At 65.6% G+C, this 224618-nt stretch carries 214 protein-coding genes and 1 tRNA gene (1 of these 215 running past the window's edge); 123 read left to right on the plus strand and 92 right to left on the minus strand.

Annotation, left to right across the window (positions count from 1 at the left end; all coding sequences use genetic code 11):
- The first annotated feature begins 406 nt into the window (after positions 1 to 406).
- The 4 genes from GTZ99_RS07585 to GTZ99_RS07600 are packed head-to-tail and all read left to right on the plus strand — an operon-like array spanning position 407 to position 3013.
- Positions 407 to 916: a GlcG/HbpS family heme-binding protein gene (locus GTZ99_RS07585; RefSeq protein ID WP_161717718.1), complete on the plus strand. Its 510-nt coding sequence runs from the start codon at positions 407 to 409 to the stop codon at positions 914 to 916.
- Positions 913 to 1296: a DoxX family protein gene (locus GTZ99_RS07590; protein WP_161717719.1), complete on the plus strand. Its 384-nt coding sequence runs from the start codon at positions 913 to 915 to the stop codon at positions 1294 to 1296. Before GTZ99_RS07585 ends, GTZ99_RS07590 begins: the two co-directional genes overlap by 4 nt.
- 28 nt (positions 1297 to 1324) lie before the next feature.
- Positions 1325 to 2188, plus strand: coding sequence for a nuclear transport factor 2 family protein (locus GTZ99_RS07595; protein WP_161717720.1), 864 nt, complete (start codon positions 1325 to 1327; stop codon positions 2186 to 2188).
- 54 nt (positions 2189 to 2242) lie between these two features.
- Positions 2243 to 3013 (plus strand): TIM barrel protein, encoded by a 771-nt coding sequence (locus GTZ99_RS07600; RefSeq protein WP_161717721.1) that lies wholly within the window; start codon positions 2243 to 2245, stop codon positions 3011 to 3013.
- Between the two features lie 76 nt (positions 3014 to 3089).
- Here GTZ99_RS07600 and GTZ99_RS07605 read toward each other — a convergent pair whose 3' ends face one another.
- Entirely contained in the window at positions 3090 to 4043 is a 954-nt protein-coding gene (locus tag GTZ99_RS07605; protein WP_161717722.1) for a ThuA domain-containing protein, read from the minus strand.
- Positions 4044 to 4566: 523 nt separating this feature from the next.
- On the opposite strand from GTZ99_RS07605, the gene GTZ99_RS07610 reads away from it, so the two are divergent.
- The 4 genes from GTZ99_RS07610 (at position 4567) to GTZ99_RS07625 (ending at position 10792) form a co-directional block, all read left to right on the plus strand.
- Positions 4567 to 6855, plus strand: coding sequence for a TonB-dependent receptor (locus GTZ99_RS07610; RefSeq protein WP_161717723.1), 2289 nt, complete (start codon positions 4567 to 4569; stop codon positions 6853 to 6855).
- Between the two features lie 165 nt (positions 6856 to 7020).
- Entirely contained in the window at positions 7021 to 7647 is a 627-nt protein-coding gene (locus GTZ99_RS07615) for a gluconate 2-dehydrogenase subunit 3 family protein (protein ID WP_161717724.1), read from the plus strand.
- 33 nt (positions 7648 to 7680) lie between these two features.
- Positions 7681 to 9366 carry a GMC oxidoreductase gene (locus tag GTZ99_RS07620; protein WP_161717725.1) on the plus strand — a complete coding sequence of 562 codons (1686 nt, stop codon included), beginning with the start codon at positions 7681 to 7683 and terminating at the stop codon, positions 9364 to 9366.
- Between the two features lies 1 nt (position 9367).
- Positions 9368 to 10792: an MFS transporter gene (locus tag GTZ99_RS07625; protein WP_320076651.1), complete on the plus strand. Its 1425-nt coding sequence runs from the start codon at positions 9368 to 9370 to the stop codon at positions 10790 to 10792.
- Here GTZ99_RS07625 and GTZ99_RS07630 read toward each other — a convergent pair.
- The 5 genes from GTZ99_RS07630 to GTZ99_RS07650 are packed head-to-tail and all read right to left on the minus strand — an operon-like array spanning position 10789 to position 14744.
- Positions 10789 to 11691: a copper resistance protein B gene (locus GTZ99_RS07630; protein WP_161717727.1), complete on the minus strand. Its 903-nt coding sequence runs from the start codon at positions 11689 to 11691 to the stop codon at positions 10789 to 10791. The two genes, GTZ99_RS07625 and GTZ99_RS07630, sit on opposite strands and share 4 nt — an antisense overlap.
- Entirely contained in the window at positions 11688 to 13376 is a 1689-nt protein-coding gene (locus GTZ99_RS07635) for a multicopper oxidase domain-containing protein (protein ID WP_161717728.1), read from the minus strand. Before GTZ99_RS07635 ends, GTZ99_RS07630 begins: the two co-directional genes overlap by 4 nt.
- Before the next feature lie 52 nt (positions 13377 to 13428).
- A complete protein-coding gene (locus GTZ99_RS07640) occupies positions 13429 to 13989 on the minus strand; it encodes an RNA polymerase sigma factor (RefSeq protein ID WP_161717729.1) in 561 nt (186 codons plus the stop codon).
- Between the two features lie 24 nt (positions 13990 to 14013).
- Positions 14014 to 14472 (minus strand): Spy/CpxP family protein refolding chaperone, encoded by a 459-nt coding sequence (locus GTZ99_RS07645; RefSeq protein ID WP_161717730.1) that lies wholly within the window; start codon positions 14470 to 14472, stop codon positions 14014 to 14016.
- Positions 14469 to 14744, minus strand: coding sequence for a hypothetical protein (locus tag GTZ99_RS07650; protein ID WP_161717731.1), 276 nt, complete (start codon positions 14742 to 14744; stop codon positions 14469 to 14471). Before GTZ99_RS07650 ends, GTZ99_RS07645 begins: the two co-directional genes overlap by 4 nt.
- A 200-nt stretch (positions 14745 to 14944) precedes the next feature.
- Here GTZ99_RS07650 and GTZ99_RS07655 point away from each other — a divergent pair, with 200 nt between their 5' ends.
- From GTZ99_RS07655 to GTZ99_RS07725, 15 genes are all read left to right on the plus strand, one after another.
- Positions 14945 to 15358, plus strand: a complete 414-nt coding sequence (locus tag GTZ99_RS07655) for a copper resistance protein CopC (protein ID WP_161717732.1) — start codon at positions 14945 to 14947, stop codon at positions 15356 to 15358.
- A 245-nt stretch (positions 15359 to 15603) separates the two neighbouring features.
- Positions 15604 to 16362 (plus strand): DUF4198 domain-containing protein, encoded by a 759-nt coding sequence (locus GTZ99_RS07660; RefSeq protein WP_227711183.1) that lies wholly within the window; start codon positions 15604 to 15606, stop codon positions 16360 to 16362.
- 66 nt (positions 16363 to 16428) lie between these two features.
- Positions 16429 to 17634 carry a DUF1624 domain-containing protein gene (locus GTZ99_RS07665; protein ID WP_161717733.1) on the plus strand — a complete coding sequence of 402 codons (1206 nt, stop codon included), beginning with the start codon at positions 16429 to 16431 and terminating at the stop codon, positions 17632 to 17634.
- Positions 17635 to 17939: 305 nt separating this feature from the next.
- Positions 17940 to 20066 (plus strand): TonB-dependent siderophore receptor, encoded by a 2127-nt coding sequence (locus GTZ99_RS07670; RefSeq protein WP_227711184.1) that lies wholly within the window; start codon positions 17940 to 17942, stop codon positions 20064 to 20066.
- Positions 20067 to 20229: 163 nt separating this feature from the next.
- Complete coding sequence (locus GTZ99_RS07675) at positions 20230 to 21279, plus strand: PepSY-associated TM helix domain-containing protein (RefSeq protein ID WP_161717735.1); 1050 nt, start codon at positions 20230 to 20232, stop codon at positions 21277 to 21279.
- 3 nt (positions 21280 to 21282) lie between these two features.
- Entirely contained in the window at positions 21283 to 22212 is a 930-nt protein-coding gene (locus tag GTZ99_RS07680) for a 2-hydroxyacid dehydrogenase (protein WP_161717736.1), read from the plus strand.
- A 168-nt stretch (positions 22213 to 22380) separates the two neighbouring features.
- Positions 22381 to 23052, plus strand: a complete 672-nt coding sequence (locus GTZ99_RS07685; protein ID WP_161717737.1) for a haloacid dehalogenase type II — start codon at positions 22381 to 22383, stop codon at positions 23050 to 23052.
- 5 nt (positions 23053 to 23057) lie between these two features.
- Entirely contained in the window at positions 23058 to 24341 is a 1284-nt protein-coding gene (locus GTZ99_RS07690) for an NAD(P)/FAD-dependent oxidoreductase (protein ID WP_161717738.1), read from the plus strand.
- Positions 24338 to 25861, plus strand: coding sequence for an ABC transporter substrate-binding protein (locus GTZ99_RS07695; protein WP_201742433.1), 1524 nt, complete (start codon positions 24338 to 24340; stop codon positions 25859 to 25861). Before GTZ99_RS07690 ends, GTZ99_RS07695 begins: the two co-directional genes overlap by 4 nt.
- Entirely contained in the window at positions 25858 to 26844 is a 987-nt protein-coding gene (locus GTZ99_RS07700) for an ABC transporter permease (RefSeq protein WP_161717739.1), read from the plus strand. Before GTZ99_RS07695 ends, GTZ99_RS07700 begins: the two co-directional genes overlap by 4 nt.
- The gene (locus GTZ99_RS07705; RefSeq protein WP_161717740.1) at positions 26841 to 27674 is read left to right on the plus strand and encodes an ABC transporter permease; all 834 of its coding nucleotides are present in this window, start codon (positions 26841 to 26843) and stop codon (positions 27672 to 27674) included. Before GTZ99_RS07700 ends, GTZ99_RS07705 begins: the two co-directional genes overlap by 4 nt.
- Positions 27671 to 29470, plus strand: a complete 1800-nt coding sequence (locus GTZ99_RS07710; protein WP_227711185.1) for an ABC transporter ATP-binding protein — start codon at positions 27671 to 27673, stop codon at positions 29468 to 29470. The genes GTZ99_RS07705 and GTZ99_RS07710 overlap by 4 nt, the downstream gene beginning before the upstream one ends.
- Entirely contained in the window at positions 29467 to 29802 is a 336-nt protein-coding gene (locus GTZ99_RS07715; protein ID WP_161717741.1) for a (2Fe-2S)-binding protein, read from the plus strand. The genes GTZ99_RS07710 and GTZ99_RS07715 overlap by 4 nt, the downstream gene beginning before the upstream one ends.
- Entirely contained in the window at positions 29799 to 31169 is a 1371-nt protein-coding gene (locus GTZ99_RS07720) for an FAD/NAD(P)-dependent oxidoreductase (protein WP_161717742.1), read from the plus strand. The genes GTZ99_RS07715 and GTZ99_RS07720 overlap by 4 nt, the downstream gene beginning before the upstream one ends.
- On the plus strand, positions 31166 to 32305 hold the full coding sequence (locus GTZ99_RS07725) for an NAD(P)/FAD-dependent oxidoreductase (RefSeq protein ID WP_161717743.1): 1140 nt from the start codon (positions 31166 to 31168) through the stop codon (positions 32303 to 32305). Before GTZ99_RS07720 ends, GTZ99_RS07725 begins: the two co-directional genes overlap by 4 nt.
- 36 nt (positions 32306 to 32341) lie before the next feature.
- Here the strand turns inward: GTZ99_RS07725 and GTZ99_RS07730 are convergent, their stop codons facing one another.
- Entirely contained in the window at positions 32342 to 33817 is a 1476-nt protein-coding gene (locus GTZ99_RS07730; RefSeq protein ID WP_161717744.1) for an aldehyde dehydrogenase family protein, read from the minus strand.
- A gap of 173 nt (positions 33818 to 33990) precedes the next feature.
- Between GTZ99_RS07730 and GTZ99_RS07735 the strand changes: the two genes are divergently transcribed.
- The 7 genes from GTZ99_RS07735 to GTZ99_RS07765 all read left to right on the plus strand — a co-directional run bounded on the left by GTZ99_RS07735 (position 33991) and on the right by GTZ99_RS07765 (position 41308).
- Positions 33991 to 34845, plus strand: a complete 855-nt coding sequence (locus GTZ99_RS07735; protein WP_161717745.1) for a GNAT family N-acetyltransferase — start codon at positions 33991 to 33993, stop codon at positions 34843 to 34845.
- A gap of 4 nt (positions 34846 to 34849) precedes the next feature.
- Complete coding sequence (locus tag GTZ99_RS07740) at positions 34850 to 36310, plus strand: NAD-dependent succinate-semialdehyde dehydrogenase (protein ID WP_161717746.1); 1461 nt, start codon at positions 34850 to 34852, stop codon at positions 36308 to 36310.
- Complete coding sequence (locus GTZ99_RS07745) at positions 36311 to 37384, plus strand: tartrate dehydrogenase (RefSeq protein WP_161717747.1); 1074 nt, start codon at positions 36311 to 36313, stop codon at positions 37382 to 37384.
- Between the two features lie 120 nt (positions 37385 to 37504).
- The gene (locus GTZ99_RS07750; RefSeq protein ID WP_161717748.1) at positions 37505 to 38893 is read left to right on the plus strand and encodes an aminotransferase class III-fold pyridoxal phosphate-dependent enzyme; all 1389 of its coding nucleotides are present in this window, start codon (positions 37505 to 37507) and stop codon (positions 38891 to 38893) included.
- A gap of 18 nt (positions 38894 to 38911) precedes the next feature.
- Positions 38912 to 39406, plus strand: a complete 495-nt coding sequence (locus tag GTZ99_RS07755) for an Lrp/AsnC family transcriptional regulator (protein WP_161717749.1) — start codon at positions 38912 to 38914, stop codon at positions 39404 to 39406.
- A gap of 16 nt (positions 39407 to 39422) precedes the next feature.
- On the plus strand, positions 39423 to 40592 hold the full coding sequence (locus GTZ99_RS07760) for a M20 aminoacylase family protein (RefSeq protein ID WP_161717750.1): 1170 nt from the start codon (positions 39423 to 39425) through the stop codon (positions 40590 to 40592).
- A gap of 8 nt (positions 40593 to 40600) precedes the next feature.
- The gene (locus tag GTZ99_RS07765) at positions 40601 to 41308 is read left to right on the plus strand and encodes a cupin domain-containing protein (RefSeq protein WP_161717751.1); all 708 of its coding nucleotides are present in this window, start codon (positions 40601 to 40603) and stop codon (positions 41306 to 41308) included.
- A 57-nt stretch (positions 41309 to 41365) separates the two neighbouring features.
- Here GTZ99_RS07765 and GTZ99_RS07770 read toward each other — a convergent pair whose 3' ends face one another.
- The 4 genes from GTZ99_RS07770 to GTZ99_RS07785 form a co-directional block, all read right to left on the minus strand.
- Positions 41366 to 42619 carry a D-amino acid dehydrogenase gene (locus GTZ99_RS07770; protein WP_161717752.1) on the minus strand — a complete coding sequence of 418 codons (1254 nt, stop codon included), beginning with the start codon at positions 42617 to 42619 and terminating at the stop codon, positions 41366 to 41368.
- Positions 42616 to 43743: an alanine racemase gene (gene alr, locus GTZ99_RS07775; RefSeq protein ID WP_201742434.1), complete on the minus strand. Its 1128-nt coding sequence runs from the start codon at positions 43741 to 43743 to the stop codon at positions 42616 to 42618. The genes GTZ99_RS07770 and alr overlap by 4 nt, the downstream gene beginning before the upstream one ends.
- Positions 43744 to 43893: 150 nt before the next feature.
- A complete protein-coding gene (locus tag GTZ99_RS07780) occupies positions 43894 to 45282 on the minus strand; it encodes a UdgX family uracil-DNA binding protein (protein ID WP_320076652.1) in 1389 nt (462 codons plus the stop codon).
- On the minus strand, positions 45279 to 46553 hold the full coding sequence (locus tag GTZ99_RS07785; RefSeq protein WP_227711186.1) for a putative DNA modification/repair radical SAM protein: 1275 nt from the start codon (positions 46551 to 46553) through the stop codon (positions 45279 to 45281). Before GTZ99_RS07785 ends, GTZ99_RS07780 begins: the two co-directional genes overlap by 4 nt.
- A 242-nt stretch (positions 46554 to 46795) precedes the next feature.
- Here GTZ99_RS07785 and GTZ99_RS07790 point away from each other — a divergent pair, with 242 nt between their 5' ends.
- The 3 genes from GTZ99_RS07790 (at position 46796) to GTZ99_RS07800 (ending at position 50471) form a co-directional block, all read left to right on the plus strand.
- A complete protein-coding gene (locus tag GTZ99_RS07790) occupies positions 46796 to 47716 on the plus strand; it encodes a GAF domain-containing protein (RefSeq protein WP_227711187.1) in 921 nt (306 codons plus the stop codon).
- 231 nt (positions 47717 to 47947) lie between these two features.
- The gene (gene adh, locus GTZ99_RS07795) at positions 47948 to 49444 is read left to right on the plus strand and encodes an aldehyde dehydrogenase (RefSeq protein ID WP_406818584.1); all 1497 of its coding nucleotides are present in this window, start codon (positions 47948 to 47950) and stop codon (positions 49442 to 49444) included.
- Positions 49445 to 49763: 319 nt separating this feature from the next.
- The gene (locus GTZ99_RS07800; RefSeq protein WP_161717756.1) at positions 49764 to 50471 is read left to right on the plus strand and encodes a TorF family putative porin; all 708 of its coding nucleotides are present in this window, start codon (positions 49764 to 49766) and stop codon (positions 50469 to 50471) included.
- Positions 50472 to 50557: 86 nt separating this feature from the next.
- On the opposite strand, the gene GTZ99_RS07805 is transcribed toward GTZ99_RS07800, so the two are convergent.
- Positions 50558 to 51109 carry a TlpA family protein disulfide reductase gene (locus GTZ99_RS07805; RefSeq protein WP_161717757.1) on the minus strand — a complete coding sequence of 184 codons (552 nt, stop codon included), beginning with the start codon at positions 51107 to 51109 and terminating at the stop codon, positions 50558 to 50560.
- Positions 51110 to 51182: 73 nt separating this feature from the next.
- Here GTZ99_RS07805 and argH point away from each other — a divergent pair, with 73 nt between their 5' ends.
- The 4 genes from argH to GTZ99_RS07825 are packed head-to-tail and all read left to right on the plus strand — an operon-like array spanning position 51183 to position 54911.
- A complete protein-coding gene (gene argH, locus GTZ99_RS07810) occupies positions 51183 to 52556 on the plus strand; it encodes an argininosuccinate lyase (protein ID WP_161718422.1) in 1374 nt (457 codons plus the stop codon).
- Positions 52557 to 52564: 8 nt separating this feature from the next.
- Complete coding sequence (locus tag GTZ99_RS07815) at positions 52565 to 52828, plus strand: hypothetical protein (protein WP_161717758.1); 264 nt, start codon at positions 52565 to 52567, stop codon at positions 52826 to 52828.
- 27 nt (positions 52829 to 52855) lie between these two features.
- Positions 52856 to 54115 carry a diaminopimelate decarboxylase gene (gene lysA / locus GTZ99_RS07820; protein WP_161717759.1) on the plus strand — a complete coding sequence of 420 codons (1260 nt, stop codon included), beginning with the start codon at positions 52856 to 52858 and terminating at the stop codon, positions 54113 to 54115.
- A gap of 7 nt (positions 54116 to 54122) precedes the next feature.
- Positions 54123 to 54911, plus strand: coding sequence for a precorrin-2 dehydrogenase/sirohydrochlorin ferrochelatase family protein (locus GTZ99_RS07825; RefSeq protein WP_161717760.1), 789 nt, complete (start codon positions 54123 to 54125; stop codon positions 54909 to 54911).
- Here the strand turns inward: GTZ99_RS07825 and GTZ99_RS07830 are convergent.
- The 9 genes from GTZ99_RS07830 to pyrE are packed head-to-tail and all read right to left on the minus strand — an operon-like array spanning position 54901 to position 60647.
- On the minus strand, positions 54901 to 55062 hold the full coding sequence (locus GTZ99_RS07830) for a hypothetical protein (RefSeq protein ID WP_161717761.1): 162 nt from the start codon (positions 55060 to 55062) through the stop codon (positions 54901 to 54903). The two genes, GTZ99_RS07825 and GTZ99_RS07830, sit on opposite strands and share 11 nt — an antisense overlap.
- 1 nt (position 55063) lies before the next feature.
- Positions 55064 to 55210, minus strand: coding sequence for a hypothetical protein (locus GTZ99_RS07835; RefSeq protein WP_161717762.1), 147 nt, complete (start codon positions 55208 to 55210; stop codon positions 55064 to 55066).
- Between the two features lie 3 nt (positions 55211 to 55213).
- The gene (ruvX, locus tag GTZ99_RS07840) at positions 55214 to 55696 is read right to left on the minus strand and encodes a Holliday junction resolvase RuvX (protein ID WP_201742435.1); all 483 of its coding nucleotides are present in this window, start codon (positions 55694 to 55696) and stop codon (positions 55214 to 55216) included.
- A complete protein-coding gene (locus GTZ99_RS07845) occupies positions 55687 to 56919 on the minus strand; it encodes a DUF3089 domain-containing protein (protein WP_161717764.1) in 1233 nt (410 codons plus the stop codon). The genes ruvX and GTZ99_RS07845 overlap by 10 nt, the downstream gene beginning before the upstream one ends.
- A complete protein-coding gene (locus GTZ99_RS07850; RefSeq protein WP_161717765.1) occupies positions 56894 to 58000 on the minus strand; it encodes an AI-2E family transporter in 1107 nt (368 codons plus the stop codon). The genes GTZ99_RS07845 and GTZ99_RS07850 overlap by 26 nt, the downstream gene beginning before the upstream one ends.
- Positions 57997 to 58920 (minus strand): signal peptidase I, encoded by a 924-nt coding sequence (gene lepB, locus GTZ99_RS07855; protein ID WP_161717766.1) that lies wholly within the window; start codon positions 58918 to 58920, stop codon positions 57997 to 57999. Before lepB ends, GTZ99_RS07850 begins: the two co-directional genes overlap by 4 nt.
- Entirely contained in the window at positions 58917 to 59315 is a 399-nt protein-coding gene (gene acpS / locus GTZ99_RS07860) for a holo-ACP synthase (RefSeq protein ID WP_161717767.1), read from the minus strand. Before acpS ends, lepB begins: the two co-directional genes overlap by 4 nt.
- 4 nt (positions 59316 to 59319) lie before the next feature.
- On the minus strand, positions 59320 to 60069 hold the full coding sequence (locus GTZ99_RS07865; RefSeq protein ID WP_161717768.1) for a pyridoxine 5'-phosphate synthase: 750 nt from the start codon (positions 60067 to 60069) through the stop codon (positions 59320 to 59322).
- Positions 60066 to 60647: an orotate phosphoribosyltransferase gene (gene pyrE, locus GTZ99_RS07870; protein WP_161717769.1), complete on the minus strand. Its 582-nt coding sequence runs from the start codon at positions 60645 to 60647 to the stop codon at positions 60066 to 60068. The genes GTZ99_RS07865 and pyrE overlap by 4 nt, the downstream gene beginning before the upstream one ends.
- 261 nt (positions 60648 to 60908) lie before the next feature.
- On the opposite strand from pyrE, the gene coxB reads away from it, so the two are divergent.
- The 15 genes from coxB to GTZ99_RS07945 all read left to right on the plus strand — a co-directional run bounded on the left by coxB (position 60909) and on the right by GTZ99_RS07945 (position 72286).
- Positions 60909 to 61868, plus strand: a complete 960-nt coding sequence (gene coxB / locus GTZ99_RS07875; protein ID WP_227711188.1) for a cytochrome c oxidase subunit II — start codon at positions 60909 to 60911, stop codon at positions 61866 to 61868.
- A gap of 30 nt (positions 61869 to 61898) precedes the next feature.
- Positions 61899 to 63593, plus strand: coding sequence for a cytochrome c oxidase subunit I (gene ctaD, locus GTZ99_RS07880; RefSeq protein ID WP_161717771.1), 1695 nt, complete (start codon positions 61899 to 61901; stop codon positions 63591 to 63593).
- A gap of 136 nt (positions 63594 to 63729) precedes the next feature.
- Positions 63730 to 64662: a heme o synthase gene (locus GTZ99_RS07885; protein WP_227711189.1), complete on the plus strand. Its 933-nt coding sequence runs from the start codon at positions 63730 to 63732 to the stop codon at positions 64660 to 64662.
- A gap of 6 nt (positions 64663 to 64668) precedes the next feature.
- A complete protein-coding gene (locus GTZ99_RS07890) occupies positions 64669 to 64887 on the plus strand; it encodes a hypothetical protein (protein WP_161717772.1) in 219 nt (72 codons plus the stop codon).
- On the plus strand, positions 64887 to 65438 hold the full coding sequence (locus GTZ99_RS07895) for a cytochrome c oxidase assembly protein (RefSeq protein WP_161717773.1): 552 nt from the start codon (positions 64887 to 64889) through the stop codon (positions 65436 to 65438). The genes GTZ99_RS07890 and GTZ99_RS07895 overlap by 1 nt, the downstream gene beginning before the upstream one ends.
- Before the next feature lie 170 nt (positions 65439 to 65608).
- A complete protein-coding gene (locus GTZ99_RS07900) occupies positions 65609 to 66430 on the plus strand; it encodes a cytochrome c oxidase subunit 3 (protein ID WP_161717774.1) in 822 nt (273 codons plus the stop codon).
- Positions 66423 to 66809, plus strand: coding sequence for a DUF983 domain-containing protein (locus tag GTZ99_RS07905; RefSeq protein ID WP_227711190.1), 387 nt, complete (start codon positions 66423 to 66425; stop codon positions 66807 to 66809). Before GTZ99_RS07900 ends, GTZ99_RS07905 begins: the two co-directional genes overlap by 8 nt.
- On the plus strand, positions 66806 to 67438 hold the full coding sequence (locus tag GTZ99_RS07910; protein WP_161717776.1) for an SURF1 family cytochrome oxidase biogenesis protein: 633 nt from the start codon (positions 66806 to 66808) through the stop codon (positions 67436 to 67438). Before GTZ99_RS07905 ends, GTZ99_RS07910 begins: the two co-directional genes overlap by 4 nt.
- Positions 67439 to 67527: 89 nt before the next feature.
- Positions 67528 to 68943, plus strand: a complete 1416-nt coding sequence (gene thrC / locus GTZ99_RS07915; RefSeq protein WP_161717777.1) for a threonine synthase — start codon at positions 67528 to 67530, stop codon at positions 68941 to 68943.
- Between the two features lie 6 nt (positions 68944 to 68949).
- On the plus strand, positions 68950 to 69846 hold the full coding sequence (locus tag GTZ99_RS07920; RefSeq protein WP_161717778.1) for a class I SAM-dependent methyltransferase: 897 nt from the start codon (positions 68950 to 68952) through the stop codon (positions 69844 to 69846).
- Positions 69847 to 69871: 25 nt separating this feature from the next.
- A complete protein-coding gene (locus GTZ99_RS07925; RefSeq protein WP_161717779.1) occupies positions 69872 to 70246 on the plus strand; it encodes a dihydroneopterin aldolase in 375 nt (124 codons plus the stop codon).
- Entirely contained in the window at positions 70243 to 70578 is a 336-nt protein-coding gene (locus GTZ99_RS07930) for a Rossmann fold domain-containing protein (RefSeq protein ID WP_161717780.1), read from the plus strand. The genes GTZ99_RS07925 and GTZ99_RS07930 overlap by 4 nt, the downstream gene beginning before the upstream one ends.
- A 4-nt stretch (positions 70579 to 70582) precedes the next feature.
- Positions 70583 to 71602: a GTP 3',8-cyclase MoaA gene (moaA, locus tag GTZ99_RS07935; protein ID WP_161717781.1), complete on the plus strand. Its 1020-nt coding sequence runs from the start codon at positions 70583 to 70585 to the stop codon at positions 71600 to 71602.
- A complete protein-coding gene (locus tag GTZ99_RS07940) occupies positions 71602 to 71838 on the plus strand; it encodes a MoaD/ThiS family protein (RefSeq protein WP_161717782.1) in 237 nt (78 codons plus the stop codon). The genes moaA and GTZ99_RS07940 overlap by 1 nt, the downstream gene beginning before the upstream one ends.
- A gap of 4 nt (positions 71839 to 71842) precedes the next feature.
- Positions 71843 to 72286 carry a molybdenum cofactor biosynthesis protein MoaE gene (locus GTZ99_RS07945; protein WP_161717783.1) on the plus strand — a complete coding sequence of 148 codons (444 nt, stop codon included), beginning with the start codon at positions 71843 to 71845 and terminating at the stop codon, positions 72284 to 72286.
- A gap of 4 nt (positions 72287 to 72290) precedes the next feature.
- On the opposite strand, the gene GTZ99_RS07950 is transcribed toward GTZ99_RS07945, so the two are convergent.
- Positions 72291 to 72899 (minus strand): hypothetical protein, encoded by a 609-nt coding sequence (locus GTZ99_RS07950; protein WP_161717784.1) that lies wholly within the window; start codon positions 72897 to 72899, stop codon positions 72291 to 72293.
- A 344-nt stretch (positions 72900 to 73243) separates the two neighbouring features.
- Here GTZ99_RS07950 and rplU point away from each other — a divergent pair, with 344 nt between their 5' ends.
- The 3 genes from rplU to GTZ99_RS07965 all read left to right on the plus strand — a co-directional run bounded on the left by rplU (position 73244) and on the right by GTZ99_RS07965 (position 74717).
- Entirely contained in the window at positions 73244 to 73546 is a 303-nt protein-coding gene (rplU, locus tag GTZ99_RS07955) for a 50S ribosomal protein L21 (protein ID WP_161717785.1), read from the plus strand.
- Positions 73547 to 73563: 17 nt separating this feature from the next.
- The gene (rpmA, locus tag GTZ99_RS07960) at positions 73564 to 73833 is read left to right on the plus strand and encodes a 50S ribosomal protein L27 (RefSeq protein ID WP_161717786.1); all 270 of its coding nucleotides are present in this window, start codon (positions 73564 to 73566) and stop codon (positions 73831 to 73833) included.
- A gap of 314 nt (positions 73834 to 74147) precedes the next feature.
- The gene (locus GTZ99_RS07965; protein WP_161717787.1) at positions 74148 to 74717 is read left to right on the plus strand and encodes a GNAT family N-acetyltransferase; all 570 of its coding nucleotides are present in this window, start codon (positions 74148 to 74150) and stop codon (positions 74715 to 74717) included.
- A 16-nt stretch (positions 74718 to 74733) separates the two neighbouring features.
- Here the strand turns inward: GTZ99_RS07965 and GTZ99_RS07970 are convergent, their stop codons facing one another.
- Entirely contained in the window at positions 74734 to 75498 is a 765-nt protein-coding gene (locus tag GTZ99_RS07970; protein ID WP_227711191.1) for a metal-dependent hydrolase, read from the minus strand.
- Positions 75499 to 75648: 150 nt separating this feature from the next.
- On the opposite strand from GTZ99_RS07970, the gene GTZ99_RS07975 reads away from it, so the two are divergent.
- On the plus strand, positions 75649 to 76350 hold the full coding sequence (locus GTZ99_RS07975; RefSeq protein ID WP_161717789.1) for a TetR/AcrR family transcriptional regulator: 702 nt from the start codon (positions 75649 to 75651) through the stop codon (positions 76348 to 76350).
- Here the strand turns inward: GTZ99_RS07975 and ygfZ are convergent.
- On the minus strand, positions 76269 to 77000 hold the full coding sequence (ygfZ, locus tag GTZ99_RS07980; RefSeq protein ID WP_161717790.1) for a CAF17-like 4Fe-4S cluster assembly/insertion protein YgfZ: 732 nt from the start codon (positions 76998 to 77000) through the stop codon (positions 76269 to 76271). The genes GTZ99_RS07975 and ygfZ overlap by 82 nt on opposite strands.
- Before the next feature lie 63 nt (positions 77001 to 77063).
- Here ygfZ and GTZ99_RS07985 point away from each other — a divergent pair, with 63 nt between their 5' ends.
- Positions 77064 to 78386 carry a dihydroorotase gene (locus GTZ99_RS07985; RefSeq protein ID WP_161717791.1) on the plus strand — a complete coding sequence of 441 codons (1323 nt, stop codon included), beginning with the start codon at positions 77064 to 77066 and terminating at the stop codon, positions 78384 to 78386.
- 19 nt (positions 78387 to 78405) lie between these two features.
- Here GTZ99_RS07985 and GTZ99_RS07990 read toward each other — a convergent pair whose 3' ends face one another.
- Positions 78406 to 79410, minus strand: a complete 1005-nt coding sequence (locus GTZ99_RS07990; RefSeq protein WP_161717792.1) for a cation diffusion facilitator family transporter — start codon at positions 79408 to 79410, stop codon at positions 78406 to 78408.
- Between the two features lie 365 nt (positions 79411 to 79775).
- Here GTZ99_RS07990 and GTZ99_RS07995 point away from each other — a divergent pair, with 365 nt between their 5' ends.
- Positions 79776 to 82349, plus strand: coding sequence for a TonB-dependent receptor (locus tag GTZ99_RS07995; RefSeq protein WP_161717793.1), 2574 nt, complete (start codon positions 79776 to 79778; stop codon positions 82347 to 82349).
- Positions 82350 to 82429: 80 nt separating this feature from the next.
- Here the strand turns inward: GTZ99_RS07995 and mtgA are convergent, their stop codons facing one another.
- From mtgA to GTZ99_RS08020, 5 genes are all read right to left on the minus strand, one after another.
- Positions 82430 to 83155 (minus strand): monofunctional biosynthetic peptidoglycan transglycosylase, encoded by a 726-nt coding sequence (mtgA, locus tag GTZ99_RS08000; protein WP_161717794.1) that lies wholly within the window; start codon positions 83153 to 83155, stop codon positions 82430 to 82432.
- A gap of 37 nt (positions 83156 to 83192) precedes the next feature.
- Positions 83193 to 83981: a DeoR/GlpR family DNA-binding transcription regulator gene (locus GTZ99_RS08005; protein ID WP_161717795.1), complete on the minus strand. Its 789-nt coding sequence runs from the start codon at positions 83979 to 83981 to the stop codon at positions 83193 to 83195.
- A gap of 131 nt (positions 83982 to 84112) precedes the next feature.
- Complete coding sequence (rhaT, locus tag GTZ99_RS08010; protein ID WP_161717796.1) at positions 84113 to 85183, minus strand: L-rhamnose/proton symporter RhaT; 1071 nt, start codon at positions 85181 to 85183, stop codon at positions 84113 to 84115.
- 24 nt (positions 85184 to 85207) lie between these two features.
- Positions 85208 to 86350, minus strand: a complete 1143-nt coding sequence (gene lldD, locus GTZ99_RS08015; RefSeq protein WP_161717797.1) for an FMN-dependent L-lactate dehydrogenase LldD — start codon at positions 86348 to 86350, stop codon at positions 85208 to 85210.
- On the minus strand, positions 86350 to 87867 hold the full coding sequence (locus tag GTZ99_RS08020; protein WP_227711192.1) for an FGGY-family carbohydrate kinase: 1518 nt from the start codon (positions 87865 to 87867) through the stop codon (positions 86350 to 86352). The genes lldD and GTZ99_RS08020 overlap by 1 nt, the downstream gene beginning before the upstream one ends.
- Before the next feature lie 68 nt (positions 87868 to 87935).
- On the opposite strand from GTZ99_RS08020, the gene GTZ99_RS08025 reads away from it, so the two are divergent.
- From GTZ99_RS08025 to GTZ99_RS08045, 5 genes are all read left to right on the plus strand, one after another.
- Positions 87936 to 90041, plus strand: a complete 2106-nt coding sequence (locus tag GTZ99_RS08025; protein ID WP_320076653.1) for a bifunctional rhamnulose-1-phosphate aldolase/short-chain dehydrogenase — start codon at positions 87936 to 87938, stop codon at positions 90039 to 90041.
- An 18-nt stretch (positions 90042 to 90059) separates the two neighbouring features.
- On the plus strand, positions 90060 to 91352 hold the full coding sequence (gene rhaI, locus GTZ99_RS08030) for an L-rhamnose catabolism isomerase (protein ID WP_161717799.1): 1293 nt from the start codon (positions 90060 to 90062) through the stop codon (positions 91350 to 91352).
- A gap of 68 nt (positions 91353 to 91420) precedes the next feature.
- Positions 91421 to 94879 (plus strand): glycosyl hydrolase, encoded by a 3459-nt coding sequence (locus GTZ99_RS08035; RefSeq protein WP_161717800.1) that lies wholly within the window; start codon positions 91421 to 91423, stop codon positions 94877 to 94879.
- A gap of 248 nt (positions 94880 to 95127) precedes the next feature.
- On the plus strand, positions 95128 to 96486 hold the full coding sequence (locus GTZ99_RS08040) for a family 1 glycosylhydrolase (RefSeq protein ID WP_161717801.1): 1359 nt from the start codon (positions 95128 to 95130) through the stop codon (positions 96484 to 96486).
- 76 nt (positions 96487 to 96562) lie between these two features.
- Positions 96563 to 97465, plus strand: coding sequence for an alpha/beta hydrolase (locus GTZ99_RS08045; RefSeq protein ID WP_320076654.1), 903 nt, complete (start codon positions 96563 to 96565; stop codon positions 97463 to 97465).
- A gap of 54 nt (positions 97466 to 97519) precedes the next feature.
- Here the strand turns inward: GTZ99_RS08045 and GTZ99_RS08050 are convergent, their stop codons facing one another.
- The 3 genes from GTZ99_RS08050 to GTZ99_RS08060 are packed head-to-tail and all read right to left on the minus strand — an operon-like array spanning position 97520 to position 100653.
- Positions 97520 to 98980 carry a UbiA family prenyltransferase gene (locus GTZ99_RS08050; protein ID WP_161717802.1) on the minus strand — a complete coding sequence of 487 codons (1461 nt, stop codon included), beginning with the start codon at positions 98978 to 98980 and terminating at the stop codon, positions 97520 to 97522.
- Positions 98970 to 100280 (minus strand): hypothetical protein, encoded by a 1311-nt coding sequence (locus GTZ99_RS08055; RefSeq protein WP_161717803.1) that lies wholly within the window; start codon positions 100278 to 100280, stop codon positions 98970 to 98972. The genes GTZ99_RS08050 and GTZ99_RS08055 overlap by 11 nt, the downstream gene beginning before the upstream one ends.
- Before the next feature lies 1 nt (position 100281).
- The gene (locus tag GTZ99_RS08060) at positions 100282 to 100653 is read right to left on the minus strand and encodes an SMR family transporter (protein WP_161717804.1); all 372 of its coding nucleotides are present in this window, start codon (positions 100651 to 100653) and stop codon (positions 100282 to 100284) included.
- A gap of 366 nt (positions 100654 to 101019) precedes the next feature.
- Here GTZ99_RS08060 and GTZ99_RS08065 point away from each other — a divergent pair, with 366 nt between their 5' ends.
- The 7 genes from GTZ99_RS08065 to GTZ99_RS08095 all read left to right on the plus strand — a co-directional run bounded on the left by GTZ99_RS08065 (position 101020) and on the right by GTZ99_RS08095 (position 109314).
- On the plus strand, positions 101020 to 101433 hold the full coding sequence (locus tag GTZ99_RS08065) for a protocatechuate 4,5-dioxygenase subunit alpha (protein ID WP_161717805.1): 414 nt from the start codon (positions 101020 to 101022) through the stop codon (positions 101431 to 101433).
- Complete coding sequence (locus GTZ99_RS08070; protein WP_161717806.1) at positions 101426 to 102268, plus strand: class III extradiol dioxygenase family protein; 843 nt, start codon at positions 101426 to 101428, stop codon at positions 102266 to 102268. The genes GTZ99_RS08065 and GTZ99_RS08070 overlap by 8 nt, the downstream gene beginning before the upstream one ends.
- A gap of 287 nt (positions 102269 to 102555) precedes the next feature.
- Positions 102556 to 104709: a PQQ-dependent dehydrogenase, methanol/ethanol family gene (locus tag GTZ99_RS08075; protein WP_161717807.1), complete on the plus strand. Its 2154-nt coding sequence runs from the start codon at positions 102556 to 102558 to the stop codon at positions 104707 to 104709.
- Between the two features lie 147 nt (positions 104710 to 104856).
- The gene (locus GTZ99_RS08080) at positions 104857 to 105729 is read left to right on the plus strand and encodes an amidohydrolase family protein (protein ID WP_320076655.1); all 873 of its coding nucleotides are present in this window, start codon (positions 104857 to 104859) and stop codon (positions 105727 to 105729) included.
- Positions 105730 to 105769: 40 nt separating this feature from the next.
- On the plus strand, positions 105770 to 106552 hold the full coding sequence (locus GTZ99_RS08085; RefSeq protein ID WP_227711193.1) for a glutathione S-transferase family protein: 783 nt from the start codon (positions 105770 to 105772) through the stop codon (positions 106550 to 106552).
- Positions 106553 to 106856: 304 nt separating this feature from the next.
- Complete coding sequence (gene ligM / locus GTZ99_RS08090) at positions 106857 to 108269, plus strand: vanillate/3-O-methylgallate O-demethylase (protein ID WP_161717808.1); 1413 nt, start codon at positions 106857 to 106859, stop codon at positions 108267 to 108269.
- 376 nt (positions 108270 to 108645) lie between these two features.
- Complete coding sequence (locus GTZ99_RS08095; protein ID WP_161717809.1) at positions 108646 to 109314, plus strand: alpha/beta fold hydrolase; 669 nt, start codon at positions 108646 to 108648, stop codon at positions 109312 to 109314.
- Positions 109315 to 109332: 18 nt separating this feature from the next.
- Here GTZ99_RS08095 and GTZ99_RS08100 read toward each other — a convergent pair whose 3' ends face one another.
- The 3 genes from GTZ99_RS08100 to GTZ99_RS08110 form a co-directional block, all read right to left on the minus strand.
- On the minus strand, positions 109333 to 109668 hold the full coding sequence (locus GTZ99_RS08100) for a hypothetical protein (protein ID WP_161717810.1): 336 nt from the start codon (positions 109666 to 109668) through the stop codon (positions 109333 to 109335).
- Between the two features lie 214 nt (positions 109669 to 109882).
- Complete coding sequence (locus GTZ99_RS08105) at positions 109883 to 110281, minus strand: VOC family protein (protein WP_161717811.1); 399 nt, start codon at positions 110279 to 110281, stop codon at positions 109883 to 109885.
- A gap of 29 nt (positions 110282 to 110310) precedes the next feature.
- Positions 110311 to 111213 carry an SDR family NAD(P)-dependent oxidoreductase gene (locus GTZ99_RS08110; protein WP_161717812.1) on the minus strand — a complete coding sequence of 301 codons (903 nt, stop codon included), beginning with the start codon at positions 111211 to 111213 and terminating at the stop codon, positions 110311 to 110313.
- Positions 111214 to 111401: 188 nt separating this feature from the next.
- Here GTZ99_RS08110 and GTZ99_RS08115 point away from each other — a divergent pair, with 188 nt between their 5' ends.
- The 5 genes from GTZ99_RS08115 to GTZ99_RS08135 all read left to right on the plus strand — a co-directional run bounded on the left by GTZ99_RS08115 (position 111402) and on the right by GTZ99_RS08135 (position 116977).
- The gene (locus GTZ99_RS08115) at positions 111402 to 112805 is read left to right on the plus strand and encodes an MFS transporter (RefSeq protein WP_161717813.1); all 1404 of its coding nucleotides are present in this window, start codon (positions 111402 to 111404) and stop codon (positions 112803 to 112805) included.
- A gap of 37 nt (positions 112806 to 112842) precedes the next feature.
- Positions 112843 to 114273: an NAD-dependent succinate-semialdehyde dehydrogenase gene (locus tag GTZ99_RS08120; RefSeq protein ID WP_201742438.1), complete on the plus strand. Its 1431-nt coding sequence runs from the start codon at positions 112843 to 112845 to the stop codon at positions 114271 to 114273.
- Entirely contained in the window at positions 114263 to 115474 is a 1212-nt protein-coding gene (locus GTZ99_RS08125) for an amidohydrolase family protein (RefSeq protein ID WP_227711194.1), read from the plus strand. The genes GTZ99_RS08120 and GTZ99_RS08125 overlap by 11 nt, the downstream gene beginning before the upstream one ends.
- An 8-nt stretch (positions 115475 to 115482) precedes the next feature.
- Positions 115483 to 116337 (plus strand): NAD(P)H-binding protein, encoded by an 855-nt coding sequence (locus GTZ99_RS08130; RefSeq protein WP_161717815.1) that lies wholly within the window; start codon positions 115483 to 115485, stop codon positions 116335 to 116337.
- Between the two features lie 166 nt (positions 116338 to 116503).
- Positions 116504 to 116977, plus strand: a complete 474-nt coding sequence (locus GTZ99_RS08135; RefSeq protein WP_161717816.1) for a MarR family winged helix-turn-helix transcriptional regulator — start codon at positions 116504 to 116506, stop codon at positions 116975 to 116977.
- A 39-nt stretch (positions 116978 to 117016) separates the two neighbouring features.
- Here GTZ99_RS08135 and GTZ99_RS08140 read toward each other — a convergent pair whose 3' ends face one another.
- Entirely contained in the window at positions 117017 to 118765 is a 1749-nt protein-coding gene (locus GTZ99_RS08140; RefSeq protein WP_161717817.1) for an acyl-CoA dehydrogenase family protein, read from the minus strand.
- 214 nt (positions 118766 to 118979) lie between these two features.
- On the opposite strand from GTZ99_RS08140, the gene GTZ99_RS08145 reads away from it, so the two are divergent.
- Complete coding sequence (locus GTZ99_RS08145) at positions 118980 to 119417, plus strand: MarR family winged helix-turn-helix transcriptional regulator (RefSeq protein ID WP_161717818.1); 438 nt, start codon at positions 118980 to 118982, stop codon at positions 119415 to 119417.
- Positions 119418 to 119421: 4 nt separating this feature from the next.
- On the opposite strand, the gene GTZ99_RS08150 is transcribed toward GTZ99_RS08145, so the two are convergent.
- The gene (locus tag GTZ99_RS08150) at positions 119422 to 120558 is read right to left on the minus strand and encodes a M14 family metallopeptidase (protein ID WP_161717819.1); all 1137 of its coding nucleotides are present in this window, start codon (positions 120556 to 120558) and stop codon (positions 119422 to 119424) included.
- Between the two features lie 21 nt (positions 120559 to 120579).
- A complete protein-coding gene (locus GTZ99_RS08155) occupies positions 120580 to 121248 on the minus strand; it encodes a DUF4136 domain-containing protein (protein WP_161717820.1) in 669 nt (222 codons plus the stop codon).
- A gap of 125 nt (positions 121249 to 121373) precedes the next feature.
- Between GTZ99_RS08155 and galE the strand changes: the two genes are divergently transcribed.
- From galE to GTZ99_RS08175, 4 genes are all read left to right on the plus strand, one after another.
- Complete coding sequence (gene galE, locus GTZ99_RS08160) at positions 121374 to 122378, plus strand: UDP-glucose 4-epimerase GalE (RefSeq protein ID WP_161717821.1); 1005 nt, start codon at positions 121374 to 121376, stop codon at positions 122376 to 122378.
- A 121-nt stretch (positions 122379 to 122499) separates the two neighbouring features.
- Entirely contained in the window at positions 122500 to 122625 is a 126-nt protein-coding gene (gene ykgO, locus GTZ99_RS08165) for a type B 50S ribosomal protein L36 (RefSeq protein ID WP_054122357.1), read from the plus strand.
- A 147-nt stretch (positions 122626 to 122772) separates the two neighbouring features.
- The gene (locus GTZ99_RS08170) at positions 122773 to 123408 is read left to right on the plus strand and encodes an HAD family hydrolase (protein ID WP_227711195.1); all 636 of its coding nucleotides are present in this window, start codon (positions 122773 to 122775) and stop codon (positions 123406 to 123408) included.
- Between the two features lie 44 nt (positions 123409 to 123452).
- The gene (locus GTZ99_RS08175; RefSeq protein WP_320076656.1) at positions 123453 to 124163 is read left to right on the plus strand and encodes a peptidylprolyl isomerase; all 711 of its coding nucleotides are present in this window, start codon (positions 123453 to 123455) and stop codon (positions 124161 to 124163) included.
- 32 nt (positions 124164 to 124195) lie between these two features.
- Here the strand turns inward: GTZ99_RS08175 and GTZ99_RS08180 are convergent, their stop codons facing one another.
- Together GTZ99_RS08180 and GTZ99_RS08185 are read right to left on the minus strand one after the other, a co-directional pair.
- Positions 124196 to 124408: a hypothetical protein gene (locus GTZ99_RS08180; protein WP_161717822.1), complete on the minus strand. Its 213-nt coding sequence runs from the start codon at positions 124406 to 124408 to the stop codon at positions 124196 to 124198.
- 161 nt (positions 124409 to 124569) lie between these two features.
- Positions 124570 to 126087: a YifB family Mg chelatase-like AAA ATPase gene (locus GTZ99_RS08185; protein ID WP_161718440.1), complete on the minus strand. Its 1518-nt coding sequence runs from the start codon at positions 126085 to 126087 to the stop codon at positions 124570 to 124572.
- A gap of 264 nt (positions 126088 to 126351) precedes the next feature.
- Here GTZ99_RS08185 and rpmH point away from each other — a divergent pair, with 264 nt between their 5' ends.
- The 6 genes from rpmH (at position 126352) to GTZ99_RS08215 (ending at position 130729) form a co-directional block, all read left to right on the plus strand.
- On the plus strand, positions 126352 to 126486 hold the full coding sequence (rpmH, locus tag GTZ99_RS08190) for a 50S ribosomal protein L34 (RefSeq protein ID WP_018075531.1): 135 nt from the start codon (positions 126352 to 126354) through the stop codon (positions 126484 to 126486).
- A gap of 98 nt (positions 126487 to 126584) precedes the next feature.
- Positions 126585 to 126983, plus strand: a complete 399-nt coding sequence (gene rnpA, locus GTZ99_RS08195; protein WP_406818585.1) for a ribonuclease P protein component — start codon at positions 126585 to 126587, stop codon at positions 126981 to 126983.
- Positions 126980 to 127189, plus strand: a complete 210-nt coding sequence (yidD, locus tag GTZ99_RS08200; protein WP_161717824.1) for a membrane protein insertion efficiency factor YidD — start codon at positions 126980 to 126982, stop codon at positions 127187 to 127189. The genes rnpA and yidD overlap by 4 nt, the downstream gene beginning before the upstream one ends.
- Positions 127190 to 127272: 83 nt before the next feature.
- Positions 127273 to 129030, plus strand: coding sequence for a membrane protein insertase YidC (gene yidC, locus GTZ99_RS08205; RefSeq protein ID WP_161717825.1), 1758 nt, complete (start codon positions 127273 to 127275; stop codon positions 129028 to 129030).
- Between the two features lie 41 nt (positions 129031 to 129071).
- Entirely contained in the window at positions 129072 to 129728 is a 657-nt protein-coding gene (yihA, locus tag GTZ99_RS08210) for a ribosome biogenesis GTP-binding protein YihA/YsxC (protein ID WP_320076667.1), read from the plus strand.
- A gap of 113 nt (positions 129729 to 129841) precedes the next feature.
- Complete coding sequence (locus GTZ99_RS08215) at positions 129842 to 130729, plus strand: S1/P1 nuclease (RefSeq protein ID WP_161717826.1); 888 nt, start codon at positions 129842 to 129844, stop codon at positions 130727 to 130729.
- Between the two features lie 16 nt (positions 130730 to 130745).
- Here the strand turns inward: GTZ99_RS08215 and GTZ99_RS08220 are convergent, their stop codons facing one another.
- Positions 130746 to 131372, minus strand: a complete 627-nt coding sequence (locus GTZ99_RS08220; RefSeq protein WP_320076657.1) for a LysE family translocator — start codon at positions 131370 to 131372, stop codon at positions 130746 to 130748.
- A 181-nt stretch (positions 131373 to 131553) separates the two neighbouring features.
- Between GTZ99_RS08220 and dapE the strand changes: the two genes are divergently transcribed.
- Entirely contained in the window at positions 131554 to 132714 is a 1161-nt protein-coding gene (gene dapE, locus GTZ99_RS08225) for a succinyl-diaminopimelate desuccinylase (RefSeq protein ID WP_161717827.1), read from the plus strand.
- 91 nt (positions 132715 to 132805) lie between these two features.
- Positions 132806 to 134116: a dicarboxylate/amino acid:cation symporter gene (locus GTZ99_RS08230; protein WP_161717828.1), complete on the plus strand. Its 1311-nt coding sequence runs from the start codon at positions 132806 to 132808 to the stop codon at positions 134114 to 134116.
- 7 nt (positions 134117 to 134123) lie between these two features.
- Here GTZ99_RS08230 and nth read toward each other — a convergent pair whose 3' ends face one another.
- Both nth and dapB read right to left on the minus strand, forming a co-directional pair.
- Entirely contained in the window at positions 134124 to 134765 is a 642-nt protein-coding gene (gene nth, locus GTZ99_RS08235) for an endonuclease III (protein ID WP_161717829.1), read from the minus strand.
- Between the two features lie 20 nt (positions 134766 to 134785).
- A complete protein-coding gene (dapB, locus tag GTZ99_RS08240; RefSeq protein WP_161717830.1) occupies positions 134786 to 135514 on the minus strand; it encodes a 4-hydroxy-tetrahydrodipicolinate reductase in 729 nt (242 codons plus the stop codon).
- A 35-nt stretch (positions 135515 to 135549) separates the two neighbouring features.
- Between dapB and GTZ99_RS08245 the strand changes: the two genes are divergently transcribed.
- Positions 135550 to 136272, plus strand: coding sequence for an NAD-dependent deacylase (locus GTZ99_RS08245; RefSeq protein ID WP_161717831.1), 723 nt, complete (start codon positions 135550 to 135552; stop codon positions 136270 to 136272).
- Here the strand turns inward: GTZ99_RS08245 and GTZ99_RS08250 are convergent.
- Genes GTZ99_RS08250 through GTZ99_RS08280 form a run of 7 tightly spaced genes read right to left on the minus strand, consistent with a single transcriptional unit; the run spans position 136263 to position 143490 of the window.
- A complete protein-coding gene (locus GTZ99_RS08250) occupies positions 136263 to 137453 on the minus strand; it encodes an MFS transporter (protein WP_161717832.1) in 1191 nt (396 codons plus the stop codon). The two genes, GTZ99_RS08245 and GTZ99_RS08250, sit on opposite strands and share 10 nt — an antisense overlap.
- Complete coding sequence (locus GTZ99_RS08255) at positions 137450 to 138232, minus strand: HesA/MoeB/ThiF family protein (RefSeq protein ID WP_201742439.1); 783 nt, start codon at positions 138230 to 138232, stop codon at positions 137450 to 137452. Before GTZ99_RS08255 ends, GTZ99_RS08250 begins: the two co-directional genes overlap by 4 nt.
- Positions 138232 to 138702 (minus strand): dUTP diphosphatase, encoded by a 471-nt coding sequence (dut, locus tag GTZ99_RS08260; protein ID WP_320076658.1) that lies wholly within the window; start codon positions 138700 to 138702, stop codon positions 138232 to 138234. The genes GTZ99_RS08255 and dut overlap by 1 nt, the downstream gene beginning before the upstream one ends.
- The gene (gene coaBC, locus GTZ99_RS08265) at positions 138689 to 139909 is read right to left on the minus strand and encodes a bifunctional phosphopantothenoylcysteine decarboxylase/phosphopantothenate--cysteine ligase CoaBC (RefSeq protein ID WP_161717834.1); all 1221 of its coding nucleotides are present in this window, start codon (positions 139907 to 139909) and stop codon (positions 138689 to 138691) included. Before coaBC ends, dut begins: the two co-directional genes overlap by 14 nt.
- A gap of 10 nt (positions 139910 to 139919) precedes the next feature.
- Entirely contained in the window at positions 139920 to 141212 is a 1293-nt protein-coding gene (locus tag GTZ99_RS08270) for a hypothetical protein (protein ID WP_227711196.1), read from the minus strand.
- Entirely contained in the window at positions 141164 to 142735 is a 1572-nt protein-coding gene (ubiB, locus tag GTZ99_RS08275) for a 2-polyprenylphenol 6-hydroxylase (RefSeq protein WP_161717835.1), read from the minus strand. The genes GTZ99_RS08270 and ubiB overlap by 49 nt, the downstream gene beginning before the upstream one ends.
- 2 nt (positions 142736 to 142737) lie before the next feature.
- Entirely contained in the window at positions 142738 to 143490 is a 753-nt protein-coding gene (locus tag GTZ99_RS08280; protein ID WP_161717836.1) for a class I SAM-dependent methyltransferase, read from the minus strand.
- A gap of 55 nt (positions 143491 to 143545) precedes the next feature.
- Between GTZ99_RS08280 and mutM the strand changes: the two genes are divergently transcribed.
- From mutM to GTZ99_RS08310, 6 genes are all read left to right on the plus strand, one after another.
- Complete coding sequence (mutM, locus tag GTZ99_RS08285; RefSeq protein ID WP_161717837.1) at positions 143546 to 144361, plus strand: bifunctional DNA-formamidopyrimidine glycosylase/DNA-(apurinic or apyrimidinic site) lyase; 816 nt, start codon at positions 143546 to 143548, stop codon at positions 144359 to 144361.
- Positions 144362 to 144395: 34 nt separating this feature from the next.
- On the plus strand, positions 144396 to 144842 hold the full coding sequence (locus GTZ99_RS08290) for a hypothetical protein (protein WP_161717838.1): 447 nt from the start codon (positions 144396 to 144398) through the stop codon (positions 144840 to 144842).
- A 166-nt stretch (positions 144843 to 145008) separates the two neighbouring features.
- Complete coding sequence (rpsT, locus tag GTZ99_RS08295; RefSeq protein ID WP_161717839.1) at positions 145009 to 145269, plus strand: 30S ribosomal protein S20; 261 nt, start codon at positions 145009 to 145011, stop codon at positions 145267 to 145269.
- A gap of 566 nt (positions 145270 to 145835) precedes the next feature.
- On the plus strand, positions 145836 to 147299 hold the full coding sequence (gene dnaA / locus GTZ99_RS08300; protein ID WP_161718449.1) for a chromosomal replication initiator protein DnaA: 1464 nt from the start codon (positions 145836 to 145838) through the stop codon (positions 147297 to 147299).
- A 272-nt stretch (positions 147300 to 147571) separates the two neighbouring features.
- Positions 147572 to 148552 carry an NAD(P)H-dependent flavin oxidoreductase gene (locus GTZ99_RS08305; RefSeq protein WP_161718451.1) on the plus strand — a complete coding sequence of 327 codons (981 nt, stop codon included), beginning with the start codon at positions 147572 to 147574 and terminating at the stop codon, positions 148550 to 148552.
- Positions 148552 to 148893, plus strand: a complete 342-nt coding sequence (locus GTZ99_RS08310; RefSeq protein ID WP_161717840.1) for a hypothetical protein — start codon at positions 148552 to 148554, stop codon at positions 148891 to 148893. The genes GTZ99_RS08305 and GTZ99_RS08310 overlap by 1 nt, the downstream gene beginning before the upstream one ends.
- 1 nt (position 148894) lies before the next feature.
- Here the strand turns inward: GTZ99_RS08310 and GTZ99_RS08315 are convergent, their stop codons facing one another.
- The 6 genes from GTZ99_RS08315 to GTZ99_RS08340 form a co-directional block, all read right to left on the minus strand.
- Complete coding sequence (locus GTZ99_RS08315; protein WP_161717841.1) at positions 148895 to 149689, minus strand: glutathione S-transferase family protein; 795 nt, start codon at positions 149687 to 149689, stop codon at positions 148895 to 148897.
- On the minus strand, positions 149686 to 150525 hold the full coding sequence (locus tag GTZ99_RS08320) for a glutathione S-transferase family protein (RefSeq protein ID WP_161717842.1): 840 nt from the start codon (positions 150523 to 150525) through the stop codon (positions 149686 to 149688). The genes GTZ99_RS08315 and GTZ99_RS08320 overlap by 4 nt, the downstream gene beginning before the upstream one ends.
- A gap of 168 nt (positions 150526 to 150693) precedes the next feature.
- Positions 150694 to 151104: a twin-arginine translocation signal domain-containing protein gene (locus GTZ99_RS08325; protein ID WP_161717843.1), complete on the minus strand. Its 411-nt coding sequence runs from the start codon at positions 151102 to 151104 to the stop codon at positions 150694 to 150696.
- The gene (locus GTZ99_RS08330) at positions 151104 to 151553 is read right to left on the minus strand and encodes a c-type cytochrome (protein ID WP_161717844.1); all 450 of its coding nucleotides are present in this window, start codon (positions 151551 to 151553) and stop codon (positions 151104 to 151106) included. The genes GTZ99_RS08325 and GTZ99_RS08330 overlap by 1 nt, the downstream gene beginning before the upstream one ends.
- Positions 151550 to 153127, minus strand: coding sequence for an FAD-binding oxidoreductase (locus tag GTZ99_RS08335; RefSeq protein ID WP_161717845.1), 1578 nt, complete (start codon positions 153125 to 153127; stop codon positions 151550 to 151552). The genes GTZ99_RS08330 and GTZ99_RS08335 overlap by 4 nt, the downstream gene beginning before the upstream one ends.
- 223 nt (positions 153128 to 153350) lie before the next feature.
- Entirely contained in the window at positions 153351 to 155717 is a 2367-nt protein-coding gene (locus GTZ99_RS08340; RefSeq protein WP_201742440.1) for a TonB-dependent receptor, read from the minus strand.
- Between the two features lie 199 nt (positions 155718 to 155916).
- Here GTZ99_RS08340 and GTZ99_RS08345 point away from each other — a divergent pair, with 199 nt between their 5' ends.
- The gene (locus GTZ99_RS08345) at positions 155917 to 156450 is read left to right on the plus strand and encodes a MarR family winged helix-turn-helix transcriptional regulator (RefSeq protein WP_161717846.1); all 534 of its coding nucleotides are present in this window, start codon (positions 155917 to 155919) and stop codon (positions 156448 to 156450) included.
- Between the two features lie 22 nt (positions 156451 to 156472).
- Here the strand turns inward: GTZ99_RS08345 and GTZ99_RS08350 are convergent, their stop codons facing one another.
- Positions 156473 to 156622, minus strand: a complete 150-nt coding sequence (locus GTZ99_RS08350) for a hypothetical protein (protein WP_161717847.1) — start codon at positions 156620 to 156622, stop codon at positions 156473 to 156475.
- A gap of 165 nt (positions 156623 to 156787) precedes the next feature.
- The gene (locus GTZ99_RS08355) at positions 156788 to 157483 is read right to left on the minus strand and encodes a nuclear transport factor 2 family protein (protein WP_161717848.1); all 696 of its coding nucleotides are present in this window, start codon (positions 157481 to 157483) and stop codon (positions 156788 to 156790) included.
- A 95-nt stretch (positions 157484 to 157578) separates the two neighbouring features.
- Here GTZ99_RS08355 and GTZ99_RS08360 point away from each other — a divergent pair, with 95 nt between their 5' ends.
- The gene (locus GTZ99_RS08360; protein WP_161717849.1) at positions 157579 to 158520 is read left to right on the plus strand and encodes an SDR family oxidoreductase; all 942 of its coding nucleotides are present in this window, start codon (positions 157579 to 157581) and stop codon (positions 158518 to 158520) included.
- A 248-nt stretch (positions 158521 to 158768) separates the two neighbouring features.
- Here GTZ99_RS08360 and GTZ99_RS08365 read toward each other — a convergent pair whose 3' ends face one another.
- The 4 genes from GTZ99_RS08365 to GTZ99_RS08380 form a co-directional block, all read right to left on the minus strand.
- Positions 158769 to 159581 carry a CmcJ/NvfI family oxidoreductase gene (locus tag GTZ99_RS08365; RefSeq protein WP_161717850.1) on the minus strand — a complete coding sequence of 271 codons (813 nt, stop codon included), beginning with the start codon at positions 159579 to 159581 and terminating at the stop codon, positions 158769 to 158771.
- Between the two features lie 61 nt (positions 159582 to 159642).
- Positions 159643 to 160158: a DUF3237 domain-containing protein gene (locus GTZ99_RS08370; RefSeq protein ID WP_320076659.1), complete on the minus strand. Its 516-nt coding sequence runs from the start codon at positions 160156 to 160158 to the stop codon at positions 159643 to 159645.
- A 20-nt stretch (positions 160159 to 160178) separates the two neighbouring features.
- Positions 160179 to 162413 (minus strand): PQQ-dependent dehydrogenase, methanol/ethanol family, encoded by a 2235-nt coding sequence (locus tag GTZ99_RS08375; RefSeq protein ID WP_227711197.1) that lies wholly within the window; start codon positions 162411 to 162413, stop codon positions 160179 to 160181.
- Positions 162414 to 162430: 17 nt separating this feature from the next.
- The gene (locus GTZ99_RS08380; protein ID WP_161717851.1) at positions 162431 to 163288 is read right to left on the minus strand and encodes a hypothetical protein; all 858 of its coding nucleotides are present in this window, start codon (positions 163286 to 163288) and stop codon (positions 162431 to 162433) included.
- Between the two features lie 192 nt (positions 163289 to 163480).
- Here GTZ99_RS08380 and GTZ99_RS08385 point away from each other — a divergent pair, with 192 nt between their 5' ends.
- The 3 genes from GTZ99_RS08385 to GTZ99_RS08395 are packed head-to-tail and all read left to right on the plus strand — an operon-like array spanning position 163481 to position 165140.
- On the plus strand, positions 163481 to 163870 hold the full coding sequence (locus GTZ99_RS08385) for a nuclear transport factor 2 family protein (RefSeq protein WP_161717852.1): 390 nt from the start codon (positions 163481 to 163483) through the stop codon (positions 163868 to 163870).
- Positions 163871 to 163890: 20 nt separating this feature from the next.
- The gene (locus GTZ99_RS08390) at positions 163891 to 164367 is read left to right on the plus strand and encodes a nuclear transport factor 2 family protein (protein ID WP_161717853.1); all 477 of its coding nucleotides are present in this window, start codon (positions 163891 to 163893) and stop codon (positions 164365 to 164367) included.
- Between the two features lie 17 nt (positions 164368 to 164384).
- On the plus strand, positions 164385 to 165140 hold the full coding sequence (locus tag GTZ99_RS08395; RefSeq protein ID WP_161717854.1) for an SDR family oxidoreductase: 756 nt from the start codon (positions 164385 to 164387) through the stop codon (positions 165138 to 165140).
- A 39-nt stretch (positions 165141 to 165179) separates the two neighbouring features.
- Here GTZ99_RS08395 and GTZ99_RS08400 read toward each other — a convergent pair whose 3' ends face one another.
- The 6 genes from GTZ99_RS08400 to GTZ99_RS08425 all read right to left on the minus strand — a co-directional run bounded on the left by GTZ99_RS08400 (position 165180) and on the right by GTZ99_RS08425 (position 171926).
- Positions 165180 to 166280: an alpha/beta hydrolase gene (locus tag GTZ99_RS08400; protein ID WP_161717855.1), complete on the minus strand. Its 1101-nt coding sequence runs from the start codon at positions 166278 to 166280 to the stop codon at positions 165180 to 165182.
- Positions 166281 to 166353: 73 nt separating this feature from the next.
- Positions 166354 to 167199: an SDR family oxidoreductase gene (locus GTZ99_RS08405; protein WP_161717856.1), complete on the minus strand. Its 846-nt coding sequence runs from the start codon at positions 167197 to 167199 to the stop codon at positions 166354 to 166356.
- Positions 167200 to 167217: 18 nt separating this feature from the next.
- Complete coding sequence (locus GTZ99_RS08410) at positions 167218 to 168702, minus strand: aldehyde dehydrogenase (protein WP_161717857.1); 1485 nt, start codon at positions 168700 to 168702, stop codon at positions 167218 to 167220.
- Between the two features lie 45 nt (positions 168703 to 168747).
- Positions 168748 to 169356: a nuclear transport factor 2 family protein gene (locus tag GTZ99_RS08415; RefSeq protein WP_161717858.1), complete on the minus strand. Its 609-nt coding sequence runs from the start codon at positions 169354 to 169356 to the stop codon at positions 168748 to 168750.
- Positions 169353 to 170288, minus strand: coding sequence for an SDR family oxidoreductase (locus tag GTZ99_RS08420; protein WP_161717859.1), 936 nt, complete (start codon positions 170286 to 170288; stop codon positions 169353 to 169355). The genes GTZ99_RS08415 and GTZ99_RS08420 overlap by 4 nt, the downstream gene beginning before the upstream one ends.
- A 150-nt stretch (positions 170289 to 170438) precedes the next feature.
- Positions 170439 to 171926 (minus strand): carotenoid oxygenase family protein, encoded by a 1488-nt coding sequence (locus GTZ99_RS08425; RefSeq protein WP_161717860.1) that lies wholly within the window; start codon positions 171924 to 171926, stop codon positions 170439 to 170441.
- Positions 171927 to 172164: 238 nt separating this feature from the next.
- Here GTZ99_RS08425 and GTZ99_RS08430 point away from each other — a divergent pair, with 238 nt between their 5' ends.
- The 3 genes from GTZ99_RS08430 (at position 172165) to GTZ99_RS08440 (ending at position 174520) form a co-directional block, all read left to right on the plus strand.
- Positions 172165 to 173037 (plus strand): dienelactone hydrolase family protein, encoded by an 873-nt coding sequence (locus GTZ99_RS08430; protein ID WP_161717861.1) that lies wholly within the window; start codon positions 172165 to 172167, stop codon positions 173035 to 173037.
- Between the two features lie 71 nt (positions 173038 to 173108).
- Positions 173109 to 174077 carry an SPFH domain-containing protein gene (locus tag GTZ99_RS08435; RefSeq protein WP_161717862.1) on the plus strand — a complete coding sequence of 323 codons (969 nt, stop codon included), beginning with the start codon at positions 173109 to 173111 and terminating at the stop codon, positions 174075 to 174077.
- Positions 174077 to 174520, plus strand: a complete 444-nt coding sequence (locus tag GTZ99_RS08440) for an NfeD family protein (protein WP_161717863.1) — start codon at positions 174077 to 174079, stop codon at positions 174518 to 174520. The genes GTZ99_RS08435 and GTZ99_RS08440 overlap by 1 nt, the downstream gene beginning before the upstream one ends.
- A 154-nt stretch (positions 174521 to 174674) precedes the next feature.
- Here the strand turns inward: GTZ99_RS08440 and GTZ99_RS08445 are convergent, their stop codons facing one another.
- Positions 174675 to 177203, minus strand: coding sequence for a TonB-dependent receptor (locus GTZ99_RS08445; RefSeq protein ID WP_161717864.1), 2529 nt, complete (start codon positions 177201 to 177203; stop codon positions 174675 to 174677).
- Between the two features lie 253 nt (positions 177204 to 177456).
- On the opposite strand from GTZ99_RS08445, the gene msrB reads away from it, so the two are divergent.
- Both msrB and GTZ99_RS08455 read left to right on the plus strand, forming a co-directional pair.
- On the plus strand, positions 177457 to 177843 hold the full coding sequence (gene msrB, locus GTZ99_RS08450) for a peptide-methionine (R)-S-oxide reductase MsrB (protein ID WP_227711198.1): 387 nt from the start codon (positions 177457 to 177459) through the stop codon (positions 177841 to 177843).
- Positions 177844 to 178067: 224 nt separating this feature from the next.
- Positions 178068 to 180143 carry a transglycosylase domain-containing protein gene (locus GTZ99_RS08455; protein ID WP_161718459.1) on the plus strand — a complete coding sequence of 692 codons (2076 nt, stop codon included), beginning with the start codon at positions 178068 to 178070 and terminating at the stop codon, positions 180141 to 180143.
- Between the two features lie 162 nt (positions 180144 to 180305).
- Here GTZ99_RS08455 and GTZ99_RS08460 read toward each other — a convergent pair whose 3' ends face one another.
- The 3 genes from GTZ99_RS08460 to GTZ99_RS08470 all read right to left on the minus strand — a co-directional run bounded on the left by GTZ99_RS08460 (position 180306) and on the right by GTZ99_RS08470 (position 184318).
- Positions 180306 to 181940, minus strand: a complete 1635-nt coding sequence (locus GTZ99_RS08460; RefSeq protein ID WP_161717866.1) for a Do family serine endopeptidase — start codon at positions 181938 to 181940, stop codon at positions 180306 to 180308.
- A 279-nt stretch (positions 181941 to 182219) separates the two neighbouring features.
- Positions 182220 to 183101: a protease modulator HflC gene (gene hflC / locus GTZ99_RS08465; protein ID WP_161717867.1), complete on the minus strand. Its 882-nt coding sequence runs from the start codon at positions 183099 to 183101 to the stop codon at positions 182220 to 182222.
- The gene (locus GTZ99_RS08470) at positions 183098 to 184318 is read right to left on the minus strand and encodes a protease modulator HflK (RefSeq protein ID WP_161717868.1); all 1221 of its coding nucleotides are present in this window, start codon (positions 184316 to 184318) and stop codon (positions 183098 to 183100) included. The genes hflC and GTZ99_RS08470 overlap by 4 nt, the downstream gene beginning before the upstream one ends.
- 126 nt (positions 184319 to 184444) lie before the next feature.
- Between GTZ99_RS08470 and GTZ99_RS08475 the strand changes: the two genes are divergently transcribed.
- Genes GTZ99_RS08475 through hemH form a run of 3 tightly spaced genes read left to right on the plus strand, consistent with a single transcriptional unit; the run spans position 184445 to position 188778 of the window.
- The gene (locus GTZ99_RS08475) at positions 184445 to 185476 is read left to right on the plus strand and encodes an Mrp/NBP35 family ATP-binding protein (protein ID WP_161717869.1); all 1032 of its coding nucleotides are present in this window, start codon (positions 184445 to 184447) and stop codon (positions 185474 to 185476) included.
- A gap of 4 nt (positions 185477 to 185480) precedes the next feature.
- Positions 185481 to 187763, plus strand: a complete 2283-nt coding sequence (locus GTZ99_RS08480) for a molybdopterin cofactor-binding domain-containing protein (RefSeq protein WP_161717870.1) — start codon at positions 185481 to 185483, stop codon at positions 187761 to 187763.
- 1 nt (position 187764) lies between these two features.
- Complete coding sequence (hemH, locus tag GTZ99_RS08485) at positions 187765 to 188778, plus strand: ferrochelatase (RefSeq protein ID WP_161717871.1); 1014 nt, start codon at positions 187765 to 187767, stop codon at positions 188776 to 188778.
- Between the two features lie 10 nt (positions 188779 to 188788).
- Here hemH and GTZ99_RS08490 read toward each other — a convergent pair whose 3' ends face one another.
- The 3 genes from GTZ99_RS08490 to GTZ99_RS08500 all read right to left on the minus strand — a co-directional run bounded on the left by GTZ99_RS08490 (position 188789) and on the right by GTZ99_RS08500 (position 190257).
- A complete protein-coding gene (locus GTZ99_RS08490; RefSeq protein WP_161717872.1) occupies positions 188789 to 189322 on the minus strand; it encodes a hypothetical protein in 534 nt (177 codons plus the stop codon).
- 102 nt (positions 189323 to 189424) lie between these two features.
- Positions 189425 to 189967, minus strand: a complete 543-nt coding sequence (locus GTZ99_RS08495) for a hypothetical protein (RefSeq protein WP_227711199.1) — start codon at positions 189965 to 189967, stop codon at positions 189425 to 189427.
- A 107-nt stretch (positions 189968 to 190074) separates the two neighbouring features.
- On the minus strand, positions 190075 to 190257 hold the full coding sequence (locus tag GTZ99_RS08500; protein ID WP_161717874.1) for a DUF1674 domain-containing protein: 183 nt from the start codon (positions 190255 to 190257) through the stop codon (positions 190075 to 190077).
- An 80-nt stretch (positions 190258 to 190337) separates the two neighbouring features.
- Here GTZ99_RS08500 and GTZ99_RS08505 point away from each other — a divergent pair, with 80 nt between their 5' ends.
- Positions 190338 to 191639 carry an RsmB/NOP family class I SAM-dependent RNA methyltransferase gene (locus tag GTZ99_RS08505; RefSeq protein ID WP_161717875.1) on the plus strand — a complete coding sequence of 434 codons (1302 nt, stop codon included), beginning with the start codon at positions 190338 to 190340 and terminating at the stop codon, positions 191637 to 191639.
- A 28-nt stretch (positions 191640 to 191667) separates the two neighbouring features.
- Here the strand turns inward: GTZ99_RS08505 and GTZ99_RS08510 are convergent, their stop codons facing one another.
- Positions 191668 to 192333, minus strand: coding sequence for a DUF4136 domain-containing protein (locus tag GTZ99_RS08510; RefSeq protein WP_161717876.1), 666 nt, complete (start codon positions 192331 to 192333; stop codon positions 191668 to 191670).
- A gap of 141 nt (positions 192334 to 192474) precedes the next feature.
- Positions 192475 to 193494, minus strand: coding sequence for a tryptophan--tRNA ligase (gene trpS / locus GTZ99_RS08515; RefSeq protein WP_161717877.1), 1020 nt, complete (start codon positions 193492 to 193494; stop codon positions 192475 to 192477).
- A 176-nt stretch (positions 193495 to 193670) separates the two neighbouring features.
- On the opposite strand from trpS, the gene GTZ99_RS08520 reads away from it, so the two are divergent.
- Positions 193671 to 194480, plus strand: coding sequence for a transporter (locus GTZ99_RS08520; protein WP_227711200.1), 810 nt, complete (start codon positions 193671 to 193673; stop codon positions 194478 to 194480).
- Here the strand turns inward: GTZ99_RS08520 and murJ are convergent.
- Together murJ and secB are read right to left on the minus strand one after the other, a co-directional pair.
- Positions 194477 to 196045, minus strand: coding sequence for a murein biosynthesis integral membrane protein MurJ (gene murJ, locus GTZ99_RS08525; RefSeq protein WP_161717879.1), 1569 nt, complete (start codon positions 196043 to 196045; stop codon positions 194477 to 194479). The two genes, GTZ99_RS08520 and murJ, sit on opposite strands and share 4 nt — an antisense overlap.
- Positions 196046 to 196108: 63 nt before the next feature.
- Positions 196109 to 196627 (minus strand): protein-export chaperone SecB, encoded by a 519-nt coding sequence (gene secB / locus GTZ99_RS08530; RefSeq protein WP_161717880.1) that lies wholly within the window; start codon positions 196625 to 196627, stop codon positions 196109 to 196111.
- Positions 196628 to 197024: 397 nt separating this feature from the next.
- On the opposite strand from secB, the gene GTZ99_RS16800 reads away from it, so the two are divergent.
- The 3 genes from GTZ99_RS16800 to GTZ99_RS08545 all read left to right on the plus strand — a co-directional run bounded on the left by GTZ99_RS16800 (position 197025) and on the right by GTZ99_RS08545 (position 199835).
- Positions 197025 to 197690, plus strand: a complete 666-nt coding sequence (locus GTZ99_RS16800) for a Tim44/TimA family putative adaptor protein (protein ID WP_161717881.1) — start codon at positions 197025 to 197027, stop codon at positions 197688 to 197690.
- A gap of 321 nt (positions 197691 to 198011) precedes the next feature.
- Entirely contained in the window at positions 198012 to 199229 is a 1218-nt protein-coding gene (gene mltA / locus GTZ99_RS08540; protein WP_406818590.1) for a murein transglycosylase A, read from the plus strand.
- Between the two features lie 3 nt (positions 199230 to 199232).
- Positions 199233 to 199835 (plus strand): Smr/MutS family protein, encoded by a 603-nt coding sequence (locus GTZ99_RS08545; protein ID WP_161717882.1) that lies wholly within the window; start codon positions 199233 to 199235, stop codon positions 199833 to 199835.
- Between the two features lie 7 nt (positions 199836 to 199842).
- On the opposite strand, the gene GTZ99_RS08550 is transcribed toward GTZ99_RS08545, so the two are convergent.
- The 4 genes from GTZ99_RS08550 to aroC all read right to left on the minus strand — a co-directional run bounded on the left by GTZ99_RS08550 (position 199843) and on the right by aroC (position 204034).
- Positions 199843 to 200178: a hypothetical protein gene (locus GTZ99_RS08550; protein WP_201742441.1), complete on the minus strand. Its 336-nt coding sequence runs from the start codon at positions 200176 to 200178 to the stop codon at positions 199843 to 199845.
- 186 nt (positions 200179 to 200364) lie between these two features.
- Positions 200365 to 201921: an alkyl hydroperoxide reductase subunit F gene (gene ahpF / locus GTZ99_RS08555; RefSeq protein ID WP_161717884.1), complete on the minus strand. Its 1557-nt coding sequence runs from the start codon at positions 201919 to 201921 to the stop codon at positions 200365 to 200367.
- A 239-nt stretch (positions 201922 to 202160) separates the two neighbouring features.
- On the minus strand, positions 202161 to 202724 hold the full coding sequence (gene ahpC, locus GTZ99_RS08560; RefSeq protein ID WP_161717885.1) for an alkyl hydroperoxide reductase subunit C: 564 nt from the start codon (positions 202722 to 202724) through the stop codon (positions 202161 to 202163).
- 242 nt (positions 202725 to 202966) lie between these two features.
- A complete protein-coding gene (gene aroC, locus GTZ99_RS08565; RefSeq protein ID WP_161717886.1) occupies positions 202967 to 204034 on the minus strand; it encodes a chorismate synthase in 1068 nt (355 codons plus the stop codon).
- A 159-nt stretch (positions 204035 to 204193) separates the two neighbouring features.
- Between aroC and GTZ99_RS08570 the strand changes: the two genes are divergently transcribed.
- A complete protein-coding gene (locus GTZ99_RS08570) occupies positions 204194 to 204541 on the plus strand; it encodes an arsenate reductase (protein ID WP_161717887.1) in 348 nt (115 codons plus the stop codon).
- A gap of 22 nt (positions 204542 to 204563) precedes the next feature.
- Here the strand turns inward: GTZ99_RS08570 and GTZ99_RS08575 are convergent, their stop codons facing one another.
- Both GTZ99_RS08575 and ubiG read right to left on the minus strand, forming a co-directional pair.
- A complete protein-coding gene (locus GTZ99_RS08575; protein WP_161717888.1) occupies positions 204564 to 205145 on the minus strand; it encodes a hypothetical protein in 582 nt (193 codons plus the stop codon).
- Positions 205146 to 205174: 29 nt separating this feature from the next.
- Positions 205175 to 205945 carry a bifunctional 2-polyprenyl-6-hydroxyphenol methylase/3-demethylubiquinol 3-O-methyltransferase UbiG gene (gene ubiG, locus GTZ99_RS08580; RefSeq protein WP_161717889.1) on the minus strand — a complete coding sequence of 257 codons (771 nt, stop codon included), beginning with the start codon at positions 205943 to 205945 and terminating at the stop codon, positions 205175 to 205177.
- 80 nt (positions 205946 to 206025) lie between these two features.
- Here ubiG and GTZ99_RS08585 point away from each other — a divergent pair, with 80 nt between their 5' ends.
- A complete protein-coding gene (locus GTZ99_RS08585) occupies positions 206026 to 207279 on the plus strand; it encodes an aspartate kinase (RefSeq protein WP_161717890.1) in 1254 nt (417 codons plus the stop codon).
- A gap of 69 nt (positions 207280 to 207348) precedes the next feature.
- On the opposite strand, the gene msrA is transcribed toward GTZ99_RS08585, so the two are convergent.
- Positions 207349 to 207876 carry a peptide-methionine (S)-S-oxide reductase MsrA gene (msrA, locus tag GTZ99_RS08590; protein WP_161717891.1) on the minus strand — a complete coding sequence of 176 codons (528 nt, stop codon included), beginning with the start codon at positions 207874 to 207876 and terminating at the stop codon, positions 207349 to 207351.
- A gap of 140 nt (positions 207877 to 208016) precedes the next feature.
- Between msrA and GTZ99_RS08595 the strand changes: the two genes are divergently transcribed.
- The 4 genes from GTZ99_RS08595 (at position 208017) to GTZ99_RS08610 (ending at position 210432) form a co-directional block, all read left to right on the plus strand.
- Positions 208017 to 208901: a class I SAM-dependent methyltransferase gene (locus tag GTZ99_RS08595; RefSeq protein ID WP_227711201.1), complete on the plus strand. Its 885-nt coding sequence runs from the start codon at positions 208017 to 208019 to the stop codon at positions 208899 to 208901.
- Between the two features lie 12 nt (positions 208902 to 208913).
- Positions 208914 to 209783, plus strand: coding sequence for an N-carbamoylputrescine amidase (gene aguB, locus GTZ99_RS08600; protein ID WP_161717892.1), 870 nt, complete (start codon positions 208914 to 208916; stop codon positions 209781 to 209783).
- Complete coding sequence (folK, locus tag GTZ99_RS08605) at positions 209776 to 210339, plus strand: 2-amino-4-hydroxy-6-hydroxymethyldihydropteridine diphosphokinase (RefSeq protein ID WP_161717893.1); 564 nt, start codon at positions 209776 to 209778, stop codon at positions 210337 to 210339. Before aguB ends, folK begins: the two co-directional genes overlap by 8 nt.
- A gap of 17 nt (positions 210340 to 210356) precedes the next feature.
- Positions 210357 to 210432: transfer RNA gene (locus tag GTZ99_RS08610), tRNA-Lys, on the plus strand.
- Positions 210433 to 210463: 31 nt separating this feature from the next.
- Here GTZ99_RS08610 and GTZ99_RS08615 read toward each other — a convergent pair.
- Both GTZ99_RS08615 and GTZ99_RS08620 read right to left on the minus strand, forming a co-directional pair.
- Positions 210464 to 210730 carry a hypothetical protein gene (locus GTZ99_RS08615; protein ID WP_161717894.1) on the minus strand — a complete coding sequence of 89 codons (267 nt, stop codon included), beginning with the start codon at positions 210728 to 210730 and terminating at the stop codon, positions 210464 to 210466.
- Positions 210727 to 211341 (minus strand): TetR/AcrR family transcriptional regulator, encoded by a 615-nt coding sequence (locus tag GTZ99_RS08620; RefSeq protein WP_161717895.1) that lies wholly within the window; start codon positions 211339 to 211341, stop codon positions 210727 to 210729. The genes GTZ99_RS08615 and GTZ99_RS08620 overlap by 4 nt, the downstream gene beginning before the upstream one ends.
- A 218-nt stretch (positions 211342 to 211559) precedes the next feature.
- Here GTZ99_RS08620 and GTZ99_RS08625 point away from each other — a divergent pair, with 218 nt between their 5' ends.
- Positions 211560 to 214994, plus strand: a complete 3435-nt coding sequence (locus GTZ99_RS08625) for an acyl-[ACP]--phospholipid O-acyltransferase (RefSeq protein ID WP_227711202.1) — start codon at positions 211560 to 211562, stop codon at positions 214992 to 214994.
- Here GTZ99_RS08625 and ubiM read toward each other — a convergent pair.
- The 3 genes from ubiM to trhO form a co-directional block, all read right to left on the minus strand.
- Entirely contained in the window at positions 214991 to 216163 is a 1173-nt protein-coding gene (gene ubiM / locus GTZ99_RS08630; protein ID WP_161717896.1) for a 5-demethoxyubiquinol-8 5-hydroxylase UbiM, read from the minus strand. The two genes, GTZ99_RS08625 and ubiM, sit on opposite strands and share 4 nt — an antisense overlap.
- 105 nt (positions 216164 to 216268) lie before the next feature.
- Positions 216269 to 217912: a family 43 glycosylhydrolase gene (locus tag GTZ99_RS08635; RefSeq protein ID WP_201742442.1), complete on the minus strand. Its 1644-nt coding sequence runs from the start codon at positions 217910 to 217912 to the stop codon at positions 216269 to 216271.
- A 130-nt stretch (positions 217913 to 218042) separates the two neighbouring features.
- Positions 218043 to 219038, minus strand: coding sequence for an oxygen-dependent tRNA uridine(34) hydroxylase TrhO (gene trhO, locus GTZ99_RS08640; protein WP_161717897.1), 996 nt, complete (start codon positions 219036 to 219038; stop codon positions 218043 to 218045).
- 103 nt (positions 219039 to 219141) lie between these two features.
- Between trhO and GTZ99_RS08645 the strand changes: the two genes are divergently transcribed.
- From GTZ99_RS08645 to GTZ99_RS08655, 3 genes are all read left to right on the plus strand, one after another.
- Positions 219142 to 221034, plus strand: a complete 1893-nt coding sequence (locus GTZ99_RS08645) for an ABC-F family ATP-binding cassette domain-containing protein (protein WP_161717898.1) — start codon at positions 219142 to 219144, stop codon at positions 221032 to 221034.
- 132 nt (positions 221035 to 221166) lie between these two features.
- A complete protein-coding gene (locus GTZ99_RS08650) occupies positions 221167 to 222873 on the plus strand; it encodes an Hsp70 family protein (protein WP_161717899.1) in 1707 nt (568 codons plus the stop codon).
- A protein-coding gene (locus tag GTZ99_RS08655) for a hypothetical protein (RefSeq protein WP_161717900.1) crosses the window boundary here: on the plus strand, positions 222870 to 224618 show its 5' portion. It continues 39 nt past the right edge of the window; only the first 1749 of its 1788 coding nucleotides appear in the window; the start codon lies at positions 222870 to 222872; the stop codon falls past the right edge of the window. Before GTZ99_RS08650 ends, GTZ99_RS08655 begins: the two co-directional genes overlap by 4 nt.

Genomic DNA, 224618 nt, shown 5'->3' on the forward strand with positions numbered 1-224618 from the left:
CGAACAGGGCGCCGCAGAAGGCGCCCCCTTCATCGCCCGCCACATCATCCAGACCACCACCCACGCCTTCGACGACTTCGCCCAAGGCGGCGCTGATCGCGAACTCAACAAGAAGATCATGGGGATCGCCTGAACGAAAAAAGGGCGAACGGCACACCACCGTTCGCCCTTTTTTGCGTGAGTGCAGGTGTTTACGCGGCCATTGCCAATGCCTTGGTCGCGCGCATGCGCCCGGCTTGGCCTGACGAACGTGGCGTGGCACGACTCTCCCTTGGGCCTGTGTTACCGGACAGGCGTCAATTGGAATTGAAAATCGCATAACTATTCTTCCACGCCAAGGGGCATCCGCCGCTTGACCGTGTTTAAAATTGTAATCATACTTCTTATCATGCGAAGGGATCGAGCGATGCAAATGAAACGGCCTTGCGCCATGCTGGGCGCCGCGCTGCTGGCGTTGCTGGGTGGGCTGACCACGGCCGGCGCGCAGGTGATTGATCAGCCGGTATTGTCGCAGCAATTGCGGCTGGACATCGCCATCGCCGCGCAAAAGGCGTGCGCCGCCAATGGGTTCAACGTCGCGGTGATGGTGGTGGATGCCAATGCCACGCCGCGCCTGTTGCTGGGCGGGGACGGCTTGGCCCCGATCGAGATCGAATCGGCCACGCGCAAGGCGCGCACGGCGGCCGGTATGGGCATGCCGACATCGGCGCTCCCGCCGATCATCCGTCAGGCGCCGGAATTTCTGGAGTTCCTGAAAGCCACGCAGCCGCAACTGATCCTGTTTGGCGGCGGCGTGCCGATCCGCATCCGGGGACAGTTGGTTGGCGCGATTGGCGTGGGCGGGGCGCCCCGCCCCGAAGCGGACGAGGCCTGCATCACCACCGCGCTGACCCAATTGGCGCCGCGCCTGAAATGAGCGCGCGGACGGTCCTGACATGGCTGCTTGCGCTGCTACTGGCGGCGTTCTTTGCCTTTGTCGGCTGGAACAAGGCCTTCGCGCTGCTGGCTGATCTGGCGCGTTACCATGCCTGGACCGTCTTTGTGTCCGAACCCTTGGGACGGGCGGTGGGCTGGTCGGAAATCGCCTGCGCCACCGGGTTGCTGATGCTGGGCTGGCGGCCGGGCTGGGCGCGGGCGGCCGCGGTGGTGCTGATCGTCAATCAGGCGGTCGCGGCATGGGTTCACCTGATCCATGCGCAAACCGCCGCGCTGCCGCAAAACGCTGTGCTGATCGCGCTGTTGGCGCTGTTGGCCGCGCTGATGCCCCGGCTCGCCGCTGTGCCGTGCCGCCCATAATCCATAAAACCCAAGGAGGAGAGGACACATGATCACCCATACCCGCCTGCGCTGGCTGAGCGCTCCGTTGCTGGCGCTGGCCGCCAATGCCGCGCTGGCCGCGCCCGCAGCAGCGCCCGCGCCCGCGCCCGACACCAGCGCGGCGCAGATCGCCGCCCTGCAGGCAGAGGTCGGCCAGTTGCGCCAGATGGCCGCCAACAGCCAGGACCGCGCTGCGGTTGAGAACCTGTTCTCGCGCTATATGTATCTGCACAACGCGTTTCAGGACACGCAGATCATCCCGCTGTGGGCCAAGAAGGGCACCCCCGGCGTGCGCTCGCAATACAGCAATCTGGGCGTGTACACCGATTGGGACAAGATCATCTCCTACCATCAGGGCCGCCCGACCCCGGTGGGCAAGCTGGTGTTCCATTATGTCACCACGCCCCTGATCGAGATTGCCGGGGATGGGCAGACGGCCAAGGGGCTGTGGATCGTCAACGGGCTGGAATCGGGTCTGATGGCGCCCGAAATCGCCGCCAAACTGCCCGCGTGGATGTTCGAAAAGACGATGGTCAACGGCAAGAAGGTGTGGATGCACAACGTCTACATCAAATATGGCATCGACTTTATCAAACAGGATGGCGAATGGAAAATCTGGCATTTCCATTGCTTTGAGGTTGCCCGCGCGCCCTATGGCATGGGCTGGATCCCCTTTGCCGCCGCAGCCCAGGATGACGCCTTCAACGTCGATCTGATGTATATCGGCGAAGACGGCAAGCCGGTGATGATGCCCAAGACCGATGGCCCCGCCACGGTGCTGTCGGGCACCTATCGCACCGATGCGCCCCAGCGGCTGGACGCGCGCCCGCCAGTGCCGTTCCGCACGTTCAGCGAGACGTTTGAATATTGATGTCCCGCGCCCGGTTCCGCGCGGGCCGGGCGCCCTTCTGTTTGGAGATTGTGCATGTCCTTCGAATTGTCCGTCAACCTTGAATATATGTTCCACGAGGCGGGCGAGCGTCTGGAAGACCGCATGGCGGCCGCTGCCGCTGCCGGGTTCACCAAGGTCGAGATTTTCACCACCGGCAACCGCGATGTGCCCTCGCTCAAGGCGGCGCTGGGCGCGAGCGGGTGTCAGCTGATCTCGGTCGTGACCGATCCGCGCCACCGTTTGATCGAGCGCGACACGCATGAGGCCTTCCGCGAGATGTTCCGCATTGCCGCGCAGGAGGCGGTGGAGCTGGGCTGCCGCAATCTGGTGGTGCCCTCGGGCCCGGCGGTGCCCTATATGCGCCGCCCGATGCAGTTGGAGATCGTCGCCGAGGCCATGGCCAGCCTGTTGCCCATCGCCGAGGAACTGGACGTCACCATCCTGCTGGAGCCGGTCAACACCCGCCACGACCACCCCGGCGTGCTGTTCAGCATGACCGAAGACGCGGTGAAGGTGGCCGAGATGGTCAATTCGCCGCGCGTGCGTTTGCTGTATGACATGTACCATTCGATCACCGAGGGCGAGGACCCCACCGTGATCCTGCCCGCCGTGGCGCAATGGCTGGGCCATGTGCAGATCGCCGACGCGCCGGGCCGGGGGGAGCCGGGCAGCGCCAAGGTCGATTGGCCCGCGATGCTGCGCCTGATCGCCAGCGTGGGCTATACCGGCCCCATCGGTATCGAATGCAGCCCGACCCGCCCCACGGCCGAAGCGTTGGCCTATATCCAGCAGCTTTGCGCCTGAACGCGCTATCGGCGCAAAAGAATGGGGGCGGTGCCGCTGTGGCGCCGCCCCCTTTTTGTTGGCCCGGTGGCGCGGCTTAGCGCTTGCCGTCGTCGCGCGCCTCGTCCGGGATGGGCAGCGTTACCTTGCCGGTGGCGGCCCATTCGGTGCCGCGCATGATCAGCGATTGCAGGCCGGGGAAGTGCAGCGATACCTCGTCATGGCCCACCGTGATGGCAAAGACGCGGCCCTTGCCATAATCGGCGGTCCACAATTGCGGGTGGTCAGCATCGATGCCCTTCATCGCCTTCAGCTTGTCCGGGGCATAGGCGGCCGGATCATACTTGTTGCTCATCAGCTTGGGCGCGTAATCGGCCGAGGCATCGCGCGCCGTCGCCAGCACATGGATATGCGCATCGGGATCCATGCGCATGTTGGTGTACATGTCATCGTTGTAAGTCCAGATCACCTCGCGCAGGCCAGCGGTGATCGGATGGGTGCGGTCCACCAGACGGATCGGGAAAGACCCCGGCGGCGCGCGGCGGCTTTCGCCCGGAATCATCACCGCGCCCACCAGTTTGCGATATTCGGGAATGTCGCGGCCCCAGGTGAACGACGAGTGATAGGCCACCAGCCCGCCGCCTTCGCGCACATATTGGTACAGCGCCTGAAACGCGGCGTCTGACCAGACGTGCTGTGTCGGGTCGGCATAGTTCCACCGGCTGGAATAGTTCAACAACACCACGTCATAGCTTTTGAGCGTCGCCAGATCACCGTGGTCGAAATCCTCGGTGACGCGCACGTCAAAGCGGCCGGTGTCCTGCATCATGGTGCGCAGCATGTTGTTCACGCCGGTCCAGTCATGCTCATAGCTGTTCTGGCCCGAGATGATCAGCACCCGCACCCGCTTTTCCGCCGGGTTCACCGGGATGCCCACGCGCTGCACCGTTTCGGGCGGGCGATAGTTGATGGTGACGATGGGCTGGGCGATCACCGCGGTGGCTACCGCCGCCGTGCCTATGGCCAAAGCGGCCTTGATCCATGTTGTCATGTCGTCCTCTCCTCTTTGTGGGTTCTGTGTGGCCCGCGCAGGTGGTGCGTGGCGGTCAAGCGTGGGGGCGGGGCCGGCCGGGCGCGATTCCCGTGACATTCTTGTCACGCAGGCATGGTGGCCAGGGCCGGGGATGGCTGGTGCCCGCGCGCGCCACCTGATCGAAGGGCGTGAATATTTTGGCTATAAAACAATGGCCTGACCGCATCGCTCTCTCCGTTCCCGCGCCCCGATTGCTGTTTTCGTCGGAAGGGGCTTGTCATTATTGGAACGCGAATTATCGTTACAGAACGTTCGGCGGCTTGGCAACAGGCTTGGCGAACAAAGTGTCTGGAGGGGCGCCGTCCACGAGGGGCGGTCGGGCAGGGCGATGCACAGCGGCCACAGCGGCGCGAATTGTCCTGCTCTGTCATCGTAATCAGAATGATGGTTCTTGACAGGCGCTGGCGCCTATCTAGAGTTAGCAATCTAATTTCAGATTCCGGCCCGCAAGCGGCCGAAGTGAAATCAGGGAGAGTTGTCAGTGAAGAAATCCAGCTACATCAGTGCCTTGTTCGTTAGCGCTTGCTGCGTTGCGGCGACGGCGCCGGCCTTTGCGCAGGCCGCGCCCGATTCCGAGATCAAGGAGATCATCGTCACCGCGCAGAACCGCAAGGAAAACGTCCAGAACGTGCCGATCGCCATCTCGGTGGTCTCGGGCGAGGCGCTCAAGTCGCGCGGCGTGACCGATTTTACCTCGGTGCAAAAGGTGTCGCCCGCGCTGCAGATCACCAGTGACACCAACAACACCCGCGTCACCGTGCGCGGCATCGGCTCGCTGACCAACAACGAGGCGCAGGATCAGTCGATCGCGGTCAATATTGACGGCGAATATCTGAATCGCCCGACCATCCTGAACGCCGCCATCTTTGACCTTGACCGGGTCGAGGTGCTGCGTGGCCCGCAAGGCACGCTGTATGGCCGCAACTCGACCGGCGGCGCGGTGAATTTCATCACGCGCAAGCCGGGTGAGCGCAACGCGTTCAACGGCTCGGTGTCCTATGGCAATTTCAATGCCCTGCATCTGGAGGCCGGGGCGGATCTGGTGCTGGGCGAAGCTGGCGCGATCCGCGTTGCGGGCTTCTTTCGTCAGCATGATGGCTATAGCTATCACGCCAACACGCCCTTCAGCCCTTCGGCCGCCTTTGTGCCCAGCACCAGCAACCGTTCGGACGATGATCACACCGGCGGCGTGCGCATCAGCATGCGCCTCAAGCCCGTCGCTGGCCTGACGATCGACGGTTCGGTCGAACATGTCGAGCAGGACGTGATCCCCGCGGCCCAGATGTGGACCGACATGACGGGCGCGGCCTATAACCCCGGCACCAGCACCACCACCTGCGGCAATGGCTGGACCGTGGCGGGCACCACCGTGGGCGGCGTGCAGTGCGTGCCTTCGAATATCAACGTCCAGGCCGGGCGCGACCGTTCGACCTTCAACTCGCCGCTGATCGGCGTGGGCAGCCTGCACCAGATCTCGACCGCGCTGCGCGCGCGCGTCGCCTATGATCTGGGCTTTGCCACGCTGACCTATACCGGCGGCTATCGCTCGACCAAGAACACCGGGGGCAACGCGCTCTCGCCCGCGTTCTTCTTCACCAACTATGGCGGCCGGGTAAAGACGCAGAGCCACGAATTGCGCCTGAACGGCACGATGGGCGGGGTGCAGTGGCAGACCGGCGTGTTCTATTTCTATGAAAAGCAGAACACCAATGGCGGCCTCTATTCGCCCTTCATCGGTGCGAATGGTTCCTATGTGAACTATTTCCGCCACCCCACCAACAGCAAGAGCCTGTCGGGCTTTGGCCAGGTCGAAGTGCCGCTGACCGACAAGCTGACCGCCGTTGTGGGTGCGCGCTACACGCAGGATGACCGCGATGCGGCCTTTACCAACTACGCGTTCGCCTTTGGCAGCGGCCCGATTGAACTGACCACGCAGCCCTCGACCACGACGCAGCTGGGTTATTCGGGCAGCAAGTTCACCTGGGCGGCCGGCCTGAACTACAAGCCGAACAGCGCCACGATGATCTATGCCAAGGTGTCGACCGGCTACAAGGCGGGTGGTTTTGACGGCGCGGGCACCAATTTCCGCGCCGAAACGAACACCGCCTATGAAGGCGGCGTCAAGCTGAAGCTGGGTCAGCACATCCTGAACTTTGCCGGGTTCTATTACGACTACAAGGACCTGCAGAACGACGTGCTGTTGAACCCGGCGATCGGGGCGCAGACCTTTAATGCCGGCAAGGCGCGGATCTATGGTCTGGAAATCGATTCGACGCTGCGCATCACCCCCAACGACACGCTGACCACCAGCATCAACCTGCTGCATGCCAAGTATGTCGATTTCACCGCCAGCATCGCCTCGTACAACATCGGTACGGCCCCGACCTCGCCGCTGACCGCCAATCTGGCTGGCAACCGCCTGCCGCAGACGCCCAATTTCGTGATCACGCTGGGCTATGACCACGTGTTCCGTCTGGGAGGCGCGGGCACGCTGACCTTCTCGGCGTTCACCCGGTACAAGGGCAACTACTACCTCGACTTCTACAACTATGCCTCGGCGCGTCAGGGTGAGCGTACCCAGACCGACCTGAGCCTGGAGTACAAGCCGGCGAACAAGCGCTACAGCGTGCAGGCGTTCGTGCGCAACCTCGAGGACTATCGCTCGATGGCCTATGCCGGGAACACCGTCGTTCCGGGCGTGGCCAATATCTACAACTTCCAGTTTGCCGCGCCGCGGACCTATGGTGTGCGTCTGGGCGTTGATTTCTGATGATTGGTCCCCGGTGAATGCCGGGGATCATGGCCCGCCGCCGTGCGGACCAACCGACGGGGTGGGGGCGTGTCAGACCATGGCGCGCCCCTGCCTGTTGCATGACCAATACGCATACCGCGCCCCTGATCATCAGGGCGCACCAACCGAATGGAGACCGCAGCAATGACCGCAGCATCAAGCAAGGGCTGGAAACGGCGCGACTTTCTGGCAGGGGCGACCCTGTTGGCGGTGGCGGCCGCGACGCCGGTGGATGCCGCGACCGTGCTGCGCAAGGGGGGCGATCGGCTGCCCACCCCCGCTATCCGCGCGCTGATGAAGGATGTTGCGCAATTGGTGATCCCGCGCACCAAAACGGCGGGCGCGGGCGATGTGGGCGCGGGCGATTTCGTCCTGCTGGCGCTGGCCCATGGGCTGGAGGGCGCACACCGCCCCCTGACCGGCGAGGCGGCCACCACCTATAAACTGTTCCTGCGCGCCGATGGCACGCTGCGCCATGCGGACTGGTTGCAGGCCGAATTGAACCGCCGGGCGGGCACGCGCTTTATCGCCCTGCCGCTGGCCAAACGCCGGGCCGTGCTGGTCGCGCTGGATACCGAGGCCTTTGCCGCCCGCGACCACCCGTGGAAGGCGATCAAGAACCTGATCCTGACCGGCTATTACACCAGCGAGATCGGCGGCTCGAAGGAGCTGAACTATGAGCTTGTGCCCGGCCGTTTTGACCCAGACCTGCCGTTGAAACCCACCGACCGCGCGTTTTCCAGCGACTGGTCCGCGGTCGATTTCGGCTGATCCTCCCCACATTATCACGCACAGGAAATACCAATGGATTTTGACGCGATCGTTGTGGGCTCGGGCATCACGGGTGGCTGGGCGGCCAAGGAATTGACGCAGGCCGGGCTGAAAGTGCTGATGATCGAGCGTGGCCGCGACATCCGCCACGCGCAGGATTACACCACCGAGATGAAGGCGCCGTGGGAGATGCCGTTCCGGGGTGAGGGCGACGCGGACCTGTTCGCGCGCGACTATCCGGTGCAGGCGTTGAACCGCCACTTTACCGAATTCACCCAGAACCACTTCGTCAATGACGCCCAGAACCCCTATGCCAAGGGTGAGGATACCGCCTTTACCTGGTTCCGTTCGTACCAGTTGGGCGGGCGTTCGCTGACGTGGGGGCGTCAGTGCTATCGCTGGTCCGACTATGACTTTGGCGCGAACAAGCGCGATGGGCATGGCACCGACTGGCCGATCCGCTATGCCGACATCGCCCCGTGGTATGACAAGGTCGAAAGCTTTATCGGCGTGTCGGGCGCCAAGGAAGGGCTGACCCAATTGCCTGACGGCCAGTTCCAGCCACCGATGGCGCTGAACGCGGTCGAACAGCATGTGCGCAAGGAGATCCTGTCGCGCTGGCCCGAACGCTGTCTGACCGTGGGCCGCACGGCCAACATGACCGAGGCCAAGCCCGATGAGGGCCGCGCCGCCTGTCAGTACCGCTCGATCTGCGCGCGGGGCTGTTCGTTCGGGGCCTATTTCTCGACGCAATCCTCGACCCTGCCCGCCGCGCAAAAGACCGGCCGCCTGACCGTCATCACCGACGCTGTGGTCGAGGCGCTGGATTACGATCCGGCCACCCGCCGCATCACCGGCGTGCGCTATGTCGATACCAAGACCAAGCGCCGCCGCACCGTCACCTCGCGCATCGTGTTCCTGAACGCGGGCGCGTTCAACTCGGTGCAGATCCTGCTCAATTCCACCAGCGCGGCCAATCCCAACGGGCTGGCCAACAGCAGCGGCGTGCTGGGCACCCATATCATGGACCACGCCAACACGCTTTCGGCGGTGGCGATCATGCCGGGGTTTGAGGGCCACACCAGCTTTGGCAACCGCCCGACCGGCGTGGTCGTCGCGCGCTATCGCAATATGGAGCGCATGGATGGCGCGGGCCACACGCGCGGCTATTCGTTCCAGGGCGGCGCGCTGCAAAGCACATGGACGCAGGGCAAGCGGATGGCCGGCATCGGCGAGGACTACAAGGCGACCCTGCAGAAGCCGGGGCCGTGGCGGATGGTGCTGGTCGGCTTTGCCGATTGCGTGCCGCGCGCGACCAACCGCCTGACGCTGGACCGCAGCAAGACCGATGCCAATGGCCTGCCGCTGCTGAAGGTGGATTTCGCCTTTGGCAAGGAAGAGCACGCCGCATTGGCGCAGGCCAAGGCGGACGCGGCCGAGATGCTGACCGCGGCCGGTGGCAAGGTGATCATGGGGCTGGATCGCCCCGGTCCGGGGGGCACCGCCATCCACGAGATGGGCGGCGCGCGCATGGGGGCAGACCCGGCCACCAGCGTGCTGAACAAATGGAGTCAGGCGCATGACGTGCCCAACCTGTTCGTCACCGACGGCGCGCAGATGTCGTCCAGCGCCTGCCAGAATCCCTCGCTCACCTATATGGCGCTGACGGCGCGGGCCTGTGATGCGGCGGTGCGGATGCTGCGCGAAGGCAAGATCTGACGTGGTCCATGCCGATGCGATGAGCCCGCGCCAAAAGTCGCTGGCGCTGTTGACGCTGATTGTGGCGCAGGTGCTGGAGATCGTCGACATGACGATCGTCAACACCGCGCTGCCCGCGATCAAGGCCGAGATCGGCGCCGGATCGGGCGCGGCGCAATGGATCGTGGCGGGCTATTCGCTGGCCTTTGCGTTATTGCTGATGGCGGGGGGGCGGCTGGGCGACAGCTTTGGCTATCGCCGGATGTTCCTGATCGGGGTGGCGGGGTTCTCGCTGTCCTCGCTGGCCTGCGGGATGGCGCAGGATGGCACGCAACTGGTCGCCGCGCGGCTGGCGCAGGGGGCCACCGGGGCGATCATGGGGCCACAGGTGATGGCGCTGATTCAGGTGATGTTCGAGCCCTTGCAGCGGGTGTCGAAAATGGCGCTGTTTGGCATCATTGGCGGGCTGGCGGCGATTGCCGGGCCGGTGCTGGGCGGTTTGCTGATCAAGGCGGACCTGTTCGATCTGGGCTGGCGCATCGTGTTTCTGATCAACCTGCCGGTCGGCGTGCTGGCGCTGGTGGCGGGGTGGCGCTATCTGCCGCGCGCCAAATCGGCGCGGCCGGGCGGCTATGATCTGGCGGGGATGGGGTGGTTTGCCGCCGCGCTGGCGCTGGTGATGGCCCCCTTTGCCCATGCCGAGGGGCAGGCGATCAGCCTGACCGCCTATGGTCTGGCGCTGGCCTCGGTGCCGCTGGGCTGGATCGGCTGGCGGCATGTGTCGGCCCGCGTGGCTCAGGGGCGGGTGGCGCTGTTTGACCCGGCGCTGTTTGCCATTCCCACCTTTCGGCTGGGGCTGTTGTCATCGGTGGTGTTTGCCGCGGCCAATGGCGGGTTCCTGCTGATCTTTGCCTTTGCGCTACAGGCAGAACGCGGCCAGACCCCGCTGATGACCGGGCTGTTGCACATGCCGTTCGGGCTGGGCGCGATGGTGGGCATTGGCGTGCTGGGGCGGCATTTCCTGCCAAAACTGGGGCGCTGGGTGCTGGTGATCGGGGGCGGCGTGATGGCGCTGTCCTGCGTGCTGGTGTTTGGCGGGATCGGGCCGTGGATGCTGTCGTGGACCGCGCTGGTGCCGGTTCTGGTGCTGGCCGGGATCGGCATGGGGCTGGCGACGGGATCGCTGGGGCCGATCACCGTGGCACAGGTTGACCGCGACCACGCGGGGGCTGCCAGCAGCCTGTTGAAAACGGCTCAGCAATTGGGCGCGGCGGTGGGCGTGGCAGTTTGTGGCAGCGCCTATTTCGGTGGGGTGGTGATCCCCGGCTTGCGGCCATTGCTGTTGGCCGCCGCGATCATTGCCGGGCTGGAACTGGTGTGCGTGGCCGTGTCCCTGCGGCTGCCGGGCGACATTTTCGGCCGCCGCCCGGCCCACGCCGCCGGTTAGAACCAGCCGCGCAGCCCCACCACCACCGCGCGCGAGGCCACCGCCTGGCCCTCGGCGCGGGCGTAATCGGCGGTGGCGCCGGTGGCCCAATTCCAGTGCATGCCGACATAGGGCACCAGCTTGCGGCTGATTTCATAGCCCAGCCGCAGGCCCGCCTCGATCCCCGTCAGCCCCGCGCCGGTGTGTTGATCTGGCATGTCCTGCGCCGACAGGTTCACCTCGACGCGCGGTTGCAGGATCAGGCGGCGGGTGATGCGCTGGTCATAGCTGGCCTCGGCGCGGGCCGTCAGTTGGCCCTTGTCCGACAGGAACAGCGCGGCCAACACCTCGAACCGATAGGGGGCCATGCCCGATAGGCCCAGCATCGCGTGGGTGCGGTTGGGCACTGGCCCCACATCCTGCCGCACGCCTGCCAGCACATTCCACCACGGGGTGATCGCGCGGGCATAGGCGGCGCGGATCTCGGCATGTTCGACCGCGCCTGACGCCTCGCCCTCGATGCGGGTGGCCAGAGTCAGGCGGTTCAGGTCCCCCACCCAGCCTTCGCCCTCGACCGCGAAACCATCGCCGCCCCGGCCAAAGCGGTATTCGGCCATGTCGACATGCACCGCGCTATAGACCGGGGCGCTGTGGGCCGACATCATCGCGTGTTCGGCAGGCGCCATCGCGGCGGCCCCCCAATGCGCGTCGGCGGCGCGGTCATGGATGGGGGCAGGCGGCGGCGCGCTGCCCGGATCGGCATCGGTGCCGCCCATGCGCGGGGCAGGAACCGGCGTGACGGGCGTGGCGGGCGTGACGGCCGGGGCCGCCGCCTGATGCTGGCTGTGGTCCTGCGCATGGGCGATGCCGGGCAGGGCTAGCGCCACGATCATCGCGGCAAGGGAGGAGGTGGTCTTCATGCGGGGCGAACCTTGACGATGCGCATCATGCCCATGGCCATGTGCAGGAACAGGTGACAGTGGAACGCCCAGTCGCCGGGCTCGGCCGTCACGTCAAAGCTGACCTTGCCTCCGGGCAGAACGTTGACGGTGTGTTTGCGCGGAGCATGGACGCCGTGGCCGGTTACCAGATCAAAGATGTGGCCGTGCAGGTGGATCGGATGGGCCATCATCGTGTCATTGATCAGCGTGACGCGCAGCCGCTCGCCGGTGCGCATCGGCAACGCCTCGTGGGCCTGCTGCATCGTCTGGCCGTCCATCGACCACATATAGCGGTCCATCGCCCCGGTCAGATGCACCTCCACCTCGCGCGTGGGGGCGCGGGCGTCGGGGATGGGCGTGGGGCTGCGCAATTGGCGATAGGTCAGCACGCGGTGGCCGACATGCTCCAGCCCCAGCCCCGGATCGCCGGTGCGGTCGGCGGGCATGGGGGCGATCATCTCGACTCCGGGGCCCATTTTGACCTGCGGTGCGGCGCTGCCATCGCGCATTGTCATGCCCGCCATGCTGTGGCCGGACGCGCCATGGTCCATGCCCATGTCCTTCATCGTCAACAGCGGCCTTTCGCGCAAAGCGGGCACGGGCGCGGCCATGCCGGGGCGCGGAGCCAATGTGGCGCGGGCCAGACCTGACCGGTCCATGGCTTCGGCCACGATGGTGCGCGGCGCGTCATCGGGCAGGGTGACGATCACGTCATAGGTTTCGCCAGGCGTGATCTGCAATTCGTCCACGCTGACCGGCACAACGTCCTGCCCATCGGCGGCCACCACCCGCAATTCGACCCCCGGAATGCGGACGTTGAAGAACGTCATCCCCCCCGCATTGACCAGACGCAGCCGGGTGGGCACGCCGGGGGTGGCCAGCACGGTGCAATTGTCGCCCACGCCATGGCCGTTCACCAGATAGCGCAGCACCACCCCCGTCACGTCCGAAATATCGGTGGGGTCCATCCGCATCGCGGCCCATTCCAGCCGCTGGGCCTGTGTCTGCCCGCGCCCGGCGATCAGGTCGGCAAAGGTCTGGGGCTGGTGGTTGTAATAGCCCGGCTCGACCTTGAGGTTGCGCAGGATACGCGCGGGGTGGGTAAAGCTGTGGTCGGAGAGCACCAGCACCTGATCGGGCACCTGATCGGGCGCACTATCAGCCAGCGGCACCGCCGGATCGATGACAATCGCGCCATAGGCCCCCATCAGTTCCTGCAGGCCCGAATGGCTGTGATACCAATAGGTGCCCGTCTGGGTGATCGGGAATTCATAGGTAAACCGCCCGCGCGGCGGGATGCCCGGAAACGACACGCCCGGTACGCCATCCATGTGGAACGGCAACAACAGCCCGTGCCAGTGGATCGAGCTTTCCTCGTCCAGATCATTCACCACCGTCAGGCGCAGGCTCTGCCCCTGCCGCAGGCGCAGCGTCGGGCCGGGGACGCCGCCGTTGATGGTGACGGCCCGCGCCGGGCGGCCATCAATGCGGATCGCGCCATGGCCGATGGTCAGCGTGATGTCCTCACCCGAGAGCACCGGGGGCGTGCGCGGCGCTGTGGCGCGCATGGGGGCGGATTGGGCGGATGGCGCATGCGCCAGCCCCGCCAGCCCGACAGCGGAACCGCACAACAGCGCGCGGCGGGAAACGGCGGTATCAGGCATGGGCTGCGGTTCTTTCCAGCAAAGGTCTTGCCACGGATACGCGGGAGGCGGCCTAATCCCTCAACATTTCGGACAATTTTTCGCGCGCCCGGTACAGCCGCGTTTCCACCGCCTTGGGCGTGATGTTCAGCATCTGGGCGACCTCGGCCTGCGGCAGGCCCTCGATCGCGCGCAGCACCAGCACGTCCTTCAGATTGGCGGGCAGGCGGGCGACGGCCGCCATCGCGCGGGCCAGAGCCTGCCGGTCGGCGCTGAGCGTTTCGGGGCTGGGGGCGGCATCGGCCAGATCGCGCGCGTCCTCGATCGGCGCGGCAAAGCGCAGCCAGCGGCGCAGCGCCATCCGCCGCCCCCGGTCGCGGCATTTGTTCAGCGTGATGCGCGCGATCCAATGGGCAAAGGGCCGGGCCGGATCATAGCGCCCCAGCGCGGCAAAGGCGGCGATGAAGCTTTGCTGGGTAATGTCCAGCGCCGCGTCCTCGTCACCGCAATGGTGGCGGGCAATGCGATAGACGGCGGGGCGGTGGCGGGCCAGCAACTGGCGATAGGCGTCCTGCCGCCCGGCCAGCGCCAGCGCCGCCAGTTCGGCATCGGTAAAGGTGTCGGGATCGGCCACCGGGGCGCGTCTGGGGCGGGCGGTTCAGGGCGCGGCGGGCGTCAGCGCGCGCACCACCGCCGCGTCAAAGCGCGCCGCCTGATCGGGGCGCAACACCCCGCGCATGGCAAAGACATGCTCCAGACTGGCCTTTTGCAGCGCGCCCATCGCGTGATGGCTGGCATCCACCGCCTCGGCCACCTTGGGGCCATATCCGTGCTCGGCCTCGATCGCGGCCGCCAGTCGGGCGTTGTCGGCGCGCAATTCGGCCTCCAGCGCGCGGCGGCGGATGGCGAAATCGGCCTCGATCGCCTCGATCCGGGTGGTTTGCGCCGGGTCCAGATCCAGCCTTTGGTGGACAAAGGCGTGGATGTCATTGGCGCCATCTGTCGGCGGCGGGGCCAGCCATTGCCGCCCCACCCATGTGCCCGCCAGCGCCGCGACAAAGCCCAGCGCCACCGCCAGCGCCAGCAAGCCCCGGTCCGAACGCAACGACCCGGTCATCGCGCGCCCCCGCCCAGCAGGGTGGAGGGTGCCAGCGCCATCGGCACGCCCAGCGGGGTTGGCTGTGCGGCATGGGCTGGTGCCGCCCCCGGCCAGCCTGCCGCCACGCCCAGCCCCAGCGCCATCACCCCCACCAGCCCCAGCAGCGGCGTGGCGCGCGTTGCGGCGCGCGGCGCGGACAGGGCGGCAATCACCGCGTCATCCACCGCCTCCAGCCGCGCGTCGGGCGGCAAATGGCGCATCTGGGCAAACATCTGGTCGATCTGGGGCATGGGGCGCGACATTCCTGCAAGACGCAATCGGGGGTATCTGTCAGACTATACGCGCGCGGCCGCGCCGTCCCTTGGCAAAAATACCCGATGTGGCGAAAAAATGCACAGGGCGTGCTTTTTGCGCAAGGGGCGGGGGCGGGGGCTGCGTATCGCTGTCATCACCGGCCGTCCGCCACGGCCCAAACGAAAGGTCTGCCCTGATGCACGCGCTCCTGCTTCGTCTTGCCCGTCCGTTGGCCCGTCCGTTGGCTGTTGCCGCCGCCAGCGCCGCCATGGCCATCGCCGCCCCCGCCATCGCCCACCCCAAGGTGGTGACCGCCACCCCGGCCGAAGGCGCCACCCTGGCGCAGGTGCCCGCCGTCAGCCTGACCTTTTCCGAAGCGCTGGTGGCCGATGGGTCCAGCGTCAGCATCGTGATGACCGCGATGCCCGGCATGGCAGACCACCCCCCGATGAAGATGGGCGGCGTCAAGGTCGCGCTGAGCGAGGACAAGCTGACGCTGACCGCCACGCCCGCGCGTCCCCTGCCCAAGGGGTCCTATGCCGCCAAGTGGTTTGTCACCGCCGCCAATGGCCACACCGTCGAGGGCGCGCTGACCTTTACCGTGCAATAATCCCGCCCGCCCTTTGGGCTTTGCAAAAAGCGCCCCGCGATCAGGCACATATGGCCTGACGCGGGGTTTGTTTTACCTGTCATCGGCGTGGCGGCGGTATGCGCCTTGTGCTGGCGCGGCGCGTTTCTACGTCAGAGCCTGCCGAAATGTGTCGCAAATCGGTAAAGATCGCCGTTTCATCCGCATAAGCTCGCAGGTCTGATGGCATGGTGTATCATGCCGGTCTGCACCGGGGAGCCTTTGCGATGATGAAGCGATCGACACGTCTGTTTGCCGCCGGATTGGGGTTGGCTGGGGCCGCCTTTGCCATGGGGCTGGCCAGCAATGCACAGGCACACGGCATCTGGTTTGCCCAGCGCGCGCGCCAGATTGCGCTGGTGTTTGGTTTGGGGGGCGATGATCTGGACATGGTGCGCCGCATGCCGCGCCTGACCAGCGTCACCGCCTATGACGCCGATGGCGCGCCGGTGGCCGCGCAATTGGTGGCCAAGGGGGCGATCCCCATCATGGACGCGACCGCACCCTATGCCATTGCGGCCGCCACGATGGATTACGGCGTGTGGGCCAAACGCCCCGATGGCGAGTTTGAGGAAACCACTAAGGACAAGGTGCCCAACGCCGTGCTGGGCGAGCGGACCTTCAAATATGCCGTCTTTCTGGCCAAGCCGCTGAACAAGCCGCTGGCGCTGCTGCCCGGCCACAAGGTGCAGATCGTGCCGCTGGCCAAGGATATCCCGCAGAAAAAGGGCCAGATGTTTGCCGTGCGCGTCTATTTCGATGGCAAGCCGTTCAAGGGGGCGCAGATCCTGCCCGATTTCGTCAATGACCCCGACATGACGCCGATCAAGACGGACGCTGCCGGCATCGCCCGTTTCCCGATGCGCAATCAGGGGCTGAACGTGATCGCGGCCACCATCATCGAAAAGAGCAGCGAGCCGGTCAAATACGACTACACCGAATATCGCGCCTCGCTCAGCTTCATGCTGCCGCACGCGGCCGAGTAAGACCCGACCCCGGCCGTTCGGGCGCTGTGGCGTCCGGGCGGCCCCTGACGTGAAAGAGAGCCCGCCATGGCCAGCCTAGCCGACGCGCCGCCCGCCGCCTTTTCCGCCCCGGCCGCGCCTGTGGCCGCCACCCGCACCCGCCTGATCGCCATCGACGCGCTGCGCGGGCTGGTGATGCTGTTCATGCTGGTCGACCATGTGCGCGAAACATGGTTCCTGCATTTGCAGGTAACCGATCCGGTCGACGCGCATACCACCGATCCGGGGCTGTTTTTTACCCGCCTGTTGTCAGCCTTTTGCGCGCCCACCTTTGTCGCGCTGACGGGGCTGTCGGCGTGGCTCTATGGCCAATCGCATTCCAAGGGCGAGGTCAGCGCCTTCCTGCTCAAGCGCGGCGCGTTCCTGATGCTGCTGGAACTGAGCCTTGTGACCTATGCCTGGCCCACGCAGATCAACACCTTTCCCCCGCCGACCATCTGGTTGCAGGTGATCTGGGCGATTGGCATCAGCATGGTGGCGCTGGCCGGGATCATCCACCTGCCGCGCCCGGCACAGGCGGCGATCGGGCTGATCATCGTGTGCGGCCACAATCTGCTGGACCCCATCCGCCTGACCGAGGGCCAGCCCGGCTTTGCCCTGTGGGCGATGCTGCATCAGCGCGCCGCGATCCATGTGACCGACTGGCTGACGGTCAAGACCACCTATCCGGTGCTGCCGTGGATCGGGGTGATCGCGCTGGGCTATGCCTGTGGGCCATGGTTCGCGCGCGGCACTGATCCCGCGCCGCGCATCCGGCGGCTGGCGCTGTTGGGGGCGGGGCTGGTTGCGGGCTTTGTCGTGCTGCGTTTCAGCAATATCTATGGCGACAAGCCCTGGTTTATCGCCGAAACCCCGCTGCGCACCCTCATGAGCTTTCTGGCGCTGACCAAATATCCGCCCAGCCTGCTGTTCCTGATGCCCACGATGGGCACGGGCTGTTTGCTGCTGGCGTGGTTTGAACGGCTGGGCCAGCACCCGTGGATGGAGCGGCTGACCCATCTGGGGGGGGCGCCCATGTTCTATTACGTGCTGCACCTTTATACGCTCAAGGCGATCTATAACGTCGCGCTGGCGCTGTATGGCCCCACCAAGGGCACGGTGTTTGGCGTCGACAACCTGTCCACGGTGTGGATCTGGGTCGCGCTGTTGATTGTGCCGCTGTATCTGCCCACGCGCTGGTTTGCCGCGCTGAAACAGCGCCGCCGTGACATCGGCTGGCTGAAGTATCTGTAACATGCGCAAGGGGCGGGCAGGCTGGGGCCAATGCCCGCCCAAGGTGACGGCATAAAGACACGCCGTCATGCTTTATTCACAATAATCGGCCGCGCCGGGTGCAGGCTTCAACCAAAGATTCCTGCGCGGCGGCATAGCCTGACACAGTCAAAACAAACGGCAGGCACCGCCACATGAGGGACCCGGAATCGCAGAATTCCGCAGGTTTGTTGGTAAGGCGGGCGCATAGACCGGGCATAATAAACAAGCAGGACGCGGAACAATTCGCTAATCAGGGATCAGGTGACATGACGAAACTCTCCGCAATGCGACACATTCTTTTGGCCGGCGTGGGGCTGTCGGCCGCGATGGCCGCGCCTGCACAGGCCGCCGCCGCCGATGAGCAGGGCACGATCGTGGTCACTGCCCAGCGTCAGCAATATCGCGGTGATGTGCCGATCAAGGAATTGCCGCAGACGATCCAGGTGATCGACCGCGCCCTGCTGACCGATCTGAACGTGACCCGTCTGGACAATGCGCTGGATCTGGCGGGCGGCGTGACGCGCCAGAACAATTTTGGCGGCGTGTGGGACAGCTTTGCCATTCGCGGTTTTGCCGGTGACGAAAACTTCCCCTCGGGCTTTCTGGTCAACGGGTTCAACGGTGGCCGTGGTTACGGCGGCCCGCGTGACGCGTCGAACATTGACAAGATCGAGGTGCTGAAGGGCCCCAATGGCGCGGTCTTTGGCCGTGGTGAGCCGGGCGGCACCGTCAACATCATCACCCGCAAGGCGACGCTGGGCAAGACCTTCGGCTCGGCCACCTTTACCGGCGGCAGCTTCTCGACCTATCGTGGTGAGGGCGATGTCAACGTGGCGCTGACCGGCAATCTGGCGGTGCGGCTGAACGGCGCGCGCGAAACGGCCGACAGCTTCCGCGACTATGTCCACACCAGCAAGACGATCCTGACGCCCTCGATCCTGTTCAAGCCGTTTGAGTCCACCACGCTGACCTATGAGATGGAATATGTCGACCTCAAGACGCCGTTCGATCGCGGCATCGTGGCGATCAATGGCCAGTTGGGCGCGGTGTCGCGCAACACGTTCCTGGGCGAACCGGGTGATGGCCAGAACGAGATCTCGGTGCGCGGCCATCAGGTGCAGCTGACGCAGGATCTGGGCGGCGACCACTGGGTGTTCATCGGCGGCTTTGGCTATCGTGAGACCAGCTTTACCGGCTATTCCTCGGACGCGGAACTGGCGGCCGGGCGTCAGACGCTGTATTCGACCGGCACGATGCTGTCGCGTCAGCGCCGCTATCGTGATTTCCAGACCACCAACATTGTCGGCCGCGCCGAAGTGTCGGGCCGGATCACCACGGCGGGCATCGTCAACCACGTCCTGCTGGGCGCGGACGTCGATCAGTTCGACATCAATCTGCTGCAACTGCGCTATCGCCCCTCGGCCTATACGGCGGGCAATCCGGTGACGTCGGCATCCAATGCGGTCAATGTGTTCGCGCCGGTCTATGGCTCGACGCCCACGCCGACCTCGACGGTGTTCAACTCGCTGGAAATCCAGAAGTCCTGGGGCATTTACGCGCAGGACCAGATCGACCTGACGGACAAGCTGAAGCTGCGTCTGGGTGGCCGTTATGACCACTTCAACCAGCAGATCGGCAACCGCACCGGCGCCTTTGTGCCCACCACCAATGTGTCGCGCAACCGCTTCAGCCCTTCGGTCGGCATCCTGTATGACGTGACGAGCAAGGTCGGCGTCTATGGCGCCTATGGCACCGGTTTCCGCCCCAACAGCGGTCAGGACGCCAGCGGCAAGCCGTTCGAGCCGGAAACCAGCCGTTCGTTCGAGATCGGTGTGCGCTACACCACCAAGGCGATCAGCGCCTCGCTGGCCGCGTTCACCATGACCAAGAACAACATCCTGACCTCGGACCCGGCCAATGCGGGCTTCTCGATCGCGGGGGGCAAGGCCAAGAGTCAGGGCATCGAGGCCGCCGTTGACGCCAATCTGCCGGGCATGTGGGTGGTCCACGCCACCTATTCGTACACCGACGCGCATTGGACCAGCAGCTCGCTGGACCCCAATTTCGCCCAGACGATCCAGCCCGGCGCATTGCTGATCAACATCCCCAAGAGCACCGCCAACCTGTTGGTGACCAAGGGCTTTGAATTGGGCAAGGCGGGCAAGGTGACGGTCGGTGGCGGCCTGAACTATGTCAGCTCGCGTCTGGGGGAAACGGCCACGACCTTCATGCTGCCGGCCTATACGCTGACCCGCGCGATGGTCAGCTATCAGCCGGTCAAGAACGTCAAGGTGGGCGTGGATGTGACCAACCTGTTCGACATCACCTGGTACTCCAGCTCGTATTCGCGCCTGTGGGTGGCGCCGGGCGCGCCGCGCACGGTGATGGCACACGTCAACGTCTCGTTCTGAACGGGGCGGTAATGGCCGGGGCGTCATGCTCCGGCCCTGACCGGAGCGACAGCTTCGGGTCGCAGGTCTCGCCGCTGCCCTCCCTCGGGCGGCGGCGAAGGCTTGTTGTGGGTGATGACCGGGCGTAGCCTTTGCCCTTACTCCTGTCAGAAAGCGGATGATGATGGCCCGCGATCCCCGATTTGCTGCAAAAATGCTGCGCTGGCACCGCTGGCTGGCGTTGGCGCTGGCGCCGCTGTTGCTGGGACAGGCGCTGACCGGGCTGGTGCTGGTGCTGGGCGATCCCGTGGCGCGGATGACCGATCCGGCGGTGGGGGCGGCTGGCCCCGCCGCGCCTCCCGCGCGGCTGATCGCGGCGGCGCAGGGGGCGCTGCCGGGGGCGGTGGTCTATCGGCTGGACTATCCGGGGCGGGCCGATGCCCCGGTGCAGGCGCGGCTGGTGAGGGCTGATGGCGCCGAACGCTTTGCCGCGCTGGACCCGCACAGCGGGGCCGTGCTGCGCAGCGGAGGCTTTGCCGCGTTCCCGCTGCGGCTGGCCGAACAATGGCATTATCGGCTGCTGCTGGGCGTGGCGGGGATTGGCGTGGTGATGCTGGGCGGAGCAGGGCTGGTGCTGATCGGCGGCAGCGGCCTGTGGCAATGGTGGCCGGGGCGGGGCAAAATCCGCGCCAGTCTGAAAATCAACCCGCGCCTGCCCGCGCGCATCCGCCTGCGCCATTGGCACCGCAGCATCGGCGTGGTGGTGGCGGTGGTGTTGTTGAACAGCGCGGTGACCGGGCTGGTGATCGCCTGGCCGGGGTTCAGCCTGCCGACGATCGGCGCGCCCGCCGTGCCGCCGCCGCCCACCGGCACCACGCAGGCGCAGGTGGATGCGGCATGGGCCGATGGCGCGGCGCGGATGGCGCCTGCCGCGCTGCACGACCTGCGCGTGGGCAGCCATGGCCGCGTGACCCTGCATTACGCCGCGCCCGGCGGCAACGTCCATGCGCTGGACCGGCTGGTGGTGACGCCCGATGCGCCCCTCGTGCTGACCCGCGCCGCCACCGCGCCACCGGCATGGATGCAGGTGATGCCCTTTCACGCGGGCGACATCGCGGGCTGGCCGGGGCGGATCCTGGTTGGCGCTGGCGCGCTGGCGCTGATCTTCCTGACGTTGAGCGGGCCGCTGATGTGGTGGCGCGCGCGTCGCAAACCTCTGACTCAAAAGGCCTGATCCATGACCGCAATCCTGCACTATGGCGACGAGGCGCGCGGCCGCCTGTGGGCCGAGATCTTTGCCCGCGATTGCCCGCAGGTGGATTTCCGCTGTTGGCCCGATGTGGGCGATGCCGATGACATCCGCTATCTGGTGGCATGGACGCTGACGCCCGAACTGATCGCCGCGCTGCCCCGGCTGGAGGTGCTGTTTTCGGTCGGGGCAGGGGTGGATCAGCTGGACCTGTCGCTGTTGCCGCCCCACGTCCGCCTGATCCGCATGATCGAGCCGGGGATCACCACCACCATGGCCGAATATGTGACCATGGCCACGCTGATGCTGCACCGCGACATGCCCGTACTGATGCAGGCCCAGCGCACCGGCGACTGGCCCCACCCGCATGTGCGCATGGCGCATGAATGTCGCGTGGGGATCATGGGGCTGGGCGAATTGGGGCAGGCGGTGGCGGCCATGCTGGGCCCCATCGGTTTCCGTCTGTCGGGGTGGAGCCGTTCGCCGCGCCAGATCGCGGGGATGGAATGCCACCATGGCGCCGATGGTCTGGAGGTCTTTTTGCGCGGGGCACAGATCCTGATCTGCCTGTTGCCGCTGACCGATGAAACGCGCGGCATACTGTGCCGCGACACCTTTGCCAAAATGCCGCCAGGCGCGGGGCTGATCAATGTCGCGCGCGGCGGGCATCTGGTGCAGGATGATCTGATCCCGGCGCTGGACGATGGGCTGCTCTCGGCCGTGGTGCTGGATGTGTGCAGCCCCGAACCCCTGCCAAAAACCCACGCATTCCGCGCAGATCCGCGCATCATCCTGACCCCGCACATCGCCGGAGTCACCCGCCATGACACCGCCATCCACAGCCTGATCGACAATGTCCGCGCGGTGTTGGCGGGGCAGGGCGTGGCCGGTGACGTGGATCGCGCGCGCGGCTATTGAGGCGCGGCACAGCATGCCGTTTGCGGCGGCCAAAAAAACCGCGCGGCATGAACCGGCCCGTCCAATCGGGTGCAAGTTCTGGCTCGGCAATGGCCATATGCTGATCAGCCATCCGGCCCTGACACCCGGGGCCATCCGATACCGGGCCGCAAAGGACCACACGCGCTTATGACCCATATCTTCACGCCCAAGTTCATCAGCTTTGACTGCTATGGCACGCTGATCAAGTTCCACATGGCCGACATGGCCCGCGACTTTTACGCCGACACCGTGGGCGAGGCCAACATGGCCGCCTTCAACAAGGATTTCAGCGCCTACCGCTTTGACGAGGTGCTGGGCGCGTGGAAGCCCTATCGCCAGATCATCGGCAACGCGCTGGCCCGCACCGCGAAAAAATGGGGCGTGGCCTATGACGAGGCCTATGGCGAGGCGATCTATAACGCCGTGCCGACTTGGGGGCCGCACCCCGATGTGCCCGCCGGTCTGGCCAAGATCGGCGACAAGATCCCGCTGGTGATCCTGTCGAACGCGATGAACTGTCAGATCCACGACAACGTGGCCAAGCTGGGCGCGCCGTTCCACGCGGTCTATACGGCGGAAAGCGCGCAGGCCTACAAGCCGCGGATGCAGGCGTTCGAATATATGTTCGACCAGCTGGGCTGGGGGCCGGAAGTGGGGATGCATGTCTCGTCCAGCTTCCGCTATGACCAGAACACCGCCACCGATCTGCGTTTCGGCACGCGGGTGTTTGTGGGCCGTGGGCACGAACCCTCCAACGCCAACTATCGCGATGTGGAAATCCCCCACATCGGTTGCCTGCCCGCGCTGGTCGGGCTGTAATCGGCATGGGCGCGGCGCCGCTGTCATACTGGCAGGCCAGCGCCGCCCCGTTTGCCCACGGGCAGGCGGGCGCGGTCGAGGGCGCGGTGGATGTGGCCATCATCGGTGGCGGCTTTACCGGATTGTCGGCGGCGCTGGCCTGCGCGCAGGGCGGGGCCAGCGTGGCCTTGCTGGAGGCGGATGGCGTGATGCAGGGTGCATCGGGCCGCAACGGCGGGCAATGCAACGCGGGCACCGCGCATGACTTTGGCGCGCTGGCCAGCGCCCATGGTGTCGAGGCCGCGCGGCGCTGGTATCTGGCGCATTGCGATGCGGTGGACACGGTCGAACGGCTGGTGCGCGAGCACGCCATCGATGCCGATTTCGCCCGCTGTGGCCGCGCCAAACTGGCCGCCAAGCCACAGCATTTCCCCAAGCTGGAGGCGGCCTATCGCCTGTTGGCCGCCGAGGTGGACCCCAACGTCATGCTGGTCCCCCCCGACCAGATCCGCACCGAGGTGAACAGCCCCGAATTCCACGGCGCCTTGGTGCAAAAGACCAGCGCGCGGCTGCATGTCGGGCGCTTTGGCATGGGGCTGGCCGATGCGGCGGCGCGGGTTGGCGCGCGTATCTGGGAACGCGCCCCCGTCACCGGCCTGACCCGCCAGGGCGCGGGCTGGCGGGTGGAAACGCCGCGCGGCCGCCTGACCGCCAAACAGGTGCTGGTCGCCACCGGCGGGGCCAGCCCACAGGCGCCCTTTGGCTGGTTCCGGCGGCGGATCGTCTCGGTCGGCAGCTTTGCCATCGCCACCGCGCCGCTGGACGATGCGCTGGTCGATCACCTGTTCCCTACCCGCCGCAATTACGTCACCAGCCGGATCATCGGCAATTACTGGCGGCTGACGGGCGACAACCGGCTGGTCTTTGGCGGGCGGGCGCGCTTTGCCCTGTCGAACCCGGCGTCCGATCTGAAAGGCGCGGCCATTCTGGAACAGGCCATGATCCGCATGTTCCCCGATCTGGCGGGCGTGGGGATCGAACATCGCTGGGGCGGGACGATCGACCTGACGCAGGACCGCCTGCCGCGCGCGGGCGAGCACGATGGATTGTTCTATGCCATGGGCTATTCCGGGCATGGGGTGCAGATGGCCACCCATATGGGGCAGGTGATGGCCCGCGTCATGGGGGGCGATCCGGCCGCCAATCCCTTTGCCGGCCTGTCGTGGCCCGCCATCCCCGGCCATCTGGGCAAGGCGTGGTTCCTGCCCTTTGTGGGTGCCTATTACCGTGTGCAGGACTGGCTGAAATGAGCGGATTTTCGCGCAGAGGGCTGATGGGCGGCGCGCTGGCGGGCGCGGTCTTGCCCGCATGCGGCCATGCCGCCGCACTGATCCCGCGCCGGGGCGGAGCGGTGCGTGTGGCGACCCAATCGGTCTCCACCGCCGACACGCTGGACCCGGCCAAGGGTGCGCTGTCCACCGATTACGTGCGCCACTACATGCTCTATTCCGGCCTGACCAAGACCGGCCCCGACATGGTCACCCGTCCCTCGCTGGCCGAACGGATCGAGAGCGCCGACCGCATCACATGGCATTTCGCCCTGCGCCGGGGCGTGCATTTCCACGATGGCGCCGAATTGACCAGCGCGGACGTGGTATGGTCGCTGCGCCGCCATGCCGATCCCGCGCTGGGGTCAAAAATGGCGGGCATTGTCAAACAATTCGCGCAAGTCACCGCCGATGGCCGATATGGCGTGACGATCCGCCTGACCGGCCCCAACGCCGATTTGCCGGTGATTTTGGCGCAATCGCATTTCCTGATCTTGCGGGCGGGCGCGACCCATCCCGATGGCAATGGCACCGGCCCCTATCGTCTGGCCCAGTTCAAGCCCGGCATCCGCACCATCGTCACCCGCAATGCCGATTACTGGGTGGCGGGGCGGCCTTATCTCGACCGGATCGAACTGATCTCGATCCCTGATGAGGTCAGCCGGGTGAACGCGCTGTTGTCGGGCGATGTGCAATTGGTCAACGCGATCAACCCGCGCTCGACCCGGCGGGTGCAGGGATCGGCAGGGCATGCGGTGCTTTCGACGCCATCGGCGCTGTACACCAACCTGATCGCGCGCCAGACACAATTGCCCACCGGCAATCCGCATTTCGTCGCCGCGTTAAAGCATCTGATCGACCGGGATCTGGTGAAACGGGCGCTGTTTCGCGGCTATGCCACCATCGGCAATGATCAGCCGATCCCGCCGTTCCACCGCTATTACAACCCCGCCGTGCCGCAAACCGGGCTGGATCTGGACCGGGCGCGCTGGCACCTGCAACGTGGCGGGCTGACGGGGGTGCGTTTGCCGATCTATGCCAGCCCGGCGGCCGAAGGCTCGGTCGACATGGCGTCCATCCTGCAGGAATATGGCGCGCGGGTGGGGCTGGACCTGTCTGTGACGCGGGTGCCGGCCGATGGCTATTGGTCGACGCATTGGATGAAACACCCGCTGACCTTTGGCAACACCAACCCGCGCCCGACGGCCGATCTGGTGTTCAGCCTGTTTTACAAATCGGACGCGGCATGGAACGAAAGCGGGTGGCAGAACCCTCGTTTCGACCAATTGCTGTTGGCCGCCCGCGCCGAAGCCGACGAGGCCCGCCGCCGGGCGATGTATGGCGAGATGCAGCAATTGGTGCATGACCACGCCGGGTCGATGATCCCGGTGTTCATCAATCTGATCGATGGCCATGACCGGCGGTTGTGCGGGCTGTCACCGGTGCCGGCAGGGGGCATGATGGGCTATCAATTTGCCGAATACGCATGGTGGAACGCATGAGCGGCGGGGCAGGCCCGGCGCAGGGCGGTTTGGCCGGGTTGGCGCCGATGCTGGCGCGGCGTCTGGCCTCCAGCGCGGTGACGCTGGTGCTGGTGACGCTGGTGATCTTTGCGCTGGCCAATCTGTTGCCCGGTGACGCCGCGCAGGAAATGCTGGGGCAAAGCGCGACGCCCGAACAGGTCGCGGCGCTGCGCCACCAGATGGGTTTGGACCGCCCGGCGGCGCTGCGCTATGTCGGCTGGATTGCGGGGCTGGTGCATGGCGATCCGGGGCAATCGCTGGTGGCGGGGATGCCCGTGCGCGAGATCATCGCCGAACGCCTGCCCCATTCGCTGATGCTGGCGGGGCTGACGACGCTGGTGGCGGTGCCGCTGGCGCTGATCATCGGGATGGGCGCGGCGATCCATCGCGGCGGCTGGGTGGACCGGGCGCTGAACATTGGCACGCTCTCGCTGGTGGCGATCCCCGAATTTCTGGTGGCGACGCTGGGGGTGCTGGTGTTTTCGGTGTGGCTGCGCTGGCTGCCCTCGATCGCGCTGGTCTCGGCCGAGGCGACATGGGGGGAGACGCTGCGCTCCTGCGCGCTGCCGATCCTGTCGCTGACGGTGGTGGTGGTGGCGCAGATGGCCCGCATGACGCGCGCCGCCATCGTTGACCAGATGGACCGCCCCTATGTTGAAATGGCCCGGCTGAAAGGCGCGGGCACGGCGCGGGTGGTGCTGCGCCACATCCTGCCCAATGCCATCGGGCCGGTGGTCAACGCCATGGCGCTGTCGCTGTCCTATCTGCTGGGCGGGGCGATCATTGTCGAAACGATCTTCAACTTTCCCGGCCTTGCCAGCCTGATGGTCAATGCCGTCACCAGCCGCGACATGCCGCTGTTGCAGGCCTGTGCGATGATCTTTTGCGGAGCCTATCTGATGCTGATGCTGGTGGCCGATGTGGTGGCCATTGTGGCCAACCCGCGCCTGAGGGCGCAATGAGCGCGGGCGCGATGCGCAACGCCGCAGCCTTTGTCACCGGCCTGCCATGGGCGGGGCGGATCGGCGGGGGGCTGGTGGCGTTCTGGCTGATCGTGGCGGTGGCGGGGCCTTGGGTCGCGCCCCATGCGGTCGGCGCCTTTGTCGACAGCGAGACCTTCTCGCCCATGTCGGGGCGGTTCTGGCTGGGCAGCGATTATCTGGGGCGGGACGTGTTGTCGCGCCTGTTGTCGGCGGCGCGCTATACGGTGTTTCTGGGGCTGGGCGCGGCGCTGGTGGCCTGTACCATCGGCACCACGCTGGCGCTGACCGCCGCGTTGTGGAGCGGCTGGGTGGACGAGGTGATCGCCCGCGCGATGGACACGATGAACTCGATTCCGTCCAAGATTCTGGCGCTGGTGCTGGTGGCGGCGGCGGGGTCGTCGCTGCCGCTGCTGCTGGTGATCTGCGCGGTCACCTATGTGCCGGGCAATTTCCGCATCGCCCGCGCGCTGGCGATGAATCTGGTCGGGCTGGATTTTGTCACGGTGGCGCGGGCGCGCGGGGAAAGCCGCCGCTACATCGCCCTGCACGAGGTATTGCCCAACATGATCCATCCGCTGCTGGCCGATATGGGGCTGCGTTTTGTGTTCATCGTTCTGTTGCTGTCGGGCCTGTCGTTTCTGGGGCTGGGGGTGCAACCGCCCTATGCGGATCTGGGTTCGCTGGTGCGCGAAAACATCTCGGGCCTGACCGAGGGCGCGCCGGCGATCTTTGCCCCGGCACTGGCGATTGCCAGCCTGACGGTAGGGGCCAATCTGCTGATCGACGCGACCAAGCAGGAGAAGGCATGATGGGCGCGCGCGTGCCGCATGTGCGGGTGGAGAATTTGCGCGTCCTGGTGCCGTCAAAGGGCGGTGATATTGCTATCATTGACAACATTTCCTTCGCCATCGGGCGGGGCGAGGTGTTGGCGCTGATCGGTGAGTCCGGATCGGGCAAGAGCACCACCGCGTTGGCGGTGATGGGCTGGTGCCGACATGGGTCGCGCATTGGTGGTGGGCAGATTTTCGTTGGCGAAACAGAGATTTCGGCGCTGAGCGAAGCAGAGTTGCGGCCGATCCGTGGCCGCCGCATCGCCTATATCGCGCAAAGCGCGGCGGCCGCCTTCAACCCATCGCGCACGATCATCGATCAGGTGGTGGAACCGGCGCTGATCCATGGGCTGATGTCGCGGCAACAGGCTGAAAACAAGGCGGTTTCTTTGTTCCGCGCGCTGTCTTTGCCAATGGCGGAGAGCATCGGCAACCGCTATCCGCATCAGGTGTCGGGCGGCCAGTTGCAACGGCTGATGGCGGCTATGGCATTGATAACAGAACCGGAATTGGTGATCCTGGACGAACCCACGACGGCGCTGGATGTCACCACGCAGGTCGAGGTGCTCAAATGTTTCAAGGCGGCGCTGGCCCAGGCCGGGGCCAGCGCGATCTATGTCAGCCATGATCTGGCCGTGGTGGCCCAGATGGCCGACCGAATTGCCGTTTTGAAACAAGGCACTCTGCGCGAGGAGGGGCCAGCGGCACAGGTGCTGGAGAACCCGCGCGACGCCTATACCAGCAGCCTGTTGAGCGCCGTCCGCCCAGCCCCGGTGGCGGCCAAAGCGCCCTGTGACGCGGCGCCCCTGCTGGCGATCCGGGGGCTGGTGGCGGGCTATGGCGCGCTGCGCGATGGTGTGCCATCGGTGCCGGTGTTGCGCGATATTTCGCTGGAATTGCAACGCGGTGGCACGCTGGGCATCATCGGGGAAAGCGGGTCTGGCAAATCGACGCTGGCCCGTGTCATCGCCGGCTTGCTGCCTGCCGCACAGGGGCAAGTGCTGCTGGATGGTACGCCGTTGCCCCCCGCCGTTGCCGGTCGCAGCCGCGCCCAATTGCGCCAGATTCAGATGGTTTTTCAAAACGCTGATACCGCGCTGAACCCCGCGCACAGCGTGGCGGGCATTCTGGGGCGGCCGCTGGAATTCTATCACGGACTGAAGGGCGATGCCGCCACCTGCCGCATTGCCGAACTGATGGAACTGATCCGCCTGCCGCGCGATCTGATCCACCGCCCGGTGCGCGAATTGTCGGGCGGGCAGAAACAGCGCGTCAATCTGGCCCGCGCCTTGGCCGCGCAGCCCCAAGTGCTGTTGTGCGACGAGGTGACCAGCGCGCTGGACACGGTGGTGGGCGCCGCCATCATGCGGTTGATCGATGATTTGCGCCGCGAATTGGGCATCGCCACGGTGTTCATCAGCCACGACATCCACGCCGTCAGCGCTTTTTGCGAGGATGTGCTGGTGCTGTATGGCGGCGCGCCGGTGGAAATGGCCAGCCGTGAGGTGTTCAACGGGGCCAGCCATCACCCCTATACGCGCCTGCTGCTGTCCAGCCTGCCGGCGATGGACCCGGCGTGGCTGGGGCGGGTACAGCCGCCCGTGCCCACTTGCGCTGCGGCACAATGCGCTGATTTGTGCCGCTTTGTTCAGCGCTGCCCGGTGGCGGTCCCCGGTCTGTGTGACCGCGTCGCGCCGCCGGTACACGCCATTCCGGGCCAGCGCTGGCTGTGCCATTTTGCCCCCACCTCCGTTACCGAAAGGGACCAAGCATGACCGGCCGCTTCCGCCGCCTGGCCGAAACCGACCGCCCGGCGATCAGGCTGACCGTCGATGGCGCGCCGATTGACGCGTTAGAGGGCGACACGCTGATGGTGGCGATGCTGACGGCGGGCGACGCGCTGCGCGACAGCGAATTTGGTGCGGGCGCGTTTGAGGGCCACGCCGGGGATGGCCGCCGCGCGGGCTTTTGCCTGATGGCGGCGTGTCAGGATTGCTGGGTGTGGACGGCGGCGGGCGACCGGGTGCGGGCGTGCTCGACCATGGCGCAAGACGGCATGGCGATTTCCACCCACCAACCGGAGGCATCATGGGCGGCAGTGACATGAGCGGGCATCGCGTGATTATCATCGGCGCGGGGCCGGCGGGCACGCGCGCGGCGCAGACCTTGGTGCGCGCGGGGCTCCGCCCCATCGTCATTGACGAGGGGCGGCGCAGCGGCGGCCAGATCTATCGCCGTCAGCCCGACAATTTCACCCGCCCCTACAGTGCTTTGTACGGGACAGAGGCAGAGCGCGCGCGCGATGTCCATGCAACCTTTGACGCGCTGATTCCGCATATCGACTATCGCGCGGACACGCTGGTGTGGAATGTGGCTGATGGCCATGTCTGGGCTTCGTGCGAAGGGCAGACGCAGGCGATCCCCTATGACGCGCTGATCGTGTGCAGCGGCGCGACCGACCGTCTGGCCCCGGTGCCGGGCTGGCAGGCGGCGGGATGCTATTCGCTGGGCGGGGCGCAGATCGCGCTCAAGGCGCAGGGCGTGGCGGTGGGGCACCGGGTGCTGTTTCTGGGCACGGGGCCGTTGCTCTATCTGGTGGCCAGCCAATATGCCAAGGCGGGCGCGGATGTGGCGGCGGTGCTGGACACATCTGCGCTGGGCCTGCGGTTGCGGGCGGCGGGCAAGCTGGCGGCCCAGCCCGACCTGTTGTGGCAGGGATTGCGCCTGACGCTGGACCTGAAACGGCGCGGCATTCCGGTGCTGACCGGCATCCGCCCGGTGGAAATCCACGGGCATCCGCACAGCGGCGTTGCGGGCATCACCGTGGCGCGGGGCGGGCGAACGTGGCGCTTTGACGGCGATGCGGTGGCGATGGGCTGGCATTTGCGGCCAGAGACGCAGGTGGCCGATCTGGCGCGTGTGCCCTTTGCCTTTGACGCGGCCACGCGGCAGTGGTTGCCGGTGGTGGATGATGATGGGCGCGCGGGCAACGCGGTCTATCTGGCAGGGGATGGCGCGCGCATTCTGGGCGCCCGCTGTGCCGAAGTGACGGGCGAGTTGGCGGCGATGGCCGCGCTGGCCGATCTGGGCCATGTGGCCGATGCCGATCGCCGCCGCGCGCTGTTGGCGCAAAAGGGCGATTATGTGCGCTTTGCCAGCGGTTTGGCGCAGGCCTTTCCATGGCCCGCCGACATGGTGGCGCAGGTGGGTGATGACACCATCGTCTGCCGCTGTGAAAGCGTGACGGCGGCCACCTTGCGGGCCAGTGTCGGCGCCGCCCATGCGCAAGAGGCCAATCGCGCCAAGGCGTTCAGCCGCGTGGGCATGGGCCGTTGTCAGGGCCGCTATTGCGGCAATGCCGCGGCCGAGATCATCGCCGCCGCCCGCGCCGCCCCGATCGAAAGCGCGGGTCGCCTGCGCGGGCAGGCCCCGGTCAAACCCATCCCCGTAGCCTTGCGCAGGACCGACGTATGACTTCCCCAATCACCCACACGGATGTGGCGATCATCGGCGGCGGGCTGATGGGCTGTTCGGCGGCGTTCTTTCTGGCGCAGCGCGGCCTGTCGGTGGCGCTGCTGGAAACCGACAAGGTGGGACGGCAGGCCAGCGGCACCAATTTCGGCAATGTGCGCCGTCAGGGCCGCCCGATTTTCCAATTGCCACTGGCCAACCGGGCGATCCGCATCTGGCGCAACGCGCGCGAGATGCTGGGATCGGACGTGGAATATCTGCAAAGTGGCCATATCCGCGTCTGTTTCCGCGAGCGCCCGGACAACATCGGCAAGATGGAGGAATATGCCCAGCAGGCCCGCGAGGAAGGGCTGGAGCTGGAGCTGCTGAGCGCCAATGCCCTGCGCGAACGCTTTCCATGGCTGGGGCCGGATGTGCTGGCGGGGTCCTATTCAGCGACCGACGGCCATGCCAATCCGCGTCTGGCCGCGCCCGCCTTTGCCCGCGCCGCCGCGCGTCTGGGCGCGCAGATCATCGAGGACACGCAGATCGTCCATGCCGAAAAGCTGGTGGAGGATTTCCACCTGACCGCCGCCGATGGCCGCCAGTTCCGCGCGCCGATCCTGCTGGTGACGGCGGGTGCTTGGGCGGGCAAGGTGGCGGGCTGGTTTGACGAGGGCATCCCCCTGACCCCGCGCGCGCCCACCATGAGCGTGACCGAGCCGGTGCCCTATGCCATCGCCCCGGCGGTGGGCGTGATGACCCCGGACGAGGTCGAGACCGTCTATTTCCGTCAAGTGGCGCGCGGCAATATCGTGCTGGGCGGATCGACGCGGGCGGCGTCCTATCCCGATGACTATCGCTCCTATGTTCTGCCCGAAAACACCATGACCCAGTTCCAGCACCTTTCGCGCCTGGCCCCGGCTTTGGCGCGGCTGAACGTCATCCGCGTGTGGAGCGGGATCGAGGGCTATACGCAGGACGCCTTGCCGATCATGGGGCCCAGCGCCCGTGTGCCGGGGCTGTTCCATGCCTTTGGCTTTTCGGGCAGCGGGTTCCAGATCGGGCCGGGGGTGGGTGAAACCATGGCCGAACTGATCGCCACCGGCGCCACCGACATCCCCATCGCCCCCTATGCGGTAAACCGTTTCGGGGGCTGATGGGGATGTGGTTCGGGCGGCCGCGCTGATCGGGCGTTACAGGCCGATCAGCGCGGTCTTGCTCTTGCAACTGGCCAGATAGGCTTCGCGGCCCAGATCCTTGCCGATGCCCGATTGTTTGTAGCCGCCGGTGGGCAGGATGAAATCATCGGACCGGCCATAGCGGTTGACCCAGACGGTGCCGGCCTCCAGCGCGCGGGTGGAACGCAGCGCGCGGGACAGGTCGCGCGTGTGCACCCCCGCGGCCAGACCATAGCGCGTGCCATTGGCCAGCGCATAGGCTTCGTCTTCGTCGGCAAATCTTTGCACCGTCAGCACCGGGCCAAAGATTTCCCCCTGCACCGCCGTGGCGTCCGCCGAAAGGCCGGCCAGCAGCGTGGGCTGATAGAAACTGCCCGATTGCGGAGCGCTGGCGCGCGCGCCGCCGGTGATCGCCTCGCCGCCCTGGGCACGGGCCGATTGCACCATGGCGTCAATCCCGGCCAATTGCTTTTCCGAAATGATCGGCCCCATTGTCGTGCCCGCATCCCATGTCGTGCCCAACCGGTGGGCGTTGAACAGGGCGGCGATGCGGGCGGTGACCTCATCGGCGATGCTGGCCTCGACCAACAGGCGCGATCCGGCCACGCACACCTGCCCCGCATTCAGCGTGATGGCGCGCGCGACAATCGCGCAGGCCTTGTCCAGATCGGCGTCGGCAAAGACGATCTGCGGGCTTTTTCCGCCCAGTTCCAGCGTGCAGGGCTTTGGCCCGGTCATGGCGCAGGCGGCCATGATCGCGCGGCCCGTGGCGGTGGACCCGGTGAACGAGACTTTGCCCACGTGGTCTGACCGCACCAGCCCATCGCCGATGTCATGGCCCGCGCCCTGCACGATGTTCAGGATGCCCGCCGGGATGCCCGCGGCGATCGCCAGTTGCGCCAGACGCACGACCGAAAACGGCGTCAGTTCCGATGGCTTGAGCACCACTGCATTGCCCGCCGCCAGCGCCGGGCCCAGCTTCCACGCGGCCATCACCAGCGGCAGGTTCCACGGGGCGATCGCCCCCACCACGCCATATGGCTCGTTCAGGGTAAAGCCAAAGCGGTCATCGGCGGTCGCGCCCACCTCGCCGCCGTATTTGTCGGCGAATTCCGCGAAAAAGCGGATGCATTCGGCGGTATAGGGCAGATCCCATGCCAGAATCTCGGCCAGCGTGCGGGTCGAACCCACCGCTTCGAGCGGGGCCAGCACATCGCCATCGGCGGCAATCAGATCGGCCCAGCGGCGCAGCAGCCGGGCGCGGGCGCGCGGGTCCATCCGGCCCCAGCCGCTGGTTTTCTGTGCGCTGGCGGCATCTTGTGCCGCCCATGCCAACTGATCCGCGCTGGCCGCGTGCAACGGCGCCAGCAACGCGCCATCAGACGGGCGCAGCACGTCAAAAACCGCGCCATCGCCACAGATTGCGCGCCCGCCGATAAAGTTGGCGGCGGCATCGGGGCGGATAAGATCGGGGTGGAATGGGGCTGCCATGATCGCGCGTCCTGATAGAGGGTAGGCCCGCAGGATAAGACGCGGCGGCAGAATGCGCCGAGGCGGGCGCGGGGTGTGAACGCAATATTCTTCCAAACAATCGGCCAACCCGGCATCCCATGCCAAACGCCATGGGTTAGCACCAAGACATGACAGATCAGGAGCATTCCCCGATGACTTCCCCGCTGGCGATCGATGTGACGGTGCGCGCGATGGGGCCGGGCGACATCGAGGCCGCCACCGAATTGTCCCGCGCGCTGAACTGGCCCCACCGCGAAGAGGACTGGGCGTTCTTTCTGGAGCTGGGTGAGGGGCTGGTGGCCGAACACGCGGGCCGCGTGGTGGGCACGATCATGGCGTGGCGCTATGGCGTGGATGCGGCCACGCTGGGCATGGTGATCGTGGCCGATGACCTGCAGGGACGCGGGCTGGGCCGCCGCTTGATGCAGGCGATGATCGACCGGCTGGACGGCCGCACCATTGTGCTGCACGCCACCCCCGCCGGTCAGCCGCTGTATGAAAAGCTGGGCTTTGTCGCGATTGGGCGGGTGCATCAGCATCAGGGCGTGGCGCCCATGGCCCCGCTGGCCGAACTGTTGCCCGATGAACGCGTGCGGCCAATGGGCGCGCAGGATGATGCGCCGCCCGCGCTCTACTCCCGCGCCAGTGGCATGGACCGCGCCGATCTGGTCGAGGCGATGGCGCAGGTGGACAAGGGCGTGGTGTTGACGCGCGACCATCTGCCGGTGGGTTTTGCCATGCTGCGCCGCTTTGGCCGGGGGTGGTCGATCGCGCCGGTGGTGGCGCCCGATTCGGGCGGGGCCAAGGTGTTGGTGCTGCACTGGCTGGGCCAGAACAAGGGCAGTTTCACCCGCATCGATGTGACCGAGGCGGGCGGCCTGTCGCCTTGGCTGGAAGGGCTGGGGCTGCCGCGCGTCGACACCGTGGTGCAAATGGCGCGGGGGGCAGTGACGCCGCCCGCCGATGGGATTTCCGTTTACGCGCTCAGCGCGCAGGCATTGGGATAAGTCTATGCAGTTGAACGATACCGGCCTGTTGCGACAGGCGGCGCTGATCGGTGGTGAATGGGTTTCGGCGCGCGCTGGCCCGGCGCTGGACGTGCGCGATCCGGCGACAGGTGACATTGTGGGGGCGGTGCCCGATTGCGATGCGGTGCAAACGCAGGCGGCGATTGATGCCGCGCAGGCCACCTTTGCCTCGTGGCGGGCGATGACGGCGGGCGAACGCTGTGACCTGCTGGAGCGCTGGTACGCGCTGGTGCTGGCCCATGCCGATGATATCGCCGCGATCATGACCGCCGAACAGGGCAAGCCTTTGGCCGAGGCGCTGGGCGAAGTGAAATACGCGGCCAGCTTTATCAAATGGTTCGCAGCCGAAGGCCGCCGTGTGTCGGGCCACACCATCCCCTCGCCCGAACGTGACCGCCGCATCGTGGTGTTTCAGGAGCCGGTGGGCGTGTCGGCCGCGATCACCCCGTGGAATTTCCCTGCGGCGATGATCACCCGCAAATGCGCGCCTGCGCTGGCGGCTGGTTGCCCGGTGGTGATCAAACCGTCCGAGCTGACCCCGTTTACCGCGCTGGCGCTGGGTGAATTGGCGCAGCGGGCGGGGTTCCCGGCGGGTGTCATCAACATCGTCACCGGCATGCCCGCGGTCATCGGCGCGACGATCACCGCCAGCCCGCTGGTACGCAAGCTGTCGTTCACCGGGTCCACCCGCGTGGGCGCGCTGTTGCTGGAACAATGCGCCGCCACGGTCAAACGCACCAGCATGGAGCTGGGCGGGAATGCGCCGCTGATCGTCTTTGCCGATGCGGATCTGGATCTGGCGGTCAAGGCGGCGATGGCGTCCAAGTTCCGCAATGCGGGCCAGACCTGTGTGTGTGCCAACCGCATCTTTGTCGCCAATGCCGTGTATGATGCCTTTGCGCAAAAGCTGGGCGCGGCGGTATCGGCGCTGAACGTGGCGGCGGGCAATGACCCGGCCAGCACCACCGGCCCATTGATCAACGCGGCGGCGGTGGACAAGGTGGCCGCCCATGTCGAGGACGCGCTGGCCAAGGGTGGGCGGGTGCTGGCCCGCGCGCAGGGGCGCGAGGATGGGCAGTTCGTCCGGCCGCTGATCATTGGCGATGCCACCCCCGACATGCGCCTGTCGTCAGAGGAGACGTTTGGCCCGCTGGCCCCGCTGTTCCGCTTTGACACCGAGGCCGAGGCGATCACCATGGCCAATGCCACGCCCTATGGCCTGGCCAGCTATTTCTACACCCGCGACCTGTCGCGCGCCTTCCGCGTGGCCGAGGCGCTGGAGACCGGCATGGTAGCGCTGAACACCGGCAGCATCGCGATGGAAATGGCCCCCTTTGGGGGGGTGAAGCAATCGGGGCTGGGCCGCGAGGGCGGTTTGACCGGCATTGCCGAATATCTGGAACACAAGGCCTTCCACATCGGCGGGCTGGAATTGGAGGCGTAAATGGCCGCTCGGACACACACCATCGCGGTCATCGCGGGCGATGGCATCGGCAAGGAAGTGATGCCAGAGGGGCTGCGCGCGCTGGAAACGGCGGCGTCGCGCTATGGCTTTGGGCTGGACCTGCAATGGCACAATTTTGCCGATTGCGATTATTACGCCCAGCACGGCCGCATGATGCCCGAGGACTGGAAGGACCAGATCGGTCGCCCTGACGCGATCTTTTTCGGCGCGGTGGGCTGGCCGGCAACGGTGCCTGATCATGTCTCGCTGTGGGGATCGCTGCTGCAATTCCGGCGCGAGTATGACCAATATGTCAACCTGCGCCCGGTGCGGTTGATGCCCGGCGTGCCCTGCCCGCTGGCGGGGCGCGAACCGGGCGACATCGATTTCTGGGTCGTGCGCGAAAACACCGAGGGCGAATATTCCAGCGTCGGCGGCACCATGTTCCCCGGCACCCCGCGTGAGGTGGTGATCCAGGAAACGGTGATGACCCGCCATGGCACCGACCGCGTGTTGCGCTTTGCCTTTGATCTGGCGGCCAAACGCCCGCGCCGCCACCTGACCAGTGCGACCAAATCGAACGGCATCGCCATCACCATGCCGTGGTGGGACAGCCGGGTCGAGGCGATCGCCCCCGATTATCCCACCGTCACCCATGACAAATACCATATCGACATCCTGACCGCGCAATTCGTGATGAATCCTCAGCGGTTTGACGTGGTGGTGGCGTCCAATCTGTTTGGCGATATCCTGTCCGATCTGGGCCCGGCCTGCACCGGCACGATCGGCATCGCGCCCAGCGGCAACATCAATCCCGATGGCACGCATCCCAGCCTTTTCGAGCCCGTCCATGGTTCGGCGCCTGATATTGCGGGGCAGGGGATTGCCAATCCGGTGGGGCAGATTTGGTCGGCGGCGATGATGCTGGACCATCTGGGCGAAACGGATGCCGCCGCCGGCATCATGCGCGCTATCGAAGAGGTGCTGTCCACCCCGGCAGGGCGTACCGGCGACCTGAAGGGCAGCGCCAACACCGTCGCATGCGGCAAGGCGATCGCCGCGGCCATCGGTTGAAAAGCGGGCACGGCAGGGGCGGCATAATCTGCTGCCCCCTGTCGCGCAAACGCGTCAGCCGCGCCATCGCCCGCCCGCTTTTGGGCAATCGCACCATCCATCCCGACTTAGGCTCTCCTCATGTCTAGCCAATCGCTCTCCAATCGCTCGCTGGTCGAGATCGACCGCGCCCATCTGATCCACCCCGTCGCCAGCTTTCGCGGGCACGAGGCGCATGGCGCCCGCGTGCTGCAATCGGCCGAGGGGATGTGGCTGACTGATATCGAGGGCAAGAAGGTGATCGATGCCTTTGCCGGGCTGTGGTGCGTCAATGTCGGCTATGGCCAGGACAGCGTGGTCGAGGCGGCGGCGGCCCAGATGCGGCAACTGCCCTATGCCACGGGCTATTTCCATTTTGCCAGCGAACCGGCGATCAGGCTGGCGGGGGAATTGACCGCGCTGACCCCGGCGGGGCTGGATCATGTATTCTTCACGCTGGGCGGGTCGGACGCGGTGGACAGCGCGATCCGCTATATCGTCCATTATTTCAACGCTATCGGTCTGCCGGACAAGAAAGAGTTCATCGCGCTGGAATGGGGCTATCACGGCTCGTCCTCGAACGGGGCGGGGCTGACGGCGCTGGCCAATTTCCACCGTGGGTTCGATCTGCCGCGCAAATGGCAGCATCATATCGCCTCGCCCTATCCCTATCGCCATCCGCAAGGCGACGATGACGCCGCCGTCATCGCCAGCAGCGTTGCCGCGCTGGAGGCCAAGGTGGCGCAAATTGGCGCGGACAAGGTGGCCGCGTTCTGTTGCGAACCGATCCAGGGCAGCGGCGGGGTAATCGTGCCGCCGGTCGGCTGGCTCAAGGCCATGCGCGAGGCCTGCACCCGGCTGGGCATCCTGATGCTGGTGGACGAGGTGATCACCGGCTTTGGCCGCACCGGCCCGCTGTTCGCCTGTGAGGCCGAGGGCGTGTCGCCCGACTTCTTGACCGTGGCCAAGGGCCTGACCAGCGGTTACGCGCCGATGGGGGCCTGTTTCATGGCCGATCACATCTATCAGGCGATTGCGGACGCCAGCCCCCTGCCGGTGGGGCATGGCATGACCTATTCGGGCCATCCGGTGTCGGCGGCTGTCGGGCTGGAGGTGCTGCGCCTGTATCGTGAAGGCGGGGTGCTGGCCAATGGCGCGGTGACCGGCGCGCGGTTTGCCGAGCGGATGGAGGCGGTCAAGGCTCATCCGCTGGTGGGTGATGTGCGCTATCGCGGCATGCTGGGCGCGATCGAGCTGGTCAGCAACAAGGTGACCAAGGCCGGGTTTGCTCCCGAACTGGCGCTGGGCGACCGGTTGACACAGATGACGTGGGACAATGGCGTGATCGTGCGCTGTTTTGCCAATGCGGTGATCGGTTTCGCGCCCGCGCTGACCTGTTCGCCCGATGAAATGGACATCATCTTTGACCGGGTCGAATTGACATTGAACCAGCTTCTCGACCAGCCTGACATCCGCGCCGCCCTTGGCTGACGACAGGAAACCCATCGCATGATTCCCGGCCCCAAGCTCGATCGCATCGATCTGAAGATTCTGGCCAAATTACAGCAATCCGGCCGCATTACCAATGTCGAGCTGGCCGATGCGGTGGGCCTGTCGCCCAGCCCGTGCCTGACGCGGGTCAAGCGGCTGGAACAGGCCGGTTACATCACCGGCTATGGCGCGCATATCAATCTGGGGAAACTGGGCGAATTCCTGACGGTGTTCACCGAGGTGACGCTGAGCGAGCATCGGCGGGGCGACTTTTCCCGGTTCGAAACCCGCATCGCCAAGATCGACGAGATCGTCGAATGCCATCTGGTGTCGGGCGGCTATGACTATCTGCTCAAATTCGTCGCGCGCGGCGTCTCGCATTATCAGTCGATCATCGAGGGCATGCTGGAAAGTGATTACGGCATCGAGAAATACTTCTCCTATGTCGTGATCAAATCGCCTTTCATCAAACACCATTTTCCGATCCAGAACCTGTTCGGCAACCAGACCTGAAAGTGCGCGCCCCGATATGACCGACCTGTCCGATCTGATCGCGCCGCTGGTGGCGCTGCGCCATGACATCCATGCCCACCCCGAACTGGGCTTTGCCGAACACCGCACTGCCGCCCGCATTGCCGATGCCTTGCGCGCCGCCGGGCTGGAGGTGGCGACAGGGATTGGCGGCACGGGCCTTGTGGGGGTGCTGCGGGCAGGCGATTCCCCGCGTAAGGTCGGGCTGCGGGCGGACATGGACGCGCTGCCTTTTGATGAACAGACCGGCCTGCCCTATGCCAGCACGCATCCGGGCTGTTTTCATGGGTGTGGCCATGATGGCCATGTGGCGATGCTGATCGGCGCGGCGCAATATCTGGCGGGCGCGCTGCGCGATGGGACGGCCGGGTTTGACGGCACGATCCACTTCATCTTCCAACCGGCAGAGGAAGGGCAGGGCGGCGCCCGCGCCATGATCGAGGACGGGTTGTTCGAGCGGTTTCCCTGCGATCGCGTCTATGCCTTGCACAATTGGCCCGCCTTGCCCGCGGGCACCATCGCCACGCGGGCGGGCGCGATCATGGGCGCGGCGGACAAGTTCCGCATCACTCTGCGCGGGCGCGGGGGCCATGCAGCGGTTCCGCATGAAACCAATGACAGCCTGTTGGCGGCCGCATCCCTGGTTCAGCAATTGAACAGCATCATCGGCCGCAACGTGCCGGCCACCGCCAACGCGGTGCTGTCCATCACCGAAATCCACGGCGGCAACGCCCACAATGTCATCCCCGCCGAGGTGATGGTGGGCGGCACCGTGCGCACATTCGACCCTGTGGTACAGGACCGCATCGAACAGCGCATGCGCCAGATCCTGTCGGGCATCGAGGCGGGCTTTGAGGTCAGCGCCGAGCTGGACTATGACCGTTATTACCCGGCCACGATCAACCACGCCGACGCGGCCGAGGATGCGCTGGCCATTGCCGCCACGATCGGCACCGCCCTGCGCGCGCCCGAACCGGCGGCCACGTCAGAAGACTTTGCCTTCATGCTGCATGCCTGCCCCGGCGCCTATATCTGGCTGGGACAGGGCCGGGGCGACAATCCGCCGCCGCTGCACAATCCGCATTATGATTTCAATGACGCGGTGCTGGAAACCGGCATCCGTCTGCATGTCGCGCTGGCCCGCCACTGGCTGGCCCCCAACGGTTGAGAGACACGATGACCACCACCACCTGCCCTTCCTTCGTTGATCTGCGCGCCTTTGCCGATGGGGCGGTGGCCGGGGCCGATCCGTTTGGCGCCGATGCCTTGCCGCTGGCGCTGCGCGGTGGCCCGGTGGCGATCGCCGCCCATGCGCTGCAACCGGGCGGGGGCCGCGCGACCAGCGATGCTGGCGACACCTTTGCCATTGTGGCGCGGGGCGGCGTGGCCCTGACCATCGCGGGCGTTTCCCACACGCTGGCCGAAGGCGACGCGCTGGTGATCGCGCCGGGGCAGGCGTTTGACTGGACCAGCCCGGACGGCGCGACGCTGATCACCATGCGCTATACCGGCGGCATGGGGGGCGATGGGGCGGCGGTGCGGATCGACACGGCCACCACCCGCGCGCCCTCTGGCGCGCCGCTGGCCGAATTGCTGATCGGGCCGACGCCGCAATGCCACAACCACACGCAATTCCTGTCCACCGATGGCGAATTCATGGTGGGCGTGTGGGATTCCAGCCCCTATCACCGCCGCGCGATGCCTTATCGCCATTTCGAACTGATGTATCTGGTGGACGGCAGCGTCACCTTTGTCGACGAGGCCGGGCGCGCGGGGACCTTTGCCAAGGGCGACATCTTTCTGGTGGAACAGCACGCGCAATGCAGCTGGGAAAGCCGCGAGGACGTGACCAAGATCTTTGCCATCTATCGCCCCAAGGCGTGATCGGCGGATCAGCGGGACAGCAGGAGGGGGCGGCGCCAACCGCCCCCTTTTTCGTGCTCAGCCGTAGCGGGCAATGCCCAGATCATCGGCGCGGATGGCGGGCGCGGTGCCGCTGATCAGATCGGCCAGCAATTGCCCCGAGCCACAGGCCATCGTCCAGCCCAGCGTGCCGTGCCCGGTGTTCAGCCACAGGTTGCCGATGGGCGTCGGGCCAACCACGGGCGTGCTGTCATGGGTCATCGGGCGCATGCCGGTCCAGAATTCGGCCTTGGCGCTGTCGCAGGCGCCGGGGAACAGGCTGTCCACACTCATCGCCAGAGTCGCCCGCCGCGCCGGGTCCAGCCGGGTGTTGAAACCGCTGATCTCGGCCATGCCGCCCACCCGGATACGATCGCCCAGCCGGGTGATGGCCACCTTGTATGTCTCGTCCATGACGGTGGATTGCGGGGCATGGGCGGCGTCCGCGATGGGGATGGTCAGGGAATAGCCCTTGATCGGATAGACCGGCAGCGCCAGCCCCAAGGGCCGCAACAGCGCGGGCGAAAAGCTGGCCATCGCCACGACAAAGGCGTCCGCGTGCATTGGGCCGGCATCGGTCTGCACCGCCTCGATCCGCCCGCCGCTGACCGACAGGGCGGTGATCGTGGTGCCGTATTGGAACCGCACTCCCGCCGCCGCCGCCATCCCGGCCAGCGCCACGGTAAAGCTGTGGCAATCGCCGGTCTCGTCATGGGGCAGGCGCAGGCCGCCCGCGATATGGGCGTGTGACGCCGCCAGCCCCGGCTCGGCCGCGATGCAGCCCGCGCGGTCCAGCACCTCATAGGGCACGCCATAATCGTCCAGTACAGCCAGATCCTTGGCCACGCCGTCTACCTGTGCCTGTTTGCGGAACAGTTGCAGCGTGCCCTGCATCCGCTGATCATACTGAATGCCGGTGTCGGCGCGCAAAGTGTCCAGACAGTCGCGGCTGTATTCGGCGATGCGCACCATCCGCGCCTTGTTGATGGCATAGCGCCGCGCGGTGCATTCGCCCAGCAAAGCCACCATCCAGCGCCACGCCGCCATGTCCAGACCGGGGCGCAGGATCAGCGGCGTGTGGCGCATCATCAGCCATCGCACCGCCTTGGCCGGGATGCCGGGGGCGGGCCAAGGCGTGGCATATCCGGGGGACACTTCGCCAGCATTGGCATAGCTGGTTTCCAGCGCGGGGCCCGGCTGGCGGTCGATCACGGTGACATCGTGGCCGGCGCGCGCCAGATACCACGCGCTGGTCACGCCGATCACGCCAGCGCCCAGAATGATGATCTTCATGCGGCGATCTCCTGCGGATTAGGGACGGCAAGGGGCAGATAGCGGCGGGTGTAACGATGCCCCAAACCGGTAAGGATTTCATAAGCGATGGTGCCCGCCTGCGCGGCAACCTGTTCGATGGGGCGGTGGGGGCCGATCAGTTCGACCAGATCGCCCGCGCGCAGGGCTTCGAGGGGCAGGGCGGTGATGTCGATGATCGTGCTGTCCATCGACACGCGCCCGGCGATCGGCAAATCATGGCCGTTCCACCACGCCGCGCCCCGCTCCGACAGGCTGCGCGGCCAGCCATCGGCATAACCGACCGCCAGCGTCGCCAAACGGCGCGGCCCATCCGCGCGCCACGTCAGGCCATAGCCCGCGCCGGTGCCATCGATGACATCGCGTGTCTGGATGACGCGGGCCTGCAGGCTGATGACCGGGCGGATCGGGTGCCGCGCGTCTGTCACCGGTTGCGCGCCATACAGCGCCAGCCCCGGGCGCAGGATATCGCCGTGGAACCGCGCGTCATTCAGGCTGGCCGCGCTGTTGGCCAGTGAACGCGGGACGCCGGGAAACAGCACCGCGCCTGCGCGAAAAGCGGCCAGTTGCGCGGCATTGGCCGGATCGGCCGGATCATCGGCACAGGCCAGATGGCCCAGCACCGCCTGCAATGGCACCATTTGCGCAAAGGCGCTGTCGGCGGCCATCGCGCCCGCCTGATCCAGGCTGAGCCCCAGCCGCGCCATGCCGATATCCAGTTGCAGCATCGCGGGCAGGGGGCGCCCCAGTGCTTGCGCGTGTGCTTGCCAGCGGCGGGCTTGATCCGGGCTGTTGAGTACGGGCAGGACGTTGGCGGCGGCGCAGGCGGGTTCGGCGCTGGGCATCAGGCCGTTCAACACCGCCACCTGCGCCCCATCGGGCAGCAAGGGGCGGATGGCCAGCGCTTCGGCCAGATGAGCGACAAAGAACAGGCGGCATCCAGCCACCACCAATGCGGGCACCACCTGTGCCGCGCCCAGCCCATAGGCATCGGCCTTGACCACGGCGGCGGCCTGTCGCGCGGTGGTGTGGGTGGCCAGATAGCGCCAATTGGCCACCAGCGCATCCAGATCAATGGTCAGGATCGCCCCGGCATCTTCGGCCATGGGCAAGGGGGAAGGGGACATCGGCATGCTCCGTCAATGCGCGCAAGCCTAGGGCGGGGGCGGGGCATTTTACGCCCTTTGCGCGGCGGAGGCCCGGCCAAAATGCCGAAAAGGGGTGGGCGGTTGGCCCCCGCGTTCCGCCGCGGCAGATCATGCCGTGGAGCCCAGCCCCCGCGCCACGCGCGCCAGGTCATCGGCAAAGCGTTGCTGTTCGGCGGCGCGGGCGGCGCCCTCCAGCCGCAAGAGATGCGCCGGATGGGCGGTGATCCACAGCGTTGCGCCATCGGGCAAGGGTATGGGCTGCCCGCGCTCGGCCATGATATTGGGCGTGCGGCCCAGAATGGCGCGCGCCGCGCTGGCCCCCAGCGCCAGAATGTGCCGGGGGCGCACCATCGCCCGCTCTGCCTCCAGCCACCAGCGGCAATGGTCGATTTCCGCCGGAGAAGGGGTCTGGTGCAACCGGCCCTTGGGGCTGGGCGTGTGTTTGAAATGGCGCACGGCATTGGTGATGCGGGCGGCGGCGCGGTCGATCCCGGCCTGTGCCAGGGCGGCGTTCAACACCGCGCCCGCCGGGCCGACAAAGGGGCGGCCCGCGCGCTCCTCGTGGTCGCCGGGCTGTTCCCCCACGATCATCAGCGCGGCGTCGGCCGGGCCTTCGCCCATCACCGCGCGCGTGCCATTCGCGCCGATCGGGCAGCGGCGGCAGGTGGCGACCGCCTGCGCCAGATCATCCAGCGTTTGCGGCGCGGGCGGCGCGGCGCTGGACGCGCTGGCATCGATCATCGCCGCCTCACGCGCCTGCGCCCCCGCGATCAGTTCGGGAATGGCGCGCGCCTCGGGCAGGTTGTGCCAATATTTGCGCGGCATTTCGCGCAGCATCGCGCCGGTTTTCAACCGCGCCGGGTTGAAGATCGCCCGGTAGTAGCTGGTCCACAGCGCCTCGGTCGGGTCGTCCTGCGCGGCATCATCGGGGCTGGCGGGCGGCCCTTCCATCAGTCGCCCCTCCAGCCAGTGCAGCGACAGGCGCGGCGTCAGGATCGACCACGGCTGGCTGGCGAAACGGTCGATGAAAAAGCGGGCATTGGCGCGTTCGATCGCGTGATCGGGTTCGAACCACGCGACATAGCGCGCGTCGATCAGGCGGAACCGGACAAAGGCGCGCATTTTGTGAATGTCGCGCCGCACCGCCTGTGCCAGACGGGCGGCGGCGCGGACATCGGCATCGGCCGCGTCCTGCATCAGGCGGGGCGCGCGCTGCATCCGCCACAACAGGCGATACAGCAGCCCCAGCCGTTCAGGCGCGCGGTGCATCAGCGCGCTGCGCGCCAGATCCAGAAAACCGACATTGGCCCGCACCCGGTGCAGCGCCGCATCGGACGCAAGCGGCAGCGGCGTGTCGGGCGTGGCGAACAGATCGGCGGGCGCGTCGCCATCGGTCCATACCACGCCATCGGGCGCGACCCCGGCCGCCACCAGATGCCGCGCCATCTCGCGCCAGCCGTCAAAATCCTCATGCACGGCCTGCCGCGCGGTGATCACGCAAACAGCTCCAACTGGCGCGGGGGCGGGGTCAGGCGGGCGCGCAGATCGGCGGCATCGATCAGCGCCGTTGGCCGCCAGTCCGCCGTGACCAGAAACGGCCGCAGCTTTTTGATCGAGACCGTCAGCCGCCCGACATCGGCCAGCGTCAGCCGCCTTTGCCGCCGCGCGTTCAGGATTGCCTGCACCGCGCGCAGCCCCAGCCCCGGCACGCGCAACAGCATCTCCTTGGGCGCGCGGTTGACATCCACCGGAAATTGTTCACGAAAACGCAGCGCCCATGCCAGTTTGGGGTCGATCTCCAGCGGCAACATGCCCGATTCATCGGCGGCCTGCCGCACCTCTTCGGGCGCATAGCCATAGAACCGCATCAGCCAGTCGGACTGATACAGCCGGTGTTCGCGCATCAGGGGCGGGCGTTGCAGCGGCAGCACCGCGCTGGCCTGTGGGATGGGGCTGAAGGCGGAATAATACACCCGGCGCAGGCCATAGTCGCCATACAGCCCGGCGGCGCGGGTGATGATCTGGCTGTCGCTGGCCGCGTCCGCCCCCACGATCATCTGTGTCGATTGCCCACCGGGTGCAAAGCGCGGGGCGGATTTGAACCGCCGTTTGGCGTCGCGCGCATCGGTGATGGCGTCGGCCAATTGGCCCATCGCGTCCGCGATCTGGCCCGCGTTCTTGTCCGGGGCCAGCCGGAACAGCCCGTCATCTGTCGGCAATTCCACATTGATCGAAACGCGATCGGCCCACAATCCCGCCCGCGCCACCAGTTCGGGCTCGGCCTCTGGAATGGTTTTCAGGTGGATGTAACCGGCAAAACCGTGCTCCTGCCGCAGCTTGCGGGCGACCTCGATCAACTGTTCCATCGTCGCGCTGGACGATTTGCGGATACCCGAGGACAGGAACAACCCTTCGATATAATTGCGCCGATAGAAGGCCAGCGTCAGCTCGACCACCTCGTCCGGGGTAAAGGCGGCACGCGGGCCATTGGCGCTCTTCCGGTTAACGCAATAGTGGCAGTCAAAGATGCAGTGGTTGGTCAGCAGCAGCTTGAGCAGGCTGATGCAGCGCCCGTCGGGGGCATAGGCGTGGCAGATCCCCATGCCGGTGGTTGAACCCAGCCCTTTGCCATCGCGGCTGTTGCGGCGGGTGGTGCCCGACGATGCGCAGGAGGCGTCATATTTTGCAGCATCAGCCAAAATGGCCAATCGTTCCATTACGTTGGCGCGGCGGGTCAGGGCGGGGGCGGCAGATTCTGTGGCGGGCATTTGTTCCTTATACGTTCCGAAAAACCGCCTCGCAACCCGCCCCATCGGACAGGGGCAGAGTCCCATTTTTGCACCAGTTGCGCCAATGTTGCCGTGCAGCGAATTGCTAATGGCGATAATCGTGGTATCGTCATTCCCGTTAGAAAAGCTAACAGATGCTGCGCAGCATAAGTTGCACAGTCGGGTTGCGGATGAGGATACAGGTCATGTCGGGCAACAGGGTTCGGCACAGCGATCATGTTTTGAAAACGATTCAATCGGATCGCGCCGCGGCACAGTCTGCTGTGGCGGCGTCGTGGTGTCGTTCGGCCTATCGCCACGGGCTGGACCCGGCCACCCACCGCCGCCGTGACCGAGTCGAAAACACCGGCCTGATCGAGCGGCGGCAGGCCAATGAGACGCTGTTGGCGGCGGCCAATCCGGTGCTGGACAATCTGTTCAACAATGTCGGGCGCAGCGGATGCTGTGTGATCCTGTCCGATATCGATGGCATTGTGCTGGAATCGCGCGCCACAGCGGGCGAACGCGCGCTGTTTGACGCGATGGGGCTGGCCGCTGGCGCGGAATGGAGCGAGCAGGCCGAGGGCACCAATGGCATCGGCACCTGCCTGATCGAGGGGCGACCGGTCGCGATTCTGCGGCACGAGCATTTCTCCAGCCGCAATGTCGACATTTCCTGCATGGACGCGCCGGTGTTTGGCCCGGACGGGCGGCTGGTGGCGGCGCTGGATGTTTCGACCGGGCGGCCTGAACATGGGTCGGAACTGGCGGGGATGATTCTGGCGCTGGTGCAGGACGCGGCCCGCCAGATCGAGCGCGACTATTTCTGCCAGCATTACGCGCAGGCGCGTATCGTTTATGCGGGCGATGAAAAGACCGCCGGTTCCGCGCTATTGGCGGTGGACAAGGACGATTTGGTGATCGGCGCCACCCGCGCCGCCCGCGCACGCTATGGACTGGGGATGAGCGGGCTGACCGCCCCGCGCCCGCTGGGTGATGTGATGGGCATGGCCGATCCGGTGGGGCTGGACGCGCATGAGGCCAAGGCATTGCGGCAGGCGCTGGCGCGGTGCGATGGCAATGTTTCGGCCGCGGCGCGCGAATTGGGCATTGGCCGGGCCACGATGTATCGCCGGATGGAACGCCTTGGCCTGCTCGGTTGACCGGCCACTCTCCTTGCCTTTGGGCGTGATCGGCCCTGCCTTGCGCCTGGCCCACGCATTTTGCCCTAAACCTGTCTCACGGGTGAGACAGCCCGGCCCCTGCCACCCCGCCGCCCCCCTGTTCTCTGCCGCGATTCGCGCCAATCCTGTGTGTGCGAGCCAAGGACGACACAGTCCCATGGCCATGCATATGAGAGGACGCTGAACATGGATGCTTTGTCTGCAGACCGTATGACGATGGTGGCCCCTTTCGCCGCCAAGTATGACAATTTCATCGGCGGCCGCTGGGTCGCGCCGGTCAATGGCCGCTATTTCGACAATATCTCGCCCATCACCGGCAAGAGCGTGTGCCAGATCGCCCGCAGCGATGCACAGGACGTGGAACTGGCGCTGGACGCCGCGCATGCCGCACGCGAGGCATGGGGCCGCACCAGCCCGGCCGAACGCAGCCTGATGCTGCTGCGCATTGCCGACGTGATGGAGCAGAACCTGTCGCTGCTGGCCACCGCCGAGACGTGGGACAATGGCAAGCCGATCCGCGAAACCACGCTGGCCGATTTGCCGCTGGCGATTGACCACTTCCGCTATTTCGCCGGTTGCATCCGTTCGCAGGAAGGCACCATCGGCGAGATCGACCATGACACCATGGCCTATCACATCCACGAACCGCTGGGCGTGGTGGGGCAGATCATTCCTTGGAACTTCCCGCTGTTGATGGCCGCGTGGAAGCTGGCCCCGGCGCTGGCCGCGGGCAACTGCGTGGTGATGAAGCCGGCCGAACAGACCCCGGCCTCGATCATGGTGCTGATGGACCTGATCGGCGATCTGCTGCCGCCGGGCGTGCTGAACGTGGTCAACGGCTTTGGTCTGGAGGCGGGCAAGCCGCTGGCCAGCAGCAAGCGCATCGCCAAGATCGCCTTTACCGGCGAGACCAGCACCGGCCGCCTGATCATGCAATACGCCTCGGAAAACCTGATCCCGGTGACGCTGGAACTGGGTGGCAAGTCGCCCAACATCTTCTTTGCCGACGTGTGCAATGCCGATGACGACTTCTTTGACAAGGCGATCGAGGGCTTTGTCATGTTTGCGCTCAATCAGGGCGAAGTCTGCACCTGCCCCAGCCGCGCGCTGATCCAGGAATCGATCTATGATCAGTTCATGGAACGCGCGATCAAGCGGGTCGAGGCCATCGTGCAGGGCAACCCGCTGGACATGACCACGATGATCGGCGCGCAGGCCAGCCAGGAACAGCAGGAAAAGATCCTGCGCTATATCGGCATCGGCCGTGACGAGGGCGCGCAGGTGCTGACCGGCGGCACGGCGGGCCAGTTGGGCGGCGATCTGGCGGGCGGCTATTACGTCAAGCCGACCGTGTTCAAGGGCCACAACAAGATGCGCATCTTCCAGGAGGAGATCTTTGGTCCGGTGGTCTCGACCACCACCTTCAAGACGCCCGAGGAAGCGCTGGCCATCGCCAATGACACGATGTTCGGTCTGGGCGCGGGCGTGTGGAGCCGCGACATCAACACCTGCTACCGCTTTGGCCGGGCCATTCAGGCGGGCCGCGTGTGGACCAACTGCTACCACGCCTATCCGGCGCACGCCGCGTTCGGCGGGTACAAGCAGTCGGGCATCGGCCGCGAAACGCACCGCATGATGCTCGATCACTATCAGCAGACCAAGAACCTTCTGGTCAGCTACAGCCCGAAGAAGCTCGGCTTCTTCTGAGTTAACGGGGAGGGGGCCAAGGCGCTCTTCCTGACATAGGACGCACAGCTTTGGGGTCGGACAAGTCCAACCGGCTCCAAAGGGCGCCCGGCGCGGGAGGCACACCCTGCCACCTCTCCAACACCCGCGTCGGGCGTTTCCATACTGATGGAATCGTTCGATCCGCGTTCTCGATATTGTGAACCAATAATGTGGGTGCCCTATGCGGCATTACACAAGTTCACACGGAAGGACGCGAAACATCTAAAGATTACATAACCAGAAACTTGCGCCGCCCCTGCAACAGGGAAGGGGGTGTCGCGCCTTGAGGGGATCGCACATGAAAAAGCACATGCATTCGGGCCTGCTGGCCTCTGTTCTGACCGTTGCCGCGCTGTTGGCCGCGCCCGCCGCCGCCCATGCCGAAGACGCCGCCAAGTCCAGCCCGGTCAAGGTGGGCGTGACGCTGACGGGCGCCACCGATTACGTCTGGCGCGGCGCCAGCCAGTCGAACGGCGATCCGGCGGTGTTTGCCGCGGTGAATGTCTCGATGGGCGGGTTCTATGCTGGCGCCGGCACCGAAAACGTCAAGTTCCTGGGCATCAATCAGGAATATGATCTGTGGGCTGGCTATGTGCTGGACCTCAAGGCGGCCAAGCTGGACGTGGGCGTGGTGCGCTATGGCTATGTCAATTCGCCGATCAACATCGACACGGTCGAGGTCAAGGGCCAGCTGTCGGGCAACATCGGCAAGGTTGGTGCCCATGCCGCGATCTATTACACCGGCAATTACTTCGGTTCGCACAAGAACGCTGTCTATACCGAGGTCGGCGCTTCGGTTCCGGTGATGGCAAAGCTGTCGGCATCGGCGGTGTTTGGCCATCAGCAGATCAGCGGCGGTGGCGGCTACAACACGTGGAATGTCGGCGCGTCCTATGCCCTGATGAAGGGCGTGAGCCTGGATGTGCGTTACCACGACACGGATATCAGCCCCTCCGGGTCGCTCACCAAGTCGCGTCTGGTGGCCTCGCTCAGCGTCTCGTTCTGATGCGTTGAATGGCCATCGGCGCCATGGTGCCGAAGGGGAAGGGGCGGGCGGCTGTGGCTGACCCGCCCCTTTCATATGGTGTGGGCTTACTTGGCCTCGGCCAGCAGGGCGGCGGCGTCCTTGGCTGACCAGTCATGCGGGCCGACCATGCGCCATACCTCGTGGCCCTGCGCGTCATATAGCACCGTCATCGGCAGCGTGTTGAACGCCAAAGGCCCGGCCAGCGTGTTGTCCGGGTCGATCCACTGGCCCAACCGGTTCAACCCCTTGTCCCGCAGGAAAGCCGCGATTTTCGGCCCCACGGCACTGGCGTCACCCATGTCCTGCGCGATGGTGATCACCTGCGGCCCGCCTGCCTGCCCTGCCAAAGCATCCAGCGTCGGCAGTTCGGCCACACAGGGCGCGCACCATGTCGCCCACAGGTTCAGCAACACCGGCCGCCCCTTCAGGCTGGTCAGCCCCAGCGACTTGCCCGAGGCATCGGCAAAGGACAGGTCCGGCATCGCCTCGCCCTTGTGGCTGCGGTCGATGACGCCCGCCTCGCCGCCCTTGGCCGCCGCATCGGGCGCGCTGCTGGCCGCAGCCGGTGGTTGCGCTTGGCCGCCGCTTTGCCTATCGCAGCCCGCAACTCCGGCCATGATCAGGCCACAACCGGCGATTCCAAGGATTTTGCGCGTGAGCGAAGGTGACAACAAGGGCGGCTCCAATCAGATGTGGGGTGGGCGTTTTGCCGAAGGGCCAAGCGCCATCATGCGGGAGATAAATGCCTCGATCCCCTTCGACAAGGCACTGTGGCAACAGGACATCCGCGCGTCCAAGGCGCATGTGGCGATGCTGGGCGCCCAAGGCATTGTTTCGGCACAAGATGCCGCCACGATTGCCAATGGTCTGGACATGGTGGCGGGCGAATATGCCGCCAATGGCGTGCCGGAAAACTGGGATCTGGAAGACATCCACATGACCACCGAAAGCCGTCTGGCCGAACTGATCGGCCCGGTGGCAGGCCGCCTGCATACCGCGCGCAGCCGCAACGACCAGGTGGCGACCGATTTCCGCCTGTGGGTGCGTGACGCGATGGATCAGGCGCTGGCCGGGCTGAACGCGTTGCAGGTGGCGCTGGTGACGCGTGCGGGTGAGCATGTGCATTCCATCATGCCCGGTTTCACCCATCTGCAAACCGCGCAGCCCGTGACGCTGGGCCACCACCTGATGGCCTATTACGAGATGGCCGCGCGCGATGTCTCGCGCTTTGCCGATGCGCGGGCGCGGGCCAATGTCAGCCCGCTGGGCAGCGCGGCGCTGGCGGGCACGGGCTTTCCGATCGACCGCTTTGCCACGGCCGCGTCGCTGGATTTTGCCGCGCCCACCCGCAACAGTCTGGATTCGGTGTCGGATCGCGACTTTGCGCTGGATTACCTGATGGCGGCGGCCCAATGCGCGTTGCACCTTTCGCGTCTGGCCGAAGAGTTCATCATCTGGGCCAGCCAACCCTTTGGTTTTGTGCGCCTGCCCGATGCCCTGTCGACCGGCAGCAGCATCATGCCGCAGAAAAAGAACCCCGATGCCGCCGAACTGGTGCGCGGCCATGCGGGGCGGATCATTGGCAGCCTGACCAGCCTGATGATCACCATGAAGGGCCTGCCGCTGGCCTATTCCAAGGACATGCAGGACGACAAGCCGCCGGTGTTCGAGGCCGCTGGCCTGCTGACGCTGTGCATCGCGGCGATGACCGGCATGGTGGAAAGCACGACGTTCCGCACCGATCGCATGCGTCAGGCCGCCGAACTGGGCTATGCCACGGCCACCGATCTGGCCGACTGGCTGGTGCGTCAGGCCAACATCCCCTTCCGTGAGGCGCATCACATCACTGGCGCTGCGGTAAAACTGGCCGAAAGCAAGGGCGTGGCGCTGGACCAACTCAGCCTTGACGAATTGCAGGCGATCGACGCGCGCATCACGGAGGCCGTCTATCCCGCCCTCTCGGTCGAGGCCTCGGTCGCCAGTCGCGCCTCCTATGGCGGGACGGCGCCATCTCAGGTAGAACAGCGCGTCGCCGAAGCGCGCGCCGCGCTGGGGCTGGAGTAAAGCCTGCCATGACCGTGATTTCCCGCCTGTCGCTGCGCCATTATGCCGCCTGTGGCCTGTTGGCCGTGCTGGGCGGGTGCGGATCAATGACCGATCTGAAGCCCAAACCGGGCCATGATCTGCCGCCCGCGCCCTATGGCCGCGTCTATCGCCCCGGCTCGGGCGAATTGTTGCAACAGGGGACGCAATTGCGCCCCGGCCGCAATGTGGAAACCCACACCCGGTCGGAATCGCGCAACGATGACCCCTATGACCTGCCGCCGCAGGACTGATTTTCCCGTTGAAAGCCTGATTGTCTCATGGACCATTTCGAATACGTCGATGGCGTGCTGCACGCTGAACAGGTGGCCGTTCCCGCGATTGCGGCGGCGGTTGGCACGCCGGTATATATCTATGCCGAAGCCACGCTGCGCCGCCACGCCCGCGTCTTTGCCGAAGGGCTGGCCGCCCTGCCCAAAAAGCACATCGCCTTTGCGGTGAAATCGAACCCCAATCTGGCGGTGCTGCGGGTGCTGGCGTCCGAGGGCTATGGCGCGGATGTGGTGTCTCAGGGCGAGATGGAGCGGGCGCTGGCGGCGGGCATGCCGGCGGCCGATATCGTGTTTTCGGGCGTGGGCAAGACGCGCGCCGAACTGACCGCGGCACTGCGCGCGGGCATCGGCCAGTTCAATCTGGAGTCCGAGGAGGAAGGCGTCGAACTGGCTGAAATCGCGGCGCAAATGGGCGTGTCCGCGCCCGCCGTGCTGCGCGTCAATCCCGATGTCGACGCCAAGACGCATGAGAAGATCTCGACCGGCAAGGCCGAGAACAAGTTTGGCGTGGCGCTGGACCAGACGCCTGCGATGTATGCGCGACTGGCGGCGTTGCCGGGGCTGGATCTGCGCGGCATTGCCTGCCACATCGGCAGCCAGATCACCGATCTGGAGCCTTCGCGTCAGGCCTTTATTCGTATGGGTGAGCTGTTGGCGGTCCTGCGCGCGGCGGGGCATGTGGTCAGCCATGTCGATCTGGGCGGCGGCTTGGGCGTGCCCTATCGCATGGGCGAAACGCTGCCGGGGCCGGCCGAATATGGCGCGATGGTGGCTGCTGTCACCGCCGGTTGGGATGTCACGCTGATGTTCGAACCGGGGCGCGTAATTACCGGAAATTCGGGCATTTTGGTGACCGAAGTGGTGCGTGTGAAGGCGGCTGAGCCCTATCCCTTTGTCGTGGTGGACGCAGCGATGAACGATCTGGTGCGCCCGGCGATGTATGATGCGTGGCACGATTTCGTCGCCGTGGCCCCCACGGGCGCCACCATGACCGCCACGGTTGTCGGCCCGATCTGCGAAAGCAGCGACACCTTTGCCAAGCGGCGCGAGATTGACGTGGTAAAACAAGGCGATCTGGCCGCGTTCCGCACCGCCGGGGCCTATGGCGCGACCATGGCCAACACCTATAACAGCCGCCCCTTGGTGCCCGAAGTGATGGTGAACGGCGATCAGTGGGCGATTGTCGCCAACCGGATCGAGCCTGCCACCATTCTGGCGGCGGAGCAGGTTCCGGCCTGGTTAAAGTAACCGAGGCATGATCGCCAGCCTGCCTCTGTTCCATCGCGGCGCCGGTCGGCCGGTGATCGTGCTGGGCAACGGCGAGGCGGCGCTGGCCAAACGGCGGCTGGTTGAACGCGCCGGTTTTGTTGTCATTGATAGCATTATCGATGGCGTTAAAGCCGGTGCAAGGCTGGCCTTTGTCGCGCTGGATGAGGGGGCAGAAGAGGCCGCCGACCAATTGCGCGGCGCTGGCCTGTTGGTCAATGTCGTCGACCGACCAGAGCTGTGCGATTTCACCACGCCTTCGATCATCGACCGGTCGCCCATGCTGATCGCCATTGGCACCGGGGGCGCATCGGCGGGGCTGGCGAAACAGGTGCGGTTGCGGCTGGAAACGCTGTTGCCGCAAACACTGGGCGCGCTGGCCGATGGGTTGCAGGCGGCGCGCGGGGCTTTGCGGCGGCGCTATCCCGATGCGGGCGACCGGCGGCGGGCGCTGGATGCGGCGCTGGGGCAGGGGGGCGTGCTGGACCCGCTGTTGCCCGACAGCGCGGACCGGGTGGGCGATTGGCTGAACGGGGCGGCCGCCACCATGCCCACCGGCATGATCGACATAGCGCTGACCAGCGACGACCCCGAGGACATCACGTTGCGCACCGCCCGCCTGTTGGGCAGCGCCGATGGCATCGCGCATGAGCCGGGGGTTGCCTCTGCCATTGTGGACCGGGCGCGGGCCGATGCGATGCGCGAAACCATCGCGCCGGGCGCCACGCTGACGCCGCGCCCCGGCCTGTGGCTGGTGCTGCGCGCGCCTATTCGCTAAGGCTCAGCGCAAGGCTGGCGAATGCGCCGACGAACAGCACGGCAAAGATCACAAAGCATCCGATCTGCACCGGGCGCGGCAGGGCGCTCATGATCCCCTGAAAGATCGGGCGGATCAATACGTCGAAGATAAAGCCGAAAAAGCTGTCCATATTACCCCCAATGCAACCAGCCCAGCGCCCCCGCGCCCGCCAGCAACAACAGCCATAAGAGCCAGCGCGCCTTGCGCCACAGCCAGACCAGCACATCGGCCAGATCCAGTGCGTCGGCAATGCCCTCGATCACGCTCAGCAGCGACACGGCTCAGAACCGCATGCCGCCGCCCGCCAGCGCGTCGCATGCCGCCTGCAGGATCACCGCCGCCGCCGCGCTGTCAATCCGCTCCTTGCGCTTGGCCCGGCTGAAATCCTGCTCGATCAGCCCACGTTCGGCACTGGTGGTGGACCAGCGTTCGTCCCACAACAGCACCGGCAATTCCAGCGCCTGCGACAGGTTGCGCGCATAGGCGCGGGCCGATTGCGCCCGTGCCCCCGCGCTGCCGTCCATGTTCAACGGCAGGCCGATGACGATGCCCTTGATCGCGCGTTCGGTGATCAGGGCCGCGATGGTCCCCTTGTCCACGCTGAATTTGCCGCGCGCGATGGTTTTGCCGGGGCTGGCGATGCACCACCCCGCATCGGCAAAGGCGGTGCCGATCGTCTGCGTTCCCAGGTCCAGCCCGATCAACCCGCCACCTTCGGGCAAGGCATCGCGCATTTCCAGCGCCGAAGTCGTGATCACAGCCATCTTTGCCACCATCGCCGTACCGGGTTCGCGCCCGCATCCGCCTGACGCCCGGCGGCCACCGCCGGACGGGCCGCATGCCACACCCCCACCCGCCGCGCCACATCCAACCGCACCGATTCCCAGAACAGCGGGATGTCATACACATGGAAATTGTTGCCCGGCATGGCAAATGGCCCCATCTGCGGCGGCGATCCGATCATCAGAAAGCCATCTGCCCCGCACTGTGCGCCCACCATCCCCGGCACCAGTCGCCCGCCGGTCAGCGTGGCGTCGGGCACCAGCGTGCCGGGGTTGGCGCTGGCGGGGGCATCACTGGCGGTGCGGCCGGTGATCGGGTTGACGCACAGAAACCGGCTGCCCGCCCGCGATTGCCCGTCCAGCCCTGGAAAACGGGCATAGGCGGCCAGCACGGTGGCGGTGTCGGCGGGCTGGGCAAAGCTTTGCCATGACAGCACACAGCCCGCCTGATCGGGCGCATCACAAGCGGGCAATCCCATGCGCGGCAGGTCGTGCGTCAGGCTGACCGGCCAGCCGATGACATAGGCCGCCGCCACCCGCTCCGCGATAGGCTGCCCCGCCACCCGGTCTCGCATCAGCCGCATCAGATGCAGCGCGCCCTGACTATGCCCGGCCAGCACGATCGGCAAATGCGGATCGGCCTGTGCGACAAAGGCGTCAAACGCGGCCCTGACATCGCCATAGGCCAGATCCAGCGCCGCCTGCCCATCCGGGCGATCGGTCAGGAATGCGCCAAAGGTGGCCTGACGATAGCGCGGCGCCCAGACCTGTTCGGCCCCGGCAAAGGGGCTGGCCAGCCCGCGCACCAACAGGTCGGAGCGGGCGTTGATCAACGGGTTGTCGGTATCCGCGTTCCAGCTGAAACGATCGAAATGGCCGGTGGGGTGGATGAAAAAGACATTGGCCGCAATGGGTTGCGGTGCATCCGCCCCGCGCGGCAGCCAATGGGCCGGGTCCTGCGCCGATCCCTCGCCGCGCGCGATCCACAGGGCCGCGTCCGCGTAATCGGCCGATGATCGCGCGGCCGGGCGGGTGCCTATCGGCATCGCGGGAACCAGCGCCATGGCCGACATTTCGGCGGCCCAATGCTGCATCACGCCAAAAGCGCCGATCATCAGCGCCACCCCCGCCACGCCCAGCCCGGCGCCGCGCCACAGCCAGCGCGCGCGGCGGCCACGCTCAGACGCCTTGGGCTGCGGAGTCATCGCTGGCGGCGGCCTCGCTTTGCGCGCTGCGGTTGTGGCTGCGCTGCGCCAGATGTTCCAGCATCACCTTGAGCATGGCCAGCAGCGGATCGGCCAGCGCCAAGCCCAGAATGCCGAACAGCGCCCCCATGATCAACTGCATCGCCAGCACCAGCGCGGGCGCCAGATCAGCGGTTTTCTTGGCAACGATGGGGACGATCACATTGCTTTCCACGCCCTGCACCACGACATAGACGCCGATACAATACAGCCCCATGTTGACCCCGCCGGAAAAGCCGACCAGCACCATCAGCGCGCCCGAAATCGGCGCGCCAATATTGGGCAGGAACGTCAACAGCCCCGCGACCAGCCCCAGAAGCGCGGCCATCGGCACGCCATACATCTGCAACGCGATGCCGATCGTCAGGCCTTCGATCACCATGGCAAAGATGCGCCCGAACAACAGCCGGCGCAGGGTAAAGCCCATGTCGCGGAACGCATCGTCAAAGAACGGGCGCGATTCGCGCGGCAGCATCCATGCCAGCCCGCGCTGATAGGGCGCGGGATCGATGGCGAAATAGATGCCCAGAACGACAATCAGGAACAGCGTGGTCGCCCCCCCGATCAATCCGCCCACCACGCCGCCCAACTGGCTGACCCCGGCCAGCGCCTGTTCGGTCATGTCGCGCGCCAGTTTGGCGTCCAGCACCACCCCATGCCGCGCCGCCCAGCGCAAGGCGTGGGTCACCTGTCCCTCGACCATGGCGGGGAAGGCGGCGGCCTGTTCGGCGATCTGGCTGCCGGCATAGGTGAAGAACCAATAGGCCCCTGCCACCGCCGCGATCAGCACCAGCGCCACGCGCCAGATGCGTGGCACAGGCAGCACCCGGCCCAGCAGCCGTGCCCCGCCATCGATCAGCGCGCCAAACACCATCCCGCCAAACACCACCATCAGCGGTTCGGCCAGCGTCACGGCCAGCACCATCAGCCCGGCCAGCCCCAGCCAGATCAGCGCCTTTTTGGCCTCTTCGCGGACGAAGGGATCGTGGATGTCGGTAGGCCCGGCGCGGTGGTGGCGGGCGGTGGGCGTCTTGCTGCTCATGGGGTCCTGTCGGCGATACGGCTGGTGGTGGGTTCGGGCGAGGCGGTCTGGCCAAGGTCCAGTGCCGGGCGCAGGGTGCGCCATGCCCGCCCCGAGCGCAACCCCCGCCACCAGCTGAGCGGGTTCCAACTGGTGGAATCATTGAAGGAATGGGTGACAAATTCGGCCCGACCGCCAATGTCGGACAGCGCCACCGGCCCGCCCAGCCCATTGTCGGCCAGACTGAACCGGCTGTCGGCGCTGTCGCCGCGATTGTCGCCCATCAGGAACACATGGCCGGCGGGTATGCGGATCTCTGGCCGGTCATCGGCGCGGCCGTCATGTGTGTCGGCCACCAGATAGGTCGCGCCATTGGGCATGGTTTCGCGCAGCACCGGGATCTCGCACACCGTGGCGCCCGAAGGCTTGCGCATCAGCATCCCCATATAGCGATAGCCGCTGCACGGCATTGCGCCCGCGCCACGCGCCAGACCGTCCAGCGGCACCTGCACCGGCGGCTCGACCGATTGCGGCACCGGGCGGCCGTTCAGCACGATCTGGCCATGGCGCACCGCGATGCGGTCACCGGGCAGGGCGACCACGCGCTTGATGTAATCCTCGGTCGGGCGGTCGCGGGGGACGGTGATGACGATGTCGCCATATTCGGGCACGCGGCCCATCACCCGCCACCCGGCGCGCGGCAATATGTGAAAGCTGGGCGAGGCCCAGTTCCAGCCATAGGCATATTTCGACACCAGCAGGTGATCGCCCACCCACAGTCCCGGCACCATCGAGGCGCTGGGGATATAGAACGGTTTGGCCACCATGCTGTGAAAGGTGACGACCGCCAGCAACATGCCGATCAGCCCGCGCGCCTCGGCCCACCAGTTGATGCGGTCGTGGGGGGCGGCGGTCAGGGTGGCGTCTGCCGGGGCGTTCATGCCGCTACCGCCTCGATCACGACAAAGGCCAGCGCGTGCGGCGGTTCATCCGACAGCGTCAGGTGCAGGCGGGCGGTGTGGCCAGCAGGCGTCAGCGCCGCCAGCCGTGCCGCCGCCCCCCCATGCAGGCACAGCGCGGGCGCGCCGTGGGGGCCGGTGATCACCTCGATATCGTTCATGGCGACGCCTTGGGCGATGCCGGTGCCCAGCGCCTTGGCACAGGCCTCCTTGGCGGCCCAGCGTTTGGCCAGCGTTGCCGCGCGCAGGGCAGGGCGGCTGTCGGCCAGCGCGACCTCTGCGGCCGTGAACACCCGCGCGGCAAAGCGGTCCGATCGCGCGAGCGCGGCCGCGATGCGATCAACGCCGCACAGATCCGATCCGATGCCGATGATCACCCGATCAGCCCCGCGCCGCGTCCATCAGCTCGCGCATGTGGCGCACCGCACCTTCCAGCCCCACAAACACCGCCTCGCCAATCAGGTAATGGCCGATGTTCAGTTCGGCGATCTGGGGAATGGCGGCAACGGGTTGCACATTGTCATAGGTCAGCCCGTGGCCGGCATGCGGCTCGATCCCGTTGCGGGCGGCCAGGGCCGCCATGTCGGACAAACGCTTCAGCTCGGCCGCGCGGGTGTCGGGGGCGGTGGCATGGGCATATTCGCCGGTGTGGAATTCCACCACCGGCGCGCCCAATTGCATTGCGGCCTCCAACTGGCGCACCTCTGGCGCGATGAACAGCGACACGCGGATGCCCGCATCGCGCAGCGCGCCGATGATCGGCACCAGACGGTTGTGCTGTCCGGCCGCGTCCAGCCCGCCCTCGGTCGTGCGTTCCTCGCGCCGTTCGGGCACGATGCAGGCCGCGTGCGGTTTGTGGCGCAGCGCGATGGCCAGCATCTCGTCGGTGGCCGCCATTTCCAGGTTCAGCGGCAGGCTGGTGGCAGATTGAATACGCGCCAGATCCTCGTCGCGGATGTGGCGGCGATCCTCACGCAGGTGCGCGGTAATGCCATCGCCGCCTACCGCCGCCACGATCTGCGCCGCGCGCACCGGATCGGGATGTTCCCCGCCGCGCGCGTTGCGGATGGTGGCGACATGGTCAATGTTTACCCCCAACCGCAGGCGGGCGGGGCGCAGCGTCTGGTTCATTGCTTGCGGCTGCCCGGCTTGATCGCGGGGGTGGCGGCCAGTTCGGCGGGCACCTGATCGGGCTCATAGGTGGGGAAGTTCAGCGCGATCAGCGGGAAGAACGGCACGCCAAGGTCCGCCGTGCCGGCGCTGCGGTCGATCAGGCTGCACGCGGCGATCACCTTGCCACCGGCGTCCTCGATGGCGCGAATCGCCTCGCGGCTGGACAGGCCCGTGGTCACCACGTCCTCGACCATCAGCACCTTGTCGCCCGGTGCCAGTTCAAAGCCACGGCGCAGTTCGAACGTGCCGGTGGGGCGTTCGACAAACATCGCCTCGACGTTCAGGGCACGGCCCATTTCGTGGCCGATGATGATGCCGCCCATTGCGGGGCTGACGACCTTGGTGATCTCCTTGCGCAATTCGCGGGGGATTTTCTGCGCGATGGCGATGGCCAGACGATTGGCCCGCATCGGATCCATCAGCACGCGCGCGCATTGCAGATAATGCGCGCTGTGGCGGCCGGAGGAGAGCAGGAAGTGCCCTTCGAGCAGGGCCTGGCTGGCGCGGAACTCGGCCAACACCTCGTCTTCGGTCATTACAACTATGGTCCTTTGCGGATGGCGGCGGGGCGAAAGCGGGAAATCCGGCCCGACCCGTCATTGCTATATCTCAAAATTCTCCCCTAGAGGCGCTTGTGGGCGGGGGCAAGGCTTGGTACACCCATGTCAAAGGGACAAAAAGTCCTAGTGCCTGTGTGCGGGCGGGAGAGGGGGCAAACGTTCTCCCGGCCGGTCAGAATAGAAAGAACGTAGGCGATGACATTGGGAGACGTGAAACGCGCCTTCGGGCGTGGCTTGATGCATGCACGTGGCGGGGCGGGGTTGCTGTCCTCCTGTGTGCTGGCGCTGCTTGCGGCGCCGACGGCGGCATTGGCTGGGGCCAGTGCTGCTGCTGACCGATTCGCGGTCGCACCGGGCGGCTATACGCCCATGAAGCCCACCCCCGGCAAGGGGATGCCGGTCGACGGCGGGCTGACTTTCCAGACGCAATATTCCCCCACCGGCCAAGAGGCTTTGTGGATGCATGACAATATCGTCATGTGGATCCTGGTGGCGACCAGCATTTTCGTGCTGGCACTGCTGGTGTGGGTGATTTTGCGCTATAACCACCGCGTCAATCCGACGCCCAGCAAGACCAGCCACAACACGTTGCTGGAAGTGGTGTGGACGGGCATCCCGATCCTGATCCTGTTGGTGGTGTTCGTGCCCAGCATGAAGCTGTTGGCGCATCAGTACAAAAAGCCGCCCGCCAATGCCCTGACGATCAAGGCCACGGGCAATCAGTGGTACTGGACCTATTCGTACCCGGACAATGGCGGGTTCGAGGTGATCAGCAACATCCTGCCCGACGAGGAAGCTGACAAGCGCGGTGAGCCGCGCCAGTTGGCCGCCGACAACCGTCTGGTGGTGCCGGTGGGCGAAAAGATCCGTATCCAGACCATCGGCGCGGACGTGATCCACTCGTTTGCGGTGCCCAGCCTGTGGTTCAAGCTGGACGCGGTGCCGGGGCGCATCAACGAGAAGGTGTTGGTCGTCAACGAACCGGGCGTCTATTATGGCCAGTGCAGCGAATTGTGCGGCGCGCGCCACGGCTATATGCCGATCGTGGTCGAGGCGCTGCCCCGTCCGCAGTATAACGCCTGGGTGATGACCCATGCCGGCGCCAAGATCGACGGCGCGCCCGAAGCGCCCGCTCCGGCTCCGGCCGCAGCGGCGGATGCGGCGGCCTCGGCGGCTTCTTCGGCGCCCGGCGCCTGACCCTCCATTTCTTGCAAGGTTTGCTGATCCATGGCTACCATCGCACATGACCATCACGCGCCAGAGGGCCACGCCCACGCGCATGAGGACCACGACCATGACCACAAGCCGGCGTTCTTTCAACGCTGGTTCATGTCGACCAACCACAAGGACATCGGCACGCTCTACCTGATCTTCGCGATCATGGCGGGCGTGATCGGTGGCGCGATCTCGGGCATCATGCGGGCCGAACTGGCCCATCCCGGCATCCAGTATCTGGGCTATTTCGCCGAATTGTTGGGCACCCACAATCCCGACATGAATCAGCAATTGCACCTGTGGAACGTGCTGATCACGGCGCATGGCCTGATCATGGTGTTCTTCATGGTCATGCCCGCGATCATCGGCGGCTTTGGCAACTGGTTCGTGCCGATCATGATCGGCGCGCCCGACATGGCCTTCCCGCGCATGAACAACATTTCGTTCTGGCTGACGGTGGCCGGCTTCTGCTCGCTGCTGTGCTCGGCCTTTGTGCCCGGTGGCACGGGGCAGGGCGCGGGCATCGGCTGGACGGCCTATGCGCCGCTGTCCACCACCGGCGCGCAAGGGCCGGCGGTCGATTTCGCGATCTTCTCGCTGCACCTGTCGGGCGCTGGCTCGATCATGGGCGCGATCAACTTCATCACCACCATCTTCAACATGCGCGCGCCGGGCATGACCCTGCACAAGATGCCGCTGTTCGTGTGGTCGGTGCTGGTTACCGCGTTCCTGCTGCTGCTGGCGCTGCCGGTGCTGGCCGCCGCGATTACCATGCTGCTGACCGACCGCAACTTCCACACCACTTTCTTTGATCCGGCCGGCGGCGGCGATCCGGTGCTGTTCCAGCATCTGTTCTGGTTCTTTGGCCACCCCGAAGTCTACATCATGATCCTGCCCGGTTTCGGCATCATCAGCCAGATCGTTTCCACCTTCAGCCGCAAGCCCGTGTTCGGCTATCTGGGCATGGCCTATGCCATGGTGGCGATTGGCGTGGTGGGCTTTGTCGTGTGGGCGCACCACATGTACACCACCGGCCTGTCCGAAGACGTGAAGATGTATTTCACCACCGCCACGATGGTGATCGCGGTGCCGACCGGCATCAAGATCTTTAGCTGGATCGCGACGATGTGGGGCGGTTCGCTGCGCTTCACCAGCCCGATGGTCTGGGCGATCGGCTTCATCTTCCTGTTCACCGTGGGCGGTGTGACGGGTGTGGAACTGGCCAATGGCGGCTTGGACGACAACCTGCAGGACACCTATTACGTGGTGGCGCATTTCCACTATGTGCTCTCGCTGGGCGCGGTGACCTCGCTGTTCGCGGGCTTCTATTACTGGTTCCCCAAGATGAGCGGGCGCTGGCACTCGGAGTTCCTGAGCTATGTCCACTTCGCGGTGTTCTTTGTCGGCGTGAACCTGCTGTTCTTCCCCATGCACTTCCTGGGGATGCAGGGGCAGCCGCGCCGCATGCCCGACATCACGCCCGCCTTTGAACATTGGAATCAGGTGGCGACGCTGGGCTACAAGATCATGGCCGTGTCGATGGTGATCTGGTTCATCAACATCGCCTATGCCTTCATCGCCGGCAAAAAGGCCGAGGGCAATTATTGGGGCGAGGGTGCCACGACGCTGGAATGGACGCTGTCCAGCCCGCCGCCGTTCCACCAGTTCGAAACTGTCCCCGTGATCAAGGACGAGGATCACCACTAAGCCGCATGGCGCGGGGCGGCCGCTGTTGCGCCGCCCCGTCCATCGCCCGATTTGTGCGGAAACGGGATATCATACCATGGCCAGATCCCACGCGGCGGCTTTACAAGTGCGCGGCTTCGGGCAAGGGGGCTGGGGCATGAGCCAGCCCAACATGCCCCCCCGTCCGATTCAGAAAATGCCCGCCGAATGGCGTGACTTTTTCGCGCTGACCAAACCGCGCGTGATGACGCTGGTGATTTTTACCGGCCTGTGCGGGTTGTTGGCAGCGCCTGTGTCGATCAATCCGGTGATCGGTTTCACCGCCATCCTGTGCATCGCGGTGGGCGCCGGGGGCGCGGCGGCGTTGAACCAGTGGTGGGAGGCCGACATTGACGCCGGCATGAAGCGCACCGCTGGTCGCCCTTTGCCCGCCGGGCGGATGGAGCGCGAGAGCGCGCGTGATTTCGGCTTTGCGCTGTCGGGCATCGCGGTGATGACGATGGGGCTGGGGGTCAACTGGCTGTGCGCCGCGATTCTGGCGGTGTCGATTTTCTATTACGCGGTGATCTATACCATCTGGCTGAAACCGCGCACGCCGCAGAACATCGTGATCGGCGGCGGGGCCGGGGCTTTCCCGCCGATGATCGGCTGGTGCGCGGCGACGGGCCATATCAGCCTGATGCCGGTGGTGCTGTTTGCCATCATCTTCATGTGGACGCCGCCTCATTTCTGGAGCCTCGCGCTGTTTGTGCGGACCGATTACGCCAAGGTGGGTATTCCGATGCTGCCGGTGGTGGCGGGCGAAGCGGTCACGCGGCGGCAGATCCTGATCTATACCATCGCGCTGGCGCCGCTGGCGGTGGCGCCTGCGCTGTTGCCGCGCGCGATGGGCGGGTTTGGCGCGGTCTATGGCGTGGTGTCGGTGGCGCTCAGCCTAGCGTTTCTGGGCTTTGCGCTGTGGGTGGGCCTGCGCCGCCGTCAGGGCGATGGCGATTCGATGAAGCCGGAAAAGCGGATGTTCGCGTTCTCGGTGCTGTATCTGTTTGTGCTGTTCGGCGCCTTGGTGGCCGATCGCTGGATTGTGGGATGACCGATCATGGATAATGCCGATCCCGTGCTGGACGCCAAAGCCGCCGAGGCCGAGCGTCGGCGGATCATCGCCGGGCGCAACAATGTGACGGCGCTGGTGCTGGTGGGGCTGGTGGTGCTGTTCTTTGCCATCACCATCGTCAAGCGCACAGGCCATTCGGCCGCCGAAACCCGCGCCGCGCTGGAGGGCCACCCGGTCGCCACCGCCCATTCGGGCGCGCAGTAATGGCCAACAACCGCCGCATTGCCGTGATGTCGGCGGGGCTGGCGGTGGCGATGCTGGGGCTGGGCTATGCCTCGGTGCCGCTGTACCGGCTGTTTTGTCAGGTCACTGGCTATGGCGGCACGCCGATGCGCGCCAGCGAAGGGCAGGCCGGGCAGGTGCGCGCCGTGGCCGGGCGGACGATGTCGGTGCGGTTTGACGCCAATGTCGACGCGGGGATGCCGTGGCGTTTCCAGCCCGAGGCGAATACCCAGACGGTGCAGATCGGGCAGCGCACGCTGGCCATCTATGCCGCGCAGAACCTGTCGGACCGGGCGATCACCGGGGCGGCCAGTTTCAACGTCGCCCCGGCAGAGGCGGCGCGCTATTTCACCAAGGTCCAATGTTTCTGTTTCAACCAGCAGACGCTGCGCCCGCATGAGACGGTGCGCATGCCGGTGACCTATTATGTGGATCCCGCGATCCTGAATGATCCCGACCTCAAGGGGGTGGAGCAGATCACCTTGAGTTACACGTTCCATGTCGTCCCCGACGCAGCGGCAAAGGGGGCATAAAGGGGTAGATTTCCGCCTGTTCGCGCAAGGGGCGCACAGCAAAATGGCTGGACCCGCATCGCGCCGACAGGTACAGTTAGGCCAAAGCAATAAGCACCGCACCTGCGGCGAATACGCCTTTACCAAACATGGTGGGCGCCGCTCGTGCCACAGTGGGGATGTTTGACACCATGTCCGGTACCAAGACTCACGATTACCATATTCTGCCGCCCGATATCGTCCCGCTGTTGACGACGCTGGGCGCGTTTACGTTTACCACCGGCATGGTGCTGAAAATGCACGATATGGCCGGTGGTCATCTGGTGCCTTGGGCGGGCATGGCGCTGTTGCTGGCCTGCATGGCCAGCTGGTTCACCAAAATCGTCAACGAGGCGCACGCGGGCGATCACACCCCCGTGGTGCAGTTGCATCAGCGTTACGGCATGATCCTGTTCATCGCCTCGGAGGTGATGTTCTTTGTCGGCTGGTTCTGGGCGTTCTTCGACTTCTCGCTGTTCCCGACCGAGCTGTCCAAGGCGATCGGGGGCCAATGGCCGCCCAAGGAAATGGAAGCGGTGCTCGACGCGTTCGACCTGCCGCTGCTCAATACGCTGATCCTGCTGTGCTCGGGCACGACGCTGACCTGGGCGCATCACAGCCTGATCCACGGTGACCGCTCCAGCGTGATCAAGGGGTTGTGGCTGACGATCCTGCTGGGCATGCTGTTCTCGGCGTTGCAGGCGTTTGAATATGCCCACGCGCCGTTCCCCTTTGGTCAGAACACCTATGGTTCGGCGTTCTATATGGCCACGGGCTTCCACGGCTTTCACGTCATTGTCGGCACCATTTTCCTGATGGTCTGCCTGTTCCGCGCCTATCGCGGCCATTTCACGCCCAAGCAGCACTTTGGGTTCGAAGCGGCGGCCTGGTATTGGCACTTTGTCGACGTGGTCTGGCTGTTCCTGTATGTGTGCATCTACATCTGGGGCAACTGGGGTTTCCCGATTGACTGATCCGCATTCGCATGGGGATGTGACGGCGCGGCCGGGGATTGCCTCGGTCGCGCTGTTTGGCGTTTGTCCGCGATGCGGCGCGCGCGGGCTGTTCCGTGGCGTGGCGCAATTTGCCCCGGCCTGCGGGCGGTGCGGGCTGGATTATGCCGCGTTCAATGTGGGCGATGGGCCGGCGGCCTTTCTGACCTTTGGCGTTGGCGCGCTGGCGGCTGTGGTCGCGGCGTGGCTGGCGCTGTCGGTCGATCCGCCGGTGTGGGTCTATGTCGCGGTGCTGGTGCCGCTGGTGGTGGGGCCGACATTGTGGGGCCTGCGCCTGTGCAAGGGCGCGCTGTTGGCCGCCGAATACAAACGCCGCGCGGCAGAGCACAGGGCGCAATGAGGCGCCGCATCCCGCTGATCCCCACGCTGCTGGTGCTGGCGGCGGCGGGGTATATGGTCCATCTGGGCCTGTGGCAGATTGATCGGCTGCACCAGAAACAGGCGCAGATTGCCCGCCACACGGCGGCCATTGCGGATAGCCGCGTGGTGTCGATCGGCGTTGTCTGGGCGCAGCAGCAATCGGATGCGTTTGATTTCCGCCGCACACAATTCTGGTGCCAACAGGTGATGAGCCAATCGGCGCAGGCGGGGCGCAACGCGGCTGGGGCGGCGGGCTGGGCACAGGTGGCGCGGTGTCTGACGGCGCCGGTCGACACGCAGAGCTTTCGCCCGACACAGGCGCCGCAGGGCGTGTTGGCCGATGTCGTGATCGGGTGGAGCCAGACGCCCGCGACCGTCGCGTGGAGCGGCGGGATGGTGCGTGGGCGCATCGTGCCGGGTGGCGCGTTCCGTCACCATGTCGTGGCCGATCCGCCGCTGGCCGGGCTGGTGGCCAATGCAGCGCCCGATCCGCGCAATGTGCCCAACAACCACCTGTCCTATGCGGTGCAGTGGTTCCTGTTCGCGGGGGTGGCTTTGGTGATCTATGGCTTGGCGTTGCGCCGCCGGATGGTGGCCGCGCCCCAATAACCGCGCCCGCCAACGCGTTTATACGCCAAAATCCTTGCTCCGCGCCGCAACCAAGGCTAACCGCGCCGCTTCAAAGGCAGGGAAGATCCATGGATTACATCAGCACCCGCGGTAACGCTCCGGCACTGAACTTCGAAGGCGCAACGCTGGCTGGCCTGGCCAGCGACGGCGGTCTGTATGTGCCGCGCAGCTGGCCCAGCTTTACCAAAGCGGAAATCGCTGAAATGGCGGGGCTTCCCTATGCCCAACTGGCGCAGCGCATCATGCTGCCCTTTGTCGCCGACAGCCTCTCGGCCGAGCGTCTGCTGGAACTGACCACGGCCGCCTACGGCCGGTTTGCCCATGCCGCGGTGACCCCGCTCAAGCAATTTGATTCGCAACAATGGCTGCTGGAACTGTTCCACGGCCCCACGCTGGCGTTCAAGGACGTGGCGTTGCAGATGCTGGGTCTGTTGTTTGAAGAATTCCTGAGCCGCCCGAACGCCGATGGCACGACGCGCAACCTGACGATCGTGGGCGCCACCAGCGGCGACACCGGCAGCGCGGCGATCGACGCGGTGGCGGGGCGCGCGGGCGTCGACATCTTCATGCTGCACCCCAAGGGCCGCGTGTCGGACGTTCAGCGCCGCCAGATGACCACGGTTCTGGCCCCCAACGTCCACAACATCGCCATCGATGGCAGTTTTGACGACGCGCAGGCCATGGTCAAGCGCATGTTCAACGACACCGCCATGACCAGCCGGTTCAACATCGGTGCGGTTAATTCGATCAACTGGGCGCGGTTGATGGCGCAGGTGGTCTATTACTTTGCCGCCGCGCTGCAATTGGGCGCGCCGCACCGCCCGGTGGCCTTCAGCGTGCCGACCGGCAATTTTGGCGACGTGTTTGCTGGCTACGTTGCGGCCAAGATGGGGCTGCCGATTGAACGCCTGATCGTTGCGACCAACGTCAACGACATCCTGCACCGCGCGCTGGCCAATGGCGACTATTCGGCCGGGACGGTGACGCCCACGGCCGCGCCTTCGATGGACATTCAGGTGTCGTCGAATTTCGAACGCCTGTTGTTTGACCTGAATGGGCGCGATGGTGTGGCGATGGCGGCGCAGATGGCCGGGTTTGAATCGACCAAGGCGATGGCCCTGACCAATGCCCAGCGCGAAGGCGCGGCCGGTCTGTTTTCCAGCGCGCGCGCCGATGCGGGCGAAATGGCCCAGGCGATCCGCTGGGCCTATGACGCCAGTGGCGAGCTGATCGATCCGCACACCGCCATCGGCCTGCATGCCGCGCGCGCGGCCGGGATTGATGCCTCTGTGCCGGTGGTGACGCTGGCCACCGCCCACCCGGCCAAGTTCCCAGATGCGGTAGAACGCGCCACGGGCCACCGTCCGTTGCTGCCCGCGCGCGTGGGCGATCTGTTCGACCGCGAGGAGCGCTGTGCCGAACTGCCGGGCGATTACGATGCCGTGGCCGCCTATGTCGCCGCGCGCGCCACGCCCAAGGCATAAGCGCCGATGGCTGATCTGATCCACCAGCCGCAATTGCTGATCGGCCGGGGCTGGGGCGATTACGGGCTGGTGGACAGCGGCCACGGGCGCAAGCTGGAGCGGTATGGCGATTACCGTTTCATCCGCCCCGAGCCGCAGGCCCTGTGGGCGCCGCGCAGTGAGGAATGGGCCGCCCATGGCGAATTCGTCCCCGGCGCGGACGAGGATGGCGGCGGGCGCTGGAATTACATGCGCGATGTGCCGCGCGATGGCTGGCCGCTGCATTGGCCCAATGGCGATGACCGGGTGCAATTCACCGCCCAATGCACGCCGTTCCGCCATCTGGGCTTTTTCCCGGACATGGCGCCGGTGTGGGACTGGATGGGCGCGCAATTGGGCGCGGCGTCTGACGCATCGTGCCTCAACCTGTTTGGCTATACCGGGGTCGGGTCGCTGGCGCTCAGCCGGTTTGGCGCGGTGACGCATGTTGACGCCAGCAAGAAATCGGTGGCGCAGGCCCGCGCCAATGCCGCCCTGTCGGGGATGGAGGCGCGCCCGATCCGCTGGATCATTGATGACGCCGCCAAATTCACCGCCCGCGAGGTGCGCCGGGGCAAGCGCTATGACGGCATCATCCTTGACCCGCCCAAATTCGGTCGCGGCCCGGATGGCGAGGTCTGGCGGCTGGAGGAGCATCTGCCCGGTTTGGTGGCCGATTGCCGCCGCCTGCTGGATGACAACAGCCGCTTTCTGTTCCTGACGGTCTATGCCGTGCGGATGAGCTCGCTGGCGATTGGCGGGATGCTGGCGGAACTGTTTGCCGATCTGCCCGGCGTTATCGAACATGGCGATCTGGCGGTGCAGGAGGATGGGGCCGGGCGTCTGTTGCCAACGGCGATCTTTGCCCGCTGGCGGCGCGACTGACCCCTTTTACTCACAGGATGCGATGATGGCCGACAGCCTGACCCTCGAAGTTGCCAATCTGATGGTGAATGTGCTGACCGGCATTTACTCCGAGGAAACCGGTAACCCACAGCCTTTGCGCATCACCACCACCGTCGATCTGCGCCCGGCCGAGCGTTACCTGCCCGAGACCCCGCTGTCCGCGTCCAAGAACTACATGGACCTGAAATTCGCCGCGACCCAGGCGATCCCCGATGGCGTGCATTTCACCCTGATCGAGGCGCTGGCCGACCACATCTGCGAAACGCTGTTCCTGCAGGATGAGCGGGTGCTGGCCGTCACGGTCAAGATCGTCAAACTGGCCATCAGCGAGGCGGGCGAGGACATCGGCATGACCTTGCGCCGGGAACGCCGCGCGTGACGCAGGTGCGGATCGAGGATTTGCCCGAAGATCCGCTGGGCGCGGCCGCGCATTTCCACAGTGTCGTGGCGCCCGCTTTGGTGGGCGTGTCGCGCCATTTGCCGCGCGATCTGATGCTGGTCCTGCCGCCGGCCGACCACACCCATCGCGCGTGGCGATTGGCCGCCATTCAGGCATTGGCCCGCGAATTGGCCCCGCAACGGGTGAACGCGGTGGAAAGCGATGACACCGCCGCCATCGCCGCCGCCCATGCGTGGCTGGAGGCCGCCCCCGGCATTACGGGGCAGGTGTTCCCGCTGGATGGCCAAGGCGCCGGCCCTGTGATAGCCTAAGCGCATGACCTCGCCCGCGCCCCTGATCGATGCATTTGCCCGCCGCATTACATATCTGCGGCTGTCGGTGATTGATCGGTGCGATTTGCGCTGCACCTATTGCATGCCCGAACAGCAGACCTTCCTGCCAAAGGCGGAGGTGTTGAGTCTGGAGGAACTGCATCGGTTGGCGCTGGGCTTTATCGCGCGGGGCGTGACCAAGCTGCGGCTGACCGGTGGCGAACCGCTGGTCCGGCGCGACATGATCGAACTGGTGCAGGCGCTGGGCCGCAAGCTGGGCGCCGATGACGGGCATGGACATCTGGACGAGCTGACGCTGACCACCAATGGCACGCGACTGGCGCAATTTGCCGGCGATCTGCGTGACGCGGGCGTGCGGCGGGTGAATGTCAGTCTGGACACGCTGGACCGCGCGACCTTTGCCCGGATTGCCCGGCGCGACCAGTTGGCGTCCGTGCTGGAGGGCATCGCCGCGGCCAAGGACGCAGGGCTGAAGGTCAAGCTGAACACGGTCGCGCTCAAGGGCGTGAACGAGGACGAGATCGCCGACCTGATCGCCTGGGCGCATGGGCAGGGGCACGAGATCACCCTGATCGAGGTCATGCCGCTGGGCGAGGTCGAAGAGGACCGCTACGACCACTACCTGCCGCTGACGCAGGTGCGCGAACGGCTGGAACAGCGCTGGACGATGCAGCCCGACACCCACCGCAGCGGCGGCCCGGCGCGCTATTGGCAGGTGGCGGAAACCGGCGGGCGGCTGGGGCTGATCACGCCGCTGACCAGCAATTTCTGTGACGGGTGCAACCGCGTGCGGGTGACCGCCACGGGGCAATTGTTCGCCTGTCTGGGCGGGCGGGAACAGGTGGATTTGCGCGCCGCGCTGCGTTCGGAGGATCCCGATGGCGCGTTGCGCGCGGCGCTGGACACGGCGATGGCGATCAAGCCCGCGCGCCACCATTTCCAGATCGACCGCCCCGGCGCGGCCCCGCATCTGGCGCGGCATATGTCGATGACGGGGGGGTGATGAGCGCGCGGCTGGTGTTTCTGGGCCGTCTGGCCGATGTGGCTGGCGCGGGGGCGCTGGAGGTTGCGCCCGGTGCCTTGGCCGATGTGTTGGCGGGGCTGGGCGATGATCTGGCGCGGGCGTTGACCGGGCCGCGCATCCGTCTGGCGCACAATGGCGCGCTGGTCGATGGCGCGGGGCTGGTGCTGGCTGATGGCGACGAGTTGGCGTTCCTGCCGCCGGTCAGCGGGGGCTGAGGCGATGGATGATGTCCGTCTGTTATCCGAACCCTTTGCCCCGGCGGCTGAAATCGCGGCTTTTTCGTACCGTTATCCGGCGGCGGGCGGTATCGTCAGTTTCATTGGCAAGGTGCGGGGCGGCGATGATGTCGAGGCGCTGGAGCTGAGCCATTATGCGCCTTTGACGCTGCCGGGTATGGCTGATCTGGCCACGGCCGCGCGCGGGCGCTGGGCGGTGGAGGGGGTGTTGATCCTGCACCGGGTGGGCGAAATGCGCCCCGGCGATCCGATCGTGCTGGTGGCGGCAGCATCGCGGCACCGGCGCGACGCCTTTGCCGCGGCCGACTACATCATGGACCACCTCAAGGCGCAAAGCTGGTTCTGGAAGCGGGAAAAGCGCGCCGGACAATGGGCGTGGGTCGAACCGCGCGCGGTTGACCACGCCGATCTGGCGCGCTGGGACTGATCGGTCAGTCCCCGAATGCGCCGCGCAGCAGCGTCAAGGTGCGGTCGCGATTGTCAACATAACCGGTGATTTTGGCCCGCGTCGAATCGATGTCGCGTGCCGTGGGGCGGCTGGCGCGCAGGAGGGGCAATTCATCCGGGTGGGCCTGCCGGTCGTCGGCGTATAGTCGCTCCACCTGAGCCAGCGGGGGTGAAAGCATGGCCCCTGCCGATTCCAGCCGCGCCAGTGCCAGATTGGCTGCTGCCCACAGGACCGATCCGGGCTGGGCCTTGGCCTTGCGGGCGGCGGTGATGGCGGTTTGGGCGGCCGGCCGCGCCGCGTCAAAGGCATCGCGCGCCGCATCGGCCTGCGCCGACAAAGCCGCCAATTGCCCCCGCAGTGCGTCGGGCGTCGCGCTTTGCTCTGGTGCGGCGGTGGGGGTGGTGATTGGGATGGGGGCCGTGGCCAGTTCGGCCGGGCGCTGGGCCAGCGAAGGGTAGCCGCCGGTGCCACAGCCGCTCAGGCAAAGGGCAAGCAGCAGACCCGCCGGGGCGATTCGCCGCGAGAGGGCAATGGGGCCGATGATTCGCGGCAAACGGTGGGGATGGCGAAGGCCGGGACGCGGATTGAGCATGGACCACGCCATAGCACGCCTGCGACATGACGCCAGAGGGTGCGGCCCCGTGACCGCTTGAATCCCGCCGAACAAGGCGATAAATGGCGTCTTACCGGTTGTTTGTCCCATGGGTGCGCCGGTCGGCCGCCCCGCCAAATCCGCCATAGCCGCATTGACAGGCGTGGCGGTATCAATTAGGGGCGCAGCTTCTTTCCGGACCCTGCCTGCACGGGCGGGGCCCCGGCGCGTCGTTTCGCGGCCCCTTTGGCATCGCTTTTTCCGGCGGATTTTCCGCACCGGAGCAGGTGGTGACAAGGTCGCGGCCCGGGGCGGCCACGTAATTTTTGAATTGGATGGGTATCATGTTCGCTATCGTGCGCACGGGCGGTAAGCAGTATCGGGTCGCCGCCGGAGACAAGATCGCGGTCGAAAAGCTGGCTGGTGAAGCCGGCGAGACGATCACGCTGGGTGATGTTCTGCTGGCTGGTGAGGAAGGCGCGATCGCCGACGCCTCGAAGGTGGTGGTTTCGGCTGAAATCATCGCGCAGGCCAAGTCGGAGAAGGTGATCGTTTTCAAGAAGCGCCGCCGTCACAACTATCGTCGCAAGAACGGTCACCGTCAGCAGATGACCCTGCTGCGCATCGTTTCGGTCGCGGCCGCCTGATCCAGGAGTATTGAGCAATGGCACATAAGAAAGCAGGCGGCTCGTCGCGTAACGGTCGCGATTCGCAGTCCAAGCGCCTGGGCGTCAAGAAGTTCGGCAGCCAGCTGGTGATCGGTGGCAACATCATCATCCGTCAGCGTGGCACCCGCGTGTACCCCGGCGTGAACGTTGGCATGGGCAAGGATCACACCCTGTTCGCGCTGACCGAAGGCCGCGTGCGCTTCCACGATGGCAAGCTGGGCCGCAAGTACGTGTCGGTTGACGCGATGGCCGAAGCCGCCGAATAATCGGATGGTCGGTAAAAGGGCCATCCTGACGGGATGGCCCCGCCGGTGTTCCACCAGGAACCTACCGGCGCAATGAGGGAGAGGGGCCCGCCCCGTCTCCCTCTTTTCATGTCTCTCCCTCGGACGTCGAACGGATACAATTCAGCCGCCGTGGATCGTTGCATATGCCGATCTGGTGGTTTTGCGTCCGATCAAACGGCGGGAATGCCTTTTGTGCCATGGGCCGCGCGTTCGGTCGCATCGGCACGCCGGGCGTCACCGCATTGTCACCCTGTCTGCCTATGGGCGCGCGGGGGCACACGTGGAGAGTAGACATGTTTTTCCGCAGTGAGCGGTTGTTCTTGCGGCCGTTGTGGTCCGAAGACTGGCAGGCGTTGCATCATCAGATCAACGATGCCGAAGTCGTGCGCCATCTGGCGCGTGCCCCTTGGCCCTATACCGAGGAGGACGCGCGCTGGTTTGCAGGGCAAACGCAGGACGAGCGCTATCCCCATTTCCTGATCACCCGCCCGCGCGGGGATGATGGCGTCGACACGCTGGGCGTGATCGGCCTGCATGACGAAGGCGGCGAGACGGCGCTGGGCTATTGGTTGGGGCGTGACCATTGGGGGCAGGGTTATGCCACCGAAGCGGCACGCGCGGTGATCGACATCGCCCGCGCCATTGGCCATCGGCATCTGATCGCGATGCATTTTCTGGACAATCCGGCTTCGGCCGGGGTGCTGGCGCGGGCCGGTTTCCGCGACACGGGCGATGTGCTGCCGATGCATTCGCTGGCGCGCGGGGGCAAGGCGTTGGCCCGCAAGCATGTGCTGGAGCTGTCGCATGACGGTGACACCACCAGCGATGATGACAACAGCGGCCCGATGATGCGCGCGGCCTGAACCGGGCCGCGCCGTTTCAGCGCAGATGTGGTGGGATCAGCGCGCGGTCGTCCACATCCCACGGGTGGAAACCGGGGCGGAACCAGCCCGCCCATGCTGGCCCCACGCGCCGCAGCACACCGCCGGGCCCCGCCAGATAGCGCAGCAAAGCCCAGCGCGCGCGCCAGCCGTCCAGTCCCTGTTGCGCCATCAACTCGTGCGTGTCGCGCCAGCGCTCGCGCAGGAAATTGCGCGTGACCTTCAGCATCACAAGGCAACGGATCATATAGCGGCGGCGTGGCGCCAGTGGCGCGGCTGCGTGGCGCCACAGATCATAGGCCACGGCCTTGTGCTCGATCTCTTCGGCGGCGTGCCATTGCCACAGGGCGGCGATCTGCGGGTCGGTACCGGCCAGCGCTTCGGGGCGCGCCAACAGGTCATGCGCGAGAATCGCGGTGAAATGTTCCAGCGCGCAGGTGGCCACCAGATTGATCAGCCGATAGGCGCTGCGGTTGTCCTCGATGAACCGCGCCAGCCGCGCGTCGATCTTTTTCAGATCAAATCCCGCGCTCCCCACCAGTCGGTTAAAGGCGATGTGCTCGCGGCTGTGATTAGCCTCTTGCGCGATGAACTGGGCCACGGGCGCCTGCAATTCGGCCGGCGTATCTTCGGCAAAAGCGCGCAGTGATTCAATGAAATAGGCCTCGCCACGGGGGAAGCTGGCCGAAAGCGCGGTGTGCCATGCGCTGGCCACCGGGTCACCGTTCCACCACCCGCGCGCCGGGGCAATTTCCCGCGACAAACGCCACGTTCTGACGCACATTTGTTGCAAAATGGGGCGGCGGGCGGACATGAATTCCTCGTAAGGCTTGCTAGGGGTAAGACGAAAGTATAGGGAACGGCCAAAGAGGGTCGCATACGTCTGGTAACTCTATCTGGATTGGGTCCCCCCATGTCAATCAAGCGTCGACTGAGCCCCGAAGAGAGCCGCATGGCCGCGCTGGAAGCCGCGCGCCTGCTGTTGATCGAGCAGGGGCCGCAAGCGGTCACGCTCAAGGCGGTGGCGGCGCGCATTGGGCGCACCCACGCCAATCTGCTGCACCACTTTGGTTCCGCCGCCGAACTGCAAAAGGCGCTGGCGCTGTATATGGGCGAGACGATTTGCGCCTCGGTCAAGATGGCGGTGATCGCCAGCCGTCGCGGCGCTGTCAGCGCGCGGGCGTTGGTGGACATGACGTTTGACGCGTTCGACACGGGCGGCGGTGGTCAGCTGGTCAGCTGGATGCGCCTGACCGGGAACGAGGAAGCGCTCTCGCCGATCATCAACGCGGTGCATGACATGGTCGAGGACCTGCATGATGTCGGCTCGCTGTGCATGCGCCATGTGACCAAGACGCTGATCCTGCTGGCGCTGGGCGATGCGCTGATGGGCCACCCGCTGGCCGATTCGCTGGGGTTGAAGCGCGGGACGGCGCGCGATGTGGCCGAACGCCTGCTGATTTCGGAATGGCACCGGCTGGGCGTGGTGCCCGATGCGCCGCCGTCCGCCGCCGGTCCCGATTTCGAGGTGCCTCAGGAAGACTGGTCGCCCACGGTGGTGCCCGATGATGCCAGCCACCCCGGCACGGTGACGATATCCTCGACCCGCAGGTGATCAAGCGCAAGGCCAAGGTCAGGCCACGCCGCGCGTTGGCGGGCGGGGTCTGAACTGGCCAGCGGCACGACGATCAGCCGCCGGTTGACCTTTTGCCGCCAGTTCATGCGGGCGGTGTTTTCCTGGCCGACATAGCACCCCTTGGTAAAGGACACGCCGTTCAGTTCGGCCGCGTTGCATTCCAGCCATAACAGGTCGGCCAGCTCCACGCCTTCGGCCACGCCATGCGACAGGCGATGCGCGGTCCACGCCGCATCCACCGCCGCGCCATCACCGGGCGCGATCCACCGCCAGCCCAGATCGGGCAGGCGCGGGTCAGCCACGGCGCCCGGCGCCGCATCGGCGGCCCAATGCACGGCCAGCGTGTCATCCCGGCCAATGGCGATGGCGCGGCGCAGGCGGTACATCGACAGGCGCTTGGCCACCAGATCGGCCTGATCGGCGGCCACATCCAGCAACAGATCGGCCCCATCGGCCCAGACGATGAAATCGGCGATCACTTTGCCCTGCGGGGTCAGCAGGGCGGCATAGGCGGGCAGGGGGCCCTTGACCACGTCATTGGTCACCAACCCTTGCAAAAAGGTCGCGACGTTTTCAGCCGGATCGGTGGGCGACAGGCGCAATACGGCGCGGTTGGTCAGCATCGTCATCGCTCATAGATGGGACATCCGCGCCGCTTTGCAAAGGGGGAGACCTTGTGGCATGGGCACAGGATGATCAACGCTCCCGAACTGGTGCTGACTGGCGGCACCGTCCACACGCCCGCAGGCCCCGTCAACGCCGATGTCGCTGTGCGCGACGGCCGGATCATCGGCATTGGCAACTATCCCGATGCCGCGCGCCGGGTGGATTGCACGGGCCTCGACATCCTGCCCGGCGTGATTGACAGCCAGGTGCATTTCCGTGAGCCCGGTCTGGAGCACAAGGAAGATCTGGAAAGCGGCAGCCGCGCGGCCGTCATGGGCGGCATCACCGCCGTGTTCGAAATGCCCAACACCAGCCCGAACACCGATTCGATGATGCGCGTCCATGACAAGCTGGAGCGCGCCCATCACCGCATGTTCTGCGACCACGCCTTTTACGTGGGTGCCACCAATGAAAACGCGCCAGATCTGGCCGAGCTGGAGCGCATTCCCGGCACGGCGGGTGTGAAAATCTTCATGGGCGCCAGCACCGGCAGTCTGTTGGTGGCCGAGGACGAGGCATTGGCCCGCGTGCTGGCCAGCGGCACGCGCCGTGTCGCCATTCACGCCGAGGACGAGGCGCGGATGAACGCGCGCAAGGATTTCCGGGTCGAGGGCGATCCGGCCAGCCACCCCGTCTGGCGCGACGATGAAAGCGCGATGTTGGCTACGCGCCGCATCCTGAAGCTGGCCCGCGCCGCCCGTCGCCCGGTACATATCCTGCACGTCACCACGCCCGCCGAGTTGGAAGTCATCGCCCAGCACCGCGATGTCGCCACCTGCGAAGTCACGCCCCAGCACCTGACGCTGGAGGCCGAGGACGCCTATCCGCGTCTGGGCACCTATGCCCAGATGAACCCGCCGATCCGCAGCGCCGCGCATGTGGCCGGGCTGTGGCATTGGCTGCAACAGGGCGTGCCCGATGTCATCGGTTCAGACCACGCCCCCCACACCATCGAGGAAAAGGCCAAGCCCTATCCCGCATCGCCCAGCGGCATGCCCGGCGTGCAGACGCTGTTGCCGCTGATGCTGGACCATGTTTTGAACGGGCGGATGACGTTGGCGCGGCTGATCGACATGACCAGTGCGGGCGTGCAGCGCGTGTTTGGTCTGGTGGGCAAGGGCCGGATCGCGGTGGGCTATGACGCCGACTTCACGATCGTCGATATGAAGGGCCGGTTCACCGTGACGCAGGACTGGCTGGAAAGCCGCTGTGGCTGGTCACCCTATACGGGCATGGAATTGCAAGGCCGGGTGGTCGGCACGATCATCCGTGGCCATACCGCCATGTGGGAAGGGCAATTGGCCAATCAGGCGCTGGGCGAGCCGCTCAGGTTCGCGGGCGCCCTGTAACGGCTAGGCTGGGTAACGGTCACACCACGCTGTCGGGGTGCAGGGCACAGGCCTCGCCTGCCTGCACCTCTACCTGAAACGTGGCGTGGCCAATGGCAAAGTCGTCCTCCAGTTCATGCGCCAGATGGTGCAGGAACGCGTCCCCCGGATGGCCGCCCGGCATCACCAGATGCGCGGTCAGGGCGGTCTCGGTCGTGCTGATCGGCCAGATATGCAGGTCGTGCAGGCTTTCCACCCCCGGTTGATCCAGCAGGAAAGCGCGCACGGCAGTTTCGTCAATGGCGTCAGGCACGGCCAACAGCGCCATGCGGGTGGATTCGCGCATCATGCCCCAACTGGACCAGCCGATCAGGGCGATGATGATCAGGCTGGTCGCGCCATCCACCCAGTTCCACCCGGTAAACCACACCACCGCGCCCGCCACCACGACACCCGCCGACACCGCCGCATCGGCCAGCATGTGTTGAAACGCGGCGCGCATGTTGATGTCGCCATGGGACGCGCGGGCCAGCAGCCAAGCCGACAGGCCGTTGATGACGATGCCCACGCCCGCCACTGCCATCACCATGGTCCCTGCGACCTGTGGCGGGTTGGCGATATGTTGCAGCGTTTCCAGCAGGATCGCTCCCAGCGCCAGCCACAGCAGCGCATTGTTGGTCAGCGCCGCCAGGATCGAGCAATTCTTCATCCCATAGGTCAGCCGCGCGGTGGGCGGACGCTTGCCCAGCACACTGGCGCCCCATGCCAGCGCCACCGAGAGCACATCGGACAGATTGTGCCCGGCGTCCGCCAGCAGGGCGGTGGACTGGCCGATCAGCCCGGCAGCGACCTCTACCCCCACGAACACCAGATTGAGCACGACCGTCAGGGCAAAGGCCGCCCCCGCCTGATCGGGCGCGCCGTGGTGGTGGTGGGCATGGCCATGATGGCCGTGCCCGTGCCCGTGCCCGTGGGCATGCCCGTGATGATCGTGGCCGTGATGATCCTGTGCGGCAGACCGTGCGGGAGGGGGCGGAAGGCTCATGAAAATCCTTATGGCAGGGCGGCCGAGGCCATGTGGTGCTGCGTTGCACAAATGTCGCACCGTGGCAAGATTCGACACCTGCCTGCAAGGGGGGCAATGCAGGGAATACGTGCGACATTTGGCGGAAATTGTAACATATTTTCCCGCTATTCACAGGCATGTGAATGATCGTTGCGGGATTTTGCTGCAATGCGAAACGATATGCCCTGGCCGGGGTCCGCAGTTGTCACAATGGTGTAACTTACACAATTGTAGTTACGGCCATGACATTCAATAGGGTGTCGTCACGTCGGAATCGCCCCCGAATCCATGCGAGGGCGGTTGTCGGCGCGTCACGTCTTCAAGACATGCAGGGGCATCAACGCATGCGCAACTTCTCCTCTTCCGCTTTTGCGGCCAGCACGTTGGCGATTGCCGTCGCCGCGGTCGCCACGCCGGCCTTCGCGCAGTCGACCGGCTCGGTCGATTTCGAAAATCAGGTGATCGTCGTTACCGGTCAGCGCGCACCCGCCGTGGTTGGCGTCCAGCTGCCCGACACGCCCAAGTCCAAGCAGGTGCTGGACAACGCGTTCCTGTCCAAGTCTGTTCCCGGCCAGTCGGTGAACGACATGATCGGCATGATCCCGGGCGTCGCCAGCTTCAACGCCGACCCGTTCGGTTCGTCGGGCGGCCGCATGATGATCCGTGGCTTTGACGCCAGCCGCATTTCGGAAACGTTTGACGGCCTGCCGCTGAACGACACGGGCAACTATGCGCTGTATTCCAACCAGCAGCTGGACCCCGAACTGATCGAGGAAGTGAACGTCAACCTCGGCACGACCGATGTCGACAGCCCGACCGCCTCGGCTTCGGGTTCGACGGTGAACTATCGTTCGCGCAACCCCAGCGATACGTTCGGCGGTCAGTTTGTCGCCTCGATGGGTGAGTTCAACTTCCGCCGCGTGTTTGGCATGGTCAACACCGGCAACCTGACCAGCAGCGGCCTGCGCGCGTGGGTGGCCGCCTCCAGCGCCACCAACGACATGTATTCGGGCGGCATCGGCAAGGTCAACAAGAAGCAGTTCAACTTCAAGCTGTACCAGCCGATCGGCAGCGGCGGCGATTTCATCGCCATCTCGGGCCACTACAACAAGAACCGCAACAACATGGCGCCTTCGGTGCTGTTGTGGAACCAGAACTATGGCACGCGCACGGTCAACTCGACCAGCAGCAATCGTTACCCCACCAATATGGACGAAGTGTTCTATACGACGGCTTCGTGCACCATCACGGCGGGCGTGAACGGCACGGCTGACGCGGCGCAAAGCTGTGGTTCGGCTTGGGAATTCCGTTACAATCCGTCGAACACCGGCAACATCCGCATCAACTCGAAGTTCTCGTTGACCGACCAGCTGACGCTGACGATCGACCCCAGCTTCCAGTATGTGAAGGCCAATGGCGGCGGCACGATCACCGCGCGTGAAGGTTCGTGCAGCAGCTGCGGCGGCTCGTCCTATGGTTTCATGAGCGGCACCTATTACTTTGGCCGCGACCTGAACGGTGACGGCGATTCGCTGGACACCGTCCGTCTGCTGGCCCCCAGCCAGACCGAGACGCACCGTCTGGGCCTGATCACCTCGCTGCGCTACAAGCTGAACCCGAACAACACCTTCCGCGTCAGCTATAGCTGGGACAGCGGCCGCCACCACCAGACCGGTGAAGTCGGCTATCTGAACAGCAACGGCTTTGGCGCCGATCCGTTCCCGGTTGACGCCCCGATCACCGATGCCAGCGGCAATCTGGTCGAAAAGCGCAACCGTGTGTCCTATGCCATCCTGCATCAGGTGGCGGGCGAATACAGCGGCCGCTTCTTTGACAACAAGCTGACGGTAAACGTTGGTCTGCGCGCGCCCTTCTTCAAGCGCAACCTGACCAACTACTGCTTCACCACCAGCAGCACCGGCAACTATGACTGTGTGCCTGAATCCAGCATCGCGGCCTATGCCGCCGGTCACACCACCTATGCCGCGCCGCAGAACCGTGTGTTCAACTATTCGAAGGTGCTGCCCAACGCCGGCTTCACCTATCGTCTGGCGGACAAGGTGACGCTGGCCTTCAATTACTCGAAGGGTCTGCAGGTGCCGGGTACGGACAACCTGTACAACTCGTTCTGGTATCCGGTGGGCACCGCGCAGGCGCGTCCCAACCCCGAAACCACCGACAACTATGAACTGGGCCTGCGTCTGCGCAGCCGCAAGGTCATCGCGCAGATCTCGGGCTGGTACACGCTGTTCAACAACCGTCTGGCCTCGGCCTATGACCAGGATCTGGGCGTGACGGTGTACCGCAACCTGGGCACCGTGGAAAAGTACGGCATCGACGCCAGCCTGGCGTGGAAGGCCAACGACGCGCTCTCGCTCTATGTCTTTGGTTCGTACCTCAAGTCGCGCATCACCTCGGACGTGCAGGCGGGCACTTGCGCCTCGCAGGCCGCACAGGCGATCGCGGTGGGTTCGGTCTATTGCGTGGGCACGCAGGCGTTCTTTGCCACCCGTGGCAAGCGTGAATCGGGTGCGCCGACCTATACGCTGGGTGCGCGCGCCGAATACACCTATGACGTGTTCACGCTGGGCCTGCAGGCCAAGCAGAGCGGTCCGCGTTACGTCAACGACGTGAACATGCCGATGTATTTCGGCACCACGCCGACGGTGGCCTTTGGCGCCCGCACGCCCATCTACACCACGGTCGACGCCTCGCTGCGTATCGGCTTGGAAAAGCTGGGCGCGCCCAAGAAGTCGTATGTGCAGTTCAACGTGCAGAACCTGTTCAACGAGTTCTACATCGGTGGCTTTGACGGTGGCACGACCCCGGCGTTTGGTTCGACCAGCGCGCCGCAGTCGATCAACGCCTATCTGCCGATGCCGCGCACGATCGTCGGCACGCTTAGCCTGTCGTTCTGATCGCACACGGCGCTCTCGCGCAAAACACGAAGGGGCGCCCTGTCATGGGGCGCCCCTTTTTGCATCTGGTTGTGGGGGGGTTATTGGTACACGCAATCATCGGCATCGATGCGCCGCACCACGCCCGAACTGCGGGCGATCTTGTTGCCGTGGCGCAGGGTAAAGCCGCCCGGATCGACCACTTCGCGCTTTTTGGGGCTGGGCAGGGCGGCGGCGATGCGGGCGGCCTCGATCTGGGTCAGGCGGGCGGCAGAGTGGCGGAAATAGCGCTGCGCTCCGGCCTCGACGCCATAGGTGCCGATGCCGGTTTCCGCGACGTTCAAATAGACTTCCATGATCCGCCGTTTGGACCACAGGTTCTCGATCAACAGGGTGAACCATGCCTCCAGCCCCTTGCGCAGGTAACGGTGCCAGCCGCTGCCCTGCCACAAAAAGGCGTTCTTGGCGGTCTGCTGGCTGATGGTGGATCCCCCCATCAGCTTTTTGCGGCCCTCCATGTTGCGTTTGAAGGCGGCGGCGATCCCGGCCTGATCAAAGCCATTGTGGGTGCAGAACCGCGCGTCCTCGCCGGCGATCACGGCATCGACCATGCGCCGGTCAATGCGCGACAGCGGCGTCCACGTCTTGGTAAAGCCATTGGGATCGGCCAGCATCGTCATCGTCACGGGCGGCGGCACCAGCGCATACAGCAGCACCCATGCCACCGACACGACCATGAAGGTCAGGCTGCTCATCGCCAGCCACCAGCCGATGCGGAAGGTCCGGCTGGAGGAGGCCTTGGCGGGTTTGGAGAAGATTGTGCCCATGTCGCGCAGGATAAACGCGAAGCGGGGGGCGAGGCAATCAGGCGATAATCAACCGCACGCCCTGCGCGCGCAACATGTCGGCCTGATCGGGCAAAATGGCGCTGTCGGTGATCAGCACGTCCACCTCGTCCAGCCCGCAGACGATCGCGCCCGATGACGAGACGAATTTCGAACTGTCGACCAGCAGGATCACCTGTTCGGCGCGATCCATCAACCGGCGCTCGGCCGCGACAAGGATCGGATCATCCTGCATCACCCCGCGCGGGCCCACGGCCGCCGCACCCATGAACAGCTTTGGCGCGTGAAAGCGCGGCATCGAATCCTCACCCGATGGCGCCAGAATGATGTTCTGTTCGCGAAACACGCTGCCCGATGGCACCAGAATGCGCGTCCCTGCCTGCGGCAACAGCGCGTTGACGATGTGCAGCGAATTGGTCAGCACCTGCAAATCCAGCCCCGCCAGATGCGGGCACATTTGCAGCGTGGTGGTGCCGCCGTCGATCATGATGCCTTCGCCCGGTTCGCACAAAGCGGCGGCAGCGCGGCCAATCGCCTGTTTGGGGGCCAGATTCTGGGTGATTGATTGGTCAAACGGCGTGCCCAGCAACGACACGCGCGCGGCGGTGGGGGCGGTGTCCTCGTCATGGGCGGCGCGTTTGGCCCCGCCATGCACGCGGGTGATCTGGCCCGCTTCTTCCAGCCGGGACAGGTCGCGCCGGATCGTCGCGGGCGAAGCCTCCAGCCGCGTTTCCAGATCCCGATAGCTGACAAAGCCGGTTGGCTCCAATGCTTCGAGGATCAGTTTTTCACGTTCGGCCGCGTGCATTGCTGGTTTTGCCCACCCTGTGTGCAGGGCGCCCCGCATTAGGCGCCCTGCCTGTTATCGTTATCCTATGCCGTCATCGGCGCGCAAAATCCATCGGCCATGATCAATTTTGCGCGCTTTTGCAGTTGGGATCACTGCGCGGCCAGCATGTTGCCGCCACCGATCACCACGGTCGCGCCGATCAACAGGCCAATGCCCGCCCACACCAGCGTGCGGGTGCGTGCTGAAGCGCCCAGCCATTCCTTGAGCGCAAAGCCCCACAGCGTTGAAAACAGGATGATCGAGGCCATGTGCAGCGTCCAGCTGGAGAAGCCGTATTTGCCCATCTGGCTTTCGCCCATGGTGTAGAAAAAGAACTGACCATACCACAGCGTCCCGCCCAGCGCCGCCAACAGCCAGTTGGTCAGCAGCGGCGCGCGTTCCGCCTGTGCGGGGTCAGCGCTGGCCCCGGCAAACTGGCACCAGCTGCGGTTGCGGGCGATCAGATAGGCGCACCACAGCGCATTGGTGGTCAGGCCGCCCGCCAGCACAACACACAGCACCGGCAGGCCCTGCGACAAGGGATCGGTGCCTGCCGCCAGCGTCAGGTCACGGATCGGCTGGCCCGCGTCCAGCCCCCAGGCGAAACAGCCCGACAAGCAGCCCGAAAAGACCGCGATCAGCAGGCCCTTCTTCAGGTTGAATTCCGATACGCCCTGACCGGATGTGTCATCGCCCAGCTCGGCCGATTTGGCCTGTCCGGCCTTGGCCACGACGATGATGCCGATCAGCGTGATGACAATGCCCATCAGCGTCAGTTGCCCGCTGGTGCTGGCGGCGATGGCGCCGATCGTGCCGTGAAAGATCGGCGGGCCCATCGTGCCGATCACCGTTGTCAGCCCCAGCGCCACCGCCATGCCCAGCGACAGCCCCAGATAGCGCATCGTCAGGCCAAAGGTCAGCCCGCCAAAGCCCCACATCGCCCCCCAGAACCAGCACCAGAACAGCGTCTCGCGCGGGGTGGCGGCCAGCACGCCCATCAGGTCGTTGGTCCGCAGGCTGGCAAACAGCCAAGGCGCGATCAACCAGCTGAACAGCCCGCCAGCCAGCCAGAACACTTCCCAGTTCCACAGGCGGATGCGTTTGTACGGCACGTAAAAACTGGCCGAGGCAAAACCGCCCAGCCAGTGGAACACCACGCCTAATGCGGGGTTGGGTGTCATTGGTCTCTCTCCCGTATGATACTGTTATGCGGCCAGAATGCTGCGATTGATCTGATCGATGCGGGTGCATCCGGTCAGTGCCATGGCCACGCGCATCTCGGCCTCGATCAGGCGCAGCATATGGGCAACGCCCGCTTGCCCCCGCGCCGCCAGCGCATAGGACCACGCCCGGCCCAGCAGCACGCCCTTGGCCCCCAGTGCCAGCATGCGCACGACATCCAGACCCGAGCGGATGCCGCCATCGGCCAGCACCGTCAGATCATCGCCCACCGCCTCCGCAATCGGCGGCAGCGCGCGGGCGGATGACAGCACGCCGTCCAGTTGCCGCCCGCCATGGTTCGACACGACGATGCCATCCGCCCCGGCCTTGGCGGCTTCGCGCGCGTCCTCGGGGTCCAGAATGCCCTTGATGATCAAGGGGCCTTTCCACTGACTGCGGATGAAATCCAGATCGCGCCAATTGATGCCGGGGTCAAAGTTGCCCCGCATCCAGGCGAAAAAGTCCTCGATTCCCGTGTTGCCTTTCAGCACCGGGGCGACATTGCCCAGATGGTGCGGGCGGCCCATCACACCCACATCCCACGCCCATTCGGGCCGCACCATCGCCTGCGCCACGCGCCAAGCCGCGCCCTTTAGCCCGCCTGATCCGGCCAGTCCGGTGTGGTAATCGCGGTAACGGCTGCCGGGCACGGGCATGTCGACGGTGAACATCAGCGCGCTGCACCCGGCCTCGACGGCTTGGGCCAGCAGATCCTGCATAAAGGCCCGGTCGCGGATCATATAGAGCTGGAACCAGAAGGGTTTGGTGGCCGCTGCCGCAACCTCGGGCAGGGGGCAGGCAGATACGGTCGAGAGCGTGAAGGGCACGTTGGCGGCATTGGCCGCGCGCACCGCCTGCGCCTCGCCCCGGCGGGCGTTGAGCCCGGCCAAGCCTACCGGCGCCAGCGCCACCGGCAGCGCCTGATGCGCGCCAAACAGGCTGGTCGACAGGTCAATGTCCGACACATCGCGCAACACCCGCTGACGCAGGGCGATGTCCTCCAGATCGCTGATATTCCGGCGCAAAGTCACTTCGGCATAAGAGCCGCCGTCCATATATTCGAACAGGAAACGCGGCAGGCGGCGGCGGGCGGCCTCGCGGAAATCGGGGACAGAGGCGATGATCATCAGTTGCTCTCCAGCGCGGCCAGCCAGCGGTTGCGATAGGTGTCGAGGTCAGCGTCCAGCGGTTCAATGCGCCGCAAATCCCCCGCCGGCGTCAAGCCCGGATCAATCAGTCGCAGCGCGCCGAATGACACGTCATTATGGGCATTGGCGACAAAGACCTGGGTGTCAGGGCGCAGCGAGGCCAGCGCGCGGACAAAGACCTCGGCCTCGGCAAAGCGGCCTTCGACCAGCAGGCGTTCGTCAGATCCGATCAGGTCCAGCGCCCGGTCGGTCACCAGCGCGGCGTACAGGCAGGCGGCGGCGCGGCGTTCGTACCAGTCGGCGGGTTGGTTCACCCATTGGCCTGCGCGGTCGGGGAAGGGGCCGCAGCCCGGCGCCAGTGTGGGCAAATGCATCGCGCCCGCCGCCAGCACGGCGGGAACAGCGGCCAGCAGTGCGTGCTGATCGGGCTTGATATCCACCCGGCGGGTGTCGATCTCGATCAAGGCCTCGATCTCGCGCCCGCCCATGAAGCGGGCGGATGGCACGGCATTGCCATAAACATCAACGTTTACAAGGCAATCGCGCGCCTCTGGCAGGTCGGCGGTGCGCACCGGGCTGGCCGGCAGGCGCATGCCGATGAACCATGTGCCGGTCGACAGCACGGTCGCCTCGTTGCGGGCGATTTCGGCAAAGCCGCGTGCGGCCATCAGGGCTGCATTGGAATCATGCAATCCGGCCAATACTTTAACCGTTGCTGGCAGGCCGGTGGCGGCGGCGATGGCGGGGCTGATCGCGCCCACCACATCGCCCGCACCCACCACCGGGGCAAAGCGCTCAGCCCAGCCGCGCGCCCGCGCCATCCCACTGAAATCGCCCGCTTCTGGCGCCCACAGGTCCGAGTGGCAGCCCAGTGAGGTGACCTCTGACACGGCCCGCCCCGTCAGCGCCCAGGCCCAATATTGCGCCCAAGGCACCAGCGTGGCGGTGGCCATTTCGCGCGGATAGAGCGTTTCTGCCCAATGGACATGCGCGCCAAAGTTCAACCCTTGCGGCAGGGCGGGCGACCCCGTTTGCGCAAAGGGCGAACGCCCGGCGCGATAGGCGGCCATCACCGGCTCTGGCGGGGCGGCCTCATAATCGAACGGAGCGAAGGCGATTTTGTTGTCAATGATAGCAACAAAGCCCGCGCCATGTGCCACCGGGACGATGTATTCCACCCCCCGCCCGGCGTCCGATGCGCCATGCCCGGCCAGCACCGCCATCGCCCATGTTTGAATGCCGTCCACATCCAGCCGGGCGATGCCGTCCTGCTCCACCCGCGCGTTGGGGCGGGTCTGGCGGTCCAGCAATTGCCCCTCGCGCGACCACAGGGTGATCTTGGACAGCGTCTTGCCGATATCGATGACGATGGCGAACCCGGTATTCAGCGTCCTGCTCCCGTTTGGCGCTCGCGGCGTTTGCTGCGCCTGCGAGAAAGATTGTGCGTGTGCGAAAATGATTGCTTGTGGTTGATCATTATCGAATCCGATTGCCAATGGAAAGCGCTTTCGTTAGGTACGCTGCCAACAGACCTTTTTTCAGAACATCAACGGGAGCCTCCCCAGTGACATCTGCGACTTCGCCCGCCGCCATCCCCTTTGCCGTGCCCACCAGCCGCTGGGACGCGGCGGTGGCCGCCACGCTCAGCCCCGAAGAGCTGCTGCTTTATCGCTCGAATCTGCTCGGTTCTGATCTGACTGTCACCAATTTTGGTGGCGGCAACACCTCGGCCAAGCTGACGGGTGTGGATCCGCTGACGGGCGAAACGGTCGACGTGCTGTGGGTAAAGGGGTCGGGCGGCGACATCGGCTCGATGAAGCTGGACGGTTTCTCGACGCTCTATCAGGACAAGCTGCTGGGGCTGGAAGCGCATTACACCGGCCCTGAAGACGACGACAAGATGGTCGGCTATCTGCCCCATTGCACGTTCAACCTGAACGGGCGCGCGGCCAGCATTGACACGCCGCTGCACTCGCTGTTGCCCTTTGCCCATGTCGATCACGTTCACCCCGATGCGATCATCGCGCTGGCCGCCAGCAGCGGTGGCGAGGAAGCGACCAAGGAAATCTGGGGCGGCAAGATCGGCTGGCTGCCTTGGAAACGTCCCGGTTACACGCTGGGCACGATGTTGCGCGATTACCAGCGCGCCAATCCGGGCGTGCAGGGCGTGATGATGGCCAGCCATGGCATCATCTGCTGGGCCGATTCGGCGCAGGCATGCTATGAACACACCATCAGCCTGATCGCCGACGCGGCCAATTACCTGAACGCGAAAATGGCGGGCAAGCCGGCCTTTGGCGGACAGGTTGTCGCCCCCAATCCCGATCGCGCCGCCATCGCCGCCGATCTGATGCCGCGCCTGCGTGGCTTCATGACGGGCGCGCGCCGCAAGCTGGGCCATTATTCGGATGACGCGCAGGCGCTGGAATTCGTCGGTTCGGCCAAGTTCGAGGAACTGGCGGCGCTGGGCACGTCCTGTCCCGACCACTTCCTGCGCACCAAGATCGCGCCGTTGACGCTGGACCCGGCCCGTCTGCAGGACGATGCCTATCTGGCCGAAAAGATCGCCGATTACCGCGAGTTCTACGCCGCCTATTACGAGCGATGCAAGCGCGCCAACAGTCCGGCCATGCGCGACCCCAACCCGGTCGTGGTGCTGGTGCCCGGCGTTGGCCGCATCACCTTTGCCACGGACAAGACCACCGCGCGTCTGGCCGGTGAGTTCTATGGCAATGCGATCAACGTGATGCGCGGCGCCGAGGCGATTGGCGACTATATCGCGCTGGACGAGCAGGAAGCCTTTGATATCGAATATTGGCTGCTGGAAGAGGCGAAGTTGCAGCGCATGCCCGCGCCCAAGCCGCAGGTGGGCCGCGTGGCCTTTGTCACCGGCGGGGCTGGCGGCATTGGCGCGGCGACCGCTGCGCGCTTCCTGAAGGAAGGCGCCTGTGTGGTGCTGGCCGACCGAGACGCGGCCGCCGTTGAGGAAGTGCGCGAAGGCTTTGCCAAGCAGTTTGGCAAGGACGTTGTGCGCGCCGTCACCTGTGACGTGACCGACGAAGCCCAGGTTCAGGCTGCCTTTGCCACCGCCGCGCGTGAATTTGGCGGGCTGGATGTGGTGGTCGCCAATGCCGGCATCGCCTCCTCCGCGCCGATCGAGCAGACCACGGTCGAGCTGTGGGACCGCAACTTTGACGTGCTGGCGCAGGGCTATTTCCTGACGGCCAAGCATGCCTGGGGCCTGTTGAAGCGCAACAAGGATCTGGGCGGCACGTCGCTGGTCTTTATCGGCTCCAAGAACGCCGTGGCGGCAGCAGCGGGCGCCAGCGCCTATGCCAGCGCCAAGGCGGCGGCCAACCATCTGGCCCGCTGTCTGGCGCTGGAAGGCGCGGGCGAGGGCATCCGCGTCAATGTCGTCAACCCCGATGCCGTGATCAAGGGCAGCAAGATCTGGGACGGCGACTGGCGCAAGGAACGCGCCGCCTCGAACAAGATCGACGCGGGCGAAGAGCTGGAAGCGCATTACCGCAACCGCTCGATGCTCAAGCGTGACGTGCTGCCCGCCGACATCGCCGAGGCCGCCTATTGGCTGGGCAGCGAGGCGAGTGCAAAGTCGACCGGCAACATGATCAATGTCGATGCCGGCAATGTGCAAGCGTTCACGCGCTGATTTGGGGGAGCCACGCAGATGACCAATATGCCGATTTCCGCCGATCTGATCGCCGAGCACAACGCGCCGCAGATCGAGGCGTTGCAGGAAGACTATGATGCGCTGGGCCGCAAGCTGGCGCGGGGCGGTGTTGACATTGACGCGATCAAGGCGCGCGTTGCCGCTTTCTCGGTGGCCGTCCCCTCTTGGGGGGCGGGCCGGGGCGGCACGCGTTTTGCCAAGTTCCCCATTCCGGGCGAACCCACCAATATCCATGAAAAGCTGGAAGACTGCGCCGTCATCAACCAGCTGGGCCGCCGCACCCCGCGCGTCTCGCCCCATTTCCCATGGGACAAGGTGAGCGATTTCGTCGCCCTGCGTGAGGAAGCGGCCGCCCTTGGGCTTGGCTGGGACGCGGTGAACAGCAACACGTTTCAGGATCAGCCCGGTCAGGCCCACAGCTATGCCAATGGCTCGCTCTCCTCGCAGGATGCGGGCGCGCGCCAGCAGGCGGTGGAACACAACATCGAATGTATCGAGATCGGGCGTCAGCTGGGCTCGACCGATCTGACGGTGTGGGTGGGCGATGGCACCAACTTCCCCGGCCAGCAGGATCTGGGCCGCAGCCTTGACCGCTATCTGGATGCAGCGGCACAGATCTATGCCGCGCTGCCCGACGACTGGCGCATGCTGCTGGAGCACAAGATGTTCGAGCCGGCGTTCTATTCGACCGTCATCAGCGATTGGGGTTCGTCGATCCTTGCGGCGCAGACGCTGGGCGACAAGTGCAAGTGTCTGGTCGATCTGGGCCACCACGCGCCCAATGTGAACATCGAGCAGATCGTTGCCCGCCTCCACCGCTTTGGCAAGCTGGGCGGGTTCCACTTCAACGACAGCAAGTATGGCGATGATGACCTCGACAGCGGCAGCATCAACCCGCACCAGCTGTTCCTGGTGTTCAACGAACTGGCCGAGGCCGAGGCCAACCCGCGTGATGGTTTCAACCCGTCCTATATGATCGACCAGTCGCACAATGTGACCGACCCGATCGAGTCCATGCTGTCCAGCGCCGAAACCATCACGGCCTGCTTTACCAAGGCCTCGCTGGTGGATCGTGCCGCGCTGCACGCCGCGCAGGAAGCCAACGACACGATGATGGCGTTTCAGGCGCTGCGCCGGGCCTATACCATCGACGTTGCGCCGATTCTGGCGATGGCGCGGATGGAGGCGGGCGGCGCGATCGACGTGCTGGCCACCTATCGCGCCAGCCAGTATCGTGCCCGCAAGGCGCAGGAACGCAAGGCGGTGGGTCTGGGGGCGGGGATCGTTTGATCCCCCCAACCCACACCCGCGCCACCCACCGATAACGTCACGTCAGAAGACCACCGGGAGAGCCATCCATGACCCGTCAGCCCCTGCGCCAGATCTTGCGCGCCGCCCTGATCACCGCCAGCGCGCTCAGCGCCGTGCCAGCCATCGCCCAAACGGCCCCCGCGCCGGTGGCCGCGCCGGCGGCGGTGGATGATCTGGCCATCAGTTTCCGCGATCCGCCCGCCAGCGCGCGTCCGCGCGTGTGGTGGCACTGGATGAACGGCAACATCACGCAGGATGGCATCGCCAAGGATCTGGCGTGGCTGAAATCGGTGGGCGTGGGTGGCGTCCAGAACTTTGACGTCAATCTGATGACGCCCAAGATCGTCGATCACCGGCTGGCTTATATGACGCCCGAGTGGAAGGCCGCCTTCCGCTTTGCCGCGTCAGAGGCTGACCGGCTGGGGCTGGAACTGGCGATTGCGGCCTCGCCGGGCTGGTCGGAAACGGGCGGGCCTTGGGTCAAGCCCGAGGACGGGTTGAAAAAGCTGGTGTGGAGCCAGACCCGCGTGGCGGCGGGCAAGCGGTTCAAGGGCGTGCTGCCCCCGCCGCCCTCGGCCACCGGCCCCTATCTGACGCTGGAGCCGCAGGCGGGCATCGATGACGCGCTGGCCGATGGGCATCACGCGGCCAAGCCGCATCATTATGGCGATGTGGCGGTGCTGGCCGTGCCCGACTTTGGCGTGGCCGATGTGGCGCCCGCGTTCAGCGCGGGCGATGGCGCGGCACATGACTGGACAAAGCTGGGCGATGCCGATCTGAACAGCGGCATCGCGCTCAAGCGCGGCCCGGCGGAGGCCCCGTCCAGCGTGGTGATGACCTATGCCACGCCGCAGACCATCCGTTCGGCCAGCGTCTTTATCGCCAAGGCGGTGGTGATGTTCAGCGGCGCCTCGGTACGGCCCGAACTGCAATCCAGCGCCGATGGCCAAAGCTGGACCAAGGTGATCGATCTGCCGGTAGCGGGCGTGCCCACCACGGTCAGCTTTGCCCCCGTGACCGCGCGCTATTTCCGCGTGGTGCTGCACCCGCTGGTGGGCGGCATGTCGAACATGATGGCGCCCGCGCCCGGTGCTGTCGCGCCCGACCTGTTTGCCATGATGACCGGCGGGGCCGGGGCGCCATGGGATCTGCGCCATCTGTCGCTGTCGGCCAGCCCGGCGATCGACCGGTTTGAAACCAAGGCCGGTTTTGCCCTGACCATGGATTATTACGCGCTGGGTCAGGTGGCGGACGGCGCCAAGGGGATCGACCCGGCCAAGGTGATCGACATCACCAGCCAGATGCGCCCGGATGGCAGCATCGACTGGGCCGCGCCCAAATTGCCCAAGGGCGGCCAGTGGCGGATCATCCGCATGGGCCATTCGCTGTTGGGCACGACCAACCATCCCGCCCCGGCCGAGGCCACGGGGCTGGAGGTCGACAAGTTTGATGGTGACGCGGTGCGCCGCTACATGGACCATTATCTGGGCATGTATCGCGATGCCACCGGGCCGGACCTGATGGGCAAGCGCGGGCTGCGCGCCATCCTGACCGACAGCATCGAGGTGGGCGCGGCCAACTGGACGCCCAAGATGATCGCCCAGTTCAAGACGCTGCGCGGCTATGATCCCACGCCTTTCCTGCCCGCGCTGATGGGCGTGCTGGTGGGGGACCGGGCGGCGTCCGACCGCTTCCTGTTCGACTGGCGGCGCACGCTGGGCGATCTGATGGCGTCCGAACATTACGGCACCGTGGCCCGCGCCGCGCATGACAATGGCCTGATCGTCTATGGCGAAGCGCTGGAGGACAAGCGCCCGAGCCTGGGTGACGACATGGCGATGCGCAGCCATGCCGATGTCCCGATGGCGGCGATGTGGACCTTTCCGCAGGGGATGCCTGCCAACCCGTCCTATGTCGCCGACATCAAGGGCGCGGCCAGTGTGGCGCATATCTATGGCCAGAATCTGGTGGCGGCGGAGTCGATGACCTCGGCGCTGACCTATTGGGCCGATTCCCCGCGCACGTTGAAGCACATCATCGATCTGGAATTCGTGCTGGGCGTCAACCGCCCGGTGTTCCACACCAGCGTCCATCAGCCGGTCGATGACAAGGTGCCCGGCCTCTCGCTGATGATCTTTGGCCAGTTCTTCAACCGGCACGAGGCATGGGCCCCGCTGGCCAAGGCGTGGGTGGATTACATCGCCCGCAACGGGCTGATGCTGCAGCAGGGGCGCCATTACGCCGATGTCGGCTATTTCTATGGCGAGGAAGCGCCGCTGACGGGCCTGTATGGCCTGAAGCTGATTGCTGACGCGCCCAAGACGCGGGCCTATGACTTTGTGAACACCGCCGCGCTGGCCGATGCGCTGCGCAATGACGGGGCCGAATTGGTGGCCAAGGGCGGGGCGCGGTACAAGGCGCTGTATCTGGGCGGCAGCAGCCACCAGATGAGCCTGAACACGCTGCGCCGCATCGCCGAACTGGCACAGGGCGGGGCGACGATCATCGGTGTGGCGCCCACCGGATCGCCCAGCCTGCAAGGCGGCCAGACCAGCGCCGAGGCGGCCGAATACGCCGCCCTGATCGCCCGCCTGTGGCCAAACGGCGCCACCACCACCGCCGTGGGCAAGGGCCGCGTCATCGCCAGCACGCAGGTCGAGGCGGCGCTGGACCAGATGGGCGTGGGTGCGGATTTCCGCATGTCGGGCGGGGCGGCGGACGCCGATGTGCCGTTCCTGCACCGCGAACTGGCCGATGGGCACAGCTATTTCCTGGTCAACCGCCAGCAGCGCGAGGAGCGGTTTGAGGCGCATTTCCGCGTCACCGGCAAGGTGCCCGAATTGTGGCATGCCGAAACCGGCACGTCCGAACCCGTCTCGTACCGGATCGAGAATGGTGAGACGATTGTTGCCATGACGCTGAACGCCGGGGAATCGGTGCATGTGGTGTTCCGCAAGCCCGCCACCGCCGACAGTCTGATGGTCAAGAAGCTGGCCCCCGCCACCATCGCCACGGTGGATGGCGCATGGACGGTGGCGTTCCAGCCCGGCCGTGGGGCGCCTGCCAGCGCGGTCCTGCCCGCGCTCAAGCCGCTGAACGAACACGCCGAGGCGGGAATCAAATATTTCTCCGGCCTTGCCACCTATAGCCGCGAGGTTTCCGCGCCCAAGGGCTACAAGGCGGGCGCGCCGCTGTGGCTGGATCTGGGCCGGGTGGGTGAAATGGCGCAGGTGCTGGTCAATGGCGTGTCGGTGGGCACGGTGTGGCACGCGCCCTATCGGGTGGACGTGTCGCGCGCGATGCGCCCCGGCAAAAACCGCATCGAGGTGCAGGTGGCCAACCTGTGGGTCAACCGCCTGATCGGCGATGCTCAGCCCGACATGCAAAAGCCCGGCGCGCAAAAGATCACCTTTACCGCCATGCCCACCTATAAGCCTGACGCGCCGTTGGTGCCTGCGGGCTTGATCGGGCCGGTGACGTTCATGGGGGCGGCTGCGGGCAAGTAGGACGGCCCACAGCAGTCTCCTTTGGCCGGGGCGGTCTCTCTCCACCGCTTGCCGCCCCGGCCATGTCATGCGCCCCGGTCTGCCCCCTTTGCAGGCCGGGGTGTTTTGCATTCGCGCAGTTTGCACCCCGCCCGCGATAACGAGATTTGGCAGGGGTATAAGCAAACCCCCGATTGTCATCTGCGCGCCATCAGCAAATATGCGCGCCAATTGCCCCGCCAATGGGGCCACCCTTGGGGAGAGTAGTGATGTTTGACCGCCGCACGATCATGGCAGGCGTTGCCGCGCTGGCCGCTGGGCAGGCAGTGACCGATCCCGCGCAGGCCGCCCGCCGCAAGCCCGCGCCCAAGCCCGCCCCTGCTGGCCTGCCGGCCGGTGGCGCTTTTCCGCGCGGTTTCCTGTGGGGCGTGGCCACCGCCGGCCATCAGGTCGAAGGCAACAACACCGCGTCCGACACATGGTTCATGGAGCAGGTCAAGCCCGGCGTCTTTGCCGAGCCGTCCGGGGACGCGTGCAACAGCTTTGCCCTGTGGCGCACCGACATGGATCTGGTGCGGGACATGGGCTTGAACACCTATCGCTTCAGCCTGGAATGGGCGCGGATCGAGCCCGAAGAGGGCCAGTTCTCGATCGCCATGCTGAACCATTACAAGGCGATGATCGCCGGGGCGCGCGAACGTGGGTTGCGCCCGCTGGTGACGTTCAACCACTTTACCTGTCCACGCTGGTTCGCGGCCAAGGGCGGCTGGACCAACCCCCAATCGCCCGCCCTGTTCGCCCGCTATGCCGAGCGCGCCGCGCGCCATCTGGCCGCCGACATCAGCCACGCCACCACGCTGAACGAGCCGAATCTGCCCACCATGCTCTCGGTCATTTTGCCGCCGCCGGTGCTGGGCATGCAGGAAGCGATGCTGGCCGCCGCCGCCAAGGCGCTGAACGTGCCCAAATTTGCCGCGGGCAATGTGATGGGGCGCGATGACATCCTGCCCTCGACCCGCAACATGGTGGCCGCGCACAAGGCTGGGCGGGACGCCATCAAGGCGGTGCGGCCCGATCTGCCGGTGGGTGTCTCGCTCTCGATGTTTGACGATCAGGAGGAAAAGGCGGGCAAGCCGTCGATCCGCGACGCGATGCGCGCCATGTTCTATGGCCCGTGGCTGGAGGCGGTGCGGGGCGATGATTTCCTGGGCGTGCAGAATTACGAGCGCGTGATCTGGGGCGAAAAGGCGCGTGTACCCGCGCCTGCCGGGGCGGTGCTGAACTGGTCCGGGACCGAGGTCTATGCCGCGTCACTGGGTGGTGCGGTGCGCTATGCCCATCAGGCGACCGGCCTGCCGATCTTTGTCACCGAACATGGCGTGGGCAGCGATGATGACGCGGTGCGTGCCAGCTTTATCCCCGGCGCGCTGAACAGCCTGCGCAGCGCGATGGCCGATGGGGTGCCGGTGCTGGGCTATGTCCATTGGTCGTTGATCGACAACTTCGAATGGATCTTTGGCTATCGCCCGAAATATGGCCTGCACAGCGTGGACCGCACCAGTTTTGCCCGCACAGCAAAGCCCAGCGCGGCGGTGTTGAGCGCGATTGCCCGCGCAAATTCATTGTAACACCGGCAGATGGGGCAGGGGCGGACCGCAATGAATGCGGCCGCTCCCTGCCCTTTGCCTATTGGGGAGAGTGGATGTGAAGACCAAGACCCTTGCGCTGGCCGCCTTGGCCACGCTGTGGTGCGCGCCCAATGCCATGGCGCAAATGCCGCAATTTTCGCCCATCGCTGCCCCGGCCGAACCGGGCGCGGTGCCGCTATACGCCAATGTCGGCAGCGCCAGCACCGAGAACTGGTCGCGCGGGGGGGACACCGTGGCGGTGCGCAATGTGACGCGCCCGACGATCACCCCCTTCCTGCCCGCTCCGGGTAAAGCCACGGGCGCTGCCGTAGTGGTGGCGCCGGGCGGGGCCTTCATGTTGCTGGCCATGGGGCACGAAGGGTGGAATGTCGGGCAATGGCTGGCCGATCACGGCATCGCCGCCTTTGTGCTGAAATACCGCCTGTTGCCCACCGCGCCCGCGGACAAGGACGGCTTCCCCGAAATGGGCGCGCGTCTGGCCGCCGCGCTAAAGGACCCGGCCGCGCCGCCCAGCATCAACAACCCGCTGGCCACTCAGGACGCGCTGGCCGCGCTGGCCCATGTGCGGGGCAATGCCGCCAAATATGGCGTGGATCCGGCGCGGGTGGGGATGATCGGCTTTTCCGCCGGGGCGATGACGTCGATGAACGCCGCGCTGGCGGCCGATCCGGCGGCGCGTCCGGCGTTTTTCGGCTATATCTATGGCCCGCAAACGCCCGTCACCGTGCCCGACAAGGCGCCCCCGATGTTCGCCGCGATTGCATGGGATGACAGCCTGTTCCCCAACCGGTCGTTCGCGGTGGAAACCGCGTGGCGCGCGTCCGGGGCCAAGGTGGAACTGCACGCCTATCAGACTGGCGACCACGGCTTTGGCATGGGCAAGGCCGGGACCACCACCACCGGCGTGATGGACCAGTTCCTGTTGTGGCTGACCAGCAATGGCTGGTTGAAGCATTAAGCGGACGCGGGGGGCGGAGCGACACCGCCCGCCCCCTTGTCTGTTACCCCGTCTTTATCCCAGCGTGATGCCCATCGCGGTCAACGCCCCGCCCAGCGGCGCGAATTTGGCGGCGATCAGGATCACGCCCAGCATGCCGGCCACCCCGATGCTTTTGGGATCGGTGATGGCAAAGGCCACCGGGTCGCTGTCGACCTGACCGCGCCGGCCCATCATCCACACGCGGTTCAGCCAGTACAGCAGCGGCAGCGGCAGCAGCCACAGCAATTGCGGCGTGGCATAGGCGCCGGTCTTGGCCATCGCTTCGGCAAACAGCACCAGCACCAGGATCGAGACCATCCCCGCCGCCAGCCCGCTGATCGCCACGATCTCGGTGTCGGAGCGGGTATAGCCCCGGCCCGAGAGCAGTTCGTGCTCTTCACGCGGGGAGCTGCGCAGTTCGACATAGCGCTTGAGATAGCCGAGGCTGAGGAAGAAGAAGGTGCTGAACAACAGCAGCCAGAACGACACCGGCACGCCAATCGCCGCCGCCCCCGCCACGATGCGGATGGTATAGAGGCACGCCAGCGTCAGCACGTCAGCAATCATCGCCGCCTTGAGCCGCATGGAATAGGCCAGCGTCAGCGCGAAATAGCAGGCCATCGCCGAGAAGCTGGGCACGCCCAGCAGCCATGCCGCGCCCAGACCCGCCACCGCCGCCAGCACGGTTGCCACCAGCGCCACCGGGATCGGCAGCGCGCCACTGGCCAGCGGGCGCTTGCGCTTTTTGGGGTGCAGGCGGTCGGCCTCGATGTCCAGCAGGTCGTTGAGCAGATAGACGCTGGAGGCAATCACGCTCATCGCGATGAAGGCCAGCAGCGAGGCGCCAATCGCCCCGACATTGGCCAGCATCCCGGACGAGGCCAGCGGCACGAAGACCAGCGCGTTCTTGGCCCATTGGTGCGGGCGGGCGGCCTTGAGCAAGGCGCGGGCGATGTTGCCGCGCGGGGCGATGCGTTCCTGTTGCGCGGTGCCGGTGGGCGCGTCGACGGTATAGGCGACGCGCGCCGCGCGCCAGATCGGCCGGTCGGCAGCGCAATCGCCCACATAGTCAAACGGCTTGTCACCCACGGCGGCGCGGATCGCGGCCAGCTTGGCGCTGCCTTTGACATTGGCGGCGTGGGTACTGGCGATCACCCGGTCAAACAGGCCCAGATGGGCCGCCACGCGATGCGCCGTGCGCCAATGGGCGGCGCTGGCCAGAATGACCGGGCGGCGCGACGCGCGGGCTTGCGCGATCAGCTCCAGCACCTGCGGGCGATAGGCCAGCGTGGCCGGATCGACCGGCATCCGCCGCGCCAACAGCGTTTTCAGGTTGGAGCGGCCGCGCAGGAACATCCAGACCATCCCCAGAATGGCCCAGAACCCGCGCTTGCCCAGCTCGACCATGGCCTCCATCGCCACGTCGCCGGTGATCAGCGTGCGGTCCAGATCGACCACCAGCGGCACATCCTCTCCAATGCGTTCATGCAGCATGGCTTGCCTCCCCCTGTGCGCCTGTGTGGGCGCTGTTATGCCTGATGCGGCGCGTCAGAATGTCGCTCAACACGCCGGCGGCCAGCACCATCACCAGCGGCATGATCGGATCGCGGTAGCGCTCGATGATATAGGCCGCCGCGTGCAGCCCCCAGAACCCGCTAATCGCCATCAGCAGGATCGCGCGGGCGCGGCCCGCCAGTGCGCCAGACCACAGGCCAAACGCGCCAAGGCCGACAAACAGCAGATATTGCGCCACCTCGCCCATGCGGATCAGCGCCACGGTGCGCGAGGCGGCAAAATCGGCGCGATCGGGCAGGTTGGGCGCCCAGAACAGGCCCAGCTTGGTCAGGCCCAGCGCGACGACGCGTTCGGGGTTGGCGATGATCCATTGCGTTGCGGCCCGGCCCAGCGCGCTGGTGGCGCCCATTTCGCCCAGATCGGCGCGCATGGCTTTCCATTGCGGGCCGACAGGGGTCGCCGCGATCGAGACAAACCGGCCCGTTGCCGCGTCATTGTTGCCCACATACAGGTTGAAGCCCGAATTGGTCGACAGCGTGGCATGGCCCAGCATCTGATGCGTGGCATAAAGCCAGGGCGAGACCACCAGTCCCGCGCCCAGCGCCAGCGCGCAGAGCGGCGCCAGCATGGCACTCACCCGCCAGCGGGTGGCCACCGCCAACGCCAGCGCGGGCGCGGCCACCGTCATCAGCGCCGATGTCCCCGCCAGCAGCGCGCCGCCCCACACCGCGCCAGCGGCCAGCGCCAGCGACAGGCGCGGGCCGCTTTGCGCGATGCGCAGAGCGATCCACACCAGCGCCAGGATCAGCGGCGTCGAGAGGTTCTCGCGCGCCAGCATCGTGCCGTTCCAGATCCCCGGCAGCCACAGCGCATAGGCCAGCAGCGCCAGTTTCTGTCCCAGCGCCGACAGGCCCGAGTCCCGCGCCACCCGCACCAGCATCAGGCCGCTGATCAGCGCCAGCCCCAGATTGACGACGATCGCCACCGCCACCTTGGCCCCGAACAGGGCAAAGAACGGCGTCAGCACCAGCGGATAGCCGATGGAATAGAACGCGTGTTGCCCCATGTTGTCGGTGGCCCATTGCCCCTGCGCCATATGTTGCGCGATGGTGAAATAGGCCAGACCATCGCTTTGCAGCGTTTGGGGCAGGGCAAAACAGGCCGTCACCCGCAGCGCCAGCGCAAACACCAGCAACGCGCCGATGCTGATCGCGCCGGCCGCCGTGCGGGGGGCTGTTGCGGCAGGGGAAAAGCCGGTGATGTCAGGCATATGGGTCATGTCAGGCAATGCTCCTCGACACACAGATGCAGCCCAGCGCGATCAGTGCCGTGCCCGCCACGCGCCACGCGCTCAGGCTTTCGCCCAGCGCGACAACGCCCAGCAGCATGGTCAAGACAAAGCCAATGCCGACAAAGGGATAGGCCGCCGACAGCGGCAGGCGCGCCAGCACATAGAGCCACACCACCGCGCCCAAGCCATACAACCCCAGCCCGCCGATCACCCAGGGTGAGAGCAGATAGGCCATGACGCCCTGCGCCGCCCCCGCATCGCCCGCCACCCGCACCGAGCTCACGCCCAGTTTCAGCAGCAATTGCGCGCAGGCGGACATCGCCACGCTTGTCAGAATCAGCACCAGCAACAAGGGTTGCATCGAAAACCTCCGTGAATGTGGCCGGTATCCGGGCAAATCCGCAGGGTTGAAATGGCGTTAACCGTGGCTTTTTGGCGCTGTGCCGAAGTGGCACGGGGGCAGGGCAATCCTTACCGCAGGCGGGGCGCGGGGCAGGGCGCAGCACTATCTGATGGGGCGATGCGCAATTTTATGGGCCAGCGGGGGCAATAGCTGGCGGTCGATCGCGGCCAAATTGCGTGAAATGCAAAGAAAACCGCCGATTTCCGCCGTTTTGAGCAGTATGCCATCCATTTGATGCGGATCAATGTCGCGCCGCATTTTGTAAGCAAGACTTACGAATATCGGGCGGCACCCCAGTCGGCCCTGACAGCCATGGAGAGGCGTATGAGTTCTTCACCTGCAAAGCCGGAGCCGATCCCCGGCACCCACCTGTTCGACGGCGATGCCGCGGCCAAGGGTTTCGCGCTGAACGACATGTGTTTTTCGTTCAATGACGCGGCCAACCGTCAGGCCTTTCTGGATGACGAGGACGGGTATTGCGCCAAGTTCAACCTGACGCCCGAACAACGCAAGGCGGTGGCTGACCGCAGCGTGCTGGGCATGATCGCAGCCGGCGGCAACATCTATTATCTGGCCAAGCTGGCCGGGATTTTCGGTCTGAACGTGCAGGACGTGGGTTCGCTGCAGACCGGCGTTCCGGTGGACAAGTTCAAGGCCATGCTGCTGGCGCAGGGCCGTGGCGAAACATACGAAGCGGCGCATGCCGAAATGATGAAGGGGGAGATGGTCAATGGCTGAGATCGTAGGCGCTTATTTCACCAGTCACGTGCCCGCCATCGGTGGCGCGATCCATCGTGGCCTGCAGCAGGACCCCTATTGGAAGCCGTTTTTTGACGGTTTCCCGCCGGTGCAGGAATGGCTGGCCAAGGTGAAGCCGGATGTGGCGATCGTGTTCTACAACGACCACGGCCTGAACTTCTTTTTGGACAAGATGCCGACCTTTGCCGTGGGCGCGGCCGCGCAATATGACAATGCCGACGAAGGCTGGGGCCTGCCCCTGTTCAAGAGCTTTGAGGGCCATCTGCCGCTGAGCTGGCACATCATCGAAAGCCTGGTGGAGGATGAGTTCGACATCACCACCTGCCAGAAGATGCTGATCGACCACGCTTTGTCGATTCCCTTCGAACTGGCCTATCCCAACGCGGACAAGTGGCCGACCAAGCTGGTGCCGATCGCCATCAACACCGTGCAGCACCCGCTGCCCTCGGCCAAGCGTGTGCTGGCGCTGGGTCAGGCGGTGAACAAGGCGATCCAGAGCTGGCAGGGCGACGAGCGCATCGTGGTCATCGGTACGGGCGGGTTGTCGCACCAGCTGGACGGCGAGCGCGCTGGGTTCATCAATCAGGACTATGACAAGTTCTGCATGGACAATCTGTCGGTCGATCCCGCCGCCCTGACCAAGGACAGCGTGCATGAAATCGTGCGCCTTTCGGGCACGCAGGGCGTGGAAATTCTGAACTGGATCGGCGCGCGTGGCGCGATGGGTGAGGGCGTTGCCGCCGAAATCCACCGCAATTACCACATTCCGATCTCGAACACGGCCGCCGCCACGATGGTGCTGGAACCGGCCTGACGGCCGGCCGGGGTGCTGGAACCGGCCTGAACATACTGAAATCGGCCAGCGCCGGGGCCTCATACCCGGTGCCTGTCCAACCCGGCAAAAGGCTCCTTGCCGCGTGATCTTGCCCAGCTTTCGCAGGTGGTGCAGGATCGCGCGCAGGGGGCCTTTTCCTGTTGGGGCAAGCTGTTGTTGCCCCTTGACCCACCCCCCTCAAAAAACGTAAGCATTGCATACAAAGGCGGTGTCAGACCGTGCCCATGGCACGCGGGTGGCGCAAATCGACGCCGTGAGGAGAGGTTATGCAGGGTATCGCGAAGAATCGCTTCGGCGCGCGCGCGCCGTTTTCGGGCAAGATCCGCGCATTTGTGCTGGCTGGCATCGCGGCTGGGGCGCTGGCTGGGTGCAACCTGTTGCCCGGCGGCAGCATCACCGTCGATCAGGCCGCGATTGAGGCCGCCGCGGAAAAGGGCGACAACTGGCTTAGCCATGGCCGCACCTATGACGAACAGCGCTTCAGCCCGCTGGACAAGGTGAACACCGGCAACGTTGCGGGTCTGGGCCTGTCGTGGTTCGCCGATCTGGACACGCAGCGCGGGCAGGAAGCGACCCCGCTGGTGATCGACGGCATCATCTATACCACCACCGCCTGGTCCAAGGCCAAGGCCTATGACGCGGTCACCGGCAAGCTGATCTGGGAATTCGACCCCAAGGTGCCGGGCGAAACGGCGGTCAAGGCCTGCTGTGACGTGGTCAACCGCGGCATGGGCGCATGGGGCGACAAGCTGTTCTTTGGCACGCTGGACGGGCGCCTGATCGCGCTTGATCGCGCCACGGGCAAGCAATTGTGGTCAACCGTGACGGTGGACCAGTCCAAGCCCTATACCATCACCGGCGCGCCGCGCGTGATCGATGGTCTGGTGATCATCGGCAATGGCGGGGCGGAAATGGGCGTGCGCGGCTTTGTCGCGGCCTATGACGTCAACACCGGCAAGCAGGTGTGGAAGTTCTATACCGTCCCGGCGCAACCCGGCCAGAACAAGGAAGAACACCTGAAGCGCGCCGAGGCGACGTGGAAGGGCGAATGGTGGAAGCTGGGCGGTGGCGGCACGGTCTGGGACTCGATGGCCTATGACGCCAAGCTGGACCTGCTGTATATCGGCGTTGGCAACGGCAGCCCGTGGAATCAGGCCTATCGCTCGCCCGGTGGTGGGGACAACTTGTACCTGTCCTCGATCGTGGCGGTGCGGCCCAAGACCGGCGAATATGTCTGGCACTTCCAGGAAACGCCGGGCGAGACATGGGATTTCACCGCGACGCAGCACATCGTGCTGGCCGACATGGAGATCGGTGGCAAGCCGCGCAAGGTGCTGATGCACGCGCCCAAGAACGGCTTTTTCTATGTCATCGACCGCGAGACGGGCAAGTTCATCTCGGGCAAGAACTATGTCCCGGTGAACTGGGCCAAGGGGCTGGACCCGGTGACGGGCCGCCCGATCTTCAACCCCGATGCCCGCATTGACCAGACGGGCAAGCCGTTTGTCGTGACGCCGGGCGCGGGCGGGGCGCACAGCTGGCACCCGATGGCCTATGATCCCAAGCAAAAGCTGATGTTCATCCCGGCCCAGATCGCTGCCTTCCCCTATATCCCGATGAAGGATTTCAAGCCGGCCAAATATGGCTTTAACAACGGCATGGACTTTGCCGCGGCGGCGATGCCCGCGATTCCCGCGGTGCGCGCGGCGGCCAATGCGGCCACGCAGGGCGCGCTGATCGCGTGGGATCCGATCACGCAGTCCGAGCGCTGGCGCGTGCCCTACCCCGGCCCGTCGAACGGCGGCCTGCTGGCGACGGCCGGTGGTCTGGTGTTCCAGGGCACGGCTGCGGGCAATTTCGTCGCCTATTCGTCCAAGGACGGCAAGAAGCTGTGGTCGTTCCCGGCCCAGACCGGCATCGTTGCCGCCCCTATCACCTTTACCGCCAAGGGTGAGCAATATGTAGCCGTGATGGCCGGTTGGGGCGGTATCTGGCCGCTGGCCACCGGCGCGCTGGCGTGGAAGTCCGGCCCGGTCAAGAACGTCTCGCGCCTGTTGGTGTTCAAGATCGGCGGCACGGCCAAGCTGCCCCCCGCGACCGACCCGCATTACCCTGCGCCGCTGGCCCCGCCCGCCGTTACCGCGCCCAAGGCCGTGTCGGATGCCGGTGGTCAGCTGTTCGGCCGGTTCTGTGGCGTGTGCCATGGCGACGCGGCGGTGGGTGGCGGCGTCACGCCCGACCTGCGCCGCAGCGGCGCGCTGGCCAGCGCTGATCTGTGGAAGTCGATCGTCTATGACGGCCTGCTGAAGGACCGTGGCATGATCGCGTGGAAGGACCAGTTCACCCCCGAACAGGTCGAATCGATCCGCCATTACGTCATCGCCCGCGCCAATGAAGACAAGGCTTTGGGCGAGAAGTAAGGCGATGTGGGCGCTGGGGAGATCTCCGGCGCCCGCCTGTCGCGTTTCACGGTGGGAAACGCAGCGGGAAGGCGGCTAACGCTGTGGCCTGATGCGGCTATGGGGTGGTCTGGCCCTTTGCCCCCACCGCTTACCGGAGAATGCCCCGTGCCCATCGACCTGTCCAAGATCAAGGCCATCGACGTTCACGTCCACGCCGAAGTGTCCTGCCACGATCCCGAAGACCCGGTGATGGGCCAGTTCTTCGACGCCGCCAGCGCCTATTTCAAGGCCCCGCGTGAACGCCCCAAAATGCCCGAGATCGTCGAGATCTACCGTGAGCAGCAAATCGCCTTTTGCCTGTTCACCGTGGATTGCGAGGCGGGCATCGGCGCCAAGCGCGTGTCCAATTACGAGATCGCCGAATTCGCCGCCAAGAACGATGATGTCTGCATCCCCTTTGCCAGCATCGACCCGCACAAGGGCAAGCTGGGCGCGCGCGAGGCGCGTGACCTGATCGAGAACCACGGGGTCAAGGGGTTCAAATTCCACCACATCATGCAGAACATCGCCCCCGGTGAGCAGGTGGGTTACGCCATTTACGAGGTGATCAACCATTACAAGCTGCCCGCCATTTTCCACACTGGCCATTCGGGCATGGGCACGGGGATGCGCGGCGGCGGCGGGGTGCGGCTGAAATATGGTCAGCCGATGCTGGTGGATGATGTGGCGGTGGATTTCCCCGACATGAAGATCATCCTGGCCCATCCGTCATGGCCCTGGGTGGACGAAAGCCTGTCGATGGCGTTGCACAAGACCAATGTGTACATCGACTTGTCGGGATGGAGCCCCAAATATTTCGCGCCGCAGATCATTCAATACGCCAACACGCAGCTGAAGAAAAAGATGCTGTTCGGCAGCGACTTCCCGCTGATCCACCCGCAAAAATGGATCGATGCCGCGCTGGCTGTCGGCTTCCGCGAGGAGGTGATGCCCGGCATCCTGAAGGACAACGCCGCCCGCCTGCTGGGGCTGGCCTGACCCGGATGGCGGCGGCGCACAGGCTATAATAACGGAGAGCATGTCGATGGCCCTGAAATATTACCACGCCGAACCCGCCGCCAATTCGTTGAAATCCATGATTCCCCTGATCGAAAAGGGGCTGGATTGGCAGAGCGTCTATGTCGACCTGCACAAGTTCGAGCAGCACCAGCCGTGGTTCACCGCCATCAACCCCGAGGGCCAAGTGCCGGTGCTGGACCATGACGGCGCGATCATCACCCACACCACGGTGATCAACGAATATCTGGAAGACGCCTTTCCCGATGCCCAGCCCGAGGGCGGCCCCTTGCGCCCGCGCGATCCGGTGGGCGCGGCGCGGATGCGCTATTGGAACAAGTTCGTCGACGAGCATGTGATGAACCATGTCTCGATGCATGGCTGGCACCGGATGGTGGGCATCATCGCGCGCAACATCGAATCGGGCGATTTTGAAAAGCTGCTGGAGAGCATCCCACTGCCCGATCAGCGCAAGAAATGGGCGACCGCGCGCAGCGGCTTTTCGCAAGCGGATCTGGACAACGCCACGGCCAAGATCGAATATGCGGTCGACAAGGTTGAGGCGCAGCTGGGCCAGACCGCGTGGCTGGCGGGCGATGCCTATACGCTGGCCGACATCAATTTCTACAGCCACTGCGGCATGATGGTGGAGCGCATGTTCCCCGAAATGGAGATCGCCAAGCGGTGTCCCCGCCTGATCGAATGGCGCGACCGCATGACCGCGCGCCCGGCTGTGGCGCGCGCGTTGGCGGGGGAGGATCGCACTGCGCCGGGCCTGCGCACGTGGACGGGCCACGCGCGCTGAAGGCGCGCCGCAGGGACGGGCCACGCGCGTTAAGGCCTGCCGGCGCGCTCTACGTGCGTTAACGGATAATCACCGCGAATCAACGGGATGGCCGTTCCTTGCCATGGGGCAGGGGGCGGCCATCGCCTTTTGTCCCCGCCCCGCGTACCGCCCCGGGCCATGGTGCGCCGCACAAAATCGCTGCGCACAAAGGCAAATTTTCGCACGCGGTAAAAAAGCGCGAACGCCGCGCAGATTTTGTTTGTGTAGCTTACAAAATTTGCTATGCGGCGATCAGCAACCCAAAACGAGAGAGGATCCGATCATGGCCGCTCAGAATCTTGACCAAGTGCTGGCTGGCGCCGGCAATATCGTCGAAATGCTGCGCAACTCGCAGCTTGGCGCGTATGTGTACCCCGTCGTTGCCCCCGAGTTTTCGAACTGGCGTTCGGAACAGTGGGCGTGGCAGCATTCGGCGGTGCTGTTCGACCAGTCGCACCACATGGTGAACCTGTATATCCGTGGCAAGGACGCGCTCAAGCTGCTGTCCGACACCATGATCAACAGCCCCAAGGGCTGGGCCGTGAACAAGGCCAAGCAGTACGTGCCGACCACGCCTTATGGCCATGTCATCGGCGACGGCATCATCTTCTGGGAAGAAGAAGAATCGTTCACCTATGTCGGCCGCGCGCCCGCCAGCAACTGGCTGCGCTACCACGCCGCCACCGGTGGCTATGACGTCGAGATCGAGCTGGACGACCGTTCGCCGATGCGCCCCATGGGCAAGCCCGTCACCCGCAAGGAATGGCGCTTCCAGATCCAGGGCCCCAACGCCTGGGCCGTGATCGAGAAGCTGCATGGTGGTCCGCTGGAACAGCTCAAGTTCTTCAACATGAGCACCATGAACATTGCCGGCAAGACCGTGCGCACGCTGCGTCACGGCATGTCGGGCGCGCCGGGTCTGGAAATCTGGGGCCCCTATGCCGAGCAGGAAGAAATCCGCGCCGCCATTCTGGAAGCTGGCAAGGAATTCGGCCTGATCGCTTGCGGCAGCCGCGCCTATCCGTCGAACACGCTGGAATCGGGCTGGATCCCCTCGCCGCTGCCCGCCATCTACACCGGCGAAAAGCTCAAGGGCTTCCGCGAATGGCTGGGTGCTGACTCGTATGAAGCCACCGGTTCGATCGGCGGTTCGTTCGTGTCGGACAACATCGAAGACTATTACCTGAACCCGTGGGAACTGGGTTATGGCAACTTCGTCAAGTTCGACCATGACTTCCACGGCCGTGAAGCCCTGGAAGCTCTGAACCCGGCCGAACAGCGCAAGAAGGTCACGCTGGCCTGGCATCCCGAGGACATGGCCAAGATCATGGCCAGCATGTTCAACCCGGACGGCGAAGCCTACAAGTTCTTCGACGTGCCGCTGGCCAACTATGCCTCGTCGAACTATGACCGCGTGATTGGTCCCGATGGCCAAACCGTTGGTTTGTCGATGTTTACCGGCTTCTCGTACAACGAAAAGCAGGCGCTGAGCCTCGCCACCATCGACCCCTCGATCCCCGTGGGCAGCGAAGTGCGCGTGGTGTGGGGCGAAGAAAATGGTGGCACCCGCAAGACCACCGTCGAGCCGCACAAGCAGCTGGAAGTCCGCGCGATCGTTTCGTCGGTGCCTTACAGCCGCGTGGCCCGCGAAAACTATGTCGACAGCTGGCGTACGCGCGGCCTGACCGAGGCGTAATTCAGTCTAACAGACTGATTGTTTGAACATTCTAACCGGCCCGAATGGTGCATTTGCGCCGTTCGGGCCATCATATGGCGCCCACTCCTTTTTGGGCGCCCAGCTTATCCCGCACGCCGGACAAGCGCATTATCCCTCCCCGGGGAGCGTTCCGTGGTCCGGTATTCCTTGGGCGGAAGGCAGCCATCGGGCCGCCTTCCGCCCTTTTTCTGTCTGCTGGCGGCGCGTGTCAGGCCTGCGTGTCACCCTGCGAAACGTGGGGGAATGGCGCTTGGCGGATCGCGCGAAATTGCTATCATTGACGACAATAAGGTTGGGGTTAGCTGACCATAACGCGCCTGCGGGCAAGGCCTCGCGCGCAAGCTAAGGGATGAGCATGGCTGACTACGTTCTGGTGCATGGGGCTTGGGACAGCGCGCGGCGGTATGAACAGCTGGCGGGCGACCTGCGCGCGGCGGGCCATGGCGTGGCGGTGGTGCATCTGGCGGGGCTGGGCAGTCGCAAGGGGGAACTGCATGGTGGCATCACGTTGAGCGACCATGCCGACGATGTCTGCGCCGCGGTGGAGGCGGCCGGGTTCGACCGCTTTGTGCTGGTGGGGCATTCCTATGGCGGGATGGTGATCACCATGGTGGCGACGCGGCTGGGTGGGCAGATTGACGCGCTGGTCTATCTGGATGCGTTCCTGCCGGGGGATGGGCAATCGCTGTGGGACATCACCGGCCCGTTTGAGCATGCCCATTACATCGATTCGCAAAAATTCACGCCCGGTCTGGTCGCGCCGATCATGGGGACCGATCCGGGGCGTCCGCGCCATCCGCTGTTGACGCTGACCGAAGCTGTGCGCTTCACCGGCGAGGAGGCCAGGGTCGGCCGCCGCGTCTATGTCTGGGCAACGGGCTGGTCGCCTTCGCCCTTTGGCAAGTTTGCCGATGTTGCGCGCCACGACCCCGCCTGGGAATACCACGAGGTCGCCACCAGCCATTATGTGATGAATGATCAGCCAGAGGCGACGCTGGCCATTCTGCTGGGTTGCGCCGCATAGGCACGGCGCGCTTTGCGGCTAGGCGGCCAGCGGGGCCTCGCACAGGGTATGTAATGCGCGGTCCAGTGCCTGATGCGCCTTGGGTGTCAGGTGGAATTGCTGCTGGCCATGCGCGTTGATGCTGGCGCTCACCACGCCTTCCTCGTGCAGCACGTTCAGCCAGCGGGCCGTTGTGATCAGGGGATAGCCCAAGGACTGGCTGATGCACTGGGCGGTCTGGCCGCACACTTCGGATTTGAGAAACAGCAGTACGTCCCAAGTCCGCGAGCCCGCGATGGTGCTGCCCAATTGCCGGTTGAGCACCTGAAAGACATGCATCATGCGTCTGGCATAATCGATTGTTTCACGGTTCATGATCCAACCTCTCCCATTTGCAGGACCGATGCTGACACCGTGGCATGTGCGATGAAATGCAATGCCAATTCGGTGCCGCCCGACCTTGGCATACAGTGTATGCCAAAGTGGCTGGAGTGCAACGCGACTTTGGTGGGGGCGTCCCAAAGGGAAGGAATCACGACGAAAGCATGGGGGAAACCACCCCGTTCGCGCCCGATTTCGCACAAGGGGATCAATCACCCCAAAAGTTGATCTCGAACAATACGCCATTGGGGTCCAGCGTGAAGATCTGGCGCAGGCCAATCGCGGTCACGGCGTTGCGCTGATAGTCCAGACCCAGCCTGTCGAGTCGCGCCAGCATCTCGTCATGGCCCTCGCACGAGAGGGCGACATGGTGAATCGCCCCGGTCGGGCCGGTGCTGACGGCGCGGTCATAGGTGCGCGGGCAATCGGTGTGGTTGACATGGATGATGGCGCGCCCGGCATCGTCATACATCCATTGCGCGTTTTGCGGGGTCAGCGGCGGGGGCGCGTCGCGGCGTTCCAATCCAAACACATCGGCGTAAAAGCGTGACGTGCCGTCCAGATCGGCGGTGATGACATTGACATGATCCAGCGCTGCGACGCGCATAAGGCCCCTCCTTGTGCTATGGGCGCGGGTCAGGTGGCCGAACGGGCCGCCGCGCGGGCTTCCCTATAGCGGTCGCGGCGGAACTTCTCAAAGCCAAGCCGCGCATCAAACCCCGGATCGGCCGGGTATTCGCGGAAATCTGCCATATATTCGTCAAACAATTCGGCGATTTCGTCGCGGAATTCGGGGTGGCTGAAGATATAGCAGCGGTTCTCGCGCATCCCGTCCAGCACGCGCTGCGCAATGACGTCAGGTTCCATGCCCGATTGGTGTGCCCCGGCCAGGCGCTGGATGTTCTCGTGGTCCACAGGCTTTGCGCCGTCCATCAGGCTGGCGGGGCGCACATCGTCGCTGGCATAGATATAGCTTTTGACCAGGCCGGGGCACAGGATCGACACGCCGATCCCATGTTTGGCAAGGCTGTAGCGCAGCGATTCCGACATGCCGCGCACCGCGAATTTGGTGGTGTTGTAGATCCCCGGCGATCCGGCCGCCAACCAGCCCGCCATGCTGGCCGTATTGACGATATAGCCGCCCTGACCATGGGCGATCATGCGCGGGACAAAGGTCATCACGCCATTGATCGGGCCCTGCAGGTTGACGCCCATCACCCAGTCCCAGTCGGACCAGCTGCTGTCCTCGATCGATTGGAACAGGTTGATGCCCGCGTTGTTGAACAACAGCGTCACCGGGCCGAATTGCGCCTCGACCGCATCGGCGGCCGCTGCCATGCCTTCGCGGCTGGAGACATCCACCTGCACGCCCATCACCATCTGATTGTCCAGCGCCTTGAGCGCGGTATCGATGGACTCCTGACGGATATCGGCAATCGCCACCTTGCACCCCTGTGCCAGCAGGGCGCGCGCGATGCCCAGTCCCACACCATTGGCGCCGCCGGTGACAAAGGCCGTGCGGCCGGCAAAATCGATCATGCGTCCTCTCCTGTTCTATCGCGCGGCGGCTGTGGCCCGGCTGCTTGTGCTCGCGCCTTTTGTGCGCGGGACAGGCGATTGGGGCTGGACAAGCCGCTGCAAAAGCTATTGTATCTAACACATACAAAGTTGGCCCTGTAAAGGGGCGATCAGGAAAGCCCCGCAAAGGGGATTTGTGGAGAGATGCGATGGCGACGGCAATCCCGGGCGACAGTCCGGACATGGTGGCGGAACTCGCCCATGAAATCCCGGCGGACGAGGCCGCAAAGCACCACCTGAACATTGCCACCCCCGACCAGCCGTGGCCCAGTGCGGGCGCGGCGTGGTACGCGTTGGCGGTCATCATCTTTGCCACCTTCCTCAACTTTTTCGATTCGTCCGCGTTCGGCCTGCTGATCGAACTGATCAAGGCCGAGTATGGGCTGTCGGACAGCGCCATCGGCCTGTTGCAGGGGCCGGTGAATGTGGTGTTCTACATGGTGGTGATGCTGCCGCTTTCGCGCATGTCGGACGTCTATCCGCGCAAATATGTGCTGGCGGTTGGCGCGCTGTTGATCGCGTTCCTGAATGCGGCGGGTGGTTTTGCCATGACGTTCATGGCTCTGGCCTTTACCCGCATGCTGGTGGGGGCGGGCGGCGGTGCGCATGCGCCCGGTGCCTATTCGATGCTGGCCGATTACTTCCCCCCGGCCAAACGGCGCTGGCCTTTTGCCATTCTGCAACTGGGCTATATCGGCGGGCATACGATCGGGCTGGTGATTGCCGGCTGGATGCTGGCCTATGCCTTGACGCTGCCGCAGACGAGCTTGGGCTCGTTCACCTTCCACAGCTGGAAATATGTGCTGATGATGCTGGCGTTGCCGGGCATTCTGGCCTTTGCCCTGTTGCTGTTGATGAAGGAGCCGCCGCGCCGGGGCGGGGTGGTCGCTGGCAAGCCGATGCCCGTGCGCCAGGTGCTGGACGAGATGTGGCGCCGCCGCGCGGTCTATGGGCCGTTGTTCATCGCGCTGGGTCTGTCGACGGCCTATGCCATGGCGATGCCGGCATGGATGATCCCGTTTTACAAGCGCACCTTTGGCTGGGACGAGGTGATGATCGCCCGGACGGTGCCGATGTTCGGTCTGGCCGGGCAATTGCTGGGGCTGTTTGCCGGGCCGTTCCTGATCAAGGCGCTGGCCAGGCGCTATCGCGATGCCAATATCCGCACGGTGGTGATCTGCATGCTGATCGCCTGCCCGCTGGGGATTGCCGCCCCGCTGATGCCTTCGCCTTGGCTGACGCTGGCCTGTACCACCGTGGTGGGCATGATGGGCATCATGGGTGCCGTGCCGCAAAACCTGATCATTCAGGAAATCACCCCCAACCAGATGCGCGGTCAGGTGACGGGGCTGTATCTGATGATGTTCACGGCTGTTGGCGCGGTGGGGCCGTTCATGACGGGCATCCTGACCGATGGGCTGACCCACAATGTCGCCTATTCCCTGGCGCTGTTGGCCGCGATCCTCTCGCCGCTGGCCGTGTTCACCATGAGCCGCGCGGTCAAACCCTATGGCGCGGCGCTGGACATGCTGGAAGCCGACGCCAAGGGGTAAGCTGGGCGCGAATACCTGTTTTGCATATCAAGGATGTATGATGAGCTATCCCGATCTGTACATGGTCATCAATGGTGAACGTGTGGCCACTGGCCAGCGCCGCACCCATGCCGTGCTGAACCCGGCCACGGGCGCGGTGATCGGCCAGTTGCCGCTGGCTGATGCGGCTGATCTGGACCGCGCGCTGGCCGTGGCGGCCGAAGGCTTTGCCATCTGGCGCAAGTCCAGCGCGCAGCAACGCGCCGCCGTGCTGTCGGGGGCGGCCGCATTGCTGGTGCAGCGTCAAGACGAGATCGCCCGCAATGCCGTGCTGGAGGAGGGCAAGACCCTGCCCGAGGCCAAGATCGAGGTGATGATGGCGGCGGGCCTTTTCAGCTTTTACGCGGGCGAGGTGACTCGCCTCTATGGCCGCACGCTGGTCCGCCCCGAAGGCATGCGTTCGACCGTCACCTATGAGCCGGTGGGGCCGGTGGCGGCCTTTGCGCCGTGGAATTTCCCGATCGGCAATCCGGGGCGCAAGCTGGGCGCGCCGGTGGCCGCCGGGTGCAGCGTTATCATGAAGCCGGCCGAGGAAGCGCCCGCCTCGGCGCTGGCGGTGTTGCAGGCCCTGCTGGACGCTGGCCTGCCGCCGCAGGTGGCGCAGATCGTCTTTGGCGTGCCGGACGAGGTGTCGCGCCACCTGCTGGCCAGCCCGGTGATCCGCAAGCTGTCCTTCACCGGATCGACCGTGGTGGGCAAGCATCTGGCCAAACTGGCGGCGGAAAACTGCATTCGCACGACGATGGAACTGGGCGGGCATGGGCCGGTGCTGGTCTTTGCCGATGCCGATATCGAGCGGGTGCTGGATGTGGCGGTGCCGCACAAATACCGCAACACCGGGCAGGTCTGCGTCAGCCCCACGCGCTTTATTGTCGAGGGTAGCGTGTTCGAACGCTTCCGCGCCGGTTTCGTCGCCCGCGCCGCCGCGCTGCGGGTGGGGGATGGCATGGACCCGGCCTCGCAGGTCGGCCCGATGGCCAATCCGCGCCGCCCCGATGCCATCGACGCCCTGATCCACGAGGCGGTGGCCGATGGCGCCTCGCTGGATCTGGGGGGGAGCCGGATCGGCAATCAGGGCTTTTTCTATGCGCCCAGCGTGTTGTCGAATATCCCCACCGCATCGCGCATCATGAACGAGGAGCCGTTTGGCCCCATCGCCCTGATCAACAGTTACGCCGATGAGGCCGCGATGATCGCCGAGGCGAATCGGTTGCCCTATGGTTTGGCGGCCTATGCCTGGACGCAGGACGCCGCCCGGCAAAAGCGGCTGGCCCGCGAACTGGAGGCCGGGATGGTGGGCATCAACACGGTCGCCATTGGCGGGGCGGATTCGCCCTTTGGCGGGGTAAAGTGGTCGGGCCACGGGGCCGAAGACGGACCAGAGGGGCTGCATGCCTGTCTGGTGACCAAGGCTGTGCATGAAGGATAAGGGTTGGGATCGGCGGCAGGTGAATGCCGGGCTGGGCGCGGGGCTGATGGCCTTGGGCGCGCCGGGCATGGCCGCGCCGGTCGCCAGCGCCGCAGGAGAGGGACGCAAGACTATGACAGACCATCCGTTGAACACCGGTGGCGACCGGGGCTATCTGCGCATCGCCACCGAGGAAGCCTTTGCCACGCGCGAGCAGGTGGACATCTATCTGCGCATGATCAAGGACGGCACCGCCGACAAGGGCATGGTGTCGCTGTGGGGCTTTTACGCCAAATCCCCCAGCGAGCGCGCCATGACGATCATGGACCGCCTGCTGGATCTGGGCGAACGGCGCATTGCCGACATGGACCGCACCGGCATTGATGTCGGCATTCTGGCGCTGACCAGCCCCGGCGTACAGCCGATGCTGGACGTGGCCGAGGCGCGCGGCGTGGCGCAGCGCGCCAATGACTATCTGGCCGAGCGGTGCCATGCCCATCCCACCCGCTTTGTCGGCATGACCGCCGTTGCTCCGCAGGACCCGGAATGGTCGGCGCGCGAAATCATCCGTGGCGCCAAGGAGTTGGGCTTCAAGGGGTGTCAGATCAACAGCCACACGCAGGGCCATTATCTGGACGAGCCGCAGTTCGATCCGATCATCCGCGCGCTGGTCGAGGTGGATCAGCCGCTCTACATCCATCCCTCGACCCTGCCCGACAGCATGATCGCCCCGCTGGTCGAGGCGGGACTGGATGGCGCGATCTTTGGCTTTGGCGTGGAGACGGGGATGCACCTGCTGCGCCTGATCACCACCGGCATCTTTGACCGCTATCCCACCTTGCAGATCATGGTCGGCCATATGGGTGAGGCATTGCCGTACTGGCTGTACCGTCTGGATTACATGCATCAGGCGGGCGTGCGGTCCAAGCGGTATGAACGCCTGAAGCCGCTGAAAAAGACCATCGCCGAATATATGCGCTCCAACGTGCTGGTGACCAACAGCGGCGTGGCGTGGGAACCGGCGATCAAGTTCTGTCAGCAGGTCGTGGGTGAGGACCGGGTGATGTACGCCATGGACTATCCCTATGAGTATGAGGCCTATGAGGTGCAGGCCATGGACAACATGGACATGACCCCCGCGCTGAAGAAAAAGTTCTTCCAGTCGAACGCCGAGCGCTGGTTCAAGCTGGACCCGGCGCAATATACCCCCAAGGTTAAGTGAGGGACGCCATGACCGTTTATGCCATTGCCGGGGCGACCGGCCAATTGGGCCGCAAGGCGCTGGATGATCTGTTGACCCGTGTGGACCCGACCGATGTCGTGGCGCTGGCCCGCGACCCGGCCAAGCTGGTCGACTATGCCGAGCAGGGCGTGGCGGTGCGGCTGGCCGATTATGATGCGCCCGCAACGCTGACCGCCGCGCTGGCCGGGGTGGACAACCTGTTGCTGATTTCGGGCAATGCGGTGGGCGCGCGCGTGGCGCAGCATGGCGCGGTGATCGACGCGGCCAAGGCGGCGGGCGTGTCCTTTATCGCCTATACCAGCATCCTGCACGCCGATGAGAGCCCGATCGGGCTGGCGCAGGAACACCGCGACACCGAGGCGCTGATTGTCGCCAGCGGCATCCCCCATGCCTTGTTGCGCAATACGTGGTACATGGAAAATTACACCGGATCGCTGGCGCCCGCGCTGCAATTCGGGGTGATTTCGGGGGCGGCGGGTGATGGCCGGATTGCCGCTGCCACCCGCGCCGATCTGGGCGCGGCGGCTGCCGCCGTGCTGGCCGATGGGATCACCGGCGTGCATGAGCTGGCGGGCGACAGCGCCTTTACCATGGGTGATTTCGCCGCAGAGGTCGCCGCGCAATCGGGCAAGCCGGTCGCCTATGTCAACATGACGCAGGCGGACTATCAGGCCCAGCTCGAAGGCGTGGGCCTGCCCGGCTTCATCGCCGCAATGGTGGCCGACAGCTCGTTCCAGACCAGCACGGGCGCGCTGTTTGATGACAGCGGCGCGTTGTCGGCGCTGATCGGGCGGCCCACCGCCACCTACCAACAGGCGATCGCTGCCGCTTTGGCGGTGTGATGGGGCGCCAAACCGCCAAAACCGCCCCGCAGTGGGCGCGATAATGGGGGCAGGGGGCTTGCGCGGGCAGGCCCCCTTCTTCATGGAAGGGGCCACACGGCAGCGGTGACAGGGGATTTCACCGCATGACAGCGCCGCAAAAGCATAGGCAGGGCACAGCACGGCAATGGCACGGGCGAAGGAAAGTCTGACGATCACCACGCCTCCGGGCGAGGATGCGGGCGACATTGGCGAGATCCGCGATATCGTCGGGTTCCACCTGCGTCTGGCGCATGGGGCGGTGTACCGCCACTTTACCGAGACATTCGTCGATCTGGGCCTGACGCAGAAACAGGTGTCGGTGCTGTGGCTGGTGGGCGATCACCCCGGCATTGCCCAGACCGGGCTGGCGCAGCGAATGCGGATGGACCGGGCCACCACCATGGCGATCATCAACCGGCTGGAGGCGCGCAGCCTGCTGGAGCGGGGCAAATCGGAAACCGATGGCCGCAAGCAAAGCCTGAACCTGACCGATGATGGCCGCGCCATGCTGGCCACCGCCAAGGAGGCGATCCGCGCGCATGAGGAGTGGCTGAAGTCACGCTATACCGCGCGTGAGGTGCAGCTGCTGATCGAGCTGTTGACCCGTCTGCACGAGTGAGGGCGGCGGGGGACGTGCGCCCCCGCGCCGATTAACCCGCTACCCGGCGCACAGGGTGTCAAACCCGGTGATGCGGTCCGCCCCGGCCAGTGCCTGATGCGCGGCCAGCGTGGCGCGCGGGGCGATATCGCTCAGGGCAAAACGCCCCGCCGCCGCCAGACGCCGCGCGATGGGATCGGCGTCGGCCGCCTGTCCCGCCGCCATCAGGCGCGCCGCGATCCAGCCAGACGCCACAATGCCCGCCAGATTGAGGAAGGCGGTCGCCCCGCTTTCGATGTCGCGCTGATCCTGATCGGCGGCGGCCAATTGGCGGGCGGTGGTTTCAAACGTGTCCAGCGCCTGAGCCAGCGCATCGGCCTGCGCCCATGCGCCCGCCACGCCCAGCGCTTCGGCGTCGGCGCGGGCATGGCGCAGGAATACCTCCAGCCCGGCTGCGCCCGGCGCGCGCAACCGGCGCAGCGTCAGGTCCTGTGCCTGCATGCCGGTGGTGCCTTCGAACACGGTCAGCACGCGCGCATCGCGCAACCCCTGCTCCACCGGCCATTCGCGGGTGTAACCGGCTCCGCCCAACACCTGAATCGCGTCCGATGCCACGCCAAAGCCGACCTCGCCGCCCAGCGTCTTGATGATCGGCAACAGCCAGCCCGCCAGCGCGTCACAGCGCGCCTTTTCGTCCGCGTCCGTGGTGGTGCGGGCGATGTCGGCGGCGTTGGCCGTGGCAAACACCATGCCGCGCAGCGTTTCCACCCGCGCCGCCATGGACAGCACCTGCAATTGCACATCGGCGTGGTCATTGATTGCCACAGGCTGCGGGCCATTGCCGCCCTGACGGCGATCGGCGGCATAGGCGTGGGCGATGTCGGCGCATTTCGACCCGATCGCCAGCCCCATCACGCCGGTGGCCAGACGCATGTTGGTGATCATCACAAACAGTTGCGGCAGGCCGCGCCCGACCTCGCCCAGCAGATAGCCGGTCGCGCCCTCGAACCCCATGACGCAGGTGGGCGAGGCGTGCAGGCCCAGCTTTTCCTCGATGCGGCGCACGACGATGGGTTGGCGTGTGCCGTCGATTTCGGAGGGGACCAGGAACAGGCTGATCGGGTCCTTGGGGCTGGGCGCCTGCCCTTCGGGCGCGGTTTTGGCCAGCAGGAAATGGGCGATGCGCGGCGTCACGTCCTGATCGCCAAAGCTGATCCAGCACTTTTCGCCGGTGATCGACCAGGTGCCATCAGCGTTGCGGGTCCCCCGCGTGCGCAGGCGGCGCACATCCGATCCCGCGTCGGGCTCGGAAATGCAGATGGTGGCGCCGGTCGTGCCCTCGATCAGGCTGGGCAGCCATGCCGCCTTGGTCGCCTCGTCGCCAAAGGCGTGCAGCAGGCGGGTGCCGGCGCGGCTGGGGACGGGCATCATGCCAAAGGCCGGGCAGTGCCGGTCCATCATCTCCTGCACCGCATTGGCCAGCGCGGTCGGCAGGCCCATGCCGCCAATCTCGGGCGAGGCGTCCAGCATTAGCCAGCCCTGTTCGCGGAAGGCTTCCCATGCGGATTTGTGCTCCGCCACCGTCAGCACGCGGCCATCAACAAGACGGCAACCGGCAACATCGGCCGCCGCGTTCAGCGGGGCCAGATGTTCCGCCCCAAAGCGCCCGGCGGAATTCAACACTTCGGCCACCATGTCATCGGTGGCTTGGGCAAAGGTGTCGCTGGCGGCGCGTACCTGGTCCCAGCCGGGGCTGAGCGTCAAATGGCGGGCGATGACCGAATCGATGGCGACCGGGGTGACTTCCATGGGCGCGCTCTCCCTTGATGGCGCAGGATGGTTTGCGGCTCGGCGCGTGGCTCGCGGGCCGGTGCATTGCTATGTGGCATAGCAGTAACCGCGACCCCGGCCAACCGTAAACACGCCTTGCCCCTGACACAAATGTGCAAATTTTGCGTCCCATCTTGCGAAAAGCGCCGATGCGCTCTTGCGCTTGGCGGCCTGACACCGCAGGGTTTTGGCCATGAGTGATCCTTTGGCCAGTCTTCCCGGTTATGTCCTGCGGCGCGCGTCTTCGGCGGCGCTGGCGGGGCTGAACCGCCGCCTTGCGCCCTATGGCCTGCGCCATGCCGATGTCAGCCTGTTGCTGATCGTGCGCGACCGCCCCGGTATTACGCAAAGCGAGGCGGGGCGGATGCTGGATATCCAGCGCGCCAACATGGTGCCGATCGTCGCCCGGCTGGAGGCCAAGGGGCTGCTGGACCGTCGCCGCGCCGATGGGCGGTCACAGGGGCTGTACCTGTCCGAGGATGGCGAGGGGCAGGCAGCCGCCCTGCGCCGCGACATCGACGCCTATGAAACAGCCCTGATCGCCCGCCTGCCAGAAGCCTTGCGCGAACATGCCCTGCCGGTGCTGACGGCCCTGTGGCAGGCCGCCGACGCCGAGCCGGAGCAGGGCTGAAAGCTCAGCCCCGCGCGCGCAGCCATTCGCACAGCGCCGCCATGCAGTCGCGACCCAGTTGCGCGGACCGTTCCGCGCTCCACCCCTGATCGGGGCAGGGCAGGGGATCGTGGTCCTTGAACGGCATTTCCAGCGTCATCGCCACCGCGCCATAGCGTTGGGCGATCTGGTTGGTGGCCATGGTCAGGTTTGCCTTGCCCGGCCCCGCCACCGGATAGCCCAGCTCGGTCTGGAAATCGGGCGTGCGGCGGCGCAAGGTTTCGATGTAATCGGCATAGCCCTCGGCTTGCCCCGCGCGCAGGTCGGGGATGCCGTCGAAGCCGGCCATGAACACGGCGGCAATCGCCTCGTCGCCGTGGACGTCCATGCAGAAATCGACGCCGGTTTCATCCATGGCGTTGCGGATGGCCAGAACTTCGGGGCTGCGTTCTGGCGTGGGGTCATGCCATTCGCGGTTCAGGTTTACCCCCGCCGCATTGGTGCGCAGATGGCCGCGCGCCGATCCATCGGGATTGGCGTTGGGGACGATGTGGAACCGGCAATGTTGGCGCAAATGGCGCCCATGCGGGTTGGCCGGATCGGTCAGCGCGTCGATGGCGCCCTCCATCCACCATTGCGCCATGGTCTCGCCCGGATGCTGGCGGGCCTGCAGCCACACCTGATAGGTGCCATCGCCCAGCGTCAGGCAATCGATCGGCTGCCCATCCAGTGTTGTGCCCAAACAGCGATAGGTGACGCCCGGCAGGGCGGCGGTCTGGCCGATCAGATCGTGGTGCCGCTCCATGGAATAGGGCGCGAAATAGGCCACCCAGGCAAAGTCACCATCGGGCGTGTGGGTGATGGTCAGCGTGCCGTTGTCCTCACCGGCATCCCATGTGGTGTCGGCCCGCCCCCAGTAATCACGGTCATGCGAGACAGCGGCGCGGTAGTTGGTCCATCCCCCCGGATAGGCAGATCCATTCAGCCCGGTGATCTTGAGCGTGAGCGTCCGCCCACCCGCGCCCGACACGCGAAAATGGAACCATTGGTAGAACGCGCTGTCGTGATCGGGGCGGATCGCCAGACGGGCGCTGGCCCCATCGACCGACAGGACGGTGATATTGCCCGCATCAAAGGCGGAATGGATCTGGATGTCTTGCATGTCGAGCCTATGAAAAATGGATCAGGGAACGCGGACGGTCTGGCCCGATATGCCGGGAAAGCCGCCAAACAGCGCACCCGCCAGTCGCGGGGCGGCCATCGCGGTCTGCGCCATGGGGGCCGAGGCGGCCAGCGTCAGACTGGCGCGGCCCTCCCACAGCACGCGGCCCGATGCGGCATCGCGGATCACCACCGCCAGATCGGTGGCCACCTGCGCGCCTGATGGCGGCCCGCCCAGCCGGATCGCCACGCCCATGCCCGTGCTGGACCCATACGACCCGACCGAGGCATTGCCCCCCACCGTCACGCGTGGATTGGTGCGATTGTCGCCGATGGTTTGGCGGATCACCCGCACCTGCGCGATCTGGCCCGATGAGGGGCGTGGCGCGTCCAGCGCCGGATCGCCCAATTGCGCGTCATAGCCCAGCCGCGCCAGTTCGCGCCGGACGGCATCGTGCCAACTGGCGCGCTCGGCATCGCTCAGCGGGGCCGGGGCCGGCAGGCTGGTGCCTGCGGGCGCTGCCACAACGGTGATTGCGCCACGGCCCAGCACGCCCGCTTCGGCCGCGTGAAAGCGCGATACCTCGACCGGCGGGGTGGGGACCATGCAGCCGCCCAGCGCCAGCAATCCCATCACCATGCCAGCCCAAACGGCCCGGCGGCCAACTTGCGATTCCCGTGTCAGTTTCATGCATGGTGGAGTGCGCCCGCAAGCCCGGCGATGCAAGTCCCCCATCGCCTGTGTCCTCTAGCGCGCAATGCTGCATCCGCGCAATTTTTCATAGAATCGCCAGAAAGCCGTGATATGTCCCGGCCATGACCCAGAAATGCTCAGTGCTCGTCACGGGTGGCGCCGGATATATTGGCAGCCACGCCGTTCTCGCCCTCAAGGACGCCGGTTGGCCGGTGGCGGTGATCGACAATCTGACCACCGGTTTCCGCTTTGCCGTGCCTGATGATGTGCCTTTTTACGAAGGCGATATCGAGGACGCCGAACTGGTCGCCCGCATCATCGCCGAGCAGGGCGTCAAGGCGATCATGCATTTTGCCGGCAGCATCATCGTCCCTGAATCGGTCGAGAACCCGCTGAAATACTATCACAACAACACCGCCAAGAGCCGCGCCCTGATTGCGGCGGCGGTGCAGGGCGGCGTGGCGCATTTCCTGTTCAGCAGCACCGCCGCGACCTATGGCATCCCGCAAGTCAGCCCCGTGGCCGAGGACAGCCCGAAAAAGCCGATCAACCCCTATGGCATGTCCAAGCTGATGACCGAGATCATGCTGGCCGATGTCGCGGCGGCCCATCCGATCAACTATTGCGCGTTGCGCTATTTCAACGTGGCGGGCGCTGATCCGCAGGCCCGCACCGGCCAGTCGACGGCCGGAGCGACCCATCTGATCAAGGTGGCGGTCGAGGCGGCATTGGGCAAGCGCGCCAATGTCAGCGTGTTTGGCACCGATTACGCCACGCCTGATGGCACCGGTGTGCGCGACTATATCCACGTTTCGGATCTGGCCTCGGCGCATGTGCTGGCGCTGGGCGCGTTGATCGCAACGCCCGACCGCTCGCTGACGATGAATGCGGGCTATGGCCGGGGCTTTTCCGTGCTGGAGGTGCTGGACGCCGTGGACCGCGTGACCGGCACCAAGGTCGAGCGCATCATGGGCCCGCGCCGCGCGGGCGATCCCGATTCGCTGATTTCGGACAATGCCCGTATCAAGGCCACCGTGCCGTGGGTGCCGCAATATGCCGATCTGGATGTCATCGTTGCCCATGCGCTGGCGTGGGAAGACAAATTGACGCAGATCCGCGCCGGTTAAGCCAATGGCGTGCCGGCAGGGGCGGGGTGATCGGCACCCCGTAAAGGGTTGACTTCACCGCCCCCGCCACGTATCGGCGCGCTTCAATTTCAGCCCAGCGGTTTGGGCAAAGGGATTCGTCATGAAGATTCGCAACAGCCTCAAGTCGCTGAAGGACCGTCACCGGGACAACCGCGTGATCCGTCGCCGCGGCCGCACCTATGTGATCAACAAGACCCAGAAGCGCTTCAAGGCTCGTCAGGGCTAATGAAAGCGTGGGTGGGTCGTTTGCGGCCCGCCACGGTTTGCTGATTTCGCCAGCCCGCTGCTGCCCATAGGGGTGGTGGCGGGCTGGTGGCGTTTGGGAACTGTGTAACAGGCGATTCGGCCCTTGGCCGCAGGATGGACGGGTGTGATGACGGTTTCGGGTATGGCGGGGGCGCAACCCGGCGTGGTGGTGTTCGATATCGGCCATGTGCTGGTCGATTGGGACCTGCGGCTGATCTATCGCGATGCCATTGCCGATCCGGCGCGGCGCGACTGGTTTGTCCAGAACATCGTCACCACCGCATGGCATTTCGAACATGACGCGGGCAAGCCGTTCGCCCAGATGGTGGCCGAGCGCAGCGCCCAATATCCCGAACATGCCGACCTGATCCGCATGTACGCCGATCGCTGGCTGGACAGCGTGCCTGGCCCGATCCCCGGCACCTCTGCCCTGGTCGAGGCGTTGGCGGCGCGCGGGGTGCCGCTGTACGCCATCACCAATTTCGGCGATGAGGCGTTTGAACTGTTCCGCCCGACTTTCCCGGTGTTGAACCATTTCCGCGACATCGTCGTCTCGGGCGTGGAAAAGCTGGTGAAACCCCATGCCGCGATCTTTGATCTGGCTGCCGCGCGCTTTGGCCATGCGCCCGGTGACATGCTGTTCATCGACGACAATGCCGCCAATATCGCCACGGCGCGGGCGCTGGGCTGGCACACGCACCACTTTGTCGGCGGGGCCGATGCGCTGGAGGCTGACCTGCGCGCGCGCGGGCTGCTGGGGTAAAGCGCCTCTTGGCAGGGGCGTGTGGCGCGGTCCATGATCGGCCGATGTTGATGCGATTCGCTGTGAGTGCCGCGCTGATGGGCGCGATGATGTCGATGCCCGCGATGGCGGCCCCCGCGCGCAAGGCGGCCCCTGTGGCTGCCAAGCCCGCGCCGGTGCCAGATGTGGCGCGCGTGGCCATCACCACCCCCATGGGTGTCATCACGCTGGAACTGGATGGCAAGCATGCCCCGATCAGCGTTGGCAATTTCCTGCGCTATGTCGATGCGCGGCGGTTTGACGGGATGGTGTTTTTCCGTTCGATGCATCTGCCGTGGGGGGATCCGCCCAATGGGCTGATTCAGGGCGGCATCCGCGACGCGGCCAAACTGTTCCCGCCCATCGCCCACGAACCCACCAGCCAGACCGGCATCCTGCACAAGGCGGGCACGATCAGTCTGGCGCGCCATCAGCCCGGTTCTGCCACGGCGGATTTCTTTATCCTGTTGTCCGAATTGTCCAGTCTTGACGCCGATCCCAAGGCGACCGATCCCGACGCGCAGGCCGGTTTTGCCGCCTTTGGCCATGTGGCCGAGGGCATGGATGTGGTGCGCAAGATCTGGGAGCAGGACCGTTCACCCACGGCGGGCGAAGGGGCGATGAAGGGCCAGATGCTGGCCACCCCGGTCAAGATGCTGACGGTGCGGCGCGTGCCCATGCCTGCGGCTGTTTCCGCGCCCGCCGCCACGCCTGTGGCGCCTGCGGCCGGGCAATAGGCGCGGGGCACGGGCAGACGGCCCGCAGCCGTTTAGTCGGTGTTGTCGGTCTTTTGGCGTTTACGCGCTTCCCGGTCGTTTGAAAACAGTCGGGACCAGTCACGTACCCAGTTTTCGCGATCCAAGCGCTTTATAGCGGCACCACAGCGGTGACAACGGCCGAGATACCGTCCTTCCTTGCCCACCCAGACCTTGCGCCGGTTGGGCGAATGTTTGCTAAGCAGGCACATCAAAAATCCGAACATTCTGGCCCGCTCCTCTCCTCGCGGTATTATTAAGGTTTTAACGATTGTATCAGAAAATTCCTTCGATCAACCGCCCAAATCGGACCTTTGCACATTATAGGTTTGGACCTGCGGCGGAATTTTATTAAAATGACATAGGTGTTGCCGTTTTGCATCGGCGGTCAGGCGGTGGCGGGCTGACGGGCGGGACGGCGATAGGACAGGGCTTCGGCAATATGGGCGCGGGTGATGGTGTCGGCCCCCGCCAGATCGGCGATGGTGCGCGCCACCCGCCGCACGCGGGTAAAGCCGCGCGCCGACAGGCCCAGCGTCCCTGCCGCGCGCAGCAACAGTTCCTGCGCATCGGGTGCGGGGGTGGCCAGATCGTCCAGCGCGTCACCCGACAGTTCGGCATTGTTGCGCCATGGTGTGCCCGCCATGCGCGCGCGTTGCAGGGCGCGGGCGGCGGCCACGCGGGCGGCAACGGTGGCGCTGGGCTCGCCCGGTTGGCGGGTGGCCAGATCGGCGGGGGGCACTGGGGCGACATCCACCTGCATGTCGATGCGGTCCAGCAACGGCCCCGACAGACGCGCCTGATAATCGGTCCCACAGCGCGGCGCGCGCGAACAATCCATCCCCGGTTGTCCCAGATAGCCGCAACGGCACGGGTTCATCGCCGCGATCAACTGCACCCGCGCAGGGAACGTGACATGGGCATTGGCGCGGGCGATGGTGATCTCGCCGCTTTCCAGCGGTTGGCGCAGCGAATCGAGCACATTGCGCTGAAATTCGGGCAGTTCGTCCAGAAACAGCACGCCCAGATGCGCCAGACTGACCTCTCCGGGGCGGGCGCGCAGGCCTCCGCCGGTCATTGCGGCCATGCTGGCGCTGTGGTGTGGGCTGCGGAACGGGCGGGCGGCGCTGATCCGCCCGTCCTCCAGCGTCCCCGCGACCGAGGCGATCATCGACACCTCCAGCGCCTCGGCAGCATCCAGCGGGGGCAGGATGCCGGGCAAGCACCCCGCCAGCAGCGATTTGCCTGCGCCCGGCGGCCCGACCAGCAACAGATTGTGCCCCCCGGCCGCGGCGATTTCCAAGGCGCGCCGAGCGGTATGCTGTCCTTTGACCTGGCGCAGGTCAGTGCTGTGGGTGGCGGGGATGGCTTCGCCTGGGGGTGGCGAGGGCAGGGCCTGCGTGCCCTTTAGATGGCTGAGCAATGCGGCCAGATCGGGCGCCGCGATGATCGGCACGCCCGCCGCCCAGCGCGCCTCTGAGCCCTGTGCGGCAGGGCATATCAGCCCCAGCCCGCGCCCGCTGGCGTGCAGCGCTGCCAACAGCACCCCCGGCGAGCGCGCAATCCGCCCGTCCAGCGCCAGTTCGCCCACGATGATGTGTTCGTGCAATTGTTCGGCATCGGTCACCCCCATCGCCGCCAACAGCGCCAGCGCGATCGGCAGGTCGAAATGCGAGCCTTCCTTGGGCAGGTCGGCGGGGGACAGGTTGATCGTGATGCGTTTGGGCGGCAGCGACAGGCCCATGGCCGACAGTGCGGCCTGTACCCGCTGGCGGCTTTCGTTCACGGCCTTGTCCGGCAGGCCGACAACGGCAAAGCCGGGCAGGCCGGCGGCCAATTGGCACTGCACCTCGACCCCGCGCGCCTCCAGCCCCAGATAGGCCACCGTCTGCACCAGAGCCACCATGTTCGAACCCCTCCACGCCATTGGCTTTCTCAGCCGAAATCTGCCACACGCGCCCGGTTCTTATGGGAAACAGCGTATCGCAACGCGGCGGGCTGTGAAGAGGTAATCGCGCGGGCCGGGGAAATTGTCGGTTCCGGTTTGGCTGATGCCGAATCCCTTGACTTGGGGGCACACATCCCATATCGGCGCGCCTTCACATCGGGGCCGCATGGGCGGTCCTCTTGTCGCGCCGCAGGGCGCTGTCAGAGATTTGAGGGTTTTACAATGAAGCGCACTTTCCAGCCCAGCCGGCTCGTCCGCGCCCGTCGCCACGGTTTCCGCGCCCGCACGGCCACTGTCGGCGGCCGCAAGGTGCTGCGCGCCCGTCGTGCGCGTGGCCGCAAGAACCTGTCGGCCTGATTCAGTCCGATACCGGTATGACGCAGCGGGGATCCGGGGATAGGCTCCGGGTCCTCGTTCGTCGTGCCGATTTTCTGGCGGCGAATCGGGGCTTGCGCGTGGCGCGGCCGGGGTTCGTGCTGTTGGCGCGCCCGCATGGTCTGGACGATGGCGGCTTGCGCTTTGGCGTGACCGTCACGAAAAAGATCGGCAATGCCGTGGTGCGCAACCGGATGAAGCGCCGCCTGCGTGCCCTGATCCGCGAGATCCTGCCCGAACATGGCCTGCCAGCGCATGACCATGTGCTGATCGGGCGCGAGGGCGGGGTGGAGCGTGACTTTGCCCGGATGCGCGCCGAATTGCTGGCCGCTCTGGAACGGGCAAGGGCGGGCAAGGGCGATCCGCCGCGGGGGCCACGCAGGGCCCGGCCCGGCGATTCGCCCCATCATCGTGGCGCGCCCAAGGGCGCACCGCGCGGCGCACCCAAGCCGCCTGTCGCCAATGGCCCTTCGGCATGAAATATCTGCTGATCCTGATCGCCCGCGCGTGGCAATTGGGGCCTTCGCGCATCCTGCCACCGTCCTGCCGTTTTGCCCCCAGCTGTTCGGAATACGCCATTCAGGCGTTGCGAAAACACGGCGCGATTAAGGGTGGATGGCTGGCGGCGAAGCGTCTATTGCGCTGCCATCCGTGGGGCGGGTGCGGGTATGACCCGGTGCCCTGAACCATGGGCGGGCTTTTCACTATTTACGTCGGGCGGGCGATGCACGTTCCCCGGCAAAACAGACAGAATCGGGGACTGACGGCGTGAGTAATCAGCGCAACATGATCACGGCAATGCTGCTGACCGGGCTGCTGCTGTTCGGGTGGGAGTATGCGATGCGCTACTTCTATCCCAACGCCAACAAGCAGCCCCCGGCGGTGACGGCTTCGGCCACGCCTTCGGCCACGGCCAGCCCCACGCGTGAGGGCGGCCTGACCAGCGCCATCGACAAGGCCGCCGAGGCCCGCGATCTGGCCACCGACCTCAAGGCGGGGACGCGCATCGCCATCGACGCGCCCGGGCTCAAGGGCTCGATCAACCTGTCGGGCGCGGTGATCGACGATCTGTCGGTCGTGCGTCACACCGAATCGGTCGAGAAGAACAGCGGCGCGGTCCGCCTGTTCAGCCCCGCTGGCACGCCCGCCGCGCATTTCGCGCAGCTGGGCTGGGCCGTGGCGCCGGGGATCGAAACGCCCAATGGCAACACGCTGTGGACGGCCCCTGCGGGCGCGCGCCTGACGCCGACCTCGCCGCTGACGCTGACCTGGGTCAACACCACCGGCCAGACTTTCGCGCTGAGCCTGAAGATCGACGCCGATTACATGGTCACCGCCACGCAGGCCGTGACCAATGCTGGCACCGCGCCCGTCACGTTGCAGCCTTTTGCGCTGATCACCCGCACGGACAAGACCGCCAGCGTCGATTCGTGGAACATCCATTCGGGCCCGTTCGGCGCCTTTGATGGCGCGGTGTCGTTCAATCCCAATTACAAGGATGTTGTCGAAAAGGGGCAGGTCGCCAACGCTGGCAAGACCGACTGGGTCGGCTTTACCGACATCTACTGGATGAGCGTGATGGTGCCTGACGCGGCTGGTGCCACCAGCACGTTCCGCAGTCTGGGCAATGGCCTGTTCCGCGCTGACACCTTGTATCAGCCCGCCGCCATTGCCCCCGGTCAGACGGTTGCCCGCACCACCCGCCTGTTCGCTGGCGCCAAGGAAAGCTTGGTGCTGGACAAGTACGAGGCCAGCGGCATTCCGCACTTTGGCCTTGCCATCGACTGGGGCTGGTTCCGCTGGTTTGAAAAGCCGATCTTCTGGCTGCTCGATTCGCTGTTCAAGATGGTCGGCAACTTTGGCGTGGCGATCATTCTGCTGACGCTGATCGTGCGCGGCATCATGTTCCCTGTGGCCCAGCGCCAGTTTGCCAGCATGGCCGCCATGCGCGCCATCCAGCCCAAGCTGAAGGCGTTGCAGGAGCGCTATAAGGACGACCGCCAAAAGCTTCAGGAAGAAACCATGAAGCTGTACAAGGAAGAGGGCGTCAACCCGCTGGCGGGCTGCTTGCCGATCTTCCTGCAGATCCCGGTGTTCTTTGCCCTGTACAAGGTGCTGATGGTCTCGATCGAGATGCGCCACCAGCCGTTCATCCTGTGGATCCACGATCTGTCGGCCCCCGATCCCAAGCATTTGCTGAACCTGTTCGGCCTGTTGCCGTTCGATCCGCCCAGCTTCCTGGCGATCGGCGTGCTGGCGCTGATTCTGGGTGTGACGATGTGGCTGCAGTTCAAGCTGCAACCGGCCGCGCCCGATCCCGCGCAGCAGCAGGTGTTTGCGATCATGCCGTGGATGATGATGTTCATCATGGCGCCCTTTGCCTCGGGCCTGCTGATCTACTGGATCACCAGCAACCTGCTGACCATTGCCCAGCAAAAGTATCTGTACGCCCGTCACCCCGCGCTCAAAGCGATGGTGGACAAGGAACGCTCTGACGTGGCCAAGGCCGGCAAGGGGACGAAGTGAGCGAGCCCAACCTTCCTGACGATGAAACGCCGGTGGCCCCCGTGGCCCCGGCGGTGGACCCTGAACTGGTCGAGCGTGCGCGTCGCCAGTTCTCGGGCCGCTGTGACTTTCTGCTGTCGGCCCCCGCGCTGAAATTCCTGCCCGATCCGGCCGTGCCTGAAATCGCGCTGGCGGGGCGCTCGAACGTGGGCAAAAGCTCGCTGCTCAACGCCATTACCGGGCGCAAAAGCTTGGCGCGCACCTCGGTCACGCCGGGGCGCACGCAGGAGCTGAACTTTTTCGACATTGGCGGGCGGACGGGTGAACTGCCCGACTTCCGGCTGGTCGACATGCCCGGCTATGGCTTTGCCAAGGCGCCGCCCAAGGTGGTGGAGACGTGGCGCCGGCTGGTGCGCGACTTCCTGCGCGGGCGGGTGGTCTTGAAGCGCTGTCTGGTGCTGATCGATTCGCGCCACGGCATCAAGGATGTCGACCGCGAGATGATGGAGATGCTGGACGGTTCGGCTGTTGGCTATCGTCTGGTGCTGACCAAGGGCGACAAGGTGAAAAGCCACGAGTTGCAGGCCGTGCACGAGGCGACCATCGCCGCGGCGCGCAAGCATCCCGCCGCCTTTCCCGAAGTGCTGGTTACCAGCAGCGAAAAGGGTTGGGGCATCGCCGAACTGCGCGCCGCTGTTCTGGCCGACGCCGAGCTGTAACGCCCATGCGCCACGCCCAGCCGCCGTGGCGGATTTGGGCGTGGTTCATCTTTCCTCTGTCATGCGGGGGCGCTACACGAACATTCGTGTCAGCCCAAAAGGATCGCGCCCGCATGTTCTCCCGCCTGATCGCCACGCCCGTCCGCCGTATTGCCGCGCTGGTGGCGGCCGCCGCCTTGCCGTTGGCCGCGCCCAGCCCAGCGCTGGCATGGGGTGAGGTGGGGCACCACACGGTCGCCAATATCGCGCTGGCCAATGTCTCGCCCGCGACGGCCGCCGCGATCGCCGAATTGCTGAAGGCGGAAAAGGGGCTGGGCACGCCCAAATGCCCCGTCACCACCATCGCGCAGGCCGGCTATTGGCCCGATTGCCTGCGGTCGGACAGCTGGCGCTGGGCTTATACCTTCCCGTGGCATTATCAGGACGGCGAGGTGACGCTGCCCGCCTTTGATATCAAGGCGAACTGCCCGCAAACCGCCTGCGTCACCGCCCAGATCGAGCGTAGCCGCCGCGTGTTGGCCGACAAGTCCATCCCCGCCCCGCAACGGCTGGAGGCATTGGCCTTTCTGACCCATTTCGTTGGCGATCTGCATCAGCCGCTGCATGCGGCCGAACATGCGCATGACGCGGGCGGCAACGGGGTCAAGGTGGTGCGCGCCGATGGCAAGATCGATTCGCTGCACTGGTATTGGGACAAGGACACCGCCGAGGGCGCGCTGGCGCTGATGGGGCCGCCGCTGGTGCGCGCCTATTCGGCCGATGATCGCGCGGCGCTGGCCACCGGCGGGGTGGAGGATTGGGCCAAGGAAAGCTGGGCCATCGCCCGCGATGTGGTCTATCCGCAGGTGTTCGGCCATGCCCCGGCCGAGGGCGAGAAGCTGAGCGCGCCTGTCTCCATCACGGCCGAGCAGAACGCTGCCAACGCCCGCATCGCGCGTGACCGCCTGACCCGCGCTGGCTTGCGTCTGGCCCGCCTGCTGGACGAGGCGCTGGGCCAGTAACGCCTGCCGTAATGCCCTAGGCCCGCAGCGCTTCGGCCAGCATCCACAGGGCAACGGCGGCGATCATCACGGCCATTGCCCGGCGCAGCATACGCATCCGGCGTGGATCGGTCAGCCAGTCATGCGCCCGCCCCGCGCCCAGCACCAGCCCCAGATGCACCAGCGTGGCGATCCCCACGCTGGCCATCGCCATCGCCACCGATTGGGTGATGGTGGGGTGGGGGCCGTCCAGAAATTCGGGGACGACCAGCAGAAAGAAGACCGCCGCCTTTGGGTTCAACAGATTGACCAGCAGCCCCGCGCCCAGATGCCGCCACGGCGTGCGTGCGACCAGCGTCTGTGTATCGGACAGGCGCGCATCGCGCCATGCGGCCAGCGCCAGCCACGCCATCATCGCCACCCCGCCCCAGCGCAGCGCGCGCAGCCATTCCGGGTGCAGGTTGATCAGGCTGGCCAGCCCGAACGCCGCCGCCAGCGCGTTCAGCATCAGGCCAATGGCTATGCCGGTGCAGGCAAACAGCCCGGCCCGCCGCCCCTCGGCCAGCGCGAGCGCCGCCAGCCAGCCCATGTTCGGCCCCGGAGTCAGCTCGATGATCAGCAACGCCAGCAGGAATTGGGCCCAATGAATGTGCGTTGCCGCCACGTTTCGCCTTTCGCAGATCGCCCGCCGGCCATAGGCGGGGCGGGCGCTGACGGCAATCGCCTCCGCGCCGATGAAAATCGCCTCCGCGCTGATGAAAATCGCCTCCGCGATGGCGCCAAATGCGTCGCGCGGCCCGTTGGGGCGCTAGGCGCGGGGGGCGGGGTTTGCTAGGGGGGCGGACATGACCCAGCTTGTCCGCGCCGCCGCCGATGTTGCCGATCTGGCCGAAGCCTTGATCGCCTGTCCCAGCGTCACCCCTGCCACCGGCATGGTGTTTGACTGTCTGGAGGAGATGCTCAGCCCTCTGGGCTTTGCCGTGCATCGTTTTGTCACCGGCACCGCGCCCGATGGGCCGGTGGAAAACCTGTTGGCCGTCCGCCACGGACCAGAGGGGTCGCGCCACTTCTCCTTTGCCGGCCATGTCGATGTGGTGCCGCCGGGCGATGGCTGGACCAGCGGGCCTTTCGCGCCGCAGCGCCGTGGCACGCCCGAGACGGGTGAGTTGATCTATGGCCGTGGCGCCGTGGACATGAAGGGCTCGATCGCGGCCATGGTCGCCGCGCTGCGCGACATCCCGGTAGAGGCGGGCACGATCAGCCTGATCATCACCGGGGACGAGGAGGGCGCCGCCACCTATGGCACCGTCGCCCTGATCGACTACATGCGGGTGGAGGGTATCGCTCCCGACCTGATCCTGGTGGGGGAGCCGACCAGCGTTCACCGCCTGGGCGACATGATCAAGGTGGGACGGCGCGGCAGCGTCAACATGTGGATCGAGGTGGAGGGCAGTCAGGGCCATGTCGCCTATCCCCATCTGGCCGATAACCCCATTACCAAGCTGGTCGCCTGTCTGGCCGAGCTGAAGGGCATCGTGCTGGACACCGGGACCGACTGGTTCCAGGCCAGCAATCTGGAGGTGACGGATGTCAGCTGTGGCAACCCCGCCACCAATGTCATCCCGGCCAAGGCGGCCGCGCGCATCTCGATCCGGTTCAACGATCTGCACACCGGCCACAGCCTGACCGAGATGGTGACGGGGATCGCCGCCCGTCATGGGGCCAGCGTGCGCTCGGTCATTTCGGGCGAGGCGTTCTTGACCCCGCCGGGCGATTTTTCCGCCATGGTGGTCGATGCCATCCGTGCAGAAACGGGGATCGACACGGAAATTTCCACCAGCGGCGGCACCTCGGACGCCCGTTTTCTCAAGGCGCTGGCCCCGGTGATCGAGTTTGGCCTGTGCAACGCCACCATGCACAAGCGGGACGAGGCGGTCGCCATCGCCGATCTGGAGGCTTTGGTGCGGATCTATGCCCGGATTACCCGCGCCGCGTTGGCGGGGTGATTTGGCCGGGGGGCATGCGTGATCCGGCCCATTGCCGGGGACGCTTTGCCTTGATACGCAGGCGCCCTGATTTGGCGGGACATTGGGGCGCATGGAAAAACGGCTGACCTATTTCATTCTGGCCGGGATGGGGCTGGGCATTGCCTTGGGCTATGCCTTGCACGCCAGCTATGCGGCGGGCGATCCGGCGTTGGTGCAATGGGTGGATTACCTGAAGCTGTTGCCCGATGTGTTCCTGCGGCTGATCAAGATGATCATCGCGCCGCTGGTATTCGCCACGATTGTCACCGGCATTGCGGGGATGGGCGATTCCACCGCGCTGGGCCGCATCGGGGCCAAGGCGCTGGGCTGGTTCCTGTGCGCCAGTCTGATTTCGCTGACGCTGGGCATGGTGCTGGTCAACCTGTTCCAGCCGGGGCATGGTCTGGCGCTGACGGCCGCCTCGCCGGTGGGGGAACTGGCCACGTCCAAGCTGACCTTCCGCCATTTTGTGCTGGAGATCTTTCCTGACAGCGCCATTGGCCCGATGGTCAGCAACAATGTCCTGCAAATTCTGGTGTTTTCGGTGTTCACCGGCATCGGCCTGTCGGCCATCGGGGACAAGGGGCGCATTCTGGTCGAGGCGTCGGATGCGCTGGTGACGCTGATGCTGCAGATCACGTCCTATGTCATGGCGATGGCACCTCTGGCGGTGTTTGGCGCGATTGCGGGCGTTGTCGCGCAAAAGGGGCTGGGCATCATTGTCACCTATGGCGTGCTGGTCAGCGAGTTTTATGCGGGCCTGCTGCTGCTGTGGATCATCCTGCTGGGGGCGGGCGGGGCCTATCTGGGGCCGCGCATCTTCACCCTCATCCGCTACATCCGCGAACCGGTGCTGCTCACTTTCCTGACCGCCTCGTCCGAGGCTGGCCTGCCCAAGCTGCTGGAACAGTTGGACCGTTTTGGTGTGCCGCGGCGCGTGGCCGGGTTCATCCTGCCGCTGGGCTATGGGTTCAACCTTGATGGCTCGATGATGTATGTCAGCTTTGCCACGCTGTTCATCGCGCAGGCCTATGGCATCCATGTCCCGGTTGAGACGCAGGTGCTGATGCTGTTGACGCTGATGGTCAGTTCCAAGGGCATCGCATCGGTGCCGCGCGCCAGCATGGTGGTGATCGCCGCCACGCTGACGCAGTTTGGCCTGCCGGTAGAGGGCATTGCGCTGCTGCTGGGCATCGACACATTTCTGGACATGGGCCGGTCGGCGACCAACATCGTGGGCAACGCGGTGGCGACCGCCGTTATCACCAAGAGCGAGGGAATGTTGCAGCCTCCGCTGGACCCCGATGCCGATCACCCCGACGCCCCCCACGACACGCCCGAACATGGGCGGCGCGGGCTGCATCTGGATCAGCAGGCGTAAGGGGCGGCTACTTTTTCGCCGTCACCTTGTCCTTGAACCCGCACAGGTCCACCACCGGACAGCGCCAGCATTCGGGCGTCCGCGCCTTGCAGATATAGCGGCCGTGCAGGATCATCCAGTGGTGTGAGCCCACGCGAAAGGGCTGGGGGACTTTCTTCTCCAGCCCCTTTTCCACGGCCAGCGGGGTTTTGCCCTTGGCCATGCCGGTGCGATTGGCCACGCGAAAGATATGCGTGTCGACCGCAAAGGTTTCCGCGCCAAAGGCACAGTTGAGCACGACATTGGCCGTCTTGCGTCCGACACCGGGCAGGGCGGTCAGCGCGTCACGGTCGGCGGGGACTTCGCCGCCATGCTCGCGCACCAGGATTTCGGCCATGGCGATCACGTTCTTGGCCTTGGAATTGAACAGGCCAATGGTCTTGATGTGGTCCTTCAGCCCGTCCTCGCCCAGATCCAGCATGTCCTGCGGCGTTTTGACGGTGGCGAACAGGGCGCGCGTCGCCTTGTTCACGCCAACGTCGGTCGCCTGCGCCGACAGCGTCACCGCCACCAGCAATTGATAGACATTGCCGAATTCCAGCTCGGTCTGGGGATCGGGGTTGGCTTCGGCCAGACGGCGGAAGAATTCAAAGATGTCCGCGCGCTTCACCGCTGCCGCCCCCGCCTGCCTTACAGGCCCAACACTTCGCGCATGGCATAGCGGCGCGCCGGACGGCCCACCAGCCAGCTTGCGCCGCGCACCGCGCCGCGCGCGAAAATGCCCCGGTTCTCGGCCAGATGGCTGAACGAAAGGCGTTCGTTATCAGCCAGGAAATGCACCGTGTGGTCGCCCGCCACGCTGCCCCCGCGCAGCGCGGCAAAGCCGATGGTGCCCGCCTCGCGCGCGCCGGTGATGCCATCGCGGCCGCGCACCGCCACATCGTTCAGCGCCACCTCGCGTCCACGCGCGGCGGCCTCGCCCAGCAACAGGGCGGTGCCGCTCGGCGCATCGACCTTCATCCGGTGGTGGGTCTCGACGATCTCGATATCCCAATCCTCACCCAGCCGTCTGGCCGCTTCCTCCACCAGATAGGCCAGCATGTTGACCCCCAGCGAGGTATTGCCGGTCTGCAGCACGGCGATCTGGTCGGCGGCGCGGTCGATCAGCCAGTGGTGGCGTTCCTCCAGCCCCGTGGTGCCGATCAGCATGGGGATGCCGGCCGCGATCGCCGCGTCCAGATTGGCCTCCAGCGCGGACGGCGAGGAGAAATCGATCAGCACGTCAGACGCCGCCGCCAGCGCGCCCGCATCGCCATCGCGGTCAATTCCGCCCGCGATGGTGTGGCCCGCGGCGCTGATCGCCTCTGCAATGGCGCGGCCCATGCGCCCTTCGCTGCCGATGATTCCGATGTTGATCATTGCCAAAACTCCATTTGCCGCGCTTCATGGGCGACATGAGCCATTTGCGCAATATCGTGATTCTGACCGGAGCGGGGGTTTCGGCCGAAAGCGGGATCGACACGTTCCGGGATGCCAATGACGGGCGGGGCGGACTTTGGGAGCAGCACCGGGTGGAAGATGTCGCCACACCCGAGGCATTCGCGCGCAACCCCGGTCTGGTCCAGCGCTTTTACGACATGCGCCGCGCCGCGATCCAGACCAAACAGCCCAACGCCGCGCATCACGCGCTGGCCCGGCTGGAGGCGCAATGGCGCGGCGGGACTGTCACGCTTATCACCCAGAACGTTGATGATCTGCACGACCGCGCCGGGTCACACAACCTGATCCATATGCATGGCGAGCATCTGTCGGTCTGGTGCACCGCCTGCGACACGCGCCACCGCTGGACCGCGCCGCTGATCGATGGGCCGGCCTGCCCCACTTGCGCCCGGCCCGCCTTGCGCCCCGACATCGTGTGGTTTGGCGAAGTGCCCTATCGCATGGACGACATCCACCAGGCCATGCGCGATGTTGATCTGTTCGTTTCGATCGGCACATCGGGGGCGGTCTATCCGGCCGCCGGTCTGGTGCGGATGGCGCGTGATCTGGGCGCGCAAACGCTGGAACTCAACCTGGAGCGCAGCCAAGGCTCGGCATGGTTTCACGAAAGCCGCTTTGGCCCGGCGACACAGGTGGTGCCAGTGTGGGTGGACGCCTTGCTGGCCGATCAGGCCTGAGGGCGGACCAAGGCCGCCGCCATGGCCGCGATCAGCAGCGGCGCGCAAAACAGGCCAAACACCGCCACCAGCGGCCAATGCATCCCCAGCGCCCATCCGCCCAGCAATGGCCCGGTAAACGCGCCGATCCGCCCGATGCCAAATACCCAGCCAATACCGGTGGCCCGCACCGCATCGGGATAGACCTGCGCCGCCAGTGGATAGAGCATGTTGAACCCGCCCTGTAGCGTCACGCCCATGACAAAGGCGGTGGCGAGCACGCCCCACAGTGGCATCGCCACCCCGCCAAAGAACAGGAACACCCCCGAAGTGGCGATCAACAGCACGCTGGCCAGACGGCGCACATCGGTGCGGTTGCCCAGAATGCTCATCCCCAGTGTGCCGGCAAAGGCGCCAAAGTTGTAGATCGCGCTGGCGATGATTGCCTGCGTTTGGGGCAACCCAGCCTCGATCGCCAGTTTGGTGATCCAACTGGTGATGAAATACAGCGCCATGAAGCCGCAGATCGCCGCCACCCACAGGCGGATGGTGTTGGCGCGGCGCGGCCCGGCGATCACCTCGCGCAGAGGGGCGGCATGTGCCCGGATGTCCGCGTCCAGATCGGCGGGCAACAGCATCACCACCGCCAGCACCAGCGCGCCCGACACCCCGGCGGTGGCCATCAGGATCGCCTGCCAGCCAAACAGTGGCAACGCCCATGCCGTGGCAAAGCCGGTGAGCATCGCGCCAATGGGATAGCCCGCCTGCAACACCCCCACGGCGAAATTGCGGTGCCGCATTGGCGCCACCCGCGCCGCGATCGAGGCGATGCAGGCCAGCACCGTGCCGATCCCCACGCCGACGAAAAACCGCACCGCCGCCAGTTCGCCCACCGATCGCGTCATGCTGGACAGAGCCATTGCCGCCGCCATCAGCCCCATGGCCAGCGCCACCATGCGCCGCCGTCCGATCCGGTCGGCCAGCGGGGCCAGCGCCAGCCCGCCCGCCGCCATGCCCGCCAGACCGCTGCTGAACACCATGGCCATCTGCGTGGCCGAGACGCTCCATTGCGTTTGCAAGGTGGGCGCGATGAAGGACAGCACCAGCAGGTCCATCCCATCGGCCATGTTCAACGCAAAGCACAGCGCGACAATCGCCATCGCCTGCCGTGACCATCGGGCATCAGGGGCGGAAACGCTCATGCGCGGCAGGTGGGACAGGCCGGATCGGCGGGGATGGTGATCGTGCGCATCCCCGGCGCCAGACCATCAATCAAATGCAGCCGCCCCCATTGCGGATCGGCCAGCGGGCTGGCGGCGCAGGCGGGATTGGCCGACAGGATCACCCGGATCGCCGCCATCGCCCCAAAGGTGCCGACCATCCCCACAAACGCGCCCAACACACCATCGGCGGCGCAAGTGTCGCAATCGGTGGCGTCAAACGCATCGCCGACAAAACAGCGGTAACAGGCCTGCCCCGGCAGATGCCCGGCAAAATTGGCCACCTGGCCCTGAAACCGGCCAACCGCGGCGCTGGTCAGGGGGATATGCGTCGCCACACAGGCGTCTGCCACCACCAGCCGCGTGGCAAAGTTGTCGCAGCCATCCAGCACTACATCGGCCCCGGCGATCAGCCCGGCGACATTGGCGGCATTCACCCGCGTGGCGTGGGCGGTGACGGCAATTTCGGAATCAAACCGCGCCACCCATGCGGCGGCGGCATCGGCCTTGCGCGTCCCAATGTCGCCTTCGCTAAAGATGGTCTGGCGTTGCAGGTTGCTGGCGTCGATCACATCATCGTCGATCAGGGTCAGCCGACCGATCCCCGCCGCCGCCAGATATTGCAACGCCGGGCTGCCGATGCCGCCACAGCCGATCAGCACCACATGCGCGCCCGCCAGCGCCATCTGGCCCGGCCCGCCCACCTCTGGCAAAACGATATGGCGGGCAAAACGGCCCAGCCGGTCCGCGCGCAACACCATCAGTTGCCCAGCGCGACCACGCCGCCCGTGCTGCCAAAGCCGCCTTCGCCGCGTGCGGTTTCGTCCAGCGCGTCGACTTCCAGCCAGCCGGCCTGCACCACCGGCGCCAGCACCAATTGCGCCACCCGGTCGCCGCGCGCGATGGCAAAGGGCTGATCGCCCAGATTGATCATGATCACCTTCAACTCACCGCGATAGTCAGAGTCGATGGTGCCGGGGGTATTGGGCACGGTGATCCCGTGTTTCAGCGCCAGACCACTGCGCGGGCGGACCTGAATTTCAAACCCATGCGGGATCGCCACCGCCAGGCCCGTGGCCACCGCGTGACGCGCGCTCGGTGCGATCACCACGTCCTCGGCCGAGACAATGTCCATGCCCGCCGCCCCGCTGGTGGCATAGGCGGGCAGGGGCAACCCCTCGCCATGGGGCAGGCGCTTGACGCGGACGGGGATGGGGTCAGACGAGTGCACGGGCAATCCTTTCGACAATCGCGCTGGCAATGGCGGGCTTTGGCGCGTCGGGCAAGCTTTCGACGCCAGATGCGCTGACGATATGCACGGCATTGCGATCGCCGCCCATCACGCTGTTGCCCGGCGCGCCCGACACATCATTGGCGATGATCCAGTCGGCGCCCTTGCGGATCAGTTTGGACTGGGCATGGGGGATGACATCCTGCGTCTCGGCCGCAAAGCCCACGACCAGACGCGGGCGGCGCGGATCGGCGCATAGCCCAGCCAGAATATCGGGATTTTCAACCAGATACAGCGGGGGGATCTGGCCCGTGCCATCTTTTTTCAGCTTTTGCGTGGCCGCATCGGCCACGCGCCAATCGGCCACGGCGGCCACCATCACCGCCACATCGGCGGGCAGGGCGGATTGCACCGCATCGGCCATCTGGCGCGCGCTTTCGACATTGACGCGGGTGACGCCGGGCGGCGTTGGCAATTGCACCGGCCCGGCGATCAGCGTCACCTGCGCGCCCATCCGCGCCGCCGCCTCGGCAATGGCAAAGCCCTGTTTGCCGCTGGAACGGTTGGCGATGTAACGCACCGGATCGATCGCTTCATGCGTGGGGCCGGCGGTGATCACCACATGGCGGCCCAGCAACAGGCGCGAAGCGCCGCCGGGCAGGGCGGCGGCGATATGGGCCATCACCGCGTCGGGTTCAGGCAGGCGGCCGGGGCCATATTCACCGCAAGCCATCAGCCCTTCGTCAGGTTCCACCACGCTCACGCCGCGCGCGCGCAGGGTGGCGACATTGGCCACGGTCGCGCCATGTTGCCACATACGTACATTCATGGCGGGCACGGCCAGCACCGGCTTGTCCGTGGCCAGCAGCAGAGTGGTGGCCAGATCATCGGCAATGCCCGCCGCCATCTTGGCCATCAGATCGGCGGTGGCGGGGCACACCACCACCAGATCGGCACTGCGCGAGAGCTGGATATGCCCCATCTCCACCTCGTTCTTCAGATCGAACAGGCTGGTGTGGACGGGGTTTTCGGACAGGGCCGCCAGCGTCATCTCGGTCACGAATTGCGCGCCGCCACGGGTCAGCACACAGGTCACATCGCCCCCGGCGCGGCGGATCAGGCGGATCAGCTCGCACGACTTATAGGCCGCGATGCCGCCGCCCACGATCAACAGAATGCGCTTGCCCGCAAGAGTTTGGCTGGTCATGCCGCCCGTCTTAGCGCGGGCGGGCGGCCTTGACCAGCGAGGTCGCCGCCATCGGCACAAAGGCGAGGCCCGCGAACATGGCAGGCGCGATCATCGCGCCCCAATAGAAATTGTCGTTGCGCCCAACCACCATGAACATCACGCCATAACCGGCAAACAACAGCGTGGCCGTCAGCCCTGCCGCGCTGCGCCACCCGGCCCAGCCCAGCATCATGGCCATCACTACCGGCCCAGCCAGATAATGCGGCAGGAACCGCAGGTTGGACGAGAGCACGATGTTCGACAGCCACCCGCCCAGACCGCGCAGCGCCAGCCAACTGGGCCCCATGGGATCGGTGGGGCGCACCTGCGCCGCGATGATCGAGAGGTGCCATGCCAGCGCGCCTGCGAACAGGGCGATCAACAGTCCCCATGCGGTGGCTTCCTTCAGCGCGGCGCGGCCCCCGGCGGTGCCCCGCCACACCAGCGCGCGCCCCGCCGCCATGGCCGCCATCAACAGGACAAAGGGCAGCGCATGTTCGCGGATCGCCAGCGCCAGTGCCGCCGCGGCCCAAGCGCCGATCCAGCGCCCGCCTCGGCCCCGGTCGCCCACCCGGTGCAGCCCCAGCGCCAGCGCGATCAGCATCCCCGCCCACAATTCATGCAGCACGAAATAATAGCGGTTCAGCCCCAGCGAGGCCCCGAGAAACACCAGCGCCGTGCCGAACAGCAACTGGCTTTCGGTCGCGCCTTCGTCCGCCAGACGCCGCCGCCATGCCCAGATCACCCCCAGCATCAGCGCAATCGCCGCCGCCATGGCGACAGGCGCGCTGGCATCGCCATCCACCCCCATCGCCGCGTTCAGATAGGCCAGCGTCGGCAGGCGCACCGCCACACCGGGCCGCACGGGATAGGAACTGTTGCGCTGTTCCTGCACGATAAAGTCGTAATAGTTTTCGCCATGCCGGATGCGGCTGATGGCGGTGTCGTACAGTTTCAGGTCATCGTCGCGGACCCGGCCCGCGCCGGGGCCAGTACCGCCCACGGCCTGCGCGGCCTTGTCTCCGGCGATCAGGGCAACGCTGGGGGGCTTGGCTTCCTCGCCCCGGCCCACCGTGATCGGCACCAGCGCCGAGGCCACGAACAGCCCGGCCAGCGCGATCAGCAAGCTTTGCGCCCACAGGCGCGGCCAGCGGGCAAAACGGTCCCATCCGGGAGCAGGCGGGCGGCGATAGGTCATCGCGCCATCATGCGCGCTTTCGCCGCCATCTGCCACTACATCGGCCAGACCGGCCGCCCCATAGATCCCAATAGCGCCACCCATGTGACCGCTCCTCCGACAATTGCAGCCGCAACATATCGGAGCCATTGGTTAGGATTGCGTTTACCATGATCCCACATCAGCGGGACAGCGGGCAAAGGCGGCGGTTCGGGGGCACCACCCTTGGGCGGATATTTCTCCTCGATCCGGTCCAGTAGAGCGGGCAGGCGCAACAGGCGGCGCACGCTGTCCTGAAGTCCACGGGCGATCACCGCCTCTGGCCCCAGTTCATCACGCATCCATTCCGACACGAACGGCCCGGCCACGTCCCACATGTTGACGTCGGGCCACAATTGCGTGGCCAGCCCCTCGACCATCACCATGGTTTTCTGCAACAGCAACAGGTGCGGCTGCACCGCCATGTCGAAATCGCGGGTGATGGCAAACAGCCCGTCCAGCATCTGCCCGACTGACAATTCCTTGACCGAGCGGCCGCGCATCGGTTCGCCCACCGCCCGCAGCGCCGTCGCGAATTCCTCCAGCGAGTGGTAGGAGGGAACGTATTGCGCCTCGAAGTGGATTTCGGCGACGCGGCGGTAATTGCCGGTGGTCAGGCCGTGCAAAATCTCGCCCAGCCAGACGCGGGCGCGGCGGTCGATCCGGCCCATGATGCCAAAATCGATGGCCGCGATCGTGCCATCGGCCTCGATGAACAGGTTGCCCTGATGCATGTCGGCATGGAAATAGCCCAGCTGCACCGCCTGCGTCAGAAACGCGATGACCAGCCGCCGCGCCAGATGCGGCAGATCGTGGCCGGCGGCGCGCAGGGTGTCCATGTCGCTAATCTTGACGCCGTTGATCCATTCCAGCGTCATCACCCGGCCACAGGTGCGGTCCCAGTCGATGGCCGGGATGCGATAGCCCTGAACGCCAGCCATCTTGTCGGCCAGTTCGGACGCGCTGGCCGCCTCGCGGCGCAGGTCCAGCTCACGCAGGGTCCAGCGTTTGAAATTGGCGATCACCAGCGAGGGGCGCAGTCGCGTGGCCTCGCCGCCCAAAGCCTCCAGATGGGCGGCGGCCCATTCATAGGTCTGGATGTCGGCGGCGAATTTCTCGCGGATGCCGGGGCGCAGTACTTTGACCGCCACCTGACGCCCATCCAGCGTCACCGCGCGATGCACCTGCGCGATCGAGGCCGCGCCCACCGGCTCCTCCTCGATCGAGGCATAGAGCTGGTCGAGCGGGCGGCCAAAGGCGGCCTCGATCTCGGCGCGGATGGCGGCAAAGGGGACGGGCGGCAGCCGGTCCTGCAGCGTCAGCAGGTTGCGCGCGGCCTCCTCGCCCACGATGTCGGGGCGGGTGGCCAGCGTCTGGCCCAGCTTGATCGCGGCCGGGCCAATCGCGCGGAATGCCCCGGCGTAATCGGGCACATCGGGCGTCGCCGCGCCAAACCGCGCGATGCGGCACAGGCGGCGCACCGGAGCGGGGGTATTGGGCGCATCCTCGATAATGCGCAGCGCGCCGTGGCGGGCCAGAATCCGGCCCCATTGCAACAGCCGCCAGATATGCGTCGAATGCGAGGCCAAGTTCAGATCTTCCAGCCCGAATGGATCGCCACCAGCCCGCCCAGGATAGGCTCGACGCGGGTGTTCACGAAACCGGCGTCACGGATCATGGTTTCAAACGCGGGCATGGGGGGGAAGCGGCGGATCGATTCGATCAGATAGCGATAGCTTTCGGCGTCGCCCGCGATCATCTGGCCAATTTGCGGCACCAGCTTGTGCGAATAGGCGTCATACACCTCGCGGAAGCCGGGCCATTCGGTGGTCGAGAACTCCAGGCAGAAGAAGCGCCCGCCAAAGCGCAGCACCCGGTAGGCCTCGGCCAGCGCCTTGTCGATGTGGGTGACGTTGCGGATGCCGAACGCGATGGTGTAGGCGTCGAAGTGGCGCGCCGGAAAGCTCAGTTCCTCGGCGTTCTGGCGGCTCCACACCAGCCCGTCCAGCCCGCGCTCCATCGCGCGTTCGATGCCCACGTCCAGCATGTCCTGATTGATGTCGGACACGGTGACATTGGCGCCATGCTTGTGCATGCGAAAGGCGATGTCGCCGGTGCCGCCGGCCATGTCCAGAATGTCCTCATTGGGCTGTGGCTTGACCCGGCGGACGAACTTGTCCTTCCACAAACGGTGCATGCCGGCCGACATCGCGTCATTCATGATGTCATACTTCTTGGCCACGCCGGAAAAGACGGCGCCGACGCGGGCCTCCTTTTCCTCCTCGGCGATGTCCTCATAGCCAAACGAGACGGTGGCGGCGGGCGAATGGGCGGTGTCGGTCATGCGCGGCGCTTTAGGCCAGTTTGCCGGCGGCGGGAAGGCCGTTATAGGGGCAAATATGCCAGAACTTCCCGAAGTCGAAACAACATTGCGCGGGCTGGACCCGTTTTTGCGTGGCGCCCGGCTGGTCCGGGTGGAGCCCCGGCGCGAAGGCTTGCGCCGCCCGTTCCCCGCCGATCTGGTGCAGGTGATGCAGGGGGCGACCATCACCGATCTGACACGGCGGGCCAAATATGGGCTGCTGCATACGGACCGCGGGGTGGTGCTGGTGTTCCATCTGGGCATGTCGGGGCGGTGGCGGATCGACCCCGACAGCCCCGACCGGCACGACCATCTGATCCTGAAAACCGATGCGGGCCATGTGCTGGCGCTGAATGATCCGCGCCGTTTTGGATCGGTTGATCTGGTGGCAGCCGATGGTCTGGCGGGGTGGGGCGCCTTTGCCGCGATGGGCCCGGAACCGCTGGGGCCGGACTTTACCCCCGCCCATCTGGCGGCCGCGCTGAAGGGCCGCTTGGGGCCGATCAAGACGCTGTTGCTGGATCAGAAAGTGGTGTCGGGGCTGGGCAATATCTATGTCTGCGAGGCGCTGTACCGCGCCGGTGTGCGCCCCACCCGCGCCGGGGGCAAGGTGACCCGGCCTGAAATCGCGCGGCTGGTCCCGGCGATCCGCGATGTGCTGGAGGAATCGATTCGCGCCGGGGGATCGACCATCCGCGATTACGCCCAACCCAATGGCGAACTGGGCTATTTCGCCGCCAACTGGCGCGTCTATGGCCGCGAGGGCGAAGGGTGCGGCACCTGTGGCGGCACCATCACCCGCATCACCCAGGGCGGCCGATCCAGTTTCTGGTGCCAAGCCTGTCAGAAATAGGGCATGATGGCCGCATCACAGGGGGAGTGAGGCGATGACCAAGGTCAGCGAGGGAATCAAGGGTGCCGACAGCGCGCCGCCGCGCCGTGACTATGAGGCGCAGGCGCGCGTTTATCTGGAGCAGTGGCGCAAGGCGCGCTGGTGGTGGCGCTGGACTGGAATTGCGCTGGGCGTGGCCTCGACGCTGTTGGCCTCGGTTGTGGCCAGTAACAACACCTTTCAGACTTTGGTGGCCACGCGGCCCAATTCTGCGTCCTGGCTGAACCTGTTGAGCGTGGCAGTGGCGATTCTGGTGCCGGTGCTGACCGCGCTGATGGGCGCGTTAAAGCCGCAGGCGCAGGCCGCGGCCTATGAAACCGCCGCGCGCGAGCTGGAAAAGGCCCTGTGCTGTTTTGAATCCGATCCCACCCGCGACAACAGTCTGTTGGCTGATGCCGTGGCGCGCGGGCTGGACACGCTGAACCGGGTGGGCAGCCAATAGCGCCGCGCGTCGCCCCGGGGCGTTTTCCGGCAGGGCGTGACACGCGAATCCCTTGACGATTCGCCACGCCAACGCTAAGGGCCGCCCTTCCAACGGGGTCGCATGGCCTTGTTATACCGATTTTCGCTAGCAATTCCGGCCGCATCGGCCCGATACGAGGACACACATGGCCAATACGCCGCAAGCCCGTAAGCGCATCCGTCGCAATGAGCGCCGCGCAGAGATCAATGGCGCCCGCATCAGCCGCATCCGCACCTTTGTGAAGAAGGTGGAAGCCGCGATCGAAGGTGGTGACAAGACTGCTGCTGCTGCTGCCCTGCACGACGCCCAGCCCGAACTGGCCCGTGGCGTTGCGCGCGGCGTGCTGCACAAGAACACTGTGGCGCGCAAGATGTCGCGTCTGTCGAAGGCTGTCGCCGCTCTCTGATCGGGCAAGGCGCGCTTCGGCGTGGCTCTGTCCGAAGTGGTAATAATCAGGAGGTGATTCGCTCACCTTTTGTAACCACAATCGATTGGCAGAGGCAGAAATATGAACAAATACTTAGGTGTTTGTCTGGAATAGGCCGGTGGGGCAAACCGCCGGCCTTTTCTTATATGTGTGGGTACGGCCACAGTGTGGTCGAGCCAAGCTATTCAGATACAACGATTCGGCGGCGCGTTTTTCAAAATAATACGTAAAAACAGCTATTTGCGCGGTTTTCCCGGATTTCTGCCGCCCTTGTGGTGTCAAGGCAATTATTTCGGTTCCGTTGCAAAATGCCGCCTTGTCCTTGGCTCAGACTTGTCCATAGATAGTCGTGCCGGAGCCAAGGGCTCTGGCCTTCACAATCGTGTTTTTTGAACGATCAGCCGGCTGCGGGGTGACTGCGGTGGGACTTGTTGTGCGTCTGCGCAGGTCAGGTCGGTGGATCGTTGGGTTTTTAGTCGGGAGCGTTCGGGGTGACCGGAACCGTTTGGGGTGGCCGCAAGGCCGATTCCGTGGGCATCAAGGGTATGCCGGCCAAGGGCCGTGCAGAGGTGCAGGATCAGGAGGCGCTGGATTTGGCGGCTGACTGGTCCGACATCAGCCAAGGCCTGCGCAAGGATCTGGGTCAGCAATTGCACAACCAGTGGATCCGTCCGATCCAACTGGGGGGTTTCTGCAAGGAGACCGGCACGCTGGACCTCTATTTGCCGACAGAGTTTTCGGCCAATTGGGTGGCGGATCGTTTTGCCGACCGTCTCTCGCTGGCGTGGAAGATTGCCCGGCCCGAAGTGCGCCATGTGCGGATCTCGGTCCAGCCGGGCCGCCGCGCGCTGCCCGAACTGCGAATCGCGCGTGACAATGGTGCCCCCGCGCCTTCGTTGCGCAAGGTGGAAGATGCGCCCCAGTCGCGCGGCATGGGCATGACCGCCACCGCCGAGACGCTGAACCCCGATGCGGTCGGGCTGGCCTCGATCGGGCTGGACCCCTCGCTCACCTTCACCACCTTTGTCACCGGCACGTCCAACGTGCTGGCCTGCAACGCCGCGCAGCGCATGGCCGCGCTCGAGGCGCCGCAGTTCTCGCCCTTGTACCTCAAGGCCGCAACGGGGCAGGGCAAGACCCATCTGATGCACGCCATTGGCCATGCCTTTCTGGCCAACCACCCGCGCGCGCGGATCTTCTATTGCAGCGCCGAACGCTTCATGGTCGAATTCGTCCAGGCGCTGCGCCAAAATCAGATGATCGAGTTCAAGGCCCGCCTGCGCGGTTTTGACCTGCTGATGATCGATGACATCCAGTTCATCATCGGCAAGGCCAGCGCGCAGGAGGAACTGCTCTATACGATCGACGCCCTGCTGGCCGAGGGCAAGCGGCTGGTGTTCGCCGCCGACCGCGCCCCGCAGGCGCTGGACGGCGTGGAGCAGCGCCTGCTGTCGCGCCTGTCGATGGGGCTGGTGGCCGATATACAGCCTGCTGACATCGAACTGCGCCGCGCCGTGCTGGAGCACCGCCTGTCGCGCTTTGCCAGCGTGGGCGTGCCCAACGATGTGGTCGAGTTTCTGGCCCGCACCATCAACCGCAACGTGCGCGAACTGGTCGGCGGGTTGAACAAGCTGATCGCCTATGCCCAGCTGACCGGTCAGCCGGTGTCGCTGCAACTGGCCGAGGATCAGTTGACCGATATCCTGTCGGCCAACCGCAAGCGGATCACCATCGACGAGATCCAGCGCACGGTGTGCCAGTTCTATCGCGTCGACCGCACGGAAATGGCCAGCAAGCGCCGCGCGCGCGCTGTCGTCCGTCCGCGTCAGGTGGCGATGTATCTGGCCAAGGTGCTGACGCCGCGGTCCTATCCCGAAATCGGGCGCAAGTTTGGCGGGCGTGACCACTCGACGGTGATCCACGCGGTGCGCCTGATCGAGGATCTGCGCACGCGTGATGCCGATATCGACGGCGACGTGCGCAGCCTGCTGCGGCAGCTGGAAAGCTGATCCAAGGCAATTGCGGATAAGCCTGTGCATGCGCAGGGGATGACCCTGTGCGTGCACGGTGCGTAACCCTGTGCACAGGCTGTTGACCGGCGGTGGATGCTTGGTGGACATGCCTGTGGATGGCTTGTGGATAACTGATTGCGTCGGACCCGCATCGGATCCTTCCCCTGTGCCCGCCGTCACGCTTGCCGCCTGCCGCGCCACGGCCTATAGGCGCGGCGTGGCAACAGACATTGCGTGAGGGACTGGTGACGAACAAGACGAATGCGCTGATGGCGCGTGGTGCGGCCTTTTTGGGCAGCGAAACGGCGATCCTGTGCGGCGCGATGAGCTGGGTCTCGGAACGCAATCTGGTCAGCGCGATCAGCAACGCGGGCGGCTTTGGCGTGATCGCCTGTGGCGCGATGACGCCCGAACTGCTGGACACCGAAATCGCCGCGACCAAGGCGCTGACGGACAAGCCTTTTGGCGTCAATCTGATCACCATGCACCCGGCGCTGTTCGACCTGATCGCGGTCTGCGCCAAGCATAAGGTCAGCCATGTCGTGCTGGCCGGTGGCCTGCCGCCCAAGGGTAGCGTCGAGGCGATCAAGGAGACCGGCGCCAAGGTCATCTGTTTTGCCCCCACGCTGGCGCTGGGCAAGAAGCTGTTGCGTTCGGGCGCAGATGCGCTGGTGATCGAAGGGTCCGAGGCCGGCGGCCATATCGGCCCGGTGTCGACCAGCGTGCTGGCGCAGGAAATCCTGCCCGCTCTGGCCGCTGACAATCTGGTGTTTGTTGCCGGCGGCATCGGTCGGGGCGAGATGATCGCCTCCTATCTGGAGATGGGTGCGGCGGGCGTGCAATTGGGCACCCGTTTTGCGGCCGCGACGGAATCGATCGCCCACCCCGATTTCAAAAAGGCCTTCTTCCGCGCCAGCGCGCGCGAGGCGGTTGCCAGTGTGCAGGTTGACCCGCGCCTGCCGGTGATCCCGGTGCGCGCGCTGAAGAACAAGGGCACCGAGGAATTCACCGCCAAGCAGGTCGAAGTGGCCAAGCTGCTGGACGCCGGTGAAGTCGACATGGGCGAGGCGCAGTTGCAGATCGAGCATTACTGGGCTGGCGCGCTGCGCCGCGCGGTGATCGAGGGCGATGTCGAGAATGGCTCGGTCATGGCGGGCCAGTCGGTCGGCATGGTCAGCAAGGAAGAGCCGGTCGCCGACATCATCGCCGGTCTGATGGGTGAATGCGAAGCCGCGTTGGCGCGCGCCTGATGGCCAAGGCGGATCGTCTGGAACGGATGGACATCCGCCGCGCTGATTTGGAAGACGAGTACCGCGACGCCCTGATCGCCGCCCTGAAGGTGACGGCGGCGGGCGCGTGGGGCTTGTTTGACCATCAGCAGGACAAGGTGGCGCGGGCCAAGGTCGCGCCCGTGCTGGCCGAACTGGCCGATCTGGCCGAAACCATCGACGATCTGCGTCATGATTTGGCGATGGAGCCGTTTGCCCTCCACGCCGAATTCATCGCCGCGCGCGGGCCGGTGGCCTCCAGCGCGGTGGGGGAACCAAAACAGGCCGCCGCATGGTTGCAGCGGCCTGATCTGAAACGCTAAATCAGCCCCAGCGGTTGATTTCCGGTCCTGGTGCCCATGCCGTTTCGGGCTGGGCCACGGTGGCGCGGGCCAGTGCGGCCGCCACGCTGGGCCGGGACCGCACGCGTGCGGCCCATGCGGCGGCGCGGGGGCGGTTGTCCCACACGCCCGGCACCAGGGCCTCGGCGCCGGCCAGCCAGCCATAGGTTTCGATGTCGGCGATCGACACATCCCCCATCAGCCATTCGCGCCCATCGGCCAACTGATCTTCGACCATCTGTACAGCGGCGGTCAGTTTGGTGGTGGAATCGGCCATGGCATTGCCCACAGCCGCCTCGGTCATGCTGTCGGCGCGGGTTTCGATCCAGCGTTGTTTCAGGTCGCCCGAAACGATGGGCGCAATCGCCGCGTCAAATTCGGCATCCGCCATCGCCGCCAACACGGGGCTGGCAAAGGCCTTGTTGCCCAGAAACGCGGCGGCCGGGGCGCAGCGTTCGGTGATGCGGCGGCACCACATCATCATCTGCCAATGGGCATAGGCGTCCTTTGGCTGGAGGGCGTTGCCGGCCATTTCGTCCATATATTGCGCCAGAAACACCGATTCGGTCATCGCCTCGCCGTCCACCACCAGCACCGGGCCTTCGCCTTCCAGCCCCATGTCGCGGGCCAGCGGCTCGGTCAGGCCGGGGATCGTGTGGCGCTCGCCGCGCAGCAGGGCGATGGGGCGGCAATCGACGTCCAGCCCGGTTTCGCCCACCATCGCCAGCGCGGTCAGCGAGGGGCCGTTCGGCTCGCCGTGATAGAGGATCATGCTCATGCCTTTTCTCCCAGCTGGCCCAGTTGGTACAGCCCTTCGCTCTCGGCCTTTTGGGCGATGTAGTCGGTTTCCAGAATTTCGACGCGGCTGGCCATGGGGGTGCGGCCCAGCTTCCAGCAGGCGCGGGTGGCGGGGCGGCGATAGATCGCGCGCAGCCAGCGCATGATGTTGGGGGTCAGCTCGTCATTGGCCAGATGCGGCTGCGACAGCGGCATGGCATAGGCCAGATTGAAGCCGTTGACGTCGGCCAGCGAATAGGTGTCGCTGGCCAGCCATTCGCGCTTGGCCAGTTCGGCTTCCAGCATTTGGATGCCCACAGCAATGCGGCGGCCGCTTTCGGCCATTTCGGCGTCCGAAAACAGGCCAAACACCGCCTTGTTCCACGCGGTGCGCCGTTCGGGCAGGGGGATCGCCTCGATCTGGGCGCGGATCTTGGCCTCGCCATGGGCCTTTAACGCGTTGGGGCCGACGAAATATTTCCACCCGAACATCGAAAAGCTGGGCGCCAGCCACTGGTCCATGAACTTCATCCACCAACGGATGCGCCAGCGGTCGGCGGCATTGTCCGGCATCAGCGCGGGGCCGTCGAAGGCTTCGTTGACATATTCCATGATCGCGGTCGATTCCACCAGCACGCGGCGGCCGGCGGGTGTGTCATGCGTCATGGCGGGGATCGTGCCCTGCGGGTTGATTGCCAGATATTCCGGCTTGTGCTGATCGAAATTCAGCATGTCGATGTAATGGCTGTCGAACGCCACGCCCTTTTCCATCAGCGCCAGCATGGGCTTTCCGGAATTGGCATTGGGTTCCCAGTGGTACAGGGTAATGTCGCTCATTGGACGCTCCGCTCCCATGGGTGCCGCTTTATGCTTGCGGCTGTGATTGTATGTATCACTAACCAAATATTGACCCCGCGCGCAAGGGGCCGCTCTGTGCCGGGCGCAAAAAAGGCCCGGGGCGTCGCTGTTCCGCCCCGAGCCTGATTTGTCAGGTGTTTCCGCCGTTTACCGCGAACGCAGCGCCCAACGGAACAGGTGGTCGCGGCCCGTCAGCGGGGCGGCGATGCGGGTTTCGCTGGCCAGACGCAGCCCGCGTTCCTCCATCGCCCCGCGCACCATCAGCCAGTCGCTCCAGCGGGTCAGGCCTTCGACATGGGTGATGGCAGGCAGATCGCCGCGCAACAGGGCAAAGCGGTCATCATGCGCGACCGCCATGTCCAGCATCAGGCCGCCGCGATGCTGCGCGGCAAAGTCGCGCGATTCGGCGACGCGGCTGTCATACACCACCAGCCGCGCGGCGGCATGGGCGGTGCTGCTGGCCAGCGGCAGCGCGGCGGCTGCCCCGGCCAGTGCTGAGCCTTTGAGCAGGCTGCGGCGGCTGGCCGCCAGGGTCGGCTTTACAGTAACCTCGGTCATCAGCGCTTCCTTGCCAGCCAGCCCGCCACCGCATCCAGTTCGGCATCGGTCATGTCCACACGGGTCTGCGGCGGCATGGCGTTCTTGCCATTGCGCACCACCGCCTTGACGTAATCGGCGGTCAGGTCGGTCCGGTTGGCCAGAATCCCGGTTTCGGGCGGCTGGCCAGCCATGATGCGCTGTTTGGTCAACAGGTTGGTGCCCATGCCACCGGGCAGGTGGCAATAGCCGCACTGATGCTCAAACACCGCTTGCGGGTCGCGGCCACCGACCAGACGATTGCCCACCGGCTGCTCGGCGCGCATCTGATAGGGGGGGAATTGCGGTACGCCGCCGGGGCCCTTGGCCGGGCCGCCGGGCGCGGGGGCCTCACCCTTGCAGGCGGCCAGCGTGGCGATCAGCACCACCGCCGCGCCCAGTGCCAGACGCTTGGTCAAAGACGTGCTCATGCCCGGCCCTCCTGCTTCAGATCGCGATAGGCGGCAGGCCACACGCCCTGCTTGCCCGGGGCGATGATGCCGTTGGGGTCCAGCGCGTCCTTGATCTTCTCGTCAAAGCGGCGCAGCGCGTTGTTGTTGTAATCGAACGTGTCCATCACCCGGTCCATCCAGCCCAGATGGGTGCGGTATTCGGCGTAACCGGCCTTGGCGGTCTCGTCGATCAGCGCGTTGAACAGCTTCTTCATGTTGTCGATCTGCGCGGCATTGTCGCGATCATACATCAACATGTTGACATTGTTGGCAAAACGCCCGCCGATGGTAAAGCTGGCATAGAAGTCGACATCGTGATCAGCGATAATCTTGCGGCTGCGCTTCAGCTGACCCATGACATGTTCGCTGGTGGCCGGGACCACCGGCGAAAAGCCGAGATGCGCGCCGCGCCCACCGACCCAGTCCGACATCTGCAACGGCACCGCCGAGGGCGTCCCTAGCGAGATGTCCAGCGCGGGCTTTTCCTCGCCCTGACGCCACCACACCTCGAACGGCGGGGCGGACAGGTGGCGCTTGAACGCGGCCTTGATCACCTCGGCCTTGGCCTTGTTGACGTTCTCGTCGCCATACAGGCGGATCGACACGCGCCAATAGCCCAGCTTGTGCTCCTTGAGCAGTTCCTTGACGCGCCACTCGGGCATGGCGCTGGGCTTGTCCCAGAAATCCTTGCGCTGGCCCAGAATGACGATCTTGCCCAGCCAGCTGGGGATGAAGACGTTCTGTTCGATGATGCCGGCGATTTTCAGCGGGGTGATGGTGTCGATCACCCAGGCGATGTCGTCCTCTTCCGGGATGTCCCAGGTCAGTTCCAGGCTGGTTTCGGGGGCAGGTTGCAGCCACACGCCCGCCTTGGTCACCACGCCCAGATTGGATTGGCTGAAGGCCAGATCCCACGTCGGGCCATAGTTCATCGGGAACAGGTGCCATGCGGAATTGTTGTTCATCGCGCCCATGCCGGTGCGCAGCATGTCACCATCGGGCAGAACGACCTCCATCCCGCACAGGTTGCGCGCGTGCAGGCCATAGGGGGTGTAGCCGATGCCGTGCTCCAGCGCATTGCCCAGCACGCTGCCCCAGCCATTGCCGGGGACGCTCATCCACAATGGCGCCTTGGCGCGCTCGATCGCGTCATGCAGGTCGAAAAAGCCCACGCCCGGCTCGACCACGGCATAGGCCAGTTTGGGGTCCAGCTCGAGCACCTTGTTCATGCGGCCCATGTCCAGCACAACGCTGCCCTTGAGGCGCGGCGCGGCGGTGCCATAGCCCAGATTCTTGCCACGGGCGACCGGCCACAGTGGCACCTTGTGCTCATTGGCCAGACGCACGATCGCCTGAACTTCCTCGGTCGAGGACGGCGCGACGGCGGCACCGGCGGGCCATTGATCGATCGGACCGGGGGCGTAGACATCGGCATAGGCGGTGCGATCGGCATCCGATGCCATGACCCATCCTTCGCCGACCACGCCAGCAAAGGCCTTGAGGGCCGTGTCGAACTGTTGCGGACTGATCCGCGGCGGCAAAGTCAGCTTCACGGGCTGGGTCCTCTCCCAAACTTTCTAACAATTGTTACCGACGATGCTGCACGGCGCGGGCGGCGTCAACGAAAAACAGCTTAGCACTGATATATTTTTGCGCCCGGCGGCTGGACGGGCCGCACCACTGGTCAGGCGATGCTAACACCACGCGCCCCCATGCAAAAGGGGCGGACCTTGCGGCCCGCCCCCCTTGTAGTCTGCCTTCAAATGCTGCGCAGCATCAGAAGGTCTTCTTGACCGAGATCGCCCATTCACGCGGACGGCCCACGGTCGAGTAGCCGGTGCCAGCAAAGGCATACAGCGCCGCGAACCGGATCGGCAGCGTATAGTACTTGTCGAACAGGTTCGACACTTCCAGGCTGATGGCCAGATCCTTGCCCGGGTTCTTCCAGGTCAGGCGCGCGTTGGCGAGCGTCATCGCGGGGTTGTAGTCCAGCGGTGCGGTGATCGCCAGGCGGCCCAGGCTTTGGCGGCCGGTGTGGGCCAGATCGAGGCGCGGCGTCAGCGTGCCGTTGCTGCCCATATCGGCGTCATACTGCACACCGAGCGACCATTTCCAGTTGGGCGAGGTGATCGGGTCGGTCAGCTTGATCGAGGTGACCTGCGAGCTGATGCGGCTCCATTCACCGTCGATGTAGCTGAGCGCGCCATCGATCGCCAGGCCGGGCACCGGGGTGGCCGACATTTCCAGTTCGAAGCCGTACATCTTGCCGTCACCCGCGTTCTGGATCGCGGCGCAGGGGAACGGATCGGTGCCGGGGGCAAAGCCGTCCAGCAGCGAGCAGTCCGAAATCGGCAGCTGCATGTTCTTGTAATCGTTGTAGAACACCGACGCGTTCAGGCGCAGACGACGATCCAGCCAGTCGGTCTTCACACCACCTTCATACGCGGTCAGCGTTTCGGGGCGGAAGGTGCCGTTGGTGGCCTGCGTGCGGGTGAACGGACGCGCGGTGACACCACCGCCCTTGAAGCCGGTGCTGACGGTCGCATAGGCCATCACATTGGGGCTGAAGCGGTAGTCGGCCGAAATGCGCCAGTCGACCTTTTCGCCGTCATAGTTGGCCACCGCGCCGTTCAGAGCGCCCACGCCGAACGGATCGACCAGCGTGCCACCATCCCAGCGGATGCGGGTGAAGGTGTAGTCCTTGTGCTCCTTGGTGTAGCGCAGACCACCGGTCAGGGTCAGGCCTTCCATCGGGTGCAGGATGACGGTGCCGAACGCGGCCTTCGAGTTGGCGCGGATCGGGTCGTTACCGGTGAACTGCAGGTACAGGGCAGGAACGCCCGGCACGATGTAGCGGATGTCCTGACGGGTGAAATACACCGAAGTCTGGTCATTGTAGAAACCGCCCAGGGTCCACTCACCCAGCGAGCCGATCTTGCCGTTGACACGCAGTTCCTGGCTGAAGAACTTGAACGTCAGGTCGTTGTAACCCGCGCCCGCGATCGTCGAATACGGGGTGTAATCGTCGTCGGTGCCAAAGATCTGGTGATACTTGCGATAGGCCGTGATCGATGTGATCTTCAGGTCATCGCTCAGGCTGTAGGTCGCGTTGCTCGACACGCCCCAGCCGCTGAACGTCAGGTTCGAGGGCATCGAGTAGGACTGGCCAGCCTGACCACCAGCGGCCATGTAGAAGTTGGCGTAGGTGCAGAAGCGACCGCAGGTGAAGTCCACGCCGCCGGTCTTGGCCGTGTTCATCGAGGTGATCACGCCAGCCGCATTGGTGCGGTTTTCGTACGAGTAATCGCCGATGATCGTCCAGTCGAACTTGTCGCTCGGGTTGTAACGGATCGAGGCGCGCACACCGGTGTAGTTCTTTTCACCCAGCTTGCCGACGATGCAGTCCTTGCCCGAACCGGCGCTGGCGGTAATGCCCAGCGAGTTGCCCGGGTTGGCGCAGCCATAGTCGACCATGTTCACATAGCCGTCCTGACGCTTGTACACGCCCGAAACGCGCATGAACACCGTGTCGGTCAGCGCGAAGTTGGCGCTGGCGCGCAGGTCAACGCGGTTGCGCGCGCCATAGGCGGCTTCGACCATGCCCGAATTGGTGGCGTTCGGCTTGACCGAGAACAGCTTGATCGCGCCGCCGATCGAGTTACGGCCGGTCAGCGTGCCCTGCGGGCCGCGCAGTACTTCGACGCGCTCCAGATCCAGCAGATCCATGACCGAACCGGTCAGCGTCGCGTAATACACGTCATCGACATACATGCCCACGCCCGGTTCATAGGCGGGGTTGAAGTCATACTGGCCGATGCCACGGATATAGGCGGCCATCGACGAACCAAAAGCGCCGCCCATCGGGGTCAGCGACACGTTCGGGGCCTGCGCGGCAATCTGCGAGATGTCGGTCTGGTTGCGCGATTTGAGCAGGTCTGCGTTGACCGCGGTGATCGAGAGTGGCGTGTCCTGCAGCTTCTGGCTGCGGAACTGCGCGGTCACGACGATTTCCTTGGTGGTGGCGCTGTCGTCAGCGGCCGGTGCCGGCTCTGCTGCAAACGCCGGAGCGGCGATCGCCATAGCCATCACGCTGGCCGCGACAGTCATGCGTGCACGGGTATTGGTGCCAAAAAGCTTGGCCATATTTCCCTCTCCTATATAGGGCTCTGCGGGCCCAACCAATATTGTTCGTAGTGCATACAAACGTTTCGCTTGGCAAGCGTTTGTCACGCTTTTTTTGATTGGTGGCGAATGTGGTGCGAAAAAGCAACATTCGTTAATTTCCCATATGGAGCAAATATAGACTTGCGCCCGGGGGCTGACCGAGAATACCGACGCGGTGATGAACGCAAACCTCCCTTCGACGGACCCGGCCCCGGTTGTGGCCGGGCTGCCAGATGACGCCTGCCTGACCGATCAGGAGGAGCGGCTTTATGCTTTGCTGATCCGCCTGCTGAAAATGGCCAGCCTGATGGCCACCCCGATGAAGGTGGGGGTGTGCGATCCGGCCGGCGTCACCCCGAACGAGGCCAAGACGCTGATGGCGCTGGCGGGGGAAGGGCCGATGGCCGGGCATGATCTGGTGACGATCAATGGCATGGCGCCGATGAATGTCAGCCGGGCGATTGCCTCGCTGCGTGATCGCGGCTGGCTGGTGGATGCGGTGGACCCGGAAAACCGCCGCCGCCGCCCGGTTTGCCTGACCGAGGCGGGCGAGGAGGCCTATCGCGCGATGATGCCCAGCCTGACCGGGCTGGCCAGCGATGTGCTCTCGGCGCTGACTCAGCGGCAGCAGCGCGAGATGATCGGTCTGACTGATATCGTGCTGGAACGGCTGGCGGCGTGGACCGGGCCGGAGGGCGGCGAAGAAGGGTGAGGGCGGTGCGAATGCGCGCCCGTTAACCCAGCCACAGGTATAGTCCCGCAGCGATCAGGGCGACGGGCGCGATGGCCGCCACAGCGCAACCGCCAGCGCCCCAGCGCGCCGACGCCCATTCGGCGAGCCCTTGCCACAGTGCGCCGATGATGTCGAAATCGGGCTCGATCATACCACGATACTGGTGCGCGGCAAGTGATGCGTCAATGCCCGGCCGCCGTCACGCAAAACGGGTGGGCCAGCCCGCAGCCAGCCCACCCGTCAGACCGCCGCCCCGCCTGTCCGCCCCGGTGGAGGAGGATGGAAAACGGGCGGGCAGGGCGCGGAAAAGCGGTGTTTACTTGGGTTCCTGGCCCGCCAGCAGCTTGCCAAAGCGCGGGTGGGCAAAGTGCATGGGCACGTCATGGCGATGCGGCCAGGTCTGGCGCAGCTCTTCGGTGCGGATATAGTCCGGGCCGAAGGGATTGGCCGGATAGCACTCGATCGCGGGCTGGAGGTGGCTGATGGTCTTGGCCCAGCCGGTCTCGTAATCGCCCTGCCACTGCATCATGTAGTCCAGACGCTGGATCTTCCAGACGCCGTCTTCCTTGACGTAGTCGTTCTCATAGATGCCCGCTTCCATGAATTGCAGCGGCACGCCCTCGGGCTTGAATTCGCGGCTTTCGTGGCTGCCGCCAAACAGCATGCCGCGGAACCGGCCCTTGGCGGTCTGGCCATCGGGGGCGATGGTGATGATGTCCTGCATCTGGAAATGGTCCAGCAGGAAGCCATAGGCCGGGCCTTCCTCACCGGGGGCCAGGAACAGCGACTTGAACCAGGTGCCATACAGGCGATAGGCGCCCTCGCGGCCCTTGTAGACGCCCGAGAGGAAGATCACCTCGCCATCCTTGGCAAACAGGTCGGCCACGTCATCGGCGCGGTTGAAATCGATGTAATAGCCATAGGCCCAGTGCAAACGGCGGATGGCGTTGATGTCCTCCAGCTCCTGCACGCGCCGCTCCAGCACCGCCAGGCGGTTTTCGGTCTCGCTCATATGTCTCTCCCAAAGAATCAAAAATGCGTTTTGAAGTCTGGACTTCTTTGTATGCGATACTAACAATCGTTACGCGTTTGGCGAGAGGAAAAAACATGGGTACGAGCGAATACGTGGTGCCCGCCGGTTGGGCGGGGCGGGTGGCTTTTGTCAGCGGCGGCGTGTCGGGGTTGGGCTTTGGCATCGCGCGCGCACTGGCCGAGGCGGGGATGCGTCTGGCGCTGTCCTACCGCAACGAGGATTACCGCAGCAAAGCCGCAGCATGGTTTGCCCAAAATGGCCACGAAGAACCGCTGTGGATCAAGCTGGACGTGACCGACCGCGAGGGTTTTGCCGCCGCCGCCGCCACCGTCGAGGCGCATTTTGGCGCGGTGCATGTGGTGGTGAACAATGCGGGCGTCTCGGTCTTTGGCGACACGGCCGAGGCCTCCTATGCCGACTATGACTGGATCATGGGGGTGAACTTTGGCGGGGTGGTCAATGGGGTGGTCTCGTTCCTGCCCGCGCTGCGCCGCGCGAGTGGCCGCCGCCATGTGGTCAACATCGCCAGCATGGCGGCCTATTTGTCGGGCCCGCAGGCCGGTATATATACCGCCAGTAAATTTGCGGTACGCGGATTGACCGAAAGCCTGCGCTACAATCTGGTGCCGCACGGCATCGGCTGTTCGCTGGTGTGCCCGGCGCTGGTGGCGACCAATGCGTGGGATTCTGCCTTTCGCCGCCCGGCCGAATTTGGCGCGTCCGGCTTTGGCGATGTGAACGCCGACGAATTGACCAAATTCGGCAAGGCGTTTGAGGCAGGCATGGACCCGCTGGAGGCCGGACGCCGCATTCTGGCGGGGATGGATGCGGATCGCGGGCTGATCTTTACCCACCCCGAATTCGCCGAGGACTTTGCCGCGATCTATCAGGACAGCCTGGCCGCCCTGCCACAGGAAGACGCACCGGCCGAGCGGTTGGAGGTCGAGCGCATGCGCCGCGCCGCCAACAAGGCTGCTCTGGAGGGAAAGTCGATCAGTATCAATGATTTGACGTAAGGGGAAGGGGAGGAGGGGCCTCCGGCGGCAAAGGGCGGGGGCCCTTTGCAATCCCCGTCATGTCGATGACGCGCCACGGGTTCCCCCATGCGTAACGCCGCTGCGCCGCAGGCTTTTAAGGCGGCTGCGCGGCGGGAGCAAAACACAACTGATTAATGGGATTGCAAAGGGTGATCCTTGTTGGTCGCATTTCTCAAGAGAAATGCTTGGGGCCCTTTGCCCGCCGGAGGCCCCCTTCATCCCCTGCCTTACGCCCACCAGTAACAGGTCGCCCGCATCTCGATGCTGGAGCGCGGGATGGCGTTCACCGCCGTTGGGTCATTGAACGCGACATGCGGGATGTGGTGCGCGGCGGTGGGGTGGCTGTCCTTGGATTTGAAGACGATCGCCTCGTCCGCCTGCATGTCGGGGTAGTAATACCATTGGTGCGCCGGGTTATGCGCCACCAGCAGGCCTTCGAACCCCCATTCGCGGCCATCGGGTTCGTCAAAGATGGCGTCGGCCACGATCAGGTCTTCGGGGGCAAAGCTACGCGCGTCGCACAGCGCCAGCGGCACGTCCTGCGGCGGGGCGGAAATCGCGCGCCACACGTTGTAATTGGCAAAGCGGGCATAGGTGCGCCCCTCTGCCCCGCGTTCCGCCATGGGAAAGGCCGAGGAGTCCGCGATATCGATATGGGCAAAGCGCGCCGGATGCGAATTGTTGCCGCTGCCCGCCCGGCCGCTGGCCTCGGAAAAGCGCAGGATGCCGTGGGGGCTGACCTTGACCGCGTCGGCCCCGGTCAGGCGGCGCAACAAAGCCTCGACCTCTGCCACATAGATGTCGCGGATCTGTGCCGCATCGGCCCAGTCGCCCACCTGTGTCGGTGCATCGGCCAGCAGGAAGCCCTCGACGTCCAGTCCCGCGTTCAGCCCGCGCGCGCTGCGCACCGTCATCGGGAACGAGACGATATCCAGCACGTCACGTTCATGCGCGTTGGCGTAATAGCGCGGGCGTTCAACCCCGCGCCCGGAATAGGCGATGTTGGCGGTGATGCCGCGCGTGGCGGTGGTGGTGGCCATCGGTCCTCTCCTGCTGGCGGGCGGGGCCGTTGGTCCGGCCCCTGTCCCGCATATCGGTGGTTCAGGTCAGCGCGTAATAGCGCACGTAATTGCCATCGGGCTTGCGCTCACCCACGCCGATAAAGACGTGCTTGGTCAGCCAGTCATGCTTGCCCTTGCTGGTTTCGAAGGTGGGCTGGGCGCGCAGGTAATATTCGGCATGGGGCACCGCTTCGCCGCCATTGAACGCCCATTCGCGCAGGCGGTCCATCACGCCGGGGGTGCGGCCCCACAAGAACCCCTTGTTCTGCATATAGATCAGCGTGCCATCGTCGACCTCCAGCACATAGCGCGCGTCAAAGCAGGCCGTGTCATCGGGGCGGAAATGGGCATAGTCGCCGCCCGAATTGGGCACGGCGCGGCCCTTTAGCCGGGGGCCTTCAAATTCGCCCCGGTCAACATAGACCGCGCTGCGAAAGCCGCCGGTGGGGATGTCGGGCACGGTGTTCACCCGCGTGAACCACAAGCGGCAGGCAAAGGCGAATTCCAGATGGGGCTTCTCCATGGTGGAGAGCGTGTCGAACGGATCGGTCATCATTGCAGGAAATCCCGTCAAAATCAGAAATTGGACATGATCGCGGCGCGCGGCGCGTCGATCGCCACGCCAGCCTTGACCTTGGCCTGCTCGTCGGCGCGGGTGCGGGCCTGTTCGTCGATCAGGAAAGCGTGGATGGCATCGGCCTGCGCCTGACTGAACAGGTCATCCCAGCGCGGCATCCCCTTGGGCAGGTACAGGCCCTTCATCACGATCTCGTTGAAGATCTGATGGGTGGGGGCGCTCATCCGGCGCAGGTCGGGGGTGATGGAACGGTGCTGGTTTGAATGGCAGATCGCGCAGTTGGAATAAAACAGACCGCGCCCCATGCCGATTGTCGCCTGTGTGACGCCCGGAGCCTGTGGCGGGGGCGGCGGGGCGATTTCCAGTGCGGGGCGGGCAGGGGGCGGGGGCAGCGCGGCCTTGCCATCCAGCCGGAAGACCAGCAAACGGCCCGCGTTTTCACGATTATACGCCGCCGAATAGCGCGGGACATAGGGGAAGCCGCCCCCGCCCCATGCCGCCATCACCGCGACATATTGCACGCCCTTGACCTTGTACGTCATGGGTGCGGCGATGATCGGGGTGCCGGTCTCGATGGTTTTCAGCAATGTGCCATTGCGGCTGTCGCGCACCAGCAACTGCCCGTTCAGTGATCCGTGGAACGTCAAGCCGCTGGCCGTGGTCATCACCCCGCCGCGATCCTGCCAGCCCGCCGTGGGGACCGCCCACACCGTCTTGCCGGTCAGGGGATCGATGGCGCGGATCTCGGCCTTGGCGGGGTTGGCGATGGCGTCCTTGTAATGGGGCAAAGCCTTGACCGCGGCGGCCACCGGCGGCGGCAGCGTTGGCATGGTTTCGGCCAGCGCGTTGGTAAAGATCAGCGCCGACCCGGTGTTCAACGCCTTGCGGCGGTAATCCTTGGGCTCGGGCGTGATGAAGATCAAGTTGCCCATGTCCAGGATCGAGGCGATATACAGCCCGGTCTTGGGATCATAGCTGGGCGGGAACCAGTTGCGCGCGCCCGGCGTGCCGGGAAAGATGATCTTTGGCCCGGTGCCCAGATCGCTGAATTGCGGCGTCAGATTGGGGCGGCCGGTCTTCATGTCGACGCCATTGGCCCAATTCATCCGCACCAGAGCGTTGGCGCGCAGCAATTGGCCGGTCTTGCGGTCCAGCACATAGAGGAAGCCGTTCTTGGGCGCGTGCAGCACGACGCCGCGGTCCTGCCCGTCCACCTGCATATGCGTCAGGATCATCGGCGCGGTGGCGGGAAAATCCCATTCATCGCCCGGCGTTTCCTGATAATGCCACTTCACCCGCCCGGTTTTCGGGTCCAGCGCGACGATGGACGACAGGTACAGGTTGTCCCCGCCCTTTGGGCTGCGGATCGAACGCGGATAGGGGCCGCCATTGCCCGTGCCGACCAGCAACAGCCCGGTTTCGGGGTCATAGTTGAGCGCATCCCACGGCGTCCCGCCGCCGCTGATGTCCCAGCGGCTGTTCGGGTCCCACGTCTTGACCGCCGCTTCCAGATCGGGGTGGTCCTGCGCGCCCAGTTTGGGGTCGCGCGGCACGGTGTGGAACCGCCATTTCAACGCGCCGGTGCGGATGTCATAGGCGCTGACATAGCCGCGCACGTCATATTCCGCACCGCCATTGCCGATCACCACCACATCGCCCGCCACCTCTGGCGCGCCGGTGCTGTTGATGCCCCGGTCTTTCACCTCCTTGGTGTCGACCTGCCAGACGATCTTGCCGGTCTTGGCGTCCAGCGCATACATCACCGCGTCCAGCGCCGAGACAAAGATCTTGCCATCGGCCATCGCCACGCCACGGTTGACCTGATCGCAACAGACGGTGCGGTTGACCTGCATGTCAACGTTGGGCTCGAACGTCCACAGTTCCTTGCCGGTCGCCGCGTCATAGGCATAGACCCGCCCCGCCACGCCCGAGGCATAAAGCACCCCATCGGCCACCACCGGCGTGCCTTCCAGTCCGCGATTGGTGTGCAGTTCGGCCATCCACGCCACGCCCAGACGGCTGACATTGGCGGGCGTGATGTCCTCCAGCGTCGAGTTGCGCGTCTTGCCCGCATCGCCACCGGGGTTGGTCCAATTGTCGCCGGCCTTGGCCTGCTGCTCGGTGCCTTTGCCGCCCAGCAGCCCGCATCCGGCCAAGCCCAGCACCACTGGCGCCATCGCCAGCAGCGCCCAGTGGCGGCGCTGTTTCACGCGCTGTTCCACGTTCTGTTTCATAGGGTGTTCCACGGATGTCACAGGTTGTCCCACGGGCTGGGCATGCGATAGGGCACGGTGATGAAGTTCGCCTCGATCTGGCAGAGCATGCCGTGATCGACCTTGAACAATTCCGAGATGTAGAAGGAATGCGGCCGCCGCACCGGCGAGTTGACCCAGCGCCCGTCGGTCAATTGATAGCGGTCCAGCTTGCCCGAATGGTCGATGAAGCCGAACGCCAGCACCAGCCCGCGCTCTTCGTCCACCAAGGGGAAGCGGCGCGCGCGCAGGGCGTCGTCATAGCGGTAATTGCCCATCTTGAACTGCTCTTCACAGCCCAGCGCCGACACCGGCACGATCTTGGCAAATTCGGGGTTGTGGGTGGTCTGCACGCCGTTTTCCACCCGGTTGCAATCGGGGTGGAATTTGGTGTGCAGCGTGCCATCGTTCAGTTGCAGCGTGTCAAAATAGCCGTTCGACAGCTTGACCATTTCCGCGCGGCTGACGGGGGCGACCGCATTGGCCTCCAGAATGGGCTTGGTCCAATAGCGCGGGTTTTCAAACTTGATGCCCGAATCGCTCTGGCGCACGATGCACATCTCGCACTCGGTCACCTCCAGCCGGTCGTTCACCCGCAGCCGCAGAGTAAAGGCCGATTCCTCGATCGCTTCGTGGATGGTGCCGAAATAGCCGACCTGACCCGTGGACACATCGGCAAAGCGCAACTGATAGTCGCCAATGCGCTGAATAGTGTTCCACACGCCATCGCCAATTTCCAGCATGACGTTGTTTTCGCTGACATGCGCGCCCTTGGCCCATGGCACGCGCGCCGCGTTTTTGGCCGCCAAAGCCGCCAGAAAACCATCCAGAACGCCATACAGCGCGGTCCTGTTCATACCCTCTCCCATGCGTTGCGCGGGCAATGGAGGCTGGCCGTTTTCGACCCCCGCCCCCGGCGCGCGGTGTTGCGTTGTTACAGGCTTGGCATATCCTAACAAATGATACAATAGAGGTGTAAGGGGCAAATGCGGATCGACGCAAAATGTCGGCCACAGGCAACCATACACCGCCCCGCCGGAGAGGAAAGCATGGCAAGAACCCCACAGGAAGAGGCCAATCTGGCCCTGGTGCTGGAGATGTACAACAAGGTGCTGATCGCGATGGATTCGTCCGCCGTCGATCGCTACATCTCGCCCGATTACGTGCAGCATTCGTCCTTGGCCGAACCGGGCGTCCCCGCGCTGAAGGCGTTTCTGGACATGGTGCGCGCCCAATCGCCCGACGCCCGCCAAACCATCCACCGCGCGCTGGTCGATGGCGACATGGTGGCCGTGCATGTCCATGTGATGCGCTTTCCCGGTGATCCGGGGCTGGCGGTGGTCGACATCTTCCGTTGCGCGGACGGGATGATCGTTGAACACTGGGACGTGTTGCAGGACGTGCCGGCACAGCCGGTCAATCCGCTGCCGATGTTTTGAACAGATTGGGAAGAGAGACAATGTTGCGTCACATCACGCTGATCGCCGCCGGTGCCATTGCGCTGGCCACCGTGCCCGCCACGGCCCACGCCGCGCCCGCCAAACGCGCGCCCGCCGCCCGTTGCACCCAGACGCCCAAGCAGATCGTCACCGCCTTCATGGACCTGTTCTATGTGCAGAAAAAGGTGCGTCAGGCCTTCGAAACCTATGTGGTGGAAGGCTATATCCAGCACAATCCCTTTGCCGCCACAGGCCGCGCGCCCGCGATTGCCTTTCTGGAACCGGCCTTTGCCGATCCGGCGATCACATATTCGATCAAGCGGATCATTGCCGATGGCGATCTGGTGGCGGTCCACGCTCATGGCGTGATGAAGGCCGGTGATCCGGGCGCGGCGGTGGTCGACATCCTGCGGGTCAAGGACTGCAAGATCGTCGAGCATTGGGACGTGATCCAGCCCGTGCCCGCCCAATCGGCCAACACGAACACCATGTTCTGAACGCGGGAGAAACAGACATGGTAGCGACAAGCGGGCGGTTCGTGGACCGCTGTGTGCTGGTGCTGGGTGGCAATGCGGGGATCGGTCTGGCGGCCGCGCGCATGTTTGCCGCCGAAGGCGCTAAGGTGGCGATCACCGGGCGCAATGCCGATACAATCGCGGCGGCGGCGCAAGAGATCGAGGGGCTGGGCATTCGCGCCGACATGGGCGTGATCGCCGAGACACAGGCCGCGCTGGCCGAGGTCAAGGAAGCGCTGGGCGGGATCGACGTGTTGTTCGTCAACGCCGGGGTTGGCGGTTTTGCCATGGTCCCCGACGTGACCGAGGATTTCTGGGACGGGATCCACAACGTCAACCTGCGCGGCGCGTTCTTTGCCATTCAGCATGCCTTGCCGTTGATGCGCGATGGCGGGGCGATTGTCATCACCGGCTCGATCGGGTCGGTGGCGGCGGTGCCGGGCAATGTCGCCTATGCCGCGGCCAAGGCGGGGTTGCGGGCGATGGCGCGCATCGTGGGCAAGGAATTGCTGCCGCGCCGCATCCGCGTCAACATGGTCTCGCCCGGCCCCACCGACACCGAAATCTTCAAACGCGACGCCAGCGAGGCCGAGATCCAGGGTATGAAGGACATGCTGAACAGCGTCGTGCCGCTGGGCCGCATGGGCACGTCCGAGGAAATCGCCAGGGCGGTGCTGTTTCTGGCCAGCCCTGACGCCAGCTTTATCAACGGCATCGACCTGATGGCCGATGGCGGCTGTATCGAACTGGGCTGAAACGACATGGGGGCGGTGTCGCGCCGCCCCCGCACATTGTTACCCGCCGATCTGCAACGCTGATTTCAGGAAAGCGATCACCGCGCCCCACCCCGGCTGGGCCATCACTGGCGCGGTGGTGGTGCAACCGGCGCTGCTGCTGGTTTCCAGCGTGGCATTGGCGGCGATCTCTGCCTTTTGCAGGAAATCCCACGCCGGGCCATGCCCCGCCAGCGGCAGTGAATAGAACCGCGCCTCGCGGCAGTCATGCGCCAGCGCTTTGTACAGCCGCTCACCCTGATTATGCGGCACCAACGGGTCGGCGCGGCCATGCAGGATCATGATCGGGGGCAGGGGCTTACCCTTTTGCCGGCGCAGCATCCCCACCGGATCGGCGGCCTGCGTGGCCTCGGCACAGGACTGGATGGCGCAACCGATCACCCGCGATTCGGGCGATTGCGGCCCGTCATGGCAAAACCCCGCCGCCAGCCCCGCCGCATCCGGCTTGCACGGGGTCAGCGACCACGCATCCATCTGCAAAAAGGCGGTCGGCGGGTACAACGCCACCGCCGCCTGCACCGCGCTGGAGGTGCCGGCCGGGCCGCCTGCCACGCCGATGCTGCCGATCAGCGTGGGATCATCGCCCGAAATTGCCGCGACCGATGTGGTCCACCCGCCCGAACTGTCGCCCATGATGGCGATGCGGTTGGGGTCCAGCCCATATTGGGCGGCATTGGCCCGCAGGAAGCGGATCGCCGCCTTGATATCATGCAATTGGGCGGGGAACTGCGCCTGACCGCTGGAGCGGATCGACACGCCCGCCACGGCAAAGCCGGCTTTCAGCAATTCGGGCGCCATGAAACGGGCGGTAAACTTGCCATCATCCGACAGCCATGCCGATCCGCCGGTCCAGATCACCACCGGCAACAGCGCGCCCGCACGCGGCGGGGTAGCGGGCAGATAGAGGTCGAGCAAATGCCCCCGGCTGGTGGCCGGATCGGCGGGCGCATAGGGGACATCGGCAAACCGCGCAGCTGCCTGTACCGAGGGCAGCACCATGCCGGGCGGCGGCCCTTCGGCGGCGATGGCAGTTGTGCCACAGGTTATGCCAAACGCCAGCGCGGCCGCCGCGATGCTGCGCGGCAAAGTGATGGAAAACATGGTTCTCTCCGTCATTGGGGGCGCACCCTTTGACGGTACAGATGCCGCGCCGCGCGCACCTTGTCCATCGCGCTCACAGCACAAAATGGTCCCCCGCCGCGCGCACCGTCATCTCGCTGATCGCCACACCCCACGGCTGGTTGATGGCATGGATGATCGCATCGGCAATGTGGTCGGGCGCCAGGCTGGCATAGTCGATGTTGTCCGCGTCCAGCCGCTCGGGCGGGAAAGTACCCTCCTGCATGGCGGCCACCATCGCGCCAAATTCGCCCATGTTGTGCGCGACAATCCCCACGCCCGCCGCCGCATTGATTATCGTGCCCGACAGGCCGGTGGTGGGCACGCCCGTGGGCTTGATCGTGGTGACCTTGATCCTGCCCCGGCTTTCGACACGCAGGGATTCGGACAGGAAACACACCGCCGACTTGGTCGCGCCATAGACGCCCGCGCCCACCACCGGGAAATTGCCATAGATCGAGGACAGGTTGATCACATGCCCGCGCCCGGCGGCCATCATCGGGTCATAGGCCGCGACAATGCCGTTCAGCACGCCTTTGACGTTGATGTCGATGCAGCGCACCCATGCGTCATAGGCGGCATCATGATCGGCAAAAAACGCCAGCGGCATGGTGCCGGCATTGTTGATCATCACATCAATCGCGCCATAGGCGTCCAGCGCCGCCGCCACCGCCGCGCGGGTCTGCGCCAGATCGGTGACGTCGGTGGGGATGGCCTGTGCGGTGCCACCCGCCGCGGTGATTTCGGCCACCACGGCGGCGGCGGCGTCAGGATTGATGTCGGCGCAGGTGATCTGCGCCCCCATCATGGCCGCCTTGATCGACACCAGCCGGCCAAAGCCGCCCCCCGCGCCGGTGATGACAATGGATTTGCTCGCGACGTGGTTGGCGGTTTGGGTCATGGCTGGTCCCTTCAGGCGTTACAGTTGCGCGGGCATGCCGTCGATCAGGATCGTCTTGCTTTCCAGATAGCCCAACAGGCCCTCCAGACCGCCCTCACGTCCCACGCCCGATTGCTTGAACCCGCCAAACGGCAGGCCAAAGTCCATGCGCAGCCCGTTCTGCCCCACAGCGCCGCTGCGGATGCGGCGGGCGATGCGATAGGCGGCCTCTGCGTCATTGGTGATGACCGAACCGTTCAGGCCAAAGGCGCTGTCGTTGGCGATGCGGATCGCGTCTTCCTCGGTGTCATAGGGGATCAGGCATAGCACCGGGCCAAAGATCTCCTCCTGCGCGATGCGGCTGGCGTTGTCGACATTGGCGAACAGGGTGGGTTCGATGAAGTACCCCTTGGTCAGATGGGCCGGACGCTTGCCACCGCATACCAGCGTGGCGGTCTTCTTGCCTTCCTCGATATACATCTCGATCCGTTCCAATTGACGCTTCATCGCCACCGGGCCCAGCATCGTGGACGGATCGTCGGAATAGCCGATCTTGACCTGCGCCATCTCGGCGGCGATCGCGGCGGCCAGTTCGTCGTGGCGCGCGCGGCTGACCAGAATGCGGCTCAGCATCGCGCAGACCTGCCCGCTCATCATGCAGATCGTGCCAGTGATCAGCTTGGCGGCGATCTCCACCGGGAAATCGTCCAGCACGATGCCCGCCGATTTGCCGCCCAGTTCCAGCGTGCAGCGCGCGATGCGGCTGCCGCAGACCTCGGCAATGCGCTTGCCTGCCACGGTGCTGCCGGTGAACGAGACCTTGTCGACGCCGGGGTTGCACACCAGATGGTCGGACGCCTCGCGGTGGCCGCACACCAGATTGACCACGCCGGCCGGCACGCCTGCTGCTTGCGCAGCTTCGGCGATGATATAGGCCTCGATCGCGGTTTCGGGGCTGGGCTTCATGATGACGGTGCAACCGGCGGCCAGCGAATAGGCCACCTTGTTCAGCATGATGCCATAGGGCCCGTTCCACGGCGCGATGGCCGCCACCACGCCCACCGGTTCATAGGCGATCAAGCCGACAGCCGCGCCGGTGGTGGGACGCTGTTCGACGAACTGGAACGCCTCGGCCATGGCGATGATATTGTCGAACGTCATGTTCGATCCCATCTGCATCGGCCCGGCAAAGCTGGCCAAACCGCCCATTTGCAGCGTCCAAGCGCGCGCCACCTCACCCACGCGGGCGTGCAGATGGGCGGACATCGCCTTCATGTAACCGATGCGCTCGGCAGGCTGCATCCGGCCCCACGGGCCATTGTCAAAGGCATCGCGCGCGGCGGCGACGGCGGCATCCATGTCCACCTCATCAGCCTCGGCCACGGTCGAGACGACCTCCTCGGTGTTGGGGCTGATCTGGCTGATGGTGCGGCCCGAATGGGCGGCCACCCACGCCCCGCCGATATACAGGCGGTCGGGATGGGCCAGAACGGGGTCTTTGAGTTCAATGGCAGGCGGTTGCATGGGCATATCCTCTTGTCTGTTCTGTGATGAGGGCAGGGGGGCGGTTCAGGCGCTCCACGCCCGCCCGGTAACCGGGTTGGGATAGTGATAGGGCGGCACGTAAACCGCCGGGAAACTGTCGTAATCAACCGTCTGGGGCGCATCGGGCGGGCATTCGGGCAGCTCGCGCCCCATCGGCACGCCGCCCCCCGCCAGCCCCTTTTGCCAGTCGGCGTAATAGGTGACATAGCAATGCAGCTTGGCGATCTTCCACACGGGTTCACCAGACACATTGGCTTCGCGGACATAGGCGTTTTCGTAGGTCGCCTCGCCCACCATGTCGACGGCGCCGGCAATCGCCACCTCCATGATGGCGCGCCAGCGGCCCTGCGCGGTGTCGCCGTTCAGCGTGATCAAAGGCTGCAACTGCATATGGTTGAACACCGTGCCGGGCATCAATCCCGGCAGGCATTTCAAATAGGCGCGGATGCGGTCCTGCCCTCGAAACTGCCCGCGCGCCGCGATCTCCAGAGTGGCGTCACGGGCGAACAGGTCGGCGGCCTCGTCCCACTGCGCCTTGTCGACGTAATAGCCATAGGCGGTTTGCAGGCGGATGATGGCGCGTTCATCCTCCAGCGCGGTGATGCGGGCCAACAGGGCGGGGTCAGTGGTCATGGCGCGGGGGCCATGGCGGCGGCGCGCAGCATGTCGGCGTTGTCCTCGATCATCTGGCGCACGCTGCGCGCCGGGCGGCCCGTCAGGCGCAACACATCATCGGTGCAGATCGCCAGGAACCCCTCGCGGATGGCGCGGCCAAAGGTCACCATGTCGTCGCTGTTCCACGGGATGCCCTTGACGTATTGATCGTCCACCGGCTGGCGCGGGATGCCCATGGCGTCAAAGATGGCATATTGCTGTTCGTCGGTGCTGGGGATGTAGTCCACCTGCACGCCGGTCACTTCGGACAGGATCGCGGCCACTTCGCCAAAGTCCTGCATGTCGGGGCCGGTGATGTTATAGGTCTGGCCTTCGTGGCCGGGGGTGGTCAGGCATGCCACCGCGCTTTCGATGCAATCGTCGCGCCAGACCATTGCCTCCTTGCCATCGGCCGAGTTCGACACCCATTGCCGGCTGGCCATCATGCCCGGGCCCGCCATGATGATCATCGCATCGGCATAATGCGCGTCGCGCAGCATCGTCCAGGCACAGCCAGACGCCTTCATCAGGCGCTCGGTCTCGATATGGTCGTGGCGGACCTCGGCGGGGTTGGCGGGGTCATCAATGCCGATAAAGCTGGTGTAGAGGATATGCCGCACACCCGCTGCCGCCGCTGCGTCGATGGCCGCCTTGTGCTGGACCACGCGGGCGCCCACGCGCGTGCCGCTGATCAGCAACATCTTGTCCGCGCCCGCAACGGCGGCGGCCAGCGTCTCGGGCTTGTCATAGTCGCCATAGCGTACTTCACAGCCCTGCGCGGCGCGTGCGGCCAGCTTTTCAGGGCTGCGGGTGATCAGGATCAGGTCGGCGGCGCGGCCCATCGCCACCAGCCGGTCGGTGACGCCGCGCCCATAATTGCCGCTGGCGCCGGTAATGACGATCTTGCCCATATATCCTCTCCTTATTGGGGTTCCGGCTCCAGCCCGCTCCCCCGGCCCTGCCACCCGACAGGGTAGACTTTGGGTGGCAGGGCCGGGGGAGCGGGCTGGACAAGCCGGAGGTATGGGGCGGGCGCTGTTACGCCTCGCCCCGGTATGTGATTATGCCTTTGCCGCGTCCAGTTGCGCTTGGGGCACCCACCAGCCATGCACCTGCGGGCGCAGACGGGTGGGGATCACCGCGCGGGCCACCGGCCCCTTGTGCAATGCGCCACCGTCCAGCACCCAGACCTCGTGTTCAAAGCTGTCGCCCGCCGCGCGGTCCACCACCGTCACCAGCCAGCCCAGATGCGCCGGGTCATTCGAGGGCACATGGACGGGTTCGTTAAAGCTCATGCCGGGGGGCAGGGGCAGGGCATCGACCACATGGCCGGCCTGCGGCGCGCCGTTCACAAAATCCAGCCGCAACGCGCAATTGAACATCGCGCCGACCGGACCACCGGCCAGCGGCGGGCCCTTCATGTCCGGGTCCATCGACAGCATCCAGCCATAGGGATTGGGCTGGCCCTGCATTGTGGCCGGGATCACGGGGAAGTCGCCCGGCGGGCCAACGATGGTTTCGGTTACGGCGGTGGCATCGCCCTTGGGATCGACGCTCCACCGGGTCAGCGCGCCCTTGACGTCCCACGGGGCCATGTGGATGCCCGACGCCTCGCGGATGAAGGGGAAGGCGTTGGTGTTCGACAGGCACTGGTCGAAATGGATGATGCCGTTTTCGTCCTCGAACGCGTTCATGAAGTGATAGGCCGAGACGCCCTTTGGCCCCTTGAACCAGCGCATTTCCGAGACATCGCCATAGCGCGGCATGACGCCCAGCCAGCTGTCGGTCTCCATCTCGTGCACCCAATGGTCGCCGCCCGCCTTCAGCCGTTCCAGATCGCAGGTGGTGGGATAGATCGGAAACAGCGCATAGTTTTGCGTGATGGCAAAGTCATGCATCATCGCGCAATAGGGCGCCTCGAACCACTGCTCGCGGATCAGCTTGCCGGTCTTGTCGACGATGAAATAGCTGACCTGCTTGCCGGCCACGCCATCGGCCTCATAGCCATAGACGAACATCTCGCCGGTTTGCGCGTCGATGCGCACGTGGGCGGTCATCGTTTCGGATTTCAACGCCCCGTCAAAGTCATAGCTGCCCAGCGTTTCCAGCGTATTGGGATCCACGCGATAGGGCTTGCCGTCTTCCTTGGCCATCAACAGGCGGCCAGCGTGCCACACTGGCGTGGTATTGGCCACGGTGCGGTCGGTGCTTTGCACATCGGCGTCATCGGTAAAGATGTTGCGATAGCGGCCAAACCGGGCGCGGCCCGCCGCATCCTCGGCCAGCCAGCGGGCGGTGCGGACATAGGCGATGTCGTAATCCACCGTGCCATCGGCATTGAACGCCACGCGCGACACCATGCCATCGCCCGACAGCACATTGTCATCGTCAAACTTGGGCGGGAAATGCGGATCGGGCACGGCGCGGAAAAAAGCGCCCTGCACCTCGACCGGCAGCGTGCCCTCCAGCTTCAGCCCCTTCAGGCTGACTTCCTGCCCAATAGGCTGATTCAGCCCGACAAAATGCGACGTTTGCGGAAAAATTGCCATGCATCCCCACCTAGATCTATCGGTTTTGTGATTCTGTGTTTTATTAACAATCGTTATGAAGTGTAGGGGCGAGGGCGTCACCTTTCAAGCCCCAACTGTGCATCGTCCCCCTCCTATCTGGCTGGGCGCGCATCGGCGTGGATGGGGGCGCACCCGGTGCGCTGCCAGCCCTTGTCAGCGCGGCCCATCTGCGCCAGCCTGCGTGCCAAACCAAATGCCAGAAATTGGGAGCCAAGCCATGTGTGACGACCTGACCGCCATCGAGGAAGAGGCCCGCCTGTCGGCCGCCGGGATCAGCCGCCGCGATTTTGCCGCGCAGGCCGCCGCCGCCACCGCCGCTTTGGCCGCAGCGTCCAGCGCGCAGGCGGCGGGCGTGGCGTTGAGCGAACGCGCCGTCACCATCACTACGCCTGACGGCACCTGTGACGCCCTGTTTCTGCACCCGGCCAAGGGCCGCCATCCCGCCATCATCATGTGGCCCGACATCGCCGGCAGCCGCGAGGCCTACAAGGTGATGGGCCGCCGTCTGGCCGCGGATGGCTATGCCGTGCTGGTGGTGAACCATTATTACCGCAGCGCCCCCGCGCCGATCATGGCCACCATGTCCGAATGGCGCACGCCCGAGGGGCAGGCCAAGCTGAAACCGATGATCGCCGCCATCACGCCGGCTGGCACCGCCAGCGATGCCAAGGCCTTTGTCGCCTTTCTGGACAAGCAGAAGGCGGTGGATACGCGGCGCGGCATCGGCAATTGCGGCTATTGCATGGGCGGGCCATACACGGTGCGCGCGGCAGCGGCCGTGCCGGGGCGGATCCGCGCGGCGGCCTCGCTGCATGGCGGGGGATTGGTGGGCGACGCGCCCGACAGCCCGGTGAAACTGATCGCGGCGACACAGGCGCGGTTCCTGTTTGCCATCGGCCGCAATGATGACGCCCGCGCGCCCGGCGACAAGGACGCCCTGCGCGCCGCCGCCACCGCCGCTGGCCGCCCCGCCGAGGTGGAGGTGTATAACGCCGACCACGGCTGGTGCACGATCGACGCGCCCAGCTATGACAAGCCCGAGGCGGACCGGGCATGGGGCCGAATGCTGGCGCTCTTCAGCCAATTGTAATGTCGGCCCACTAGGATAGGCTTCTGCGGGCCGGGCGCGGCATGTAACCCGCCCGCCGCAGGAGGGATGTCATGGGCTTTTTTCTGGTGTCGTTGCTGGCGCTGGTCGTCGTGTTTCTGGCGATGGGCGTGCGCGTTGTGCGACAGGGCTATGTCTATACGATTGAACGACTGGGCCGTTTCACCCATGCGGCGGGGCCGGGGCTGAGCATTATCATCCCGTTTGTCGACCGCGTTGGCCAACAGGTCAACATGATGGAACAGGTGCTGGACGTGCCGGGGCAGGAGATCATCACCCGCGACAACGCCATGGTGGGCGTGGATGCGGTGGTGTTCTTTCAGGTGCTGGACGCAGGCCGCGCGGCCTATGAGGTGTCGAACCTCTATATGGCGATCATGCAATTGGTGACGACCAATCTGCGCACGGTGATGGGCTCGATGGATCTGGACGAGACCTTGTCCAAGCGGGACGAGATCAACGCCCGCCTGCTCTCGGTGGTGGACCATGCGACCGCGCCGTGGGGGGTGAAGATCACCCGCGTCGAGATCAAGGACATCCGCCCGCCCGCCGACATCAGCAACGCCATGGCCCGCCAGATGAAGGCCGAGCGGGAAAAGCGCGCCCAGATCCTGGAAGCGGAAGGGTCAAAAAGCGCCGCCATCCTGAAGGCCGAGGGCGAGAAGCAGGCCCAGATTCTGGAGGCCGAGGGCCGCCGCGAGGCCGCTTTCCGTGACGCCGAGGCCCGCGAACGCGCCGCCGCCGCCGAGGCCGAGGCGACCCGCGTGGTGTCCGAGGCCATCGCCACATCGGGCACGCAGGCGCTGAACTATTTCGTCGCGCAGAAATATACCGAGGCCGTCGCCGGTTTCGCCAGCAGCCCCAATGCCAAAACCATCCTTTTCCCGGTCGAGGCGACGCAACTGATCGGATCGCTGGGCGGGGTGGGGCAATTGGTGCGTGAAGCGCTGGGTCCGGTGGGAGCGGACACGCCGCCGCCCGCCGCCGGTATCGGCGTGCCACGCAGTGGTGGCCGCGTGTGATGCCCGCCGGCTGGGATCTGCACTGGGCATGGGCTGGGCTGGCGATGCTGCTGGCCGTGGCCGAAATGGTGGTGCCGGGCGTGTTCCTGATCTGGATGGCGGGGGCGGCGGGCGTTGTATCGCTGGTGGTGTGGGGCATGCCGATGTTGCCGATTGCGGCGCAGGTGGGCCTGTTTGCGGCGCTCTCGCTGGGATCGGTGCTGGTCGGGCGGCGCTATACCCTGACCCACCGCGCCGACAGCGAGGACCCCGCGCTGAACGACCGCGCCGCCCGTCTGGTGGGCGAGGTGGTGGTGGTGACAGAGGCGATCACGGCCGGTCATGGCCGCGTGCGGCTGGGCGATGGCGAATGGCTGGCGCGCGGGGCTGACGCGGCGCAGGGCACAAGGCTGCAAGTCATCGGCATCCACGGCACCGCGCTGATGGTGGCGCCGCTGGACTGAGCCAGCCCGCGATCCCAAACGCAAACAGGCCGCCTTTTCCACATGGGAAGGGGCGGCCTGTTCGTTTCCGGTCACAAGCGCATGAGGCAACCCGGCGCTTTGGGCCGAAAAGACCGGGCGGGCAGAGCGCGTGGCCCCATCCGCCCGGTGGGCATCAGAACTCCTTCTTGACCGTCACGGCCCAGGTACGCGGCAGGCCGGGCGCACCCGACACCGTGCCATAGGTGGTGCCGTTATAGTTCAGCGAGGTGAAGTAGTACTTGTTGGTCAGGTTGCGCACTTCGAAAGTGCCGGTCCAACCGCCCTGCTGGCTTTTCCACGTGATGCGACCGTTGGCCAGGAAATAGCCGTCGATCTTGTTCGTGGCGACCACCGTGGCCAGCGAACCGCCGCCGCCGGTGGCCGTGGCCGTGGCGATCGACAGCGCGTCGACATTGGTGGGATCGGTGTAGATATGCGACTGATACGCGCCATCGACACGGAAGGTCAGCGTGCCGTTCAGCACGTCGGCCATGTCATATTGCGCGCCCACGTTCCACTTCCACTTGGGGGTGTAGGGCGGCTTCATCGCCAGCGTCACGCCGGTGGTGGCCGTGTCGACCGAGGTATATTTGAAATCGAGATAGGAGAGCGAGCCGTCGAAGGTCAGACCCGCGACCGGCTTGATCGTCGTTTCGATTTCAAAGCCCTTCACATGCGCCGAACCCACATTCTTGGGCTGGAGGCACGGGGTGGCCGGATCGCCCGCGGTATTCGGGCAATTGCGCACCGTCAGGATGATGTCCTTGTAATCGTTATAGAACGCCGAGACGTTGAAGCGCAGCTTGCGGTCGAACAGGTCCGACTTGAAGCCCACTTCATAGGCGGTCAGCGTTTCGGGATTAAAGGGCTTGGCCTGGCTCAGGTAGTAGGGGCGCGGGTTGACGCCGCCCGAACGATAGCCGGTCGCCACCTGCGCATAGACCATCAGTTGCGGCGAGAAGCGGTAGTCGACCGCCACGCGCCAGTCGGTGCGCTGCTTTTCAAAGTGCGACGAGAGGCCGTTCACGCCCGCGATGGCGCAGTTGGCCGGCTGCGTCGGACCAAAGGGATAGCCCGGATTGCAAGGCAGGATCGCCGTGCCATCGGGATTGCGGCGGACATAGTGATAGTCCTTGCTGTCCCAGCTGGAGCGCACACCCGCCGTGATCGTCAGCGCATCCACCGGCTTGAACGAGCCATTGGCAAACAGCGCCTTGTTCTGGGCCGGGGTGGTGTCGGGGCCATGCAGGAAGTCGACGCCCGCATAGTTCAGGTCGATGCGGCCCGTATAGGTGCCGTCCGCCTTGAAGTAGAAACCGCCCACGGTGTAGTCCAGACGACGGTCAAGCGCCTTGCCCGACAGACGGATTTCCTGGCTCCATTGCGTGTTCGACTGGCCCTGATCCATCAGCGCGGGGACCACCGGCGAGCCTTCGGTAAAGGCCCAGTCGGCATCGTAATGGCGATAGGCGGTGATCGACTTCAGCGCCAGACCATCACTGATCGTCCAGTCGATCGTGCCGGCAAAGCCATAGTTGTCGAGGTTCGAATGCGGGTTGAGCGAATAGGGCTTGTACGGCATCTGGCCATCGCGGTTGGCGTTGTCCAGATAGGTCGCATAGCTGACATAACGCCCGTCATAGCCCGACAGCGTGTCGCAGCTGTTGCCGCCGGTCGTCACAAAGGCGCAGTTCAGCGGCACCGAGGCGCCGTTGGTGCCCACCAGCCACGGACGGCTGGCCGACTTGGCGCCGGTGCTGCCGGCAAACTGGCCGATCGCATTGCCAAAGATCAGGACGCTGGCGCCCGGCTCGTCACGCTGACGGGTGTAATCGCCCGACACGTTGACCTCGACGTTGGAGGTCGGCAGCCAGCGCAGCGCCACCTTGGCGGCGGTAAAGCTGGTGCCGCCCAGCGTGCCCAGCACCGGGTTCCCGCCCGAAGCCAGCGTGGGGACATTGCTGCCCGGATGGGTCAGCGCATAGTCCAGACGCTTGACATAGCCATCGCGGTTCTTGGTCGCGCCCGAGATGCGGACAAACAGGTTGTCGGTGATCTTGGTGTCGACATAGCCGCGCATGTCCACGCGGTGGAAGCTGCCATAGGTGACTTCCAGCATGCCCTTGTTGTTGCCCTGCGGCTTGACCGAGAACAGCTTGATCGAGCCACCCAGCGAGTTGCGGCCCGACAGGGTGCCCTGCGGCCCGCGCAGCACTTCGACGCGGTCAAGGTCCATCAGGTCCAGCAGCGAGCCGGTCAGCGTCGGCAGGTAGACATCGTCCACATACATGCCCACGCCCGGTTCCAGCGCAAAGTTGGGGTCGGTCTGGCCCACGCCACGGATAAAGGCGATGATGCCCGGCCCGAGGTACTGGTTTTGCGGGGTCAGCGTGACGTTGGGCGTCTGGGCTGCCACTTCGGCGATGTTGGTCTGGCCACGGGCCGACAGCGAAGCGCCGTTCATCGCGGTGATCGCCAACGGCGTATCCTGCAGCTTCTGGCTGCGGAACTGTGCGGTGACGACGATTTCGCCAGTGGTCGTGGCAGTGGGCGCCGCGGGTGCGGGCGCGGCCGGTTCGGTCTGGGCGAATGCGGGATTCGCGGCGAAAACCGCCAACGCCATCGCGGCGCTGGACAGCAGGTGCCCCCTGTGAATGTGCATATATGATCCTCTCTGGTTCGCCGGTGCGGGGTGTCGCCCCCATGCACTGACAAAGCGCGTCTATCACAAATGCGAAATTTTCGGCAATGTGATTGTCATGTTTGGTAACAGTTTTTCTGCTGACAGCGACATTCTTGCCGCAGTGGCGATGTCAGGGATATATGGCAAAACGTCACAGGCATATTGCATAGGAAGGGACGCCCACATGGCCAATGACTCCGCAAATGACGGAAAAGACACAGGTAACCTGCCCATGACCGAGGCCGAGTGGCGCGCCCGCCTGACCCCTGCGCAATATCACATCCTGCGCGAGGCCGGGACCGAGCGGGCCTTTACCGGGGAATATGACCACCATTTTGCGCCGGGGGACTATGTCTGCGCGGGCTGTGGCGCGCCGCTGTTCGATTCGGATGGCAAGTATAATTCGGGCTGTGGCTGGCCGGCCTTTTCTGCCCCGACTCCGGGCGCGGGAATCGATGAACACCGCGACGTTTCGCACGGGATGATCCGCACCGAAGTGCGCTGTGCCCGCTGCAATGGCCATCTGGGCCATGTCTTTCCCGATGGACCGGCGCCCACGGGTCTGCGCTATTGCATCAACAGCGCGGCGCTGGCCTTCCACCCGCTCGATCCGGACTGATCCGCGCCGCCATCTACGCCATAAGACGGAGGTGAAAACACATCGCCTCTTGTGCCAAGCTGATATATGGCGGCGACTTGGCAAGCTCTGGTTAACCCTGCGCGCGATAGGCGGCGGGCAGACTGGCGTAAACGCCCGCCTATCGCGGGTGATCGGGGTATTTGGACAGGGCGATGGCAAGATCGGATTTGCGGCGCGGCGCTTATCGGGCGGATGGCTCTGACATGTATGGCCCCAATGGGGGCGGTGATGGCCCGCGCGGGCCGCAATCGGGATGGAAACGGGTGTTGAAGAAAGTTGCGATCTGGCTTGGCGCGGCAGGGTTGCTGACGGCCTTTACGCTGATGATGATCGTGTTCTTTCAGGCGCGCGATCTGCCCGATTTCGATCAGTTGAAGTCCAGTCAGAACGGCCAGACCATTCTGGTGCGCGCGCGCGATGGGTCGGAACTGTTCTCGATGGGACCGTCCTATGGCAAATGGGTCAGCGCTGGCGAAATCCCGCAGGTGATGAAGGACGCCATCATCTCGACCGAGGACCGGCGCTTCTACAGCCACATGGGCATTGACCCGGTGGGCGTGGCGCGCTCGATCATGGTCAACGCCAAAAGCGGTAAGCGCCGTCAGGGTGCCTCGACCATCACACAGCAATTGGCGCGCACGGTGTTTTTGAACAACAGCCGCACCTTTGACCGCAAGATCAAGGAGGCGTTGATCGCGCTGGCGCTGGAATGGCGCTTTTCCAAGGACGAGATCCTCGAACTCTACCTGAACAAGGTCTATTTCGGCGGCGGTGCCTATGGCATTGACGCGGCCAGCCGCAAATTCTTTGGCCACGCTGGCACGCAATTGTCCCTGCCAGAGGCAGCGATCATCGCAGGGCTGGTCAAGGCGCCCAGCCATTACGCCCCGACCGCTGACGCGCAGGCCGCCGTTGACCGCGCCAAGGTGGTGGTCAGCGTGATGCTGGACGCAGGCACCATCACCTCGGAACAGGCCGCGCAGGCCGACCCGGCCAAGGTGCGTCTGGTGCAGGAAGCGGCGCAGACCTCGGTGCGGTACTTCACCGACTGGGCGCTGCCGCAGCTGGACGTGTTGTTGCCGGAATCGCGCGACCCGGCCAAGCCCGAAAATCTGGAGGTGTGGACCACACTGGACCCGGCGGCGCAGGATGCCGCCATGGCCGCGATGCAGGCCAATGTGCCCAAGGGCGCACAGGGCGCGCTGGTCAGCGTGGACCGCGATGGCGCGGTGCTGGCGATGGTGGGCGGGCTGGATTACGTCTCGTCCAACTATAACCGCGCGACCAAATCGATGCGTCAACCCGGCTCGGCGTGGAAGCTGTTTGTCTATCTTTCGGCGCTGGAAAGCGGCGTAAAGCCCGATGATCCGGTGGTCGACGAACCGGTCACCATCGACAATTGGAGCCCGCGCAATTCGGGCGGCAGCTATGCCGGGCAGATCGACGTGCGCACCGCCTTTGCCTATTCCAAGAACACGATTGCGGCCAAGTTGGGCCAGCAGGTGGGCTTTGACACAGTGGCGGCGATGGCGCGGCGGTTTGGCATCAACACGCCGATTTCCACCAATCCCTCGATGGTGCTGGGCACCAATGACGTGCGGGTGATCGACATGGTGCGCGCCTTTGCCGCCGTTTCGGCCAAGGGCGTGGCGGTTGAACCCTATGGCATCGTCAAGGTGCTGGGGGCCGATGGCCGGGTACTGTATGAACATGCCAGCCCGCAGGGGCAGGTGCTGGTATCGCCCACCGTGGCGGCGGGCATGACCGACCTGTTGCAGACCGCCGTCAACATCGGCACCGGCAAGGCGGCGCAGATCGGCCGCCCGGTCGCGGGCAAAACCGGCACCACCACCAGCAGCAAGGATGGCTGGTTCCTGGGCTTTTCCAGCGGGGTGACGACCGGCGTGTGGATGGGCCGCGATGACGCGCATCCGGTGGGCGGTCTGGCGGGCGGCGGGCCTCCGGCGCGGGCCTTTGCGCAATATATGAAGGTGGCCGTGGCCAAACGTCCGCCCGAACAGTTCGACACGCAACTGATCCTGCCCGAATTTCAGCTGGAGCCTGATGACATGGGCAATATGGTCGGCCCGGATGGCTATATGGTGCCTGATCAGGCGCCGGTCGATCAGGGGAGCGATCAGGGTTTTGACAATGGCATGCAAGTGCCGGTCGACCGTCCGCGCCGCGACACGCAGACCGGCCCGGACAAGAGCCTTGATGGCGGGCAGAGCGCGCCGCGCCGTCCCCGCGCCGCGCCCGCGCTGGACATCGACAACTGACCTGTGGCGGAGGCGGGGGCAAAGGCTTCCGCCGCTGCCGGGTTAGGGCGGTCCAAACGCGACCTTATTGTAGTCATTGACAACAAAAACCCCCGCTGGTGCGCAACCAGCGGGGGTTTTGTCAGGACCACCCCCGCAGGGGTGGCCGGAACGTCAGGGCAATCAGCGCAGGCGCAGGCCGATGAACACCGGCTGCTCACCGGGGCGCAACACCTGCAGGCTGATGGCCGAGCGGCCAGCCGCCTTGGCAGCGCGGATCACGCCCTCCAGCTCGGCCAGACTGCCGACCGGACGGCCACCGGCCGCCAACAGCACATCGCCGCTTTGCAGCCCCTTGGCCCCCGCGTCAGAGCTGGCGTCGACATCGGCCACCACCAGACCCTGCGTGCCAGGCTGCATGTTCAATTCCCGCGCGATAGCGGGCGTCAGCGGCCGCAAACGCAGGCCCAGCGCCTGTTCGATGACGTTGGAGCGGGTTTGCGCGCCCTGTTGCGCGCCGCCCGGACCACCGCCCTGTTCGCCCGCGCCACGGCGGCCGCCCAACACGCCGGCCAGTTCCTCGTCCGAGGGGCGGCGGCCTACGGTGACCTCCAGCATGACGCGCTTGCCATCGCGGATCACCTCGATGGGGATGCGGGTGCCGGGCGCGGTGCTGGCCACCAGGAAGGACAGCGTCTGTTCACGCGTCACATCCTTGCCCGACACCTTGACCACCACGTCGCCAGCCTTGATCCCGCCCAGCGCGCCCGCTTTGCCGGGCTCGACCATCTGCACGATCTCGCCCTTGTTATGGGGCAGTCCCATGCTTTCAGCCAGTTCGTCCGACAAAGGCTGAATGCGCACACCCAGATAGCCGCGCTCGATGCTTTGCCCGCGCATCAGTTTGTCGACGATGGGCGCGGCGATTTCGGCGGGAATGGCAAAGCCGATGCCCACGCTGCCACCCGTGGGCGAGAAGATCGCCCGGTTGATGCCGATCACCTGACCGCGCATGTCAAACATCGGCCCGCCCGAATTGCCCTGATTGATGGCCGCATCGGTTTGCAGATAGCGGTCATACGGGCTGCCCGAGCCGATGTTGCGATACACCGCCGAGATGATCCCTGCCGTCACCGTGCCGCCCAGACCGAACGGGTTGCCGATGGCGATCACCCAATCGCCCACGCGCGCGGCATTGCTGTCGCCAAACTTGACGAAAGGCAGCGCCTTGCCCGCATCAATCTTCAGCACGGCCAGATCGGAGGTGGTGTCCTTGCCGATCAGGCGGGCCGGATATTCGGTGCCATCGGCCATCGTGACCGAGATGGTCTCGACCACGCCTTGCCCCTCGGGCGTGATGACGTGGGCGTTGGTGACCACAAAGCCGTCCGCCGACACGATAAAGCCCGAGCCAAGCGACTGCGCCTCACGGGTCTGCCCGCCGCCGCGCTGCCCGCCAAAGCTGTTGCCGCCGCGCGGATCACCGCCGTTGCCACGGCCGCCAAAATCGTCGTCCGACCCGTCCTTGTCGCCAAAGATGCCCTCGAGCGGGGTGCCCGCGAACGGGTTCGCCCCACCCTGAGCGCCGCCCGCCACGCGCACGCGCTGACGGGTGGAAATGTTCACCACGGCGGGCTGCAACTGATGCGTCAGATCGGCAAAGCTGGCCGGGGCCCCGGCGCGCGGCACGATCTGCGAGAGGCGTTGCTGGTCATTTTGCGCTACTTGCGCCCCGGCGGGCATGCCGGTGATCAGCGAGACGGCCGCGCCGCCCACCAACAGGGCACTGGTCAATCCATAAGCGTATCGCACGGGCATTATCCTCTGGCTCTCTGTGCGGATACCCAAGTGTTTGGCCGGGGTATCCGTGGTATTTCGACAGCTTTGGCCTGATCTTGTGTCAAACACAGTATTCTTGTGTCAAACACGCGTGACTTTGGCCACAGCCGCCGCAAATATATTTGCGACTTGGGATCGGACGCCGGACGATCGCTTGGGATCGCGGCGGCGGCGCGCCCTTTGTCCTGCCCTATTCAGCGTGGCGCGCCTGAACGCAGTTTGAATGGCGCGCCGCCGATTGCCCCGGCGCGCCACCTGTTATCGTGAACGCGGCGCGCGGAACTGGCGCAGATATTCGTTGTCGGGCGTCAGGATGATGGTGCTGCTGCCCTTGCCCTGCGGGTTGGTAAAGGTGGCCTCATAGCTCTTCATCGCGCGGTAGAAGTCGTAGAACGCCGGGTCCTTGCCAAAGCTGTCGGCATAGATCTTGGCGGCGCGGGCCTCGGCATCGGCCTCGATGATCTGGGCGCGCTTCATGCCGGTGGCGCGGATGGCGGTGGCCTCCTGATCGCGGGCGGCCTCCATCTGGGCAAAGGCGCGTTCCAGCGGGGCGCCATCGGGCAGGTCGGCGCGCTTGATCCGCACATCGATCACCTGCACGCCATAGGCGCGGGCCTCATGGTCCAGAGCCTGCCGGATCTGTGCCATCATCGCCCCGCGTTCGGGCGTCAGCAGCGACTGGAACGTGTGGCTGGCCAGCCCCTGCCGCAGCGCCGAATTCAGGATCGGCTGCAACTGGTCCTGCAATTTCTCGGCGGTGCCGGCGGTGCGCACCATGCGCAGCGGGTCGATGATGCGATAGCGGGCATAGGCGTCAACATCCAGCCGCTGCTGATCAGAGGATGTCACCTTCTGGCGGTCCATCTCGACGCTCAACACGCGCTTGTCGATCAGCACCACCGTTTCGACAAAAGGCAGGCGAAGCGACATGCCCGCGCCCGTCTGGCCAAAGGGTTGACCGGGGTGATAGCGGTTGATGACGCGGTTGGGCTGGCCCAGCCGGACAACCACGGCCTGTTGCGTTTCGGGCACCACCACCACCGAGGTCATGGCCATCAGCCCCAGCGCGATCAGCCCTGCCGCGCCCAGCTTGGCGCCGGGGCCGAAATCGCGGCTCAGGAATTGGCGGATCAGGCTCATTTCACGCCTCCCTGACCATTGACCTGCAGCGGCGGAGGCGCTGCCTGCTCGGCGCGGCGGCGCAATTCGGGCAGCGGCAAATAGCCGTTGATCGAACTGGGGGCGACCACCTTGTCATTGGCGGACAACACGCGCTCCATCGTGGTGTAATACATGCGCTGTTTGGTCACCTCGGGGGCCAGCTTGTACTGGGCGTAAACCTTGTCAAAAGCGGCCGCGTCACCTTCGGCGCGGGCCACCACCTGCTGGGCAAAGGCCTGCGCGTTGGACAGGTCGCGGTTGGCATCCTGTTGGGCTGCCTGCACGCGCTGGAAAGCGTCGTTCACCTTGGCTGGCGGGTCGGCCTTCTTGATGTCGATGCCCTGAATCAGGATGCCCGATTTATACGCGTCCAGCACCGCCTGCATGCGTTCGCGCACGGCGGCCTCGATGTCGCCGCGGCGCTGGCCAAACATCACATCGTTCAGCTTCACCTCGGCGACGGTGGCGCGCATGGTGGCCTCGGCCAACTCGCGCACGGTCGCGTCGGGGTCTTTCAACTGATAGGTGTATTGCTTCAGGTCCTTGATGCTCCAGCGCACCAGATAGGACAGGTCGACCAGACTCTGGTCACTGGTCAGCACCAGATTTTCCGCTTCGCCATTGGGGATCGACTGGCTGCGGATCGAGGTGACGGCCACCACCTTTACCGACTGGATCGGCCAGGGCAGGGTGAAATTCAGCCCCGGCCCGATGGTGGTGGTGTATTTGCCAAATGTGGTGACGATGCCCTGCTGGCTGGACGAGAGCTGATGGCTGCAGGTCACCAGCAGCCACAGCGCCGCCGCGCCGCCGATCAGCCAGGGTGCCCAGCCGCGCGAATCCAGCCGGGGCGGCAACGGGAACAGCCCGCGTCCCGCCCCGCCCGGGCCATCGCCCGAACCACCGCCACCGCCACCGCCGCCACGCCGCTGGCGAAAGATATCCTCCAGCGAGGCGGCCGGGCGAGGGGCGCTGCCGGGCGGGGTCTGCCACGGGTTGCGCGGGCCGGAGCCGGACTTTGGTGCGTCGCCGGACTTGCCGGGGTCGGATGGGCGGGCGCCATCCTGCGCGTCCTCATCCTGATGCAGCGCCTGCCCCGGCGCGCGCCAAGGGTTGGGGCGAGGGGGAGCGGGCTGGGCGTTGGCAGGCTGATGCTTTGCCTCGCCCCGGTTGGGGTCGTCACGATGGTCCGTCATACTGGTTACTATAGGAAGCGTTTGACGCATTAACAGGGGGGACGGATCCGCAGGCAATGTAAAAACCCTGTTGGGGTGTGCGCGGGGGGCTGCTAACGGGCAGAGGAATACAGGAGAAATACCGTAATGACGCAGGATCGCCCCCTCCCGCAGCCTGACGCGCTCAAGGCGCTGTTGCCCGCCGCCACGCAGGCGCGGGTGCAATCATTGCGGGTGGGTGATGACGGCGCGGTGACGGCGGTGCTGGACGCCAGCGGGCTGGACGCGCTGGGCCGCGAAGTGCTGGAGGCCGAGGTCAAGGCCAGCCTGTCGCCCGCGCCAGGCGTCAGCGCCGTGCGAGTCGGACTGGTGGCCGATCGGCCCGCGCCTGCCGCCGGACAGGCGCCCGCTTCGGCCGGGCCGCTGATCATCGCGGTGGGTTCGGGCAAGGGGGGCGTGGGCAAATCCACGCTCTCGGCCAATCTGGCGGTGGCGCTGGCGCGTCAGGGTTTGCGGGTGGGGCTGGTCGATGCCGACATCTATGGCCCGTCGCAACCGCGCCTGCTGTCCACCGAAGGCCGCCGCCCAGAGGCCAAGGACAGCAAGATGTTCCCGATCCCCAGCCCGTTTGGCGTGGGGGTATTGTCGATGGGGCACCTGATCGACGCGGGCAAGGCGATCGCGTGGCGTGGGCCGATGGCGGCGGGCGCGCTGGGGCAATTGGTCGATGCTTGGTGGGGCGACACACAGGTGCTGGTGATCGACCTGCCGCCGGGCACCGGGGACGTCCAACTGACCATGGTGCAAAAGCACAAGCCGGCGGGCGCGGTGATCGTCTCCACGCCGCAGGATCTGGCGCTGATTGATGCGACCCGCGCGATGGACCTGTTCGCGCAGGCGGGCGTGCCGGTGATCGGCATGGTGGAAAACATGTCGGGCTATATGTGCCCGCATTGCGGCAATGTGTCCGATCCGTTCGGCTGTGGCGGGGTGGAGCAGGCCGCGGCCGAGGCTGGCCTGCCCTTCCTCGGCTCGGTCCCGCTGGATCTGGCCATCCGTCAGGCCAGCGACGCGGGCCAACCCCCGGCGGCAGGTGACAGCCCGCAGGGCGCGGCCTTTGCCCGGATCGCGGCGCGGGTGGCCGACTGGCTGGCGCATCATCCGGCCGCCCGGGGATAATCGCATGGTGCTGTCGCGGCGACAGGTGATGGTTGTGGCGGCGGCGGGCGGTGGCCTGCTGGTGGCCATGCCGCTGTTGCCCACCAGCTACCCCGACCCGACCCCCATCGCCCCGGACGAGCGCGCCTTTGGCGTGTGGATCCGCATCGACCGGGCGGGCATGGTCAGCGTGGCCGTGCCGCAACTGGAGATGGGGCAGGGGGTCAGCACCATCCTGCCGCAGGTGGTGGCGATGGAGCTGGGCGCGGATTGGCGGCAGATCGCGGTTGCCGCCGCGCCGATCAGCGAGGTCTGGGCCAATGCCGCGCTGGCCGCGCATTGGGCCGCGCTGTGGATGCCCGAAGGCGCGACACTGGCGGCGGCCCCCGATGGCCTGCTGGCCCGCCGCTGGGCCGAACGCAACCGCTTCATGGCCACGGCCGATGGCATGTCGCTGGCCGCCTATGAACAGCCCGCGCGCGCTGCGGCGGCGGTGGCGCGGATGCAATTGGCGGGCGCAGCGGCGGCCCGCTGGGGCATCGCGCCCGAACAATGCGATGTGGCCCATGGCCGCGTCAGCCATCAGGGCCGCAGTTTCGGCTTTGGCGAACTGGTGGATGATGCCGCCCGGCTGGCCCCTGTCAGCCCGCCGCCCTTGCGTCCCAACCCGCCACAGGAACACCCGCTGGGCATGCCGCCGGGTGCGCCGCTGGCCTATCCCCGGCTGGACCTGCCGGCAAAGGTCGATGGCACCTATCCCTTTGCCGCCGATATCCGCCTGCCCGGCATGGCCTATGCCGCGCTGGCGCAGGCCCCCCGCGGGATCGAGGCCACGCTGTCTGCCCATGATGATGCCGCCGCGCGCCGCATTCCCGGCGTGATCGATGTGGTGACGGGCGATGACTGGATCGCGGCGGTGGCCAGCAACAGCCACGCCGCCCAGCAGGCGGTGCAGGCGGCGGCTGCGCGCTTTGTCGTGGTGCACCCGGCCGACAGCGCCCGGATCGACGCGGCGCTGGATCAGGGCGTCAAGACCGGCGATGCTGACGATGTGCTGACCATTGGCGATGCGGCGGGGGTGATCGGGGCCAAGCCGCAATTGTCCTCGCGCTATGACGTGGGGGCGGGGGTCCATGCGCCGCTGGAAACCGCCAGCGTCACCATCCGCCTGTCGGGCAGCCCATGGGGTGGGCGCAAGGCCGAGCTGTGGATGGCCACCCAGACCCCGGAACGCGCGCGCATCGCCGTGGCGCGCGAAATCAATGCCGATGTGCGCGATGTGGTGCTCTATCCGCTGGGCGCGGGCGGCAGTTTCGACGCGCGGCTGGAAAGCGACCATGCCGCGCAGGCCGCGCGCATCGCCGCGCAGGTGCAGCGCCCGGTGCAATTGGTCTGGACCCGCTGGCAAGAGCAATTGGCCGCCCGCCCGCGCGCGCCCGCCGCGATTGTGGCCGCCGCGCGCACCGATCCGGCCGGGCGGGTGGCGGCGCTGGCCTTGCGGGTGGCGGCGCCTGCCACCAACCGCGAATTTGCCCGCCGCTTCATGGATCAGGTCAGCCCCACCGATGGCATCGCGGTACAGGGCGAGCGTGAGTGGATGGCGCTGGAAGACGCGCTGCCGCCGTATGACATCGGCCATCTGGCGATCAGCCATGTCCCGGTGGGGATCGGCCTGTCGACCGGACGGATGCGCGGGCAGATGGCGGTGGCTACCAGTTTTGCGGTGGAAAGCCTGATTGACGAGCTGGCCGTGGCGTCCGCGCGTGAACCTTTGGCCTATCGCATGGCGATGCTGGGCCATGACGCGCGGCTGGCGCAGTGTTTGCAGCGCGTTTCGGCGCTGGCGCAATGGAACGGCGGGCGCGACGGCAGCGGCGCGGGGCTGGCCTGTTGGCGCATGGGATCGGTGGCAAGCGGGGGCTGCATCGCCGCCATCGCCACCGCCCGCCGCGACGAGCAGGGCTTGCGCGTGGACCGCATCGCGGCGGTGGCCGACATCGGCCGCATCGTCAATGTCGACATCGCGCGTCAACAGATCGAGGGCGGGCTGATCTTTGGCATCGCCATGGCGGCCGGTGCCTCCAACCGCTGGGCGGGGGGGCTGCCGGTGGCGCGGCGCTTGTCGCAACTGGGCCTGCCGTTATTGGCCAATTGCCCCGAAGTCGAGGTTGAACTGATCGCCAGCAACGCCGATCCGTTCGACCCTGGCGAGTTGGGGGCGGTGGTCGCTGCTCCGGCGATCGCCAATGCGCTGTTTTCGGCCACGGGGGTGCGGATGCGTCGCCTGCCGCTGGCTGTGGAGGAATAGAATGGACAAGCCCGCCACCCATCCCGCCGCGCCGATTGGCAAGGTGGGGGTGATGCTGGTCAATCTGGGCACGCCAGAGGCGCCCGAGCCGGGGGCGCTGCGTCGCTATCTGGGGCAGTTCCTGTCCGATCCCCGCGTGATCGAGATACCGCGCCTGATCTGGTGGCCCATCCTGCACGGCATCATCCTGCGCACGCGTCCGGCCAAATCAGCCCATGCCTACAGTCAGGTGTGGACCGCCGACGGATCGCCCCTGGCCGCCATCACCAAGGCGCAGGCAGCCGATCTGCAAACCCGCATGGGGGCCCAAGTGCAGGTGGAATGGGCCATGCGCTATGGCCAGCCCAGTGTCGAAAACACGCTGGCGCGGATGAAGGCCGATGGCTGTGACCGCATCCTGATCGCGCCGTTGTACCCGCAATATTGTGGTGCCACCACCGCCAGCGTGATGGACGCGCTGGGCGATGGGATGCGGGCGCTGCGCTGGCAACCGGCGATCCGCACCTTGCCGCCCTATTACGACGATGCGCTGCATATCGGCGCGTTGCGCGATGATCTGTCGCGGCAACTGGCGGCGCTGCCATTTGGCCCCCGTGTGCTGGTGCTGTCGTTCCATGGCATGCCTGAACGCACGCTGCATCTGGGCGATCCCTATCACTGCCACTGCCGCAAGACCGCCCGCCTGTTGGCGCAGGCGCTGGCCCCCGATTGGCCCGCGATGCGGGTCGAGGTGGCGTTCCAGTCGCGTTTTGGCCGGGCCAAATGGCTGGAGCCTTCGACCGAAAGCGTGCTGGCGCGGCTGGGGGCCGAGGGCGCGCAAGGGGTGGTAGTGGCCGCCCCCGGCTTTGCAGCCGATTGCGTCGAAACGCTGGAGGAACTGGCGATCCGTGGCCGCGAGGTGTTTGAACAGGCCGGCGGCCGCAATTACGCCGTGCTGGAATGCCTGAACGCGGGCGATGATGGCATGGTGATGATCGAGGGGCTGGTACGGCGCGAATTGCTGGGCTGGGTTTAAGGCGCGGCGGTCAGGGCGCGACGCGATAGCCCTGTTTGGCTTGGACCAAGCGCGCGGGCTGGGCTGGCAGGGCGATCTTGAACGTGGCGCCATCATACATCCGCCCGCGGCGGATCAGTTGGTCGTTGGTCCGCGCCAACTCATAGCAAAACGTCTTATTGGCGATCACCGCGATCTGCGCCTTGGTCATGGCGACCATCTTTTGGTGCAGGGCGGGGCTGGCCAATATGCCGTGCTGCCAAAATCGGAAGGTAGGGACTTGGCTGAGGTCGATCTTGTGACAGAACTGCCCGTCCTGAATGAACAGATGGGCAGAGGCCTCCAGCACGATATCCGCCTCGCGATCCATGATGCGCAATTCGCGCATGATCCACCCGCCCTTGCCATCGCTGGTCACGGTGCGCAGGCTGGAGCAGATTTTGCGCGCGTCATCGGGATTGTCGCATAGCAGCGCGCCATCGCGAAAATCGGCCAGCGGGGCGGGCCACGCGACAGGGCCTGACGCGGCCAGCATGACAGGGGCAATCAGGGCAATCAGGCTCATGTGCTTGCTCGATCGGTGGTGTGTCCAAGAGTGAATACACGATGAGGCCTGTCGGCGGTTTAGGCCCCCTATGTGTGTTCGTCCCTATGGCGGGCGCAAGGCCTATGGCAGCAGGCGATAGTCCGTGTTGGCCGGCAGCACCGCTGCGGCGCGCGGCGGTTTGGTCAGGCTGCCCTGTGGTCCATAGAGTGTCAGGAAGCGCATCACCACATCGCCTTTGCGTATCAGGCGCGTGCACACATCCCGGTCCATGATCAGGGACAATAGCGGGCGGGTCCGTTCAAAAACGGCCTGACGCTCGGCGCCGGCCAACAGGCGGCCATTGTCATGCACCACCTGCGATTGGCGCAATTCTTCGGTCAGGTGATAGCAATACATCTGATCGCGCAGAAACAACGGGGCAGCCAGCGCTACCGTCAGATTGTTGGTCGGCTCGATCCGCCCTTCTATATGCAAAACCCATCGCCCGCCCGATGCGGCTTTGACCCGCGAGATGGACCAGCACAAGTGGCGTTGCGGATCTGGGCGGTCGCACACGACCTGCCCGTTGCGGAATTCGGCCAGCGCGGGCGGCATTGCGGGTGCGGCGGGCAGCGGCGTTGCGGCTGCCATGGCCATGGGCAGGGAGAGGGCCAGGATGCTCATGCGCAAAGAGGCTACAGCCTGCGCCTTGCGGTTTGGGTGATGGCTGTCCCCGGCAATCCCCCTATGCCTGCGCCTGCCCTATGCCTGTGGCCAAGAGCCGCGCAGGGTCAAAAATCCCACGCGATCCCCTTGCGGGTGAAATCGCCGTAACGGGTGGGGGACAGGCCCTCGGGGTCTTCCTCGTCCTTGGGGGCGGCGGGGGCGGGGACGGGATCGTTGGTCCAATGGGCGGGCTTGGTAAAGCCTGTGGGGCGCTGCGTGGCGCGCGGGCGGGAGGAATCTTGCGTCATGGGCGACAGATGGGCGCAGGGGCCACGGAATGCAAGCCGCCCGATTTGGCGATTTCCGTGCAATGCTGTAGGGGGCGGCGATGAAGCCAGTCCAGCCACCCCACTCGTCGCGCCGCTATAACACCAGCCGTCCCACGCGCCAGCCCCGCCCGCAACCAGCCGAGGTCGCGGGTCTTGCCCCGCGCAAGGCGGCGTTGCGGATGGTCGATGCCGTGCTGCGCCGGGGTGAGACGCTGGATAATGCGGTGCCTTCGGCCTGTCAGGGACTGGGGCTGGGCGCGGACCGGGCGCTGGCCCGCGCGCTGGCGGCCGAGGCCTTGCGCTGGATGGTGGATCTGGACGCGTTGATCGACAGCGCCACGCAGCAGGTCCTGCCCGAGGACGCCAAGCCGCGCGCGGTGTTGCGCCTGATGCTGGCGGGCTGGCTGCGGCTGGACACGCCGCCCCATGCCGTGGTTGCCACCGGGCTGGAACTGTTGTCGGGCGGGCCGCGCCGTTTGGCGCATGGCGTGTTTTCGGCGCTGGTGCGCCGCGGGGTAGGCCTGCCCGATGCGCCCACCTTGCCCACGGCCGTTGCCGAGCGCTGGGCCGAACGCGCAGCGCCGATCGCCGCTGGGCTTGCCGTGCCGCCGCCGCTGGACATTTCGGCGCGCGCCGAGGCGCTTGTGCCCGAAGGCGTCAGCCTGATGCCCGGCCATGTGCGCTGCGGGCGCGGCGATGCGGTCGAAACGCTGGCCGGGTATGAGGCCGGGGGGTGGTGGGTGCAGGATCTGGCGGCCGCTTTGCCCGCGCGGCTGGTCGGCGCGCCGCCCCGCGCGGGGGCGCGGGTGCTGGACCTGTGCGCCGCGCCGGGAGGCAAAACGATGCAATTGGCCGCAGCCGGGTGGGATGTGACCGCGCTGGACGCCAGTCCGCGCCGGTTGGAACGGGTGGCCGCCAATCTGAAGCGCACCGGATTGCAGGCGGCGATGGTGGCGGGGGACGCGATGCAATGGACGCCGGACGCGCCGTTTGACGCGATCCTGATTGATGCGCCCTGCACCGCCACGGGCACCTGCCGCCGCCACCCCGATGTGTTGCACCGCATCGGCCCGCGCCAGATCGCCGAAATGGCCGAGATCCAGCAGGCGATGCTGGCCCGCGCGGCGGGCTGGTTGGCGCCGGGCGGGCGGCTGGTCTATGCCGTCTGCTCGCTGGAACGGGCCGAGGGCGAGGATCAGGCCGAGGCGTTTACCGCGCTGCGCCCCGACCCGATCACCGCTGATGAACTGCCGCAGGGGCTGACCCCGACGGCGCAGGGGTGGTTGCGCACCGATCCGGGGATGCTGGCCGATCAGGGCGGGCTGGACGGGTTCTTCGTCGCGCGCTGGCGGGCGGGCTAACCCGCCCGTTGGGCCCTGGGGCCGGCGCTTACTTGGCGGCCGGCTTTTCCGGGGCGACGGTGATGCGCAGCGTCTCGCCCGAATTGCCCGGGAAGCCGGTGAACATCGCCTGCACCAGATTGGGCACCAGCCATTGCAGCTTGTTCGAGGGGGAGAGCGCCTCGGCGCGGCCTTCGAACAGGCGCTGGGTGTTGCGGTCCTCGATCTTCAGGCTGATGTGGCTGGCATAGACGGTGTAGCTGTCGATGCGGCGATCATTGAACGGATCGTGCCAGCCCCAACCCCACGCGCCCGGCATATAGCCATACCCATAGCCATAGCGCCCATGCGGGGCATAGCCGTACCATGGGCTCCAGAACGGATCGGCAAAGGGCGAGGACTGGACCATCGTGCGCCCCTTGTCCACGCCATAGGCAAAGCGCACGATCAGCGTGGCGGCATCGGGGCTGGCGGCCGGAGCATAGCCCTTGCGCGAGAGTTCGGTGGCGACATCGCGGGCATATTGGGCAAATTCGATCCCGCCCGCCAGCGCCGGATCATCCGGCACGATGGCAAAGCTTTGCCCCTGTGGCGCAGGCAATTGCGTCTGGAACCGGGTGACGCGGGTTTCCAGCCCCGTGGCACAGGCCGACAGGCCCAGCGCCAGCAGGCCCGCCACTGCTGCCTTGATCAAACGCGATGCGACGCCGTTCATGTTCTTGCTCCGCCAAAGCCGGGTTGCGGCCATCACGCCATCTGCGCGCGCAACACCGCTATCGTCAAGCAGGTTGCGCGCGACAGGCTGAACCGAGGTTGAATGGGGCCGGTTTAGCCGCGCAACAATCCCCCGCGCGGTTTATCCGCGCAACAATCCCAGCGCGTCATATGCGGCCGCCAGTGTCGGGGCGGCGGCGGCGCGGGCCTTTTGCGCGCCCTTGCGCAGGATCGCGTCCAGCGCGTCGCGATCATGGCGCAGGTCGTTGAACCGGGCGTTGATGGGCGAGAGCTTCTCGACCAGCAATTCGCCCAGCGCCGGCTTGAAAGCGCCAAAACCCTTGCCGCCGAAATCGGCCAGCACCTGCGCCTGGCTGACGCCTGCCATCACGGCATAGATGCCCACCAGATTGCGCGCCTCGGGACGGCCCTCCAACCCTTCGATCTCGCTGGGCAGCGGTTCGGGGTCGGTCTTAGCCTTCTTCACCTTGGACATGATCGTGTCGGCATCATCCGTCAGGTTGATGCGGCTCATGTCGCTGGGGTCGGATTTGGACATCTTGTTGCTGCCATCGCGCAGGGACATGATGCGCGCGGCCTCGGGCGGGATGATCGGGGCCGGCTGGACAAACAGCGGCTTGTCCTCGGGGCAGAAGTCATTGTTGAACTTTTGCGCGATGTCGCGGGCCAGTTCCAGATGCTGCTTCTGGTCCTCGCCGACGGGGACGTGGGTGGCCTGATACAGCAACACGTCGGCGGCCTGCAGCACCGGATAGGTGTACAGCGCGACCGAAACCGAGTCCCGGTTCTTGCCCGCCTTGTCCTTGAACTGGGTCATGCGGCTGAGCCAGCCCATGCGCGCCGTGCCGTTCAGCAGCCATTGCAGTTCGGCATGGGCAGGGACCTGCGTCTGGTTGAACAGGGTGGATTTGTCCGGGTCCACGCCACAGGCCACCAGCGCGGCGGTCATCTCACGCGTGTTGGCCGACAGGGCGGCCGGATCATGCGGCATGCTGATCGCGTGCAGGTCGGCCAGAAAAAAGAAGCATTCGCCACCCGAAGCTGCAGCATCGTTCTGCATCGCCACCCAATTGCGGATCGCCCCCAGATAATTGCCAAGGTGGAGATTGCCCGTGGGCTGAATGCCGGAAACGATGCGCATGGGATGTGATTCCATTGGTGACTGAACTGATCGGGGCGATGCCCGCTGGCCACAGGATGCGCAAGAGGCTTGACGTCGCAATTCGGCAGTTGCTGCGGTTTGAAGCATTGCCTACGCGTTCAGCCGGATCCAGCCTTAGGCTAGAATTCGGCAAGTTTTGGCATCAGGGGCGGATGATGAAGAGCCTGTTCACCCGTGCGGCGCTGCTGGGCGCCAGTGTCATCGCCTTTGGCGCGGCCGCTTCGGCCCATGCCGAGGAGCGCCCGTTCTGTTCGGGACGGCCGGGCATGGGCACCTCGCCCTGCGCCTTGTCGCCGGGGCGGGTGATGCTGGAAACGGGCGTCGACTGGCAACGGATCGAGGACGACACTGGCCTCCATGACACCACCGCTTTTGGTCAGGCGATCCTGCGGGTGGGGGTGACCTCCACCATGGAACTGAACGTGGGTTGGAATGGCTTTACCACTCTGCGCGACCGTGATCAGTCCGGCGAAGTGGCGGTGGACCATGGTGCGGCCGATGCCTTGATTGCGCTGAAATACAATCTGAAAAACCCCGATGGATCGGGCGTGTCGATTGCCCTGTATCCGTTCCTGACGGTGCCTGTGGGCAAACGCGGCATCGGGTTGGAACATATGTCGGCGGGGCTGGTGGTGCCGGTTACCTTGCCCCTGCCGCATGAATTCAGCCTGGATATCCAGCCGCAGATCAGCGCCGTGGTGGACGATACCAGCACCGGGCACAATATCACCTGGGGGACGACCGTCACGCTGGCCCGCCCCGTCACCGCGCGCCTGACGTTGCAGGCAGAGGTCGGCTGGCAGCGCGTGGAAACCGTCGAGCGCGGAGAATCGACCGCCTATGTCGGGTTTGCCGGTGGCTATATGTTGACGCCGCGTTTGCAACTGGATGTCGGGATCAACCTGCGCCTGTTGGGGCAGGTGGCCGATCATCAGGTGTTCTTTGGCATGTCGCGCCTGTTTTAACCGGCCTTGCGCCGCCGCAACAGCCCCAGATCGTCCCGCGTAAAGGCGCCCAGCGCCAGCGTTGCCGCGCCATAGACCGCCGCGCCCGCACCTACCAGTGCCAGCATCGCCGTGCCGCGCACCACCCACGATCCATGCGTATAGGGCATCAGCCAGCGCTGCGAGATCCACATCACCAGCCCCATCGTCAGCGCCGCCACCGCCAGCCGCCACGCGCGGCGGATCAGGCGGGCGTCAGGTGCGAAATCGCCTCGCCGGCGCAGTGTGCCATACAGCAACGCGACATTGACCGTGGAGGACAGCGCCGTGGCCAGCGGCGGCCCCATATGGCGCAGCGGCAGGATCAGGATCAGGTTCAGCACCAGATTGACGACCATCGACCATGTGGCAAACTTGACCGGGGTTTTGGTGTCGTGGCGGGCGTAAAAGCCGGGCGTCAGCACCTTGACCAACACATAAGAGGGCAGGCCGATGGAAAAGGCCGCCAGTGCTTGCGCGGTCAGCATCGTGTCGGTGGCGGTGAAGCGGCCATAGCCGAACAGCGCCGCCGCGATCGGTTCGCCACAGAACACCAGCCCCACCGTCGCGGGCAGGGTCAGCGCCAGCGCCAGTTCCATGCCGCGGTTCTGGGTTTCCATCGCGCCGGCTTCATCGCCCGCGCCCAATTGGCGGCTGATGGTGGGCAGCAGTACCGTGCCCATGGCAATGCCGATCAAGCCCAGCGGCAATTGGTTCAGCCGGTCGGCCAGATAGATATAGGTCACCGCGCCATGGTCCAGCAGGCTGGCGGCCAGCGCGGTCGAGATTACCAGATTGATCTGCACCGCGCCCGCGCCTGCGGCGGCCGGCAGGATCAGCGCCATCAGCGTCTTGACCTCTGGCGTCAGGCGGGGCCAGCGCGGGCGCAGCGACACGCCGTTTTGCCGCGCCGCCCATGCCAGCCACGCCAGCTGCAGCACCCCCGACACCGACACCGCCGCGGCCTGATTGCGCGCCGTGACAAAGGGATCGGGCGAATGGAACAGCAGCAGCGCCGCGATCAGCGTCAGGTTCAGGAAAATCGGCGCGGCCGCATTCACCCAGAACTTGTGCAGCGAATTCAATATGCCCCCCAGCAGGCTGACCAGCGAGATCAGCATCAGATAGGGGATCGTCAGGCGCGACAGGCTGACGGCATAGGCGAACTGGTCGGGGGAGACCCCGTTGAACTTGCCCGACAAGGCCCATGTCACCGGCCATGCGAACAGTTCCAGCGCCAGCGTCATGACGATCAGCACCGGCAACAGCACGGACAGCGCAGCCTCGGCAAAGGCGATGCCGTCTGGCAGGCCGCGCCCATCGGGATCGGCGACCTTCTTGTTGAACATGGGGACAAAGGCGCTGGCAAAGGCGCCTTCGGCAAACAGCGCGCGGAACATGTTAGGCAGGCGGAACGCCACCAGAAACGCGTCCGAGGCAAACCCTGCGCCGATCATCCGGGCAAACAGCGAATCGCGTGCCAAGCCCAAGATGCGGCTCAGCAGCGTCAGCCCGCCAATCGTGCCTGTGGCCTTGAGAAGGTTCATGTCAGCCGATGCGGTTGGGCGTCAAAAAGGGTGGGGGCGCCGTGATGGGCGCCCCGCATGCGATCAGGCGTTGCCGGCGGGCTCGGCGGCCGAGAGGTCGCCTTCCTGCGCGGCCTGGGCCTGCAACTGCTGCATGTACAGGCCGTTGAAATCGATCGGCTCCAGCATGACGGGGGCGAAACCGGCGTCACGCACGGCATCCGACACCACGCGGCGAGCGAAGGGGAACAGGATGCGCGGGGCCTCGGCAAACAGGAAGGCGTGGGCCTGCACTTCGTCCAGATTGCGCATGCCCACCAGACCGGCATAGCTCAGGTCGACGATATAGGCGACGCCCGCATCTGCCTTGGCGCGGATCTCGACCTTCAGTTCGACTTCATGCACCTCGCCCTGCACGGCGCGGGCGGCGATGTTGAACTGCACGTCCAGTTGCGGCGCGTCCTGCCACGAGAAGCACTCGGGCGAGTTGGGGTTCTCGACCGACAGATCCTTCACATATTGCGTGATGATGCCCGCGCTGGGCAGCGAATCGTCCGTGCCATCCAGCTTGAGCGAGGAGGTGACGTTGCCATCTTCGGCCATGATGCAAACTTTCCTTGGGCGCGGGATGCGCGCGATGGATCCATGTGCCGGCCCTCGTGCGGCGGTTGTCCCGCCGCGCGCTCGCACCGACAATTGCGCCGCGCCTAGCATCCCGGCGCAGCGCGGGCAATCCATACAGCGCCTGCCGCGCGCCAAAGCGCTGCCGCGCCTTGCTGCGGAGTCGTACCGAGTAAGGCGGCGTAATGGGTTACCCCTTGCCCGCAGGCGGGCCGATGCGGTTCCCCCCAAGCCGCCCTTTGCGGAATTTTTATACCCTTTGAGGCAAATTTCCCCATGCCCGGGGGTGGTGCAGGCGTTGTTCATTTGTCAATCGCCACTATCTAGGGCATGTTTGGAAAGGCCTTCATGTCGGGGGCCACAAGGTGGATTTCCGCGCGTGACTGTTCAAATCGTCATTCTGGCCATGATCGCAGCCTTTTTGGGCATGCGCCTGTATTCCGTGCTGGGCCGCCGTGCCGAGCATGGGGAGGAGCCTGTGCAGAGCCGGTTTGATGCCAACGCCGGGCCAACTGGCGGGGCGGCTCCGGCTGGCGCGCCACAGGCGGTTCCAGCCCCCGCCGCGCGGGTGCGTGACATGGCGCCGTTCCAGCCTGCCGTCGAAAACGGCCTGCGCGAGATCGCCAATGCCGATCGCCGCTTTGACCCGGCCGCCTTTGTCGAGGGCGCGCGGGGTGCCTATCGCCTGATCCTTGAAGCCTTCTGGCGCGGGGACAAGGACGAATTGGTCCACCTGTGCGACCCTGAAGTCGCCCGCAGCTTTGCCGAGGCGATCGACGCCCGTGTCGCCGCTGGCGAAGTGCCTGACAACCGTCTGGTGCGGATCGAGGAAGCGGTGATCACCGCCGCCAGTCTGACCGGGCCGGACGCGCGGATCGCGGTGCGTTTCGTGGCCGATATCGCCGCCGTGACGCGTAACGCCGATGGCGTGGTGATTGCCGGCTCGCTGAACGATGCGGTTGAGGTACGTGATGTCTGGACCTTCCGCCGCGCGGTGCATTCGGGCCATCCCGATTGGATGCTGACCGAAACCGACGTCGACTGAACCGGTTTATCCGATGTCCCTGAAAAGCGCGCGACCCAAGGGTGGCGCGCTTTTTCCTATGTGGCGGGGCATCTGCGCCCCTCGGCCTTGCCCTTATGGTCAAGCGGTGGAAAATCATCGGCAATAGCTTGCGCCTGACCGGGCGATGCGGGCAAAGGGTGCATGACGTGCGCCTGTGGGGCGCCCGTGCAGGAAAGGGCACTGGACATGGTGGCATTGCGCTGGCGTCTGGCCGCGGGACTCGCGGCGGTGGCGTTGCTTCCCGGTTGTCGGATCATTCCCAAACCCAAACCGCCGATGGGCTATCCCAATGCGCGCCAGATGCCGCCGCCCGGTGCCGCCCAGCGCGGTGGGCCGCCGGTGGCCAGTTATGCCGCTCCGGCACAGTCCGCGCCTGCGCCGGTGGCTTCGCCCGCGCCCGCGGGGCCGACATCGCTGTTGCCGCCGCCACCTGCCAACGCGATTCAGGCCGGGCTGCGCGCGGGGCCAGAGTTTTCGGCGCTGGGGCTGACCGACGCGACCGCTCGGCCGGCGCTGGTCTCGTTCCGGGAAAGCTGTCCCGCATTGGTCAACCGCCGCGATCCCAGCGGTTTGGTCCAGCCCGAGGACTGGCAGCGGATCTGTGCCAGTGCCACGCAATGGCCGGCCGACAACGCGGCGGGCTTTTTCTATGCCCATTTCGAAACGGTGGTGGTGGGCGATGGCCGGGCTTTTGTGACCGGCTATTACGAGCCCGAGATTGCCGGGGTGCGCCAGCGCCAGCCCGGTTATGATACGCCGGTCTATGCCGTGCCGCCTGACCTGGTCCATGCCCGTCCCGGAGATGCGCCGGTGCGGCCCAATGGCATGACGCCCTTTGGCCGCTATGACCAGAACGGCCAGTTCACCGGCTATTTCGACCGCGCCCAGATCGAATCCGGCATTCTGGCCGGGCGCGGGCTGGAAATCGGCTGGGTGGCCGATCCGGTAGAGTTGTTCTTCCTGCAGGTGCAGGGTTCGGGGCGCCTGCGCGGGCCAGACGGCAGTGTGATCCGCATCGGCTATGCCGCCGACAACGGACTGTCCTATGTCAACATTGGCGCGGCCATGCGCGAACGCGGACTGATCGGCACCGGGCCGGGGCAATATCCCGGATCGATGCAGGGCATCATGCAATATATCCGCGAACACCCCGAACAGGGGCAGGCGCTGATGTTGCAGAACCGCTCGTATGTCTTCTTCCGCGAACTGACGGGCGATGGGCCGATTGGCGCGCTGGGCGTGCCGGTACGGGCCAATGTGTCGATTGCGGTCGATCCGCTGTTCATCCCGCTGGGCGCGCCGGTGGCGTTGCAGATGGACCGTTCGGCGGTCAGTGGGCTGTGGGTGGCGCAGGACACCGGCGGCGCGATCAAGGGGGCCAACCGCATCGATTCCTTCTGGGGCGCCGGGCAAGAGGCCCGCACCATCGCGGGCGGCATGGCGTCGCGCGGGGCGGCGGTGGTGCTGTTGCCGCGCGGTGCGCTGGCCCGGGCGATGGCGCGGGGCGCGGCGCAATAAGGCATGGCGGGCAGGGGGCTTTTGGCGCGCGGCTTTGCCCCGGCGCGGCCGCCCGCGCGGCGCCTGTCGGCCGAGGAAGCCGATCTGTGGGCGCGTGTGGCCGAAACCATCGTGCCGCTGGAACCGCGCCGCGTGGCTGTGCCGGTGGTCGAGCCGGACCTGCCGGTTGTCGCCCCGCCCGTGCTCAAGCGGGTCAAGGGGCGCGTCCCTCCGCCTTTGCCCGCGCCCGTTGCGCCCGCCGCGCCTGCGCGCCCGCTGGACCGGCACGGGCTGGACGCGGGCTGGGACAAACGGCTGGCCAAGGGGACGATATCGCCCGACTTTACGCTGGACCTGCACGGCAGCACGCTGGATCAGGCGCACAGCCGGCTGGACCACGGTCTGACGCTGGCGCTGGCGCAGGGCGCGCGGGTGGTGTTGCTGGTGACGGGCCGGGCCCGCCCGGTGGAATCGGCCGATCGAGGCGACCGGCGCGGCGCCATTCGCGCCAAATATCTGGACTGGCTGGCCCATGGCAGCCACGCCTCACGCATTGCGGCCGTGCGCCCCGCCCATCCGCGCCATGGCGGCGGCGGGGCGGTGTATATCGTGCTGAAACGGAAATAGCGCGCGCTTATTGGACGTAGATATGTTCCAGCCAATAATCGTTCATCCAATCGGCATAGCCCAATAGCTCACCCTGACGGCGTTCCTGTACGGCGGTCCATGGGGTGTCGGCCAGCATCAGGTCCAGCATGGGCTGGATGCGCCATTCCTCACCTGGAAGGGCAAAGAGGACGTGGTGATAGACCTGTGCCCCCACCCCGTCGGCCTGTGAGAAATGGTCGTGCCGCCGCATCTGGCCTGCCGCCACGGCGCGGTCGAACAGCCGAAAGTAGCGCAGCATGATGTCCGGGAACCAATCCTTGCCATCGATGAAATAGGCCAAAGGCTTGCATCCGCGCAGCATGAGGCCAAGTTCCCGATTTGTGTGGAACAGATATGGCAGGTCGCGGACGAGGTTGCTGAGCATCGTTCAAGGTTACAGCATGTATTATGCGTGGCAATGGGATCTGTTGTGCCGGTTTTTCGTTTTTGTTTGTGCGGTATGCCAAGGGTTTTCAGACCCTTGGCATGCCTTGGCAAAAGGTTATCCTCAATTCCGGATCATGTAGTCAAATGCCGACAGTCCCGCCGTGGCGCCTGCGCCCATGGCGATGATGATCTGCTTGTAGGGCACCGTGGTGCAGTCGCCGGCGGCGAACACGCCGGGGATGCTGGTGGCGCCCTTGGCGTCGATCTCGATCTCGCCACGGGGCGAGAGGGCGATCGCGCCCTTCAGCCATTCGGTGTTGGGCACCAGCCCGATCTGGACAAAGATTCCTTCCAGCTCAACCGTGTGGATCGTGCCGGTGGCGCGGTCCTCATAGGTCAGGCCGGTCACCTTGGCGCCATCGCCCAGCACCTCGGTCGTGCGGGCGTTGGTCAGGATGGTGACATTGGGCAAGCTGCGCAGCTTGTCCTGCAACACCGCATCGGCGCGCAGCACCGTGTCAAACTCGATCAGGGTGACATGCGCCACGATGCCCGCCAGATCGATCGCCGCTTCGACGCCGCTGTTGCCACCACCGATCACCGCCGTGCGCTTGCCCTTGAACAGGGGGCCATCGCAGTGCGGGCAATAGGCCACGCCCTTGGTGGCGTATTCGGCCTCTCCGGGGACGTTCATGTTGCGCCAGCGCGCGCCGGTTGACAGGATCACACTGCGCGCCCGCAGCGTTGCGCCATTGGACAGGACGATGCTGTGAAGACCACCGGGAGCTTCGGCCGGGATCAGCTGCTGGGCGGTGGACAGGTTCATGATGTCCACCTCATACTCGCGCACATGGTTTTCCAGCGCGGCGGCCAGCTTTGGCCCCTCGGTGTGGCTGACCGAGATGAAGTTCTCGATGCCCAGAGTGTCCAGCACCTGCCCGCCAAAGCGCTGCGCGGCGACACCCGTGCGGATGCCCTTGCGCGCGGTATAGACGGCTGCCGCCGCGCCAGCGGGGCCACCGCCGATCACCAGCACCTCGAACGGATCCTTGGCGTTGATCGCGGCGGCTGCCTTGGCGTCGGCGCCCACATCCAGTTCGGCGACGATCTCTTCTAGCGTCTTCTTGCCCGACAGCCACATGGCATCGTCCTTGAACACGGCGGGGACGGCCATCACGCCGCGCGCGTCGACCTCTGCCTGATAGGTGCCGCCCTCGATCAGGGTGGCGGAATAGCCGGGGTTCTTCAGCGCGATCAGCGTCAGCGCCTGCACCACATCGGGGCAGTTGTGGCAGGTGAGCGAGAAATACATCTCGAACGCATGGCCGCCCGGCAGGTCGGCGATCTGCGCCAGTGTCTCGTCCGCCACCTTGGGCGGGTGCCCGCCAGCCCACAGCAGCGCCAGCACCAGCGAGGTGAACTCGTGCCCCATCGGCAGTCCGGCAAAACGCACACGGTCATGCGCCTGCGCCACAGGGCTGATGGTGAAGCTGGGCTTGCGCGCGTCATCGCCGTCAAAGCGGGCAGAGACCTTGTCCGACAGGGCGGCGATCTGGGTGATCAGCTCGCGGGTCTGGGCGGACTTGGCATCGTCACCCAGGCTGGCGACCAGTTCGATCGGTTCGCGCAGCATGGCCAGATATTGCTTAAGTTGGGCGGACAGATTTGCGTCGAGCATGGGGTGGTCCTTGTGCGAGTAGCATGGGCGCAGAGGGGCGCGCCCGAAATGTCATCCGGCGTGAATGCAGCGTGATGCGCTGTGTCAGGGCTGGGCAGGGCCAGGGGCGGCCTGTCGTGTCTGGCGTGGCCGCCGGCAATGGGGCGGGGCGCTGCACTTACGTTGAATGACAGGGGGGCATAAGGGGCAGGGTGGATGTGAGGGCGGCGCGGCCACCCTCACACCCGGTATTGTCAAAATCAGATCTTGCCGACCAGATCGATCGAAGGAGCCAGCGTTTCGGCGCCTTCTTCCCACTTGGCGGGGCAGACCTGACCGGGGTGCTCCTGCCAGTACTTGGCGGCCTTGATCTTGCGCACCAGTTCGGCGGCGTTGCGGCCCACGCCTTCGGGGGTCACTTCGACCAGCTGCACAGTGCCCGAGGGATCGGTGACAAAGGTGCCACGGTCAGCCAGGCCAACGCCCTCGCGCAGGTTGTTGAACTGCTTGGTCAGGTCGTGGTTCTGATCGCCCACCAGATAGTACTGGATCTTGCCGATGGCGGGCGAGGTGTCGGCCCATGCCTTGTGGCTGAAGTGGGTGTCGGTCGACACGCCATAGACTTCGACGCCCATCGCCTGCAGGGCGGCATATTCGTTCTGCAGGTCTTCCAGCTCGGTCGGGCAGACAAAGGTAAAGTCGGCCGGGTAGAAGAAGAACACCGACCACTTGCCCTTGATGTCGGCGTCGGTCACGTCGACGAACGCGCCAGCCTTGTAGGCGGTGGCGGTGAAGGGCTGGATTTCATAGCCGATAAGCGACATGGGTATGCTCCTTGAAAGGTTGCGTGTGAAACCGTGTGAAGCCGAGATAGGCGCTGCCCCGCGATTTGCGAAGTGGGCTTTACCGATTAATCAGATTGGCCCTGCCGATTAATCACGTTTGATCGGTTACGGCGATTACGTGACAAAACGCAGGTCCAAAATGGGGAGGCCCCAGCATCGCAAGGGATGCCGGGGCCTGTCGAACGCGTCCTTGCGGACGATCAAACTTGTCGCGGGTCAGATCAGCCGCATTGCCCGCGATGGATCAGCTTTTGGTCGGCCAGCACCAGCGCCATCATCGCCTCGACCACGGGCACGCCGCGAATGCCCACGCAGGGGTCATGGCGGCCCTTGGTGAACAGCTCGGTCGCCTGTCCATCGCGGGTGATGGTGGGCATGGGCGTCAGGATGCTGCTGGTCGGCTTGAACGCCACGCGCACCACCACCGGCTGTCCGGTGCTGATCCCGCCTGCGATGCCGCCCGCGTGGTTGGCGCTGAATGTCGGGCCATTTTCGCCCGGATACATCGGGTCGGCGTTTTCCTCACCCGTCAGCGCGGCAGCGGCAAAGCCGTCGCCGATCTCCACGCCCTTGACGGCATTGATGCTCATCATCGCAGCGGCCAGTTCAGAGTCCAGCTTGGCATAGAGCGGCGCGCCCCAGCCAGCGGGCACGCCAGTGGCCACGCATTCCACCACCGCCCCGATTGACGAGCCCGACTTGCGCACCGCCTCCACCTTTTCGGCCCAGCGCGCGGCGGCATCGGCATCGGGGCAGAAGAATGGATTGCGACGGATTTCCTCGGCGTCAAACTTGGCCATGTCGATGCGATCGTCGCCAATCTGCGACACATAGGCGAGGATCGACACCTCTGGGATCACCAGCCGCGCCACACCGCCCGCCGCCACGCGCGCCGCGGTTTCGCGTGCCGATGACCGCCCGCCGCCGCGATAGTCGCGGAAACCATATTTGGCGTCATAGGTGTAATCGGCATGGCCGGGACGGTATGACTTGGCTACCTCGGAATAGTCCTTGGAGCGCTGATCGGTGTTCTCGATCATCAGGCTGATCGAGGTGCCGGTCGTCTTGCCTTCGAACACGCCCGACAGGATGCGTACCTGATCGGGTTCGTTGCGCTGGGTGGTGAATTTGCTTTGCCCCGGACGGCGCGCGTCAAGGAAGGGCTGGATCAGCCCCTCGTCGATCGTCAGCCCCGGCGGGCAACCGTCGACAACCGCGCCCAGCGCGGGACCATGGCTTTCACCCCAGGTGGTGAATCGGAAAAGGCGGCCAAAAGTGTTCCAGCTCATGGACGCCCCTTTGGCGATTGTGACGCAAAAAGTCCACAGGCGCAGGCCATGCCCCTACCGCACGGGGTGGCTATTGTGGCCAATATGTGCTGATGGCGGCGGCAATCCGGCGCGTCAGGGGCGCGCCCACCCCCTCTTCCACACAGGACACCCACGGCGATGAGCATCATCCTTTATGGCATCTCGAATTGCGACACCGTCGCCAAGGCGCGCAAGTGGCTGGAAGGCAATAGCTACAATTACACCTTCCACGATTACAAGAAGGGCGGCGCGGACGCGGGCAAGATCAAGAGCTGGGTGGACGAGGCAGGGCTGGACAAGGTGCTGAACAAGTCGGGCACCACGTTCAAGAAGCTGCCCGAGGCGATCCGTTCGATCATGGACGAGGCCTCCGCCATCGCGCTGATGGTCGAGCAGCCCTCGATGATCAAGCGCCCGATCATCGAGAAGGACGGCAAGCTGATCGCTGTCGGCTTCAAGGCCAGCGAGTGGGAAGCCGGGCTGTAACACCCGGCACATCGGCAGCGCCCTATTGCACGGGGCGCTGCTCGATCACTTTCAGATAGGCGGCGCGGTCCTTGGGCAGCGTCACCATCTGCAACTGCATGCCGCCACCGGGCAGCAATTTGCATCCGGCCGGCTCCACCTGTGGGCCAATCGGGCCGACCAGCGCGGGCAGGGGCTGCACCACCTCCAGCGTCAGGACGAAATCGACGCTGCCTTTGAAATCGCTGCGCACGGCCAGCCAGTCGCGCACCTGTTGCGTACTGTCGATGCGGTCAAACGTGCCAAAGCCGCCATACCAGATGGTGCCGTCGGGCTGGATCTGGCCCTTGGCAATCGCCATCTGGAACCGCGTGCCTGTGGGCAGCACCGTCCATTGCGGGGCGATGCCATCGGGCCATGGCGAAGGGTTGCGGCTGTCGGCCAGATCGCGATAGACCGCCGCCGCCCGTGCCGGGTCGGCATAGCGCCACGCGTTGGCCCGCGCCCACGCCTTGCCCGCCGGGCTGTCCAGCGTGTTGCAGGCAGGCGCCGCCGGGGCTGCCGTTTGGGCATAGGCGGGCGCGGACAATGCCATCACCGCCGCAAACCAGATCGCCTTGTGCATCTTGTCCCTTTTCCCCGTTTGGTCGGCCTTTATGCGTGCCGCACCGTCAGAATGTAGTTCAGCGCCAGATCGTCGGACAGGTGCAGCCCCTTCATCGGGCTCCACGCGATGCCCATCGGCTGACCCACCTGTAGCCCCGCGTCCTGCAACAGGATGGCCAGTTCGGCAGGCGTGATAAAGTCATCCCAATGGTGCGTGCCGCGCGGGACCATGCCGATGCGCTCGGCCGCCTCGATCATCAGCCATTTGGACTGCGCCGTGCGATTGGGGGTCGAGAGCACCATCAAGCCATCGGGTGCCAGCGTCTGCACCAGCGCGGCGATGAAGGCGGGTTTGTCGGCCACATGCTCGATCACTTCCATGCTGGTGACCAGATCATAACCCGACAGGCCCAGCGCGCCGATTTCCCCACAGCGATAGTCGATCGACAGCCCGCCCGCCGCCGCATGGGCGCTGGCCGCCGCGATGTTCTCGGCCGCCGCGTCAACGCCCGTCACCGCCGCGCCCAGCCGCGCCAGCGGTTCGCACAACAGCCCCGCGCCACAGCCCACGTCCAGCGCGCGCCGCCCGGCCAGCGGGCGCACATGACGGGAATCCGCGCCGAAATGCGCGTCGATGGCATCACGGATAAAGCGCAGCCGCACCGGGTTCAGCCGATGCAGCATCGCCGAACTGCCCTTTGGGTCCCACCACTGCGCCGCCAGCTTGCCGAAATGGGCGGCTTCCTCGGGGCGGATGGTGGCGGTGGGGCTGGCCTGTTCGTCAGGGCCTGCAGACGTGTTCATGGTTGCATTGCGCATGAACCCTTCCTAAAGCGCCCTACCCGCGCGGGGCAAGAGCCCATTCGCGCAATTTTGTTTCAATAAAGGAGCCTGAAGACGTGGCCCGGATCGTGATGAAATTCGGCGGCACCTCGATGGCCGGCACCGAGCGCATCCGGCGTGTGGCGGGCATCGTCAAGCGCCAGCAGGAAGCAGGGCATGAGGTGGCGGTCGTGGTGTCGGCGATGTCCGGCGAGACTGACCGTCTGGTCAATTTCTGCCGTGAAGCCAATGCCTTGTATGACCCGGCGGAATATGACGTGGTGGTCGCCAGCGGTGAGCAGGTGACCAGCGGTCTGTTGGCGCTGACGTTGCAGGCGATGGGCGCCAAGGCGCGTTCGTGGCTGGGCTGGCAGATGCCGATCCGCACCGATGACGCCCATGCCAAGGCGCGAATCGAAAGCATCGACACCGACGAGATCCTGGCCAGCATGGCCTCGGGCGAGATCGCGGTGATCCCGGGCTTTCAGGGGCTGACCGCGGACAACCGCATCACCACGCTGGGCCGTGGCGGCTCGGATACCTCGGCGGTGGCCGTGGCGGCCGCGCTCAAGGCGGATCGCTGCGACATCTATACCGATGTCGATGGCGTCTATACCACCGACCCGCGCATCGTCGCCAAGGCCCGCAAGCTGAAGAACGTCACCTATGAGGAAATGCTGGAACTGGCCAGCGTTGGCTCGAAGGTGCTGCAAACCCGCTCTGTGTCGCTGGCGATGAAGGAAAAGGTGCGCGTGCAGGTGCTCTCCTCGTTCATTGACGAGGACGCCCCCGCGGCCGACACGCTGCCCGGCACGATGATTGTTTCTGACGAAGAATTGGAAGGCTTGGATATGGAACGCCAGCTGATCACCGGCATTGCCGCCGACAAGAACGAAGCCAAGGTCATCCTGACCGCCGTGCCGGACCGTCCGGGCGCTGTGGCCACCATCTTTGGCCCGCTGGCGGCCGCCAACATCAACGTCGACATGATCATCCAGAATGTCGGCCGCGAAGACACCGACACGGACGTGACCTTTACCGTGCCGCAGGCCGACCTGCCGCGCGCGCAGGCCATTCTGGAAGAGGCGAGCGCGGTCATCGGCTATCAAAAGCTGACCACCGACCCCAAGGTGGCCAAGGTGTCGGTCGTGGGCGTGGGCATGCGCAGCCATGCCGGCGTTGCCGCCACCATGTTCAAGAGCCTGGCCGATCGCGGCATCAACATTCAGGCGATCAGCACCAGCGAGATCAAGGTCTCGGTGCTGATCGATGCGGACGAGGTCGAACTGGCCGTGCGTCTGCTGCACACCGCCTATGGTCTGGACGGCTAAACGCCGCCGCGCCTTTGCGTGATAACAGGACGCCCCGCTGGCAACGGCGGGGCGTTTTGCGTTGGGGGGTCAGCCTTTCAACCGCTGGGCAAAGCCCTTGCGCAATTTGGCCAGTTTGGGCGGGATAACGGCCAGACAATAGGGATTGCGCTGGCCCGCGCCCGGCCAATAGTCCTGATGATAGGTTTCGGCTGGATACCAGATGGCGGGGCCTTCGATGGTGGTGACGATGGGCGCGGGGTAATCGGCGGCGGCGCGGGTAATGGCGGCGGTGGCCTGCGCGCGCTGCGCGTCATTCAGCGGAAAGATCGCGCTGCGGTATTGCGTGCCGATGTCATTGCCCTGCCGGTTCAACTGCGTCGGGTCATGGGTGGCGAAAAACACGTCCAGCAGATCGCCGTAACCAATCACCGCCGGGTCATAGGTGATGCGGATCGCTTCGGCATGGCCGGTCGTGCCGCTGCACACCTGTTCATAGGTGGGCGCGGGGACAGTGCCGCCGATATAGCCACTCTCGACGTCCTGCACGCCCGCGCATTGGCGAAACACCGCCTCGGTGCACCAAAAGCAGCCGCCAGCCAAGATCGCCTGTTCCATGCCAAAACTCCTTTATCCGATGGGTGACAGATAGGTGCGCTTGTGGCCCTTGTCATCGGGCTGTGTGACGGGCACCCTTTGGGACAGGGGCGGGCCACAGACAAGCGACCGGTCACGCCCCGATGTCCCGGGAGACCCATATGCCGAGCCATACCCCCCTGTTCCGCCGTGCCGTATTGGCCGCCAGCGCGCTGATCGGCGCGGGCGCGCTGATGCTGCCGGCCGCCGCAACGCAGGCGCAAACCGCCCCTGCGGTCACCAAACCCGCACCCGCGCCCAGCATGGCGCAAATCCTGGCCGATCCGCGCCGCAAGGACGACACGGCTCGCGATAAATACCGCCACCCGGCCCAAACGCTGGCCTTTTTCCGGGTCAAGCCGGGGATGACGGTGGTGGATTACATGCCGTCCGGCGGGTGGTGGACGCGCATTCTGGTGCCCTATCTGGGCGAAAATGGCCATTACATCGGCCTGAACCCCGATGTGTCCAAGGATGGCGAGCAGACGCGCAACTTTCTGGGCGGGCTGGCCAACAGCTTCCCGGCCAAGGCGGCGGAATATACCGGCGTGCCCGTCGAACGCCTGCCCGCCTATAACACCGATGGCCTGCCTGCCGCGCTGAACGGCACGGTCGACCGCGTGCTGATCTTCCGCGAGATGCACAATCTATGGCGCGGCAACTGGATGCGCCGCGAGCTTTTGGCGATCCACGGCTTGCTCAAGCCCGATGGCCTGCTGGGCATCGAACAGCACCGCGCCAAGCCCGGCGCGCCGGCCGCGCGCACCATCGGCAATGACGGCTATCTGCGCGAGCGGGACGTGATCGCCATGGTTGAGGCGCATGGCTTTGAACTGGTGGCCAAGAGCGAGGTCAACGCCAACCCGCGCGACCCGGCCAACCACCCCGAAGGCGTGTGGATGTTGCCGCCGTTCCTGCGCGGGGCCAAGACGGACGCTGACCGCGCCCGCATGACCGCGATTGGCGAAAGTGACCGAATGACGCTTTTGTTCAGAAAGCGGCCCTGATATGGAGGCGGCATGAGCTTACTTCATGTCGCCGCCCTTCAACTGCCTTTGGGGTCCGAGGACGAAAAGGTAAACATTGCCGCCGTTTGCGCGTTGGTCGAGGAGGCTGCCGCCGCTGGCGCGCAACTGATCCTGCCGCCAGAGCTGTTTTCGGGCCCCTATTTCTGCACGGTCGAGGATGAGGCGCTGTTCGCTCTGGCCCGCCCGACCGCGCAGCACCCCAGCGTGATCGCCATGCAGGCATTGGCGGCCAAGCTGAAGGTGGCCATCCCCACCAGCTTTTTCGAACGCGATGGGCACCATTACTATAACACGCTGGCGATGATCGGCCCGGATGGCGCGATCATGGGCACCTATCGCAAAAGCCATATCCCCGATGGGCCGGGCTATGAGGAAAAATATTATTTCCGGCCGGGCAATACGGGCTTCAAGGTGTGGGATGTGTTTGGCACCCGCATTGGTGTGGGCATCTGTTGGGACCAATGGTATCCCGAATGCGCGCGCGCCATGGCGCTGATGGGGGCCGAAGTGTTGCTGTACCCCACCGCCATCGGGTCCGAACCCTATGACACCGGGCTGGACACCAGCCGCATGTGGCGCCGCGCGATGATCGGTCATGCGGTGTCCAATTGCATGCCGGTGATCGCCGCCAACCGCATCGGCGCCGAAACCATGCCCGGCGCTGCCGGCGCGCAGGCGTTCTATGGCCACAGCTTTATCTGTGACGAGTGGGGCGATTTTCTGGCCGATTATGGCGCGCAGGAAACCGGCGTGCTGCACGCCACGCTGGATCTGGCGCGGGCGGCCACGCACCGCGCGGGCATGGGCTTTTTCCGCGATCGGCGGCCGCAATTGTACGAAAGGTTGGCGCAGGATGTCTGAACCGCAAACGACCGTCACGCAGCGGGAATGGCGCTATGTTCTGGCGCTGGGGTCCAATGTGCCGCACGGTCGTTTCGGCGCGCCCGAAGGGGTGCTGGCCGCCGCCGTGCGCGTGCTGGCGGGGATGCGCGCGCTGGGTGTGACGCTGGAGGCGGTGGCGCCGGTCATGACCAGCGATCCGGTTGGCCCCTCGCTGCGCCGCTATGCCAATGGCGCGGTGGTGGTGCGCAGCCGCCTTGCGCCCGATGCGCTGTTGGCGGTGGTCAAACATGTCGAGGCCGCCTTCGGCCGCCGCCCCGGACAGCGCTGGGGATCGCGGGTGCTGGATATCGACATTGTGCTGTGGGACGGGGGCATCTGGCGGCAAAGCAACCTGTACGTGCCGCACCGCGCCTATCGTTCGCGCGATTTTGTTTTGCGCCCGGCGGCCGCGATTGCCCCCTATTGGCGCGATCCACACACAGGTTTGACACTGCGACAGCAATTCGCCCGCTTGACCCGGAGCCGTCACGCCCCTAGGGGGACGCCTCGCCCTGCGCGAGTCACCGCGGTCTGACCGCTGACACCCAAGGCGGGCCCTTAGCTCAGTCGGTAGAGCAACTGACTTTTAATCAGTAGGTCGCTGGTTCGAATCCAGCAGGGCTCACCACCACCCGTGTTTTGTTCGTGGGTTGGGGTAGTCAGGACGGAGCGTCGGTCTCCACCAGTTCGGCAATTTCAAAACGATAGCTTTTCCAGCCGCGCATTTTCGCGCCTTCCTCGGCGGGCGCGCGCAGGCGGCGGGCTTCGGCCAGCGACTTTGTGTGGCCCCAGAACACCTCGGTCTTGCCGTTTTCCAGTTCGGCGACAATGCGCCAATAATGGGTGAAACGGTCCGCCGTGGGGCCAATGGTTTTGACGTAACCGTCGGGCATGGTGGCCGTCAAATAGCGGCGCTTGCGGCTCATGCGGCGGGGCCTTGGGCGGCGGCGATGGCTTCGGCGACGCGGGCCAGTGCCGCCCCCAGCGGGTCGTCCTCGCCCAGCAGGGCAAAGGTGCCGTTCAGCGCGAAAAAGCAGTGCCCATGCACGCAGGCCAAGAGCGAGCGGGCAAGGGCGGGGGCCGCGTCACGCCGCGCGGGGGGCAGGGCGGCGGCGACTTCGGCCACCACCAGTCCGGTCAGCCCGGCCAGTTTGGCCGCATAATCGGCGGGCATGGGGGCATCGGGCGGCAGGCGGAAATCATACAGCGCCGTCCATACATGCCGGTTGGCGGTGGCAAAATCGAAATAGGCGCGGATCGCCGCATGCAGGCGGGCCTGTGGGTCGTCCAGCGGCGCGGCCTGCAATGCGGCGGCCAGCGCATCGTGCCAATCGGTCAGCGTGCGCCCGTTGATCGCCAGCATCAGCCCGTCATAGCTGCCAAACACGTTATACAGCGTGCCGATTGAATAGCCCACGCGCTTGGCCACTTCGCGCGCGGAAAAGGCGGCAAAGCCGACCTGCGCCAGATGGGCCTGGCCTTCGCGCAGGATCAATTCGGACAGTTGCGGACGGGTGTGATCGGATCGGCGGCCCATGGGTGTTCCTGTGTGTGCAGCGGGGGCATAGGGTATCAATTGAACGATGTCTAATAAATCAATTGAACGGTGTATATTTGTGTGGCAATTCGTGTGCAGTCGCTGATTCGATCGTGCCGCTGGGAAGTGTGAACCGCTCAGCGGCGCGGCGACGGCGAAATATTAACGCTGATACGTGCATCTACTGATCCAATTCTGCGACAAAGGAACGCCCCATCATGGCCGCTGTTGATCTGTCCCTGTTGGCCAAACGCCGCTTTGCCCCGGTGTTTGTTGTGCAGTTTTTGGGGGCGTTCAACGATAACCTGTTGAAATTCGCCATGTTGTTTCTGGCGAATTTCGGTCTGTACGCAGCCCAGCCGGACAAGGCGAAAATGCTGGCGGCAATCGCCACGGGGTTGTTCATCCTGCCCTATTTCCTGTTTTCGGCGCTGGCGGGGCAGATCGCCGATGCGTGGGACAAGGCGCGGCTGATCCGCTGGATCAAGGCGGCCGAGGTGGCGATCATGGGGATCGCGCTGGCCGGGTTCTGGGCGCAGTCGGTGCCGGTGCTGCTGGCCAGCCTGTTTGCCATGGGGCTGCATTCGACGCTGTTCGGGCCGGTGAAATACGCCATCCTGCCACAGCATTTGCGCGGCGATGAAATCATGGGCGGCACCGGCCTGATCGAGGGGGGCACGTTTCTGGCCATTCTGGGCGGGCAATTGCTGGCCGGTGTGATCCCGCCGCAAACGGCCGGGCTGGTGCTGACCGGGCTGGCGGTGCTGGGGCTGATCGCGGCATGGGGCGTGCCCGCCGCGCCGCCCGCCGCATCCGCGCCAATTGACTGGCACATCTGGCGCGGCACCCGCACCATCCTGCACAGCGCGCGGCAGACGCGCGGCGTGTGGTTGGCCATTTTGGGGACCAGCTGGTTCTTTGCCGTGGGGGCGGTGCTGGTTTCCGAATTCGCGCCGCTGGTTTCGGGCACACTGGCCGCGCGCCAAGAGATCGCCACGCTGTTCCTGATCATCTTTTCGCTGGCCGTGGCGGCCGGCGCGATGGCGGTCAACGCCCTGCAACGCGGCGAGGTCTCGGCGCGCTATATCCCCGCCTCGGCGTTGGGGCTGGCGCTGGGGTTGATCGCCCTGTGGTGGGTGACGCGCGGCTTTGCCGTGCAGGTGGCGGGCGCATCGATCGCGCAATTCATGGCAACGCCGGGCGCATGGGGCATTCTGGCCGCGCTGGGGCTGATCGCCTTTGCCGGGGGGATGTTCATCGTGCCCCTCTATGCCATCATTCAGGTCCACAGCCCCGAAGGCGAATGTTCGCGCATCATCGCGGCCAACAACATCGTCAATGCCGCGCTGACGGTGGTGGCGGTGCTGGTGGTGACGGGCTTGCTGGCGGCGGGGATGGATGTGCCCGACCTGATCGGCGTGCTGGGCGTGGCGACGCTGGGCGTGGCGCTTGTCAGCATCTGGCTGTTGCCTGAAACGCTGTTCAAGGACGTGATCCGCCTGACCCTGCGCGCGCTCTATCGCGTCGAGGTTACAGGCATCGAGCATATGCCCCGCGCGGGTGAACCGGCGGTGGTGGTGGTCAATCACCTCTCGTTTCTGGATGGGCTGTTGCTGGGCGCGTTTTTGCCCGGCAAGCCGACCTTTGCCATCCATACCGCGATCGCGCGGGCGTGGTGGATCCAGCCTTTGCTGAAATTGTTCAAGGCGTTCCCGGTCGATCCCACCAACCCCATGGCCGCCAAGGCGATGGTCAAGACCGTGCGCGAGGGCAATGCTCTGGTGATCTTTCCCGAAGGCCGCATCACTGTCACCGGCGCGCTGATGAAGGTGTTTGACGGCCCCGGCATGGTGGCTGACAAGGCCGATGCGCCGATCATTCCGATCCGGCTGGACGGGCCGCAATACACGCCGTTTTCGCGCCTGCGGGGCAAGGTCCGCCTGCGCTGGTTCCCCAAGATCACCATCACCGTCCTGCCCCCGCGCCAGTTCCGCGTCGAGGGCGAGATGAGCGCGCGCGCCCGCCGCGCCATCGCCGGCCGCCGCCTGTATGATGAAATGAGCGGCATGATCTTTGCCACCTCGGCCACGGACAGCACGCTGTTTGCCGCATTGGCGCAGGCGCGCGCCATCCACGGCGGCAAGGCCCGCGTGCTGGAGGACATCAAGCGCGAGCCTTTGTCCTATGACCGCCTGTTGGTGGGCACGCAATTGCTGGGCAAACGGCTGGCGGCGCAGACCGCCCCCGGAGAGGTCGTGGGCCTGTTGCTGCCCAATATCAACGGCGCGGTGGTGGCGTTCTTTGCGTTGCAGGCAAAGGGCCGCGTGCCCGCGATGCTGAATTTCACCGTTGGGCTGGCCAATATGCGTTCGGCCTGTGCCACGGCGCGGATCGGCACGATTGTCACCGCCCGCGCCTTTGTCGATCAGGCCAAATTGGGCGACACCATCGCCGCACTGGCCGATGACGGGCTGACCATCACCTATCTGGAGGATCTGGCCGCCACCATCGGCAAGGGTGAAAAGCTGTGGGCGCTGGCCACCGTGGGCCGCGCCGCCGCGCGGCATGCGGCATTGGCCATCAGCCCCGACGCGCCCGCCGTGGTGCTGTTCACCAGCGGGTCCGAGGGCGTGCCCAAGGGCGTGGTGCTGACCCACCGCAACCTGTTGTCCAATCTGGCGCAACTGGGCGCGCGGATCGATTTCAATGCGTCAGATGTGGTGCTTAACGCGCTGCCGGTGTTCCACTCGTTCGGGCTGACGGGGGGCACATTGCTGCCGCTGCTCAACGGCATCCGCACGGTGATGTATCCCAGCCCGTTGCATTACCGCATCGTCCCGGCACTGGCCTATGACTGCAACGCGACGATCCTGTTTGGCACTGACACGTTCCTGTCAGGCTATGCCCGGATGGCGCATGGCTATGACTTCTACAGCCTGCGTTATATCTTTGCCGGCGCGGAAAAGGTGCGGGCCGAAACGCGCCTGACCTATGCCGACAAATTCGGCCTGCGCATCATGGAAGGCTATGGCGCGACCGAATGCGCGCCGGTGATCGCGGTCAACACGCCGATGCATTTCCAGGCGGGCACCGTGGGCCGCCTGTTGCCGGGGATCGAGGCCAAACTGGAACCCGTTCCCGGCATCACAGAGGGCGCGCGGCTGTATGTGCGCGGGCCCAATGTCATGGCGGGCTATTTGCTGGCCAGCGATCCGGGCGTGTTGCAGCCCCCGGCCGATGGCTGGCACGACACCGGCGACATTGTCGCGCTGGACGATGCCGGGTTCATCAGCATCAAGGGCCGCGCCAAACGCTTTGCCAAGATCGGCGGCGAGATGGTCAGCCTGCCCGCCGTCGAGAGCTATGCCAGCCAGTGCTGGCCCGGCCATGCCCATGCGATCGTCACCCGCCCAGACCCGAAAAAGGGCGAGGCGCTGGTGCTGTTCACCACCTTTCCGGCGGCCGAGCCCAAGGCGCTGTTGCAATGGGGCCGGGCGCATGGCGCGACCGAGCTTATGATCCCGCGCGACATCCGCGTGCTGGGCGAATTGCCGGTGCTGGGCACGGGCAAGGTGGATTATGTGACGCTGTCCCAGATGGCCAGCGCCGCGCCCTCCACCCCTGCGGATGAAACCGAGGAAGAGGCCGCCTAACGCCGCATCAACAGCGTGCTGACCCCCTGTCGCAGGCGCGGCAGGCGGGCCGCCGCGCGCAGGGCCGCATGGCGCGCCATCCGCGCGGCGGGATGCGTGGCGGTGTACAGCCCGACCAGCATATTGGTGCCGACATACAACGGGCGGGCGGCAATACGGTGCCCGGCCTCGTACCGGCGCAGCAACAGGTTGCCCGCGATATCGCGCCCCTGCGCGGCGGCATCGGCCACCAGCCCGGCCAGACGGTCCGCGCTGGCCAGCCCCAGATTGAACCCATGCGCCGTTACCGGGTGCATCCCCACCGCCGCATCGCCAATCAGCGCCGCCCGCCGCGCGGCAAAATGGTGCGCCCATGTGGTGGCCAGCGGATAGGCATGGGGACTGCCCACGGCCTCCATTTCGCCCAGCCGCGCGTCATAGCGCCGCGTCAGTTCCGCCGACAACTCGGCCAAGGGCAGGGCGGCGATGCGGTTGATCTGATCGGACGGCAGCGTCAGCACCGCCGATGACATCCGCCCGTTCAGTGGCAGCATGGCATATGTCTGGGCATAGTCGAACCATTCGGTGGCGATGCCATGGTGATCGCCCTGATGGCGCACGCGGCACACCAGCATGGATTTGCCCAGCCGGTTGATGTCCGCCCCGATCCCCAGCCAGTCGCGCACCGCCGAAAAGCGCGAGTCCGCCGCCACCAGCAGCCGCCCGGTCAGCCGCCGCCCATCGACCAAATCCACCCACACACCATCGGCGTCGGTGCCGCCGCCCACCACCGTGGCATTGTCAAACAGGGTCAGCCCGTCCTGCCCCGCCACCACCTGATACAGCGCGCGGCGGATGGCGTGGTTGGGCACCAGATTGCCCAGCCGGTCATGCGCGCTGCCGGTCGGATCAAACGACAACGCAAAGGGCGAGGCGCCGTTCAGCACCTGCGCCTGAACCAGCGGGGCGATGTCGTCAGCGGTAATGCGGTCCCACGCGCCCATCGCCGCCAGCGTCTCGGCCGAGCGCAGCGTCAGGGCGATCTCGCGCCCGTCAAACGGCGGATCGGCCAGCGTGGCGGCGCTGCTGCGCTCGATCAGGGCAATGCGCAGGCCGCTGCCCGCCAGCCCCCGGACAAAAGCCAGACCCGCCGGGCCCGCACCCACCACCACTATGTCAAACGCGCTCATCGCCCTGCCTGCCTGTTGCCGCCATGGCGCGGACAGTGGCAGGGCTGGGCGGATGGTTAAATGACCCCGGTCAAACCCGGCGTTCCCCCGTTATCCTGGCGCCCGTTACCCCAGCGCGCGGAAGCGATAGTGGCTGAACCGCACCGTGCCCTTGGCCGCGGCGAACAGGCCGGGGCGCAATTGCGACAGGTCGTCCACCGTGTTTGCCTGAAAACCGCTGACTTCGCTGCGGATGCCGTGGCGGGTCCATGCCTGCCCATCGGTGCTGTAATAGAACGTGACGATGTGACGGTCATTGACGATCTTCAGCCACAGGCGGCGGGTGGCGGGCGCCGGTTCCCCCCAAAAGCTGACGTGACCACCGCGATAGGTGACCATGCGTTGCCCGTTGATCCCCATGCCCAGAAACAGCCGGTCGTTATAGAACAGCAACAGCCCGCCCTCGGCGCCCTCGTCCACGTCCACCTCGACGCTGATTTCATAGGCGTGGTCGCCCACCGTCTGCGTCAGGGGCGAGCAATCGGCAGGCCCGGTGCCCTTGGCCGCCATTTCCAGCACGCCGCCGCCCACCTTTGCCCGCGTGACTTCGCCCGGGGCCGCGCCATAGAACGTCCAGCGTGTGCCGAACGCGGGTGTGGTGAAATCGTCCGAGCGGGTGAAGGGCACTGGCACGCCAGCCTTGCCGCTGGGCATCGGCAGCGCGATCCCCAGATCGCCGCCCAGCGCGCGCGGCCAGCCATCAGCCCCCCACGTCATCGGCTCCAGCAAGGTCTGGCGGCCCAGCGAGCGATAGCCGTTCTCATAGCCGTGATAGACCATGTACCAATGGTCGCCGCCCTTTGGCCCAGGCACCATGGTGGCATGGCCGCGCGACCACCATGCCTCGGCGTCGGACCGGGTGCGGACGATCGGGTTGTGCGGGCAGTTCTCCCAAGGCCCCTTGATCGAGGCGGCGCGCGCGACGATCACCATATGGCTGGTGGCAGGGCCGGCCGTGCCGCCCACGGCTGAAACCAGATAGAACCACTTGCCCCGGCGGAACAGCTTGGGCCCCTCCAGCGAATAGCCCTCGGTTACCCAAGTGTCGGGGTAGTGCCATCCATCATAGGCCTTTTCCACCGGGCCAGTGGTGGACAGGCCATCGTCCGACAATTGCACCCGGTTGATGCCTGACAGGAACAGGTAACGCTTGCCATCCTCGCCCACCACATGGCCCGGATCGATCAGCCCGCCGATCTTCAGGTCGACAGGCTCGCTCCACGGGCCGGCCATGCTGTCGGCGTGGATGACATAGATGTTGGCGAAACTGGCCAGTCCGGTCGACCATGGGGCCTTCATGAAGGGGATATAGATGTAATAGCGGCCGTTATGCTTGGCGATGTCGACGGCAAACACCGTGCCCAGCGGCTTTGCCAGCGCCGACCCGATGGGGCGCCAGTTCACCAGATCGCGCGAATGCCAGATGATCAACCCCGGCGAGGCGTCAAAGCTGGAATGGGTCATGTAATAATCCTCGCCATCCTTGAGGATCGCGGGATCGGCATAATCACCCGGCATAACGGGATTGCGATACCAGCCATTGCCCAGATCGGCGCGGCGTTCGCCCTCTGGCCCGGTGGCGTGTGTGGCGCTGGGGGCATTGGGCGCGCGGCGGGCGGGTGCGGCCATGGCGATCGGCGCATGGCTCGTCAGCGCGGCCCCCATCGTGCCCGACATCAGCGTGGTCAGGGCGTTGCGGCGAGTGGTCATGTGTATCCTCCCCTTGGCGCCCGCTAGATGGCGTTAGCGCTATCATGGCGGTGGTTCTATACTTGCCCCCGCGCGCTGGCAAGGCGTCAGCACGCAGGGCGAGGGGGTGTCAGGCGGTCAGGTGGTGTGTTCAGCCTTTTTGCGCGGCCTGTTTGGCGGCGTTGCGGGCGCGGGCATCGGCCACCTTGGCGGCGCGGGCGGCGGCCTGCGCCTGATGCAATTGCTGGGCATGGCGCGCGCGCGCGGTGGCGTGTTGTTCGGGCGTGCGCTCGTCATGGCAGGCGGGGCAACACACGCCTTCCTCATACAGCGGGTCGGCCTTGTGCGCGGCGCCCACCGGGCGGCCACAGCCCGCGCAGGCGGTGTAATCGCCCGGCACCAGGCCATGCCCCACCGTCACCCGGTGATCAAAGACATAGCATTCGCCCTGCCACAGGCTGTCTTCGGGCGCGATCTCTTCCAGATATTTCAGGATGCCGCCCTTCAGGTGATAGACCTCCTCGATCCCTTCGGCCTTGAGGAAAGCGGTGGATTTTTCGCAACGGATGCCGCCGGTGCAGAACATCGCCACACGGGGCGGGGTGCCCGTCCCCAGCAGGTCGTCACGTTGTGCCCGGAACCATTCGGGAAATTCGCGGAACGAGCGCGTGCGTGGATCAATCGCCCCGGCAAAGGTGCCCACGGCCACCTCGTAATCATTGCGGGTGTCGATCAGGATCGTGCCCGGATCGGCAATCAGCGCGTTCCAGTCCTGCGGCGCGACATAGGTGCCCACATCGCGCAAAGGGTCTAGATCGGGCTGGCCCATGGTGACGATCTCCTGCTTCAACCGCACCTTCATCCGGTCAAACGGCATGGCTGGGGCGGTGGAGAATTTGACATCCACCCCGCCGCAGCCCGGCAGCGCGCGGATATGCGCCAGCATCGCGTCCAGCCCTTCGCGCAGGCCCGCGATGGTGCCGTTGATCCCTTCAGCCGCCAGCAACAGGCTGCCGCGAATGCCGTTGTCCTGCGCCAGCGTCATCAGCGGCGCGCGCAGATCGCGGTGGTCCAGCCCATGTTCGGCAAAGCGGGCAAACTGATATAGCGCGGCGACGCTGACGGTGGTGTCGGTGGTCTGGGTCATGGGGCGGGCCCATAGCGGCAAATGGGGCCGGGCAAAAGCGGGCGCATTGTCCCTGTGGCCATTGGCTCTGGCCCATGGGGCCAACCCCTGCTAGGCGGCGGCCATGCTGACGATCCATGACATCACCGTGCGCCTGGGTGGCCGCACCATTATCGACCGCGCCTCTGCCAGCCTGCCGACAGGTGCGCGGGTAGGCTTGGTCGGGCGCAATGGCGCGGGCAAATCCACGCTGGTCAAGGCGATCATCGGTCAGATCGATCCCGACGATGGCAGTATCGACATGCCCCGCCGCGCCCGTCTGGGCTATATCGCGCAGGAGGCCCCCACCGGAACCTCCACGCCGTTTGAAACCGTGCTGGCTGCCGACCTTGAACGCGCTGCCCTGTTGGCCGAGGCCGAGGTGCTGGAGGCCGACGAGAGCGAGGGCGCCGACCATCAGCGGCTGGGCGATGTGCACGACCGGCTGATCGCGATCGACGCCTATACCGGCCCGGCCCGTGCCGCGCGCATCCTGCTGGGCCTTGGCTTTACCGAGGAGATGCAGGCCCGCCCGCTGGATTCCTATTCCGGCGGGTGGAAGATGCGCGTCGCGCTGGCCGCCCTGCTGTTTTCCGCGCCTGACGTGCTGTTGCTGGACGAACCCTCCAACCACCTCGATCTGGAAGCGACGCTGTGGCTGGAGAACTTTCTGCGGTCCTACCCCGGCACGCTGTTGATCATCAGCCACGAGCGCGACCTGTTGAACAATGTCGTCGACCACATCCTGCACCTGCAGGGGGGCAAACTGACGCTGTATGCGGGCGGCTATGACAGTTTTGAGCGCCAGCGGGCCGAGCGCGCCGCGCAGGCCGCCGCCGCCAAGGCCGCGCAGGACGCCCAGCGCGCCAAGCTGGAGGATTACGTCCGCCGCAATTCGGCCCGCGCCAGCACCGCCAAACAGGCCCAGTCCCGCGCCAAGATGCTGGCCAAGATGCAGCCCATCGCCGCGCTGGCGGACGATCCCTCGCTGTCCTTCAACTTCCCCGATCCCGATGAACTGCGCCCGCCCCTGATCACGCTGGACAAGGCGGCGGTGGGCTATGGCGACACGCCGATTTTGAAACGCCTGAACCTGCGGATCGACCCGGATGACCGCATTGCCCTGCTGGGCCGCAACGGCAATGGCAAGACGACGCTGGCGCGCCTGCTGGCCGGGCAATTGCCCGCGATGGAAGGCGAGATGACCACCAGCGGCAAGCTGAACATCGGCTATTTCACGCAATATCAGGTCGAGGAACTGGCCGGCGAGGACACGCCGCTGTTGCACATGACCCGCGCCATGCCGGGCCGCAACCCGCTGGAGGTGCGCGCGCATCTGGGCCGTTTCGGCTTTTCCGGTGACAAGGCCACGACCGAGGTCGCCCGCCTGTCGGGTGGTGAGCGCGCCCGTCTGGCGCTGGCGCTGGTGACGCGCGACGCGCCGCATCTGTTGATCCTGGACGAACCGACCAACCACCTTGACGTCGACGCGCGTGAGGCGCTGGTGCAGGCATTGAACGCCTATCAGGGCGCGGTGATCCTGATCAGCCACGATCGCCACATGGTCGAACTGACCGCTGACCGGCTGGTGCTGGTCGATGGCGGGGCGGCCACGCCCTTTGACGGCAGCATGGAGGATTACATTGACTTTGTGCTGGGCCGCAACCAGCCCAAGCCTGAAGTCGCCGCCAAGCCCGCCGCGTCCGGCAGCGCCGCGCCCGCCGCCGCCGCTCCTGCGGTCAAGCCCAGCCAGATCGCCTGGGCCGCGCTGAAGGAGCTGAACAAGAAGCTGGCGCGGGCCGAAAAGGACATGGCCAAGCTGCAAGCCGAGATCGCCACCATCGACGCGGCGCTGGCCAATCCGGCCAAGGCCACACAGTCCATCGGCCAATTGGCGAAAAAGCGCGACGACCTGATTGCGCAATTGGAAACGGTTGAGGCGCAATGGCTGGAATGGAGCGAGCAGATCGACGGCTGAGGCCGCCCTTGTCCTGATCGGGCAAATATTGGCACCGTTTTCATGCGCCAATATTTACCTTTGGTCCACGCCTGTTCTAAGACCTGTGTCTGGGGCGCCAACCCGTGTTGGGGGCGGCAGGACGGGTGAGACATGCTGATCGGGATTGATCTGGGGACGACCAATAGCGCGGTGGCCATCTGGCGCGATGGCGCGGCGGAACTGGTGCCAAACGCGCTGGGTGAAGTATTGACCCCTTCGGCGGTGCATGTCGCCCGCGATGGCACGACACTGATCGGCGCGCCCGCGCTGGACCGGCTGGCCACCGACCCGCTGAACACCGCCACCAGTTTCAAACGGCTGATGGGCACGGCGCGCACCACCAATCTGGGCGGGACGCAGTACAAGGCCGAGGATATCTCGGCGCTGGTGCTGCGCGCCCTGCGCGATGATGTCGAGGCGCACACCGGGCAGGCGCCCACCGATGTGGTGATCACCGTGCCCGCCTATTTTAACGACCGTCAGCGTCAGGCAACGCGCCGCGCGGGCGAGTTGGCGGGGCTGAACGTGCGCCGCCTGATCAACGAGCCCACCGCCGCCGCGCTGGCCTTTGGTCTGAAGGACAAGGGCGACCGCGAGCCGTTTCTGGTTTTCGATCTGGGCGGGGGCACGTTTGACGTCTCCATTGTCGAGATGTTCGAGGGCATCGTCGAGGTGCGCGCCTCGGCAGGCGACAACCGGCTGGGCGGGGATGATTTCAACGCCGCGCTGGTGGGGCTGGTGATGGGCGATCTGGACCCGGACGGCGTGTTGAACGGGCTGGACGCCGAACGCCGCCGCATCCTGTTGACCCGTGCCGCCCAACGCGCCCGTCATGTGCTCAGCACTGCCGACACCGCGCAATTTGCCGTCACCATCGATGGCCAAACCCTGTCGACCCCTGTGACCGAGGCCGCTTTCGAAACCGCCTGCGAGGATCTGCTGCGCCGGTTGCGAGATCCGGTGGTGCGGTCCTTGCGCGATTGCTGCGTGGATGCGGCGGATCTGTCCGACATTGTGCTGGTGGGCGGGGCAACGCGTATGCCGGTGGTGCGCCGCGCCATCACCCGCATGTTCGGCCGTTTCCCCAACAGCAGCGTCCACCCCGATCACGCCGTTGCCTTGGGCGCGGCGATGCAGGCCGGGCTGATCGCGCGCGACGCGGCGCTGGACGAGGTGCGGATCACTGACGTCTGCCCCTATACGCTGGGGATCGAAGTGGCCGAGCATGACGCCCATGGCGGCCTGCAAAAGGGGCTGTTCTCGCCCATCATCGAGCGCAACACCCCCGTCCCCGTCAGCCGGATGGAGACCTATTCCAGCCTCGCCGACAATCAAAAGCAGATCGACCTGAACGTCTATCAGGGCGAGGCGCGCGAGGTGGCCAACAACATCCTGCTGGGTGTGCTGAAGGTCAAACTGCCGCAACGTCCCGCGGGCGAGGTTCGGGTGGAGGTGCGTTTTTCCTATGACAGCAGCGGTTTGCTGGATGTCGACGTGCATGTGCCCGACAGCGGGTTGACCCAGAACATGGTGATCATGGACAAGGAAAGCCGCCCGGACGCCGCCGAAATGGCCCGCCGCCGCGAGGCGCTGGCCCGGCTGAAATTCCACCCGCGCGAGGCGGCCGAGAATGTCGCGCTGATCGCGCGGGCCGAACGCATGTACGAGGATCATCTGGGCGAGGTGCGGCAGGCGGTGGGGCGCTGGATCACCGAATTTACCGGCGCGTTGAATTCACAAGACCCGCGCCGCATCGCTGACGCGCGGCAGATGTTGCAGACCAATTTGGACATGCTGGACGGGCAGACCATCTTGTGAGCCGCGCTTTCCCTTGGGGTGTGCTGGGGATCACGGCTGACGCGGACGCCGGGGCGATCCGTCGCGCCTATGCCACCCGGCTAAAGGCGATGGATATCGACGCGGACGCGGCGGGCTATGCCCAATTGCGCGACGCGCGCGATTATGCGCTGCGGCTGGCCAAACAGCGCGCCGCCGCTGACGCGCCATTGGACGATATGGCGCGGGACGCGGTGGATGTGGACGCCGCCGAACCCGCGCCCGATCTGGCCCTGCCCGCCTTGGCCCCTGTGGCTGATGGCTGGCCCCATGCGGGCGCACGGCTGGTGTGTTCGTCGCCCGGTGAGGGCCCCGCTTTGCCCGCCCGCGTGGCCGCGCTGCCCGGCCGGGTGCAGCCGCTGGTGCGGGTGTGTCGTCCCGCCATTGGGCCGGTGGTGGCGCCGCTGGTGGTGGCCAGCCCGTTCATTGTCCCGGTGCTGTCGGGGGCAGGGGCGGCACTGGCCGAACAGCCCGGTTTCCGCCCCATTCAGCGCAGTGACGAACGGCTGTACGGCCTGTTGCTGCGCCATGGAGACGAGGATGACAAGCCCCTGACTGACGCCGAGGAGTTGGAGGCAAGGCTGTGCCTGCGCGACATCCTGAACGATGCGGCCCACGCCAATCTGGCGACCCATGACGCGATCGAGCGCTGGCTGGCGGGCACGTTGCGCCGCAGTTGGCCGCGCTGCGCCCCCATTCTGGAGGAAGCTGCCAACGCCATGGGCTGGCGCAAGGTGGCGGGCCATCTGAACGAGGCGCCCAACATCGCCTTTCTGAACGCGCGCCTGTCGGGATATCTGTTTTACCGCGCGGTGCAGCAACCGGGCCACCCACACCACGCGGCATGGACCGAACTGTCGCGTGCCGGAGAGGCCAACGTGATGCACCGCATGGTGTTCCGCCCCGCGCGGGTCGCCGCCCTGTTGAAACAGATCCGCCACGATTTCCCCGAGGTGGAAAGCTATCTGGACCCGTTGCGGGTGCAGTCGTGGGAGCGCCCCGCCGCCAAGCACAAGGAGGGCGGATTTCCCACCAGCGCGATGTGGATCATCATCGTGATCGGCCTGTTGCGCTTTGCCGCCGACATCAACCACAGCCACGAAAACCGCACGCCCGACCCCGTCAGCATCGCGGCGCAGCAGGAAAACCCCAAGTTTCAGGCGATGATGGGCGGGCTGCTGACGGTGACGTTCGGCCCCGGCCATGATGTGGCTTGGCTGCGCAAGGCGAACCCCGAACTGGCGCAGATGATGGCGTCCAACCTGTCGATCGCCATCGACAACACCGCCGGCACGCCGCCGCAACAGACCATCCTGCACAACCTGCGCCAACGCAGCTATTTCGCCGCGCGCAAGGCAGGCGGGGCCGAGCTGGTGGAGGCGATGCGGCTGCGGCTGATGCTGCTGGATGCGGCGGCCAAGGTGGATGACATGTCCTGCGTGGCGATGATGGACCGCATGGAAATGCCCCCCGACGCGCGCCTGCCCGATGGTTTTGCGGCGCGCGAACAGGCGCTGTTCGTTCAGCAGGTCGAGAGTGGGCGGCTGATCGTGCCCGCGCCCAATGCCGCGCGCGTTCAGGCCTCGATCCCCGGCGCGCTGGTCGATCAGGTGATCAAGGAAACCGGCTTTGCCGACAAGCGTGTCACGGCCGCGCTGATGAACAAAAGTACCAAGGCCGACCGTTGCGCCATCACCCGCGCCCTGTTGCGCGCCACGCTGAAATGG

This window comes from Novosphingobium ovatum, assembly GCF_009909235.1.
GTDB classification, from domain to species: Bacteria; Pseudomonadota; Alphaproteobacteria; order Sphingomonadales; family Sphingomonadaceae; genus Novosphingobium; species Novosphingobium ovatum.

Excerpts from the sequence above, each read along its gene's own strand:
- GTZ99_RS07585 (WP_161717718.1), top strand. The coding sequence starts at position 407 with ATGCAAATGAAACGGCCTTGCGCCATGCTGGGCGCCGCGCTGCTGGCG.
- GTZ99_RS07590 (WP_161717719.1), top strand. The coding sequence starts at position 913 with ATGAGCGCGCGGACGGTCCTGACATGGCTGCTTGCGCTGCTACTGGCG.
- GTZ99_RS07595 (WP_161717720.1), top strand. The coding sequence starts at position 1,325 with ATGATCACCCATACCCGCCTGCGCTGGCTGAGCGCTCCGTTGCTGGCG.
- GTZ99_RS07600 (WP_161717721.1), top strand. The coding sequence starts at position 2,243 with ATGTCCTTCGAATTGTCCGTCAACCTTGAATATATGTTCCACGAGGCG.
- GTZ99_RS07605 (WP_161717722.1), bottom strand. The coding sequence starts at position 4,043 with ATGACAACATGGATCAAGGCCGCTTTGGCCATAGGCACGGCGGCGGTA.
- GTZ99_RS07615 (WP_161717724.1), top strand. The coding sequence starts at position 7,021 with ATGACCGCAGCATCAAGCAAGGGCTGGAAACGGCGCGACTTTCTGGCA.
- GTZ99_RS07620 (WP_161717725.1), top strand. The coding sequence starts at position 7,681 with ATGGATTTTGACGCGATCGTTGTGGGCTCGGGCATCACGGGTGGCTGG.
- GTZ99_RS07630 (WP_161717727.1), bottom strand. The coding sequence starts at position 11,691 with ATGAAGACCACCTCCTCCCTTGCCGCGATGATCGTGGCGCTAGCCCTG.
- GTZ99_RS07635 (WP_161717728.1), bottom strand. The coding sequence starts at position 13,376 with ATGCCTGATACCGCCGTTTCCCGCCGCGCGCTGTTGTGCGGTTCCGCT.
- GTZ99_RS07645 (WP_161717730.1), bottom strand. The coding sequence starts at position 14,472 with ATGACCGGGTCGTTGCGTTCGGACCGGGGCTTGCTGGCGCTGGCGGTG.
- GTZ99_RS07650 (WP_161717731.1), bottom strand. The coding sequence starts at position 14,744 with ATGCCCCAGATCGACCAGATGTTTGCCCAGATGCGCCATTTGCCGCCC.
- GTZ99_RS07655 (WP_161717732.1), top strand. The coding sequence starts at position 14,945 with ATGCACGCGCTCCTGCTTCGTCTTGCCCGTCCGTTGGCCCGTCCGTTG.
- GTZ99_RS07660 (WP_227711183.1), top strand. The coding sequence starts at position 15,604 with ATGATGAAGCGATCGACACGTCTGTTTGCCGCCGGATTGGGGTTGGCT.
- GTZ99_RS07665 (WP_161717733.1), top strand. The coding sequence starts at position 16,429 with ATGGCCAGCCTAGCCGACGCGCCGCCCGCCGCCTTTTCCGCCCCGGCC.
- GTZ99_RS07670 (WP_227711184.1), top strand. The coding sequence starts at position 17,940 with ATGCGACACATTCTTTTGGCCGGCGTGGGGCTGTCGGCCGCGATGGCC.
- GTZ99_RS07675 (WP_161717735.1), top strand. The coding sequence starts at position 20,230 with ATGGCCCGCGATCCCCGATTTGCTGCAAAAATGCTGCGCTGGCACCGC.
- GTZ99_RS07680 (WP_161717736.1), top strand. The coding sequence starts at position 21,283 with ATGACCGCAATCCTGCACTATGGCGACGAGGCGCGCGGCCGCCTGTGG.
- GTZ99_RS07685 (WP_161717737.1), top strand. The coding sequence starts at position 22,381 with ATGACCCATATCTTCACGCCCAAGTTCATCAGCTTTGACTGCTATGGC.
- GTZ99_RS07690 (WP_161717738.1), top strand. The coding sequence starts at position 23,058 with ATGGGCGCGGCGCCGCTGTCATACTGGCAGGCCAGCGCCGCCCCGTTT.
- GTZ99_RS07695 (WP_201742433.1), top strand. The coding sequence starts at position 24,338 with ATGAGCGGATTTTCGCGCAGAGGGCTGATGGGCGGCGCGCTGGCGGGC.
- GTZ99_RS07700 (WP_161717739.1), top strand. The coding sequence starts at position 25,858 with ATGAGCGGCGGGGCAGGCCCGGCGCAGGGCGGTTTGGCCGGGTTGGCG.
- GTZ99_RS07705 (WP_161717740.1), top strand. The coding sequence starts at position 26,841 with ATGAGCGCGGGCGCGATGCGCAACGCCGCAGCCTTTGTCACCGGCCTG.
- GTZ99_RS07710 (WP_227711185.1), top strand. The coding sequence starts at position 27,671 with ATGATGGGCGCGCGCGTGCCGCATGTGCGGGTGGAGAATTTGCGCGTC.
- GTZ99_RS07715 (WP_161717741.1), top strand. The coding sequence starts at position 29,467 with ATGACCGGCCGCTTCCGCCGCCTGGCCGAAACCGACCGCCCGGCGATC.
- GTZ99_RS07720 (WP_161717742.1), top strand. The coding sequence starts at position 29,799 with ATGAGCGGGCATCGCGTGATTATCATCGGCGCGGGGCCGGCGGGCACG.
- GTZ99_RS07725 (WP_161717743.1), top strand. The coding sequence starts at position 31,166 with ATGACTTCCCCAATCACCCACACGGATGTGGCGATCATCGGCGGCGGG.
- GTZ99_RS07730 (WP_161717744.1), bottom strand. The coding sequence starts at position 33,817 with ATGGCAGCCCCATTCCACCCCGATCTTATCCGCCCCGATGCCGCCGCC.
- GTZ99_RS07735 (WP_161717745.1), top strand. The coding sequence starts at position 33,991 with ATGACTTCCCCGCTGGCGATCGATGTGACGGTGCGCGCGATGGGGCCG.
- GTZ99_RS07740 (WP_161717746.1), top strand. The coding sequence starts at position 34,850 with ATGCAGTTGAACGATACCGGCCTGTTGCGACAGGCGGCGCTGATCGGT.
- GTZ99_RS07745 (WP_161717747.1), top strand. The coding sequence starts at position 36,311 with ATGGCCGCTCGGACACACACCATCGCGGTCATCGCGGGCGATGGCATC.
- GTZ99_RS07750 (WP_161717748.1), top strand. The coding sequence starts at position 37,505 with ATGTCTAGCCAATCGCTCTCCAATCGCTCGCTGGTCGAGATCGACCGC.
- GTZ99_RS07755 (WP_161717749.1), top strand. The coding sequence starts at position 38,912 with ATGATTCCCGGCCCCAAGCTCGATCGCATCGATCTGAAGATTCTGGCC.
- GTZ99_RS07760 (WP_161717750.1), top strand. The coding sequence starts at position 39,423 with ATGACCGACCTGTCCGATCTGATCGCGCCGCTGGTGGCGCTGCGCCAT.
- GTZ99_RS07765 (WP_161717751.1), top strand. The coding sequence starts at position 40,601 with ATGACCACCACCACCTGCCCTTCCTTCGTTGATCTGCGCGCCTTTGCC.
- GTZ99_RS07770 (WP_161717752.1), bottom strand. The coding sequence starts at position 42,619 with ATGAAGATCATCATTCTGGGCGCTGGCGTGATCGGCGTGACCAGCGCG.
- alr (WP_201742434.1), bottom strand. The coding sequence starts at position 43,743 with ATGGCCGAAGATGCCGGGGCGATCCTGACCATTGATCTGGATGCGCTG.
- GTZ99_RS07785 (WP_227711186.1), bottom strand. The coding sequence starts at position 46,553 with ATGCCCGCCACAGAATCTGCCGCCCCCGCCCTGACCCGCCGCGCCAAC.
- adh (WP_406818584.1), top strand. The coding sequence starts at position 47,948 with ATGACGATGGTGGCCCCTTTCGCCGCCAAGTATGACAATTTCATCGGC.
- GTZ99_RS07800 (WP_161717756.1), top strand. The coding sequence starts at position 49,764 with ATGAAAAAGCACATGCATTCGGGCCTGCTGGCCTCTGTTCTGACCGTT.
- GTZ99_RS07805 (WP_161717757.1), bottom strand. The coding sequence starts at position 51,109 with ATGGCCGGAGTTGCGGGCTGCGATAGGCAAAGCGGCGGCCAAGCGCAA.
- argH (WP_161718422.1), top strand. The coding sequence starts at position 51,183 with ATGTGGGGTGGGCGTTTTGCCGAAGGGCCAAGCGCCATCATGCGGGAG.
- GTZ99_RS07815 (WP_161717758.1), top strand. The coding sequence starts at position 52,565 with ATGACCGTGATTTCCCGCCTGTCGCTGCGCCATTATGCCGCCTGTGGC.
- lysA (WP_161717759.1), top strand. The coding sequence starts at position 52,856 with ATGGACCATTTCGAATACGTCGATGGCGTGCTGCACGCTGAACAGGTG.
- GTZ99_RS07825 (WP_161717760.1), top strand. The coding sequence starts at position 54,123 with ATGATCGCCAGCCTGCCTCTGTTCCATCGCGGCGCCGGTCGGCCGGTG.
- GTZ99_RS07830 (WP_161717761.1), bottom strand. The coding sequence starts at position 55,062 with ATGGACAGCTTTTTCGGCTTTATCTTCGACGTATTGATCCGCCCGATC.
- ruvX (WP_201742435.1), bottom strand. The coding sequence starts at position 55,696 with ATGGCTGTGATCACGACTTCGGCGCTGGAAATGCGCGATGCCTTGCCC.
- GTZ99_RS07845 (WP_161717764.1), bottom strand. The coding sequence starts at position 56,919 with ATGACTCCGCAGCCCAAGGCGTCTGAGCGTGGCCGCCGCGCGCGCTGG.
- GTZ99_RS07850 (WP_161717765.1), bottom strand. The coding sequence starts at position 58,000 with ATGAGCAGCAAGACGCCCACCGCCCGCCACCACCGCGCCGGGCCTACC.
- lepB (WP_161717766.1), bottom strand. The coding sequence starts at position 58,920 with ATGAACGCCCCGGCAGACGCCACCCTGACCGCCGCCCCCCACGACCGC.
- GTZ99_RS07865 (WP_161717768.1), bottom strand. The coding sequence starts at position 60,069 with ATGAACCAGACGCTGCGCCCCGCCCGCCTGCGGTTGGGGGTAAACATT.
- pyrE (WP_161717769.1), bottom strand. The coding sequence starts at position 60,647 with ATGACCGAAGACGAGGTGTTGGCCGAGTTCCGCGCCAGCCAGGCCCTG.
- coxB (WP_227711188.1), top strand. The coding sequence starts at position 60,909 with ATGCATGCACGTGGCGGGGCGGGGTTGCTGTCCTCCTGTGTGCTGGCG.
- ctaD (WP_161717771.1), top strand. The coding sequence starts at position 61,899 with ATGGCTACCATCGCACATGACCATCACGCGCCAGAGGGCCACGCCCAC.
- GTZ99_RS07885 (WP_227711189.1), top strand. The coding sequence starts at position 63,730 with ATGAGCCAGCCCAACATGCCCCCCCGTCCGATTCAGAAAATGCCCGCC.
- GTZ99_RS07890 (WP_161717772.1), top strand. The coding sequence starts at position 64,669 with ATGGATAATGCCGATCCCGTGCTGGACGCCAAAGCCGCCGAGGCCGAG.
- GTZ99_RS07895 (WP_161717773.1), top strand. The coding sequence starts at position 64,887 with ATGGCCAACAACCGCCGCATTGCCGTGATGTCGGCGGGGCTGGCGGTG.
- GTZ99_RS07900 (WP_161717774.1), top strand. The coding sequence starts at position 65,609 with ATGTCCGGTACCAAGACTCACGATTACCATATTCTGCCGCCCGATATC.
- GTZ99_RS07910 (WP_161717776.1), top strand. The coding sequence starts at position 66,806 with ATGAGGCGCCGCATCCCGCTGATCCCCACGCTGCTGGTGCTGGCGGCG.
- thrC (WP_161717777.1), top strand. The coding sequence starts at position 67,528 with ATGGATTACATCAGCACCCGCGGTAACGCTCCGGCACTGAACTTCGAA.
- GTZ99_RS07920 (WP_161717778.1), top strand. The coding sequence starts at position 68,950 with ATGGCTGATCTGATCCACCAGCCGCAATTGCTGATCGGCCGGGGCTGG.
- GTZ99_RS07925 (WP_161717779.1), top strand. The coding sequence starts at position 69,872 with ATGGCCGACAGCCTGACCCTCGAAGTTGCCAATCTGATGGTGAATGTG.
- moaA (WP_161717781.1), top strand. The coding sequence starts at position 70,583 with ATGACCTCGCCCGCGCCCCTGATCGATGCATTTGCCCGCCGCATTACA.
- GTZ99_RS07940 (WP_161717782.1), top strand. The coding sequence starts at position 71,602 with ATGAGCGCGCGGCTGGTGTTTCTGGGCCGTCTGGCCGATGTGGCTGGC.
- GTZ99_RS07945 (WP_161717783.1), top strand. The coding sequence starts at position 71,843 with ATGGATGATGTCCGTCTGTTATCCGAACCCTTTGCCCCGGCGGCTGAA.
- GTZ99_RS07950 (WP_161717784.1), bottom strand. The coding sequence starts at position 72,899 with ATGCTCAATCCGCGTCCCGGCCTTCGCCATCCCCACCGTTTGCCGCGA.
- rplU (WP_161717785.1), top strand. The coding sequence starts at position 73,244 with ATGTTCGCTATCGTGCGCACGGGCGGTAAGCAGTATCGGGTCGCCGCC.
- rpmA (WP_161717786.1), top strand. The coding sequence starts at position 73,564 with ATGGCACATAAGAAAGCAGGCGGCTCGTCGCGTAACGGTCGCGATTCG.
- GTZ99_RS07965 (WP_161717787.1), top strand. The coding sequence starts at position 74,148 with ATGTTTTTCCGCAGTGAGCGGTTGTTCTTGCGGCCGTTGTGGTCCGAA.
- GTZ99_RS07975 (WP_161717789.1), top strand. The coding sequence starts at position 75,649 with ATGTCAATCAAGCGTCGACTGAGCCCCGAAGAGAGCCGCATGGCCGCG.
- ygfZ (WP_161717790.1), bottom strand. The coding sequence starts at position 77,000 with ATGACGATGCTGACCAACCGCGCCGTATTGCGCCTGTCGCCCACCGAT.
- GTZ99_RS07985 (WP_161717791.1), top strand. The coding sequence starts at position 77,064 with ATGATCAACGCTCCCGAACTGGTGCTGACTGGCGGCACCGTCCACACG.
- GTZ99_RS07990 (WP_161717792.1), bottom strand. The coding sequence starts at position 79,410 with ATGAGCCTTCCGCCCCCTCCCGCACGGTCTGCCGCACAGGATCATCAC.
- GTZ99_RS07995 (WP_161717793.1), top strand. The coding sequence starts at position 79,776 with ATGCGCAACTTCTCCTCTTCCGCTTTTGCGGCCAGCACGTTGGCGATT.
- mtgA (WP_161717794.1), bottom strand. The coding sequence starts at position 83,155 with ATGGGCACAATCTTCTCCAAACCCGCCAAGGCCTCCTCCAGCCGGACC.
- GTZ99_RS08005 (WP_161717795.1), bottom strand. The coding sequence starts at position 83,981 with ATGCACGCGGCCGAACGTGAAAAACTGATCCTCGAAGCATTGGAGCCA.
- rhaT (WP_161717796.1), bottom strand. The coding sequence starts at position 85,183 with ATGACACCCAACCCCGCATTAGGCGTGGTGTTCCACTGGCTGGGCGGT.
- lldD (WP_161717797.1), bottom strand. The coding sequence starts at position 86,350 with ATGATCATCGCCTCTGTCCCCGATTTCCGCGAGGCCGCCCGCCGCCGC.
- rhaI (WP_161717799.1), top strand. The coding sequence starts at position 90,060 with ATGACCAATATGCCGATTTCCGCCGATCTGATCGCCGAGCACAACGCG.
- GTZ99_RS08035 (WP_161717800.1), top strand. The coding sequence starts at position 91,421 with ATGACCCGTCAGCCCCTGCGCCAGATCTTGCGCGCCGCCCTGATCACC.
- GTZ99_RS08040 (WP_161717801.1), top strand. The coding sequence starts at position 95,128 with ATGTTTGACCGCCGCACGATCATGGCAGGCGTTGCCGCGCTGGCCGCT.
- GTZ99_RS08050 (WP_161717802.1), bottom strand. The coding sequence starts at position 98,980 with ATGCTGCATGAACGCATTGGAGAGGATGTGCCGCTGGTGGTCGATCTG.
- GTZ99_RS08055 (WP_161717803.1), bottom strand. The coding sequence starts at position 100,280 with ATGACCCATATGCCTGACATCACCGGCTTTTCCCCTGCCGCAACAGCC.
- GTZ99_RS08060 (WP_161717804.1), bottom strand. The coding sequence starts at position 100,653 with ATGCAACCCTTGTTGCTGGTGCTGATTCTGACAAGCGTGGCGATGTCC.
- GTZ99_RS08065 (WP_161717805.1), top strand. The coding sequence starts at position 101,020 with ATGAGTTCTTCACCTGCAAAGCCGGAGCCGATCCCCGGCACCCACCTG.
- GTZ99_RS08070 (WP_161717806.1), top strand. The coding sequence starts at position 101,426 with ATGGCTGAGATCGTAGGCGCTTATTTCACCAGTCACGTGCCCGCCATC.
- GTZ99_RS08075 (WP_161717807.1), top strand. The coding sequence starts at position 102,556 with ATGCAGGGTATCGCGAAGAATCGCTTCGGCGCGCGCGCGCCGTTTTCG.
- GTZ99_RS08085 (WP_227711193.1), top strand. The coding sequence starts at position 105,770 with ATGTCGATGGCCCTGAAATATTACCACGCCGAACCCGCCGCCAATTCG.
- ligM (WP_161717808.1), top strand. The coding sequence starts at position 106,857 with ATGGCCGCTCAGAATCTTGACCAAGTGCTGGCTGGCGCCGGCAATATC.
- GTZ99_RS08095 (WP_161717809.1), top strand. The coding sequence starts at position 108,646 with ATGGCTGACTACGTTCTGGTGCATGGGGCTTGGGACAGCGCGCGGCGG.
- GTZ99_RS08100 (WP_161717810.1), bottom strand. The coding sequence starts at position 109,668 with ATGAACCGTGAAACAATCGATTATGCCAGACGCATGATGCATGTCTTT.
- GTZ99_RS08105 (WP_161717811.1), bottom strand. The coding sequence starts at position 110,281 with ATGCGCGTCGCAGCGCTGGATCATGTCAATGTCATCACCGCCGATCTG.
- GTZ99_RS08110 (WP_161717812.1), bottom strand. The coding sequence starts at position 111,213 with ATGATCGATTTTGCCGGCCGCACGGCCTTTGTCACCGGCGGCGCCAAT.
- GTZ99_RS08115 (WP_161717813.1), top strand. The coding sequence starts at position 111,402 with ATGGCGACGGCAATCCCGGGCGACAGTCCGGACATGGTGGCGGAACTC.
- GTZ99_RS08120 (WP_201742438.1), top strand. The coding sequence starts at position 112,843 with ATGATGAGCTATCCCGATCTGTACATGGTCATCAATGGTGAACGTGTG.
- GTZ99_RS08125 (WP_227711194.1), top strand. The coding sequence starts at position 114,263 with ATGAAGGATAAGGGTTGGGATCGGCGGCAGGTGAATGCCGGGCTGGGC.
- GTZ99_RS08130 (WP_161717815.1), top strand. The coding sequence starts at position 115,483 with ATGACCGTTTATGCCATTGCCGGGGCGACCGGCCAATTGGGCCGCAAG.
- GTZ99_RS08135 (WP_161717816.1), top strand. The coding sequence starts at position 116,504 with ATGGCACGGGCGAAGGAAAGTCTGACGATCACCACGCCTCCGGGCGAG.
- GTZ99_RS08140 (WP_161717817.1), bottom strand. The coding sequence starts at position 118,765 with ATGGAAGTCACCCCGGTCGCCATCGATTCGGTCATCGCCCGCCATTTG.
- GTZ99_RS08145 (WP_161717818.1), top strand. The coding sequence starts at position 118,980 with ATGAGTGATCCTTTGGCCAGTCTTCCCGGTTATGTCCTGCGGCGCGCG.
- GTZ99_RS08150 (WP_161717819.1), bottom strand. The coding sequence starts at position 120,558 with ATGCAAGACATCCAGATCCATTCCGCCTTTGATGCGGGCAATATCACC.
- GTZ99_RS08155 (WP_161717820.1), bottom strand. The coding sequence starts at position 121,248 with ATGAAACTGACACGGGAATCGCAAGTTGGCCGCCGGGCCGTTTGGGCT.
- galE (WP_161717821.1), top strand. The coding sequence starts at position 121,374 with ATGACCCAGAAATGCTCAGTGCTCGTCACGGGTGGCGCCGGATATATT.
- ykgO (WP_054122357.1), top strand. The coding sequence starts at position 122,500 with ATGAAGATTCGCAACAGCCTCAAGTCGCTGAAGGACCGTCACCGGGAC.
- GTZ99_RS08170 (WP_227711195.1), top strand. The coding sequence starts at position 122,773 with ATGACGGTTTCGGGTATGGCGGGGGCGCAACCCGGCGTGGTGGTGTTC.
- GTZ99_RS08175 (WP_320076656.1), top strand. The coding sequence starts at position 123,453 with ATGTTGATGCGATTCGCTGTGAGTGCCGCGCTGATGGGCGCGATGATG.
- GTZ99_RS08180 (WP_161717822.1), bottom strand. The coding sequence starts at position 124,408 with ATGTTCGGATTTTTGATGTGCCTGCTTAGCAAACATTCGCCCAACCGG.
- GTZ99_RS08185 (WP_161718440.1), bottom strand. The coding sequence starts at position 126,087 with ATGGTGGCTCTGGTGCAGACGGTGGCCTATCTGGGGCTGGAGGCGCGC.
- rpmH (WP_018075531.1), top strand. The coding sequence starts at position 126,352 with ATGAAGCGCACTTTCCAGCCCAGCCGGCTCGTCCGCGCCCGTCGCCAC.
- yidD (WP_161717824.1), top strand. The coding sequence starts at position 126,980 with ATGAAATATCTGCTGATCCTGATCGCCCGCGCGTGGCAATTGGGGCCT.
- GTZ99_RS08215 (WP_161717826.1), top strand. The coding sequence starts at position 129,842 with ATGTTCTCCCGCCTGATCGCCACGCCCGTCCGCCGTATTGCCGCGCTG.
- dapE (WP_161717827.1), top strand. The coding sequence starts at position 131,554 with ATGACCCAGCTTGTCCGCGCCGCCGCCGATGTTGCCGATCTGGCCGAA.
- GTZ99_RS08230 (WP_161717828.1), top strand. The coding sequence starts at position 132,806 with ATGGAAAAACGGCTGACCTATTTCATTCTGGCCGGGATGGGGCTGGGC.
- dapB (WP_161717830.1), bottom strand. The coding sequence starts at position 135,514 with ATGATCAACATCGGAATCATCGGCAGCGAAGGGCGCATGGGCCGCGCC.
- GTZ99_RS08245 (WP_161717831.1), top strand. The coding sequence starts at position 135,550 with ATGAGCCATTTGCGCAATATCGTGATTCTGACCGGAGCGGGGGTTTCG.
- GTZ99_RS08250 (WP_161717832.1), bottom strand. The coding sequence starts at position 137,453 with ATGAGCGTTTCCGCCCCTGATGCCCGATGGTCACGGCAGGCGATGGCG.
- GTZ99_RS08255 (WP_201742439.1), bottom strand. The coding sequence starts at position 138,232 with ATGGTGTTGCGCGCGGACCGGCTGGGCCGTTTTGCCCGCCATATCGTT.
- coaBC (WP_161717834.1), bottom strand. The coding sequence starts at position 139,909 with ATGACCAGCCAAACTCTTGCGGGCAAGCGCATTCTGTTGATCGTGGGC.
- GTZ99_RS08270 (WP_227711196.1), bottom strand. The coding sequence starts at position 141,212 with ATGGGTGGCGCTATTGGGATCTATGGGGCGGCCGGTCTGGCCGATGTA.
- GTZ99_RS08280 (WP_161717836.1), bottom strand. The coding sequence starts at position 143,490 with ATGACCGACACCGCCCATTCGCCCGCCGCCACCGTCTCGTTTGGCTAT.
- mutM (WP_161717837.1), top strand. The coding sequence starts at position 143,546 with ATGCCAGAACTTCCCGAAGTCGAAACAACATTGCGCGGGCTGGACCCG.
- GTZ99_RS08290 (WP_161717838.1), top strand. The coding sequence starts at position 144,396 with ATGACCAAGGTCAGCGAGGGAATCAAGGGTGCCGACAGCGCGCCGCCG.
- rpsT (WP_161717839.1), top strand. The coding sequence starts at position 145,009 with ATGGCCAATACGCCGCAAGCCCGTAAGCGCATCCGTCGCAATGAGCGC.
- dnaA (WP_161718449.1), top strand. The coding sequence starts at position 145,836 with ATGCCGGCCAAGGGCCGTGCAGAGGTGCAGGATCAGGAGGCGCTGGAT.
- GTZ99_RS08305 (WP_161718451.1), top strand. The coding sequence starts at position 147,572 with ATGGCGCGTGGTGCGGCCTTTTTGGGCAGCGAAACGGCGATCCTGTGC.
- GTZ99_RS08310 (WP_161717840.1), top strand. The coding sequence starts at position 148,552 with ATGGCCAAGGCGGATCGTCTGGAACGGATGGACATCCGCCGCGCTGAT.
- GTZ99_RS08315 (WP_161717841.1), bottom strand. The coding sequence starts at position 149,689 with ATGAGCATGATCCTCTATCACGGCGAGCCGAACGGCCCCTCGCTGACC.
- GTZ99_RS08320 (WP_161717842.1), bottom strand. The coding sequence starts at position 150,525 with ATGAGCGACATTACCCTGTACCACTGGGAACCCAATGCCAATTCCGGA.
- GTZ99_RS08325 (WP_161717843.1), bottom strand. The coding sequence starts at position 151,104 with ATGACCGAGGTTACTGTAAAGCCGACCCTGGCGGCCAGCCGCCGCAGC.
- GTZ99_RS08330 (WP_161717844.1), bottom strand. The coding sequence starts at position 151,553 with ATGAGCACGTCTTTGACCAAGCGTCTGGCACTGGGCGCGGCGGTGGTG.
- GTZ99_RS08340 (WP_201742440.1), bottom strand. The coding sequence starts at position 155,717 with ATGGCCAAGCTTTTTGGCACCAATACCCGTGCACGCATGACTGTCGCG.
- GTZ99_RS08345 (WP_161717846.1), top strand. The coding sequence starts at position 155,917 with ATGAACGCAAACCTCCCTTCGACGGACCCGGCCCCGGTTGTGGCCGGG.
- GTZ99_RS08350 (WP_161717847.1), bottom strand. The coding sequence starts at position 156,622 with ATGATCGAGCCCGATTTCGACATCATCGGCGCACTGTGGCAAGGGCTC.
- GTZ99_RS08355 (WP_161717848.1), bottom strand. The coding sequence starts at position 157,483 with ATGAGCGAGACCGAAAACCGCCTGGCGGTGCTGGAGCGGCGCGTGCAG.
- GTZ99_RS08360 (WP_161717849.1), top strand. The coding sequence starts at position 157,579 with ATGGGTACGAGCGAATACGTGGTGCCCGCCGGTTGGGCGGGGCGGGTG.
- GTZ99_RS08365 (WP_161717850.1), bottom strand. The coding sequence starts at position 159,581 with ATGGCCACCACCACCGCCACGCGCGGCATCACCGCCAACATCGCCTAT.
- GTZ99_RS08370 (WP_320076659.1), bottom strand. The coding sequence starts at position 160,158 with ATGATGACCGATCCGTTCGACACGCTCTCCACCATGGAGAAGCCCCAT.
- GTZ99_RS08375 (WP_227711197.1), bottom strand. The coding sequence starts at position 162,413 with ATGAAACAGAACGTGGAACAGCGCGTGAAACAGCGCCGCCACTGGGCG.
- GTZ99_RS08380 (WP_161717851.1), bottom strand. The coding sequence starts at position 163,288 with ATGAACAGGACCGCGCTGTATGGCGTTCTGGATGGTTTTCTGGCGGCT.
- GTZ99_RS08385 (WP_161717852.1), top strand. The coding sequence starts at position 163,481 with ATGGCAAGAACCCCACAGGAAGAGGCCAATCTGGCCCTGGTGCTGGAG.
- GTZ99_RS08390 (WP_161717853.1), top strand. The coding sequence starts at position 163,891 with ATGTTGCGTCACATCACGCTGATCGCCGCCGGTGCCATTGCGCTGGCC.
- GTZ99_RS08395 (WP_161717854.1), top strand. The coding sequence starts at position 164,385 with ATGGTAGCGACAAGCGGGCGGTTCGTGGACCGCTGTGTGCTGGTGCTG.
- GTZ99_RS08400 (WP_161717855.1), bottom strand. The coding sequence starts at position 166,280 with ATGTTTTCCATCACTTTGCCGCGCAGCATCGCGGCGGCCGCGCTGGCG.
- GTZ99_RS08405 (WP_161717856.1), bottom strand. The coding sequence starts at position 167,199 with ATGACCCAAACCGCCAACCACGTCGCGAGCAAATCCATTGTCATCACC.
- GTZ99_RS08410 (WP_161717857.1), bottom strand. The coding sequence starts at position 168,702 with ATGCAACCGCCTGCCATTGAACTCAAAGACCCCGTTCTGGCCCATCCC.
- GTZ99_RS08415 (WP_161717858.1), bottom strand. The coding sequence starts at position 169,356 with ATGACCACTGACCCCGCCCTGTTGGCCCGCATCACCGCGCTGGAGGAT.
- GTZ99_RS08420 (WP_161717859.1), bottom strand. The coding sequence starts at position 170,288 with ATGGGCAAGATCGTCATTACCGGCGCCAGCGGCAATTATGGGCGCGGC.
- GTZ99_RS08425 (WP_161717860.1), bottom strand. The coding sequence starts at position 171,926 with ATGGCAATTTTTCCGCAAACGTCGCATTTTGTCGGGCTGAATCAGCCT.
- GTZ99_RS08430 (WP_161717861.1), top strand. The coding sequence starts at position 172,165 with ATGTGTGACGACCTGACCGCCATCGAGGAAGAGGCCCGCCTGTCGGCC.
- GTZ99_RS08435 (WP_161717862.1), top strand. The coding sequence starts at position 173,109 with ATGGGCTTTTTTCTGGTGTCGTTGCTGGCGCTGGTCGTCGTGTTTCTG.
- GTZ99_RS08440 (WP_161717863.1), top strand. The coding sequence starts at position 174,077 with ATGCCCGCCGGCTGGGATCTGCACTGGGCATGGGCTGGGCTGGCGATG.
- GTZ99_RS08445 (WP_161717864.1), bottom strand. The coding sequence starts at position 177,203 with ATGCACATTCACAGGGGGCACCTGCTGTCCAGCGCCGCGATGGCGTTG.
- msrB (WP_227711198.1), top strand. The coding sequence starts at position 177,457 with ATGACCGAGGCCGAGTGGCGCGCCCGCCTGACCCCTGCGCAATATCAC.
- GTZ99_RS08455 (WP_161718459.1), top strand. The coding sequence starts at position 178,068 with ATGTATGGCCCCAATGGGGGCGGTGATGGCCCGCGCGGGCCGCAATCG.
- GTZ99_RS08460 (WP_161717866.1), bottom strand. The coding sequence starts at position 181,940 with ATGCCCGTGCGATACGCTTATGGATTGACCAGTGCCCTGTTGGTGGGC.
- hflC (WP_161717867.1), bottom strand. The coding sequence starts at position 183,101 with ATGAGCCTGATCCGCCAATTCCTGAGCCGCGATTTCGGCCCCGGCGCC.
- GTZ99_RS08470 (WP_161717868.1), bottom strand. The coding sequence starts at position 184,318 with ATGACGGACCATCGTGACGACCCCAACCGGGGCGAGGCAAAGCATCAG.
- GTZ99_RS08475 (WP_161717869.1), top strand. The coding sequence starts at position 184,445 with ATGACGCAGGATCGCCCCCTCCCGCAGCCTGACGCGCTCAAGGCGCTG.
- GTZ99_RS08480 (WP_161717870.1), top strand. The coding sequence starts at position 185,481 with ATGGTGCTGTCGCGGCGACAGGTGATGGTTGTGGCGGCGGCGGGCGGT.
- hemH (WP_161717871.1), top strand. The coding sequence starts at position 187,765 with ATGGACAAGCCCGCCACCCATCCCGCCGCGCCGATTGGCAAGGTGGGG.
- GTZ99_RS08490 (WP_161717872.1), bottom strand. The coding sequence starts at position 189,322 with ATGAGCCTGATTGCCCTGATTGCCCCTGTCATGCTGGCCGCGTCAGGC.
- GTZ99_RS08495 (WP_227711199.1), bottom strand. The coding sequence starts at position 189,967 with ATGAGCATCCTGGCCCTCTCCCTGCCCATGGCCATGGCAGCCGCAACG.
- GTZ99_RS08500 (WP_161717874.1), bottom strand. The coding sequence starts at position 190,257 with ATGACGCAAGATTCCTCCCGCCCGCGCGCCACGCAGCGCCCCACAGGC.
- GTZ99_RS08505 (WP_161717875.1), top strand. The coding sequence starts at position 190,338 with ATGAAGCCAGTCCAGCCACCCCACTCGTCGCGCCGCTATAACACCAGC.
- GTZ99_RS08510 (WP_161717876.1), bottom strand. The coding sequence starts at position 192,333 with ATGAACGGCGTCGCATCGCGTTTGATCAAGGCAGCAGTGGCGGGCCTG.
- trpS (WP_161717877.1), bottom strand. The coding sequence starts at position 193,494 with ATGCGCATCGTTTCCGGCATTCAGCCCACGGGCAATCTCCACCTTGGC.
- GTZ99_RS08520 (WP_227711200.1), top strand. The coding sequence starts at position 193,671 with ATGAAGAGCCTGTTCACCCGTGCGGCGCTGCTGGGCGCCAGTGTCATC.
- murJ (WP_161717879.1), bottom strand. The coding sequence starts at position 196,045 with ATGAACCTTCTCAAGGCCACAGGCACGATTGGCGGGCTGACGCTGCTG.
- secB (WP_161717880.1), bottom strand. The coding sequence starts at position 196,627 with ATGGCCGAAGATGGCAACGTCACCTCCTCGCTCAAGCTGGATGGCACG.
- mltA (WP_406818590.1), top strand. The coding sequence starts at position 198,012 with ATGCCGCCGCCCGGTGCCGCCCAGCGCGGTGGGCCGCCGGTGGCCAGT.
- GTZ99_RS08545 (WP_161717882.1), top strand. The coding sequence starts at position 199,233 with ATGGCGGGCAGGGGGCTTTTGGCGCGCGGCTTTGCCCCGGCGCGGCCG.
- GTZ99_RS08550 (WP_201742441.1), bottom strand. The coding sequence starts at position 200,178 with ATGCTGCGCGGATGCAAGCCTTTGGCCTATTTCATCGATGGCAAGGAT.
- ahpF (WP_161717884.1), bottom strand. The coding sequence starts at position 201,921 with ATGCTCGACGCAAATCTGTCCGCCCAACTTAAGCAATATCTGGCCATG.
- ahpC (WP_161717885.1), bottom strand. The coding sequence starts at position 202,724 with ATGTCGCTTATCGGCTATGAAATCCAGCCCTTCACCGCCACCGCCTAC.
- aroC (WP_161717886.1), bottom strand. The coding sequence starts at position 204,034 with ATGAGCTGGAACACTTTTGGCCGCCTTTTCCGATTCACCACCTGGGGT.
- GTZ99_RS08570 (WP_161717887.1), top strand. The coding sequence starts at position 204,194 with ATGAGCATCATCCTTTATGGCATCTCGAATTGCGACACCGTCGCCAAG.
- GTZ99_RS08575 (WP_161717888.1), bottom strand. The coding sequence starts at position 205,145 with ATGCACAAGGCGATCTGGTTTGCGGCGGTGATGGCATTGTCCGCGCCC.
- ubiG (WP_161717889.1), bottom strand. The coding sequence starts at position 205,945 with ATGCGCAATGCAACCATGAACACGTCTGCAGGCCCTGACGAACAGGCC.
- msrA (WP_161717891.1), bottom strand. The coding sequence starts at position 207,876 with ATGGAACAGGCGATCTTGGCTGGCGGCTGCTTTTGGTGCACCGAGGCG.
- GTZ99_RS08595 (WP_227711201.1), top strand. The coding sequence starts at position 208,017 with ATGCCGAGCCATACCCCCCTGTTCCGCCGTGCCGTATTGGCCGCCAGC.
- aguB (WP_161717892.1), top strand. The coding sequence starts at position 208,914 with ATGAGCTTACTTCATGTCGCCGCCCTTCAACTGCCTTTGGGGTCCGAG.
- folK (WP_161717893.1), top strand. The coding sequence starts at position 209,776 with ATGTCTGAACCGCAAACGACCGTCACGCAGCGGGAATGGCGCTATGTT.
- GTZ99_RS08615 (WP_161717894.1), bottom strand. The coding sequence starts at position 210,730 with ATGAGCCGCAAGCGCCGCTATTTGACGGCCACCATGCCCGACGGTTAC.
- GTZ99_RS08620 (WP_161717895.1), bottom strand. The coding sequence starts at position 211,341 with ATGGGCCGCCGATCCGATCACACCCGTCCGCAACTGTCCGAATTGATC.
- GTZ99_RS08625 (WP_227711202.1), top strand. The coding sequence starts at position 211,560 with ATGGCCGCTGTTGATCTGTCCCTGTTGGCCAAACGCCGCTTTGCCCCG.
- ubiM (WP_161717896.1), bottom strand. The coding sequence starts at position 216,163 with ATGAGCGCGTTTGACATAGTGGTGGTGGGTGCGGGCCCGGCGGGTCTG.
- GTZ99_RS08635 (WP_201742442.1), bottom strand. The coding sequence starts at position 217,912 with ATGACCACTCGCCGCAACGCCCTGACCACGCTGATGTCGGGCACGATG.
- trhO (WP_161717897.1), bottom strand. The coding sequence starts at position 219,038 with ATGACCCAGACCACCGACACCACCGTCAGCGTCGCCGCGCTATATCAG.
- GTZ99_RS08645 (WP_161717898.1), top strand. The coding sequence starts at position 219,142 with ATGCTGACGATCCATGACATCACCGTGCGCCTGGGTGGCCGCACCATT.
- GTZ99_RS08650 (WP_161717899.1), top strand. The coding sequence starts at position 221,167 with ATGCTGATCGGGATTGATCTGGGGACGACCAATAGCGCGGTGGCCATC.